At 41.9% G+C, this 230,686-nt stretch carries 186 protein-coding genes (2 of these 186 only partly in view); 152 read left to right on the top strand and 34 right to left on the bottom strand.

Features of this window, described 5'->3' with window-relative positions; genetic code table 11:
* From ACTWQL_RS04595 to ACTWQL_RS04545, 11 genes are all read left to right on the top strand, one after another.
* Positions 1–501, top strand: the 3' end of a protein-coding gene (locus tag ACTWQL_RS04595) for a conjugal transfer protein (protein ID WP_443141225.1). 558 nt of this gene lie to the left of the window's left edge; 501 of the gene's 1,059 nt are visible here — the last part of the coding sequence; its start codon lies off the left edge, out of view; its stop codon occupies positions 499–501.
* A gap of 5 nt (positions 502–506) precedes the next feature.
* Entirely contained in the window at positions 507–737 is a 231-nt protein-coding gene (locus ACTWQL_RS04590; RefSeq protein ID WP_221567140.1) for a hypothetical protein, read from the top strand.
* On the top strand, positions 734–1,123 hold the full coding sequence (locus tag ACTWQL_RS04585; protein ID WP_443141224.1) for a TcpE family conjugal transfer membrane protein: 390 nt from the start codon (positions 734–736) through the stop codon (positions 1,121–1,123). Before ACTWQL_RS04590 ends, ACTWQL_RS04585 begins: the two co-directional genes overlap by 4 nt.
* Before the next feature lie 12 nt (positions 1,124–1,135).
* Complete coding sequence (locus ACTWQL_RS04580; protein WP_443141223.1) at positions 1,136–3,586, top strand: ATP-binding protein; 2,451 nt, start codon at positions 1,136–1,138, stop codon at positions 3,584–3,586.
* Positions 3,586–4,017, top strand: a complete 432-nt coding sequence (locus ACTWQL_RS04575; RefSeq protein ID WP_443141222.1) for a hypothetical protein — start codon at positions 3,586–3,588, stop codon at positions 4,015–4,017. Before ACTWQL_RS04580 ends, ACTWQL_RS04575 begins: the two co-directional genes overlap by 1 nt.
* Before the next feature lie 11 nt (positions 4,018–4,028).
* A complete protein-coding gene (locus ACTWQL_RS04570) occupies positions 4,029–5,921 on the top strand; it encodes a CD3337/EF1877 family mobilome membrane protein (protein ID WP_443141221.1) in 1,893 nt (630 codons plus the stop codon).
* 86 nt (positions 5,922–6,007) lie between these two features.
* A complete protein-coding gene (locus ACTWQL_RS04565; protein WP_443141220.1) occupies positions 6,008–7,045 on the top strand; it encodes a bifunctional lytic transglycosylase/C40 family peptidase in 1,038 nt (345 codons plus the stop codon).
* 16 nt (positions 7,046–7,061) lie between these two features.
* Entirely contained in the window at positions 7,062–7,595 is a 534-nt protein-coding gene (locus ACTWQL_RS04560; RefSeq protein WP_443141219.1) for a hypothetical protein, read from the top strand.
* 326 nt (positions 7,596–7,921) lie between these two features.
* Complete coding sequence (locus tag ACTWQL_RS04555; protein WP_443141218.1) at positions 7,922–8,113, top strand: FAD-binding protein; 192 nt, start codon at positions 7,922–7,924, stop codon at positions 8,111–8,113.
* Positions 8,114–8,118: 5 nt separating this feature from the next.
* Positions 8,119–8,535, top strand: coding sequence for a hypothetical protein (locus ACTWQL_RS04550; RefSeq protein WP_443141217.1), 417 nt, complete (start codon positions 8,119–8,121; stop codon positions 8,533–8,535).
* A gap of 78 nt (positions 8,536–8,613) precedes the next feature.
* The gene (locus tag ACTWQL_RS04545; protein ID WP_443141216.1) at positions 8,614–8,880 is read left to right on the top strand and encodes an ROK family protein; all 267 of its coding nucleotides are present in this window, start codon (positions 8,614–8,616) and stop codon (positions 8,878–8,880) included.
* Between the two features lie 68 nt (positions 8,881–8,948).
* On the opposite strand, the gene ACTWQL_RS04540 is transcribed toward ACTWQL_RS04545, so the two are convergent.
* From ACTWQL_RS04540 to ACTWQL_RS04525, 4 genes are all read right to left on the bottom strand, one after another.
* A complete protein-coding gene (locus ACTWQL_RS04540) occupies positions 8,949–9,392 on the bottom strand; it encodes a hypothetical protein (protein WP_443141215.1) in 444 nt (147 codons plus the stop codon).
* The gene (locus ACTWQL_RS04535; RefSeq protein ID WP_443141214.1) at positions 9,385–9,600 is read right to left on the bottom strand and encodes a hypothetical protein; all 216 of its coding nucleotides are present in this window, start codon (positions 9,598–9,600) and stop codon (positions 9,385–9,387) included. Before ACTWQL_RS04535 ends, ACTWQL_RS04540 begins: the two co-directional genes overlap by 8 nt.
* Positions 9,601–9,808: 208 nt before the next feature.
* A complete protein-coding gene (locus tag ACTWQL_RS04530) occupies positions 9,809–10,378 on the bottom strand; it encodes an AAA family ATPase (RefSeq protein ID WP_443141213.1) in 570 nt (189 codons plus the stop codon).
* Between the two features lie 63 nt (positions 10,379–10,441).
* The gene (locus ACTWQL_RS04525; RefSeq protein WP_443141212.1) at positions 10,442–11,692 is read right to left on the bottom strand and encodes an ATP-binding protein; all 1,251 of its coding nucleotides are present in this window, start codon (positions 11,690–11,692) and stop codon (positions 10,442–10,444) included.
* A gap of 470 nt (positions 11,693–12,162) precedes the next feature.
* Between ACTWQL_RS04525 and ACTWQL_RS04520 the strand changes: the two genes are divergently transcribed.
* The 6 genes from ACTWQL_RS04520 (at position 12,163) to ACTWQL_RS04495 (ending at position 19,823) form a co-directional block, all read left to right on the top strand.
* On the top strand, positions 12,163–12,633 hold the full coding sequence (locus tag ACTWQL_RS04520; protein WP_443141211.1) for a PTS sugar transporter subunit IIA: 471 nt from the start codon (positions 12,163–12,165) through the stop codon (positions 12,631–12,633).
* 15 nt (positions 12,634–12,648) lie between these two features.
* A complete protein-coding gene (locus ACTWQL_RS04515; protein ID WP_443141210.1) occupies positions 12,649–12,960 on the top strand; it encodes a PTS fructose transporter subunit IIB in 312 nt (103 codons plus the stop codon).
* Between the two features lie 29 nt (positions 12,961–12,989).
* The gene (locus tag ACTWQL_RS04510) at positions 12,990–14,009 is read left to right on the top strand and encodes a PTS fructose transporter subunit IIC (protein ID WP_443141209.1); all 1,020 of its coding nucleotides are present in this window, start codon (positions 12,990–12,992) and stop codon (positions 14,007–14,009) included.
* Between the two features lie 140 nt (positions 14,010–14,149).
* On the top strand, positions 14,150–16,789 hold the full coding sequence (locus tag ACTWQL_RS04505; RefSeq protein ID WP_443141208.1) for a glycoside hydrolase family 38 N-terminal domain-containing protein: 2,640 nt from the start codon (positions 14,150–14,152) through the stop codon (positions 16,787–16,789).
* A 39-nt stretch (positions 16,790–16,828) separates the two neighbouring features.
* Positions 16,829–18,802: a BglG family transcription antiterminator gene (locus ACTWQL_RS04500; protein WP_443141207.1), complete on the top strand. Its 1,974-nt coding sequence runs from the start codon at positions 16,829–16,831 to the stop codon at positions 18,800–18,802.
* Between the two features lie 154 nt (positions 18,803–18,956).
* Positions 18,957–19,823 carry a carbon-nitrogen hydrolase family protein gene (locus ACTWQL_RS04495; protein WP_443141206.1) on the top strand — a complete coding sequence of 289 codons (867 nt, stop codon included), beginning with the start codon at positions 18,957–18,959 and terminating at the stop codon, positions 19,821–19,823.
* A gap of 211 nt (positions 19,824–20,034) precedes the next feature.
* Here ACTWQL_RS04495 and ACTWQL_RS04490 read toward each other — a convergent pair whose 3' ends face one another.
* Positions 20,035–21,708, bottom strand: a complete 1,674-nt coding sequence (locus ACTWQL_RS04490; RefSeq protein ID WP_443141205.1) for a sigma-54 interaction domain-containing protein — start codon at positions 21,706–21,708, stop codon at positions 20,035–20,037.
* Positions 21,709–21,898: 190 nt separating this feature from the next.
* Between ACTWQL_RS04490 and ACTWQL_RS04485 the strand changes: the two genes are divergently transcribed.
* From ACTWQL_RS04485 to ACTWQL_RS04475, 3 genes are all read left to right on the top strand, one after another.
* Positions 21,899–22,906 (top strand): proline racemase family protein, encoded by a 1,008-nt coding sequence (locus ACTWQL_RS04485; protein ID WP_443141204.1) that lies wholly within the window; start codon positions 21,899–21,901, stop codon positions 22,904–22,906.
* A 308-nt stretch (positions 22,907–23,214) separates the two neighbouring features.
* Positions 23,215–24,099 (top strand): dihydrodipicolinate synthase family protein, encoded by an 885-nt coding sequence (locus tag ACTWQL_RS04480; protein WP_443141478.1) that lies wholly within the window; start codon positions 23,215–23,217, stop codon positions 24,097–24,099.
* A 27-nt stretch (positions 24,100–24,126) separates the two neighbouring features.
* Positions 24,127–25,566, top strand: a complete 1,440-nt coding sequence (locus ACTWQL_RS04475; protein ID WP_443141203.1) for an aldehyde dehydrogenase family protein — start codon at positions 24,127–24,129, stop codon at positions 25,564–25,566.
* Positions 25,567–25,626: 60 nt separating this feature from the next.
* On the opposite strand, the gene ACTWQL_RS04470 is transcribed toward ACTWQL_RS04475, so the two are convergent.
* Genes ACTWQL_RS04470 through ACTWQL_RS04460 form a run of 3 tightly spaced genes read right to left on the bottom strand, consistent with a single transcriptional unit; the run spans position 25,627 to position 27,457 of the window.
* Positions 25,627–26,859: an NAD(P)/FAD-dependent oxidoreductase gene (locus ACTWQL_RS04470; protein ID WP_443141202.1), complete on the bottom strand. Its 1,233-nt coding sequence runs from the start codon at positions 26,857–26,859 to the stop codon at positions 25,627–25,629.
* The gene (locus tag ACTWQL_RS04465; RefSeq protein WP_443141201.1) at positions 26,852–27,187 is read right to left on the bottom strand and encodes a (2Fe-2S)-binding protein; all 336 of its coding nucleotides are present in this window, start codon (positions 27,185–27,187) and stop codon (positions 26,852–26,854) included. The genes ACTWQL_RS04470 and ACTWQL_RS04465 overlap by 8 nt, the downstream gene beginning before the upstream one ends.
* Positions 27,188–27,457 carry a (2Fe-2S)-binding protein gene (locus ACTWQL_RS04460; RefSeq protein WP_443141200.1) on the bottom strand — a complete coding sequence of 90 codons (270 nt, stop codon included), beginning with the start codon at positions 27,455–27,457 and terminating at the stop codon, positions 27,188–27,190. It lies immediately after the preceding gene.
* A 362-nt stretch (positions 27,458–27,819) separates the two neighbouring features.
* Here ACTWQL_RS04460 and ACTWQL_RS04455 point away from each other — a divergent pair, with 362 nt between their 5' ends.
* The 8 genes from ACTWQL_RS04455 (at position 27,820) to ACTWQL_RS04420 (ending at position 46,251) form a co-directional block, all read left to right on the top strand.
* Positions 27,820–28,998: an NAD(P)/FAD-dependent oxidoreductase gene (locus ACTWQL_RS04455; RefSeq protein ID WP_443141477.1), complete on the top strand. Its 1,179-nt coding sequence runs from the start codon at positions 27,820–27,822 to the stop codon at positions 28,996–28,998.
* Positions 28,988–30,010: a proline racemase family protein gene (locus tag ACTWQL_RS04450; protein ID WP_443141199.1), complete on the top strand. Its 1,023-nt coding sequence runs from the start codon at positions 28,988–28,990 to the stop codon at positions 30,008–30,010. The genes ACTWQL_RS04455 and ACTWQL_RS04450 overlap by 11 nt, the downstream gene beginning before the upstream one ends.
* A gap of 102 nt (positions 30,011–30,112) precedes the next feature.
* Positions 30,113–31,546 (top strand): Na+/H+ antiporter NhaC, encoded by a 1,434-nt coding sequence (gene nhaC / locus ACTWQL_RS04445; protein WP_443141198.1) that lies wholly within the window; start codon positions 30,113–30,115, stop codon positions 31,544–31,546.
* 507 nt (positions 31,547–32,053) lie between these two features.
* Positions 32,054–33,844 (top strand): DNA/RNA non-specific endonuclease, encoded by a 1,791-nt coding sequence (locus ACTWQL_RS04440; protein ID WP_443141197.1) that lies wholly within the window; start codon positions 32,054–32,056, stop codon positions 33,842–33,844.
* A gap of 4 nt (positions 33,845–33,848) precedes the next feature.
* Complete coding sequence (locus ACTWQL_RS04435; RefSeq protein WP_443141196.1) at positions 33,849–34,319, top strand: immunity protein YezG family protein; 471 nt, start codon at positions 33,849–33,851, stop codon at positions 34,317–34,319.
* A 133-nt stretch (positions 34,320–34,452) separates the two neighbouring features.
* Positions 34,453–36,363 carry a fructose-specific PTS transporter subunit EIIC gene (locus tag ACTWQL_RS04430; RefSeq protein ID WP_443141195.1) on the top strand — a complete coding sequence of 637 codons (1,911 nt, stop codon included), beginning with the start codon at positions 34,453–34,455 and terminating at the stop codon, positions 36,361–36,363.
* A gap of 472 nt (positions 36,364–36,835) precedes the next feature.
* Entirely contained in the window at positions 36,836–41,023 is a 4,188-nt protein-coding gene (locus ACTWQL_RS04425; protein WP_443141194.1) for a glycoside hydrolase family 2 TIM barrel-domain containing protein, read from the top strand.
* Between the two features lie 95 nt (positions 41,024–41,118).
* Positions 41,119–46,251 (top strand): GH92 family glycosyl hydrolase, encoded by a 5,133-nt coding sequence (locus ACTWQL_RS04420; RefSeq protein ID WP_443141193.1) that lies wholly within the window; start codon positions 41,119–41,121, stop codon positions 46,249–46,251.
* A 205-nt stretch (positions 46,252–46,456) separates the two neighbouring features.
* Here the strand turns inward: ACTWQL_RS04420 and ACTWQL_RS04415 are convergent, their stop codons facing one another.
* The 3 genes from ACTWQL_RS04415 to ACTWQL_RS04405 all read right to left on the bottom strand — a co-directional run bounded on the left by ACTWQL_RS04415 (position 46,457) and on the right by ACTWQL_RS04405 (position 50,096).
* Positions 46,457–47,578 carry a Ger(x)C family spore germination protein gene (locus ACTWQL_RS04415; RefSeq protein ID WP_443141192.1) on the bottom strand — a complete coding sequence of 374 codons (1,122 nt, stop codon included), beginning with the start codon at positions 47,576–47,578 and terminating at the stop codon, positions 46,457–46,459.
* A gap of 63 nt (positions 47,579–47,641) precedes the next feature.
* Entirely contained in the window at positions 47,642–49,039 is a 1,398-nt protein-coding gene (locus ACTWQL_RS04410; RefSeq protein WP_443141191.1) for a spore germination protein, read from the bottom strand.
* 4 nt (positions 49,040–49,043) lie between these two features.
* Positions 49,044–50,096 carry a GerAB/ArcD/ProY family transporter gene (locus ACTWQL_RS04405; RefSeq protein ID WP_443141190.1) on the bottom strand — a complete coding sequence of 351 codons (1,053 nt, stop codon included), beginning with the start codon at positions 50,094–50,096 and terminating at the stop codon, positions 49,044–49,046.
* A 592-nt stretch (positions 50,097–50,688) separates the two neighbouring features.
* Between ACTWQL_RS04405 and ACTWQL_RS04400 the strand changes: the two genes are divergently transcribed.
* The 7 genes from ACTWQL_RS04400 (at position 50,689) to ACTWQL_RS04370 (ending at position 63,088) form a co-directional block, all read left to right on the top strand.
* Complete coding sequence (locus ACTWQL_RS04400) at positions 50,689–51,684, top strand: sugar-binding protein (RefSeq protein ID WP_443141189.1); 996 nt, start codon at positions 50,689–50,691, stop codon at positions 51,682–51,684.
* Positions 51,681–53,153, top strand: coding sequence for a sensor histidine kinase (locus ACTWQL_RS04395; protein ID WP_443141188.1), 1,473 nt, complete (start codon positions 51,681–51,683; stop codon positions 53,151–53,153). Before ACTWQL_RS04400 ends, ACTWQL_RS04395 begins: the two co-directional genes overlap by 4 nt.
* Positions 53,131–54,699: a response regulator gene (locus ACTWQL_RS04390; RefSeq protein ID WP_443141187.1), complete on the top strand. Its 1,569-nt coding sequence runs from the start codon at positions 53,131–53,133 to the stop codon at positions 54,697–54,699. The genes ACTWQL_RS04395 and ACTWQL_RS04390 overlap by 23 nt, the downstream gene beginning before the upstream one ends.
* A gap of 448 nt (positions 54,700–55,147) precedes the next feature.
* Entirely contained in the window at positions 55,148–59,587 is a 4,440-nt protein-coding gene (locus tag ACTWQL_RS04385; protein ID WP_443141476.1) for a glycoside hydrolase family 2 TIM barrel-domain containing protein, read from the top strand.
* Between the two features lie 342 nt (positions 59,588–59,929).
* Complete coding sequence (locus tag ACTWQL_RS04380; RefSeq protein WP_443141186.1) at positions 59,930–61,210, top strand: ABC transporter substrate-binding protein; 1,281 nt, start codon at positions 59,930–59,932, stop codon at positions 61,208–61,210.
* 79 nt (positions 61,211–61,289) lie between these two features.
* Positions 61,290–62,267: a carbohydrate ABC transporter permease gene (locus tag ACTWQL_RS04375; RefSeq protein WP_443141185.1), complete on the top strand. Its 978-nt coding sequence runs from the start codon at positions 61,290–61,292 to the stop codon at positions 62,265–62,267.
* Positions 62,267–63,088 (top strand): carbohydrate ABC transporter permease, encoded by an 822-nt coding sequence (locus tag ACTWQL_RS04370; RefSeq protein ID WP_443141184.1) that lies wholly within the window; start codon positions 62,267–62,269, stop codon positions 63,086–63,088. Before ACTWQL_RS04375 ends, ACTWQL_RS04370 begins: the two co-directional genes overlap by 1 nt.
* Positions 63,089–63,257: 169 nt before the next feature.
* Here ACTWQL_RS04370 and ACTWQL_RS04365 read toward each other — a convergent pair whose 3' ends face one another.
* On the bottom strand, positions 63,258–64,472 hold the full coding sequence (locus ACTWQL_RS04365; RefSeq protein WP_443141183.1) for an ROK family transcriptional regulator: 1,215 nt from the start codon (positions 64,470–64,472) through the stop codon (positions 63,258–63,260).
* A 183-nt stretch (positions 64,473–64,655) separates the two neighbouring features.
* On the opposite strand from ACTWQL_RS04365, the gene ACTWQL_RS04360 reads away from it, so the two are divergent.
* From ACTWQL_RS04360 to ACTWQL_RS04200, 33 genes are all read left to right on the top strand, one after another.
* Complete coding sequence (locus ACTWQL_RS04360) at positions 64,656–65,564, top strand: ArsR/SmtB family transcription factor (protein ID WP_443141182.1); 909 nt, start codon at positions 64,656–64,658, stop codon at positions 65,562–65,564.
* Between the two features lie 123 nt (positions 65,565–65,687).
* A complete protein-coding gene (locus tag ACTWQL_RS04355) occupies positions 65,688–66,935 on the top strand; it encodes an ABC transporter substrate-binding protein (RefSeq protein WP_443141181.1) in 1,248 nt (415 codons plus the stop codon).
* A gap of 17 nt (positions 66,936–66,952) precedes the next feature.
* The gene (locus ACTWQL_RS04350; RefSeq protein WP_443141180.1) at positions 66,953–67,852 is read left to right on the top strand and encodes a carbohydrate ABC transporter permease; all 900 of its coding nucleotides are present in this window, start codon (positions 66,953–66,955) and stop codon (positions 67,850–67,852) included.
* The gene (locus tag ACTWQL_RS04345) at positions 67,852–68,676 is read left to right on the top strand and encodes a carbohydrate ABC transporter permease (protein ID WP_443141179.1); all 825 of its coding nucleotides are present in this window, start codon (positions 67,852–67,854) and stop codon (positions 68,674–68,676) included. Before ACTWQL_RS04350 ends, ACTWQL_RS04345 begins: the two co-directional genes overlap by 1 nt.
* 15 nt (positions 68,677–68,691) lie before the next feature.
* Positions 68,692–70,452 carry a glycoside hydrolase family 2 protein gene (locus tag ACTWQL_RS04340; RefSeq protein ID WP_443141178.1) on the top strand — a complete coding sequence of 587 codons (1,761 nt, stop codon included), beginning with the start codon at positions 68,692–68,694 and terminating at the stop codon, positions 70,450–70,452.
* Between the two features lie 5 nt (positions 70,453–70,457).
* Complete coding sequence (locus ACTWQL_RS04335; RefSeq protein ID WP_443141177.1) at positions 70,458–71,669, top strand: family 1 glycosylhydrolase; 1,212 nt, start codon at positions 70,458–70,460, stop codon at positions 71,667–71,669.
* Positions 71,670–71,801: 132 nt separating this feature from the next.
* The gene (locus ACTWQL_RS04330; RefSeq protein WP_443141176.1) at positions 71,802–72,959 is read left to right on the top strand and encodes a galactokinase; all 1,158 of its coding nucleotides are present in this window, start codon (positions 71,802–71,804) and stop codon (positions 72,957–72,959) included.
* 15 nt (positions 72,960–72,974) lie between these two features.
* Positions 72,975–73,979, top strand: coding sequence for a UDP-glucose 4-epimerase GalE (galE, locus tag ACTWQL_RS04325; protein WP_443141175.1), 1,005 nt, complete (start codon positions 72,975–72,977; stop codon positions 73,977–73,979).
* 16 nt (positions 73,980–73,995) lie between these two features.
* Positions 73,996–75,534 (top strand): UDP-glucose--hexose-1-phosphate uridylyltransferase, encoded by a 1,539-nt coding sequence (galT, locus tag ACTWQL_RS04320; protein WP_443141475.1) that lies wholly within the window; start codon positions 73,996–73,998, stop codon positions 75,532–75,534.
* Positions 75,531–76,460, top strand: coding sequence for a DUF5107 domain-containing protein (locus ACTWQL_RS04315; RefSeq protein WP_443141174.1), 930 nt, complete (start codon positions 75,531–75,533; stop codon positions 76,458–76,460). Before galT ends, ACTWQL_RS04315 begins: the two co-directional genes overlap by 4 nt.
* 260 nt (positions 76,461–76,720) lie before the next feature.
* Positions 76,721–77,677 (top strand): mannose-6-phosphate isomerase, class I, encoded by a 957-nt coding sequence (manA, locus tag ACTWQL_RS04310; RefSeq protein WP_443141173.1) that lies wholly within the window; start codon positions 76,721–76,723, stop codon positions 77,675–77,677.
* Between the two features lie 131 nt (positions 77,678–77,808).
* Positions 77,809–79,062 carry an Nramp family divalent metal transporter gene (locus ACTWQL_RS04305; RefSeq protein ID WP_443141172.1) on the top strand — a complete coding sequence of 418 codons (1,254 nt, stop codon included), beginning with the start codon at positions 77,809–77,811 and terminating at the stop codon, positions 79,060–79,062.
* Between the two features lie 31 nt (positions 79,063–79,093).
* Positions 79,094–80,110, top strand: a complete 1,017-nt coding sequence (locus ACTWQL_RS04300; RefSeq protein WP_443141171.1) for an NAD-dependent epimerase/dehydratase family protein — start codon at positions 79,094–79,096, stop codon at positions 80,108–80,110.
* On the top strand, positions 80,110–81,183 hold the full coding sequence (locus ACTWQL_RS04295) for a dihydrodipicolinate synthase family protein (RefSeq protein WP_443141170.1): 1,074 nt from the start codon (positions 80,110–80,112) through the stop codon (positions 81,181–81,183). The genes ACTWQL_RS04300 and ACTWQL_RS04295 overlap by 1 nt, the downstream gene beginning before the upstream one ends.
* An 11-nt stretch (positions 81,184–81,194) precedes the next feature.
* Positions 81,195–82,532, top strand: coding sequence for a hypothetical protein (locus tag ACTWQL_RS04290; protein ID WP_443141169.1), 1,338 nt, complete (start codon positions 81,195–81,197; stop codon positions 82,530–82,532).
* 20 nt (positions 82,533–82,552) lie between these two features.
* Positions 82,553–83,248, top strand: coding sequence for a YesL family protein (locus ACTWQL_RS04285; RefSeq protein ID WP_443141168.1), 696 nt, complete (start codon positions 82,553–82,555; stop codon positions 83,246–83,248).
* The gene (locus ACTWQL_RS04280) at positions 83,241–85,040 is read left to right on the top strand and encodes a sensor histidine kinase (protein ID WP_443141474.1); all 1,800 of its coding nucleotides are present in this window, start codon (positions 83,241–83,243) and stop codon (positions 85,038–85,040) included. The genes ACTWQL_RS04285 and ACTWQL_RS04280 overlap by 8 nt, the downstream gene beginning before the upstream one ends.
* Complete coding sequence (locus ACTWQL_RS04275) at positions 85,025–86,083, top strand: response regulator transcription factor (protein WP_443141167.1); 1,059 nt, start codon at positions 85,025–85,027, stop codon at positions 86,081–86,083. The genes ACTWQL_RS04280 and ACTWQL_RS04275 overlap by 16 nt, the downstream gene beginning before the upstream one ends.
* Positions 86,084–86,272: 189 nt before the next feature.
* Positions 86,273–87,187 (top strand): ABC transporter permease, encoded by a 915-nt coding sequence (locus ACTWQL_RS04270; protein WP_443141473.1) that lies wholly within the window; start codon positions 86,273–86,275, stop codon positions 87,185–87,187.
* Positions 87,188–87,204: 17 nt separating this feature from the next.
* Positions 87,205–88,074, top strand: coding sequence for a carbohydrate ABC transporter permease (locus tag ACTWQL_RS04265; protein ID WP_261131549.1), 870 nt, complete (start codon positions 87,205–87,207; stop codon positions 88,072–88,074).
* 26 nt (positions 88,075–88,100) lie between these two features.
* Entirely contained in the window at positions 88,101–89,663 is a 1,563-nt protein-coding gene (locus tag ACTWQL_RS04260) for an extracellular solute-binding protein (RefSeq protein ID WP_443141166.1), read from the top strand.
* A 69-nt stretch (positions 89,664–89,732) separates the two neighbouring features.
* Positions 89,733–92,252: a glycoside hydrolase family 38 N-terminal domain-containing protein gene (locus ACTWQL_RS04255; RefSeq protein ID WP_443141165.1), complete on the top strand. Its 2,520-nt coding sequence runs from the start codon at positions 89,733–89,735 to the stop codon at positions 92,250–92,252.
* Positions 92,245–93,435, top strand: coding sequence for a DegT/DnrJ/EryC1/StrS family aminotransferase (locus tag ACTWQL_RS04250; RefSeq protein ID WP_443141164.1), 1,191 nt, complete (start codon positions 92,245–92,247; stop codon positions 93,433–93,435). Before ACTWQL_RS04255 ends, ACTWQL_RS04250 begins: the two co-directional genes overlap by 8 nt.
* A gap of 17 nt (positions 93,436–93,452) precedes the next feature.
* Positions 93,453–95,150 (top strand): hypothetical protein, encoded by a 1,698-nt coding sequence (locus ACTWQL_RS04245; RefSeq protein ID WP_443141163.1) that lies wholly within the window; start codon positions 93,453–93,455, stop codon positions 95,148–95,150.
* Complete coding sequence (locus tag ACTWQL_RS04240) at positions 95,134–97,623, top strand: hypothetical protein (protein WP_443141162.1); 2,490 nt, start codon at positions 95,134–95,136, stop codon at positions 97,621–97,623. The genes ACTWQL_RS04245 and ACTWQL_RS04240 overlap by 17 nt, the downstream gene beginning before the upstream one ends.
* Entirely contained in the window at positions 97,616–98,716 is a 1,101-nt protein-coding gene (locus tag ACTWQL_RS04235) for a Gfo/Idh/MocA family protein (RefSeq protein WP_443141161.1), read from the top strand. Before ACTWQL_RS04240 ends, ACTWQL_RS04235 begins: the two co-directional genes overlap by 8 nt.
* Positions 98,717–98,735: 19 nt before the next feature.
* Positions 98,736–99,746 carry a Gfo/Idh/MocA family protein gene (locus ACTWQL_RS04230; RefSeq protein WP_443141160.1) on the top strand — a complete coding sequence of 337 codons (1,011 nt, stop codon included), beginning with the start codon at positions 98,736–98,738 and terminating at the stop codon, positions 99,744–99,746.
* Between the two features lie 128 nt (positions 99,747–99,874).
* Positions 99,875–100,732, top strand: a complete 858-nt coding sequence (locus ACTWQL_RS04225; protein ID WP_443141159.1) for a class I fructose-bisphosphate aldolase — start codon at positions 99,875–99,877, stop codon at positions 100,730–100,732.
* Positions 100,713–101,888 carry a Gfo/Idh/MocA family protein gene (locus ACTWQL_RS04220; RefSeq protein ID WP_443141158.1) on the top strand — a complete coding sequence of 392 codons (1,176 nt, stop codon included), beginning with the start codon at positions 100,713–100,715 and terminating at the stop codon, positions 101,886–101,888. Before ACTWQL_RS04225 ends, ACTWQL_RS04220 begins: the two co-directional genes overlap by 20 nt.
* Entirely contained in the window at positions 101,876–103,096 is a 1,221-nt protein-coding gene (locus ACTWQL_RS04215; protein ID WP_443141157.1) for a carbohydrate kinase family protein, read from the top strand. Before ACTWQL_RS04220 ends, ACTWQL_RS04215 begins: the two co-directional genes overlap by 13 nt.
* On the top strand, positions 103,074–103,616 hold the full coding sequence (locus ACTWQL_RS04210) for a D-lyxose/D-mannose family sugar isomerase (RefSeq protein ID WP_443141472.1): 543 nt from the start codon (positions 103,074–103,076) through the stop codon (positions 103,614–103,616). Before ACTWQL_RS04215 ends, ACTWQL_RS04210 begins: the two co-directional genes overlap by 23 nt.
* A 3-nt stretch (positions 103,617–103,619) precedes the next feature.
* On the top strand, positions 103,620–104,699 hold the full coding sequence (locus ACTWQL_RS04205) for a DUF4432 family protein (RefSeq protein ID WP_443141156.1): 1,080 nt from the start codon (positions 103,620–103,622) through the stop codon (positions 104,697–104,699).
* A 97-nt stretch (positions 104,700–104,796) separates the two neighbouring features.
* Positions 104,797–105,666: an ROK family protein gene (locus ACTWQL_RS04200; RefSeq protein WP_443141155.1), complete on the top strand. Its 870-nt coding sequence runs from the start codon at positions 104,797–104,799 to the stop codon at positions 105,664–105,666.
* Positions 105,667–105,716: 50 nt separating this feature from the next.
* Here the strand turns inward: ACTWQL_RS04200 and ACTWQL_RS04195 are convergent, their stop codons facing one another.
* The gene (locus ACTWQL_RS04195; RefSeq protein WP_443141154.1) at positions 105,717–106,484 is read right to left on the bottom strand and encodes a YqjF family protein; all 768 of its coding nucleotides are present in this window, start codon (positions 106,482–106,484) and stop codon (positions 105,717–105,719) included.
* Between the two features lie 154 nt (positions 106,485–106,638).
* On the opposite strand from ACTWQL_RS04195, the gene ACTWQL_RS04190 reads away from it, so the two are divergent.
* The 5 genes from ACTWQL_RS04190 to ACTWQL_RS04170 all read left to right on the top strand — a co-directional run bounded on the left by ACTWQL_RS04190 (position 106,639) and on the right by ACTWQL_RS04170 (position 110,346).
* Positions 106,639–106,776 (top strand): hypothetical protein, encoded by a 138-nt coding sequence (locus ACTWQL_RS04190; RefSeq protein ID WP_443141153.1) that lies wholly within the window; start codon positions 106,639–106,641, stop codon positions 106,774–106,776.
* Between the two features lie 36 nt (positions 106,777–106,812).
* Positions 106,813–107,931 carry a M14 family metallopeptidase gene (locus tag ACTWQL_RS04185; RefSeq protein WP_443141152.1) on the top strand — a complete coding sequence of 373 codons (1,119 nt, stop codon included), beginning with the start codon at positions 106,813–106,815 and terminating at the stop codon, positions 107,929–107,931.
* Positions 107,928–109,439, top strand: a complete 1,512-nt coding sequence (locus ACTWQL_RS04180) for an FAD-dependent oxidoreductase (protein WP_443141151.1) — start codon at positions 107,928–107,930, stop codon at positions 109,437–109,439. Before ACTWQL_RS04185 ends, ACTWQL_RS04180 begins: the two co-directional genes overlap by 4 nt.
* Positions 109,440–109,575: 136 nt before the next feature.
* Positions 109,576–109,959 carry a YndM family protein gene (locus ACTWQL_RS04175; protein WP_443141150.1) on the top strand — a complete coding sequence of 128 codons (384 nt, stop codon included), beginning with the start codon at positions 109,576–109,578 and terminating at the stop codon, positions 109,957–109,959.
* A 30-nt stretch (positions 109,960–109,989) separates the two neighbouring features.
* Positions 109,990–110,346 carry an STAS/SEC14 domain-containing protein gene (locus ACTWQL_RS04170; RefSeq protein WP_443141149.1) on the top strand — a complete coding sequence of 119 codons (357 nt, stop codon included), beginning with the start codon at positions 109,990–109,992 and terminating at the stop codon, positions 110,344–110,346.
* 142 nt (positions 110,347–110,488) lie between these two features.
* Here ACTWQL_RS04170 and ACTWQL_RS04165 read toward each other — a convergent pair whose 3' ends face one another.
* On the bottom strand, positions 110,489–111,253 hold the full coding sequence (locus tag ACTWQL_RS04165; protein ID WP_443141148.1) for a MurR/RpiR family transcriptional regulator: 765 nt from the start codon (positions 111,251–111,253) through the stop codon (positions 110,489–110,491).
* Positions 111,254–111,434: 181 nt separating this feature from the next.
* On the opposite strand from ACTWQL_RS04165, the gene ACTWQL_RS04160 reads away from it, so the two are divergent.
* The 6 genes from ACTWQL_RS04160 (at position 111,435) to ACTWQL_RS04135 (ending at position 121,973) form a co-directional block, all read left to right on the top strand.
* Positions 111,435–113,402: a fructose-specific PTS transporter subunit EIIC gene (locus ACTWQL_RS04160; RefSeq protein ID WP_443141147.1), complete on the top strand. Its 1,968-nt coding sequence runs from the start codon at positions 111,435–111,437 to the stop codon at positions 113,400–113,402.
* A gap of 281 nt (positions 113,403–113,683) precedes the next feature.
* Positions 113,684–116,347: a glycoside hydrolase family 38 N-terminal domain-containing protein gene (locus tag ACTWQL_RS04155; protein WP_443141146.1), complete on the top strand. Its 2,664-nt coding sequence runs from the start codon at positions 113,684–113,686 to the stop codon at positions 116,345–116,347.
* 13 nt (positions 116,348–116,360) lie between these two features.
* The gene (locus ACTWQL_RS04150) at positions 116,361–118,046 is read left to right on the top strand and encodes an alpha-amylase family glycosyl hydrolase (RefSeq protein ID WP_443141145.1); all 1,686 of its coding nucleotides are present in this window, start codon (positions 116,361–116,363) and stop codon (positions 118,044–118,046) included.
* Between the two features lie 245 nt (positions 118,047–118,291).
* The gene (locus ACTWQL_RS04145; RefSeq protein WP_443141144.1) at positions 118,292–119,266 is read left to right on the top strand and encodes an MBL fold metallo-hydrolase; all 975 of its coding nucleotides are present in this window, start codon (positions 118,292–118,294) and stop codon (positions 119,264–119,266) included.
* Between the two features lie 201 nt (positions 119,267–119,467).
* Entirely contained in the window at positions 119,468–120,430 is a 963-nt protein-coding gene (locus ACTWQL_RS04140) for a 2-hydroxyacid dehydrogenase (RefSeq protein WP_443141143.1), read from the top strand.
* Positions 120,431–120,584: 154 nt separating this feature from the next.
* Positions 120,585–121,973, top strand: coding sequence for a hypothetical protein (locus tag ACTWQL_RS04135; RefSeq protein ID WP_443141142.1), 1,389 nt, complete (start codon positions 120,585–120,587; stop codon positions 121,971–121,973).
* Here the strand turns inward: ACTWQL_RS04135 and ACTWQL_RS04130 are convergent.
* A complete protein-coding gene (locus ACTWQL_RS04130; protein ID WP_443141141.1) occupies positions 121,963–122,574 on the bottom strand; it encodes a FadR/GntR family transcriptional regulator in 612 nt (203 codons plus the stop codon). The two genes, ACTWQL_RS04135 and ACTWQL_RS04130, sit on opposite strands and share 11 nt — an antisense overlap.
* 182 nt (positions 122,575–122,756) lie before the next feature.
* On the opposite strand from ACTWQL_RS04130, the gene ACTWQL_RS04125 reads away from it, so the two are divergent.
* From ACTWQL_RS04125 to ACTWQL_RS04110, 4 genes are all read left to right on the top strand, one after another.
* Positions 122,757–123,464 carry a FadR/GntR family transcriptional regulator gene (locus ACTWQL_RS04125; protein ID WP_443141140.1) on the top strand — a complete coding sequence of 236 codons (708 nt, stop codon included), beginning with the start codon at positions 122,757–122,759 and terminating at the stop codon, positions 123,462–123,464.
* 81 nt (positions 123,465–123,545) lie between these two features.
* Positions 123,546–124,229, top strand: coding sequence for an RraA family protein (locus ACTWQL_RS04120; protein ID WP_443141139.1), 684 nt, complete (start codon positions 123,546–123,548; stop codon positions 124,227–124,229).
* Positions 124,222–125,298 carry an Ldh family oxidoreductase gene (locus tag ACTWQL_RS04115; RefSeq protein ID WP_443141138.1) on the top strand — a complete coding sequence of 359 codons (1,077 nt, stop codon included), beginning with the start codon at positions 124,222–124,224 and terminating at the stop codon, positions 125,296–125,298. Before ACTWQL_RS04120 ends, ACTWQL_RS04115 begins: the two co-directional genes overlap by 8 nt.
* A gap of 27 nt (positions 125,299–125,325) precedes the next feature.
* Positions 125,326–126,207, top strand: coding sequence for a fumarylacetoacetate hydrolase family protein (locus ACTWQL_RS04110; RefSeq protein ID WP_443141137.1), 882 nt, complete (start codon positions 125,326–125,328; stop codon positions 126,205–126,207).
* 106 nt (positions 126,208–126,313) lie between these two features.
* On the opposite strand, the gene ACTWQL_RS04105 is transcribed toward ACTWQL_RS04110, so the two are convergent.
* Positions 126,314–128,029, bottom strand: a complete 1,716-nt coding sequence (locus ACTWQL_RS04105) for an IlvD/Edd family dehydratase (protein WP_443141136.1) — start codon at positions 128,027–128,029, stop codon at positions 126,314–126,316.
* 312 nt (positions 128,030–128,341) lie between these two features.
* Here ACTWQL_RS04105 and ACTWQL_RS04100 point away from each other — a divergent pair, with 312 nt between their 5' ends.
* The 10 genes from ACTWQL_RS04100 to ACTWQL_RS04055 all read left to right on the top strand — a co-directional run bounded on the left by ACTWQL_RS04100 (position 128,342) and on the right by ACTWQL_RS04055 (position 139,919).
* Entirely contained in the window at positions 128,342–129,604 is a 1,263-nt protein-coding gene (locus ACTWQL_RS04100; RefSeq protein ID WP_443141135.1) for a lactate racemase domain-containing protein, read from the top strand.
* 17 nt (positions 129,605–129,621) lie between these two features.
* Positions 129,622–129,921 (top strand): UxaA family hydrolase, encoded by a 300-nt coding sequence (locus ACTWQL_RS04095; RefSeq protein WP_443141134.1) that lies wholly within the window; start codon positions 129,622–129,624, stop codon positions 129,919–129,921.
* The gene (locus ACTWQL_RS04090) at positions 129,921–131,090 is read left to right on the top strand and encodes a UxaA family hydrolase (RefSeq protein WP_443141133.1); all 1,170 of its coding nucleotides are present in this window, start codon (positions 129,921–129,923) and stop codon (positions 131,088–131,090) included. The genes ACTWQL_RS04095 and ACTWQL_RS04090 overlap by 1 nt, the downstream gene beginning before the upstream one ends.
* A 120-nt stretch (positions 131,091–131,210) precedes the next feature.
* A complete protein-coding gene (locus ACTWQL_RS04085; protein WP_261131627.1) occupies positions 131,211–132,212 on the top strand; it encodes a tripartite tricarboxylate transporter substrate binding protein in 1,002 nt (333 codons plus the stop codon).
* Between the two features lie 106 nt (positions 132,213–132,318).
* Positions 132,319–132,792: a tripartite tricarboxylate transporter TctB family protein gene (locus tag ACTWQL_RS04080; RefSeq protein WP_261131629.1), complete on the top strand. Its 474-nt coding sequence runs from the start codon at positions 132,319–132,321 to the stop codon at positions 132,790–132,792.
* A 14-nt stretch (positions 132,793–132,806) separates the two neighbouring features.
* Positions 132,807–134,348, top strand: coding sequence for a tripartite tricarboxylate transporter permease (locus ACTWQL_RS04075; protein WP_443141132.1), 1,542 nt, complete (start codon positions 132,807–132,809; stop codon positions 134,346–134,348).
* A 50-nt stretch (positions 134,349–134,398) separates the two neighbouring features.
* Positions 134,399–135,394: a 2-hydroxyacid dehydrogenase gene (locus ACTWQL_RS04070; protein ID WP_443141131.1), complete on the top strand. Its 996-nt coding sequence runs from the start codon at positions 134,399–134,401 to the stop codon at positions 135,392–135,394.
* A 61-nt stretch (positions 135,395–135,455) separates the two neighbouring features.
* Positions 135,456–136,241 (top strand): SDR family oxidoreductase, encoded by a 786-nt coding sequence (locus tag ACTWQL_RS04065; RefSeq protein ID WP_443141130.1) that lies wholly within the window; start codon positions 135,456–135,458, stop codon positions 136,239–136,241.
* A 345-nt stretch (positions 136,242–136,586) separates the two neighbouring features.
* Positions 136,587–137,969, top strand: a complete 1,383-nt coding sequence (locus ACTWQL_RS04060; protein ID WP_443141471.1) for an APC family permease — start codon at positions 136,587–136,589, stop codon at positions 137,967–137,969.
* A gap of 567 nt (positions 137,970–138,536) precedes the next feature.
* On the top strand, positions 138,537–139,919 hold the full coding sequence (locus ACTWQL_RS04055; RefSeq protein ID WP_443141129.1) for a hypothetical protein: 1,383 nt from the start codon (positions 138,537–138,539) through the stop codon (positions 139,917–139,919).
* A gap of 164 nt (positions 139,920–140,083) precedes the next feature.
* Here the strand turns inward: ACTWQL_RS04055 and ACTWQL_RS04050 are convergent, their stop codons facing one another.
* The gene (locus ACTWQL_RS04050) at positions 140,084–140,422 is read right to left on the bottom strand and encodes a hypothetical protein (RefSeq protein WP_443141128.1); all 339 of its coding nucleotides are present in this window, start codon (positions 140,420–140,422) and stop codon (positions 140,084–140,086) included.
* Between the two features lie 334 nt (positions 140,423–140,756).
* Between ACTWQL_RS04050 and ACTWQL_RS04045 the strand changes: the two genes are divergently transcribed.
* The 35 genes from ACTWQL_RS04045 (at position 140,757) to ACTWQL_RS03875 (ending at position 177,087) form a co-directional block, all read left to right on the top strand.
* On the top strand, positions 140,757–141,086 hold the full coding sequence (locus tag ACTWQL_RS04045) for a 2Fe-2S iron-sulfur cluster-binding protein (RefSeq protein WP_443141127.1): 330 nt from the start codon (positions 140,757–140,759) through the stop codon (positions 141,084–141,086).
* A 56-nt stretch (positions 141,087–141,142) separates the two neighbouring features.
* Complete coding sequence (locus tag ACTWQL_RS04040; RefSeq protein WP_443141126.1) at positions 141,143–141,913, top strand: creatininase family protein; 771 nt, start codon at positions 141,143–141,145, stop codon at positions 141,911–141,913.
* Positions 141,914–141,950: 37 nt separating this feature from the next.
* Positions 141,951–143,420: a hypothetical protein gene (locus ACTWQL_RS04035; RefSeq protein ID WP_443141470.1), complete on the top strand. Its 1,470-nt coding sequence runs from the start codon at positions 141,951–141,953 to the stop codon at positions 143,418–143,420.
* Between the two features lie 252 nt (positions 143,421–143,672).
* Positions 143,673–144,401, top strand: a complete 729-nt coding sequence (locus tag ACTWQL_RS04030) for a TenA family transcriptional regulator (protein WP_443141125.1) — start codon at positions 143,673–143,675, stop codon at positions 144,399–144,401.
* A 93-nt stretch (positions 144,402–144,494) separates the two neighbouring features.
* The gene (locus ACTWQL_RS04025; protein WP_443141469.1) at positions 144,495–145,967 is read left to right on the top strand and encodes an aldehyde dehydrogenase family protein; all 1,473 of its coding nucleotides are present in this window, start codon (positions 144,495–144,497) and stop codon (positions 145,965–145,967) included.
* A 37-nt stretch (positions 145,968–146,004) separates the two neighbouring features.
* Positions 146,005–146,484: a GlcG/HbpS family heme-binding protein gene (locus ACTWQL_RS04020; protein ID WP_443141124.1), complete on the top strand. Its 480-nt coding sequence runs from the start codon at positions 146,005–146,007 to the stop codon at positions 146,482–146,484.
* Between the two features lie 31 nt (positions 146,485–146,515).
* Positions 146,516–147,112 (top strand): chromate transporter, encoded by a 597-nt coding sequence (locus ACTWQL_RS04015; protein ID WP_443141123.1) that lies wholly within the window; start codon positions 146,516–146,518, stop codon positions 147,110–147,112.
* Positions 147,109–147,639, top strand: coding sequence for a chromate transporter (locus ACTWQL_RS04010; RefSeq protein ID WP_443141122.1), 531 nt, complete (start codon positions 147,109–147,111; stop codon positions 147,637–147,639). Before ACTWQL_RS04015 ends, ACTWQL_RS04010 begins: the two co-directional genes overlap by 4 nt.
* A gap of 323 nt (positions 147,640–147,962) precedes the next feature.
* Positions 147,963–148,643: a GntR family transcriptional regulator gene (locus ACTWQL_RS04005; RefSeq protein WP_443141121.1), complete on the top strand. Its 681-nt coding sequence runs from the start codon at positions 147,963–147,965 to the stop codon at positions 148,641–148,643.
* 481 nt (positions 148,644–149,124) lie between these two features.
* Positions 149,125–150,195, top strand: coding sequence for an RNA-guided endonuclease InsQ/TnpB family protein (locus ACTWQL_RS04000; protein WP_443141120.1), 1,071 nt, complete (start codon positions 149,125–149,127; stop codon positions 150,193–150,195).
* Positions 150,196–150,225: 30 nt separating this feature from the next.
* Positions 150,226–150,378 (top strand): hypothetical protein, encoded by a 153-nt coding sequence (locus tag ACTWQL_RS03995; RefSeq protein ID WP_443141119.1) that lies wholly within the window; start codon positions 150,226–150,228, stop codon positions 150,376–150,378.
* On the top strand, positions 150,351–151,121 hold the full coding sequence (locus tag ACTWQL_RS03990; protein WP_443141468.1) for a S8 family serine peptidase: 771 nt from the start codon (positions 150,351–150,353) through the stop codon (positions 151,119–151,121). The genes ACTWQL_RS03995 and ACTWQL_RS03990 overlap by 28 nt, the downstream gene beginning before the upstream one ends.
* Before the next feature lie 239 nt (positions 151,122–151,360).
* Entirely contained in the window at positions 151,361–151,714 is a 354-nt protein-coding gene (locus tag ACTWQL_RS03985; RefSeq protein ID WP_443141118.1) for a 2Fe-2S iron-sulfur cluster-binding protein, read from the top strand.
* Positions 151,715–152,020: 306 nt separating this feature from the next.
* The gene (locus tag ACTWQL_RS03980) at positions 152,021–152,488 is read left to right on the top strand and encodes a RidA family protein (protein ID WP_443141117.1); all 468 of its coding nucleotides are present in this window, start codon (positions 152,021–152,023) and stop codon (positions 152,486–152,488) included.
* Positions 152,489–152,702: 214 nt separating this feature from the next.
* Positions 152,703–153,653 carry an acetylxylan esterase gene (locus ACTWQL_RS03975; protein ID WP_443141116.1) on the top strand — a complete coding sequence of 317 codons (951 nt, stop codon included), beginning with the start codon at positions 152,703–152,705 and terminating at the stop codon, positions 153,651–153,653.
* A 305-nt stretch (positions 153,654–153,958) separates the two neighbouring features.
* Positions 153,959–154,984 (top strand): LacI family DNA-binding transcriptional regulator, encoded by a 1,026-nt coding sequence (locus ACTWQL_RS03970; RefSeq protein ID WP_443141467.1) that lies wholly within the window; start codon positions 153,959–153,961, stop codon positions 154,982–154,984.
* Complete coding sequence (locus ACTWQL_RS03965) at positions 154,977–155,927, top strand: sugar kinase (protein ID WP_443141115.1); 951 nt, start codon at positions 154,977–154,979, stop codon at positions 155,925–155,927. Before ACTWQL_RS03970 ends, ACTWQL_RS03965 begins: the two co-directional genes overlap by 8 nt.
* Complete coding sequence (gene hxlA, locus ACTWQL_RS03960; RefSeq protein ID WP_443141114.1) at positions 155,917–156,558, top strand: 3-hexulose-6-phosphate synthase; 642 nt, start codon at positions 155,917–155,919, stop codon at positions 156,556–156,558. The genes ACTWQL_RS03965 and hxlA overlap by 11 nt, the downstream gene beginning before the upstream one ends.
* Positions 156,530–156,892 carry an SIS domain-containing protein gene (locus ACTWQL_RS03955; RefSeq protein ID WP_443141113.1) on the top strand — a complete coding sequence of 121 codons (363 nt, stop codon included), beginning with the start codon at positions 156,530–156,532 and terminating at the stop codon, positions 156,890–156,892. Before hxlA ends, ACTWQL_RS03955 begins: the two co-directional genes overlap by 29 nt.
* On the top strand, positions 156,889–157,830 hold the full coding sequence (allD, locus tag ACTWQL_RS03950) for an ureidoglycolate dehydrogenase (RefSeq protein WP_443141112.1): 942 nt from the start codon (positions 156,889–156,891) through the stop codon (positions 157,828–157,830). Before ACTWQL_RS03955 ends, allD begins: the two co-directional genes overlap by 4 nt.
* Positions 157,831–157,856: 26 nt before the next feature.
* A complete protein-coding gene (locus ACTWQL_RS03945) occupies positions 157,857–158,852 on the top strand; it encodes a TRAP transporter substrate-binding protein (protein ID WP_443141111.1) in 996 nt (331 codons plus the stop codon).
* A 118-nt stretch (positions 158,853–158,970) separates the two neighbouring features.
* The gene (locus tag ACTWQL_RS03940) at positions 158,971–159,450 is read left to right on the top strand and encodes a TRAP transporter small permease (protein WP_443141110.1); all 480 of its coding nucleotides are present in this window, start codon (positions 158,971–158,973) and stop codon (positions 159,448–159,450) included.
* Positions 159,447–160,721, top strand: coding sequence for a TRAP transporter large permease (locus ACTWQL_RS03935; RefSeq protein WP_443141109.1), 1,275 nt, complete (start codon positions 159,447–159,449; stop codon positions 160,719–160,721). The genes ACTWQL_RS03940 and ACTWQL_RS03935 overlap by 4 nt, the downstream gene beginning before the upstream one ends.
* Before the next feature lie 20 nt (positions 160,722–160,741).
* A complete protein-coding gene (locus ACTWQL_RS03930) occupies positions 160,742–161,758 on the top strand; it encodes a zinc-binding alcohol dehydrogenase family protein (protein WP_443141108.1) in 1,017 nt (338 codons plus the stop codon).
* A 136-nt stretch (positions 161,759–161,894) separates the two neighbouring features.
* Positions 161,895–162,506, top strand: a complete 612-nt coding sequence (locus ACTWQL_RS03925) for a bifunctional 2-keto-4-hydroxyglutarate aldolase/2-keto-3-deoxy-6-phosphogluconate aldolase (RefSeq protein ID WP_443141466.1) — start codon at positions 161,895–161,897, stop codon at positions 162,504–162,506.
* 18 nt (positions 162,507–162,524) lie between these two features.
* A complete protein-coding gene (gene uxuA / locus ACTWQL_RS03920) occupies positions 162,525–163,628 on the top strand; it encodes a mannonate dehydratase (RefSeq protein WP_443141107.1) in 1,104 nt (367 codons plus the stop codon).
* Complete coding sequence (locus tag ACTWQL_RS03915) at positions 163,597–164,433, top strand: SDR family oxidoreductase (RefSeq protein WP_443141106.1); 837 nt, start codon at positions 163,597–163,599, stop codon at positions 164,431–164,433. The genes uxuA and ACTWQL_RS03915 overlap by 32 nt, the downstream gene beginning before the upstream one ends.
* Positions 164,434–164,644: 211 nt before the next feature.
* The gene (locus ACTWQL_RS03910; protein ID WP_443141465.1) at positions 164,645–165,970 is read left to right on the top strand and encodes a YjiH family protein; all 1,326 of its coding nucleotides are present in this window, start codon (positions 164,645–164,647) and stop codon (positions 165,968–165,970) included.
* Positions 165,971–165,997: 27 nt separating this feature from the next.
* Positions 165,998–167,191 carry an iron-containing alcohol dehydrogenase gene (locus tag ACTWQL_RS03905; protein ID WP_443141105.1) on the top strand — a complete coding sequence of 398 codons (1,194 nt, stop codon included), beginning with the start codon at positions 165,998–166,000 and terminating at the stop codon, positions 167,189–167,191.
* A 557-nt stretch (positions 167,192–167,748) separates the two neighbouring features.
* Entirely contained in the window at positions 167,749–168,912 is a 1,164-nt protein-coding gene (locus ACTWQL_RS03900) for an ROK family transcriptional regulator (protein ID WP_443141104.1), read from the top strand.
* A gap of 16 nt (positions 168,913–168,928) precedes the next feature.
* A complete protein-coding gene (locus ACTWQL_RS03895) occupies positions 168,929–170,029 on the top strand; it encodes an extracellular solute-binding protein (protein WP_443141103.1) in 1,101 nt (366 codons plus the stop codon).
* A 48-nt stretch (positions 170,030–170,077) separates the two neighbouring features.
* Positions 170,078–171,160 carry an ABC transporter ATP-binding protein gene (locus tag ACTWQL_RS03890; protein WP_443141102.1) on the top strand — a complete coding sequence of 361 codons (1,083 nt, stop codon included), beginning with the start codon at positions 170,078–170,080 and terminating at the stop codon, positions 171,158–171,160.
* Positions 171,160–172,845, top strand: a complete 1,686-nt coding sequence (locus ACTWQL_RS03885) for an ABC transporter permease (protein WP_443141101.1) — start codon at positions 171,160–171,162, stop codon at positions 172,843–172,845. The genes ACTWQL_RS03890 and ACTWQL_RS03885 overlap by 1 nt, the downstream gene beginning before the upstream one ends.
* Positions 172,846–172,863: 18 nt before the next feature.
* Positions 172,864–174,270 carry an argininosuccinate lyase gene (argH, locus tag ACTWQL_RS03880; protein WP_443141100.1) on the top strand — a complete coding sequence of 469 codons (1,407 nt, stop codon included), beginning with the start codon at positions 172,864–172,866 and terminating at the stop codon, positions 174,268–174,270.
* Between the two features lie 291 nt (positions 174,271–174,561).
* On the top strand, positions 174,562–177,087 hold the full coding sequence (locus ACTWQL_RS03875) for an NEW3 domain-containing protein (RefSeq protein ID WP_443141099.1): 2,526 nt from the start codon (positions 174,562–174,564) through the stop codon (positions 177,085–177,087).
* Between the two features lie 227 nt (positions 177,088–177,314).
* Here the strand turns inward: ACTWQL_RS03875 and ACTWQL_RS03870 are convergent, their stop codons facing one another.
* Entirely contained in the window at positions 177,315–177,653 is a 339-nt protein-coding gene (locus ACTWQL_RS03870) for a hypothetical protein (protein ID WP_443141098.1), read from the bottom strand.
* Between the two features lie 283 nt (positions 177,654–177,936).
* Between ACTWQL_RS03870 and ACTWQL_RS03865 the strand changes: the two genes are divergently transcribed.
* A complete protein-coding gene (locus ACTWQL_RS03865; protein WP_443141097.1) occupies positions 177,937–178,737 on the top strand; it encodes an SGNH/GDSL hydrolase family protein in 801 nt (266 codons plus the stop codon).
* 284 nt (positions 178,738–179,021) lie between these two features.
* Complete coding sequence (locus ACTWQL_RS03860; RefSeq protein ID WP_443141096.1) at positions 179,022–179,807, top strand: LysM peptidoglycan-binding domain-containing protein; 786 nt, start codon at positions 179,022–179,024, stop codon at positions 179,805–179,807.
* A 54-nt stretch (positions 179,808–179,861) separates the two neighbouring features.
* Here the strand turns inward: ACTWQL_RS03860 and ACTWQL_RS03855 are convergent, their stop codons facing one another.
* From ACTWQL_RS03855 to ACTWQL_RS03820, 8 genes are all read right to left on the bottom strand, one after another.
* Positions 179,862–180,332: an NUDIX domain-containing protein gene (locus ACTWQL_RS03855; RefSeq protein WP_443141095.1), complete on the bottom strand. Its 471-nt coding sequence runs from the start codon at positions 180,330–180,332 to the stop codon at positions 179,862–179,864.
* Between the two features lie 84 nt (positions 180,333–180,416).
* On the bottom strand, positions 180,417–181,124 hold the full coding sequence (locus ACTWQL_RS03850; RefSeq protein WP_443141094.1) for an ABC transporter ATP-binding protein: 708 nt from the start codon (positions 181,122–181,124) through the stop codon (positions 180,417–180,419).
* Positions 181,111–181,602 carry an ABC transporter permease gene (locus ACTWQL_RS03845; protein WP_443141093.1) on the bottom strand — a complete coding sequence of 164 codons (492 nt, stop codon included), beginning with the start codon at positions 181,600–181,602 and terminating at the stop codon, positions 181,111–181,113. Before ACTWQL_RS03845 ends, ACTWQL_RS03850 begins: the two co-directional genes overlap by 14 nt.
* Positions 181,596–182,258 (bottom strand): ABC transporter permease, encoded by a 663-nt coding sequence (locus tag ACTWQL_RS03840; protein WP_443141092.1) that lies wholly within the window; start codon positions 182,256–182,258, stop codon positions 181,596–181,598. Before ACTWQL_RS03840 ends, ACTWQL_RS03845 begins: the two co-directional genes overlap by 7 nt.
* Positions 182,255–183,463: an ABC transporter permease gene (locus tag ACTWQL_RS03835; protein WP_443141091.1), complete on the bottom strand. Its 1,209-nt coding sequence runs from the start codon at positions 183,461–183,463 to the stop codon at positions 182,255–182,257. The genes ACTWQL_RS03840 and ACTWQL_RS03835 overlap by 4 nt, the downstream gene beginning before the upstream one ends.
* A gap of 70 nt (positions 183,464–183,533) precedes the next feature.
* Positions 183,534–185,177, bottom strand: coding sequence for a hypothetical protein (locus ACTWQL_RS03830; protein ID WP_443141090.1), 1,644 nt, complete (start codon positions 185,175–185,177; stop codon positions 183,534–183,536).
* 428 nt (positions 185,178–185,605) lie between these two features.
* Complete coding sequence (locus ACTWQL_RS03825; protein WP_443141089.1) at positions 185,606–186,175, bottom strand: hypothetical protein; 570 nt, start codon at positions 186,173–186,175, stop codon at positions 185,606–185,608.
* Positions 186,176–186,256: 81 nt separating this feature from the next.
* Entirely contained in the window at positions 186,257–186,382 is a 126-nt protein-coding gene (locus ACTWQL_RS03820; protein ID WP_443141088.1) for a hypothetical protein, read from the bottom strand.
* Between the two features lie 208 nt (positions 186,383–186,590).
* Here ACTWQL_RS03820 and ACTWQL_RS03815 point away from each other — a divergent pair, with 208 nt between their 5' ends.
* Positions 186,591–187,364, top strand: coding sequence for a C40 family peptidase (locus tag ACTWQL_RS03815; RefSeq protein WP_443141087.1), 774 nt, complete (start codon positions 186,591–186,593; stop codon positions 187,362–187,364).
* 172 nt (positions 187,365–187,536) lie between these two features.
* On the top strand, positions 187,537–189,138 hold the full coding sequence (locus ACTWQL_RS03810) for an amidohydrolase (protein WP_443141086.1): 1,602 nt from the start codon (positions 187,537–187,539) through the stop codon (positions 189,136–189,138).
* Between the two features lie 69 nt (positions 189,139–189,207).
* Here ACTWQL_RS03810 and ACTWQL_RS03805 read toward each other — a convergent pair whose 3' ends face one another.
* Both ACTWQL_RS03805 and ACTWQL_RS03800 read right to left on the bottom strand, forming a co-directional pair.
* Positions 189,208–189,567, bottom strand: a complete 360-nt coding sequence (locus ACTWQL_RS03805; RefSeq protein WP_443141085.1) for a DUF4870 domain-containing protein — start codon at positions 189,565–189,567, stop codon at positions 189,208–189,210.
* Positions 189,568–189,727: 160 nt separating this feature from the next.
* Positions 189,728–190,054, bottom strand: a complete 327-nt coding sequence (locus ACTWQL_RS03800; protein WP_443141084.1) for a hypothetical protein — start codon at positions 190,052–190,054, stop codon at positions 189,728–189,730.
* 208 nt (positions 190,055–190,262) lie between these two features.
* Here ACTWQL_RS03800 and ACTWQL_RS03795 point away from each other — a divergent pair, with 208 nt between their 5' ends.
* From ACTWQL_RS03795 to ACTWQL_RS03740, 12 genes are all read left to right on the top strand, one after another.
* Complete coding sequence (locus ACTWQL_RS03795; RefSeq protein WP_443141083.1) at positions 190,263–190,763, top strand: VanZ family protein; 501 nt, start codon at positions 190,263–190,265, stop codon at positions 190,761–190,763.
* Positions 190,764–191,171: 408 nt separating this feature from the next.
* Positions 191,172–191,837 (top strand): sugar transferase, encoded by a 666-nt coding sequence (locus ACTWQL_RS03790; RefSeq protein ID WP_443141082.1) that lies wholly within the window; start codon positions 191,172–191,174, stop codon positions 191,835–191,837.
* Positions 191,838–191,865: 28 nt separating this feature from the next.
* Positions 191,866–192,789 (top strand): NAD-dependent epimerase/dehydratase family protein, encoded by a 924-nt coding sequence (locus ACTWQL_RS03785; protein WP_443141081.1) that lies wholly within the window; start codon positions 191,866–191,868, stop codon positions 192,787–192,789.
* A 111-nt stretch (positions 192,790–192,900) separates the two neighbouring features.
* Positions 192,901–194,028, top strand: a complete 1,128-nt coding sequence (locus tag ACTWQL_RS03780) for a glycosyltransferase (protein ID WP_443141080.1) — start codon at positions 192,901–192,903, stop codon at positions 194,026–194,028.
* Complete coding sequence (locus tag ACTWQL_RS03775; RefSeq protein WP_443141079.1) at positions 194,029–195,129, top strand: glycosyltransferase; 1,101 nt, start codon at positions 194,029–194,031, stop codon at positions 195,127–195,129. It begins immediately after the preceding gene.
* Between the two features lie 5 nt (positions 195,130–195,134).
* A complete protein-coding gene (locus ACTWQL_RS03770; protein WP_443141078.1) occupies positions 195,135–195,905 on the top strand; it encodes a glycosyltransferase family 2 protein in 771 nt (256 codons plus the stop codon).
* Between the two features lie 29 nt (positions 195,906–195,934).
* Positions 195,935–196,825 (top strand): UTP--glucose-1-phosphate uridylyltransferase GalU, encoded by an 891-nt coding sequence (gene galU, locus ACTWQL_RS03765; protein ID WP_443141077.1) that lies wholly within the window; start codon positions 195,935–195,937, stop codon positions 196,823–196,825.
* Between the two features lie 33 nt (positions 196,826–196,858).
* Positions 196,859–198,172, top strand: coding sequence for a UDP-glucose dehydrogenase family protein (locus tag ACTWQL_RS03760; RefSeq protein WP_443141076.1), 1,314 nt, complete (start codon positions 196,859–196,861; stop codon positions 198,170–198,172).
* Between the two features lie 456 nt (positions 198,173–198,628).
* Positions 198,629–202,936: an Ig-like domain-containing protein gene (locus ACTWQL_RS03755; protein WP_443141075.1), complete on the top strand. Its 4,308-nt coding sequence runs from the start codon at positions 198,629–198,631 to the stop codon at positions 202,934–202,936.
* A 306-nt stretch (positions 202,937–203,242) separates the two neighbouring features.
* Positions 203,243–204,025: a hypothetical protein gene (locus ACTWQL_RS03750; RefSeq protein ID WP_443141074.1), complete on the top strand. Its 783-nt coding sequence runs from the start codon at positions 203,243–203,245 to the stop codon at positions 204,023–204,025.
* A 334-nt stretch (positions 204,026–204,359) separates the two neighbouring features.
* The gene (locus tag ACTWQL_RS03745) at positions 204,360–205,121 is read left to right on the top strand and encodes a hypothetical protein (protein WP_443141073.1); all 762 of its coding nucleotides are present in this window, start codon (positions 204,360–204,362) and stop codon (positions 205,119–205,121) included.
* Between the two features lie 232 nt (positions 205,122–205,353).
* Positions 205,354–207,051 (top strand): outer membrane protein assembly factor BamB family protein, encoded by a 1,698-nt coding sequence (locus ACTWQL_RS03740; RefSeq protein WP_443141072.1) that lies wholly within the window; start codon positions 205,354–205,356, stop codon positions 207,049–207,051.
* Positions 207,052–207,099: 48 nt separating this feature from the next.
* On the opposite strand, the gene ACTWQL_RS03735 is transcribed toward ACTWQL_RS03740, so the two are convergent.
* Entirely contained in the window at positions 207,100–207,798 is a 699-nt protein-coding gene (locus tag ACTWQL_RS03735; protein ID WP_443141071.1) for a hypothetical protein, read from the bottom strand.
* Between the two features lie 180 nt (positions 207,799–207,978).
* Here ACTWQL_RS03735 and ACTWQL_RS03730 point away from each other — a divergent pair, with 180 nt between their 5' ends.
* The 4 genes from ACTWQL_RS03730 to ACTWQL_RS03715 all read left to right on the top strand — a co-directional run bounded on the left by ACTWQL_RS03730 (position 207,979) and on the right by ACTWQL_RS03715 (position 219,274).
* Positions 207,979–209,418, top strand: coding sequence for a L,D-transpeptidase family protein (locus tag ACTWQL_RS03730; RefSeq protein WP_443141070.1), 1,440 nt, complete (start codon positions 207,979–207,981; stop codon positions 209,416–209,418).
* Between the two features lie 239 nt (positions 209,419–209,657).
* Positions 209,658–211,892 carry a M14 family zinc carboxypeptidase gene (locus ACTWQL_RS03725; RefSeq protein ID WP_443141069.1) on the top strand — a complete coding sequence of 745 codons (2,235 nt, stop codon included), beginning with the start codon at positions 209,658–209,660 and terminating at the stop codon, positions 211,890–211,892.
* A gap of 118 nt (positions 211,893–212,010) precedes the next feature.
* The gene (locus ACTWQL_RS03720) at positions 212,011–214,611 is read left to right on the top strand and encodes a hypothetical protein (RefSeq protein WP_443141068.1); all 2,601 of its coding nucleotides are present in this window, start codon (positions 212,011–212,013) and stop codon (positions 214,609–214,611) included.
* Positions 214,612–214,909: 298 nt separating this feature from the next.
* Complete coding sequence (locus tag ACTWQL_RS03715) at positions 214,910–219,274, top strand: S8 family serine peptidase (protein WP_443141067.1); 4,365 nt, start codon at positions 214,910–214,912, stop codon at positions 219,272–219,274.
* Positions 219,275–219,326: 52 nt separating this feature from the next.
* Here the strand turns inward: ACTWQL_RS03715 and ACTWQL_RS03710 are convergent, their stop codons facing one another.
* On the bottom strand, positions 219,327–220,337 hold the full coding sequence (locus ACTWQL_RS03710) for an acyltransferase family protein (protein ID WP_443141066.1): 1,011 nt from the start codon (positions 220,335–220,337) through the stop codon (positions 219,327–219,329).
* A 198-nt stretch (positions 220,338–220,535) separates the two neighbouring features.
* Between ACTWQL_RS03710 and ACTWQL_RS03705 the strand changes: the two genes are divergently transcribed.
* Positions 220,536–220,964 carry a hypothetical protein gene (locus tag ACTWQL_RS03705; protein WP_443141065.1) on the top strand — a complete coding sequence of 143 codons (429 nt, stop codon included), beginning with the start codon at positions 220,536–220,538 and terminating at the stop codon, positions 220,962–220,964.
* Positions 220,965–221,253: 289 nt separating this feature from the next.
* Here the strand turns inward: ACTWQL_RS03705 and ACTWQL_RS03700 are convergent, their stop codons facing one another.
* Both ACTWQL_RS03700 and ACTWQL_RS03695 read right to left on the bottom strand, forming a co-directional pair.
* The gene (locus ACTWQL_RS03700; protein ID WP_443141064.1) at positions 221,254–223,467 is read right to left on the bottom strand and encodes a S8 family peptidase; all 2,214 of its coding nucleotides are present in this window, start codon (positions 223,465–223,467) and stop codon (positions 221,254–221,256) included.
* Between the two features lie 122 nt (positions 223,468–223,589).
* The gene (locus ACTWQL_RS03695) at positions 223,590–224,093 is read right to left on the bottom strand and encodes a hypothetical protein (RefSeq protein WP_443141063.1); all 504 of its coding nucleotides are present in this window, start codon (positions 224,091–224,093) and stop codon (positions 223,590–223,592) included.
* 180 nt (positions 224,094–224,273) lie between these two features.
* On the opposite strand from ACTWQL_RS03695, the gene ACTWQL_RS03690 reads away from it, so the two are divergent.
* From ACTWQL_RS03690 to ACTWQL_RS03680, 3 genes are all read left to right on the top strand, one after another.
* Complete coding sequence (locus tag ACTWQL_RS03690) at positions 224,274–224,618, top strand: hypothetical protein (RefSeq protein ID WP_443141062.1); 345 nt, start codon at positions 224,274–224,276, stop codon at positions 224,616–224,618.
* Positions 224,619–224,664: 46 nt separating this feature from the next.
* Positions 224,665–226,131, top strand: a complete 1,467-nt coding sequence (locus ACTWQL_RS03685; protein ID WP_443141061.1) for a transglycosylase SLT domain-containing protein — start codon at positions 224,665–224,667, stop codon at positions 226,129–226,131.
* A 195-nt stretch (positions 226,132–226,326) separates the two neighbouring features.
* Complete coding sequence (locus tag ACTWQL_RS03680) at positions 226,327–227,460, top strand: NlpC/P60 family protein (protein ID WP_443141060.1); 1,134 nt, start codon at positions 226,327–226,329, stop codon at positions 227,458–227,460.
* A gap of 30 nt (positions 227,461–227,490) precedes the next feature.
* Here the strand turns inward: ACTWQL_RS03680 and ACTWQL_RS03675 are convergent, their stop codons facing one another.
* Positions 227,491–228,390 carry an accessory Sec system S-layer assembly protein gene (locus ACTWQL_RS03675; protein ID WP_443141059.1) on the bottom strand — a complete coding sequence of 300 codons (900 nt, stop codon included), beginning with the start codon at positions 228,388–228,390 and terminating at the stop codon, positions 227,491–227,493.
* A protein-coding gene (gene secA2, locus ACTWQL_RS03670) for an accessory Sec system translocase SecA2 (RefSeq protein ID WP_443141058.1) crosses the window boundary here: on the bottom strand, positions 228,380–230,686 show its 3' portion. The gene runs 129 nt beyond the window's last position; only the last 2,307 of its 2,436 coding nucleotides appear in the window; its start codon lies off the right edge, out of view; it ends in the stop codon at positions 228,380–228,382. The genes ACTWQL_RS03675 and secA2 overlap by 11 nt, the downstream gene beginning before the upstream one ends.

The raw sequence follows: 230,686 nt of genomic DNA, 5'->3' as shown, positions 1-230,686 counted from the left end.
AAAGAGAAAACGGAAACTGAAAAGATAACTGATAAAGAGAATCCGATCGAGACGATAGAAGTGATGATTGTTGTTCCCGTCGGTACAGATGGTCAGTCATTCAATGTGGTTGAGCAGCCTTACTTTCAGACGGTACCTGGTGATACACGTCTTACGGCCATTGAGGATAAAACGGATCCATCAAAGGAACATACACAAATGGAACAGGAAATGAAACGGTTTGTGACTCAGTTTTTTACATCGTATACCGAGAATACGGTTGATGAAATGGCCTATTTAATGGAGAAACCGGAGAGTTTGAAAGATACATACTCGTATAAGGGTGTTGAAGATCTTATTGTTTATGAAGGGGAAAAGCAGGGTCAATACAAGGTGAAAACCCTTGTTCATCTTAAAGAGGATAAAAGCGGAGTGGTCATGAAACTTCCGTTTACACTTATCGTTAGCAAGGAAAACAATAAATTTTATGTTCAAAAACTCAAACATACTATAGGAGGTTGATGGAAATGCCCGATATTACAGGTCTTACGGAATATATCTCTTCTCAGGTGGCTGCGGTCTTGTTCATCATTATGATCGTTATGATCGTTCGAGCGTTTATATCACAGCGCTGGAGCATGTTCTTTTCCAGCTTTATCTTTGCGGTCGTTTGTTATGTGATTGTAACGAACCCTGGAGAATTTGAAAGCCTGGCCAATGCGATTTGGAATCAGGTCAAAAGCGGTGGTTTAAATTGAGGTCAGGTGCCTATAACTACCGAAAATTCTTCAAATACCCCTTGAAGATCTGGAAGTTTGGAAAAGGGGATAAATCCCTTGTCTTTTCTAAGGGTATTGAAATTCGACAAATCATCGTGGCGGTATTTCTATTCGGTTTGTTATGTCTCTTCAGAGGAACCCTCAATGAGGTGCTGCCGACCACTTTACAAGTAGCATTTTATGCAGTGTTGCCTTGGATCATTGCAGGGGCGATCTGTCGAAGTCGATTGGATGGCAAACGGCTGGATCGTTTCTTTATCGGGTATTTCCGCTATTTGTACAATCGGCGATTCAGTTACAGCAGCCATAAGCCAGTTTACCAACCCCAAATGAAGAAAGCACAATCTTACGAGCGATTTGAATAAGGTGGTGGATTCATGTTACAGTTTCCGATTCAATCTTATCAAGAGAACGTCCTCTATACCAATGACACGGAAGCCTGGGCGTATTACCGGCTACAAGAAAATACAGTTGGGATCAACGAACAGGAAGCTGAAAACAACCTCGTCAACCGCCTCCAAAGGCTTGCATGGCAATTGGCTACCTTCGAGGAAATTGACTATAAAATTGTTCCAATCCCCGTTGATATTGATCAACGAATGGACCGCTTGCAGGATCAGTATGAAGGCAAGTATGCCGAAATTGGACACTATTATGCGGAACGAGCTAAAGAGATTTTACGTGATGAAGCCGAAAATGTCGTGGACTATAAGTTTTTCATTGGTGTTAAATTGAAACGGCGAGAGTTGGATGAGAGCCTCATCCGTACCGTTTCTTCATCATTCAAGAGTATGAACCGTTATTTACAAAAGCTCGCAGGTTTTAAAGGACATGAGGTCGATGATGTAACGGTCAGTTTGTTCAAAGAATCTGAGGAAGAGGCTTTTATAACCCTTTTGAATTATCTAGGGGCTTATCGGGTGAGGGAAATGGAATTACGCTACATCATCCGTCATCAATTTGTCAGAGGTCAAGCACAACCAGACGGGGAAGGGAGCCTTTACCACCTTACGGAAGGGATTCTCGACCCAGGAAAAGCGGGCTATGTACATATCAAACAGTTGGATCAGGAGTCATGGTGTGCGTTCCTCCCTGTCTCTGATTTTCCGATTGATCTCAGTTATAAAGAATGGGCTTACTTTTTTCAATCCTATCCTTTTCCAGTCGAGGTCAATATGCGTACGGTCTACAAGAGGAAAAAAGAAGATGTAAATCAAACCAATACGATAAAAAAACGTTTCCGCGATCAGGATGCACAATTGATTGAAGCGAACGAAGACGACGACAGCTTAATCAATACAGGACGTGAGCTGTTGCATGATCTAGAAAATCAAATCAAGAATCAAGGAAAACCTTTGCTCAGAGCGTACATTCATTTTGTTGTTTACGGTAAGACAAGAGAAGAAGTGCGAAAACGGGCCAGAAGGCTGAAAATGGATTTTAAAGACCAGCAAATCGAGCTTGTGCAGCCGTTAGCCGATCAACTCCTTCTCTTTCATCAATCCTTACCAGGAGCCAACATAGTAGTGGATGATTGGGAACAGATCCTAACGCCTGAATCCTTTGGGGAATCCCTCTTTTCCCTGACACGGAAAGTGGGCAATACGGTAGGCTTTTATCTCGGAAAAAACATTTCGCATGAAGGCGAAAGTGTAGAGGGTTCACAATCTCTTGTCTTCTATCACCCCTTTCTTGCTCACTTGGGCTTGAAGGGTTCCAAGTATTCTTCCCCGCATGTCACCATTTCGGGCCCAACAGGAATGGGGAAATCGTTCCTTTTAAAAGACATCTTACTAAATGCCGTTTTTTTCGGTGCGAAAGTCCTTATGACGGATCCCAAAGATGAAGTCGAAAAGAAATTCAAACAGGCATTGACCCCTGAGCTGGAACGGACTGCACCCTTTTTCAAGGACCTGATCGAAAGCTTCAACTACATCACACTGTCGAGTGAGAAGAAGGATGCCGGAAAGCTTGATCCGCTTACCTTCCTTGACGGCGAAGAGGCACAGGATGCAGCGGTCGGGGTACTGGAATACCTTTCCGAGCTGCAATCCAATGAACGGAATGTGAAAACAGCCATCTATAAGGGTGTGCGCCATGTGATGCAACATGAGCAAAAGCCAGGGCTTTTAAACGTCGTTCATTACCTGCAAACCTCAGAAGATCTAGATGTGCAAAATGTTGGGGACCTGCTTTATGAGATCGGGACAAACGGAGTCGCGAAACTGATGTTTTCGAATGGGGATGTAGAAGGGATCAGCCTGAATGAACAGGTTAACATCCTACAGATCCAAAACTTGAACCTGCCTGATGAAGGCAAAAAGGCGACAACAAGGGATGAACACATTGCGGTTGCACTCATGCAGCCACTTGCCAAATTTGCAACGAAGTTCGCTCGAGATGATTCCGTTGTGAAGATGACCATCTTTGAAGAGGCATGGATGCTGATGAATACAGGGGAGGGTGACAAACTCATCAACGAATTGCTGCGTACTGGCCGTTCCTTACGATCAGCAGTTTATCTCATTACACAATCCACTTATGAATATAACAAACCACAAATCAAGGAAAACATCGGGACAAAATTTGCATTCAAAGCGAAGACCACTGAAGAAGCAGGCAACATCATTGAGTTTCTTGGCATGGAGGATAACAAATCTAATCGGGATCTATTGAAAAACATGACAGAAGGACAGTGTATCGTTGAGGATATGTACGGGCGAACCGCCAAAATACAAACGGACGTCTTGTTTGACGAATGGATTAGCGCCTTCAACACCAAAGAAAACGATCGAGGAAGAGCTGGAACCGAGGAGGCGTTCATTTGATGACAAAACTATCAATCTTATTATCTACACTACTTGTCCTATTAGCAGGATGCAATCAGGGTCCTTCTCCTGAAGAAATTGCGAAAGTGGCCTATGAGTGGGAAAAGGCCAATTTTAATCGGAATTATGATAAAGAACAAGAGTTAATATATGAAAAGGGTTCATTTGAAATTCATAAGACTGCCAAGAAAAAAGATTCAGGCTTACAATACGATGATATTCGTTTTGAAATTTATTATAGCGAAGAATCAGAACAATATTATGTCTTTGCGGATTTCGATAATCCTAACGGCGATAATGCGGTAGAAGACAACATTGTTCTTAGAAAAAAAGCTGATGAATGGAAGGTTGATACAAGTAAAAGCTTGGATATTAACCGCGAAAAAATCAAACAAAAATTTGAACAGGAAGCTTGTATTCACTGCGAATAAGGAGGAATTGGATGAAATTCCTGAAACGTAGTCTTGGCTTTTGTTTCATCGTTTTGTTCGTCGTGTTGCCCACGGTATCCCTTGCGGATGATCCTTCCCCGACTGTCAAGAAAAAAGAGGAAACCGTCGGCCGTGTGATTCTGGAAAGTAAAGCATATCCCCTTGATCACTACAAGATGGAAGCCGTCATCGGGGATGGGCTGAAAGACGCTGGAGATCAAGCGTTGCATGCCATCAATCAAGGCATGTGGGGGTTCAATAAAACGATTGCAAGCTTTACCCTCTATTCAACGAATCAACTCATGTCTTTTGATTTAATCAGTACCATCGTAAGTGAAGCAAGTATTATGAGTGAACGGATCTATGAAATCATGTCGGGAACCTTCTTATCATTGTTTGTCATTTTTGTAGGAGGGACCGCTGCATGGCGGTATTTCGTTAATCAACAAGTCGGTCATGCGGTAAAAGCCATTATAGGTGCCCTTGCTATCATGGTGGTGACTTTCTGGTTCTATTCGGATGCGACAGATAACATAAAATGGCTTAATGACAGAGGAGCAGAGCTCGAAGGGATTGCGAGTTCTGTAAACGTCCTTGTCAGCTCAGATGAATTTGACAGCAACGCGGCGTATAACCCGAAAGAGGGTATTGCGGTACTCGATAATCAATTGTTTAACCTCATGGTTAAACGTCCGTATTTACTCTTAAATTATGGCTCAACAAAAGAATCCGAGATTGTAGGCGAGGATCCAAACCGAGTTGATAAACTTCTGACAATCAAACCGTATTCTGAAGAAGGTAAAGAAGAAAGAAAAAGAATTGTGAAGGATGAAGTATCTAATTATGACAATAAACAAATGACTCCGGATTTCAGTGGTGAGCGATTTGGCTATTTAATCATCACGATCCTTTCAACAATCGCCCTTGCGATACCGGTTTTACTATTGGGCACCTTTAAGTTTTTGCTTCAGGTATGGTTCCTGGCCCTGGTGATCTTCACGGCTATTCCACTTATTTTATCGATTCTCCCGGCTTACAGTGAAAGCGCCTTGAATCACGGAAAGAAACTCGTTGGAGTGCTGTTAATGAAAGCAGGGTTAGTGCTTTTAATCGCTGTGATTACAGGGATCATCACCTTGCTTTATGAGTCGGTCAAAGTCACAAATGGCGTAGAAGGTTATGGGTTTGTTGTCTTTTTGATCTGTATCACCATGTGGGGATTATTTAAATATCGTACCGAAATCTTTGAAGTAGCCTCTGCAGGGATGGTTCATGGGCAACAAATGGTCGAAAGAACGACAACCAACACATTTCACAAATTGGGGGATGCTGGCGGGAATGGATTCAAGGGTGCTAAGAGGATGGTAAGCCAAGCTTACCGGAACCACCAAAGAAAAACCCGTCATGACGAGCTTTTGGAGGGACGAAAAGCCCCTACAAATGATGCCGTCAATAGCAGAGCTCGTTCTGAACACCGTAAAGCAGCGGTCGGCGAAACGAATCAAAAAACGGGAAGCCACTTAACAGCATTGTCTAAAGGTTCCTTCACACGTTCCTCTTCTCGAAATCCAGGAACGGCTATCGTCCATTTGGAGGAGTATAGACATCGCAAGGGTGAAAGAGCGAATGCTAACCATCCTTCCAATCGTTTGACGGATAAGCCTAGAAAAAACAGGCCTTCCAGTCAAACAACGGGTGGAACAAATCGATCTTCTCAACGTAAATCTTCAGGGAGTATGAATAGTAAAAATGAGGTAGCCGCTTCAAGAGAACCATCTAAATCCCTAACCAAGTGGGAAGCACAACAACAGGTCAATAGAAAAAAAGCCAAACAATCCACTGAAACAATCAAGAGATCAGAAAGCCGGAAACCAATGTCCCGTGATCCGAAACGACCAAAATGATGGGTAAAGAGCAGTTTGATGATAAATCACATCATGATCCATGACGGGTTTCATTCGTTTGAATTGCTTGTTAGAAAGGAGCGCATATGCAAGGTGTTCTGAAGAAAAGTATAAAAGCTGCAGGTACATTTGCCATTTTGAAAAATCCCTTAACCTGGATACTTGCAGGGCTCCTTCTTCTTCTTACCTCTCTTTTCGGGATCGCATTATTCATTTCGATTGGTCTTGGTGGGGTGAATCAGTTTGAATCTGGCATGTCTCGCGAAGGAGCCGACGGAACCGCCCAGGTATCAGCAGAAGTGATGCGGTATGAGTCTCTTGTGCAGAAATATGCGAAAGAATACGGGATTAGTGATTATGTAGGGCTGATCATGGCTCTGATCCAACAAGAAACAGGAGGAAGACAGTTAGATGTGATGCAAGCTTCGGAATCCGTGGGGCTTCCTCCTGGAACCATTACAGATCCTGAATATTCCATTCAGATCGGAGTGAAGTATTTTGCAGGAATGATGAAACAAGCGAAAGGGGATATTCCTCTTGCCTTGCAGGGATATAACCTCGGGAATGGTTTCATCGCGTATGCATTAGAACGTGGTGGTTATTCCAAAGACGTAACCATTGAGTTTAGTAAGATGATGGCTGCAAAGTTAAGGTGGAACCGATATGGCGACGTGAACTACGTCGAGCACGTCCTTCGTTATTTCAATCCTGAAAATGGCAGCGCCATGGTCAAGGGGGATGGCACCCAATCGTTTGATGTAGAGGAAGTTCATTCGATCATGAAACAGTTTCTCGGCCAACCCTATGTATGGGGAGGACGAACACCCGCAGCAGGAGGCTTTGATTGTTCTGGACTACTCGAATATGCTTTTGCGCAAGTCGGGGTTGATCTATATGGAACGGCCAAATCGCAATATGATAAGACGATCCCGGTTCCTGAAGATCAAATTAAGCCCGGGGATTTGGTCTTTTTCTCCACCTATAAAAAAGGTGCTTCCCATGTCGGAATGTATGTTGGAGAAGGGAAATTCATTAATGCCAATAGCAGCAGTGGGACAACCTATTCATCTGTTGAAGAGTGGAAAAACTTATATCCCTTCTTAGGTTTCAGGCGTATTCAGTAGTGGGAGGTGAAGAGTCATGGATCCGGAACAAAAGAAACGTTATGTTACCCTCATGACCGGTTTTATGGGTGCGGTTATCGTCATCATGTATGTTTCAAGTCTCCGTATACAGTTACAAGAAGTAAGAGCGAACCAAAATCATTATGAAGAAGAGATTAAGAGCCTATCATCGATCCAAAACACTGATGCATTAAAGATCAATAAGGAGTTCCTGGAACATTTTTTCACCTACCAGACAATAGCCGAACGATATCAGAACATTCAACCTTTAATGACCGATCAGGGATACAAGGCAACTTACCCTTCGGGGACAGAACTTCCCAGTTCTGATCAATCCGTAAAGTCATCCATTGCTGGGTTAAAATCTTTTGAATATCAAGATTCTCAAACAGAAGCTGAATTTTTCAATGAATTTAAGCTCAGTACAGAATTTAATGATGTCACAAACACGGAAACAGTCATTGTAAAAACCTCTTTAATTTATGTGAAAAAGCAAGGTTGGAAGATTAATGATGTTGAGTTTATCGGGCAATTAACTGGACGAGAGTAATTTCATTAAAAGACCAGACCTGTAATAAAGAAGTTGAGAGAAAACGAGATTTAGCCATATGCATAAAAAAGTCCCCTTGATACGATAGAGAGTGCTATTTTTGGCCTAGAATTAAGTACGAAAGGAGACTTCTACTATGGGTTTTACACATAAGAACTTTTTGCTAAGAAAAATGATATTGGTTCTATGTAGAGAAGCACAAACCTTTACTCGTCCCGCTAATAACAGGTGATACCGTTTATTTAAACTGGTTAAACGAAAAGAATATTCATTTAACGAAGGATGAAATTCGCATTGCCCCATTTGCTCATGCAAGCAATGGTGGTGTGTATATCGATACACATGGACGGACAGGTGTTGACGGACTATATGCGATTGGGGAGCTTTCTTTCAATATAGAGAGAGCTAATCGGCTTGGAGGTAATTCTACTGGCGCATGCATGGTGTTTGGAAAACTGGCAGCAGCGGACTGTAAAATATTTTTACAGACGGCGGATTTCCATGAAATCGTAAAATAGAAGGTATGGCTCGATTAAAAAGACTTTTGGGACCAACTTCTTTAGAAGAACCATCACATGATTCTGAAGCACACGCAAATGATATCGTGGACAGAATTAAAGAAATGATGTGGTATCATGGAAATTTCGTCCGTTCGGAATTACAATTAACGAGTGCCATTGAAGAAATCAAAGCATTTGAATCACGATTGGATTCTAGGCGGCTATTTGAGAATATGCAGGCAAGAAAACTTGCAATTAAGACGAGGAATTTTATGAATTTATCTCAAATTTTACTTCAGGCGATACTGGAAAGAAGAGAAAGTAGAGAGGCGCATTATCGGGAAGACCATCCGAATGATAATCCGCAGTATGCGAAACGGTTATTTATTTCAAAAAATGAGGAAGTATCCATTGTTTATGAGTTCATAAATAAATGTTAGTGAATACAACCCATAAAAGCGAAAAACCTACATATGGGTTTTTCGCTTTTATCAGTTTAAAAAAAGGAGCACAAAAGATTGCAAATAGGTGTTATTGACATCGGAGGTACATCTATTAAATTTGGTGCAGTAGATGATCTTGGAACACTCTTATATAGTGCCTCCATTCTTACTGAAGCTTATAAAGGAGGAAGGGAAGTAACTAAAAAAGTATTGAAATTCTGTGATGAAATAATGGAAGAGGTTGAAGTTGAAGCGATTTCAATTAGTTCTGCTGGCCAAATCGATAGTACTAAAGGGGTTGTCGTATTTGCAACAGATTGTACCAACAGGCAGATGAAATAGTATGAAAGTTTGTTCCTATTATTGGTGAAGTGTCAGGGTATTACCTTGAGAGTGCTCAATCGTTAGATCTACTTCTCCGATCGAAAGTAGCGATTGGCTGCAGGGCGGAACATGAACACCGTGGCAGCGAATACAGCAGCTAAATGGATCAACCTACTTGCAGCGAATAAAAGCGACGTAAGGTTGACCCCGTCAAACATGGTGCTGAGCGAGTTGCCCTCGATAAGCCACTTGACGGGGTTGATGACCAGTGAGAGCGTGCCGATTCCGCTGAGCAAGATGGTTAAAGTGATTCTGGCCCAATTCTTTCCGTGATACATTTTTACGATAATTAAGGTGAGAATCCCAAAGATGACGATCCTTATTAGTGCTTGAACCATAAGGATACTTACAGAAGAATCGCCTGACAAGGAAGAGATCACGGCAATGATCATTTCAAAGACGCCTGCAGCAATTGCGGTTATCCATAAGAGATATGACTTTCTTACTTCTTTTGGAACGTTTCTAACCATAAACGATCATCCTTTTCGTTTTTGTGGAGGATATACCGATTAAATTACTGCGCATCTGGCCGTAAACAAACGGCCGCATTCCGAATGTCAATCCGAATACTTGCAGAAGTGAATCATTAAAGAGCAGCGCCAGCATACCGTCGGCAAGGTTGCTCCAAAGGGGTGCGATCGACGTGAAGACAGGGATCGTCGCTATGAAGGCCACCAAATGGCGCAGTCCGGAAAACAATAAGTTTAAAAGAGACGAAACAACAGGTACGCGCCGAACTTAGTGAGTGAAGGGTGCAAGAGGAAACCCTTTCGGTGGGCCAATTGAGGCCAAGGCCGATAACAAAGGCTTTCAGTCGCAGAGTAAACCACCAGTTCACACTGGTGGTTTTGATTCCCAGACATTAGAAATACTCGATTTAATATCGCTACTTACCATTAACTCTAAATTGTTTAAAACTGTCCTTCAAATGATTTATAATTTCTTGTGGTCGTTTATTCGTTGTGTCATACAGATATGGTTTATTCGATGAAGTATTCTCAAGTTTGTCTAATAAAAATAAAGAGCGTTTTATTAAATTCTCATCTTTTCTTTGAATTAAACGCTTTTGGAGTATATCTTCATCAGCACGTAGCACGACATAATACATATTCAAATCAAATTCAGAAAGTTGTTCGCAAAACCACTCTAGTTCACTTTCTACTACAAAATCGATGATTACATTTAAATCGTTTTCGATAAAGTTCTTCGTCATAGCGTATATATTTTTCCAAACAATTGATAATTGGTCATCCCACGCGGGTTGTTCTTTACCTATGAACATTGAATGGATAGTATCCCCTTCAATTAGAACAACCTTTTCCATTTCCTCAGCCAGTGCCTTTGTAATGGTGGATTTACCAACCCCGCATGGACCTGAAAAGATGTAAACTTGGGGACGGTTCTCGCGCTTCCTTTTAAGTGCTTTCGCCTCAGATGTCGAAGCAAAGATCATCATATTTAGCCTCCTTGCTACTTTTGGGACGGTTCTCGTGCTTCTAGACATGAACCGAATTCATGGTCAGGAAGCTTGAGGTAAAAGGATAATAAACTCTGTGCCTTTGCCTTTTTCACTGTTCACAATGATTTTTCCTTTGAATGAACGGATGATTTGATAACTGACCATCATTCCGAGCCCTGTTCCTTTTTCCTTGAGGGAATAGTATGGAGATCCAAGCCGTTCCAGCTGTTGTTTGGTCATGCCGATACCCTGGTCCTTAATGGTGATTTTTATATAGTCATCATTGGTTGAATGACAGGTGAGCCATACGACTCCGCCGTTCGGCATTGACTCTACTGCATTTTTCAAAATATTAATCAACGACTGGTTCAATTTATGAGGATCCGCATCAATCCAACAGTTTTCAAGAATATCCGTTTTTATCTCAACATGCAGGTTTGGGCTGAAGCTTTGGATGATTACTGCTACACGTTCTAATTGGTCACCTACATTGATTTTTCCATTATGCTGGACGGTTGGTTTTCCAAGCGATAAAAAATCATTGATGATTTCATTAGCACGATCTAATTCTTCAATCGAAACGTTGATATATTCCTTCTTCTGCTGAGGAAGGTCAGGTTCGTTCAGAAGCTGCAAAAAGCCGCGGGTAACTTGCATCGGATTCCTGATCTCATGAGCGAACACACTGGTCAACTCACTGATCACCCGTAACTTCTCGGATTCTTGTACCTCTGCACGCAAATGGCGAATTTCTCTGATTGTTTCAATCAATACAATGCAGAACCAGGTAATGGCCACTAAGAAGATCAGGTGAATCATCTGTACTTTCAAATGATCGATTGAGAAACCATTTAAAACAGAGAAAAGAGTAAGGCCAATCAGAGAGTAGTAAAGGGACAATAATAAAGCCATATAAACCCTTTTATCTTTCTTCGAACGTTCAAACGATTTTTGAAAAAGCAATATAATAGGAAGTGATAATACTAATACTAGAACTGTATTATAAAAACCAGGGCTTACTCCGAAAGAAAGTCGATAAAGGATGATCAGGATCGAAAGAAAGATTCCGGGCCATGCTCCGAGGTATAAAGCCCCCAGTAATAAAGGGATAAAACGGATATCCAACCGGGCACCGTCACCGAAAGTAACCGGAAAAGACATGCATAATATGATGGACATTCCCCATAAAAGGGTCATGATCATCTTGATCTTTTTATCATTCCGTACTTTTTCCAGCACAATTGTAAAGTAAATAAAAATAGGGATTACCAAAAGCGTCAGCTGTAACAAAAAATCCTTTAATATACCCATCTTCGCACCCTTCGCACTATGTTTATCATCAAGTAACCATTCGAGATTTGGGGAGGGTTTTCCTTCTTTGGGGACGGTTCTCGTGCTTCCTTTGGGACTTAAAATGGTACCTGGCACTCATGTATGTCGAAAAAAGAAAGAGGACTATAGTCAGTCTCCCACCGCTTTTTGTCACAATTCGGATGTAAAACGCTCGGCGTTTTACTCCTTTTTTGTGTATTGAAGGGGATTTCTAGGAAGTTATCAGAGCTTAGTTTTTAATATCTGAAATGAAGAATAAGAGATCACCGATGCTTTTTAGCATTGGGGGTCTTTTTTGGTTTTGTAAGCGTTTCCTAAAGGTTTAGGAAAAGGATTAAATTTTATTTCCGGAAGTGTGCTTCTATAATGACAGGTGTAGAGAAAAACCAATAATTTTTAGAATAACCCGGGTTAGAGAAACGATTTTTATATGGATTGAGGGTGAAACTTTGCAATTGACAACATTGATAAATAAAGACTTGATCGACCTTGATCTTCGTGCGACAGACCAATTAGGGGTAATCGAGCAGCTAGCTTCATTGCTTGAGAAACAAGGTCGGATTGAATCGAAGTCAACATTCACGCAAGGTGTTTTAGCAAGAGAAGCACAAATTACAACGGGGTTCGGCAATGGTATTGCAATTCCGCATTGTAAGAGTGAAACAGTCCGGAACGCCAGTATCGCCATAGGAAAACTGGAAAACGGTGTGGATTGGAAGGCGATGGATGATCAAGATGTTCACTTTGTGATCATGCTGGCGGTACCAGAGTCAGAAGCTGGGACGACCCATCTGCAAATACTTTCCAAGCTATCTGGCAAGCTAATTGAAGAAGACTTCCGGAACAGCTTGATGACAGCGAGTGAGAAACAAGAAATTTTACATCTATTATCTGAATGTGTTGATGAAACTAACGAATAAAGGGAGAGATTGATTATGAAAATTATCGCAGTTACAGCTTGTCCTGCAGGTGTTGCACATACACATATGGCTGCTGCAGCATTAGAAGCTTCAGCTAAAAAAGCCGGTGTGAAAATCAAGGTAGAAAAGCAAGGCGCTATGGGAATCGAGAATGAAATCAAAGGAAAAGAAATTGAAGAAGCGGAAGCACTGATCCTCGCTACAGATACGGCAATTGCAAAAAAAGAACGATTCAATGACATCCCGACAGTGAAGGCGTCAGTCGGAGATGCTGTGAAAAATGCACAAGGGTTAGTTGATCAGGCGATTGAATTAGCGAACAAATAATGAACAAGCGGTAAAGAGAGGGGATTCTAATGAAGAAAGTTGTTGAAGAAGCGAAAACACATCTCATGACCGGTGTTTCATATATGCTGCCATTTGTTGTGGCAGGTGGATTGATTCTTACGATTGGATTATTACTTGGCGGTGGTGAACAAGAAGCAGGATTTGCGAAGAAGACTGTAGACACAGGTGTACTCATCTTCTCACTCATGGTTCCTGTCATGGCTGCCTATATGGCGTATTCCATTTCAGACAGGCCGGGTATCGCACCTGGTATGGTAGGCGGTCTGGTCGCGAATGAAATCGGAGCAGGTTTCTTAGGAGGAATTGTAGCCGGTTTCATCGCTGGTTATCTTGTAAACGCGCTTAAGAAATTACCGATGCACAAATATTTGGTTCAGTTGAAACCGATCATTGTTATCCCGTTGCTCGGTGCTGGAGCAATAGCGCTAATAATGTTCATCATCGGACAACCGATTGCTGCGATGTCTAGTGGTTTGGAAGATTGGCTGAAATCTCTCAGCGGTGGAAACCTCGTAGTCTTAGGGCTGATTATTGGCGCGATGATGGCCTTTGATATGGGCGGACCGATCAATAAAGTAGCTTTTGCATTCTGTGTAGGGATGCTGAATCAAGAAATCTATTATCCAATGGCAGCATGCTGGATCGGAATCATGACACCACCGATCGGCCTTGCGCTTGCAACTCGAATCGCGCCTAAGAAATTCACATTAGCTGAGCGGCAAAGTGCGTTGCCGACAACGTTCATGGGTGCTTCAGGCATTACGGAAGGGGCGATCCCGTTTGCCGTATCTGACCCGTTACGCGTCATTCCATCGATTGTCGTTGGTTCTTCGATCGGCGGTGGATTAGCACTGTTATTAGGTACAGAAGCGCCAATTCCAAGTGGGGGCGTGTTCGTCGTACCATTTTTCGAAAAACCAATCATGTTCGTCCTAGCTTTCTTAGTCGGAATCGTTGTGACAGCACTGATGGCAGTGGCTTTGAAGAAAAACACAGAAGAAGAATTATCGATCACAGAAGAAGTCTAATAGCTTAAAACTTGAGGGATCTATTGATTAGTTCCCTCCTATTTTCATTTAAAGAAAGTAAGTACAAATGCGGCATAAGCCTAGCCTAAGGCTTGGTTTTGCCTAGTTTCTTTATATACACAGATATTGGAGGCATCCAGATGAATTTCCATGTTATTTCGCATACACATTGGGACCGCGAGTGGCATCAGACCTATCAGCAATATCGCGTCAAACTCGTACGGTTCATGGATGAGTTAATCGAATTACTCGAAAACAGTCCGAAGTATACCTCTTTCATGTTAGATGGTCAAACGATCGTTTTAGAGGATTATCTAGAGGTCAAACCTCATAAAAAAGAGGCAATCGCAAAGCTTGTTCAAGAAGGGCGATTGCTCGTTGGACCGTGGTACATCCAGCCGGATGAATTCATTCCAAGCGGTGAATCCCTGGTGCGGAATTTGCTGATCGGTCAGCAGATCGCATGGGACTTTGGTCCATCCATGCAAATCGGATACTTGCCGGATTCCTTTGGACAGGCAGCGCAAATTCCTCAAGTTTTAAAAGGGTTCGGCATGGATAAGGCACTTTTCTGGCGAGGAATCACTGATGAGGAAACAGAGAAAACAGAGTTCTGGTGGGAAGGTCCAGATGGCTCAAAAGTATTGACCACACATCTGCCGTTGGGTTATGGGAATGGCAGGATGATTTCCACTGACCTTGAGGGCAATTTAGAGATGTTGGACGAAAATATGGAAGCTCTGGAAGACAAGGTCACATCGAATAACATGCTGTTGATGTGTGGATTTGATCAGCGATCGGCGATCAAAGAGCTGCCAGAAATCGTTGAACATCTGAATGGGCACTTTACTTCTGAAGGCAGCGAGCATGCGGTAAAGTTCAGCCAACTTGAGGAGTATTTCAATGCGGTGAAAGAGGAAGCTGAGAACCTTGAAACGCTCAGTGGAGAGTTCAGAAAAGGGAAAGATATGCGTGTGCATGTGAGTATTGCTTCCACTCGCCTGGATTTGAAAAAGCAGAATTACGAAGTTCAGAACCTATATGAAAAGTATGTCGAGCCTCTGAATTCGATGTCCTTCTTGTTCGGAAACAACTATGACAATGCGATCATCAACCAGGGGTGGAAGTATACGCTTCAAAACCATGCGCACGATTCGATTTGTAATGTGTGTACGGATGTGACGCATAAGGAAATGGAAATGCGGTATCACTATGCAAGCCAAATCGGGGAAACGGTACGAAGCGATGCGACAAATGATTTGATTGGAAAAATCAATTTCAATCATGCGAAAGGAACCCCATTGATTGTATTCAACACGCTGGGGAATAAGCGGGAAAATATCGTAGAGGCAACGGTGCAGTTGAAGTCTGAAACGTTTACGATTGTCGATCCAAACGGAGAATCTGTGCCTTACCAGGTTGTCGAATCCTGCTATGAAAATCTGAACGATAAACAGATTGAAATCGGTGTGAAAAATGAGGATCAGTATGTGTGGACAACGAAGTTCAAATTCCATGCTGATGTTCCGGGTCTCGGTTATAAAACCTACTATATTAAAGAAAATACAGCGTCTGTGGAAGAGTCTTCGAATGTCTATCAAGACGGCGTATTCTCGAATGACTTCTTTGAAGCGGAAATCCAGCCGAATGGTTCTTTAACCGTCAAAGAACATGCGTCCGGCAACGTATTTCATGAGTTGAATCTTTTTGAAGAAAGCGGAAATGCTGGGGATGAATACGATTTTTCACCGCCAAGGGAAGATGTCGTGATTACGACGAAAAATTCCACTCCAGGGGTATCAGTCGTACAAAATGGACCACTGTTTGCAACTGTAAAAATCGTACATGCCCTGGATGTCCCTGTGGACACAGATGTCAACGGGCGTTCGAAAGAAACAAAGCCAATGATGATTGACACCTATGTGACGGTAAACCGGCATGAAGATCGCATTGACCTCAAAACCGTGATTGATAATACAGTGAAAAATCACCGGGTCCGTGCGCTGTTTGATACGGGTATAAATTCGGAGACCCATATTGCTGATCAACAATTCGGTACGATCCGACGTGAAAATTACCTGCCACAAGTGGAATACTGGGAAGAAGAGAAGTGGGAAGAAAAGTATTATCCAATCTACCCACAACAAAAGTTTGTCGATGTTTCAGATGATGAAAAAGGACTTGCCATCCTTAATAAAGGTTTGCCACAATACGAAATATTGAATAGTCAGGAACCGGTCGTTGCACTTACCATGTTATGTGGGACCGATTATATGGGCAAACAAGACCTAGTAGACCGACCAGGAAGAAGGTCTGGGCTTCATGTTGAAACACCGGACAGCAGTCTTTTAGGCAAGCATGAAATGGAATATTCGATCATTCCGCATTCAGGAACAGAAGTAGACGCCGAAATCGGTCGGAAAGCCAATGAATTTACAACCTCTATGGTGGCCGTCCAAGTAGATCATCCAACTGAAACGCGAGTGTATGATGATGAAATGAGTTTCGTCAAAATGGATCATCCGCAAGCGGCAATCAGCGCTGTAAAGAAATGCGAGGATGAGGATGGCATCATAGTCCGGATCTATAATACGACGTATCAGGAAATCTCTGAGATAAAAACCAATATCAACAATGAGTTTTTCAAAAATGTGGAGTTGGTCGATTTGAACGAGAGACCTCTTGATGACACAGACGAAAGACTGACAATCAGGGATTATGAGATTGTCATCGATCGAATGAGAAGCAACGAGGTTCTTACTTTTAAATTAACAAATTAAGGGTTACAAAAAAGTCGGATTAGAAGGGAGGTTCATTTTATGGTATTCATCAACGCGCGATTGAAACAGATCATTAAAGAATTATTGGTACATGAAGAACCGGTGACAGGAGACTATCTATCAAAAATTCTAGGGGTTACATCAAGGACTGTACGGAATGATATTGCCTCATTGAATCAAGAATTGAAAAAGATCGGCGTCCAAATTGATGCGCAACGAGGTGTGGGGTATTTCATCGAACCGAAACCCGATAAAGAAATTCAAGATCTGATTGAAGAATTGTTCCAGATCGATCAACACGTCGAAAGTGATGTACCGGTACTTCCCGAAGAGAGAGTGCTCTACATTTTGAAAAGCATCGTCATGGCAGATGATTTCATTACAATCGAACAATTGGCGGATGAATTGTTTGTCAGTAAATCAACCGTTGATAATGACTTGAAACAGGTCGAAAAGCTCTTAAGCAAGTTCGATGTCTCTTTATTCAAAAAGCCGAACTATGGCATCAAGCTCGTCGGCGATGAAATGAATATCCGCTTTTGTTTATCGGCCTATCTATCTGATTTTAAAAATGAACAAGCCGTTAATGCCGATGAGGATAGTCCTTCGGTTATTGAGGGAATCGACATCGATCTGATCAAAGCCATCACGAAGAAACATATCAAACAGCTGCCGTTCAATATTGCTGATCTACCTCTCAACAATCTGATCATGCATATTGCGATTGGGATCCAACGAATCAAAAAAGGGAAAAGCATTCAGTTAGGATCCATCGACATGGAACATTTAAAAGAACAGAAGGAATTCTTTGTCGCTTCGCATATCGTAACATCCCTGGAAGAGGCTTTTTTCATCAAAATTCCGAAAGAGGAAGTCGCTTATATCACGATTCATCTACTGGGCGCAAAACAATTTCAAGATGGCCAGCTTTCTGAGGATGATTTCGTTAGGTTGATTGGAGAAGGGAATTACCAGCTGATCCTTGAAATTTTGGCTGAAATCAAACGCGTGTATCGGATCCAACTCGATGACGACAATGAACTCATTTATGGTCTCGGTTTGCATTTGCGATCAGCGTTGAACCGTTTGAAATACAAAATGAACCTCCAAAACCCGATGTTGAAGGAAATCAAGACGAGTTACCCTTTTTCATTCGAACTCGCGATTGTCGCTTCGGATGTAATCCGGAGTAAGCACGACCTGACGATCAATGAAGATGAAATCGGCTATATTGCGGTTCATTTAGCAGCAGCGATCGAACGGATGAAAAACAAGAAAAAGCGTGAGATCAAGAGGGTTGCCGTTGTTTGTTCCTCGGGTATGGGGACAGCAAAATTGCTGGCGGCAAGTATCGAAAGCAAATTCCCTGGATTAACGATCGTCGGGACCTATCCATCATATTCATTGACAGACATCGAAGAAGAGGTGGATCTGATCTTAAGTACGGTGCCGATCAATGAAGACAGCGCTATCCCAGTCCTCCAAATCAATGCATTGCTAACCGAGGATGACGTCGAGAAGGTCAGAGGGTATATTTCGAGTAAATACTTGAATGACGATAAGGAAAAATCCTTTGAGAAATTGCAGAATTTATTCAGCGAAGATTTGTTTTTTCCTGAAATCGATAAACGTGACCCGATCGGAATTATCAAGACGATGTCGTACACCCTGGAAGTAAAGGGTTATGTGAATGAGGAGTATGTCGATTCAGTCTTGGAACGGGAAGAAATATCGCCCACTTCGATCGGCAATCTGGTCGCGATCCCACACCCGATCAAACCGAATGCGCTGGATTCCTGCATCGCAATCGGAATCCTGAAGAAGCCGGTCCAATGGGGAGAACATACGGTCCAATTCGTCTTGCTCCTCGCCTTGAATGAAAAAGACAAAGAAGAATTCAGCCCACTGTTCAACAGACTATGGCACATCGTCCAGGATAAGAAGCTGGTCGCCGAGCTCTGCAAAACCTCCAGTTTTACAGAACTCATGGCGAAGCTGGAGCGAGGGAAGTGATTGGGGACGGTTCTGCTGCTTCCTGGTGAGTGACTAGGTGGCGTTGGGGAGTGGCCTGGGTGGAATTGGGGACGGTTCTACTGCTTCCAATAAGGAACAGTTGATCAGTTTTTAAAGGAAAATGGAATTAATCAAGGGTCAGGAGGTTATTTTTGTGGTGAAAATTGCAATTGGCCAAATTACGCCAGAAACAGGACAGAAGAACAAAAACCTTGAAAAGATGAAACGATATGTTGAAGAAGCTGTTGAAAGCGATGCGAGATTAGTAGTTTTCCCAGAGCTTGCGTTGACAGGTTACAACTGTGGCGATGATTTCTTTCAAGTGGCTGAGCAGATTCCAGGAGAAGCAACACACTTTTTTGAAGAGCTAGCTTCTGAACATGGCGTATATATTATCTGGGGGATGCCGGAGAGAAGTTTGAACGGAATCCTTTATAATGCGGCTGTGTTGGTGGGGCCAGAGGGTTATATCGGTAAATGGAGGAAGAATACGCTTCCGGGACATGCAACCGATCAAGCTGGACCTGGTGCTTTTCCTGACAGAAGGTACTTCAAGGTAGGAGAAGACTTGCCGGTTTTTGATACGGCTATTGGGAAGATCGGTGTGTTGATCTGCTATGATATCTTCTTTCCAGAGTTAGCCAGGATGCTGACATTGAAAGGCGCAGACATGATTGTTGGCATCTCAGGATCACCCTCATTTGAAAAGGATATATTCGAGCCGATCGTCAAAGTGAGAGCTATGGAAAACACCGTTAATTTCGTCTACACGAACCTGGTCGGTAAAGAAGGCGAAACCGAATACTGGGGCGGCGGTTGCATTATTGGAGCAGGGGATAAAGAAACGAAAGTCCCTGGTACACCGGAACTGTGTAAAGCTCCTTATGAAGGGGAAGGAATTACAGTTGGAGAGCTTGATATTCAACAGCACAACCAGATCCGCCCTTTCTTCCCGGTGCTGAGAGATCTGACGACGAGAATGTATGAACGGCTGGGAGAATTGCATAGGAAGATAACTTGATTGGGGACGGTTCTCGTGCTTCCTCATGAGGTGACGCTTGGGGACGGTTCTGTTGCTTCCCCTGCCTTCGGAACGGTGTCACATGGAAGGGGCTAAGTTGTCGAATCTCTTTTTTTGTGTTTTTTAGGTTGTTACTGGAGTGTAGGCGAGTATTGAGAGAGAACCCCCTGAAATGAGAGCTCTCTTTAAGGGGGGGGGAATTGAAAAAAGGTTATGAAAATGGGATATTCAACCGTTTCATCCTGTTATAAAGAGTGGCTCTGGTAATGCCTAAAGCATCAGCAGTGACTTGTTTTTTACCAGACATTTTTTTTAGTGTATTTATGATGATTTCCTTTTCACAACCCTCCAGTTGTTCTTTTAATCCTTGATCGCTGTGAGGATTCACAAATCGTCTTTTTTGGTGTTCTTCATCCAGGAAAGGCAAGTCTTCTCTCTGAAGTACTCCATCAACAGAAAATACAACCAATCGTTCGATAACGTTCCGAAGCTCCCGGACGTTCCCGGGCCAGGTGTGGTTCAATAAATCTTTCATGATTTGTTGAGAGATGCCATGGATCGGACGGTGATACTTTGTGGAGAATTCATATAAAAAGTAGTGGGTCAACTCAATGATGTCCTCGGTCCGATCTTTCAGAGGGGGGATGACAAGGTTGACGACATTCAATCGATAGTATAAGTCTTCTCTGAATTTCCCTTCCGTTATCAGTTTCTTCAGGTCCTGATTTGTCGCTGCAATGATGCGGATATCGGCTTGGAGTTCTTTAGTTCCGCCTACTGCATAATAAGACCTCTCTTGAAGGACCCTGAGAAGCTTGACCTGCATCTCAAGCGGCAATTCACCGATTTCATCGAGGAAAAGTGTCCCTCCCTTAGCCAGTTCAATCTTCCCTTTTTTCCCTTTCTGATCTGCGCCTGAAAACGCCCCTCTTTCATAACCGAATAACTCGCTTTCGAATAAAGAAGACGGGATTGCGCCACAGTTGATCGGAATGAAAGGGGATGATTTTTTCTCTCTAAGATCATGTATTGCCTTTGCAAACAGTTCCTTCCCCACACCACTTTCTCCCTGGATCAGAACCGTTGCATTCGTCGAAGCGAGACGTTTTGTTTTGTTGATTGTTTTCTTTAAAGATCTGCTGCTCCCTCTGATTTTTTCAAAAGGGTTGGTGGATAAATTCAATTCAGCTACCTGTCGTTCCAGGTGGTGGAGTTTTGCGGATGTTTGGGACAACTCCTGATTTAGCTTGACTTGACTCGTTATATCGATTTCAGAAGCGACGGCACCAATTGTTTTTCCATCTATCTTGATGGGGGCGGTATTGATCAATACAAAACGGTCGGACCTGGCCAGGTGTTGGTGTCGGTGAAGTGCTTTTCCCGATTTTAAAGTCTCCAATATTTCAAGCTTGTCCTTCTCAAAAAAATCAGTCATCGGTTTTCCCAGTATTTTTTCTTTATTTATGGAGAAGATTTCTTCCGCTTTTTCAGTCCAAACCCTTACGATTCCATTTTTGTCCACTACTGAAACGGAGGCTTCCATCGTTCCCATGATGGCATCGTAGTAGGCAGATAAGCATTCATAGGAAAAATGAAGCCTTCTGAAAAATGTATCCCGATCGATATAACCGGTCGGGTTATTCTTTTGATTCCTCACTAAGACAAAGGGATAGGCAGTCAAAAGTCCAATCAATTCCTCCGTACTGCAATCTGAAGTTATCCAGGTGCTTTTCTGTACACTTTCTTCCTTGTACTGGGAAAAAAGTTCGCCATTTTCATAGAAAAAAGTCAATCGTTCATTCATATTTGCTTGTTCAGCCTTTTTTTCTTGAAATATAAAATCCTTCTTAAGCAGCTCATCAACCTGTGGCTGTTTATAAGGCATCCCTTCCACCTCCCCGAATGTAAAAAAATCAATCCATCGTTATAAATAATACACCTATTTTTTATTGAACTATAAAAAAAACAAAAGATTTTGTCAATTTCAGTCACTTTTGTCCCCTTTTAAAAAGAGTGGAACAATTCTTGCATTGTTATTTATGAATAGAAAAAAGCTGCTATAAGGAGTGGTTGAAATGGAATTCAAGCGAATGTTAACGACAGTTGATACGCACACAGCGGGTGAACCATTAAGGATCATTACAGGTGGATTGCCGTTGATAAAAGGGGATTCGATTTTGGAGAAAAGAGCTTATTTTACAGATCATCTGGATGTGATCCGGACGATTCTGATGCATGAACCAAGGGGCCATCATGGGATGTACGGCTGTATCGTGACCCCGCCGGAAAATAAAGACTCAAATTTTGGCGTATTATTCATGCATAATGAGGGTCTAAGTACGATGTGTGGACATGGGATCATTGGCGTCGTCACCGCTGGAATCGAAATGGGGTTCCTCGAAACCTATGGGCAAGGATCTTCCATTTATACCATTGATAGCCCGGCTGGTAAAATTACCGCAGAAGCTGTATATGACAATCATAAAGTCTCATCAGTGTCCTTCCTCAATGTGCCATCCTTTGTCTATAAGGAAGAATTTGAAATCTCATTAGGGCATAAAACCTTTAAGGTGGATATCGCTTTTGGCGGAGCGTTTTACGCGATTGTCCAGGCAAAGGACCTGGATTTGCAAGTGGAAATCCAACAGCTTTCCAAAATACAGAAATGGGGCAAATCAATTAAAGAAGAAATTGAAAAGACACTTGATGTGAAGCATCCTTTAGAAGATAAAATTCAAGGGATCTATGGTGTCATTTTCTCGGATCAACCTGAGAAAAAGGAATCGAATTTACGAAATGTCACTGTGTTTGCTGATCAACAAATCGATCGATCACCATGTGGAACCGGAACAGCAGCAAGAATGGCCGCTTTATATCAAAAAGGTGTTTTAAAAGAGAACCAATCGTTTGTTCATGAGAGTATCATTGCAAGTCAACTGAAGGGTGAAATAATCGAATCTACCAAAATTGGAGGATTCCAAGCGATTATTCCAAAAATCAGTGGATCCGCATTCATTACGGGGAGTCATCAATTTTTCATCGATCCTTCTGATCCCCTCTCGGAAGGTTTTTTACTAGGATGAACAGAGAGCGCTTTGATATTAACTGCCTTAAGATTACGTGCGAGTCATGTAATCTTCTTTCAGTTCAACAAGTGTATAAATTATTTTACATCGTCTAAAGGATTTTACATCATTATCACGGTTTTGTTTATCTAACCATTTTGGTGCATTTAAAAAGTCCCCTTGATATTCTTGCGAATTGGGTTTTAGCTTCATTAAGGCTTGTTAATGCCAGGTTTTCTTTAGATGGCATGAATCTTGCAATATTTTAAGGTGAATGGGGTCGATTCTGTTCGAACCTGCATAACCAACAGAAGGGAGTATTTATGATGAAACATTTTGAAGGGATCCATGTTGCACTGGTAACACCGATGACAGAGAACCATGAAGTTGATTACAGAAGGCTCTACGAAATTTCGAAGTGGTTGATTGAAAAGGGTATACACGGTCTGATTCCAGGAGGTTCACTTGGAGAATATGCCGTACTATCCGATGACGAAAGAGCTAAGGTTGTAGAAACTGTCATCGATGCTGCAAAAGGTCGTGTACCTGTTTCAGTAGGTTCCGGGGCTCCGGCAACCAGTCAAGTCGTAAAATGGTGTGAACATGCAAAAGGCCTTGGAGCATCAGGAATCATGGCGCTTCCACCGATCAATTACAAGCCATTGGAACATGAAATCGTAGAACACTATCGCCAGATTTCTAATGTTGGTTTACCAGTGATCGCCTATAACAATCCTAGAGATTATCCGACTGATCTGACACCTGAATTCTTAGCAGAGTTAGAAAAAATCGAAAATGTGGTCGCTGTTAAAGAATTTTCCGGGGATGTCCGAAGAGTTCACGATATTTTAGAAAAGACCAGTCTGGAGGTTCTGATCGGAGTTGACGATCTTTCCCTGGAAGGACCTTTAATGGGGGCGACAGGTTGGATTGCCGGTGTCCCTAACGCGCTTCCTGAAGAGTGTCTTGAGTTGTTTCAATTAGCAAGGGAGGGTAATGTCGAAAAGGCGTTGCCATTGTACAGAAGCCTTTTGCCATTGTTCCAATACGATGCAATCCCTCAATTGGTACAAGCCATCAAATACATGATGGAGCTTAATGGCCAGCCAGCAGGTCCGACAAGACCGCCTCGGTTAAAGCTGGATGATAAAACCTACCAGGATATCAAACACTTTTTTGATAAATCCCGAAGCACCTTACAAAATCAATAATCTTTTTTGAGGGAGGATGTAAATCAAATGGAAACAGCAAACTGGATCGGAGGAGAATGGATCAAACCCAGAGGTCAACAACGTGATGTCTTGAATCCTTCAAATCTATCTGAAAAAGTCGGTACCATTCACTTTTCTGAAGAAACAGATGTTATAGAAGCTGAGGCTGCTGCAAAAGAAGCTTATCGGAAATGGTCCTCAATGCCTGGGGCGAAGAGGGGGGACGTACTTTACGAGATGGCAGCAGTGCTGGAAAAAAACTTGACAGGAATTGCTGAATTAGCAAGTTCGGAAATGGGGAAGCCCATTACGGAAATGAAGGGAGAGGTTCTCAGAGGCGTCCAATTGCTTCGCTATTATGCAAGTGAAGGTGTACGATCACAGGGAAATCTCGTTCCCTCTTCGGATGTGAATGTCTTGCAATACACGAAGCGTGTTCCATTAGGCGTAGTCGGGCTCATTACACCATGGAATTTTCCTGTCGCTATTCCGATCTGGAAAATGGCTCCAGCGTTGATCACCGGGAATACAATTCTCTGGAAGCCGGCTGAGCCTGCCTCTCTAACTGCTTTCCATTTAGGGGAGCTTTTTGCTGAAACGAGTTTACCTGATGGTGTCGTGAATATCGTAATCGGTAGAGGCAGGGATGTAGGTAATGCACTGTTGGAAAAATCGGAAATGAATGCTGTCAGTTTCACAGGTTCCACCGCAACGGGTCAAAGAGTGGCTTCGATATGCGCAGCTCGGAATATCAAATACCAAACTGAGATGGGTGGAAAAAATGCAGCCATCGTGTTAAGAGATGCAAACTTTCAGAAGGCAGCATCCATGGTGGTAAGCGGCGCGTTCCGTTCAGCGGGGCAGAAATGCACAGCGACGAGCCGTATCATTGTTGAAAAGGAAGCCTATGAGCCATTTGTCGAAGCGTTAAAAGCGGAAATGAAGCCAATCAAAGTCAATCATGCCCTGGATAAGGATGCCTATATGGGTCCTGTGGCATCAAAAAGTCAATTTGACAGTGTATCTGAATATCTTTCAGTTGCAAAAAAGGAAGCAGAATTGGTTGTTGAAAAAGAAATCGAGCAAGGGAACGACAATGGGTATTTTATAAATCCAATGGTTGTGACAGGGATCAGCCCCGATCACAAACTCGTGCAGGAGGAGGTCTTTGGACCGCTTGCGGTGATCCTTACCGCTGAGGATTTTGAAGAGGCGATATCATTGGCTAATCAAACCGTGTATGGTTTAAGCGCATCGCTTTTCACTCAGGATCTGTCCAAGGCTCACCGATTCCTTGATGAGGCTGATGCCGGAATGGTAAGAGTGAATCAAGAAACCGCAGGAGTTGAATATCAGGCACCGTTCGGAGGGATGAAAATGTCAAGTTCCCATACCCGTGAACAGGGGCAGGCCGCTCTTGATTTCTATACCACTCTAAAAACATGTGCGATTAAACATACATTTTAAAAACTTTCCTATAAATAAGGGCTGACCCATTGGTTTATTTTGGGTCAGCCCCTTTTAGCTTCATACGTAATTTTCATCCCTTTGAATTTTTTCCTGGTGGTGATGATTCCAAAGTCTTTCTATTTTTTTTCTTCCGTTTTGGATATCTGGATGAAATTGGATGATCGATTTCTCTCTTATTTCATGTACATGCTCCACTGCTTTTGTCATTTCTTCGAGGTTGATCCGTTCCGTCACTTTTTGTGAGATTGATAAACCTGCTACGACTCCCTGTGCCATCGCAATCTTGGCACTTTCAATACCCGTGATATTACCTGCCACATAAAGGCCCTCCACAGGAGTCTCCATCCTTTCGTTGTGTAAAGGAATGTGACCACCCAACTCCGGAATGTAATGGAATGGACATCCTGAAATCGCAGCCAACTCCACAAGTGGGTATAGTCCACCCGCAATACACACGAAATCAGCCTCCACAATTCGTTCAGTACCTGGTACAGGCTCTCCATCCACGTTCAATTCAACTACCTTTACACCTTTCACTTCTTTGTCACCAACTATTTCGACGACAGCCTGTTTCAATTGGATCGGAACACCCCATATTTTCAAGCCTCTGGATGGATAAAAGTTCAATCCGATTTTTCTTAATGCTTTCAAACGCATCAATTTGGCTCCCCATTTCATGATGAAACCGGGAGCCAAATGGGCGGCTTCTGACAAATCATCTATTATTTTAATCGGGTTGGAAGAATCTGCTGATAACGCATTATGAGGCGGAAGCAGGACTCTATCGACTTGGATGCCTGCCAAATGGAGTTCTCTCATGATTGCAAATGAGAGTATATTCATGCCCACAATAATCCCCTTTTCACCAACCTTTACACGATGGACATTGGTCATCACCTGGGCAGCACCGATCGACATCACACCGGGAAGTGTCCAGCCAGGAAGAGGTAAAGGTGTTTCGGCCGCCCCTGTAGCCAAGAGGATGTTAGCGGAACAGAACTTGCCTTTGTTTGTAAATACATCCCATTTCCCTTTATTATATTTTAAGTTATGGACTGATACACCAAGTTTAACGTCTACGCCCAGGTTATGCGCATTGGAATCCAATATAGAAGCTTCCTTCATACCATTCCACCATTCTCCATCTGCTTCTTCATGGAGCTGTCCCAATAGCCTTCCACCTGGTTTCATGAATTCATCAAGTACCAAAACTTGCAATCTATTACGAGCGCACGTATTTGCCGCTGTCAAGCCTGCAGGTCCTCCACCGATGATGATAACGTCAATCATGCCATGAACCTCCTTTTAATGGAGTTGGATATTGGGTGAGGCTTTCAATCTTCATTCCATCTTCTACTAAAGTAAGGCACGCACGGACTGTTTCAGAGTTCCTGATTTTGACACGGCATTCGAAACAATGTCCGATATTGCAGTAGATTCCTCTAGGATTCCCACTTTCCTCATGGTGTCGAAGTGTGCGGATACCATTAGCCAGTAAGGCGGAGGCGATCGTATCCCCCTCAATAGCCTTATGATTTTCACCATTGAATGAAAATGAAATCTCCTTATTGTCAGCCAAAGTGTCCAGGATAGGATGGTTTACTATTCTTTTATCCATTTATATATCACCAAGATTCTTGAATGTAATTGGCCGAATAGGCGGCTGATATTTTAAAGGTATGGAATCTGAAGGTGGATTTTCCCCTTCTTTTTGGCTTATCAAAAGGTCAAGACTGGATCTGCAAGTCCTTCCTCCACAAACTCCCATTCCTGCACGTGTACGTAGTTTCAATTCGCGTGCAGAACACTGGAACGTATCGATCGTGCTAAGTAATTCTTCAAGGGTCACTTCTTCACAACGACATACTAACGTTTGATTTTCTCTCATGTCAGTCCCTCCTTATCAGTTATATTCATGCAAGAATCAAGCCAAAAAAGTAGAAAGCTAAGATTCTCTATTTAACAGTGTAAGGTATGGATTCATTGCTATTTTCATAGCTTGATATCGAAAGTTGCGTCAAATTATTTTGACATAATCTAAATTCTTTTACATTTAAAGAAAGTATAAAGTACTTTCTGCAATATCAGTGCCAACTAAGGCTCACCCTGCGCTAATGGCTTGGCTTTGCCGACTTTTCTTTACATGAGTTTTTCTATCAAAAGCTGATGTGGCATCATTTTAAACTTGGCACAATAATTGCATTTTAAATAACTGACTATCAGAAAAAGGATCGATATGATATGCAAAATATGACAACAGAAGTAGCCGTTATAGGTGGCGGGATTATTGGTGCAGCTGTTACCTACTATCTGACTCAATCAGAAATGGAAGTGTTGGTTCTCGAAAAAGGAGAGCTGGTGAGTGGAACCTCTTCAAAATGCGACGGGAATATTTTAGCGATTGATAAGGATCCAGGCTTCGACAGTAAAATGTCTTTGGAAAGCCAAAAGTTGGTCAAGGAACTCAGTGAAAATCTTGAGCTGCCGTTTGAGTATAGATCTCCAGGAAGTATTTTAGTTTGTGAAACGGAAGAAGAGATGGAAGCTGCAAGCAAGTGGGTCAACCGTCAAAGGGCAGCAGGATTGTCTTTTCGAATGCTTGATCGTCAAGATATCCGCCAGGAATCCCCTTATTTCGCTGATGATCTTCCAGGTGGGCTTGAATGCGAGACAGATGCAACTGTCAACCCTTATATGCTTGCTTTTTCTCTCTTTCATGATGCCAAGAAAAGGGGGGCAAAGCTTTTCCCGAATACGGAAGTCAAAACGATTAAAAGACAGAATGATGGCACTTTTAAAATTGGAACAACAAAAGGGACAGTTACAGCAAATAAAGTGATCAATGCTGCGGGGGTTTGGGCGGACCATATTGGTCAAATGCTTGATGTCCCTATTCCGATTGTGCCAAGAAAAGGGCATATCATTGTAGCCTCCCGCAGTTCTCCTGTCGGGACGCGGAAAGTGATGGAGTTCGGCTATCTGATCTCTAAATTCGGGGGAAAGCGTCGAGTCGAAGAAGACATCGAAAAATATGGAGCTGCACTCGTTTTCGAACCGACAGAAAGTCAAAATTTTTTGATTGGAAGCAGCCGCGAGTTCGTTGGATATGATACGTCAGTTGATTTTGAAGTTGCTCGATGTGTTGCAAAAAGGGCGATCAGATTCTATCCGAAAATGTCTGACATGATGGTGATACGAACTTATGCTGGGCTTCGGCCCTGGACAGAGGATCATTTGCCGATCGTCTCGCCAGTTGAAGAAGTACCAGGCTTTTATATTGCTGCGGGTCATGAAGGAGATGGGATCAGTTTAGCTGCTATTACAGGAAAAGTCATTACACAACTTGTAATGGGAGAAAAGACAACCATCCCCGTCGAACCATTGAGCTATAACCGATTTAAAGAGAAGGTGGAAAAAAATGAAGGCTGATAGACTGTTTACGACAATTGATACCCACACTGGAGGAAACCCTACACGGACTGTGATCAGTGGATTACCTAAGTTAGAAGGCCAGACAATGGCTGATAAAATGCTTCAAATGAAAAGTGATTACGATTGGATACGGAAATTACTGATGTACGAGCCTCGCGGCCATGAAGTGATGTCAGGAGCATTGATGGTTGAACCTTGCCACCCTGATGCGGATATTGGTGTCATATATATCGAAACCGGAGGATACCTGCCCATGTGCGGCCACGACACCATTGGTTTTTGTACGGCTCTAGTTGAAACAGGCATGATCGAAGTGAAAGAACCAAAAATCGAACTTACTTTGGACACTCCTGCAGGTCTGGTTAAAGTGACCATCCAAGTGAATGATGGTCACGCGGAAGAAGTGACGTTTTGTAATGTGCCTTCCTTTTTGCTGAAGAACGTTACTGTTGATGTTCCGACGATCGGTGAAGTGAATTGTGACATTGCTTATGGGGGGAACTTCTATGCCATCACAGATGCCGAGAAAATAGGGCTATCATTAGTTCCTTCCAATGCGAGTAACATCGTTGATATTGCAGTTAAACTGCGAGATGCGATCAATCATGCGACTGAGGTTGTCCATCCTGAGTCGAGCTTCATAAAAGGATTGACGCATATTGAATTTTTTTCCAAACCTTCGAACCCTGAAGCAACCGTAAAGAACACCGTCATCGTACCTCCTGGTGGAATTGATCGTTCCCCATGCGGAACCGGTACATCTGCGAAGCTGGCGACATTATATGAACAACAAAAAATCGAAGTAAGTGAACCCTTCATTCATGAAAGTATAGTCGGAACCCTTTTCCGGGGAAGAATTCTTGAAAAGACAAAAGTCGGTAGCCTCCCTGCTGTATTGACGGAAATTTCCGGCAGGGCATGGATCATGGGGAAACATACCTTTTTTTCAAACGTAGAAGATGAGCTTAATGAAGGATTTCTATTAATTCCTCCTATGGAGGATCATTAATAAATCAACATGCAGAGGGGGGGGGGAAAGGGATTTTCGGTAAATGGGACCTAAGCTGGTACAAGTTGTTGTAAGCGCTATCAATCATTGAAAGGGGATATTATGGAAAATAACAAGACAAGATTGCCAAATATGGGTGAAGTATTGTTTATATTAGTAGGTTTTGTGCTTATTATCTACCTGTTCATTTCTGTGTTTGAACTTCCAATCCAACTTGCATTATTGACATCCTGGTTCTTGATCATGGTATTGGGTTTACGATTAGGACATCAATATGGTTCTATCCAGAAAGGAATGCTTACCGGGATCAGCAATGGTTTAGAGGCCATCATCATCCTTACGACTGTGGGAGCCTTAATTGGTACATGGATTGCCGGAGGTATTGTCCCAAGTATCATTTATTATGGATTAAGCATCATCAATCCATCGATCTTCTTGTTTGCGACGGTTTTCATATGTGCCATTACCTCATTGGCAACCGGTACTTCCTTTGGTACGGCGGGAACAGCAGGAATAGCGATGATGGGGATCGGACATAGTTTCGGAATTCCAGCACCGCTGGTTGCCGGAGCGGTGATTTGTGGCGCATATGTCGGTGATAAACTGTCTCCGTTATCAGATACGACGGTCATGACGGCTTCCTTGACTAGAGTGAATTTGTTCGACCACATTCGGTCGATGCTATATGTCAGCATACCGGCGTTGGCGCTCTCGTCAATCTTGTTTTTACTGGTCGGGTTCTTTTATGTTGGCCAAAACGTTGATTTGACAAGGGCTGAACAAGCGATGAATGCCCTTGAAGGGTATTTCAACATTGAATGGTACATGTTGATTCCAGCGATCATCGTTATCGGACTGCTTGCTTTTAAGAAACCCTCCATCCCTACTATCACATTCGGCGCTTTGCTTGGAGCGATTTGGGCAGCCCTTTTCCAGGATATGACTTTCCTCGAGGGACTCAAAACATCCTACTCTGGATTCCATATTGAGTCCGGTGTGGATTTTATGGATAACCTTCTGAATCGAGGCGGTATCGTATCGATGCTGGAAGTAATTCTGTTAATCATCCTTGCACTCGGATTGGGCGGATTGATGGAAGTGACAGGCATTTTACAAGTCATTTGTAATACATTGCTTAAATGGGCTGATAATGCGGGAAAAACGACTGTCTCGACGCTGATTTCAGGTTTTTTCGGAAACTTTTTCGGGGGTGCGGCTTACGTTTCTCTTATCACTGCCAGCAAAATTACGGAGGAAAACTATGATCGTCTGCGTATTGATCGCCGGATCCTTTCACGGAACACGGAAGCAGGAGGTACCATTACAACCCCGATGGTCCCCTGGTCTGATGGCGGTGTCTATATGGCGACAGTTTTAGGTGTTACAACCCTATCTTACTTGCCTTTCCTATGGTACCATTTCTTAGTTCTTATCATTTCTGTCGTATATGGTTTCAGTGGTAAGTTTATATGGTATACAGATAGACCTGACAAAAAAGTAGAGCTCGACTCACTGCCGAAAAGCGAAAGTTTGTGAGACTTGGGGACGGTTCTTCTGCTTCCTTCAGCTTTAGAGGCATGTCGAAATAGAAAAGAGGACTATAGTCAGCCTCCAGACGATTAATGTCACTTTACGGATGTAAAACGCTCGGCGTTTTACTCCTTTTTTGTTTAATGAGAGACGTTTTTAAGTGGTTCTGTTTTGCTAGCTTCGGATTTTGATCACCAAATTCAGCTCTAAGTCTAAAAATTAGGATTGAAGTCTAAAAATTTTGCGATATGTCTAAAAATCTGCAGCTAAGTCTAAGAATCCGAAAATAAGTCTAAAACCGCTGTGAAAAAATCTAAAACCGACTTAATAGCTTTTGATACGAAAGCTTCCAATCTTTCTTAAACATTTCCATCTTACTAGAATGATAGCGGAAAGTAGTAGTATCCTCCTGTTAGGAAACGCTTATTTTATTTTTTTACGATAGGATGATAGAACTTCGAATTTGGGGTAGGTATGATATTAGTAGGATGATATTGGAAGGTGGCAGAACGGATGGACAGGAAGAGATGGATACCATTGTTACTTACCTTTATAGTGCTTTTTACCGGATTCGGAATGCAGCAAGTTACATATGCGGATTCAGATTCTAATATCGGAAAATTCGAGTACGATGACAATTCATTGCAACCGACGAAATCAACCGGAATTCCTGAGGACGACAAAGACGATGACAAGAACTTTTTGCAAAAGGGTGGTGAATTTGTAAAGAGTAAGTTAAAAGAAGTAACTGCCCCTTTCGTTGATGCTGTTAAAGAGACGGGTGAATACGTAGCAGACAAGTTCAAAGACGGTTACGAGTGGGCGAAAGAGAAAGCGCAGGATGGCATGCAGGCGATGAATGAATGGTGGATGGAGCAGAACGGTTGGACGAAATCGGCCATCATTCTCGGTGGAGGAGCACTTGCGCTGGCAGGAGCTGTGGCTTTCACACCATTAGCAGCCGGGGCAGCTCTTATCATGGGAGCTGGCGGTGGATTGAGCTACGGACTTTATGCAGCTACGACTGACAACATCAGTTTTTTCGGTGGTCTTGCGTGGATGGGGTTAGGCATGGCCTCAGGTGGTGTAGGATTGCTCGCTAGGGGAACACGTTTCGCAGCCTTGGGCACGAAAGGTGCATCAGTCGCAGGGACAGGAATAAGGATGATTGGTGGTTTTCTCGGTCGAACAGGGATGATCAGCGGGGGTATCTCAGCTGGTATTGCTGGTGGAATGCATCTCTATCGACATTTTGTCCATGGTGAACCACTTAATCCCATGGCAATGGCCAAAGACATGGTGGTTTGGGGCGCAGCAGGGACGATCGCAGGGCCACTAGCACGTACCGCAACCACTATGGTCAGGTCAAGAATAGCTGGATATTCCATAGGGGGTGGAGTTGCAGGCGGTTCGGAATATACGTTAGGGACCCTCTTTCAAGGGAAGATGCCGAATCTCAAAACAGCCGCAACCGTCACGGTGATCGCAGCGACTCTACCTTTTTTAGCGGTAGGAGCGACCAAAACCATCCCAATGATCAAAGGAACACCTACACAAGTCGCACAAACCTCAACCCAAGTATCGGACACAGCAGTCAGCCAGGCTGGGAAAACGACAAGCAATGTAGTAGATACTGGTGTAGCACAGGGTACAACTAAAACAAGAACCCTTATCGATGGCGAGAACCATATTACGGTTAATCCAGTACAGAATAATGGTATAGGACCGAGTGCTAAGCTGAACACACCTGTTGCCGGAGACAATGTGTCAATAAAATTAGAAAATTTAAAACCCACTAATCCTAAAAATAGTACTAAGGTTAAAGTAACAGAAGTAAATTACGGGGAGCATATTGTAAAGCAGGGACACAAAAAAATACTTCAATCTAATATTAAATACAAAACTCCAGAAGGATACACCTATGCAACCGATAATGTGGGACGTATAAAAAGTGTAGAAGGAACCTTAACAAAAGGACAAGGAAAAAGGAATTCTTATGCACAACGTACAATAGGTGGTAAAGATAGACTTTCTACAGATGATGGAGGACATTTAGTTGCTAGTATATTTAAGGGATCTGGAGAAATTGACAATCTTGTTCCAATGGATTCTAACTTAAATAGAGGACCATTCAAATCACTTGAAAGAGAGTGGGCTAGTTTAATAAAAGCGGGGAAGGTAGTAGAGATAAGTGTAAAACCAATCTATAAAGGGGAATCTTTGAGACCCGATGCATTTAATATTAGTTATAGTGTGAATGGAAAAAAAGTTAATAGACTTTTTCAAAATAAGCCTGGAGGTTAATAAAATGGAAACTAAGGAGATGGAGAAACTCTATCAATCTATTGGTAGTACTGTAATAGAATTAATACCCGAACAGTGGGAAAAAGTATATATCTATGGGCAAGTCGAAGAGGATAATGGCCAAGTATTTTTTTATTATCTTCCAATCGGAGAATCAGAGTACATCTATAGTTTAGATATTGAAGATCATTTTGATATAGATGACGAGTATTTTAATTTAAAAAATTATGAGCTATTGCAACAGTTTCAATTGTTGAGAAAAGAGTTCGAAAGAAACAACCAAGAACTTTGGTCAGGTGTTACATTTATTATTGATCATAACGGTAATTTTAAAATTAACTATGATTATGATGATTCAGAAAGAGGCGCATATGAGAACAAAGTGATTTGGGAATATAGATACCTAAATATACGCCCAGAAGATGAATGGGAACAAAAAGTAATAAATTCATATCTAAAAGACAAAGAGAACTAGAAAAATACCCTATGCTTTATTAGCTGGGGTATTTTTATGTATTATCTGGGTTACGGTAACAAAAAGCCCTTTGTTCTCGACTGTTTCCTTAAAGGCGAATGTAAACGGTTACGACTAGGAGGAGGTAAGATAAATGAAAATACTAGCGGTTACGTCATGTCCGAATGGGATTGCTCATACGTATATGGCTTCTGAAAACCTTCAAAAAGCGGCGGAGAAGCTGGTCGTCGATATGAAGGTAGAAACCCAGGGCGGCATTGGAGTTGAAAATGAACTTACGGAAAAGGACATCCGGGAAGCTGATGGAATCATCATCGCTGCGGATAAAACGGTCGCGAAAGATCGTTTTGCTGGTAAAAAGTTGCTCGTTGTCGGGGTCCAGGAAGGGATCCGTAATCCTGAACAGCTGATCAAAAAGATGATGAGTGGGGATGTTCCGGTTTATCAAGCTCAGGAAAACAGCGATTCAATGCCGACCACTTCGAAAAAGGAAAATCCGGTATACCGCCATTTGATGAACGGTGTCTCATTCATGGTTCCATTCATTGTGGTCGGTGGGTTGCTGATAGCGATCGCACTCACGATTGGAGGAGAGAAAACGCCTGAAGGTCTCGTCATTCCGGAAGGTTCGATGTGGAAAAATATCGAGGCGATCGGTGGAGCGGCATTCACGTTCATGGTGCCGATTTTAGCTGGATTCATCGCCTACAGCATTGCCGATAAACCTGGATTGGCCCCTGGTGTTGTCGGTGGATACATTGCTGCGGATGGAAGCTTTTACGGAAGCGAAGCCGGAGCTGGTTTTATCGGTGGAATCATTGCTGGTTTCTTAGCGGGTTATGTCGCGTTGTGGATCAAGAAGGTGAAGGTTCCGAAAGCGATTCAACCGATCATGCCGATCATCATCATTCCGGTCATTGCCTCTTTTATCGTCGGTATGGCGTTTATTTACCTGATCGGTGCACCGGTTGCAGCCGTTTTTGAGGGGCTGACCTCATGGCTGGAAGGGATGCAAGGGACCAGCTCGATCTTATTGGCGCTGATTCTTGGCGCGATGATTGCCTTTGATATGGGTGGTCCAGTCAACAAGGTGGCGTTCCTTTTCGGAGCTGCGATGATTGGTGAAGGGAATTACGGCATCATGGGACCGATTGCGGTGGCCATCTGTGTACCGCCGATTGGAATGGGACTTGCGACGTTCCTCAACAAAAAGAAATATCAAGCAACAGAGCGGGAAGCTGGAAAGGCATCCTTCACGATGGGCTTCTTCGGAATCACAGAAGGTGCGATTCCGTTCGCTGCACAGGATCCATTACGTGTCATCCCTAGTATCATGGTCGGTTCGATGACAGGATCAGTGATCGCGATGCTCGGAAGTGTTGGGGATCGGGTTGCACACGGAGGACCGATCGTTGCTGTACTCGGTGCAGTCGATAATGTGCTCATGTTCTTTGTCGCTGTCATTGTCGGTGTGATCGTCACCGCGTTTATGGTGAACTTGTTGAAAAAAGATGTCCAGGGTGATGTGGAGCAAGAAGGAACACCTACTGAAGCGAATCCTGAGGAACCGCCTCAAAAAAGTGAGATCAACAAACTGACCGACATTACGAACCTGGACTTGATCGATATCAATCTTGCAGGGACGACGCGTGATCAAGTCATTGATGAGATGATCGGAAAACTGGATCATGCAGGCATGCTGTCGTCTAAGGATGGTTTTAAAGAAGCGATCCTTGCCCGTGAAGAGGAAGGGACGACGGGAATAGGAGATAACATTGCGATTCCGCATGGAAAATCCGAGGCCGTGAAGAAACCGAGTGTCGTATTCGGAATCAAAAGGGACGGAGTGGACTGGAATAGCCTCGATGGAACCGACGCGAAGCTCATTTTCATGATCGCCGTTTCGAAACAAAGCGCTGGCGACGCACATCTGAAAATCCTGCAAATCCTCTCCCGGAAGCTGATGGATGAAAGCTTTAGAGAAAGGTTATTGCAAGTGAAAACGAAAGAAGAAGCGTATCAGCTGGTGGAGGAGATTGAATAATTGGGGACGGTTCTCATGCTTCCATTTCGAAGAAACCACCGGACATGAATCAATGTCGAAACAGAAAAGAGGACTATAGTCTGGCTCCCAACGATTCTTGTCGCAAGTAGGTTGTTGAACGATTAGGTTTAACAGCTTACTTGCGACTTTTTTGTCATCGATATGTAAATGATTAGCTCTTTTTAAATAAACAGGAAATACGTTGTGTTTAACATGCAAGTATCCGGAAAATCATTCAAAATTCGACAACATTATATAAAGGAATTGGGTAATTAGTCTTGAATATGAGCCCGAGCAGCGAGAAATATGTAGAACTTTCGATTTTACTGAATGTTTTTAAAGTAGGATAATGGAATATAAACAAATCTTGGACAACATGAATTCACTTTATAAATTAATTTTATTAACTAAGTCACGGGGGTGTGCACGCTTATTTGCTTTTGTTCATTACAAATCAAGGAGGTTAACAGTATTGAAGGCAACCAAAGGTTTATTTGTACTCGCTTTTCTTATCGTCCTGGGGATGATCGGAAGCCATTCCTCTCCAGTATTTGCACAGGATGACGGTCCTTCAGAGTGGAATGGGACTCCCGAAACCATTGAAGTGAATCGGGAACCTGCAAGTGTCAAGACGATTCCATTCAATAATGAACGAACAGCAGTCAAAGGGGATCTAGAAAGTTCCAGATACTTTAAGTCTTTGAATGGGGATTGGAAATTCAATTGGTCGGAGAATCCGAATGAACGACCAACGGATTTTTACAAAGAAAACTTCAACGATACGGAATGGGCTACGATTCCTGTACCGAGTAACTGGCAGGTGCACGGATACGGGGAGATCATTTATTTGAATCAGCGCCATCCATGGCAGGGACATGGGCGGATCGCGCCACCTGAGGTCCCCGTCGAACATAATGAGGTCGGGTCTTACCGGTATGAATTCACCGTACCTGGCAACTGGAAACAACGGGAGACATTCATTTCGTTCCAGGGCGTCAAGTCTGCATTTTACGTATGGGTGAACGGTGAGAAGGTCGGCTACAGCGAAGACAGCTTCACCCCTGCAGAATTTAACATCACGGATCATCTGAAGCCTGGGAAGAACACCCTTGCCGTAGAAGTGTACCGTTGGTCTGATGGGGCCTGGCTGGAAAACCAGGACATGATCGATCTGAGCGGGATCTTCCGTGATGTGTACCTTTATTCCACGCCGGACGTCCATCTCAATGATTTTAAAATCGAAACAGATCTTGATCAACCGTATGAAGATGCAACGTTGAAAATCAACGGGGATGTCATCGACTATGCAGAGAAAAATAGATTGGAAGATTACAAGGTTGAGGCAATGCTTTATGACAAGGATGATCGAGCTGTATTCGATAAGCCGGTTGAGATCGACGTTAAAAATGAAAACGCTGTCAGCAAGGAGATTCCTGTAAAAAATCCTTTGAAATGGTCAGCAGAAAAGCCGAACATGTATACATTGGTCTTCAACTTGAAGGACCCTTCCGGAAAAACGATCGAGACCCTTAGCAATAAGGTCGGTTTCAGGGAGATTGAACTCGAAGACGGACAAGTGAAGATCAACGGTGAGGCGATCGTCATCAAAGGGGTGAATCGTCACGAGGTGCATCCTGACACCGGATATGCGTTGACGGAAGAACAATTGATTGAAGATATCAAGCTTATGAAAAAATTCAATATCAATGCAGTTCGGACGGGACATTATCCATTCCAACAGAAATTTTATGAGTTGGCGGATGAATATGGACTTTACATTTTAGACGAAGCGAATAACGAATCCCATGACATGCGGCCGTTCCCTGGGAACAACCCGGACTGGAGTAAAGCGGTCTTCGATCGGATCAAAACGATGGTGGAACGGGACAAGAACCACCCGTCCGTCATTTTCTGGTCGATGGGGAATGAAGTAGGGTCAGGTCAAGTATTCAAGGATGCTTCAGAATGGATCAAGGAGTATGACCCGACGCGCCTACTCCATTTCCAACAGGATAATAGTCTCGCAGATTTCACGAGTTACATGTATCCGAGTCTTTCAACGGTAGAAAATCACGGGAAATCCGGCAGTCTGAGCCCTTTAATCATGTGTGAATATGTCCATGCGATGGGCAACAGCGTCGGAAACATCAAGGAATATTGGGAGCTGATCGACAAGTATCCGAATTTGCAAGGCGGGTTCATCTGGGACTTTGTCGACCAATCGGTGAGGCTGCCGGTTGATGGCGGTGTCGATGGACTGCCGATTCCTAAAAATTATAAAGGAGAAACCTTCTTTTCTTATGGAGGGGACTGGGGGGACTATGCCAATGATGGCATTTTCCTGATGAACGGACTGTTGAATCCGGACCGGACTCCTCAGCCTGAACTCTATGATGTCAAAGCAGTCTATCAAAATATCAAAGTGAAAGAGACCGATCTTGAAAACAACAAGATTGAACTATGGAATGAAAATCTCTTTACGAACCTGAAGGAATTCGACACCGAATGGACGTTGAAAGCCGATGGTGAGGTCATCCAGGAAGGAAAGCTGGATATCGATCTTCCAGGCGGTGAGACAAAGGAAATCACGCTCCCGATCGAAAAGCCGGAGCTGGAACCTGGAACAGAATACTGGCTTGACCTCAGTATTACATTACCAGAGGACACATCCTGGGCTGAGAAGGGCCATGAGGTCGCGCATCATCAATTCAAAATGCCATATAAAGCGCCGGAAGCACCTGGATTCGAAACAGAAAACATGTCTACGATCGATGTAAATGATCAGGCAGCTGCCGTCAAGGTTACAGGGGAAAAATTTGAAATCACGTTCGACAAGCAACAAGGAACACTCACCTCTTTTAAACAGGAAGGGGAAGAATTGTTCAAGCAAGAGCCGATGCCGAACTTTTGGCGTCCACGGAACGATAATGACTTGATGAACGGCATGTTGAGCAGGAACGGACCATGGCAATATGCAGGACGGGACATGGTCGTGAACGATATTTCAGTACGAGAGATCAGTGACAAGGTCGTCCATATCCAGGTGGATGCTGCCCTCCCTGCAACTGGCGATTCCCAGTACAGGCTCGGTTACTTCATCTACGGAAGCGGGGAAGTGGTCGTCCGGAGCACCGTCAAGCCGGACAACTCATTATCCGAAATTCCTGCAGTCGGCATGGAGCTGATGCTTCCTGGACAATTTGAAAACTTGACCTGGTATGGCCGCGGCATGCATGACACCTACTGGGACCGTAAAGACGGCGCACCTGTAGGGGTTTATAACAGCACGGTGGACGAGCAGTTCTTCCATTATCCTCGCCCGCAGGAGGCAGGGAACAAAACTGATGTCCGATGGTTGACATTGACGAATGATGATGGGACTGGATTGATGGTCGGTGGGCTGCCTCAGTTCGAATTTTCTGCTCTCCATTATGCAGAGGACGATATCGAGCAGGCTGCACATCCGTATGATCTCAAAAAGCTCGAGGACATCGTATTGACCGTCAACCATAAACAAATGGGTGTATGGAACAGCTGGGGTGGAACTGCATTGCCTCAATATATGCTTTACGCCGATCAGACGTATTCGTATACCTATACGTTGAAGCCGTTCGAGGCTGGTCAATCTGCGATGGAATTAAGCAAACGGCAGATCGAATTGGAATTGTTGAAGGACATCAAGGTCAATGGGGAATCCCTTGAAAAGTTCCACTCCGATATCACCAACTATAAGAAGACGTTCTCAGCAGCTGTGGAGCAGTCTGTCCCTGAAGTGGAGGTTGTACCAGCACGGGATGACCTCGTCATCGAGATCGAGGAAGCTGAACAATTACCTGGTGAAACGGAAATCCATGTATCGACTGCCGATGGATTTTTGAGCGAAACCTACACGATCGAGTTCGAACCAGTTTCCTACCTCCATCTGAGTGATATCAACTGGGAGTCTGCGACGACTGGATGGGGCACAGTGAATAAAGACCAATCCGTCGCTGGCCCGCCGATCTCACTGATGGGCGAAGATGGACCTGTCATCTATGATAAGGGACTTGGGATCCATGCGAACTCTGAAATCGTCTATGACCTTTCGCAATGGGATTTCGATTTGTTTGAAACCTATGTCGGCGTCGAACAGCATGCTGATCGGGATGGCCGCTTCTTCCAATTCGAGGTGTGGCTCGATGGCGAGAAAGTGTATGAGACTGTAAGGATGAAACGGAGTACACCTGCAGAGTTCATCAGCCTTGATATCCAAGGAAAAGAAGAATTGAAACTGGTCATGAAGGAAGCAGGTGACGGTATCGGACATGGGCACGGGGCATGGGCGGATGCGAAACTGACGGTTGAAGGACAAGAGACAGAAGCAACCCTGGAAAGCGCTAGCCTGGAATTATCGCCTGTCGAAATCAAACCAGGGGAATTGACGGAGATGGTCGTTACCGGAAAAATGAGCGACGGAAAGTCTCTGGACCTTGCTGATGCAACCGTGGAGTATTTCAGCAGCCATCCTGAGTTGATCAGTTTCGATACCCAGTATGAAAACAAACTTTTATATTTGGAAACGGATGTAGGCGATGTTGAATCGATTGATGTGTGGGCAGAAGTGACGGTAGATGGTAAGAAGGTGAAGACCGATACAGCCCAGCTCAACATCATCCATTGAATCTGAATTTTTGAGGGGCTGCACCATAAGTCAGCCCCCGCCTTAACTAAGGGGAATAATAGATTTTTAAGACAAAATCTTTCTGGGAGGATAAGATGAGAAAACAATCTTTTTCGAATTTCTTTTCAGTCTTTTTATGTTTCAGCTTGCTGATCCCGATGTTTTCATTTTCCAGCGGGCAGGACGCTTCAGCTGAGGAAGACACCGGGGCAGATTTCTTCACCTCTTTTGAAGAAGGCGATCCCCAATTGACATGGGAAAATACGGTGGAAATCGATCCTTCAGGGGACGAAAAGTCTTCCGGAGTAAGTGGGTACGTCCCTTACGATACGATTCAGGGGGATATCACAGATCAGGTTGAGGAAGTGACAGCAAGTGCAAGCAATCCACCGAATGAAATCGAAGCCAACTTGATCGACCGAAGCGATCAAACAAAATGGCTTGCATTCGAACCGACGACATGGCTTCAGTTCAAGTTCCCTGAACCGGTCAATATCGTGAAATATGCTTTCACATCAGCAAATGATGCACAGGGAAGGGATCCGAAGAATTGGACGCTTTATGGCTCGAACGACGGTGAAGATTGGACAGAAATCGACAGCAGGTCCAATGAAAGCTTTGAGGAGCGCTTTGAACGTAAAATCTATGAATTCGAGAATGAAGACAGCTACACCTATTACAAATTCGATATCACTGAAAATGCAGGCGAGGACCTAACACAGCTGGCAGAAATCGCTTTGTCAAACGGAATCGATGCGCCTCCACCAGAAACCTCTGACCATATGAAAACGGAACTAGGGGATGGGCCAACGAACAGTTATACAGGAAAAACGAACGTCGGCTGGAAAGGAAAGAAGGCATTGACGTATGAAGGAAAGCATGATGCGGATGGACGGGCATATTCCTACAATAAAATCGTCGATGTCAACATCAAGGTGGAACCGGAAACTGTCCTTTCCTATGCGATTCATCCACAATTCGCCGATAAGGAGCATCTCGATTATTCGAGTACGTATGTAGCTGTCGACCTTGCTTTTACAGATGGCACCTATCTTAGCGAGCTCGATGCCCGCGATCAGCATGGCGTAAAAATGAATCCACAGGCCCAGGGTGATTCAAAAACCCTTTATTCAAACCAATGGAACATCAAACGTGCTTCCATAGGTGAGGTGGCGGAAGGAAAAACGATCGACCGGATCCTTGTAGCCTATGATAAAAGTGAAGGACCTGGTGTTTTCAAAGGATCAATCGACGATATCAAAATCGATGACACTCCTGACCAGGAAACCTATGAAAGTCCTGTGGATCATGTCAATATCCTGCGCGGGACCAATTCCAATTCGACTTTTTCAAGAGGAAACAATTTTCCTGCGGTAGCGGTGCCTCATGGGTTCAACTTCTGGGCACCCGTGACGAATGCAGGATCGACAAGCTGGCTGTATAGCTACCAGCAATCGAACAACGACGATAATCTGCCGGAAATCCAGGCATTTTCATTGAGCCATGAAACAAGCCCGTGGATGGGGGACCGTCAGACGTTCCAGGTGATGCCTTCTGCTTCGACTGCGGATGAGCCATCAGCGGACCGCAAAGAACGTGCTCTCGCGTTCAAACATGAGAATGAAATCGCAAAACCCCATTATTATGGCGTCACGTTTGAAAATGGCATCAAGACAGAGATGACACCGACAAATCGTGCTGCAATGTTCCGATTCACATTTACAGGTGATACATCGAACCTGATCTTCGACAATGTGAACAATAATGGCGGGCTTACGCTTAACCCTGACAACAAGAGTCTTTCTGGTTTTACAGATGTTCGGAGCGGCTTGTCTGCAGGGGCGACAAGGATGTTCGTCTATGCAGAGTTTGATCGACCTGTCGTCGATAGCGGCAAATTGACTGGTGAGGGCAGGGACAATGTGTCCGGCTTCTTCCGCTTTGATACGTCTGGTGACGATCAAACCGTGACGATGAAAATCGCGACGTCATTGCTGAGTGTCGATCAGGCGAAAAAGAATCTGGCACAGGATATTAAAGAAGACGATCAATTCGAAGATCTACAAAAACGTGCCGGAGAACTTTGGAATGACAAACTGGGAATCATCGAAGTCGAAGGTGCAAGTGAAGAGGAGCTTGTAACCCTTTATTCCAATATGTATCGTCTTTTCCTGTATCCGAACATCGGGTACGAAAATACCGGGACAAAGGATGCTCCTGAATACAAGTATGCAAGTCCTTTTTCAGAACCTGTTGGTGAAAATACAGCTACAGAAACAGGGGCGAAGATCGTGGAAGGAAAACCTTACATCAACAACGGTTTCTGGGATACGTATCGGACTTCCTGGCCTGCTTATACTTTGTTCACCCCAACACAGGCAGGCGAAATGATCGATGGATTCGTCCAGCAGTATAAAGATGGTGGCTGGATCTCCAGGTGGTCATCTCCTGGCTATGCCAACCTGATGGTCGGGACGAGCTCGGATGTCGCTTTTGCAGACGCGTATTTGAAAGGCGTCCGTAATTTTGATGTCGATGCTTTCTATGATTCTGCCCTGAAAAATGCTGCCGTCGCCAGTGAGGATGCGAGCGTCGGCCGAAAAGGATTGGCAACATCGATATTTGACGGGTATACGAGCAACACGACGGGTGAAGGCATGTCATGGGCGATGGATGGGTATATCAACGATTTCGCCATCGCCAATATGGCAAACGCCCTTTCTGATAAGGATCCATCCAATGAGCAATTGAAGACGGATCACGAATACTATATCAACCGGGCGAAAAATTACGTAAACATGTTCAACTCGGATGTCGAATTCTTCATGGGAAAAGACCCATCAGGAGAATGGCGATCGACGCCAGGAAACTATGATCCTAGGGAATGGGGCGGCGATTATACGGAAACGAACGCATGGAACATGGCTTTCCATGTCCCTCAGGATGGACAAGGGCTCGCCAATCTCTATGGAGGAAGAGATGAATTGGCTGACAAGCTTGATGAGTTCTTCTCTACTCCAGAAACAGCGCTGCATCCTGGTCATTATGGCGGAGTCATCCATGAAATGCGAGAGGCTAGAGATGTAAGGATGGGTATGTATGGCCACAGCAACCAGCCTTCCCATCACATCCCGTATATGTATAATTACGTTAGCCAACCATGGAAGACACAGGATAAGGTACGTGAAGTCCTGTCACGACTTTACCTTGGCAATGAAATCGGACAGGGTTATCCAGGGGATGAGGATAATGGTGAAATGTCTGCATGGTACCTCTTCAGCGCCGCTGGATTCTATCCTCTTCAAATGGGGCTTCCGGAATATGCGATCGGTGCACCTTACTTTGAGAAAATGACGATCCATCTTGAAAACGGAGAAGACATCGTCATCCGGGCACCAGAAGTGAGCGATAAGAACAAATATGTGCAAAGCCTGCAAGTCAATGACAAGCCGTATGATAAGCTCTCTATTTCTCATGACATGCTTGCCGAAGGAGCGACTTTAGACTTTGAAATGGGGCCGGAACCGTCAAAATGGGGAACGTCACATGATGCATTGCCAAAATCAATCACGGAAACTTCCACCAATGGTTCGACTCTGCTTCCGAATCCGATGGAAGATTTGACCGATCATGCGGAGGGTACGTCGATTCACAGTGATGAAGGTGTTGCAAAAGCACTGTTCGACAATTCCTCCAGAACCAAATTGACGTTCGAGAGCCAGCAGCCATGGGTCCAGTATCATTTTAAGGATCAGTCGGAAAAAGCGCTCATGTACACACTTACGTCAGGTGAGGACAAAAAGCAGGATCCGAAAAGCTGGGTTCTGATCGGATCGAAGGATGGAAACGACTGGACCATCCTTGATGAACGAAATGATGAGGACTTCAAATGGCGGAAATTCACTAAACCATTTGAAATCAAAAATCCTGGTGAGTATGCATATTACCGCTTGATCATTGAGGATAATCAAGGAGCTTCTTCTACTTCAGTGGCGGAGATCGAACTTCTCGGGTTCGACGATATCAACAAAACATTCAAGGAATTCGAAGAAATCTATCAATTGTTCGTTGATGAAGGCAAAATTGACGGTCCGTTGAAAAAGCAACTGGATCAGAAGATGAAGCAGATCGGGAAACATCTAGAAAAGGAACACTTTGATCAAGCAGCTAAGCATTCAGAAGACTTCTTGAAGTTGATGAACAAGAAAAAGCCAGGTCACATTGCAGAGGACGCCAAAGAACAGTTGAACGCAGATGGCAAGGCATTGATCGAATCAATCACTCGGTATGGAAAAAACGGACAACCGGGAGACTGGGGTTATGAAGGTGAAGTGCCCCAAGTACCGGTGTTCGAACTCTCTAACCTTGTGACGGATCAGGTTGATCCTGGGGAAGATGCCACGATCTCAGCTGACGTGTCCAATATTGGATCGATGGAAGGCGAAAAACAACTCGATTTTTATTTTGACGGTGAACTGGTCGAATCGAAGACGATCCAGCTTGAAGCAGGGGATAGTGAAACGGTGTCCTTTACCGTTCAAGATGTGGAGCTCGGCATCCATGAGGTGAAGCTGAATGATTTGACCGGAACACTGAAAGCATTGTACCGTGATGAACCGGTCTTGTCCTTGAAGTTCGATGAAGCCGTTGATGGCACGGTAAAAGATCACTCGCCATATGGAAATGACGGTGAACTGTCCGGAAATACGGCCCTTGTAGATGGAAAGTTCGGCAAAGCAGTCCAACTGGATGGCGGCTGGATTGAGGTCCCGTCCGATGAGCTCCTGAATGGCGGCGATGAACTGACGATCGGCCTGTGGGTCAATCTTGAAGACCCGGAGTCTGATCAAAAGATCATCGGCAAGACGAATATCGGTGATGGGTATGTGCTTGGCGTCAATAAAGGTCTTTATCCGGAAATCTGGGCTGAGAATGGACGCTATTCTTTCAATCAAGGTGAGATTCCAGCTGGAGAATGGGCACATTTAGCGATGACCTGGAAAAAGGATGGACGGATCATCGGTTATCTGAATGGAAAAGAAGTCGCCAATGTACCAGCCGGACCAACTTCGGTCAAGCCTAATGACAACCCATTGATCATAGGCGGCGCACCATGGAACCCTGAGGGGCTCCAGATGAAAGGCCTGGTCGATGAAGTGAATGTGTATAAAGAAGCATTGACTGCCGAACAGATCGGGAAACTTTATAAGGAAAACACCATTAAATAGTTGATTGTATAGGACTACCACAGCAGAGTTTGCTGTGGTAGTTTTTGTTGAAGCATTTAAATTGGAGACGGAGCCATAAAGCTTGGTTGAGTGCAGATGACTTTCGCAAAGTGCAATTATTTTTCAAGAAGTGTAATTCAACTATCCGTTCCCATCATGTCAAACCGCCCATAAAAATGGCCTTCAATCGATGAACACACCCATTCTAACGTTTATAATTTATATTTTGTTCAATGTGTACCTTTACATCAATGTGATCTATGGATTCCTTATCAATTGAAGCAATTTCACTTATATCCCAATTTTTCAGATGATATCGATATGTTTTCTCACTAATATTCAACAAATCTGCTTTTAGCTCTCCACTTTTCTCTATCGTCTTTAATAGTTCACTTTTAATTTTCTTTTCTACTTCTTTTTTAATTTTAGCTTTACTAATATCTTCTTCATTTTGGGTCAATATTGCATTTGCCTTTACATTTAAGTGATATGAAGGTGATTCCCCATCCTCTTCCACTTTGATCGTTTTTTTAGGTTTCTGTATGATGACACTGACTTTTTCTTCAAAGATGGAGAGAGGGATGTTCGTAGCTTTTTCAGAAAACCATTTTAAACCAACTAGGTCTTTTTTATTTACCCATCCTTTGTATTGTTTCTGCGAAATAACAAATCCTCCCGTAACAACAGCAATATCTTTCTTTTTTTCATCCTCTGAGTAATGAGTTTTATCCACATCTATTGAAGGAATGAACTGAGTACCAACTGGCTGGTAATAGGTCGAGATGAATTTATTATACTTTTCAATGGGAATGAAAAAGTTGTTTTTAGTTAAGATTTTAGGGCTATGGATGATTGTATATAAAGAAGGAAAATTAAAAAAGCTCTCACTTGTTAAAATTTCTTTAATATCCTGTTCTGTACCAAACAGCCATATATTATATCTTAGTAAAGAATTTTGTCCAATAAAATCAATGACGGAATCCATTTGTTCCTTTATAACGTTTTCGTTTAGAAGAATGGTTTCAACGTGTCCGTAGTAGAGAGGTAGTGCCGATATTTGTTCTAAATTACTTATAGCTTCCTGAATGGTGTTTCCTTTAGCTTCCCCAATCAAAATGGGGGGCGCCTGCTGCAAAGAAGATGCGCCTTCTTGTTTCGCGATATTGGCAAAATTCAAGGCTTGAATATATACGACAAACTCTCCTTCAGAGTAATCCAATCCAACAGCGGTAACATAGGTTTGACTTTGTATTTCTTTCGATCCCCAGCAACCAGAAAGGAAAAGGAGCTGACTGCTTATCATGATAATCAGTAAAGTCTTTTTCATAACTTACTCCTTTTGACTATTTCTATCTATAGGTTGATATGCTTGATTCCGCTTCTTCATAAATCAAAAAGGTAGCCTTAGGATATTTTTTATGATATCTGCTGTATTGGGTTTGGTTAAATACGACATATATGGTTGTCCAAAACTTTCTAATGAAACCATGGTTGTAATGATTAGAAACAAGAAAATGAAGAAGCCATACAAGCCAAGTAAGGATGAAAATGCTAAAACAAGAAATCGCAGAATCACGAGATTTCCTGACATGTTTTGATTAGTGAGTATATAACCCGATATCACTGTGATTGAAACAATGACTAAACATGCAGGGGAGGTTAGTCCTGCCCGAATCGCAGCATCACCTATAAACAATCCGCCTAAAACAGCAACAGTTTGTCCAACAGGTTTTGGGAGGCGAACCCCAGCTTCTTTAAATAATTCAAATAAAACAAGCATGATAAAGACTTCGGCTGGAGCAGATAAAGGTAGGCCCATTCTAGAAGCAGATACTGTTGCGACAAGTGAATAAGGAATTTGATCTAGTTGAAAGGTTACTAATGAAATATAAAATCCAGGTAAAAATATCGTTGTAAATATCGCTATTAACCGGAGAATCCTAACCATACTTATGAAAAAGAAACTTTCCTGTACATCTTCAGCAGAATATAATATCTGATTGAAATTTGTGGGTCCTATCAAGCATGTCGGGTTTCCATCCACTAAGATCACAAATCTACCTTGAGTTAAGGACTGAACAGCGAAATCGGGTCTTCCCGAACTATCCATCAAAGGAAATAAAGTGAATGTTTTATCGTATAGGAACTCCTCAATTTCGTAACTGCTTGCAACAATGTCAACCTTTATGGAATCCAGTCGCTTTTTAACATTTTCTAGAATAGATGGATTCATTACATCATTTATATAAAGTACTAAGATTTTCGTTCGGCTTCTTTCACCGATTGTATATTCAATGCTTTTTAATGAAGACGTTTTTAACCTTTGACGGATTAATGCCATATTATCCGATATGTTTTCTACTAATCCATCTCTTGGTCCCTTGACGGAGGTTTCTAAATTGGATTCTTCCGGACTTCTTTTTGGAAGTTTAAATACAGGTATAAAAAAAAGATCATTTAAATCATGATTAAATAGAAGTAATTCACCTGAAAATAATTTTTCCTCGATCCCTGTTCTAACTTTATTTAAATCTTTTAGCTTACTGACCTCCAAGACATTGTTTAACAATTCAAAACTTAAGTGGCCGTTCTCTTCGATTACTGTATTGATGGTTGGAAAAATAACGTCATTGATAAATTTCATATCCACTGAATGAGGGCAATACAGATAATTCAGTGTAACATCATGATAAGTTCTTGTTCTTATATCGATATCTGAAGAACCTTCAAACCAATTTTTCAATTGGTCTAAGCTGATGACTTTTTGTTTAGTTTGATTTTTCTTCATGGAATCACCTTTTAAATGAAATCAGTAATAAAAGCAGCATCGTGCAAACATGAAATATAAGGTTAATAGGGAAAAAACAATTTTGCAAAAAGTGAAAAAATGAGGTGGCATCCCAAGGAATGCATGCACTGATGACTACTATTAAATAAAGGATAGGAAGAACCCATTTTTTCTTTTTGTTGAACATCAAGATTTTGCCGGCAATGAATAATGATAAGCTTATCCGAACAAACGCTCCAGAAAACCATTGGAATATCGAAAGGAAATCCAGGCGGGTAATTTGTTCGCCTATTATCAACAGCTTCCACTGCTCATAAGCTGGATTTCTCAATTTTGCTGCTTCTTCAGGACCAAATTCTGATATAGCTCCTGCTAGAGGACCTAAGATTAAAAACACAAGAATGATCCCAGTCAATATAAGCCATTTAACCTTTAATCTGTCTTTAATATAGGGTGTTAAAAACAAAATAAAGATAATTTCAAACAAACCAGAAAAGGTAGGAACCAAACCTTGAATAAAATCTTTATATCCATTTTCAAATATTGGAAACAGCAGTTCATAATTTTTATTTGGTGAATTTCCGATCCCCACTAAAAATCCAAAAAACGAAACAAAAGGCAGTACTAGGAATGCGATCGTACTAATGGTCCGAAGACCTTTTGCAGATGAATATAAGCAAAGAAGAGCAAATAACGACAAAATGACAAAATTAGGAACTTCGAACGTGTAGTTACCTTTCGCCCAAAAAAAAGTAAACTTAAGAGTAATGAAGGCATTTATTAGAAAATACAATCCAAATACAATCGAAAAAATGATAAATATCCAAGAATGAGAAAATTTTCGTTTAAGTAAAGAGAGAATATCATCATGTTTTTTTAATTTTCCATAGATATAAAAAATAAGCAAAATCCAAAGTATAAATGGTAATGTACTGAAAACAACACTTAACCAGGCATCCCTGTTGGAAGTTGATAATATAGTAGGGATAATCAGTACATGTACCATGAATCCGGTAGACATGATAAGTAGGATATAAATATGAACAGAGTGAATCACCTTTGATTCATTGAAACCACCTAAATTCTGCTAACTACAACATAGTTTATACTTAAAAATCTAAAAAATTCATGACCAGTTTCCTTAAATACTTAAAGATGGACTTATGACCAAATATGTTATTTGGACAAGTAAACTTCGAGCTTTGTCTGAATGTGCTTTTTTTATTTTAGGAACCAAGATCGAATCCCATTTGAATTTCCGAAATCCCTGCATATCATCTAACACAGCCTGAAAAAATAAGCCTAGCAGCGACCAGAACAAACAAAATTGCCACAGCAAAGTTTTGCTGTAGCAGTGTTTTATTGTCGCAAGGTGCAATTAGCTTTATGTCGATGCAATCAATTTTCAGGATGTGCAATCCATTTTCGAGAGCGTGCATTTATTTTCGCGAAATTCCTCTAGAAAACCGCGCAATTCCGGCAGCCGGCACATCCTATTCATAAAAAAAATCGCTCCGGGAGCGATTTTTACCACATAGAGGCAGTATACCTCATGATTCGACATAATGGGTGCTGTATCCAAGTCATTTTCTGTATTTTTAGATAATTTATGCTAAACTAGTAGAAACAACAATTGGGTGGAATGCACAATGGGTAGAACGATCGTCGGTGTTTTCATAGTCCTTTTTGTAACCGCTTTCTCTTTCTTCGTCTATTTTTCTATCAAATCCTTCAGTATCGAGTCGATCCAGGCTCAAGAACCATACACGAAACCAAATTATCATCTCGTATTGGTGCCAGAGGAAATCAACAATGATTATTGGAAACTAGTTGAAAAGGGAGCACGTTCAGCAGCAGAGAAACTAGGTGTGACGCTTGAGTATGCTGGTCCGAAGCAGGCAAATCTGGAAGAACATATGACGACCATTGAAATGGCCGCAGCGGCAAAAGTCGATGGCATCATGACACAGGGATTGAGTGAAGAGCAATTCACGCCGTTGATCAATAACACCATCCAAAAAGGGGTTCCTGTCATCACCGTTGATACGGATGCACCGAAGAGCGACCGGATCGCTTACATAGGGACGGATAATTATTACGCTGGGCTGCTAGCTGGGAAAGCCTTGTTGGCCGATACGGAAGGGGAAGTGAACGTCGCCATCATTACCGGGAGATTTGATGCGACCCATCAAAAGCTGCGGGTACAGGGCTTTAAAGATGCGATAAAGGAACAAGAACGGGTGAAAGTGACCACGATTGAAGATTCCCATATCACTCGGATCCAAGCAGCAGAAAAAACGTATAAAATCCTGCAAGAATATCCAGAAGTGACCGCCTTTTACGGGACGAGTGCGCTTGATGCGATCGGGATTTCACAAGTCCTGGAGCAGATGGGGAAGACAGACGATGTCTATGTAATCGGCTTCGATATCTTGCCTGAGACGATCGAGCTGCTCAAGGCCGGGAAGATTGAAGCCACAGTGATCCAAAAACCATATGAAATGGGATATAAATCAGTTGAGACGATGGTTCAAATTTTAGAGGGGAAGGCCATCGATGAAATCAACCATACGGAAACGAGAGTAATCCATCGGGAGGATCTACCGTTACAGGAAAATGAAATACTCGAGGTCATTGAAAAATGATCCGGATCAGAACGAAGATCATGATATTCGTCACCGTTCTCGTCCTTTTAGTGAATGTGGTGACGTTCTACCTTTACCATAGCAGCCAGCAGACGATTGATCAGTACCATGACAGCTTCGAGCGCTTCATCATCTTGAATCAGATCTCGAAGCAGACGAACGAAGTCTATGAATCGATCAACGCGTATGTCATCGAAAAGTCCCCTCGCTATTTGGATGACTATCATAGGTTGCGAGATCAATTGGTTGTTGAAAAAGAGAAATTGATCGGCAAGGTGGAAAACAATGATAACTACCCGACTGTTACAAATTACTACAATATGATCGAGAGTTTCTTGGAAGAGTGTGAACAGACGATCGAGGCGTTTCAAAAGGAAGATTTGAACCAGTATTCATTCCATTTGAATGAAGCCGCAAAGGTATCACGTTTTATCCAGGAAACGACTTTAAGCCTTCTGAACAGTGAATTGACAAGCTATCGTGCTTTTTACCACGCGATGGAACAGAAAAACCTCTATCTTCAGGCGATGGGGATTTCCTTGTTCGTTACGACGATCTTCCTTAGCTTGTTGACCGCTCTATGGTTCTCGAGGGGCATCACAAGACCAATCAGCCTGCTGTCTTCCTCTGCCAGGAAAATATCGAAAGGAGACTTTTCCGGTGAAGATGTGGAAGTACGGACGAATGATGAGATGAAACTTTTGGCTGGGACTTTCAATCGGATGAGGAGGAACATCCGCGAGTTGATCAAGGAAATCAAGGATCAGTCAGAGCTCGATCGATTGTTGAAGGAGATGGAATTGAAGAGTCTGCAGAGCCAGATCAATCCACACTTCCTCTTCAACACCTTGAACACAATCTCAAGAATGGCCTATCTTGAAGGCTCGGAAAAAACGAGTGATCTGATCAGCTCTGTGTCCGCGTTGCTCCGATATAATCTAGGCAATCTTGATAAGCCGACGACCTTACGAGAGGAGGTCGGGATCGTGAAAGAATACTTTTTCATCCAGCAGACACGGTTCGGGGATCGGGTCACATTCAAAACAGACATCGATGATACGTGTCTGGATATTGAAATTCCGATTTTGACCCTTCAGCCTATTGTGGAAAATGCGTTCATCCATGGTATTGAATCGTACGAAAGTGATGCAGAAATCAGGCTTGGGGTGTACGAGGAAAATGGACGAGTAATGATTGAGGTACACGATAATGGCGTGGGGATGGAGAAGGATGTAAAAGAACGATTGCTCCAAAAAGAGGATGATGGAAAGCCGGAACTCCGATCACAGGGCCACTCGACCGGGATCGGGATGAAGAACGTAGTCAAACGGTTGGAGCTGTTTTACAAGAATAAGAGCGAGATCCAGATCGAATCAGCGGTTAATCAAGGGACGATGATCAGAATTGCAATACCATGTACTGCAGAAAAAAGGGGAGACGATCAGTATGTTGCGTATTATGGTAGTTGATGATGAACGGATTGAACGGGAAGCATTGAAGATGATGATCAGCAGAGAGATGGAAGAGGCGGAGATCATTGCTGAGGCAGGGAACGGGCGGCAGGCAATCGAAATGGCAAAAGCCGAGCACCCCGATCTTATTTTAATGGATATAAAAATGCCAGGAATCGATGGCGTCGAGGCAGTGAATGAAATCAAAAAGGAGCTGCCGGATATCCGGTTCATCATGGTTTCAGCGTTCGATACGTTCGAGTACGCCAAAAAAGTGATGCAGCAGGGTGTAAAAGAGTATTTGCTGAAACCGAGCAAAAAGGATGAAGTCATCGAATCCATCCGTCGGGTACAAGCGGAGATCGACCAAGAACATGAGGAGTTGGAAGATAAACGGCAACTCGAGCGGAAGTTCAACAAAGCCCTCGATTTCATGCAATCCGAATGGGCGGTTTCTTTACTTGTCGACCATGTCCAGGAATTGGATTTAAAGGAATGGGGGGAGCTTCTGGATGTCAACTTCAAATGCGGCTATGCCATCGTGGTTGAGAAGACCAACCAGGAGGTTGATCGGAGGGTATGGCTGGATTGGCTGAAGAATTATGTCAACAGTCATTCCGCTGATTCGATCCTTCTAAGTCCGAATCATGAAGAGAAATTGCCCCTCTTTTTTCTGACGGATAAAATCGATGGAAATGATAAGAACGGATTCAAAACGTACATCCTTCCGTTCATAAGGAATTTGATCCATCAGTGTGAACTATATTTCCAATTCAAGCCGCACGTCGCGATCGGATTACCGTACCGGTCTGTCCATCAGCTTAGCCGATCCTACTATGAAGCACTGCATACATTGGAGAGCATTCAATCAGATGAACATGTGACCTATAAGTTTTCGACTGATGAAAGTAATTCAGAGAATGGGGCTACAGTAGCTTTCCAAAAGGAAAAGGATCTGTTGGAAAGCATTAAGAGCGGAGACGCGACAAGGGCACTTCAAAAATTTGAGTTCTATCTGAATGAATTGTCCAATGATGCTGTAATTGATTTGAAACGCTCAGTGTCTTCTTTGAATGAGTTTTTCATCATTGCAACCCGGATGATCAATGACTTAGGCATACCTGTGAATCGGTTCATCCCATACAACCAGATCTCCTCTTATCAAGAGCTCAAGGAGGAGAGTACCCGTTTATTAAGGGAAATTGTTGAAAAAGTACAAACATGGAGGATGGTCCAGGCGAAGGGCAAATTGGAAAATGCAAAGGACTACATTGAAAAGCACTATTATGATCCATTGACGCTTGAAATGGTAGCGTCCCATGTCGAATTAAGTCCATACTATCTAAGCAAGCTTTTTAAAGAGAAAAAAGGAATCACGTTCATTGATTTTTTGACTCACATACGGATCGAAAAGGCGAAGGAGTATCTGATGGAGCCGGAAATCAGTGTGAAAGAAGTATGCTTTAAAGTCGGTTATAAAGACCCCAATTACTTCAGCAGGGTATTTAAAAAGATTGTCGGCCAAAGCCCGAAACAATACCGTACAGTTCTACAACCGTCATGAAAATACTCTTTACCGGACACCAGAGCCCTTATTTTCTCGAAAACAGCATGTTTTTTCAAAAATAGAGGACACCAGAGACGTTATTTGCATAAATAATCAGTTTTGGAACTTTCTAAAACTTGAATAAAGGAACAGATGTCCTTTAATGGTGGTCATGTAGGAGGACCTAGCCTGTTCAGGTCCTCTTTATTATGTCGAATTGACTATGAAACATTTAATCAAGGAAGTTAATCCCTTATTTTGACACAGGAGTATTTTCCTGTTTTTTGAGATTGGCAAAATAGAAAGAGGGATTCTAGTATTTTATCGAAAATTAGACATTAAGGACGAATCAGGTCTGTATACTTTATTAATTAATTTAATAAAGTAATTAGGGGCCTTTCAAGTCTAATAGTAAATTTAAAAGGAGGATGTTACCTTGAGGAAGTTTAGGAGGTATTTTTTCTTGATGTTGTCGTTTTTGCTGATTTGCAGTGGATTGAATGTCCAGGCCCTGGCAGAGGCGGGGGAAGAGGATCCGGAATGGAACAACAATCCTGAAACCTTCCAGGTGAACAGGGAGCCTGCTCATGCCACGTTGATGCCGTACAAGGATGTGAAATCCGCCCTGAAAGGAGACCGGACGAAATCGACCCATTACAAAACATTGAACGGGAAGTGGCGTTTCCATTGGGCGAAGAATCCGGATGAACGGCCAGTGGATTTTTACGAAGAAGATTATGATGTTTCCGGGTGGGATAAGATTGAAGTCCCGAGCAATTGGCAGCTTGAAGGCTACGATTATCCGATCTATACGAACATCACATATCCTTGGACAGGGTATGAGCAACCAGAACCTCCTAAAGCACCGACTATCTACAACCCAGTCGGTTCATACAAAAGAAATTTCACGGTACCTGGGAATTGGAATGGTGAAAAAGTCTATATCTCGTTCCAGGGTGTCGAATCCGCCTTTTACGTTTGGGTGAACGGTAAGAAGGTGGGATACAGTGAGGATAGCTATACTCCGGCTGAGTTCGATATCACCAAGTATTTGAAAAAGGGGAAAAACACGATTGCAGTAGAGGTCTACCGGTGGTCTGATGGCAGCTGGCTCGAGGATCAGGATTTCGTCCGATTGAGCGGAATCTTCCGGGATGTGTATCTCTATTCGACACCACAGGTCCATATGCGAGATTTCGCTGTGACGACGGACCTTGATGAAGCCTATGAAGATGCTACCTTGAATACGGAAGTGATTGTAACGAATAACGGTAAGCAAACGGATGAGCCGTATACGATCGAAGGGGCGTTGTATGATGCTGACCAGAAAAAGGTGAGTGAAAAGCCGGTCGAAATGCAGGTTGATTTCGGTGGGAAAAATGAGGTGACGGTAGACAAGGACAAGCTTTTCGAAGACCCATTGAAGTGGTCTGCGGAACATCCGAACTTATACACTTTAGTCCTGGCACTTAAAGATCAGGACGGAAAAATCGTTGAAACGATGAGTATGAAGGTCGGTTTCCGAGAATTCGAATTGCAGGACGGGCAGATGCTCATCAATGGGAAGCCGATTACATTGAAAGGTGTGAACCGCCACGAAACGGACCCTGATAGTGGAAGAGCGGTGACCGAAGAGTCGATGATAAAAGATATCAAACTGATGAAAAAATTCAATATCAATGCGGTTCGTACGTCCCACTACCCGAACCAGCCGAGATGGTATGAACTGGCGGACGAATACGGTCTCTATCTCATTGATGAAACCAATCTCGAGTCGCATGGTGCCAGGAGTGAACTTCCAGCGAGCGATCCTCAGTGGCTGCCTGCATCGATGGACAGGGTGAAAAGCATGGTGGAACGGGATAAAAACCATCCGTCGATCCTGTTCTGGTCGTTAGGAAATGAAGCTGGAAGTGGAAATACATTCAAGGAAATGGCGGATTGGGTCCATGAAAAAGATCCGACAAGGCTTGTCCATTATGAAGGGGACAACCGCTGGACAGATGTGGAAAGCCACATGTACCCGAGTGTTGAGGGTGTTGAAAACTGGGCGCAGACCCATCCGGAACGACCGTATATCCTTTGTGAATACGCACATGCGATGGGGAACAGTGTCGGGAACCTGAACCAATACTGGGATGTCATCGACAAGTATGATAACTTGCAAGGCGGATTCATCTGGGACTGGGTCGACCAGGGATTGAGTTGGCCAACGCCTACGAAAAAACTCGTGTTTGATGAAAGCAGCACGGAATTGAGAGGTGAATTATTCGGAGATGTTGTCGAAGGGCATAGTGGTGACGCGGTCGACGGATATGTGACGCTGCCTGATGAAAAAGCTTTGGATATCACGGGCAAGGCTCTGACATTGGAAGCATGGGTGAAGCCTGAGGCGACCAATGGCCACAACCCATTCATCGCAAAAGGGGATACCCAATATGCGATCAAACAAAACGGTGATCAGCTCGAATTTTTCGTGTATGATCAAAACAATTCATGGGTGACCGTGGAAGCGCAGATCCCTGACGACTGGAATGGGAACTGGCACCATGTCGCAGGTGTTTACGACGGACAATCCTTGAAGTTGTACGCTGATGATGAATTGCTTGCGGAAAAGGAATTCAGTGGCGAAATCAAGAGTAATACTTATCAAGTCAATATTGGACGGAATGCGGAAAAAGGACGGACTTCCAGTGCAGTGATCGACAAGGTCCGCATCTACGACCGGGCTCTGACCCTTGATGAATTGAAGGATGAAGACCGAGCCCCTGGAGAAGGAACAGTCCTTTGGATGGAGTTTGACAACATGAAGGAAGAACAGTATGAGCAAAAAGAATATTTCGCTTATGGCGGGGATTGGGGAGACAATCCGAACGATGGAAACTTCCTTGATAACGGCCTCGTATTCCCTGACCGTGAAGTGCAGCCTGAGCTTTGGGAAGTGAAGAAAGTCTATCAAAATATCGAAATGGAAGATGTAGATCTAGTCAACGGCAAAATGTCCATCAAAAATGAACATCTCTTTACGAACATCGATGCTTTTGATGCCGAATGGGAATTGAAAGCAGATGATCAAGTGATTGAAAGTGGGAAGCTGAAAGATCTGGATATCAAGCCAGAGGAAACGAAGACAGTGGACGTTCCATTCAAGCAACCTGAACTTGAAGAGGGTGTCGAATACTGGTTGAATGTCAGCTTCAGCCTTCCGGAAGCGACTTCTTGGGCACCGAAAGGGCATGAGGTGGCAACCGAGCAGTTCAAAGTCCCATTCGATGTGCCTGAACCGGAGGCAGAAGACCTTTCTGACATGGGTGACATCGAAGTAGATGAAAGTGATGAACGGGTCAATGTGAAAGGCACAGATTTTGAAGTGACCTTCGATAAAGAAGAAGGAACGCTTTCAAGCTTTAACTTTGAAGATACGGAGCTATTGAAGTCAGGACCTGAGCCGGACTTCTGGAGAGCACCGAACGATAATGACAAAGGGAACGGCATGCCATCGAGAACAGCGACATGGCGGGATGCCGGAAGCGACCGTGAGATTACGGATGTTTCAGTTGAGAAATTAGGATCAAAAGCCGTCCGGATCGATGTGACCGCTGTTTTACCGACGTCGGATGAGTCAGACTATAAAGCTTCTTATATCGTTTATGGTTCCGGAGAGGTCGTCGTAAAAAATACGTTGATGCCTGGAAGCGGCTTGCCTGAAATTCCTGCTTTCGGTATGGAGCTTACGTTGCCGGAAGAATTCGAGGCGATGACGTGGTATGGTAGAGGACCTCATGAAAACTATTGGGATCGTAAAACTGGAGCGGATGTGGGATTGTATGAAAGCACAGTGGACGATCAATTCATCCCATACCTCGAACCACAGGAAACCGGTAATAAGGCGGATGTCCGCTGGGTGACCTTCACGAACGAGAAGGGAGTCGGGCTGATGGCTACAGGTGATCCATTGCTTGAAGTAGGCGCCCTCCATTATACGGAGGAAGACCTTGAGACAGCGAGCCATCCATACAAGCTGGAAAGAAGGGATGATATCACGGTCAGTCTTGATTACAGGCAGATGGGAGTCGGCGGGGACAACAGCTGGGGTGCAAGGCCTCATCCAGAATTCACACTCTATCCGAATAAGCCATACTCCTACAGCTATCGATTGAACCCGATTTCTAAAAAGGACTCCGCGATGGACTTGAGCAAACGGGTGATCACAGATGAACTGGTGAAAGGCATCGACATCAATGGGAAGCCGTTGGAAGATTTCAATGCTGAGATCACGGAGTATGAACAGGATTATCTAGAAGGGACGATTTCTGAAGTTCCAGAAATCCAAGTCACTCCGGTCAAGGAAAATGTCGAGATCGAAATCGATGAGGCTGATGGTTTGCCAGGGACCACGACCATTACAGCAAGATCTGCAGATGGACTGCTGGAGAAAACCTATGCGATTGATTTCAACCTCGTGCCGCATCTGTATTTGAGTGATACTGATTGGGAAAGTGCCCAGGCAGGATGGGGTTCTGTGAACAAGGACAAATCGGTGGATGGTAATCCGATCACCTTGAAGACGGAAGATGGCGATCGGATCTTTGAAAAAGGGATCGGTACCCATGCCAATTCTGAGATTATCTATGATATCGAAGGAAAAGGGTACAAGTTTTTCGAAACCATGGTCGGTGTCGATCAGGAAATGAAGGGTAGGACTTTAGCATCGACCACCTTCGAGGTTTATCTTGATGGTGAAAAAGCATATGACAGTGGGTTGATGAAAATCGATACGCCGGCTAAAGCAGTGAGAATCGATCTTAAAGATGCAAAAGAGCTGAAGCTGGTTGTAACGGATGCAGGTGATAACAACTCTGAGGATCATGCAGATTGGGCAGACGCAAAATTCACTACTGATTGATATTGATAGGTATAAAGGGCTGACTGATTAAGGTCAGTCCTTTTTCTGTTCTCAGCACTTTTGTGAGAATGTCGCGATTTTTTACGATGATGTCGCGATAAATTACGATCATGCTGTGATTTTTTCTTATTTTGTCGTGATTTTTTTATAAATTTTGTCCCGATAATTCCGGATCATGTCGTGAGTCAATCCGCAATATTCGAGTCCAAGGAACCCCATGACAAAATAATGAAGAAGATAGCAAAATAGTGCAGGGATTTCTAACTCTACCTATTCATCTAAGGTGATAAGCTTGAATTGTTAGCGTTTACATTTTGATTCAAATAAGGGGGAACTGTTGGAATGAAAGTGAAAAAACTGAAATTCATATCCTTATTGCTTGTCCTTGCGATGGTTTTAGCGGCATGTAATTCAGATTCCAGTTCAGGAGATGGAAACAGCGACAAAGATGCTAAACTTGATATCTTCAGCTGGTGGACTGGAGCAGGTGAAGAAGATGGCTTGAACGCGTTGATCGAACTTTTTAAAGAGAAACATCCAGATGTGGAAGTGGAAAATGCAGCGGTAGCAGGTGGAGCTGGTACAAATGCGAAAGCAGTGCTTGCGAGCCGTATGCAGGGGGATGATCCTCCAGCAACTTTCCAGGTCCATGGCGGAGCTGAACTGAATGAAGGTTGGGTAGCTGCTGGAAAAATGGAGCCGTTGAATGATCTATATGAAGAAGAGGGCTGGGAAGATAAGTTTCCTAAAGATTTGATCGATATGGTAAGTAAAGACGGGAATATCTACTCTGTCCCAGTGAATATACACCGTGGAAATGTCATCTGGTATAACACGAAAGTTTTTGAGGAAAATGGCATTGAGGTTCCAACGACATTCGATGAGTGGTTTGCTGCTGCTGACAAGTTGAAAGAAGCAGGTGTGACACCACTGGCGCTTGGTGACAAAGAACCGTGGACAGCTACACAGGTTTTTGAAACCACTTTATTAGGTACGCTAGGGACGGAAGACTATAATAAATTATTCACTGGTGAGCTTTCTTTTACAGATGCGAAAGTGAAAGAAGCTGCGGAAACATTCAAAAAGATGCTTTCGTATATAAACGAGGACCATAGTTCGCGTAACTGGCAGGATGCCTCCCAATTGGTTGCAGAAGGTGAAGCAGCAATGAATGTGATGGGTGACTGGGCAAAAGGCTATTTCGTCAATGACCTTAACCTGAAAGTGAAAGAAGATTTCGGATGGACTGAAACACCAGAAACAGAAGGTGAATTCATGGTCATCACGGATACGTTCGGTTTGCCGAAAGGCGTGTCAAACCCTGATGATGTGAAAAAATTCTTGTCAGTTCTCGGGTCTGTTGAAGGTCAGGATGTCTTCAATCCATTGAAAGGATCGATTCCTGCCCGTACGGATGCGGATGTATCCAAGTATGATGCATACGGTAAAGAAACAATCGAAGAATTCAAACAAGCTTCTCTAGTTCCGAGTCTTGCTCACGGATCTGCTGCTCCTGAAGGTTTCTTGACCAAAGTGAACCAAGCCGTAAACATTTTTGTTACACAAAAAGATGTTGATCAGTTCATTGATTCGCTTGATCAAGCTTCAAGTGAATTGAAGTAACGATGAAATCGGAAGGGGGAAGGAGGTTATGCTCTTCTCCCTTTTCTTTTTATGATTCAATCCAGAAGGAGGTTCAGTCATGGATCCGGTTCGGACATCAGTGAAACATACACCACCTGAATTAAAAGTTGCACCAAAAAGAAAGAAAAAAGTACTGACGAAAGATCATCTGCTGGCAATCGGGTTTTTAACGCCATCCCTGATCTTAATCGCCGTTTTTGTTTATGGGTTCATCGGATGGACAGGTTATGTATCTTTAAGTAATTGGAATAGTCTTGTGCCTGATTTGTCCTTTGCTGGTCTTCAAAATTATATTTACTTGTTCCAGGATTTCCGATTCCAGGCTGACTTGAGGAACACGTTGTTTTTTACGATTTTGTTCATTTTGTCGGTCATCATCATCGGTATCGTCCTTGCGATCTTGCTGGATCAAAAAATCAGACAAGAATCTTTATTCCGTAACATCTTCTTTTTTCCAATGGCCTTATCGTTCGTCGTGACAGGTGTTGTGTGGCAATGGCTTTTGAACCCATCAACAGGGGTCAACCTTTTTTTAAGTAAAATCGGTCTTGATTCCAAATGGTATACCGATACGACCATTATTCCAGGGGTATCATGGGGGAAAATCGAATTCGGTATTCCAGTAGCAATCATTGCGATAGTGATCGCAGCCGTCTGGCAAATGACAGGATTTTCGGTAGCAATGTATCTTGCAGGTTTGCGAGGAATACCAGAAGAAGTAAGAGAAGCTGCTCGAATTGATGGAGCATCAGAGTTCCAGGTGTATTGGAAAGTCATTTTACCTTTACTTCGTCCGATCACAGTCAGTGTCGTAATTATCATGGCTCATATCTCACTGAAGATTTTCGACCTGATTTATGCGATGACAGGTTCTGGTGCGAATTATGTCACGGACGTGCCAGGTGTCTATATGTATGAAACAACTTTCAGAGGAAATTATTACGCAAATGGGGCAGCAATCGCAATCATCATGTTATTGTCCGTTGCGATCTTTATCGTTCCGTATTTGATCTCAAGCAGAAAGGGTGAGTCTTGATGGCGATTCGTACAATTACACGTCCCCTTTTATACCTGCTGTTGATTGCAATCAGTCTATTTTATTTGATGCCGGTTTATGTCATGTTGGTCACAAGCTTGAAGCCTCTTGATGAGATCACATTGGCGCAAATGTGGCAGCTGCCGTCTTCGATTGACTTCAGCAGTTATTATGAGGCCTTTTCAAAGCTCGCCCCTAATCTGATGAATAGCTTCTATCTCGTCATACCGGCGACGATCATTTCAGCTTTACTCGGTGCTTTGAATGGCTATGTTCTTTCGAAATGGCAGTTCAAAGGCTCGAATACACTTTTTACAGCGATTTTATTCGGTATGTTCATTCCCTATCAAAGTATTCTGATCCCGTTGATCCAATTTTTGAGAGAGATCGGTCTGTATAATTCGATTGCAGGCTTGGTATTTGTACATGTCGTTTACGGACTTCCAATCACCACCTTGATGTTCCGGAACTTTTATGCAAGCATCCCGGAATCGATGATCGAATCGGCTAAAATTGATGGAGCAGGGTTCCTTAGGATCTTCATGCATATCATGATGCCGCTTTCGATCACAGGGTTTGTAGTAGTAGGGATATGGCAGTTTACGAACATCTGGAACGAGTTTTTATTTGCAGTAACCATCACGACTTCTGACCAGCAGCCGGTCATGGTAGCATTGCAAAATCTATCAGGCAGCCAGATCGTCCAGTGGAATGTACAAATGGCAGGTGCTTTGCTTGCAGCCTTACCAACACTGCTCGTATACATCCTGCTAGGAAAGTTCTTCGTAAAAGGACTGCTCGCAGGATCAGTAAAAGGATAAAGATACTTCGGTGCCAGGCACCATCTCAGAAGCCTTGGGGCAGAAGAGGTTTGGATCGGTGTCAGGCACCATTTCAAAACCCTTGGGGCAGAAGAGGTTCAAAACGGTACCTGGCACCATTTCAAAACCCTTGGGAGAGAAGGGGTCCAATTTGGTACCTGGTACCGTCTCAATGTTTGTTGAAGAATTTCTCTAGAATAAGTACACATGAACCGAATGCTGAGGCATTTTCGCCTAGCTTTGAAAGGATGATCGGGGTTTCTTTTGCTTTCTTTGTCAATCCTCTTGAGTGGATGGTTTCTTTTATACCATCCATCAAGAAATCCCCAGCCCTGGAGACTCCTCCACCAATGATGATACTTTCAGGATTCAAAGTATGGATGAGATTGATCAATCCGATTCCTAAATATCTACCTGTCTGGTTCAGTAATTCAATACTGAATTCATCCCCGGCACAAGCTGCTTCGTATACAATTTTTCCATCCACTTTCTCAAGATCGTTTTCAACCAAATCAAGAATTCGGGAAGCTTTTCCTGTCTTCAATTCCTTTTTTGCGCGGTTTGCAATAGCCGGACCGCCAGCGAGCGTCTGAAGGCAACCGTAATTTCCACAGGTACATTTGGGACCTGACAAATCGATGGTCACATGCCCGATCTCTCCGGCAATGTCACTCTCACCATGGAAGAGCCGTCCATTGATCATGATTCCAGCTCCGATGCCATGCCCGACGTTTACGCCTACGATATTATCCTCGTTGTTTCCATATCCAAACCATGATTCTCCTAAAGTCATCGTCCGTGCATCATTTTCAACTTTTATAAGCAGCTCGAATTCCTTTTCCAGTTCTGATTTGATCGGGATATCATACAACTGGAAGGACGGGGCGAAAAGGGAGATGCCTTTTTCTACATCGACGATCCCATGCATGCCTATTCCGATACCGATGAACTTTTTCGGGTCATTTCTCTCTGGCTCTAATAGGGTATGGATTCCTTTTTTCATGGTATCGAGTAAATCCTCTTTAGAAGGATGCTCCTTGATCCTCAAAACAGTTGTGTCTTTCAGGTTTCCAAAAAGGTTCGAGACCACGAAGTTCATCTTGTATCTACCTACGTCTATTCCAATCACATAAAACTGATCAGCGTTGATTTCAAGCAAAGTCGGTTTTCTTCCTCCTTGGGAAGTTCCCTGTGTCGTTTCGATGACGAATTTGTTATCAATCAATTCTTTTACGATATTACTGACCGTTGGGGGGGTCAGACTGGTTTGCTTTGCGATATCCGCTCTTGAGATCGGACCTTTTTCCCGGATCATATTCAAGATGATAGAGCGGTTGATCGATTTCATTAACTTGAACGTGCCTCTTGTGTATTTCGACGACATACATTTTCCTCCAACAGTCTCTGATTACCCTCATCATACCATAACCTTATCAACTTAATTAAATTAATTAAGGAGTAGTTGTTTTCTTCTGAATTGAAAAAATGCAGCTTTCCTTGACATCAGGTCCACCTATGCTTTATATCTTTTTATAACTATATTTTTTGTAATAAAATGGAGGTACGTGTGAGAGTATTGCATTTGACCCTAGAAGAAGCTATCGTTGTCAATAAAACTTTAGGCAACCAGCAACGGATGGAAATGCTGGATGTCCTCACGGAAGGTCCCAAGAACGTGAATGATCTGGCTGAACGGCTCGGCATTCCGTTTTCCAGTGCCGCAGTGAATATCAAAAAACTGGAGGATGCGGGTCTGATCACGACTGAAATCGTGCCCGGCCGGGGAAGTCAGAAAGTCAGTTCAAAACGCTATGATCGCATCGTCATCGACCTTGAGAAAGAGAAAGAATCTCCTGAAAAATTCATCACACTTGAAATGCCGATTGGGGATTATGTCCATTGTGATGTTGAACCGACTTGCGGACTCGCCAGTGAAAGAGGAATCATCAGTCTCATCGATGATCAGCGGTCATTCTTTGAACCCGATCGAAAAGAAGCACAACTTATCTGGTTCAAGTCTGGATTTTTGGAATATCATTTTCCTAACCGCATTCCGTACGGCTCAAAGGTGGAAGAAATCAGTCTGAATGTAGAAATGTGCTCGGAAGCCCCTTATCACAAGCTGGACTGGCCCTCTGACATTACTTGCTGGATCAATGGCATTGAACTCGGTAGCTGGACAAGCCCTTCTGATTTTGGAGGAGAGCGTGGGTTCCTGACCCCTTCCTGGTGGGAAACGCACAACACCCAATATGGCATGCTCAAACATTGGAAAGTGAACGAGGAGGGTAGTTTCATTGACAGCATGAAAATATCTGACCACACCATCCAGTCACTTCAATTGGATGCACGGCCTTATATCTCTGTAAAACTAGGCGTGAAACGGGATGCAGAGAAAGTCGGCGGGTTGAACATTTTTGGCTCTAAATTCGGTAACTATGAGCAGGACCTACTACTTAAAATCAAATACACCTAAGATTGTTAAAACCGATCCGAAAAGGGTCGGTTTTTTATTTATAAAAAGGTTGTTATAAAACATGATTTTATGTAATAATAGCTTCAAAGATGAAAGCGCTTTTACAACAGAGGAGGGGAAGGCATGAAAAAGCTGCAGGTTGCTGGACTGATTTTGTTCCTGATCGGGGGGCTGCTTTCTGGCTGTTCTTCGCAACAGACGAGTGCGATAGCCGGGGATGGAAACACCGTGAAAATATGGGTTCCCTTTTCAGGCCCGGATGGTCCCAAATTTGAAGAGATTGTCAAATCCTATAATCAATCGCAAGACAAATACGATGTGGATTTGCAGATCATTCCGGCATCCGAGTATTACAAGATGGTGAATTTGACACTGAGTTCCAAAAATAACGTGCCGGATTTGATGGTCATGCACGCCGACCGTATTGTTGATTATGCAATGAAAGATCAGTTATTGAAAACCGAAACCCTGACAGAAAACGAGAAAATCGATGAAGCGGATTATCACCCTAAAGCACTTCAAGCTTCTGAAGTGGATGGCAACATATACGGCATTCCGCTCGATATCCATCCTCTCATGTTTTATTGGAATAAAGATCTTTTCAGAAAAGCGGGGCTGGATCCAGACACTCCTCCACAAAACGCAAGAGAATTTAAAGAATTTGCTAAAAAACTGACGGTTCCGGAACAAGGGGAGTATGGATTCGCTGTGCCGACTGTAGGTACGCAGCCGTTTATCTTTCAGACAATCCTCGCTCAAAAAGGTGGAAAGCTGTTCAGCGACGGAGAATTCCGCTTCGATTCAGAAGAAGCGTTAAGTACGCTGGAATATGAGCGCAGTTTGATCTATGAAGATAAAGTGTCTCCGAGCGGCCTTGCCATCGATGGAGCATTGAAGCTTTTCCTCCAAGGAAAGAACGCAATGCACTTCAACGGACCGTGGATGCTGGCCCAGTTTGAAGAATCCGGTCTGGACTATGGGGTAGCACCCGTTCCTCAAATCGGTGAAAAACAACAGAAAGTTTGGGCGAATGCTCACAATTTTGTCGTTCCTAAGAAAAAAGAAGGTGAAAAGCTCTCAGCCATTTCAGACTTCTTGAATTATGTTGGAAACAACGGGATGGCATGGGCGGAATCAGGACAAGCACCGGCTTCGAAAGCCGTTTACACCAGCAAGGAATTCCAGGATTTGAATCAACAGCCAAAAGTGGCTCAATCTTTTGATTTAGCTGAATATCCGCCACAGGTGGAAAACTGGGGACAAGTTTCAGAATTTTTAAACGAAGAAATCAATCTGGTGCTTTTGGGCAAGAAGGACCCGAAAAAAGCATTGGAAGACGCACAAAGGAAAGCCGAACAATACATGGAGTAAGAAAGGGGCACACGTTCATGCAGGAGACGAGATTCTCTAAGTTTACATCATCATTGTTTGTTCTGCCTTATTTGATCGTGTTCGTTGCTTTTTTGCTGATCCCTCTCATATTCGGAGCCTATATCAGTTTTCATGATTGGGATCTGCTTGGCAGCGATCACCGCTTTGTCGGTCTTGGGAATTATCTGAAGATTTTCGATCCGTCCACTTATTTTCATTCTGTATTCATGACTGGATTATGGAATACATTGACATTCGTCGTCTTATCGGTACCTATCCTTGTCATTGGGGGACTGTTGCTCGCTTTATTGGTCGAGCACCTGCCGGAAAAGCTGAAAGGCATTTTCCGGACGATCTTTTTCATTTCCTATTCGATTTCGGTATCCGTCATTGCCGTATTGTGGTTATGGCTGCTGGACACCAACTCCGGTCTTTTCAATCACCTGTTGTCTAAGATCGGCGTGGACCCGATCCAGTGGCTAACTTCGATGCCTTATGCCTGGATTTCTATCGTGGTAGCGACGGTGTGGTGGACGGTCGGATTCAATATGATCATTTTTATCAATGCATTGAACGAGGTTCCGAATGAACTGTATGAAGCCGGATCGATCGATGGTGCGACGCCATGGCAGAAATTTTGGCGGATCACTTTGCCATCCATCCGTCCAATCATGATTTTTACGATTGTCACTTCGACAATTGCTTCTTTCAATATCTACGGACAGCCGTATTTGATGACCCGTGGAGGACCAGGGACATCGACCAAAGTACTTTTGATGGAAATCGTCGACCAGGCGTTTGTTCAGCGCCAGCTCGGGATGGCTTCCGCGATGGCGATTCTCATGGCCTTGATCATGATTGTCGTATCGATCGTCCAGTTCTGGTTGATTCGAAATAAAGAAGGGAATGAAGCCTGATGCGAAAACCGAAACCGATCCTCATCATCATCGCGGTCCTATTAGGAATCGTGTTTTTGATTCCACTGGTCTGGATGGTCGCCACTTCGTTCAAGACGGATGCGGAAGCGCTGACGAGCATGAGCTTGTTTCCAAAAGAATTTACATTTGATAATTACTTGTACACCCTGCTTGGCAAAGGACTGGATGTGCCGATCATCAGATGGCTGTTCAATTCGTTGTTCGTCGGTATCGTTGGGTCCGTGTTGGTGGTCCTGATCGATGCGATGGCCGCTTATGGACTGGCAAGGTTGAATGTCCCATTCAAAAAGTTCCTGTTTCCGATGTTCATCAGTACCTTGATGATTCCATGGGTCATCACGTTCATCCCGTTATACATGCAATTCGGGAACATGGGATGGCTGAACACGTATGCAGCGTTACTCTTCCCTTATACGGCGAATGCCTTTGGTGTTTTTCTTCTGTATCAATTTTTCAAAGGGTTCCCAAAAGCACTTGAAGAAGCGGCGGTCATCGATGGGGCGAACAAATGGCAGATCTTTTTCAGAATCATCATCCCTTCGGCTAAACCAATCCTTTGGACACTCGGGATTTTCACGTTCATGACGATTTACAATGACTTCCTATGGCCGCTTGTTTCAGTGAACTCGATTGAACTGCGGACGATTACGACAGGGATTGCGATCATGCAGCAAGGAAGCTTTGTATCATCTTATGGAAAGCTGATGGCGTTGACCACACTCGCAACACTTCCGATGATTGCAGTCTTCCTGGTGGGACAGCGTCAATTCATAAAAGGCATTACACAAACAGGAATCAAATAGAGGAGGAACTTGATAATGAAACAAAAACGGACCGAATATCCACGCCCCCAATTCCAACGTGACCATTGGATCAATTTGAATGGAGAATGGAACTTTGCTTTTGATGATCAAGACGAAGGGATGAAAAACGGGTGGTTCAAGAAAGGGTTGCCAGAAGACGCAATGAAGATCCAGGTTCCATTCGCGTATCAATGTGAAGAAAGCGGGATCCATCAGTTTGAATTCCATGATGTCGTCTGGTATGAACGCATGTTTACAGTACCTGAAGAATGGCACGGTCAAGAGCTGCATCTGCATTTTGGCGCTGTCGACTACAGTTCCTGGGTATATGTGAACGGATCGCTCGTCGGTTTCCACGAGGGGGGCCATACTTCTTTTTCCTTTGATGTAACACCGTACCTTGACGAACATAATACGAATCATCTTGTCATCCGTGTGGAAGATCCATCTGAAGATGAAACGATCCCCCGAGGGAAGCAATATTGGAAAGAGCAATCAGAATCGATTTTTTATACAAGAACGACGGGCATTTGGCAGACCGTATGGATTGAACCCGTGCATCCAGTCCATTTTTCATCGATCCGTTGGACACCTGATATTGACGATGGGAGTATCGGTCTTGAACTGGAGGTCAGCCGTCTCCCTGAAAAAATTGAAGCTGAAATTCAAATTTCCTTCACCGGGGAGACCGTCGTCAGTGACTCGATTTCCCTTCAAAACGCTTATACAAAACGGAGTTTCGATTTGCGCAACCGCTTCACCGGGCGGAGCAACATCCATGGATCCGGTTGGTACTGGTCACCGGAGCATCCGAATCTGTTTGATGTCGAACTCGTTTTGAAAAAAGAAGGATACGAGATTGATAGGGTGAAGAGTTATTTCGGCATGCGGAAGGTATCTATCGAAAATGGAGAGGTGTTATTGAACAATCGTCCGTATTATCAAAAGCTTGTTCTTGATCAGGGGTATTTCCCATCTGGCTTGTTGACCGCACCGAGTGACGGTGACCTTAAAAAGGATATTCTGCTAGCCAAAGATATGGGATTCAACGGTGCGCGCAAACATCAGAAAATCGAGGATCCACTCTACTACTATCATGCAGATACACTCGGTTTTCTTGTCTGGGGTGAAATGGCCAACGCAGCAGAATATAGTGAACAAGCTGCTGCCCGTTTGACACGTGAATGGATCGAAGCTGTGGAGCGTGACTACAGCCATCCATCCCTCATCGTATGGGTTCCGATCAACGAAAGCTGGGGGATATCACGGGTCGAGCGGGATCCGCAGCAGCAATCCCATTCATTGGCCATGTATCATCTCACAAAATCCCTCGATACGACCCGTCCAGTGTTATCGAATGAAGGCTGGGAACATACGCGTTCGGATATTTGCGGCATTCATAATTACCGATTGGCAAACGAAATCAAGGAGGCGTATGCCACGCAAGAGAGCGCGATTTCCACCTTTCCGGCGAACCGATCCATCTATGCAAAGGGTTTTGAATACGATGGGAAACCGATCATGATCACGGAATATGGGGGAATTGCCTATAAAGTTTCAGGAGATGGGTGGGGGTATTCCTCTGTCCAGAGCGGCGAGGATCTCATCAAGGAATATGAAAACGTGACCGATGCCCTCTTCGGTTCTCCTATTGTGAAGGGATTCTGTTACACCCAGCTGACCGATGTGGAGCAGGAAATCAACGGATTGCTGACATATGACCGTCAACCGAAATGTGATCTTTCTGAAATAAAAGCAATCAATAGTAGAAGGTGATTGATATGGATAATTTTTCATTCGCAGTCGGAATTGAAGATACTTTTGTGACGCAAACCGAACGTGGAGAACGTCCTCTTGATGAATATGTCCTGACCCAGCACTATGAAAATTGGAAGGCCGATCTCACCCTTGCCAAAAACACCGGAGCCAGGATGATCCGCTATGGGATCCCCTGGCATCAGGTGGAAGAGACCAGAGGCATCTACAACTGGTCATGGGTGGATCAAGTGATGGACTACTTTCGGGAGAATCCTGATCTCGTACCAATCATCGACCTGATGCATTATGGAACACCCCGGTGGCTGAAGCAGGAGTTTATAAATAGGGAATACCCAGAAGCAGTTGCGCGTTACGCGAAAGCCTTTTTCCAGCGTTATCAGGATGTGACGCCATATTTCACACCACTGAATGAGCCTTATGTAAATGCTGAATATTGCGGTCTCCTTGGAAAATGGCCACCCTATCAAGAAGGGTTGGCAGGGTTCAATCAATTGATGATGCAATTGGGGAAAGGGATTGTCATGACGGTGGAAGAAGTGAAATCCATTCTTCCTGACAGTATCGCCGTCCATGTGGATGCCACCAAAAAGTATATCGCGAAGGACGCTTCCCTTGAGATGGAAAGAGATCGATGGTCTGAGCTTTCTATGTATTCGTGGGAGATGATCCAGGGGAAGCTTGGTGATAATGACGTCCTGCGCCCATGGATCCAGGAACACGGTGTAACGGATGGGGATCTTAATTGGTTCTCTGAAAGAAAGATCACCCCGGATATCGTGGGTGTCAACTTTTATCCACAGTTCAGTGTCCATGACGTAGAGCGGGGGCCTTCGGGTGTCCGCCTTCCGCACCGGATGGGGACGGGTAGGGATATGATCGATATCATCGATCGTTTTCTGGAGCGATATCAAAAACCCGTCTTCATTACGGAAACAAGTTATCGAGGAACAGAACAGGAACGGATCGACTGGCTGCATGAAAGTCTACAGGAAATCAAACAAGAGCGGAAAAGTGGGAAAGACATCCTAGGATATACGTGGTTCCCATTCTTGGACCTTGTCGATTGGGAATACAGGACTTCTGGCAAATCCGTGGAGGAAGAGCTTCTCCCATTTGGACTATATACGTTACAATCGAAAAATGGACAGTTGATCCGGATGAAAAATACTGTAGGCGACGCCTTTGAACAGGAGATAAAAAAGTTTTATCCATAGAAAGACACGTTTGAAAAATTATGGTACGATTAAGTAAATTAAATTAATTAACAAAGTTTCAAGAATCACAAAACGAGGTACTCACTAGGGATGTAACCTGTTAATGAAATGATAGAAACAGAGGTGGTCCGGATGGAAGAATTGAAACAATGTTTTATTGAGCAATTCGGTGAACAGGGTAATTTGACGTCATACTTCGCTCCAGCCCGTGTGAACTTGATCGGGGAACACACAGATTATAATGGTGGCCATGTATTCCCATGCGCTCTTACATTAGGTACATATGCTGTAGCTAGAAGACGTGAAGATCGGGCGATACGATTTTATTCGATGAATTTTGAGGAATCAGGCATCGTCGACGTTCAAATCGATGATCTGCGTTATGAGGAACAACATGATTGGGCGAATTATCCGAAAGGGGTAGCTGTAATTTTCCAACAAGCCGGATATGAGATCACCACTGGGTTTGATGTCGCCTTTTATGGAGATATCCCCAATGGGGCGGGGTTATCATCTTCCGCTTCGATTGAAATGGTCACGGCCGTCATATTGAAAGATCTTTTCAACCTGCAGATCGATCGAATCGAAATGGTGAAACTCGCCCAAAAAGCTGAAAATGAATTCATCGGCGTCAATTGCGGCATCATGGATCAATTCGCGATCGGAATGGGGAAGAAAAACCATGCCATTCTACTGGATTGTAATACGTTGGAATATCAGTATTCACCGATCAATCTGAAAAATGAAAAGCTGATCCTTGCCAATACGAACAAGCGGCGAGGGTTGGCCAATTCCAAATACAACGAAAGAAGAGAGCAATGTGAGGCTGCTTTACACACTTTGCAAGAAAAGCTGGACATCCAATCCCTAGGTGACCTGACTACAGAAGAGTTCGAAGCAAACAAGCACCTGATCCCCGATAAGATAGTCGGTAAAAGAGCAAAACATGCAGTCTACGAGAATAATAGAACGATAGAGGCCGTTGAAAAATTGAACGCGGGTGATATCAGAGGGTTTGGAAAACTGATGAATGAATCGCACATCTCTCTGCGTGATGATTATGAAGTTACCGGAAAAGAATTGGATGTATTGGTGGAAGCTGCATGGAACGAAGGAGCGGTCGGTTCGAGAATGACCGGGGCAGGGTTTGGCGGATGCACGATAAGTATCGTTCCTGATGATCGTGTTGATTCTTTTATAAAAGTGGTTGGAGAAACCTACAATGCTCAAACAGGACTTGAAGCTGAATTTTACGTGGCTGATATCGGGGATCAAGCGAAAAAGTTATAAAAGGAGGGAATGCGAATGGCTGTATTAGTATGTGGTGGAGCGGGATATATCGGAAGCCATGCGGTAGCTCAACTGTTGGATCGGAATGAAGAGGTCGTCGTTATCGATAATCTGCAAAAAGGACACAAGCAAGCTGTATTGGAAGGCGCCAACTTTTATAGAGGTGATCTGCGGAACGAGACTTTCTTGGATACCGTGTTCAAAGAAAACGCTATTGATTCAGTGATCCATTTTGCTGCTGATTCATTAGTAGGAGAAAGCGTCGGGGACCCACTGAAATATTATGATAACAATGTATACGGAACGACCTGCTTGTTGCGTACGATGGCAAAGCATGGCGTGAAGAACATCGTTTTTTCCTCGACGGCAGCTGTCTACGGGGAGCCAGAGCGAATCCCGATCTATGAGACGGATGCTACCGTGCCTACAAATCCCTATGGAGAAACGAAATTGGCTATCGAGAAAATGCTGAAATGGGCAGAGCGGGCACATGGAATCGGCCATATCATCCTCCGTTACTTTAATGTAGCCGGAGCAGATTCCGAGGGAAGAATAGGGGAAGATCATGACCCGGAAACCCACCTCATTCCGATCATCCTTCAGGTAGCGCTCGGTAAAAGGGATAACATCCTTATTTTTGGTGACGACTATGAGACCCAAGACGGGACATGTATCAGGGATTATATCCATGTGACTGATCTGGTGGAAGCGCACTTGCTCGCCATTGAAAAATTGATGGACGGACATGATAGTGCCATCTACAATCTTGGTAATGGTAAAGGGTTCTCGGTGAAAGAAGTCATTGAAGCTACCCGAAACGTAACAGGGCATGAAATTCCAGCGCAAGTTGTGGAAAGGCGGGCGGGGGATCCTGCCAAATTGGTCGCATCCTCAGAAAAAGCATATCGGGAGCTTGGTTGGGAGCCGAAGTGCACGGATCTTGAAGAAATGATCGGGTCTGCCTGGAGATGGTTCAAAGAGAATCCGGACGGTTATGACCATGAAAAATCCGATGGATGAGGTGGAAAATATGGACGTGAATATCTACAAAGAAATCGAACGTTTAATCCAGTATGGTCTGCAGAAGAACATGATTTCGTCATGGGATGTCGATTACCTCCGGAACACGCTCTTGGAAACTTTCAACCTTGATGCAGCCGAACCAGTGATCGTAGAAGCAGAAAACCTTGAAACCCCGTTTGATATTCTCGAGAATATGCTTGAATATGCAATAGATGAGCAGTTGATCCCTGATGATACAGTAACCCAAAGGGATTTGTTCGATACAAGAATCATGGGTCGGTTAGTACCGCGGCCTAGAGAAGTCATCCGTCAATTTTATGAGCTCTACAAGAAAGCGGGTCCGGAAGAGGCGACCAATTATTTTTATGAGCTCGCAAAATCATCTCATTATATTCGAACAGATAGAGTCGCCAAAAATGTCAACTGGTCCAGCACGACGACTTATGGGGACATGGAAATCACAATCAACCTTTCTAAACCGGAAAAGGATCCGAAAGCGATTGCTGCAGCAAAGGAAAATACATCTGTAGCCTATCCGAAATGTCTGCTCTGTAAGGAAAATGTCGGCTATGCAGGGAGACTCGATCATCCTGCCCGCCAGAACCATCGGATCATCCCCATTGAACTGACGGGTCAAAGATGGTTTTTACAATATTCACCATACGTCTATTATAACGAACATGCCATCGTATTTTCTGAAGAACACAGTCCTATGAAAATATCAAAAGAGGGGTTCGGGCGGTTACTGCACTTTGTAGAACAATTTCCTCATTATTTCGTCGGTTCCAATGCAGATTTGCCGATCGTCGGAGGCTCGATTTTAAGCCATGACCATTTTCAAGCTGGCCGTCATCCATTTCCAATGGAGAAAGCTCCTATTGAGGAGTCGATGGATTTCGATGATTATCCTGGTATAAAGGTTGGCAAGGTGAAATGGCCGATGTCCGTCATCCGCCTCCAGGGTGAGGACAGGGCGGATATCGCGAACCTGGCAGATAAAATCCTTCAGAGCTGGAAGTCCTATGATGATGAGAGTTTGGATATTGTTTCTGAAACAGATGGTACCCAACATAATACGATTACCCCGATCGCCCGAGTCAGGAATGGAGTGTTCGAACTCGATCTTGTCTTACGGAATAACCGTACGAGTTCAGCCCACCCGATGGGGATTTTCCATCCACATGAAGAAGTACACCATATCAAAAAGGAAAACATCGGTCTGATTGAAGTGATGGGATTAGCTGTGCTTCCGGGTCGATTGGTAGAAGAGATGGATGTACTCGCCCGACATATGCTGAAAAACGACTTGGATACGGAAGCGATCATGGATGAACGAACAAATAAACACGTGGATTGGGCAAAGCAGATTATAGCTACCCATCCTCAATTGAACGCAAATAACATTAAGGAAACGTTGAAACAGGAAATCGGACGAACCTTTTCAAGAGTTTTGGAACATGCCGGCGTCTTCAAACGGACACCAGAGGGGGAGGAAGGATTCAGACGTTTCTTAAAGACGGTAGAGTGGTGTAATCAGGAGGAGCTTAGATGATCAGGCAATCGACTTTCAAGGGGATCGATTCTATCATTCTAGAAAATGATCAGATTCAGGTTACGATCCTTCCGGGATACGGTGGGAAAATGGCGAGTTTTTATGATAAGGAAGCGGGGTACGAGTGGCTTTTTCAATCGAAAGGGGAACAATTGAAGATCCCTCCCTATGGAGCTGACTATGCTGTTTTTGATTCAAGCGGTTTTGATGAAATTTTTCCAGGAATCGATCAAGGCCCGCACCCGAATGATCTTAAGTTGATCCCGGACCACGGTGAAGTATGGGCATTGCCCTGGAATGTAATAGAGCGTTCCTATGGAGTGGATCTTGAAGTGAAAAGTCCCACCTTTCCCTATCGTCTTTTAAAACAAATCCATTTGAAGGTTGATGGCATCGAACTGCGTTATCAAGCTTTGAACGAATCCGATGAGGATTTTCCGTTCATCTGGACGGCCCACTCCCTGGTGAATATGAATCAGGCCACAAGCATTGCTCTTCCACAGGATTTATGTGAAATTATGACGGTGGAACACGGATCAAAACATCTCGGTGAATGGGGGACGATCCATCCTTATCCGTTAACGAAATCACAACGAACGAATCAACCGATCGATTTATCCCGGTTCGATCATCAGGAAACAGAGAATATGGAAAAGTTCTATTTTATTGACCGTCTCAAAGAAGGATGGTGCAAGGTGGTACAGGGGGACATAAGCAGAACACTTACATACCGTTTTCCTCCAGACAAAGTCCCATACCTGGGCATCTGGAAAACGGAAGGTGGCTACCGTGGAGAATATAATTTTGCCCTTGAGCCGTGTACAGGCGTTTATGATGACGTATATGTCGCCAACAAAATTGACAAAGTTTCAAAGATCCCAGCTAATGGAGCCTATTCATGGACGTTCACGATGGAGATAGGGTGAGTGGGGACGGTTCTCGTGCTTCCTTTTCGAATCAATGTCGAAAAAGAAAAGAGGACTATAGTCTGTCTCCCACCGGTTCTTGTCACAATTCGGATGTAAAACGCTTGTCGTTTTACACCATTTTTGTTTTATAGAGGATGTATCTGTTGAATTTCGATATGAATTTATTGGCAATACTGTACTTTAGGGTGATTTTTCCCCAAAAACAGACGATTAAATGTTAAAGTATTTTGTAAAAGCAACTAATCGAGGTGTCGAGATTGTATAATGAACCTATTTTTCTGAAACCGGTTTTTAAAGATCGAATCTGGGGCGGGACGAAACTGCGTGAAGCATTCGGTTATGAGATCCCGACTGAGACGACTGGGGAGTGCTGGGGGATTTCCGCACATCCGAACGGTCCAAGCAAAGTATTGAACGGACCATTAGAAGGGAAGACGCTCGACCAGGTATGGGACGAGCACACTGAACTGTTCGGTAACCAGGATGGCGATGAATTCCCATTGCTCGTTAAAATATTGGATGCAAAGACGGATCTTTCTGTCCAGGTGCATCCGGATGATTCGTATGCGCGCAAAGTTGAAGGAGAGCCGTACGGTAAAACGGAATGCTGGTATATCATCGACTGCGAACCAGGGGCAGAGCTCGTTTATGGGCATCACGCCAGGTCGAAAACGGAGTTTGAACAGATGGTTGCAGAAAACCGTTGGGATGACCTGCTTCGGAAGGTTTCGATTAAGCCAGGTGATTTCGTCTATGTGCCGAATGGAACGATCCATGCAATCGGTACAGGTACGATGATCCTTGAAACACAGCAGAGTTCAGATGTGACATACCGCGTCTATGATTACGATCGCCGTGATGCGGAAGGGAATACGCGTGAACTTCATATCGAGAAATCCATTGACGTTGCAATGATTCCACATGAAGACGCCAAGTTCGAACCAGTGGAGTCTGTAGTGGAGGGCTTGAAAGAGTCAAAGCTCATCCAAGAGCATTATTTTACCGTTTATCGTTGGGAGTTGGAAGGAGCGGTTGATCGTTACAAGAACCCGGCTTACTTGCTTGTCAGCGTTTTATCAGGTGAAGGTGAAGTGACAACTGAAGGCGGTAAATCCACTTTTAAAAAAGGCGACCATTTCATCCTTCCTTCGACAGTGAAGCAATTTTCGCTTAATGGGAATGCTGAATGTATCGTGTCACATCCAACTGTATAATTTAGATAGCCAATCGGTAGTGTTATCGATTGGTTTTATTTTTGGTCTAATTAAAGACTTGTCTTTAATTAGGTTTTCCTCCTAAAATGATATTAAATTCAGAAAATTTAATAAAAAGGAGGAGGGAAGTTATGAAAGTCGAGGCAGGGAAAAATCCACCGTTAAAAGTTAAGCCAACAGAAACAGGAATGAAAAAGTGGGTTAAAAGCTTAGGACCAGCCTTAATTACCTCAGCTTTGGTATTAGGTCCAGGTAGTTTAACGTTATCTTCTAAGTTTGGGGCCATTTATGGAATGAATTTGTTATGGGTCATTGTAGTGGCAATAGGGTTTATGATGCTGTTTACGGAAATGAGTACAAGAATCGGTCTTGCAACCAACCAATCTTTTATTACAGTCATGCGTAACAAATGGGGTAAAGGTGCAGGAATCGTCATAGGGATCGGTGCTTTTTTAGTCACAGCTTCGTTTCAGGCAGGAAATGCTCTCGGCTCGGGCTTTGCTGTATCAACCATTTTCGGAGGCTCATCCGCTGCTATATGGATTGTTGTCATAACCATTGCAGGAATTCTATTGTTATTTGCTAAGAATTTTTATAAAGTTCTAGAAACCTTAATGATTGTGCTTGTTGTACTAATGCTTGGCTCCTTCTTATTTACGTTACTCGTCACCAAACCTGATGTTGGAGCAATTTTTTCTGGCTTTGTTCCAACAATTCCTTCTGGTTCGATGCCTCTAATCATTGCTTTTGTTGCAACCAGCTTTTCAATTGTCGGTGCTTGTTATCAGTCCTATCTTGTCCAAGAAAAAGGCTGGACCAATATAAATAAAAGAGAAGGTATAAGAGAAAGCATCACTGGGATATTCCTTTTAGGGTTCATATCAGCAATCGTAATGATCTCGGCAGCAACCGTTCTTATGCCGCAAGGAATACAAGTCAACACCATCGGAGAGATGGGATTTGCTCTTGAACCTCTTTATGGGAATCTGGCAACTTTTGTTTTTATGATCGGACTTTTTGGAGCTTCATTTTCTTCTTTAACCGGAAATGCTACCATCGGTGGAGCCCTTTTATCTGATGCACTTGGCTTTGGATCCAAGTTAAAGGACTCTAAAGTTCGATACTTTATTATGGCTGTAATGATTCTAGGTTCAACAGTTGCACTTATTTTTGGTCAAATGCCGATTGAACTAATTATTTTTGCTCAGGCTATAACAATTGTAGTCGTACCACTTATCGCTATCGCATTACTGGTCGTTGCTAATGACAGAAATATTATGGGGGAGTTGAAAAACACTCCATTAAAAAATGTAATAGCATTGTTAGGAATAATTGTTTTAGTAATGTTAGCTTTTAACAACATCTATAATATCTTTATCGCTTAATTGGAAACTTACTTATAAAGGAGTGGAAAATATGAGAACCGTAGAAGAGTTAGAAAATAAGATGACGGAACCTTCTGAAAAATTGATTAGTGATTTAATGAAAATCGACGGTGACATTATGATTCTAGGAGTTGGAGGGAAGATGGGCCCAACTCTGGCGATATTGGCAAAAAGAGCGATTGATGAAGCGGGTCTTCAGAAGAAGATTATCGGTGTTTCACGTTTTTCCGATGGGGCACTTCAAAAGAGACTCGAAGATTACGGGGTTCAAACCATTGCGGCAGATCTATTAGACGATGAGCAGGTCCAGAACCTTCCTCATGCGGATAACATCATTTATATGGCTGGGAATAAATTCGGGACGACTGGAAACGAACATTTCACATGGGCGATGAATGCTTATTTGCCTGGAAGAGTTGCTGAACGTTTTAAAGATTCAAGGATTGTTTCTTTTTCTACGGGAAATGTGTATCCGCATACATCTGTTTTACGGGGAGGCACTTCTGAAGATCAACCAACTGCTCCTGTTGGAGAATATGCTCAATCCTGTCTTGGTAGGGAACGTATCTTCACCTATTTTTCTCAGAAATACAATATTCCTATGGTGCATTTTCGCTTGAATTATGCGATTGATTTACGGTATGGGGTCTTAGTTGATGTAGCTAACTCTATTAAAAATCAGCAACCGATTGATTTATCCTTGGGACATGTAAATGTGATCTGGCAAGGGGATGCCAATGAAATGGCATTACGTTCCCTGATTACTTGTGACACTCCTCCAACTATATTGAATGTGACGGGGCCTGAAACCCTTTCGATTCGTTGGTTAGCTGAACGGTTAGGCGAAGAGATGGGTATCACACCCATTTTTGATAACGAGGAAAAAGAAACAGCTCTATTAAGCAATGCTTCAAAAGCTCACAAGCTATTTGGTTATCCATCAGTATCAGTCAGGGAGATGATTGAATGGACTGGAGACTGGTTGATGAATGAGGGAGAAACAATTAATAAGCCGACCCACTTTCAAGAACGAAAGGGTGCATTTTAATGCTGAAACCTGAATTGAAAAAAGCTCTTGATGAAGGTGTTGTCATTCCGGCCCATCCTCTTGCCCTGACTGAAGACAGACAATTGGATGAAGAAAGGCAAAAGGTTTTGACGAAGTATTACATAGCATCTGGTGCAGGTGGTGTTGCGATAGGGGTTCATACAACCCAGTTTGAAATCCGGGATAACGAGGTGGGTCTTTATGAACCAGTATTAAAACTAGCTGCAGAAGAAATCGACAATGCCAGGCTGGACCGTCCTTTCCTTAAAATAGCGGGGATATGCGGGCGAACCGATCAAGCACTCGAGGAAGCAAAGCTAGCAAAATCTTTAGGCTATGATCTTGGACTTGTCAGCAATGGTGGATTGGGGGATTGGAGTGAAGAGGCATTACTAGATCGCACTAGAAAAATAAGTGAGATTATACCGGTGTTTGGTTTTTACCTACAGCCTTCTGTCGGCGGCAGGATATTTTCGTATGAGTTTTGGCAGCAATATGCAGAAATCCCTGGTGTAATGGCTATTAAAATTGCTCCATTCAATCGGTACCAAACGCTGGATGTTGTAAGAGCAGTTTGCCATTCAAGCCGCAGAGATGAAATTGCCCTCTATACGGGCAATGATGATAACATTGTTGCCGATCTGCTTACGTCTTTTCGATTCAACATAGGCGGAGAGATCATTAAGAAAGATATCGTCGGGGGATTATTAGGTCACTGGGCGGTATGGACGAGAACAGCAGTAGAACTATTGGAAATGGTAAAAGAAGCGAAAAAACAAAAACATCTTACGGGTGAATTACTAGAATTAGGGTCTGAAATCACTGATGCAAATAGTGCATTTTTCGATTCGGCGCATCATTTTAAAGGATGTATTGCTGGAATCAACGAAGTATTAAGAAGGCAAGGTTTATTGAGGGGTAGGTGGTGTTTGGATCCAAAGGAAGACTTAAGTCATGGACAATCGGAAGAAATATCACGGATATATAAAGATTATCCGCATTTGAATGATGATCTTTTTATAAAAGAAAATTTGAACAATTGGATTACAGAAAGTAAGCAGGTCACTTCTTAGGGAGAATAATGATGAGTGATTGTATTCGGATCGGGATCATCGGGCCTTCGATGATTGTGGACACTATCAAACAAGCGATCAAAGGGTTTCCGAGTTTTACACCGATTTACAAGGTTTCAGACCAAATTGAAGATGCCCCGGGTTTTGCGATGGAGCTGATGGATAAAGTTGATGTTCTGTTGTTTTCTGGTTACACGCCTTACCAGTTGACGAAGGAAACGGTTAACATCACGATTCCTGCTCACTTTATTCCGTTGAAAGGCTCAAGTCTTTATCGGGCTCTTTACCAGGTGAAAAGCCAGAAGGCAAGCATCCGTTGTCTTTCTGTAGATACCCTTTTAAGGGAAGAAGTCCTTAAAGTTTGTGAATCTTTAGGTGAAACCATCGATCAGATAGAACTTTTTGAAGGAAAGGCATATAAACAAAAGGAACAGGCTGTAATGTTCCATGCAGACAACATGCTCAAAGGACAGTGTGATGCCGTATTAACAGGTGTAAAAGTAGTAAAGGAAGCCCTTTTGAATTTGGATGTGGAGTCAGTATGGGTGACGCCTACTGAAGAAGATATCATTGTGTCCCTTGAGCGTGCTTTATTATCAACTGAAAAAAGACGGGAAAAAGAATCTCAGATCGTGTTCGGAATCATCCAAGTAGAACAGTTCGATCGATTGATTGAAAAAGAATCCTCTGAGCAAGACATTCAGCGTTTGAAATTGAATCTGAACAGCAGGATATTGGATTATGTCGAATGTCTTGAGGGCTATTTGACAAGCCTCAATGGTAATGAATATCTTTTCATGACTACTCGGGGGATTTTCGAAAGGGTCACGAAAGGATATAAGACGATTCCACTTTTGAATGAAATCAAACGTGAGATGAAGTTATCATTAATGATGGGGATCGGCTTCGGACGCTCTGCGAATGAGGCGGGGACAAATGCTAGACTGGCTTTGAAGCAGTGCAAGGATCATGGCAGTAATCAATGCTTCATTGTAAGAGAGGACCGGAGTGTGATCGGACCTGTAAAAATGGAACAGCCGATGGTCTATGAATTGGCTGTGACCGATCAGCATTTGTTGGAGAAAGCTGAAAAAGCTGGGATGACTGCAAATTATTTATCCCGGCTTATCGCACAAATAGGCCGGAATGGAAGACTGACCTATACCGCTCAAGAAATAGCCGGGATTATCGGTGTGACGATCAGGAGTACCCACCGCATACTCCTTCAATGGCTGGATGCAGGTCTGATTGAAATAGTCGGGCAAGAAAAAATAACGACGAAAGGGAGACCTCGACAGATTTATCGTTTGTTTTTCATTGAAGAATATATGTCTGCAAAAAACGAGTGACATATTTCAAGAGTTAAAAGATGAATTTACAGAATATTAAAACACCTGTGATGAGGAGTGATCAATACACAATGGAGGGAACAGCAGGGATATTCCACAAGGTTTCTGTATGGGTGATGAGAGCCATATATTTAAATTTTCTATGGATTTTGTTTACATTGACTGGTTTGATTTTGATTGGGATTGGACCTTCAACAATAGCTATGTTTGAAGTAATAAGGAAACTTTTTCGACAAAAGGAAGGCGTTTCCATCTTCTCACTTTTTGTTTCTTCATTCAGAAAGAATCTCCTCAAAGGCAACATTTTTTTCTATTTCTATGCTTTATTGGCAGGGGTAATTTATATCAATTTTACGTATTTCAACAATTTTAATGGATTCCTTTACGATGTCATTTCCTCTATTTTCGTGGTATTTGCCTTCCTCCTCCTGTTGTCGGTCTGTTACATCGGACCCGTGTTCAGTCATTATCAGGCGTCTTTCTTCGAATATATCAAGCTTTCATTCTTAATTCCTTTCATCATCCCGTTGGAATCATTGAGGATTCTGGCAGGGCTGTTCAGTGTGGCCGTTTTGTTTGCTGTGTTGCCAGGGTTACTCCCATTTCTATTTGTAAGTCTGCCAGTTTTCATTACGAGTTATTTTGCTCAGCGCGGATTTGATCGGGTATCCCCAAAAACAGCACTCAGGGGGCCAGTGGGTGAGAATAATGGATAAGCTTCGTAACAAGTCCATCAAAACGAAATTGATCTTATTAATCATTTTTTTCCTATTAGTTCCTTTCTTGATCTTCAGTTACATATGGTACCAGCAGTCCACAAGGATAATCGAACAAAATGCGATTGATTATAGTAAAGAATTAGTTGAACAGCAAAACCGTTATTTGGATTCTTATTTTTTGAACTTGGAACGTGCTACACTCCCTCTAGTCAATCATCCCTTAATTCAAGAGTTTTTAAAAATTGAACCAGAAGATCAGTTCAATTATTTTTTGGTTTCGCAACAAATCGAGAGGGAGGTTCTTCCAGAATTACTAGGGAGGGGAGATATTTCTTCTTTTCAGATCATCACAGAAAACAGGGCATCCCTTTCTATTGAAACTTTGGAGAAATTCATAGACTATCAAAACCACGATGGGGCTGAGATACTTGGATTCAACTTACGAGGCATGGATGATAAATATAATCTTAGAGCCCCTACGATCCAATTGACCCGTCCATTTTTAGATACCGATTCCTATGAAAATAAAGGTATGATGCTCATTGACTTGAAGATCAATCATCTGAAGCAGATTGCAGACAAGACGCGCCTCGGGGAAACTGGGTTCATCTGGATTTCGGATCAAAGGGGCCAAGTCCTTTATCATCCCGAGACTGAAAAAATTGGGAAAGACATGGAAGCTGAATACTTCAAAGAAATAGAAGCTCCACAAATGGGTTCTTTCATCAAAGAGATTGAGGGTCAGAAGAAGTTGGTGACATTTCATCAATCTTCTGTGACCAATCTTATGATTCTATCAGAAGTTCCTTTAAATGAAGTTATCGGTGGATTGATCACACTTAAGAAAATGACGATGACCATCGGTTTAATTCTTATTCTTACAGTCCTTTTATTAATTGGCGGTTTTTCTTATTCACTGACTAGATCGCTTACCGATTTACAAGGGCTGATGGAAGAGACAGAAAAAGGGAATTTGAAAGTGAGGGCAAGGGATAATCGAAACGATGAAGTAGGAAAGGTCAACCGAAGCTTCAATAACATGGCTGATGAACTGCAAAGATTAATTGAAGTGGTCCATCAATCTGAATTACGGAAGAAAGAAATGGAAATCAAGCAACGTGATTCTATGTTGAAAGCGATGCAATCCCAAATCAACCCCCATTTTTTATATAACACGTTAGAACTGATTAATTCCCATGCGATTATCGAGGAAAATGGAACCATCAGCCGGATTGCATACTCATTAGCTGATATGTTTCGGTATAACTCCAATCAAGACCAATTTGTTACTTTGGAAGAGGAAATGGAACACGTAAACGCCTATTTAGACATACAAAAAGAACGTTATACCAACTTAAAAGTAATACATGATTTCAACAAAAATGAACTAAAGGCTGTAGACGGTATTCGTCTCATTCTCCAGCCCATCATTGAAAATGTATTCGAACATGGCTATGAAAAATCAGGCCTGGAACCGTCAATCATCCATATCAAAGGATGGTATTGCTCTGAGGGCTATGCAATTGACATTACCGATCACGGAAACGGAATGTCTGAGGAAGTGAAAGAGAAATATCAAAATGCGTTTGAATCAACAAATGAGGAACTAGGCAGCATCTCGAGTCCGAAAAATCAAATAAACAGAATCGGGTTATGGAATGTACATTCTAGATTACGATTAACTTTCGGAGATAATTACGGGCTGCAGATTGTAAAATCAGATCCTAGTGGTACAACGATTCGAATGGTGCTACCGAAAAAGGGGGAGGAAAAATGTTTCGTGTCATGATTGTGGATGATGAACCAGTCATAAAAAAGAGTGTAAGTAAATTGATCTCTATGGAACATGCGAACTTCAAGGTGGATGATTATGCCAACAATGGCCTCGAAGCCTTCAAGAAAGTCCAGAAGAATGCACCCGACTTGATCATAACGGATGTAAGGATGCCTCGAATGGATGGGATCGAGCTGATCCAAAAAATAGGTGAGATTACAAAGAATATCAAAGTAGTCGTTATCTCTGGATACGATGAATTCGAATATGTTCAGAAAGCCTTGCGGCATGGGGCAGTAGATTATGTACTGAAGCCGATCAAACCAAAAACGTTTCACGAAGTGATGAAAAAAGTAGAGGAACAACTCTATCAAAATAATCTCTTGAAACCGGAAACTAGGGATTGGCTTTGGAAACAGAAGAATTTAGCCGATCAATTGATTGAGGCGATATGGAATATCAATTCAAGTCAATGTAATCAGTTGCTTGAATTATGTTCGAACTCAATTGAAAAGAAAGCTTTGGATTCATATACGACCAATCAGTTTTATCTGGATTTATATCGATACCTGCATAAAGAAATCCTCCTGAAGCTTGATAAAGAATATGAAGAGCTATCAGATGTACCTATCAATCTTCTGGATACTTCAGATAAGGCATATGGAACGGTTAAGAGTCTAATTACAGATTTATGCAACGAAGTCCAACAGAGCCGGAATTGGAACAGTTACTCCAAGGTTCAATTGGCCCTCCATTATATTGATGAAAATTATAAAAGTACGGACCTTACCTTACAAGCTGTGGCTGAAGAAGTGGGGATCTCCCAAACCTATTTCAGTAGACAGTTCAAAGAAGAACTGGGGATAAGCTTTATCCATTATGTAACAAAAATGAGAATGGAGGAAGCTCAAAGATTACTGAGAAACGTGACCTTGAAAACGTATGAGGTTGCGGATTTAGTAGGTTACATCGATTATCCTCATTTCACCAAAACATTCAAGAAGTATACCGGTATGTCCCCAAAGGATTTTCGAAAAGGCTTGAAAATTATGAATTGATAAGGATTGATAACAAAAGACAGAAAATTTCAAAAAAACACAATATTTAATAATAAATCACATGGACCCTTACTTCAGGGTCCTATATAGTTTAGGTAGACAAAGGAGGGATTGGCAATATTACCAGAAAGAGAACCTAAACCAATAATAGAGACTAAGTCAGTTTCCCCAAAGCCTGAAAAGCAAAATATGATATTCACTAAAATGAAAAATAGTTATCTGATAAAGAATTGGCAAATCTACTCTATGATTCTGCCGGGGTTGTTATATTTTTTAGTATTCAAATATATTCCCTTGGGCGGAATTGTAATCGCTTTCCAAGATTATAGCGTCTATGGTGGTATTTTTGAAAGTCCTTGGGTTGGTCTAAAGCACTTTCAAAATTTATTCGAATATCCGGAGTTTTACACTATTCTAAAAAACACACTATTGATCAGTTTATACCAGCTGATTTTCGGTTTTCCAGCTCCTATAATATTAGCTTTGTTATTGAATGAAGTAAGGAAGATGGTTTTTAAAAGAACTGTCCAAACTGTTTTATATCTTCCTCACTTTTTATCATGGGTCATCGTTGGAGGGTTGGTGATCAGTTTCTTATCTCCTTCAACAGGCATAGTCAATGAGATTGTAAGGTGGTTTGGTGGAGAACCGATCTTTTTCATCCAAGAACCCGAATATTTCAGAAGCATTATTGTGAGCTCAGGAATTTGGAAGGAAGTAGGGTGGGGAACGATTATCTACCTGGCAGCGATGGCTGGTATCAACCCAGAATTATATGAAGCCGCAGAAGTCGATGGAGCAGGTAAATTTCGTCAAGCCATAAGCATCACGATACCTTGTATATTACCAACGATCATGGTTCTTCTATTATTAAGAATCGGTAATATTTTGGACCTAGGTTTTGAACAAATCTATATGCTGCTAAATCCGCTGGTTCGTGAGACCGGAGAAGTGTTTGATACTTATATCTACCGTGCTGGTCTATTAGGTGGACAATACAGTTATACTACAGCGATTGGATTGTTCAAATCAATTGTCGGTTTCATCTTACTAGTAGGAGCAAATAAGTTAAGTAAAAAAATGACTGGAAATTCAATCTATTAGAGGGAGGGGCAACAATTTTGATTAAACAATCACCAAGTCAGAAAGCCTTTAGTAAATTCAATATCATATTTCTTACCATATTAAGTATATCGATGTTGCTTCCTTTTCTACATATCATCGCCGGATCATTCAGTTCGGGAAGTGCAATCATGCAGGGTCTTGTGACCGTTTGGCCAGTGGATTTTACGCTTGATAATTACAAAGCTGTACTGTTGGATAAAGCTATATGGAAATCCTTTGGCGTTACTGTGTATATCACGGTATTAGGTACACTGTTGAATTTGATTTTCACGTCCTTGATGGCATATGGTCTTTCAAAACAAGGATTAAAAGGACGCAAATTCTTGATAATCCTCATTCTGTTCACCATGATTTTTCAAGCACCTTTAATACCTTCTTATTTAGTAGTCAAGTACCTAGGAATGCTGGATACGTTATGGTCATTAATGATTCCTGGACTGATCAGTGCGTTTAATTTGATCATCATGATTTCCTTTTTCCAAAACATTCCTAAAGACTTGCTTGAATCTGCGAAAGTGGATGGGTGTAACGAATATCGTACACTCTGGAGTATCGTTCTACCTTTATCACTTCCATCGTTGAGTACAATCGGACTCTTCTATGCGGTGGGGCACTGGAATGGATATTTTGCAGCCTTAATGTACATTAGGGATCAATCCCTATTTCCATTACAAGTGAAATTAAGACAGTTGATTGTAGAGAATGATGCACAACAGATGATCCAAGCGGCATCTATGACACTTCAGTCTATAGAAGGAATAAAAATGGCTTCAATTATGGTAGCTACTTTACCAATTTTGTTGGTTTATCCTTTTATTCAAAAGCATTTTCTTAAAGGCTCTATGCTGGGATCGATAAAAGGATAGAAATAATAATAAAGGGGAGGAAACACATGGGGAAATTAAGGTTCAAACCGCTGTTATTGATTAGCTTACTGACATTGATAATTGCATTGGTAGGTTGTAAAGATGAAGAGGTGTCCTCAGAGAGTAAAGACGGAAAGGCAAAAGAGATTACCGTAGCACTTGGAAGTGGCGGTGCCAGTTACATTGAGGGACATCAAGATATTAATCAGGACGAGTATGTGAAAACCACGGAAAAAATGGCTGGGGTCGACTTGAAATTGGATGTATTGCCTCATGAAAACTATGAACAGAACCTGCAATTATTATTAGCCGGAGGAGAATTGCCTGATCTTCTTCAAACAAAAGGAATCAACACGCCTGAAATTGCACCTGCTATTGATGCTGGGGTATTGATGCCATTAAATGACCTTCTTGATAAGTATGGAAAGAATCTTAAGAAGCATATACCGGAGGAATCATGGAATTCTCCGCGAGTCAGTAAAGACGGTCAGATCTTTGGTATCCCTCAGGAGAATCCAATCAGGAACTGCTGTGTCACTTATGTAAGGCAAGATTGGCTGGATAATATGGGATTAGAAGTTCCAAAAACCGTTGATGAATATGTTGAAATGCTGCGAGCATTCAAGACAGAAGATCCGAACGGTAATGGAAAACAAGATGAAATTCCATTTTCAGCTCGGGAAAACTTTGCCTTCGGTCATCAATTCTTTGCAGCATATGGTGTACATCCAGATGCATGGTCTTATGAAGATGGAAAGTTGATACCGAATTTCATCAAACCAGAAATGAAAGAAGCACTTGAAGTCTATCAAACGTTATACGATGAAAAGTTACTAGATAACGAATTTTTGGTTCAACAGGGTAAAGATTGGGACGCGAAAATCCTTGGGTCTGGTGTTGTGGGAATGTGGGCACAAACATCTGCAGCCCCTGATGCGATCGTATCAAAGCTGAAAGCTAACCATCCGGATGCAGAAGTGGCAATCATCCCTTCACCAGTCGGACCAAGTGGAGAACCTGGAGGCGTATACCCTATTGGATCAAGTGTTTCTGATTACATCTGGACAATTCCACAAGATACTGAAAATCCAGAAGAAGTGATCAAATTCATGGATTGGTATTATGAACAAGGAAATGATGAAGCTGACCAATTCTTCCTATACGGTCTTGAAGAGAAAGATCATACAGTTGAAGGCGATGAGGTTGCATATAAATATCCGGAAACGAATGAAGAGGTTGGCAGACAGTTCATGTATCAACAATGGATTCACTTCACTGGTCCTAAAAATTATTTGACGAATGAGGAGTTCATTAAAAACAAACCGAATGGAGATTTGATTTATCATTCTCTATCTGTTGCTGAAAAAGAAGGGGTTATAGATGAAGGTCTTGAGATGCCAGCGATGGAGACATTAAAGGCACGCCCTGAACTGGATTATGATGGGTTATGGCTTGAATTTGCAGCTAAAGTCATCACTGGTAAAGAATCTGTGGATAATTTCGATACGTTTGTTTCTGACTGGAAAAAACGTGGTGGAGAAGATCTGATCAACGAGGCAACAAAATGGTATAACGATACACAAAAATAAAAAGGTATTCCCCTGGATGGTTACATCTGGGGGATTCTTTTAAGCAACAAAGGAAGGAGAAACAAAATCGTGAAACACCTACATTTAGTATGTAACGCGCATTTGGATCCAGCCTGGTTATGGGAATTGGAGGAAGGTGCTGGAGAAGCGTTATCTACCTTTCGTATCGCGGCTGATTTCTGTGAAAGATATGATGGTTTCGTGTTCAATCATAATGAAGTCCTTCTCTATGAGTGGGTGGAGGAATTTGATCGGGACTTATTCATTAGAATTCAAAAACTGGTTGAACAAGGTAAATGGCACATCATGGGCGGCTGGTTTTTACAGCCTGACTGTAACCTGCCAAGCGGTGAATCGTTTATCCGTCAGATACAGACGGGGAGAACCTATTTTCAAGAGAAGTTCCAAAAACGACCAAAGACTGCCATAAATTTTGATTCTTTCGGTCATACGAGAGGTCTCGTCCAAATCTTGGCCAAATCAGGATACGATTCATATATTGTTTGTCGACCAGATCAAAAAGACTGTCCCTTACCTGGAGAAGATTTCATTTGGGAAGGCTATGAAGGTTCAACTGTTATCGGTCATCGGGCTTTTAATGCCTATTTATCAGGGAGAGGAAAAGCACATGAAAAAATCAAGAAATGGCTGGAAGTACATAATGAGAAAGAGATCGGGCTGCTTTTATGGGGGATCGGCAACCACGGTGGAGGTCCTTCAAGGTCAGATCTTAATAATATTACAGATTTACAGAAGGAAACAGAAGAGTTCAACATTGTGCACTCCACACCTGAAGCATATTTTGACCAATTGAAACATAAAGATATCCCCATCCATAAAGGGGACCTGAACCCCTGGGCTCCAGGATGCTACACATCACAAATTCTTATCAAACAAAAACACCGTCAGCTGGAAAATGCTTTATATAAAAGTGAAAAAATGATATCTGCTGCAGCAATTCAAGGACTTATCGAATACCCTGAGTCATCTTTCTATGAAGCGCAGAAGGATCTGCTTACTGCACAATTTCATGATATTCTGGCTGGCACTTCAATCAAAGCGGTCGAGGATAATGCAATACGGATGATGGACCATGGGTTGGAAATATTGGCAAGGGAACAGATGAAAGCGTTCTTTGCTTTGACAAATGGATCTCATAAAGCGAATGATGGAGAACTGCCGATTTTTGTCTTCAATCCGCATCCGTTTCCGATCGAGACGATCATCGACTGTGAATTCCAATTACCTAAACCATTGAAGGATAAGGCCGCTACACTGTCCATATATTCCGAAGGGGACAGGATCCCATCCCAAGTGGAGGAAGAAGAAAGTAGTTTATATATTGATTGGAGAAAGAAAGTTTCCTTTCATGCATATTTGAAACCTGGACAGATGAACAGGTTTGATTGTGTAGTGGAGGAACGGGAATATTCTTGTAATGGCGCCTCTCTTCATGAAAGGGATGGGAACCTAGTGTTCAAAACAGATGAGCTTGAGGTTTGGATCAACCTTAAGACAGGCCTGGTTGATAAGTACTTAGTTCATGGCCTGTCCTATCTTAAGGAAGGGGCGTTTCTTCCTATTGTGATTGAAGACGATGAGGATGCGTGGGGATCCCATGTGAAAAGCTTTCCTAATAAAATCGGGGCGTTTTCATTAGTAGATTCTGAAGAATCGAAACGGGTGTCAGGAATTTCGAGCGACCAAGAACTCCATTCCGTCCGAGTGATTGAAGATGGGGAAGTGAGGACCATTATTGAAGCGGTTTTCAAATACAATGATTCTTATATTTTCTACCGTTATAAGTTACCTAAGTCTGGTACTGCATTTGAGCTGGAGATGTGTGTGAACTGGATTGAAAAGGATAAGATGTTGAAGCTGTCGATTCCTACGACGATTGATGACGGTAACTATTATGGACAAGTAGCTTTCGGCAAAGAAGAGCTACCGCAAAATCGGAAGGAAGCCGTTTCCCAAAAATGGTCGTGCTTACAATCAGAAAATAGTGACAAGTCTTTTTCTTGTATAAACGATGGGATTTATGGCTCGGATGTCCAGGATGCTGAAATACGTCTTTCGCTCCTCCGCTCTAGTGCCTATTCTGCTTTAAAAGGTGGAGAAAAAGAAAATGTCTTGCCTCAGGATCGATATTCTAAGCGCTTTGATCAAGGCGAACGTCATTTTTCATTTCGCTTTGAAGGTTCGAGTGTAAAAGAACGGGTTGAAAATGTAGCATGGGAAGCCTTGGTCCATAATGAAAAACCATATGTTCTGAGTTATTTTCCATCTGGTGAAGGAGAGAAACCTAAACCATTACTTGAAATGGATAATAAAGCTGTCGAGTTAAGTACTTTCAAAAAAGCAATTAACAGGGAGGAAGCTTACGTATTCAGACTTTTTGAGACGACAGGCACCAAGCGGGACGTTCATCTTTCATTACCTACGATCAATCTTGAGAAAAAGGTTGAGTTGAAAGGATTTGAAGTTAAGTCGTTTTTACTTGATACAACTGCCAAGACATTGTGTGAGTGTAATTTATTGGAGGAGAAAATTGAGGTAGAAACAGGAATGGGGTTATTGAATGGATAAACTGGCTATCGATGGGGGGCTTCCTATCAGAACCGAACCATTTCCAACTTGGCCGATTTTCGGTGAAGAAGAGGAAATGAACATTTTAGAAACGCTTCGTTCTGGAAAATGGGGTGGAACCAATCGGAGGTGTTTACCGGATCTGGAAAAAAAGTTTGCAGCGTTGCAAGGGGCAGAATTTGCTATTCCTGTTGTCAACGGAACGATGGGATTGACAGTAGCGTTACAAGCTGCAGGTGTGAAACCGGGTGATGAGGTGATCATGCCTCCGTACACATTCATTGCTACTGCAACGGCGGCCTTGTTATTTGGAGCGATCCCAGTTTTTGTCGACATAGATGAAAGTACGTTGATGCTAGACATCGATAAAGTCGAAGATGCGATTTCTTCAAGGACGAAAGCGATTATTCCTGTGCATCTAGCAGGTGCTACTATAAATATTCCAAAGTTGAAAGAGGTTGCTAGAAAACATGGCTTGGCCGTTATTGAAGATGCAGCTCAGGCAGTAGGAGCGGAATGGGAGCAAAATAGGGTCGGTGCTTTAGGAGATTTAGGTTCGTGCAGTTTCCAATCCGGTAAGAACATTACCGCGGGTGAAGGTGGAATGATCCTTACGAATGACAAACAACTGGCGGAAAACGCTTGGTCCATCGCGAATGTAGGTAGAATACCTGAAGGTGCCTGGTACCAGCATGAAAGAATCGGATGGAACTTGAGAATGACAGAATTCCAATCTGCAATATTACTAGCGCAATTGACGCGGTTAGAGGAGCAATTCGATAAACGCGAAAAGAACGCCAGGATATTGAATGAAAGTTTGAAAGATATAAAGGGATTGGTACCTGTGCATAGGGACCCGCGAGTCAACCGGCATGCTTATCATATGTATATGTTCAGAATAGAAAAAGATCTGGATGAACAAATTCCTAAAGATGATTTCATAAGGAAAATTAACGCAGAGGGCATTCCGGTCCTTGCCGGCTATCACTCTCTCAATACGAATCAGGCGGTCATTTCTGAAATTGAAAAATGGACTGGAGAAGCACGTAAGTACGAATGTCCAATCAGTGAAAGAGCAAGCAAGAATCAAATCCTTTGGCTTTCACAATCTGTCTTGTTAGGCGAAGAAAAAGATATGCATGATATCTCTGATGGACTCAGGAAAGTGGTAGCCAGTTATTGAGTTAAGGAGTGTTTAAGATGACTAAGATCGCTAATGTAGGTGTGTATATTGATGAGTCTTATGCAGAGAGGTATTGGGCATATGGTATGAATGTCTTCTCTTATTATTTATACGAAATACTTGAACATTTTCGTATCCCATATAAAAAAATAGAGTCATATGAAGAAGTGGATGACTCCTATGAATTGATCTTAGCGGGTTTTGTCCCTGAAACAAGGGAGTCCTTAGATCATATTTGGACATATGTACGGAATGGAGGAACGGTTCTTGCTTTTGCAAATCTGAACGGTCTTGCAAACCGGCTCGACCATATGAGGGGAGAACGTATTACGGACGGCTATGCTTTGTTTGCCGATAATAAATACAAAAAACTAAAAGTTCTTAAAGCACTTCCATGGCATTCTCCTCAACAAAATTCGGAAGAAGAGGGTATCCTTTCATATGGTTCTACAAATGAGAGTTCAGTTTTCCAGTCGTTCTCGATTGGAGAAGGCAGATTGGTCAGGTGCAGTGTCGACATCGCGGAGACAATCGTAAACCTCCACCAAGGGATCGAGCCTCTGTTTGAGGATGGAACCCCAGCCAAGGATGGGACAGCAGCGGTCGATGATGGAGTACTTAAAGTAGACGATCAGTTTGTACTTGACTGGGAAAAAGACAGAGACAGGACTGAAACAGGACTACCATACTTTGCGGTTCCTCATGCTGACTTATGGAGGGAAATCCTCATTAGAAAAATGGTTGAGCTCTGTGTTTCAGATAACCATACCCTTCCTTTCCTCGGTTTTTGGCCAGAGGGTATTGATAGTGTAGCGCTCATGTCCCATGACAGTGATTACAACCAGGATGAGCATGCACTGACCACCTTGGAACTGTTAGAAACAGCAGGAATACATTCTACGTGGTGCATGATTCTTCCGGGTTACAGTAAGGAAATATATGAAAAGGTTATTGAGTCCGGCCATGAACTTGCTTTTCATTACAATGCTGTAGAAGTAGACCAAGGTCATTGGGAGCGGCTTGAGTTTAAAAGGCAATTCGAATCGTTGAAAGATGATCTTCCGATGGTAAACATCCAGTCCAATAAAAATCATCTAACCCGATTTGAAGGCTGGGGGGAGCTTTTTGAATGGTGTGAAGAGTACGGAATCCAATCGGACCAGACCCGTGGATCGAGTAAAAAAGGCAATCTTGGATTCAGTTGTGGTACGTGTCATCCCTATTTTCCGATTGCATGGTCTAATGACAAGAACCGTTTGTACAATGTCTTGCAGCTTGGATTCTTGACACCTGATATGAATACAGGGAAATGGGCGGATGATTCGATCATTGAACCGCTTTTAGATCAAGTAAAAGAGGTCAAAGGCGTTGCGCATTTCTTATTCCACCAAATCCATCTTCATAGGAATGAAGATGTACGGAAAGGCTTCAAAAAGTTCGTAGAAGAAGCGAAGAAAAGAAACCTTCCTTTTTGGACCGGAAAAGAAATCAATGAATGGGAACGTTACAGACGAACAATACACATTAAGCATATACATTCAGATGGTGAGTTTGAAATAGAAGGAGCGGTTTCGGATAAAGCTTTCATTCTTTATCAACCTTTGACACAAAATGAAGGCGATCAAACGACTGATAAGGTTGTCATGTTCGGAATTCCTTGTAAAAAGAAGGTTTACAATTCAAAGGATGTGAATGAACTTGGAATCAACATTTGAGTCGAAAATCTGGAACATAACCCCTCTCCGATGGGAAGATGCGAAAGAAAATGAGTTGTCGAAGCGATTTTACCAGGTACTTCTTCGCTGGATTTCTTATGCAAAAGAGGAGTTCACTGAATGGGATATACGTCCTTACAGCGGGTACTTTTTTGGAGGCAACTTTTGGTACAGTTCTGAGACCGCTTCAACTACATTGATTTTTGCTGTTGTCGGGACTCTTGGAGACTATGATGAAAAGCTGACAGGTATACGACGTGAAACAGTTAAAGAAATGGCTGTGAAATCCATTCGGTATATGGGGTTCACACATGATACTGGCCCGGCTGATTGTGTGAGAGTAGTTGGACCGAATAAATATACAAGTGAAAAGAAATGGGGTGGAAAAGGGGATAACTTTTTCATGGCAAGTCAAAATGGCCGGTCGATTTCGTCCTTTGCTATGGCTGCCTGGCTGTTATGGGATGAACTGGATTTCGAAACGAAAGAAATGGTCCAGAAGGTTGTCGGAAATTATGCAGACACGTTTTGTGATATGGAGCCGCGAAACGGGAGCTACTATGATACCCAGTGTGAAGAAAATGCCTGGACCTCTGTTGGAATAGGGACTGCGATGAGCCTTTTCCCAGAACACCCTAACCATGAGAAATGGAAAAAGGGATTCGAAAACTGGTCGATTAACACGGTGACGACCTATTGGGATCGCTTAGCTTCACGATCGGGTCTCATTGATGGATTATCTAGTAAGGATATAAAAACAATAACTTTTCATCCAGACTATACGACTGAAAACCATGCCTTTGTCCATCCGAGTTATTTATGTGCTGGGATTAACCTGCGTGCAGGCCATGCAATTTTTGCTTTGATGAGTGGAACCACCATCGAACCATGTGCGCTTTTTAATAATTCCACCTTATACGAGAAAACGGTGAAGATTTGGGCCCAGCACGATGGTCTTGCAATACCGATCCAAGGACAGGATTGGTGGTATAACCGGCACCATGAAAGGCAGTTCACCCATTCTGTTTTGAATGTCCTGCATAACGATCCAGATGCTGCGCTCTTAGAAAGAAATTGTTTAGAAATCATTGAAGCCATACAAAAGAGTAATAGCAAAGGCTGCCTGTTAGAGGAAGAAAATCATTCGTTCAATGAAAGTCATTCACAATCCTCTAAGGATTTCGAGCCTGGTTCAGCATTAGATCTTGTAAACTCCTATCTTCTCCACTTATTTGGAGGTGAAGGAGCTGCAGCTGTGAACCAATCTGAGTTCAAGGTATCGAAAAGTGGGGTGTACTCTTACCCTCATGGATGTGTTGTGACCCACCGAACTCCGGATACGTTCACCAGCTTCAGCTGGCGGAATAATGTCATGTTCCTGACCCTTCCACAGGACGGATTATGGAACATAACGCCATTGTTCAATAGTTACACTGGCCTGGTCAAGTTTGAAAATCCACAAAAATATAGGGGGCTTTCAAACGAAGAAGTCATCAGAAGGACTACCAAGCATTCTCTGAAAGAATATCCAGATGGTTTTGCAGTGACAGCAACGATACATCGTGGGAAAGAAGAAGTAGAACAGAAAGTAGCAGCAATTTCTTTGCCTGATGGACATAGTGTTTACATGGAAAAGATAATTTTCAAAGAATCATGTGACATTGAAGAAGCCTATACAGGCGTAATTGGAATTCGAAATGAGAATTATAGGGAAATGAAGCATCTGGCTCCGGGAGAAAGGACAATTCACCTGTCCGATCAGAAACATAAGTTTAAAGGATTCATAGGTCCAGAACCAAATAAGAAAGTGAATTTTGGAAAAATCAAATCTCTAAACGTCGACGATAAAATAGGTTACCTCCTAAAAGGGACCAACGGTGTAACTTATGAAAACCAGCATCAATATAAAAAGTGGAAGGGCATAGAAGATCTTTTGATCTTGAATAACATAGGTAAGGGCTCATTTGAGGAAAGCAGTCATTTGCCATTGTTCTCTGTCGTAACGATGCCGAATCAAACCGCAACTGAAACGTTGGAAGAAGCAACGCGTACTTTTTACTTAAATACCATCTATGATGAAGTGCAGGTAATTACAAAAAGGAATTACTTAGTCTTCGCCAACTTCAGCCCCGAAACCACATATGTAATAGCAAAGCGTCAAATCAAGGAGAAATCCATTGATCTTTTTGACGGTTCAAACGAAATCGCTCAAGGCTCCTACAAATGGAAAAAGGAACTCCCAGGTGAGCAAAGTGGCTTTTATAAAGGACGGTGGAAAATCAAATCTGAACAATTAGATCATAAAGGGTTCCATATTGAGCTGCAAGTGGATGGTGAGAAAGTAATTCTAATGAACAGATCAAATGAAGAGATCACTATAACCTTTATTCACAATAAATCGGATACTAAAATAACCAAGAAAATTCAGGGATTATCATTTAAGGTCCTAGAAAGTCCGGATCTTAATGAATAACAAACCATTAGGGATAGGTATTATCGGCTGTGGAGAAGTAGCAAATGCCCATGTGAATGAATACAACGAGTTGAGGGACCAATGTGTGCTACGAGCAGTGGCTGATGTCAATCGTGAAAGCGCCTTCGAATTTGTTCGGCATCACCCTTCTGATATAGAAGTTTACACCGACATGAATTTGTTATTGCAACGTGATGATATTGACATTGTTTCAATTTGTACACCTCCTTATCTCCATAAAAATCATGTGTTGAAAGCAATAAGCCAGGGTAAGCATGTGCTTTGCGAGAAACCCTTCGTTCCCACTCTGGCAGATTGTGATGAAGTACTCCGTGCAACGGAAAATACAAACCTGAAGATTGGAGTGGCAATGCAACTCCGTTACAATCCTGATTTTCGTAAAATCAAACAACTTATCCAAGATGATTTTCTAGGTCACATCTACTTTGCTGAGATGCGTGGTCTATACTGGCGGGGGAATTCGTATTTCAAGAAAGCTTGGAGGGGTACCTGGGAAAAAGGATGCGGCGGTGTCCTCATGAATCAAGGTATCCATATTCTTGATTTATTTTTAGAAATTTTAGGTCCGGTCAAAAGTGTCTATGCGGATATGGAGACAGTAAAACATAAGACGGAAGTAGAGGATCATATTAGGGCAACAATTTGGTTTGCCAACGGGACCAGGGGAGAATTGTTATGTTCATTGAATGTAGCTGATCCAGAGGTCAGCATGTGTTTTTCAGGACATGACAAAACACTACGATTTCCATTTAAAGTAAATGAGGTCCATGAATCTTTCAATGGATTTCCTTTACTGGGGGATCCGAATAAAATCGAAGCAATAAAAAAGTTGGACAACTTACAATCAGACAAGGTAAATGAGCATGATGAATTGATTAAGGATTTTGTAAGAGCTATTCAGGAAGACAGAGAGCCGTCTATCGGTGGATTGGAGGCAAGGAACAGTCTTGAGGTTATTACTGCCATATACAAATCGGCTTTCGATAAAGAAATTGTGAAACTTCCCATCCGTGATAATGACCCCTGGTATTCTCGTAAAGGGTTGATAACCAATCATAAAACCATAAGTTGAAGTTAAGTAGGTGGATAAATTGTCTGAATTTACATTTGCGATCATTGGTTGTCGGCATTTTCATATTCAAGATTTCATTCAAGAAATGCTGGAATTGGGCCATCATTGTGCAGGGATTTATGAGGATACGAACATACATCTTAGTACATCAATAAGCGAAAAATTCCAAATACCGATATTTGATAGGTTGGAAGATTTGCTTGCACGGGATCTGGATATCATTGGATGTGCTTCTAAAAACAGCGCCAAAATAGATATCATCGAGTTTTGTGAAAATAACGGAATCCATGTCATGGTTGACAAGCCCATTATCACATCAGAAGAAGGATATGAAAGATTAAATACAATTATAGACAATGGAAAGATTCAAGTTGGTGTGATGTTGACGGAAAGGTTCCAGCCTATTTTCATGACCTTAAAAGACATGATTCAATCGGACCAGTTCGGTGATATCACGCACATTTCCATGCGCAAACCCCATCGGTTAGCAAAAGAATCCAGAGAAGAGTGGTTTTTCAACAAGGATGAATCTGGTGGAATCATCATTGACCTATCTATCCATGATTTTGACCTTCTGCGTTGGTTAACTAAAAAAGAAATCACGACAATACAGGGATATATGACAAAGAACATGCTGGACGAATATCCTGATTTCTTCGATACAGCCTCCATGCAAGTATTGTTGGATGATAATTTGCCGGTTCAATTGTACGTGGATTGGCATACCCCCTCCGCCAGTTGGACCTGGGGAGATGGAAGGGTCTTCATAACCGGAACGAAGGGGTGTGCGGAACTTAGGCTTCAGGGAGATCCGTATATCACTAAAGATAGCCTGTTTCTATTCACTGCCCATAAGCAAACAACTCAGATTATACAATGTCCACAGCCCTCCGCGAATGTCAGTACAGATTTCATTGCACGGATCAAAGACGAACAAGGCTCGATTACCCATGAAGATATCTTGATCGCATCTAAATTGACGCTTGAGGCTGACCGAATTGTAACGAAAATTGATAAGAATTTAACTTGAAGAGCCTGAAGGTGAACTGGTACAAGAGGAAAAAATCAAATTACATGTTAAGCCTCTTGAAATTAAAACTGTTTTGGTGGACTTCAAATCACAAGTTCAACCATACGAAGTTTAAAGGAGTGAATACAATGAGTGTCATCCCTAGGATAAATCGATTATTTGGAGACGATGGCCGATGTTTCAATGTTGCGATCGATCATGGTTTCTTTAATGAATGGAGTTTTTTATCGGGTATCGAAAATATGAAGAAAGCCATTACGACTGTAGTGGAAGCCAACCCAGATGCCATTCAGCTTAGTTTAGGGCAAGCAATGCTCCTGCAAGAAATCCCTGGAAAACAAAAGCCTTCCCTTGTAGTAAGACCGGACGTGGCAAATGTGTATGGTAGTGAATTACCGTCGTATTTATTTTCGAAGTTAATTGATCAAGCTGTGGAACAGGCTGTTAAGATGGATGCTGCCTGTATCGTGGTAAATTTATTCCTCATACCAGAGCAGCCTGAATTACATGCAAGCTGTATCGATAATATCAACCGGCTTAAACCAGCCTGTGAGCAATACGGTCTGCCGTTAATGATTGAACCCTTAGTCATGTTGCCTAATGATGAAAAAGGAGGGTATATGGTGGATGGAAATATCCAAAAAATCATCCCCCTTGTTCGTCAGGCAACCGAATTAGGCGCAGACATCATCAAAGCAGACCCATGTGATGATCTTGAGATGTACCATAAAGTTGTAGAAGCTGCTTCTGGAAAACCCGTATTACCACGAGGAGGCGGCAAAGCTTCTGAGAAAGAGATTTTAGAAAGGACTTATGCCCTTATCCAGCAGGGAGCCTCGGGGATTGTGTATGGCAGGAATGTCATCCAGCACGAAAACCCGAAAGCAATGACCCGGGCTTTCATGGCTATTGTCCATAAAAACGAGGATGTAAACACAGCTATGCGTATTCTTGAGGAGGGTTCTTATGAACAAACGCATCGTTAAGTTTGGTGTTATCGGATGCGGACTAATGGGAAGGGAATTTGCTAGTGCTGTCAATCGGTGGGGCCATCTATTAAATTTGGGTTTTTCACCTCAAATAGTTGGCGTTTGTGATCCAAACAGTAACGCAACGGAATGGTTTGAAGACAACATCCACTCACTAAAATTGGTGACACATGATTACCATGAATTATTAAAAGATAAGGAAATAGAGGCTATTTATTGTGCCGTGCCACACCATCTTCATGAACAGCTGTATATCGATATCATCAATTCTAAGAAACATTTATTAGGGGAAAAACCATTTGGAATTGATTTGAAAGCAAACCAGAAGATATTGAATGTTATTGAAAAACATCCTGATCTTGTTGTCCGAGCTTCCTCGGAATTCCCTTTCTTCCCAGGGGGACAGATCATTTCAAAATGGATCCAGGAGGAAAGGTTCGGGAAAATCCTCAATGTAGAAGCAGGGCTTTTACATAGTAGCGATTTAGATCCCAATAAAAAGATCAATTGGAAACGTAAGATCGATTTCAACGGACAATATGGATGCATGGGTGATTTAGGCTTACATGTCCTTCACATGCCGCTCAGGTTCGGTTGGATTCCCAAAAACGTACGGGCGATCCTTTCCAACATCATAACAAAGCGGACGAATGATGATGGATTAATGGAAGAATGTGAAACATGGGACAATGTTACACTTTTATGTGAAGTAGAAAAGGAGATAAACTCATTTCCTATGGTTTTGAACATGAAGCGGATCGCTCCTGGGCATGCGAATACCTGGTACCTAACTATTCATGGAACGGATTTTTCTTGTGAATACTCTACGAAACAACCAAAACAAATTCATTTCATGGAGTACCGCCTTGGTGGTAATCAAAGTTGGCAAACAATGGATGTACCGTATCAATCTGCGTACGATTCGATAACGGGTTCTATTTTTGAATTCGGCTTTTCTGATTCTATCTTACAGATGTGGGCAGCATTTATAGATGAAATTGTAAATCGGGAAACGATGGCACAATCTTTCACATGTGCTTCGCCACAGGAAGTTAGTATAAGTCATGAGGTATTTACAGCCGCTTTATGTTCTCATCTGACTGGAGAAACCGTAGACTTATCCAAGGAGAGGGAAAGCACATGGATCGGCTGAATTCATCGCCAGTAGTAACGGTTGCTGGTCATGTTTGCCTTGATTTATTGCCCGAAATAAAAGGTTGTACACCTGTTGAACCTGGAAAACTGATCGAATCTGGTTCCGTTGCTTTTTCGACTGGAGGTGCTGTTGCCAATACGGGTATCGCATTACACAAACTCGGGGTATCTTCGCTTTTGGTAGGAAAGATTGGTGACGATTACTTTGGAGAGATCCTGTTGAATCAACTGTCCAAGGACGGGGTGAAGTCCGTTCAAAAAATGTGTGTTACTCCAAAAGGGCAGACCTCTTACTCGATCGTTCTGAGTCAACCAGGGATTGACCGTACATTTATACATTGCGCCGGAGTAAACGATACATTTTCAAAATTTGATATCGATTATGAGGCGCTGAAAGATACAAAGGTTTTCCACTTTGGGTATCCTCCATTAATGAAAAACATGTACGAAAACCAGGGTGATGAACTTTTTCAGATTTTATATGAAATAAAAAAGAGAGAGATTACCGTTTCCTTGGATATGGCTCTTCCAGATCCAGAATCTGAGGCAGGACGAGCTTCATGGAAGGGGATTTTAAAAAAGTGTTTACCTATGGTAGATGTGTTCATGCCGAACATTGAAGAAATCCTGTACATGATGGATCGATCTTTATTTATCGAAATACAACAGAACGGTCTACAATGTATTAAACCTGAGCATCTCACCAGAATCGGGGATGAACTTCTGGAAATGGGAGCAGCGATAATAGGTTTGAAACTAGGAGAAAATGGACTATATATACGTACCACTCAAAGCATGGATAGGTTGAAGCGAATAGGAAAAGCAATACCAGAGAATACGTCCAGTTGGTTGGGAAGAGAATTAGTGGTGCCCTGCTTTGAAGTAGAGGAAGTTGGAACTACAGGTGCGGGAGACTGTACAATCGCAGGTTTTTTAGGGGGGATGGTACAGTCTTTTTCTCTTGATGAAACAATACGTTTAGCTGTCGGTGTAGGGGCATGTAATGTAGAAGGAAGCGATGCAACAAGCACGATTCCTTCTATGGAAAAGGTACAGCAGAGAATCAAAGGGAAATGGCGTACAAAGGCTATCAAGCTCGACATGAGTAAATGGATATCCAACACAACTGAGGAGATGTGGTTGGGGCCAAAAAATCTTAATCCGATGGGGGAAACTCAAATTGATGACGAAACAAGAACAATGTGAGGCCCAGGAAAAGACGATTGAACTTCTTTCTAAAGCAGGAATTATTTTAACAGAAGAGGAGAAAAAGAACATTGAAGTTGCGGACTTTGGGCTCAATGAGCTCACCAAAACAGGATTGCAACTGATCACCTACATCAATACTGACCGATACTGTGCAAAGGATCTTGTCTTATTTCCGAAACAAACCTGTCCCGAACACAAACATCCTACTATAGGGGGGAAAGAAGGGAAACAGGAAACCTTTCGATGCCGATGGGGAAAGGTATGGTTATATGTTGAAGGACCATCAACTGAGAAAATACTGGGTTATACTCCAAAAGGCAGTGAAGGTGCTTATACGGTTTTTCATGAAATTGAACTTAACCCTGGCGAACAATACACTATTGAACCGAATACACTTCATTGGTTTCAAGCAGATGTAGATGGGGCGGTCGTATCCGAATTTTCAAGTACAAGCCATGATGAATTCGATATTTTTACAGACCCGAGAATTTCAAGAATTCCCGAAGTGGCTGAATAAAGTATGGAACTATTTGGCCGTTCTTGGACAAGACAGGAGTTCGAAGCACGAGTTGGTAGAATTGAACAAATCGGGGGCTTGAAACGACTTGAATTAGTAGAAGGAAATGAGAAAGGTGTCGAACAGATCCAGGTTCGGACAGGCAGTGGTTTAACCGCTTATGTCACACCAACTAAGGGGTTCGATATATCTTTAACTGAATTTGGAGGTGTTCCTCTGTCATGGCAATCTCCAAATGGTGATTGTCATCCCTCTTTCTATGAATCTTACGGAAAAGATTGGTTACGCAGCGCATCTGGTGGTCTATTAATGACATGTGGTCTTTCACAGGTGGGTACGCCTTCCAGAGCCGTCACCGATCCTGAAGAAATGCTCGGGTTACATGGCAGGGCCCACCATACTCCTGCAAAGCATATTTCGACCTGGAGCCATTGGGAAGGTGACGACTATAAGATGGTATTAAGAGGTGAGATTGAAGAAGTTGGTATGTTCGGACCTGCTCTAATATTGAGAAGGGAATTCCGGTTCAGAATGGGGGAAAACAGGTTCTTTTTAAAAGATGAAGTGGAAAACATAGGGTTCCATCCTGCGCCCCATATGATATTATATCATTTTAACTTTGGATTTCCATTGATGGGTGAAGAGACTAAGGTTTACTTTCCCTCTAAAAAGGTGGAATCAAGAGATAAAGGTGTATCTAAAGAGAATTATGACCGATGGCAGAGCCCTGAGAGCAATATTAAGGAAAAGGTTTATTATCATAGAGATATCCAATTAAATGAGCAGCAGGATAATTGGAGCCATGTTTCTATTCTCAATCCAAACTTCCCGACTCTATTCAATCAAACGATCCCAATCACTGTTACGTTAAAATGGTGTACAGATACACTGCCTAATTTAATCCAGTGGAAGATGCCAGGCGAAAAGATGCATGTATTAGGAATTGAACCTTCCAATTGTTTAGTAGAAGGTCAAGAAGTTGAACAACAAAATGGAACACTAACATACTTAGAGCCAGGTGAAAAAAGAACATACCAACTAGAGTTTGCAGTTAATGAAGGAATAATTGATAATAGTATTTAAGGATATTAGCCAAAGCTGACATACAGTTTTGGTCATTTTTTTATATGAAAACTTCTAATTTGATAAAATAAAGATGAAGAAAGGAGTGACCTGGATAATGTACGGTTCGATTGAAGCTGGCGGAACGAAGTTTGTGTGTGGTATCGGGAATGAAAACGGTGAAATCCTCGAAGAAATCACGATTCCGACGACAACACCAGAAGAAACGTTGAGTCAGGTGGTTGAATTTTTCAAAGGGAAAGAGATTGAAGCTTTAGGCATCGGTTCATTTGGTCCTGTTGATCTGAATCCGGATAATCCTACATATGGATTCATTACGACAACGCCGAAAAAGCACTGGAGCAATGCTGATCTTGTCGGTGAAATGAAGAAGCATTTTGATGTGCCGATCGGGTTTGATACCGATGTGAATGCTGCTGCGCTTGGAGAAATGGAGTGGGGAGCGGCGCGTGGTCTTGATAGCTGTCTCTACATGACGGTCGGAACGGGGATCGGAGTCGGCGCGATTTCAGAAGGGCGGATCGTTCATGGGATGCTGCATCCAGAAATGGGACACATCCGGGTTCGTCGCCATGAAGAAGATGCTTATGAAGGCGGCTGTCCGTTTCACGGTGATTGCCTGGAAGGATTGGCGGCAGGTCCTGCAATTGAAGCTCGCTGGGGTCAGAAAGGCATCGAATTGGCTGATAAAATGGAAGTTTGGGAGCTCGAAGCGTTTTATATCGCGCAGGCGTTGGTGAACTATATCCTGGTGCTTTCGCCAAAACGTCTGATCCTCGGCGGTGGTGTCATGAAACAAAAGCATCTGTTTCCACTTGTTCGGGAGCAAGTGGTGAAGCTGTTGAACGGCTACATCCAGCACGAAAACATCCTCGAGAAGATCGACGAGTACATTGTGGCGCCAGGATTGGGAGATCATGCTGGACTGTGCGGGGGGATTGCGTTGGCGAAGAAGGCTGCAATCTAGCCCGTCCTTTGAATCAGACAAAACTCTAAAAATATCGCAACAAAAGGGACTCAGAGCACGCCGCTCGAGTCTTTTTTAGGTTCATTTTCTTCAGACACCAATGGCCACAAGAGGGCACGCTGGGATGCAGCATAGTGCGTATACGTTGGTGGGTCCAGCTGGAATGGTGGGAACATGAGCCTATTGATGCTGGTTTCTGCCTCTGTAACCCTCCATCTTTCATGGTGGATGTCTCCTCTTAATAATTTCTTCCCCTTTTCAGTCCATAAAACATACCGTTCAAGAAACCAATACGTCAAACTACCTTCATCTGGTGTGAAAGGTTCGGAGATAGAACGATAGCTACCTTTAAAAATGGTCGATGTTTTTCCTTTCCTCGAACTTGAGTAATCAATGACTCCACCCTCAACCCCAATGGACATCCCAGCTTTAAAGTAAGGTAGAGACAATATCCTCGTCCCAAGAACGACAGGGAGGTGGTTGGCATCCAGGCTGAAAAAATAGAGACCTGGCACTCCTTTATAGGTAACATACGTCCGAACATTCAACTCCAAATAAGAATGAAAGAACGGGATTCTCATTAGGCCGCGTATCCTCATATCCTTTACAGCGAAAGGAATTATGCCGATCCATGCCTGCCCTTCGAATGTATCCAGCTCTAGGGATGACGGCACATGTCCTCTAAGCATTTCCGTTGAAACAGGGAAATGCATGAACAGCAAATGGTCCCATCGCTGAGTCAATCTCCATTGCTGCTTGGGGAGCGGTGCTGTCCGGTGACTTGTTTTTTCGAGGAGTTCATCTGTAAAATCAGCCATGTCCATCCTGCCTTTTCAACTTTCTTTGCCTACTATTGATTGGTGTATCCATGTGTCAATCATGTTAAACCTCACTGTTATATAAAATGGAAGTTTAACTGGTTCCAAACCTAGGAATGAGTATGTACATACAGACATGGAAGAGGTGATGACCGTGGTTGATAAAAATAAAGATTCGAAAGAGCAAAAACAGAAGGAAAAAGATCGCGACCGTGATATCGAGCCTCAACGAGAAGTAGAAGATGAAAAGAAAAATAAAGAAAGTGAAAAGAACCCGGATGACTTTGAGTAACAAGAAAAATCACTTTATGAGGCAGGAGTAGTGGACATGAGAGAAACTGAAGTTTATTTTAAAAAAACGTATGAAGAGTCTCGGGAAGTGTTCCGGGGCCATCTAGATAAAATCCGTCAGAAGTGGCCGAAAGCGGAGTTGTTAACTGAATCAATCGGAGCCGAAAAAGACAATACGATTGATATGATCTATTCAGACGCGCAGAAATCCAATGACCAGGTCCTCTTTTTTACCTCAGGAGTGCATGGGATCGAAGGATATGCCGGCGCTGGAATGATCCATTTGTTCGTTGAGGAGTACCTCGATCGCGTCGATCCTGAAACGACGGGGATCTGTTTCGTCCATGCTGTGAATCCATGGGGAATGCGGAATTTTCGCCGTGTCACAGAGAACAATGTGGATATGAACCGGAACTGTGTGTGCGGGGACGTTCCGAAAGATGTGAATGAGAATTACGCGAAAGAAAGTGAAGTTTTCCTCCCGAATGGAAAGATCACGGATATTGAAAAAGAGAAGCAGGATCTGTATGCACAGCTGAGCGAAGGATCGATGAATGAAGGATACAACGGAATCAAAAGCGCGAAAAGTATGGGGCAGTTCCAGTTCGAAAAAGGGGTCTATTTTGGCGGGCATACGGAAGAACCGTCGACGACTTATTTGAAAAAACTGCAAAAGAAACTTTTAGCCGATTTTGACCGCGTGATCCACATGGATTGGCACACCGCGCTCGGTCCGACGAATGAAGTCACGATGGTGAATTCAGAAGTAGATTCCCGCAGTGAAGAAGAGTTGAAGTCCTTTTATAAGCTGGAAAACATCAAGAAATTCTCGCCAGAAGATGTGAAAGGCGATACGACGAACCATTTCAACGAACTGAAACAGGAGGAATTTCCGGACACGTATCTCTTCTCGGCGCTTTTCGAATTCGGCACATTCGGTGCTGATAAAGAAGCTGAACTACGCGAATTCACGACGATCATTTTAGAAAATCAGTTGTATTGGAACGGTGCGGAGAAAGAAGAAGATCGCCAATGGATTCTCGCTGAAACCCAAAACATGTTTTACCCAGAGGAACAAGAATGGCGGGAATCGGTCATCAAAGAAGGCAGGCGAGGAATCGAGAACATCCTCGGACAAGAAGGGATTTTAAAATGAGATTGCCTGGCGAATCGCAGTCCTTGTGGAGGAACTTCCAAATTGAGTCCTTTCCACCACTTGAGGAAGATTTGACGTCGGAAGTGACGGTGATCGGAGCTGGCATCACTGGGGTCACGACAGCTTATTTACTGGTGAAGCAGGGGTATGATGTTGTGTTATTGGATGCCGGGCAGATTGTTTCGGGTGCCACAGGCTATACAACGGCAAAAATCTCAGCACAGCACGGTCTCGTTTACGACAATCTTATTGAGACGATTGGAGAAGAAAAGGCAAAGCTCTATTATGAAGCCAATTGGGACGCATTAACGATGATTGATGAGATTCGAAAAGAGCATGAGATTGATTGTGATTTCAGTTTTCAGGATGCGTTTGTGTATGGGGAGTCCGAGCAGTCGAAGATAAAGATTGAGAAGGAAGCGAAGGCGTACGAGAAACTTGGAATCAATGGAGGCTTGACCGATGACGTGGATCTTCCTTTTCAGATATCTTCAGCTATTAAAATGAATGATCAAGCCCAGTTCCATCCGGTCAAGTACCTGGCTGCATTAGTAGGATATTTGAAAGAGAAAAATGTACGGATTTACGAAAACACACGAGCTGTTGATATTAAGAAGGGGCAGAAACCTGAAGTTATCGCAGAAAACGATCACTTAATCACTTCTGATCATGTTGTGATCGCTTCGCATTTTCCTTTTAAAGATTTCGAGGGGATGTATTTTGCGCGGCTTCACGTTGAACGTTCCTATTCACTGGCGGTCAAGACCGATTCGAAAATTCCAGAGGGGATGTACTTGAACGCGGATCAGCCAAAACGTTCGCTTCGTCATGCAATTGATCCTTCTGGTGAGAAAGTGTTGCTGGTCGGAGGTGAAAGCCATACGAGCGGGCAAATCGAGGATACGTTAGCTTGTTATGAAATCTTACGAGCATTTGCGGATGGACATTTTGGAATTACTGAGATACCCCATCGGTGGTCTGCCCAGGATATGACAACCCTCGATCAGGTCCCTTATATCGGGCCGATTACGGAGAAAAATGCGAACATCCACGTTGCGACAGGTTTTACAAAATGGGGCATGACCCTCGGAACGGTTGCTGCTCAATTGATCAGTGACTTGATTAGTGAAAAGGAAAACCCTTATACAGAGCTCTTTAAGCCTTCCCGGTTCAACGCCAAGTCTGATGTGAAAAATTTTACGGTTGAAAATGTGGATGTGGCGAAAGAATTCGTAAAAGGAAAACTTGATCGAAGAACAAATGAGGTTGAAGAGCTGGAACCTGATGAAGGTGCTGTCGTCAAAGTGGGTGGAAAAAGAGCGGGCTGTTATAAGGATTCGACAGGTAAAACAACCCTTGTCGATACGACCTGTACGCATATGGGGTGCGAACTGAATTGGAATAACGGTGAGAAATCGTGGGATTGTCCATGTCATGGCTCGCGGTTTAATACGGATGGTAAAGTGATCGAAGGACCTGCGACCAAACCCCTGAAAAAGCTATCTTGATAAAACGTTTTAAGTTCTGTCTCCCGGGAACATTCACTATAAAGATAGATTTATAAGGAGTGAATCTATGGATCGGGAATGAGTGTAAACGATTGGTCAAGGATGAACAAACTCTTTTTATAAGGAGGCTGAAGTCATGGACCATGTAAAAGCACTCGCGATCAAAGCAGGCATGACATTTCCGCTCGTGTATCTGATCCTTGGATTAGGATTCGGCATCTCTATCATGAACGTAGTGATTCTGACTATAGTTCTTGGAGGCGTTTCCTATATCTTCGGAGATCTCGTCATCCTGCCGAAATTCACGAACATGAAAGCAACGATGGCAGATGTAGGACTCACCTTCATTGTGATCTGGCTGGTAGGCATCGTGCTGACAGGCATGCAAGTAGGTACGATGGCTGTGGCAGCTGCTATTACCGCATCCGTCATCGCGCTCGGTGAACACTTTTTCCATTTTTATATATTGCGAAAAGAATTAGGTGCAACAAAACATTTGAAAGCACAGCACACTCATTAAGATTTTGTACGAAAAAGGAGGTTGTGATGTATGTTCGAAATCCTTCCGAGTCAGGATCCGAAAACGATTGCTTTGGAAGTTCACGGGAAAGCTGGAGAAGAGGATGTAAATAAGCTTGATCAGTATGTAGAAGCCAATTTCGGGAATGACGAAGATTTCAATGTCCTTGCAATCTTTGGTGAGTTGGATGGTACCACGTTCAAAGGTCTCGTCGAAGGGATGAAATTTGATACGAAGCGTTGGGATCAGTTCAATAAATTTGCGGTTGTAAGTGAGAAATCTTCAATTGAGAAGTTCACTAAATTAGGTGATCATCTTCCTGGCATCACCTCGAAACACTTTGATAAGGATGAAGAGGTAGAAGCCTGGAAGTGGATTAAACAATAATTACGATAAATGGACTCCGGGAGGCATTTCTCGGAGTCATTTTTATATAAAAAAGTGTAAAAAGTAAACTTTGGCCGGATTCCACTCGGAATCGGCCGGATTAAGCTCGATTCCCGCCGGATTACACCTCAAATCCGCCGGATTACTTCAAATCTTCTCCTTCGACCCCTTCTTTCAGGAAAAACTCGAACAGGATATCGATAATCACGAGCAGTGTGGACCGGGCAGTCAGATCATACCCAGCGTACTGCACGCGCTTTACCGTTCCGCTCAATGAATAGCTGGCGAGCTTGGCGAGTGTAGAGTCTGCTGCGTTAGTGATCGCAAGCGTCGTATGATTGGCGAACTTCAATTTTTCCGCAATATCGACGAGTGTCTTCGTTTCCCCGCTTGACGAAATGAACACGACGAGATCACATTCCTCGATCATGTTCGGCAACAGGTCGATGATATGCGACTCATACGTGTAGAACGTGGGCTTATTGACCTGCATGAGCAGCTTGCTGAAATATTCCCCCATCATTTTCGACAAACCTACCCCGACAATCACCACCCGGTTCGCATCCGTCATCATCTCGCTCACCTTGTAAAAATGCTCGGCGCCAAGGTGTTGCAATGTCGTGTTAAGACCACTGATATAGCGATCGATGGCAGGCGTGCTTTCGGGCAGCTCATCCTCCAGGTCGAACGTTTTCAACGTATATTTAAGCTCGGAAAAACCAGCCAGTCCAAGCTTGTGGCACATCCGCACGATCGTCGTCGTACTGACATTGATCGCTTCTGCCATCTGGGTTAGCGACTGGTTTTTTGCTGTTTCGAAATTGTTCTCGATGTGGTAGAGCACATGCTTTTCCGAATGCGTCAGAGAGGGAAGTGCCTGCGAAAAGTGGTCCACGATTACGCCCATCATTTTTTCTCCTCTTCAAGATGATTTGCTGTTCCAACTAACTCCGTCTCAACTCATTATCTTTTATTCTGTACAAATGTACAAGGGATGTACAACAAAATTCGACAAACCTATGATACAACATAATTGTAAGCGTTATTATCAATACTATTCAAAATACCCATGAAGCGGAGTGATAACGATGGAACTGAAACAAATGACGGATGAACGCCTATTGTTCTTTGATGTCGAATGGAACTCGAAGCAAGAAGTCATTGAGAACCTCGTTAATGCATTAGATGAAAACGGTTACCTTCATTCGAAGGAAGAATACTTGAAAGCCGTAATGGAACGCGAAGAAATTTCACCGACCGGTTTTGAAAAAGGACTTGCAATCCCGCACGGAAAATCGGCTGGGGTTAAAAAAGCTGGATTTGCGGTAGCACGCTTGAAAAACAAGCTATCTACGTGGGAAAGCGTCAATCCTGACAACGAAGTAGAGCTTGTGTTTTTACTGGCGATCCCTTCAGGTGAAGCCGGATCGACCCATTTGAACTTATTATCTGTACTTAGCACACGCGTGATGGATGATGCCTATTACAGCCGTTTACTTGCGGCGAAAACGCCTGAAAGATTTTTGAAAGCACTTGACCAGGTGGACGAGCCTGCAGGAGAAGCTCCTGACGCTCCAGCTGATAAAACTGTTGTCGCGATCACGGCCTGTGCAGCGGGAATTGCCCACACGTACATGTCTGCAGAAGCACTTGAAAAAGCGGGCCGTGAACTCGGAATCCGCGTTTTGACTGAAAAACAAGGAGCGAACGGGATCGAGGATGAACTGTCTGCTGACGTGATCGACGGTGCGGACGCGGTTGTGTTCGCAACGGACATCTCACCGAAAGACAAGCACCGATTCCAGGGCATGCCGTATGTACAAACACGTGTGGCGGAGCCTTTGAAACACGCAAAAGAAATTTTACAACGTGCTTTGAACAAGCCTGACGGAAAAGTTGTCGGTGATGATGTTGAAGAAAACGGAACTGCTCCTGGTAAAAAGAAGACTGGTGTCCTTGCTGAGATGGGGCAGGCAATCTTGACGGGTATCTCGTACATGATCCCGGTCATCGTCGCAGCTGGTTTGATGATGGGAATCGCCAAGCTTGGCTCGATGCCATTCGGACTCGTCAACGACCTGCCAAATCCTGAATTCGCAACGCACTCGAACGAACTTTTCGTCATTTTACACCATTTAGATAAATTCGGATTCTTGATCTTCCAGTTCATGTACCCTGTGTTCGCGGCGTTTGTGGCTTATTCTCTTGCTGACCGAACAGGAATCGTCCCTGGATTTGTCGGCGGTGCGTTCGCAGCTGGAATCCACTTCAAGTACTGGGGTCTTGAAGACCAGGTCGCTTCTGGATTCTTCGGGGCATTGATCCTTGGTCTGACAGCAGGTTATATCGCGAAATTCTTGAACAAAAAAATCAAACTGCCGAAGAACTTCTTACCGATGAAGCCGATGCTCATCATCCCGGCAGTCAGTGTTTTAGCAATCTTTTTCCTGAACTTTTATATTGTCGATCCTGTATTCGGTGGATTGAATGTTGTCTTGAGTAATGCAATCGAATCTGCTCAGGGTTCTGGTGAACTTGTATTGGCGACGATCATTGCGTCTGCGACAGCATTTGACCTTGGTGGGCCGATCAACAAAGCGGCTGGAGCGATCAACATCGGTCTTGCAGCGGATCAGATCTATCCATTGACTGCTCGTGTATTGTCGATCGTCATTCCGCCAATCGGACTTGGTGTCGCGACAATCATCGATAAATATGTCGTCGGCCGCCGTGTGTTCGATGCAAACTTGCGTGTAACAGGGAATACGTCGGTATTGCTCGGATTCATCGCAATCAGTGAAGGTGCGATCCCGTTCATGCTTCGTAATCCATTGCTCGTCATTCCGATTAACATCATCGGTGCGATTCTCGGATCGGTTACTGCAGTAGCACTAGGTGCCGTCCAATGGCTGCCGCTGCCTGCATTCTGGGGCTGGCCGCTCGTTGAAAACATCTGGGCATACTTGATCGGTCTCGCAGTCGGTGTCGGATTCATCGCATTCGCGAACATCTTCATCCGATTTGCACTGATCAAACGTGAAGAACGACGTGCATAAGCGGAAATTTTAGATTTGAACAGATTATCTTTAAAAGTGAACAGATCAATCTCGAAACTGAACAGAATATGTGGAAAAGTGAACAGATCAATCTCGAAACTGAACAGAATATGTGGAAAAGTGAACAGATTAATTTGGGAAGTGAACAGAATATCTTGAGAAGTGCACAGATTAATCCGAAATGTGAACAGATTACCCCGGAAAGTGAACAAATCAACTCAAAAACTGAAGAGATTATTACATGAACAGCAGCTAGAACTACTGACATTGACATTGGAGGCATGCTTTTTATGAAACAGAAACGTGTCTACGTGGTCCCGCATTCGCATTGGGACCGCGAATGGTACTTTACGATAGAGGACTCGAACCTTTTACTCGTCGAAAATCTCGATGCATTGATGACCGTCCTTGAAAATGCCGAGGAATTCACAGGTTATGTGTTCGACGCTCAATCTTCATTGGTCGAGGAATACTTGAAGGTCCGTCCTGAGGATCACAACCGACTAAAAAACCACATCGAAAACAAACGGATTTTCGTTGGCCCATGGTATACGCAGACAGATTCCTTGCTCGTCAACAAGGAATCGCTCATCCGAAATCTCCTGTATGGAACGCGGATTGCGGAACAGATGGGGCACAGCATGAAGGTCGGCTACCTGCCTGATATTTTCGGGCAGAACGCCTACTTGCCATCGATTTTCAAAGGGTTCGGCATGGAGTACAGCATCCTGCAGCGGGGGATCTACAACGACCAGATCAACGGTGATTTGAACTTCATCTGGAAATCTCCGGACAGGGAAACGGTCCAGACGAACTACATGTATCTCGGCTATGGCCCTGGGAAGTTTCTAGCTGCTGAGGGCGAGTTTTACGAGGAAAAATTAGGGCCGATGCTCGAGAAGCTTGCGGAACTAAACGAAAGCACGGACAACCTGTTGCTGCCGTCCGGTGGCGACCAGGTCTTCGTCCGTAGCCATTTTCCTGAAACGATCAAAAAGCTGAACGAAAAAGACGAGAAGCATGAGTATGTGCTTTCTGACTATGAAACTTTCATGAAAGAGACGTGGTCTGAAGGAACTTTTCCGAATGTGATCGAGGGGGAATTGCTTGCTTCACAAAAATCACGGATCCACAACACGATCCGTTCGCAGCGGTATGACATCAAGCAGCTAAATGAAATTGTCGAAAACAAAATCCTGTATGTGCTCGAGCCTCTCGCCGTGGTCGGTCAAAAACACGGGCTGAAGTATCCGCAAAGCTGGCTTGATCAGATGTGGAAAGAGCTGTTCGATGTCCATGCACATGACAGTATTGGCGGCTGTAATTCGGATGACACGAACCATGACATCGTTGTCCGCCTTGAAAAAGTGAACCGGATGGCAGATGGACTCATCAACATCATTAAAAAGCAGATGACTGAAGCAATCAGCAAGAAAGCAGGCCGAAATGATCTTCTTGTCACTTTTAACACGAAGCCTTATGCCCACCAAGGTGTCATGGAAGCGGTCATCTTCACGAACTCTCCTGATTTTGCGGTTAAAACCTTAAATGGAGAAGTTGTCGAATTTGAAGTGACTGATCAGACGTACATGAGCGGCGGTAAAAAGGTTGTCGTTACGGCTGAAGGGGACAAAGAGGTAGAAATCCCAGGGTACTACCGCTCTGAAATCCATTTGGTAGCGAACGGCATACCAGCGATGGGCTATGCGACATTTGTCGTGGAAGATGGAGCAGAAAAAGTGAATCGTGTCGCTGAAATCGATTCATCAACCATATCAAATGATAATCTTAAAATTGCGTTTGAAGATGGCAAACTCAACTTGACGAACTTTGAGTCTGGAGGCACAATCGAGCAACTGCTTTCGTTCGAAAATGTCGCGGATGCAGGGGATTCTTATGATTTTTCACCGTTAAAAGGAGACAAAGAAATCATTATCGAAGACGCTGAACTTGTTTTCGTCGAACATGGAAACAGAATCCAAATGATGACGGTGAAACACAAAGCGAATGTACCAGGCACGCTTAAAGAACGTGAAGTCAAAAAGAACTCGAAGACGCTCGAAATTTTGACACGCCTTGAACTTCGAGTAGGGGAAGCGTTTGTCCGTGTCGAGCACGAAATCGACAATGATATTTGCGATCACCGCGTCCGGGTTAAGGTAAACACACCATTCACAAATGTACAGCATTCTTACGCGGATCAGGCATTCAGCGTGTTGAAGCGAGGCACTGAAAACCCATACCTTAAAAACTGGCGTGAAGACGGTTTTGTCGAAGCACCTGTACCGATCTACCCGCTTGAAAATTTCGCAGCAGTATCCGATAATGAGCAGGCGCTGGCATTGATCACAAAAGGGTTGAAGGAATACGAAGTGCTACCGGAAAACGGTGAAATTGCACTGACGTTGTTCCGAAGTGTCGGATTGCTCGGTCGGGACAACCTATTATGGCGTCCAGGCCGTGCGTCAGGCATCAACAACAAAGTCGTCAAAACACCGGGTGCTCAATTACAGCAAAAACTCACATTCGAATACAGCATCTCTTTTACAAATGAAGCGTTGAATCCGGTGCGTTTATTCCAGGTTACTGAGCAATATAAACAGCACGAGGCGACGTACCAGAAGCAGACCTTGAATACGTTTGAAGAGAGGTTGGAGCGGTTTGAAATCCCGTATCCCATCGATCAACTTGACGATCAGTTCTCCCTATTTAAAATTGAGAATGATCAAGTTTTCGTGAGCACAATCAAGCAGGCACATGATAAGGACGGTGTGATCGTACGCCTCTTCAATCCGACAGAAAAAGCACAAACCGTTTCGATTGAGACGGAACAATTCGCAATACAAGTCCTCGTTAACTTGCATGAAACAGAAGCTGAAGCGATCGAAGGTTCATTCGAAGTGCCAGCGAAAGGCTATACGACGGTAAAACTGAAAGCGGAATAGAAAGGACGAGACGATGAACAGGGAAGAGCTATTACAGAAGCTAGAAGAGAAAATCCGTTTCATCTACGGCTCGGATTACAAACCAGAATATCTTGAACAGATCGAAGCACTCTTTGAGAAGTGGGAAGGGCAGGACTGGACAGAGGCAGAAAAGCCATCGGAAGAGACGGTCTATCTGATCACGTATGGCGATAGCATCTATGAGGATGGGAAGCCAACGCTTGAGACGCTTCATGGGTTTTTAAAAGAAAAGGCGAAGCGCATCATCAGCGACGTCCATTTGCTCCCGATGTTCCCGTACACGTCGGATGACGGTTTTTCGGTGACGGATTACCGTGAAATCAACCCAAAGCTCGGAGACTGGTCGGAAATCGAAGGGATGTCAAAGGACTTCCGTCTGATGTTCGATTTCGTCGCCAACCACATCTCGCAATCAAGCGACTGGTTCCAGGGTTATCTGCAGGAGGACCCGAAGTATAAGGAATATTTCGTTCCGCACGATCCAGAGTTTGATGCATCGCAAGTCGTGCGCCCGCGGACTTCACCGCTTTTCCATGAGTACGAAGGGAAAAATGGAACGAAAACGGCATGGACGACCTTCAGTAAAGACCAGGTCGATGTGAATGTTGCGTATTTTCCGGTTCTCGTCGACTTGACGGATATCCTTTTGATGTACGCGCATAGAGGCGGGACAAGCATTCGTCTTGATGCGATCGGTTTCCTGTGGAAGGAGTCGGGTACGTCTTGCATCCACTTGCCGCAGACACATGCGATCATCCAGATGTGGAACTTGATTCTGGAGTATTTCAAGCCGAACACGCAGATCATCACAGAGACGAATGTGCCGCATAAAGAGAACATCAGCTATTTCGGTGACGGTGAGAAGGAAGCAAACATGGTTTATCAATTTTCACTGCCGCCACTTGTGCTTCATGCGTTAACCACGCACAACGGTAAAACATTGACGGAGTGGGCGAAAACAATTGGGAAGGTGTCTGACAAAGCGACATACTTCAACTTCCTGGCGAGTCACGACGGCATCGGTATGCGTCCAACAGAAGGCATTTTGAGTGAAGATGAAAAACAGATGCTTGTCGACAAGGTTCAGGAGAACGGCGGGAAGGTTTCCTATAAATCAAACCCGGACGGCACCCAGTCGGTTTATGAGCTGAACATCAATTATGCGGATGCACTCGTGAACAAGGACGAAGATGTGTCTGAAGAACAGCAGATCCAGAAGACGCTTGCTGCACATTCGATCCTGCTATCGGTGATTGGTGTGCCGGCGATCTACTATCATTCGCTGTTCGGATCGCGGAATGACTATGAGGGCCTCGAAGCGTCGGGCATAAACCGCCGCATCAACCGTGAAAAACTCGAAGTGACCCAGCTGAAGGAAGAGCTTGAAACCAGTCCGCGACGCGCTCAGATTTTTAACCGAATGTCTGAAATGATCCAGGTGCGGAAAAAGGAAAAAGCCTTTTCACCGTATGCAGAGCAAGAAGTTCTGGATCTTGGTGAAGAAGTATTTGCGTTAAAACGGACTGGAGAAGGTGACAGCGTCTATTTTGTCGTGAACCTGGCCAGTCAGGAAACGACTGTTGACGCAGGCGTTCGCGGAACCGATCTGTTGAGTGGCGAAACAGTTGACGGCAACCTGAAGCTTGGACCGTATGAATTCGTTTGGATAAAAGAATAAATTTGGAGACAGCTGCCCGTAATGGGTGGTTGTTTTTGATAGTACATCATTACTAATTTCTAGGCCTATGGCTAAAAATTCTAGAATTAATTAAAAATGTCTAGGATTCGAAGCTGTTTTTCTGGAATAAACGAATTTTTTCTAGAAGTCCATACGAATTTTCTGGGATTATGTTTGAAAGTGGAAATATCGGCCTTAAATGGTATAGAGTAATGGATAGAGTACGTGCTAAGGATGTGTACATAATGGCAGAAGAAATTCAAGACAACGACCGGACCGTGCATCCGATCATGGTTCCGACTAGCTCAGACCTTGCTTCCTTCAATTTTTACCTGGTAGAAGAAGAGGGACGCCTGTCGCTGATTGATGCAGGAATCAACTCCGGAAAGTGCTGGGAAGCTTTCCACGAATCCATCCGTTGCCAGGATTTTTCAATTAAAGATTTGGACCGGATCATCATCACTCATAATCATGAGGACCATGTTGGGCTGGTCGATCGTATTGTGGCCAGGCGGGATATTCCAGTGTATGTTCCTGAAAAGGCGATTCATCGTTTAAAAAGAGACAAGGACTTTTTCCGTATGAGAATTGAGTTTTTTGCGCGTTTATATAAGGAGATGGGATGCGGTGAGGCAGGAGAGAAGCAGATCCAAAAGTTAGAAGATGCCTTCGAAAATCATGACAAAAAGAGGATCCAAGCTGACCTGACGCCTATTGGGCATGATCCGATTGCTGGTCTAGAGCGGATCCCTACACCAGGGCATTCACCTGACCATTTGGTTTTCCTGGATCGGGAGCGGGAATGGTTGTTTGGCGGAGATCTCTTGCTTGACCATATTTCAAGTAACGCCCTTGTCGAGCCGGATCGTGAAGGGAATCGTATCAAGACTGTACTTGAGCTCGAAAAGTCGTTGGAAAAATTACGCGCCTACAATATTCAGGTTGTCTTTCCTGGACACGGAGAACTGATCGAAAACCCTGAAGATCTGATTGAGATCAGGCTGGATGGTATTAAGAGAAAAGCCGACAAGGTGTTGGATCATGTGAAAAATGGAGTCGAGACTGCGAGCGAACTCGGTCAAACGATGTATCGCAGCAAGTACGTAAGCCAATTCTCACTCGTCATGTCTGAAGTCATCGGGCATCTGGATTATCTTGAAGCTCATGAGAAGGTGACGAAAGAAATGAAAGATGGAGTCTGGCATTACAGAGCGATTTGATGCATACGTAAAACATAAGAAAAATATAAACCAGAAGGGAATGAATCCTTTTGGTTTTTTCAATATAAATTTTAGAAAATACAGAAAACTATTGCAATTAAAAAGGTGGTCTGCTATTCTTCTTTTTAAAAATCACTTTTCCAAGTATCCGTATCTAGTTTAGTTCTTTCCACAACTATCATAAACAAAGGAGGCTACCACATGAAACCTACCATTTACATCACGAGAAAAATAGACGACCAGATCGTAGAAAAAATAAGAGAAACTTGTGAAGTCGAGATGTGGCCGGAAGAAGATACACCGGTTCCCAGAAGTGTTCTTGAGGAGAAGATTCAGAAAATCGATGGCCTGTTCTGTTTACTAACGGAAACGATCGATAAGACCCTATTAGAAAAAGCAGAAAACTTGAAAGTAGTCAGTAACTTGGCTGTCGGTTATAACAATATCGATATCCAATCGGCAAAAGAAAAAGGGATCACGGTGACGAACACACCCGGAGTCTTAACTGAAACGACAGCAGATCTGACATTTGCATTGATGATGGCAACTGCTCGAAGGATCGTAGAAAGCTCCTCTTATCTAAGGGATGGCGAGTGGAAAACCTGGTCCCCTATGCAATTGACAGGACAGGATATATATGGAGCGACCTTAGGGATTATCGGAATGGGACGGATTGGCGAAGCAGTGGTCAAACGTGCATTTGGTTTCGGTATGAATGTCGTCTATCATAACCGGTCTCGAAAACAAGAGGCGGAGAAAAAGTACGGTATCACTTATGTAAGTATGGATCAGTTATTGAAAAAATCTGATTTTATATGCGTCCTCACCCCATATACAAAAGAGACCCATGATCTCATTGATGAAAAAGAACTTTCCCTCATGAAAAGTACAGCCATCTTGATCAACACAGCCCGTGGGGGAATCGTTAATGAAGAAGCGTTGTATAATGCGTTGAAAGATAACAAGATTTGGGCAGCAGGTCTCGACGTTTTTGAACAAGAACCCATCCCCCTCGATCACCCACTCCTCACACTTCCGAATGTGGTCACTCTACCGCATATCGGAAGCGCCAGTATCAAAACAAGATTGAAGATGGCAAACGTCGCAGCTGATAACTTGATCAAATCATTGAAAAATGAAAAACCCGAATACGTAGTCGTTTAACCTATAAAAAAATAAACGCTCATTTTGAACCTTCCATACTCGAAGGTTCAAAATGGGCGTTTATTATTTCGTGAGTCGAAAATCTTGAATTGAAAAACCTTTCATACTATCATTCTATTTATCTCTTCCAATTTGATACAAAGGTGGAATGAAGATGCCTCATCCTCAGGTTCAAAATCAAGTGAACTCTTCTTTTCAAATGAAAAGCAACCTGATTTTGGCGATGTGTTTCGTTTACTTCGTGAACTTCTTTGTCCATTCGTTCAACTTTCAAATCTTCTTAGCGGGTTTAAGTGTCGTTATTTTTTTATTAAGCCTACAGCATTCTAATTCCACGCCTCGGATTTTTTCGGTATTGATGTTCATCTCTGGGATCATTTTTTACATATCAAAAGGGGTAGGCTTAGATGGTTTTGTGAATGGTGTGACAACAAACCTGCCGATCTTGATTTTAGTCATGCTGGTTCCATTGATTTCAATCCCGCTCAAAATTGGTGGATATTTTAATACGGTACGGTTTTATCTCGAAAAAATGATGGCCAGTAAGAAAAAGCTGTTCGGCAGTATCTCCCTCATCATCTTTCTTCTTGGACCGGTATTGAATCTAGGTTCGATCCGGATTCTACACGAAACGATCAAGAATATCAAATTATCTCCTGTGTTTCTGGCAAAATCCTATCTTGTAGGATTTTCAACTGTTATTTTGTGGTCGCCTTACTTTGCTTCCGTCGCATTGGTTTTGTATTACTTGAAAATCCCTATATTGGACTATCTCCCTTTAGGATTATCAATGGCGATCATCCAATTGATCGCAGGAAACCTTCTGTTCGGATTATATCTTAAAAATAAACATCACAGCGGGGACCTGTTAAAAAAGGCAGATACAGTAGAAACCAACAATCTGGAACAACAAGCGAAAATAACTCAGTTATTACTGATCATCCTACTCTTGATGGGGTCGATATTTTTACTGGAGTTTCTTACAAAATGGCCGATGATGTTCCTGGTCAGTCTGATGTCGATCATGTATCCGTTACTTTGGTCTATAGTAAAACATAAATGGAGAGATGCAGAGCAACTATTCGTGAATTATAAACAAGCATCGTTACCGAGGATGAATAACGAAATCGTCTTGTTCATCAGTGCAGGCTTTTTTGGAAAAGCACTGGAGGGTACGATCATAGCGTCCTGGATCAAGCAATTCTTGAACATGGTAGCCTCAACCTCTTTTCTCTTATTCAGCTTGACGGTAATGGGAATCATCGTAATCCTGTCTTTCATCGGAATTCACCAGATCGTAGTTGTCACGACACTTGTGACACAGATTGAACCTTCTTTCATCGGAACTAGACCAGAGGTCATCGCTTTACTTATCATGATTTCATGGTCGATGGGAGCAGTCTTGAGCCCGGTGAATCCATTGAACCTGCTTGTCAGTAATTCTTTGAAACGATCTGGACTTCTTGTCGGTTTTAAATGGAATGGTGTTTATCTCTTGATGATGTTCATCATCGGAACAACATTCGTATACGTCATCCACTGAATGAATTAAAGAAAGCTGTTAAAGTCGCCTTATCTTTTTTATAAAATGCGATTTTCAAATCATCGATCGTTGTGGAAATGGTCAGATTTTCGAGGTATCTGTTTTCCGTTAGTAGATGATGAATATTGTTCCATAGGTGAAGGTAATAAGCATTCTCTAAATGCTTTCCAAGTTCATTCACCCATTTTGAAAACTCAGTCCAGAATCCATGATTATCACTTCTTGTAAGGCTTATTGAAACTTCTTTATCAATGGTCAATAAAATGATTTTTTCTGCATTCATCAAAGCGATATCCAAATAATTATCCAATGTTTCCTGTTCTAATTCCTGTCGTATTATCCGAGATGGAATCAAAAACGGCGGGGGAGCAGAAACAAACGTTCCACCACCTTGTCTCGATTCTAAATACTTTAAAAGCTCTAATATTCGAAGCCCTTCACGGACAGAGGAACGGCTGACTGCAAGCAATTCACTCAACTTTCTTTCTGGAGGAAGTTTTGCCCCTTTTTCAAGTTTTTCATCGTGGATATATGTAATGATTTGGTTGATGACTTCTTCAAACATCCGTGGGACTGAGCGGATTTGATAGTTATTTGCCATAATGGATCACCGTCTTTTTCAGAATTAATAGTTATAGTTTAACAAACCAGATGAACGAAAAATAGATAAATAGGTGTTGACTGAAATTACAAAATTCATTACTATTTCCTTAAGGGTATTATTATTGGTCAGACCATAATAAAATAAACCTGAGTATAATTTATATAAAAAATGGTGATGAAATGGCGTTGAAACCTATAAAGAAAAAGCGGTTGTTCGAGGAAATCATCCTGGCGATTGAAGAGTACATACACGAAGAAGGGATTCAGTCTGGAGAAAGACTTCCATCAGAAAATGAATTGTCGGAATTGTTCCAAGTGAGTAAGACTGCTGTCAGAGAAGCTATGAGTGTGCTTCATGCGAATGGTATTATCGAAAAGAGGTCTGGAGCAGGGATTTTCTTGAAAGACCTTCATGGTGAATCCATTGCTAAAAAAGTTACGAATAATCTGCTCGATCGGAAAGAATTACAAGAAATCATTGAATTCCGCCGAGGGATTGAAGTGGAAGCAGCGGCTCTTGCTTCTGTAAGAGCTACAGAAGAAGAATTAGATATGATCATCCAAGCCCACCAAAAACAAATCGAGGCACATAAATCAGGGAAATTAGGTATCGAAGAGGATTACATGTTTCACTATTCCATCATACTCGCTTCACACAACACAATTTATAAAGATGTTTTTGATAAAGTATCTACAAAGTTCGAAGAAGGGATAAAAGTCAGTAAACTTCAATCGGCTAAAGTGCCTGGTCGGTTTGAAGAAGGGTATAAGGAACATGAAAAAATCGTGCAAGCCTTGAAAAAACGCGATCCAAAGGCAGCATCAGAGGCAATGCGCTATCATCTCGATCAAAACGAACGAAAGATCTGGGCACACCGAAATCGATAACAAAGAATCTGATTTTCAGGTTCTTTTTGTTATATTGGTCAGACCATAATAAAATATTAACGAAGCCAAAGGAGGATTTTTATGGGAAATGTAGGGTTCCGTATAAGACAAGACTTTGAACGTGTCGATCCTAAGATTTTAGAAAGGTTCAAAGATATTCCAACACCCAATATCGGGGATGTCATGGGAAGGCAGTGGGCGATGGACCATTCAATCAAACCGGTCAATCATGCTGGTATCCACATTTTTGGAAGCGCATTCACTGTTCGTACTCATCCATCAGATAATCTGCTTGTACATAAAGCGATGGATCTCGCCAAACCTGGCGACATCATTGTGATTGATGCCTGTGGGGACATGGGGAATGCCATTTTAGGTGAAATCATGTGCCATTATGCAAAAATCAAAGGAATTGCTGGTTATATCGTAGATGGACCTGTAAGAGACTTGACTGGAATCGCCGAAATGGGGTTTCCTGTCTTTGCAAAAGGTGGAACACCTAGGGGTCCATATAAAGAAGGTCCTGGAGAGATCAATACGACGATCAGTTGTGGCAACGTCCCTGTTTCTCCCGGCGATGTCATTGTTGCTGATGATGACGGAGTGATGGTCATTCCAAAAGGTGACGCTTCTGAAGTATTGGAGAACGCGACTGAAGTGTTGAAAAATGAGCAGGAAATCATCCGATCCATTTATCAAGGTAATTGGGACCGGAAGTGGGTAGATGATGTATTACAGAAGAAAGGATGTGAGTTTATTGACTAGTTTGGGAGAAGAGCGAATCCCAAAAGATATCTTGGAAAAGTTCGTAAAGGAAATCTTCATTGCTTCCGGCCTTGATGAAAGACAGTCCAAATCCATTTCAAGGCATCTTGTTTTTGCCAATTCAAGAGGGGTTGATTCTCATGGTGTGAATCGTGTTGAAATTTATACAAAACGTCTTGATTTAGGTCTAGTAAATAAAACATTCGAACCAGTCATTACGAGGGAATCACCTATAAGTGCGTTGATTGATGCGCAAAATTGTTCTGGAATCCCTGTTGCTGAATACGGAATGGAGATTGCCATCAATAAAGCAAAGGAATCCGGAGTAGGGATAGTGGGGATCCACAATTCAAATCATTGCGGGATGTTAGCCGATTATGTGAATGAAGCTGTAAAGAATGATTGTATTGCTATCGCAACGACCAATGCGCCTTCCAACATGCCACCATGGGGAGGGAAAGATCGCTTTTTTGGGACGAATCCATTCGCTTTTAGTGTACCAGCCGGAAATGAAAACAACATTTTATTCGATATGGCGACAAGTACAGTAGCACGGGGAAAGATCATTCTTGCCCAAAAGAATAATCAAGAAATACCTTTAGGGTGGGCGTTATCACCTGATGGGGTGCCGACGACAAACCCCGATGAAGCACTGAAAGGTGTCGTTCTTCCGGTCGGGGGCCATAAGGGATATGGAATCGCCTTTTTGGTTGAAGTGTTATCAAGCCTTTTCACTGGTGCAGCATTCGGTCCTTTTATCGGTGATCTATACAATGAATTGGGTCATACACAAAATGTAGGGCAATTCTTCCTGGTCATGCGAGCCGACTTATTCCAGCGGATTGAAGAATTTAAAATGAGAATCGATCAAATGATTCATGAAATAAAGGAGATCCCATTGATGGAGGGTGTTGAAAAAATCTACCTACCAGGTGAAATTGAAATGGAGACTCGACAGGATCGAGAACAGAAAGGGATTCCTCTATCGAAAGAGATCCGTAATGAGCTTATAAACGTAGCAAAACAATATCATGTAAACGAGCGTTTATTGACGGAAATACCAAAATGATAAAAAAGAGGAAAAGGAGAGGGCAATATGAGATTAGCAACGATTAAAAGATATGGACAGGAAAAAGCAGCGATCATTATCGAAGAAGGGGCTATCCTTGTCGAATCCCTTAACCGGAATACGAATTCGAGTTGGGCCACTACACTTTTCGAAATCATCCAATCCGGGCAGCTCAACCGTATGAAGGAATGGTACCAAAGTGAAGGAAACCAATTGAGCGAATTCCATGAAATCATCCCGAAGAGTGAAATCGAATATGCTCCATTATATAGACATCCACGGAAAATCTGGGGAATCGGCTTGAATTATGTGGAACATGCCTCTGATTTGAGTGAAAAGGCTCCGAATACAGAGCCTGCAAGTTTCATGAAGCCTGATACGACTATCATCGGCCCGAACGATACGATCAAAATCCCACATCAGTCGGATCGTACGACGGCGGAAGCTGAATTAGGCGTCATTATCGGAAAAGAGTGCAAGAACGTAAGCGAAGAGGAAGCGCATGAAGTGATCGCAGGGTTTACCACGATCATCGATATGACGGCAGAAGACATCCTGGAGCATAACCCACGTTATTTGACCAGATCGAAGAGTTTCGATACATTTTTCAGTTTCGGTCCTGAGCTTGTCACGCCAGATGAAGTTGACGAAGTTCATGATTTGAATGTATCAACTGTCATCAACGGGGAATTGCATCGGAAAAATGTCGTTTCGAATATGACTTTCCGTCCATGGCATTTAGTGTCTTTCCACTCAAAAGTCATGACATTGTTACCAGGTGATATCATTTCAACAGGGACGCCTGGAGCTGTCGTCATCAGAGATGGGGATGTTGTGGAATGCCATATTGATGGATTTGAAAAACTCACCAATCAAGTGAAGGATTTGAAGGTGAGTAACTTTAGATAAAGCAAAGACCGGGTGATCGATCACACCGGTCTTTTTCATGTGGAACTATATATCGTTCAAATCTGCCGATAAAAAACTGAATCGGTTGAAAACGGGGAATTTTTCGTTAATTTGACTCCATAGGGACTTTCTTTGTAATCGGAAGCAAGAAGTCGAAATCGCATCCTTTATCTGCTTGCATGACATGTTGTTGGAACAATTTCGTATAACCCCGTTCGGCAAGGATCGGTGCTTCCCGATTATTTCTCCTTCTTTCAAGCTCTTCATCTGGAACGAGAAGTTCCAATTTCCTGCTTTCAACATCCAATTCGATTATATCTCCTGTTCTAACCAATCCAATCACACCACCTGCTGCCGCTTCAGGGGCTACGTGAAGGATGACTGTACCAAAAGCTGTTCCGCTCATCCTGGCATCGGAAATCCTCACCATATCACGTACCCCTTGTTTCAGAAGTTTTGGAGGAATCGGCAGCATTCCAGCTTCAGGCATTCCGGGAGCCCCGACAGGGCCAGTATTTTGCAGCACCATGATGTCATCTGGTTGTATATCCAAATCAGGATCATCAATACGTTTTTCGAGATCTAGTGTGGAGGTGAAAACGACAGCTCTTCCACGGTGTTTCAATAGTTCCGGAGAAGCTGCCTTCGGCTTGATGACAGCTCCATCCGGCGCAAGGTTCCCTTTTAATACTGCAATACCGCCTTCTTTATGTAATGGCTGGTCGAAAGATGATATGATCGGCCGGTACACTTCGGAGAATTCAACGGCATCAATCGTATTCCGGAGAATCTTGCCAGTTACGGTAAGCTCATCAAGGTGTAAGAGAGACCTTAATTCCTTCAGAACGGCAGGCGTGCCTCCAGCTTTGAAGAAGTCTTCCATCTGGTATTCTCCCGCAGGTCTCAGATTGGCAATCATTGGCGTCGTCCTGCTTAGGTCATCAAAATGGTGAAGAGGCAGTTCAATACCAAGTCGACCGGCTATTGCAATGAGGTGGATCACAGCATTTGTCGAACCCCCGACAGCCATAAGGGCTCGAATAGCATTTTCAAAGGCTTTTTCAGTCATGATTTTCGAAGGGGTGATCTCCTTCTCGACCAATTCTACAATCTTTTTCCCTGTATCGACTGCATGTTTCATCCGACGGTTGTCGGTGGCTGGAATCGCAGCGCCTTCGGGAAGCATCATACCCAAAGCTTCAGCACACACAGACATCGTACTTGCACTGCCCATCACCATGCAATGTCCAGCTGTCGGCGCTAATGAAACATTGATTTCACCGAGGCTCTTTTCGTCGATCTGACCGCCTCGATATTCCTGCCAAAAGAAACGGCAATCGGAGCATGCGCCTAATGTCCTGCCTTGATATTCCCCGTTATTCATCGGACCGCCTGTTATAAGGATTGTAGGGATATCTGCGCTTGCGGCACCCATCAATTGGGAGGGGGTGACCTTGTCGCAACCACCGATCAGCACGACTCCATCAATTGGTTGTGCCCGAATCATTTCTTCTGTATCCATAGCTGCAAGGTTTCGATAGAGCATAGTAGTGGGACTCGTGTTTATTTCACCCAATGAAATGGTCGGAAATTCAAGAGGAATGCCGCCAGCCATCAATACACCATTCTTCACCGCATCTACAATGGGCCCTACATGTGAATGACACCTATTGATTTCACTCTTCGTGTTACAGATTCCGATGACAGGTTTATCGAAATCTTCTGGCTCGAAACCAAGATGCCGATTGAATGCTTGTCTGATGAATGTACTGAATCCCGAATCTCCATAAGAGGTAAGCTTCTCTGATTTTTTTTGAGTCATCAATAAAAAACTCCTTTCTTTTTGTTACTTTAATATTATGGTAAGACCAATAGAGGCTTGAAAACTTTAAACCTACGAATATATTAGCACAGACTACATTAATTTGCAGAAAATTATAAAAATACATTTGCTGGATCCATAATAAAAAGATATATTATTAGATAATTTGTTTAAATTTAAAAACAAGGTTGACAAAATTTTCAGAAATATAATAAAATAACAATAACTTCAAAGGAGAAGTTCTTAATTTTCGTATTATTGGTCAGACCATATTAATTTAATAACTAAACTCGCCATATTGGAGTTGTGGGTATGATTGAAATGATCGAAATTGAACAATGTTTTCCGGATCCTCAACTTCAAGATCTACATAAAAAAACCCGTACAGAAATCAATAGACATGTATCATCAGATCGTTTACCACCAAATGCCGAAATTGCCATAACAGCTGGTAGCAGAGGAATAACGAATATTGTGGAAATCCTCAAGTCCATCGTAAGCACAGTTAAAGAATTAGGATTCAAACCCTTTTTGGTGCCAGCAATGGGGAGTCATGGGGGCGCGACAGCTGAAGGGCAATTGGAAGTGCTCAAGCATTTAGGGATTACAGAAGACGTGGTGGGGGCGCCGATCCGCTCTTCGATGGATGTTGAGTTAGTCGGTCATACACCGAACGGCACTCCAGTTTACATGGATAAGAACGCCTACCATGCAAATGGCATCATCGTCGTCAATCGTGTCAAAGCGCATACTGCTTTTCGAGGAAAAGTAGAGAGCGGTTTAAGCAAGATGGTGACAATCGGACTGGGGAAAATCAAAGGGGCAACATTCGTTCATAGCAATGGTGCATTGCAAATGGCTGAAAATATTGAAAGCGTTTCCAGATTTGCGATAGAAAATAGTTCGATCCTGATGGGGCTGGCGATCATTGAAAATGGCTATGACGAGACTGCAGATATCATCGGAGTCAGTAAAGAGGAGTGGCACAAGAGGGAATCCGAGCTACTTGATTGGTCGAAAAGTATGATGCCGAGTCTACCAATCGATGATATCGATCTATTGGTCATCGAGGAAATGGGAAAGTGTTTCAGTGGGACAGGAATGGACCCGAATATAATCGGAAGATGGAGAATCGAAGGTGTACCAGAGCCAGAAAGTCCTGATATCAAAAAGCTTGTTATTCTAGATTTGGCAGATAAGTCATTCGGCAATGCACAAGGAATTGGGTTGGCGGATTTCACAACCCAGCGGCTAGTCGATAAAATTGATCGGAACTCAACTTATACGAATGCACTGACAAGTACATACCTGCAACGGGCGATGCTCCCTTTGATCTATCGGACAGAGAAAACGGCGATTGAAACAGCAATTCAAAGCCTAGGTCCTGACTTTGCACGGGACAAGCTGAAAATGGTCCAAATCGCAAATACGCTTCATTTAAAACATGTCTCCGTTTCAAAACCAGTGTTGGAAGAACTGCAGGCACAAGGAAAAAAGATCAAAATGGTTGGCAAGTATGCACTCACTTATGACGAGACGGAAGAAATGACAAGAAAGCTGACTATCCATTCTTAAAAAAGGAGGAACTCGATGTGGAAGCGACTTCGCAAAAGGTGAAATCAGCATTAGTGATCCATCCATCAGATAATGTAGCCGTTGCTCTTACAGATTTGAAAAAAGGCGAGCCATGTACTGTTCGCTCTGGGGAGGATGAATACATAATTACAATCAATGATGACATCCACTTCGGCCATAAATTCGCTATATCAATCATTGAGGAAAATGAAAGCGCTTTAAAATATGGAGAAGAAATCGGAAAAATGAGCAGCCCTGTTCAGAATGGGGAGTGGGTCCACACTCATAACATGTACTGCGAAAGGGGGAGGAAGTAATGGTTGATACATTCATGGGTTATTCACGGAAAGATGGACAGGTCGGGGTCCGGAATCAAATTGCGATTATTCCTTCTGTATTCTGTTCGGCGAAAGTTGCGGAGCGAATTGCCTATCAAGTTCCCGGGAGCGTCTATTTCAGACATCCTGTAGGATGCAGTCAGGTAGGGGAGGACCTGGAAGTCACAGCAAAAACATTGATTGCGATTGGAAAGAACCCCAACTTCGCAGGTGTGGTGGTTGTCGGGCTTGGCTGTGAACGATTTTCCCCATATGAACTGGCGGAAGGTATCGCTCCTTCCCAAAAGATGCTTGAAACAGTGGTGATTCAGAAAGAAGGAGATTCTTTAGCGGCCATCCAAAAAGGGAGCAAAATCGCACGTGAAATGCAGCAAATTGCTTCTAGACAAGGGAGAGAAGAATTCCCAGTGAGTGAGCTGATGATCGGGCTGAATTGCGGCGGCTCGGATATGACCTCAGGATTGATCGCAAATCCAGCGTTGGGATATGCCTCCGACAAGCTGGTAGACCAGGGGGGTTCATCAATCTTAAGTGAAATAACCGAATTGATTGGTACAGAAGATATTCTTGCAAGAAGAGCAATCGATGACAGAATCGCTGATTCAATTCGGGAAACAATCAATCTCACGGAGGAGAAGCTGCAAAGACAGAGTCAAAATTCAAGCAACAAAGAGCGGACCCACCTCATATCAAAAGGGAATTATGATGGCGGGCTATCCAGTGTTGTAGAAAAATCACTGGGGAGCATGAAAAAATCAGGGAATGCCCCTTTCAGTGGTGTCATCCGATATGGACATCAGCCGAACCGTAAAGGATTGTTCTTATTAGATTCACCTGGACATGACGGTGAAGTTTCTACTGGTCAGGTAGCTGCAGGGGCCCAAATGATTTTGTTCCCTACTGGGAGGGGGACTCCTACAGGCTTTCCAGGCGTTCCTGTCATTAAAATCACAGGTAATAATCGTACCTATGAAAAAATGAAAGAAAACATAGATATCAACGCTGGAGAAGTATTGGTAGGAAAGAAAACCTTAGAACAAATGGGAGAAAAAATCTACCAGGAAATCGTGGAGGTCGCTTCAGGAAAACAGGTAAAAGCAGAAATATTAGGCCATGATGAACAATTTTGTATAACAAGACTCCCATGACAATGTATTGATCAATTGTTTTCATTTACACTAGGTTAATTGGAAAAACATGACAAGGAGGGTAGGGGTGTACTTAGCTGGTTGTTTTACAAAAATCTATTTTTACAAGGGGGAAGAAGAATGAAGAAATTAGTTTCTATGATATTTGTTCTGTTGCTTACTTTTGCACTAACAGCATGTAACAGTGGTGGTCAGGAGTCAAGTGGTGAAGCTTCATCAGATGGATCAAAGTCCGATTTCCCTAATAAACCGATAAACGTGATTGTGTCTTATTCAGCTGGTGGGGGGACTGACACTGGAGCGCGTATATTATTGCCATATGTTGAGGAAGAGTTAGGTGTAACAGTGAATGTGGTCAACAAACCCGGTGGTGGTGGCTGGGTTGGATGGACAGAATTGGCGAATGCAGAGCCAGATGGTTATACAATCGGCTATATTAATACACCTAATTTGATGACTGGTTATCTTGATCCTAAATTCAACCGAAAACAGAATTTGGAGAGCTTTGCTCCAATTGCCAACCATGTTGTTGATCCAGGAGCAATAGCGATCCGTGCCGATGAGGATCGGTTCACCGACATTAAAGAATTGATTGAATATGCAAAAGAGAATGAATTGACCGCAACTTCTACAGGTGTTGGAAGTGATGATCATTACGCATCTTTGAAGTTGAACGATAAATTCGGTACTAAATTCAAAGCTGTCCATAATAAAGGGGCGGCAGATAGTAAGGCATCTGTTCTTGGCGGACATGTAGATGTGTTGTTTGCAAATGTTGGCGAGTTGGCATCCCTTCAAAAAGAAGGTGATATCAAAATCGTTGCAGTGATGGGTAAAGAAAGATCACCTTTCTTAGAAGATGTCCCTACATTGGAAGAGAGCGGCTATGAAGGTGTGTATTCCTGGTCTGCACGTGGATTGGCAGCACCAGCTGGAATCGACCCAGAAAAACTTGAAATCCTTAGAGCAGCATTTGAAAAAGGAATTAAAAATGAAGAACAAAAGAAAAAAATGGGTGATATGGGATTGCAAGTTGAATATTTAGAAGGAGACGAATACAAACAACTATTAAAAGACGATGAAAAAGCTGTCAAAGACTTAAGCGATCTGATGGGTTGGTAACTTAGTAAACTGGCTGAAAGGGTATCAGGCATTCCGCTATGTTGGAATTCCGGGAGATGCCTGACCCTGGAAGCCAGCTTCAACCAAAGGAAAGGGGAAAGTTGCTGTGACCAGAAAAATTCACCAGGATTTATATGTTGGTTTGGTTATTATTTTAATTTCGATCTTCCTTTACAACAAAACATTCGATTTGATTGAAGCAGCTGCCAATTATCCTCGAATCTTACTAGTCTTATTTTTGGGTTTTGGGATCATCATTTTGTTAAGCGGAATTAAAAAGACAAAATCTTTAAGAAAAGAAGAGCGTGTAGAATATAGCGGTGATGAACAACCATTAAGTTTCGGTATGTTGAAATCCCCATTGGTGACCCTTGGGATCGTTGTCATCTATGTCTTTTTGTTAAGTATAATCGGATTTTTTCCTGCAACGGTTTTATTCATGGTAGTCTTCCTGGGATTCATGAAAGTCAAAGATTGGAAAACTTATATTTTCACAATCGGAGGTTTGAATCTATTTATCTATCTTGTTTTTGTCATGCAATTGAATGTTCAGCTGCCGAAAGGAATTTTCTTTGATTAGGAGGTGGAAGAAATATGGGTGCGGATCTATTTAACGAAGTATTACATAATCTATTATCCTTTCAGACGATTATGGCAATCCTCATGGGGGTCGTAGGTGGGATTATTGTAGGATCTTTACCTGGCCTAAGTGCGACAATGGCAGTTGCTCTACTGATTCCAGTCACTTTCGGAATGGAACCTGTAGCTGGGTTGACAATGCTGACAGCGATCTATACATCAGCATTATATGGCGGATCGATTTCAGCCATATTGATTCATACTCCTGGTACGCCCGCTTCTGCTGCAACAAGTTTGGATGGTTATCAAATGACGTTGAAGGGTCAAGGTGCGAAAGCGATTGGAATTTCAACTGTTTCGTCCATGATTGGAGGAACAATCAGTGCGCTAGCATTGCTGTTTCTTGCTCCTCCTCTTTCAAGAATCTCATTAGCTTTCAGTGCTCCTGAGTATTTTTTAATTGCTGTTTTTGGATTGACGATTATCGGAAGCCTTGCTTCTAAATCGGTGGCAAAAGGGTTGACGGCGGGTATTGTCGGCCTATTGATCGGCGCTGTGGGTGTTGATATCCTTACAGGCTATCCGCGTTTTACGTTCGGAAGCATCTCCCTGGAATCAGGAGTTTCACTTGTGCCAGCGATGATTGGTCTATTTTCTTTATCCCAAGTTATGATCCAAGCCGAAAATCGTGGAAAACCGAAACAACAAAAGATATCTAAAGATAAAATGTCCGGTAAAGTGTTACCGACAATGAAGGAATTCAAGAGCATATGGGTGACTATTTTACGTTCCTCAGGAATTGGAACTTTTGTCGGAATGCTCCCTGGAGCTGGTGGGGATATCGGCTCATGGGTCGGCTACAACGAGGCAAAACGATTCTCTAAAAACAAAGAGAAATTTGGAACAGGCTGTATTGAAGGGGTTGCTGCACCTGAATCAGCTAATAATGCTGTAACAGGTGGGGCGCTAATTCCGCTGTTGACCTTAGGGATTCCCGGCAGTTCGACAACAGCTGTCCTTCTAGGCGGATTGATGATTCAAGGACTGGTTCCTGGTCATGAGCTATTTACGACGAATGCGAACATCACTTATTCAGTGATCATCGGGTTTATTATAGCGAGTATTCTCTTAGGGGTGATTGGACTTGCTGGAGCAAGATGGTTCGTTAAAATTTCAGGTGTATCAGAAAGCATCCTAGCACCGATCATTATCGGCTTATGTGTGGTTGGATCGTATGCCATCAACAATAACATGTTTGATGTATGGATCATGGTGATTTTTGGAGTAATCGGATATTTTATGCGAAAAACGGGCTTTCATCCTGCACCTGTCATTCTGGGGATGATCTTAGGTCCGATTGCTGAAAATGGCATGAGGCAATCAATGCTGATGGCAAAAGGGGATTTGCTGAGTTATTATCTCGGTCGTCCGATTTGCGTCGTGTTAATCATACTTACGATCATCTCGCTATTTACTCCTTTATTCATGAAATGGTGGGAGAAAAGGGGAGCGGGTAAACCAGCTATGGCAGACCATTCTAATGAAGAAAAAATGTAGAGCAATTGGTCAAGGATGTATAAATGCTCATAAAATCGGGGTGAAATCTAATGAAAAAAATCCTTTATTTTGACGATACGTTTGATGAGTTCAAAGATATATTGCTTACCCACACGCCCACTGGTTTCGATCTGATCTTTTGGGAAGAGTTGACTGAACAGGAACGTGAGGAGCAATTACCTAAAGCAGATTACCTGCTTGTCGCTACGAAGAAAATTGGAGAAGAAATCCTTTCAAAAGCGAAAAAAGCGAAATTCATCCAAAAGACTGGTGTGGGGATGGATAATATCGATTTACCTGCAGCAGTACATCATAAACTCCCTGCTTGTAATACTCCTGGAGCGAATTCGACCGGGGTGGCAGAATTGACGATCTTGCTCATTTTAGCTTTATACAGGAAACTTCCGCTCATCAATAAGGAGACCAAGAATGGAAACTGGTTAATGTGGGAGCTTCGTCCATCTTCTTATGAAATGGAAGGAAAAACACACGGATTCATCGGCTTTGGAAATATAGGACGGGAAGCAGCAAAAAGGTCGAAGGCGTTTGGGACGAACATCATTTATTATGATAAATTTCGTACAACTTCTGAACAAGAACAACAGTTGGAAGCAAAATACCTACCAATGGAGGAAGTATTGCAAAAATCCGATATTATCAGTTTGCATATACCTCTACTCCCAGAAACAAAAGGGTTGATCGGTGAAACGGAATTGAATCTGATGAAGGACAACGCGGTTTTGATAAATGTTTCCCGAGGTGGAATCGTACAAGAGGGTGCCCTTTACGATGCCCTGGTTGAACACCGAATTGCAGGAGCAGCATTGGATGTATGGGAAAATGAACCGATTAATCCCGAAAATCCTCTGTTGACCTTAGAGAATCTCATTGCTTCCCCCCATATTGGAGCTGGAACAAGGGATACGTTGAATCGGGTATTGCATACGGCGTTTCAAAATATAAAAAGGGTTGATGAAGGTGAGCTTCCTCAGTTTGTCATGAATAATGTGAAAAAAGCTAGATTCGATGAGTCCACCGTCATCTAGTTGCCCCAATCCTCTATTATAAGACTACTTGAGAGTTTCTATAAAAGGAGAGAAATTTTTAATGAATATGAATTTGAACGGTAAAACAGCACTTGTGGTGGCTTCAAGTCAGGGTCTCGGTAAAGCGATTGCAGCTGAGCTAGTAGAAGAAGGCGTCAATGTCATGCTTACAAGCCGTAGTGAAGAGAAACTTAAACGAACAAAAGATGAAATGGAACACTCGGGCAAAGGGAAAGTTTCGTATTTTCCATGTGATATCACAAATCGAGAGGAAATCAACGCTCTTGTTCAAAAAACAAGAAAAGAATTCGGTAAGATTGATATTTTGATAAACAACGCGGGGGGACCACCAGGTGGTAACTTCGAGAAGTTTGAGGACGCAGATTGGCAAAATGCATTTGAGCTGAATCTATTAAGTTACATCCGGATCATAAGAGAAGTGCTGCCAGACTTGAAGAAAGATGGTGGCAGAATCATTAACGTTGCGTCTTCATCTATTAAACAGCCAATACCCGGACTGATCCTCTCCAATACGTTCCGATTAGGGATTGTCGGTCTATCTAAAAGTTTAGCAGAGGAGCTAGCACCTCATAACATCCTCGTCAATACGGTAGCACCAGGTCGTATCGCAACCGATCGGACAGCATTCCTTGATAAAATGAAAGCAGAACAAAAGGGTGTCACTACGGAGGACATAGAGGAAGCATCTAAGAAAAATATTCCTCTAGGAAGGTATGGTCACCCTGAGGAATTCGCCAAAGTCGTCACTTTCCTTGTGTCCGGGGCTAATACATATGTAACCGGAAGCTCTTTGCTAGTAGATGGTGGTATGGTAAAAGCAATTTAGGAAAAAGTTATATTTAAAGTAAAACAGAATGGACCTGATCCATTCTGTTTTTAATGGAAAGAAATAAGGTGGATTTTCTTTATTATTGGCCCAATAGGCTATAAGCTGGTGTCGAAAAAAGAAAGCGGACTATAGTCTTTCTCCGCCCGAAGTGTGTCCTATGATGGCTGAGGGATTTTGACTTACTTACGTTTTTCTGCTTGAAAAATGGCGCTACAACCATTTTGCAACGCCGAAATACTCTGAATTTTTCAACTGTTTTGATATAATGGATAGCAATCTTATTCTAGGAAACAAAATAGTTGATTTGAAGGAGTGTGGTCAAAAGTGGATGGACAAAACAAGATGAAACGAGTGCTTTCGCAGTGGGATGTTCTCGTACTCGCAATTGGTGCGATGCTCGGCTGGGGCTGGGTCGTCCTATCTGGGGAGTGGATCACTTCAGCAGGATCGATGGGGGCAGTCCTTGCCTTTGCCATTGGGGGCGTATTAGTCATTTTTGTCGGGCTGACGTATTCGGAACTCGCCTCCGCCATGCCGGAAGTCGGTGGAGAGCATGCTTATGTCCACAGGGCATTAGGAAAGAAGGCGTCATTCATCGCTTCATGGGCGATCACGTTAGGCTATGTCTCCGTCGTCACCTTCGAGGCTGTGGCATTGCCGACAGTCGTCGATTACATTTTACCAGATTACCAGGCCGTCTATTTATGGACGATTGCCGGCTGGGACGTCTATCTGACCTGGGTGCTGATCGGAATGGCAGGATCGATCTTCATCACACTCATCAATTATTTCGGAGTTAAACCGGCTGTCTTGGTACAAATGGTTTTGACGATCCTCATCGTCGGAATCGGTCTCATGTTGATTTTCGGGTCGGCGGTCGGGGGGAGTTCCGCAAACTTAGATCCCTATTTTCTTGGTGGAGCTGGAGGCGTCATGACCGTCCTCATAATGGTTCCGTTTTTGTTCGTTGGATTCGACGTCATCCCTCAGGTAGCGGAAGAAGTGAACCTGCCATTCAAACAAATCGGAAAAGTACTGATTTTCTCTGTTGCATGTGCGGTTGTCTTTTACATGTTGATCGCTTTAGGCGTGGGCTTGTCACTCGATAAAACGGCTCTCGCAAACACTGAACTTGCCACAGCGGACGCGATGGCAGCGGCGTTCGGTTCGCAAACCTTCGGGAACATCTTGATTTTAGGTGGAGTAGCGGGGATCATCACAAGCTGGAATGCCTTCATCATCGGTGGAAGCCGTGTGGTGTTTGCGATGGCGAAATCGGGAATGCTGCCTGGGTGGTTCGGGTTCTTGCATCCGAAGTACAAGACGCCATCCAATGCGATCATGGCGATTGGTGGTCTGGCGGTTCTGGCACCATTGTTGGGTCGACCAGCGTTGGTTTGGATCGTTGACGCAGGAGGTCTTGGCATAGTCGTCGCTTACTTCATGGTTGCACTCGCGTTCCTGGTTTTACGGAAAAAAGAACCTGGGATGGACAGACCGTTCAGAGCAGGAAAAGGAAATGCTGTCGGCTGGATCGCATTGGTGTTAAGCATTTGTTTCATCAGCCTTTACATGCCGGGAATGCCAGCAGCACTCGTATGGCCTGCCGAGTGGATCATGGTAGCTGTCTGGTTCCTGATCGGCGCCTACTACTTCTTGCAAATGAACAAAGGAAAGTACGACGCAAAAGCACAACCGGATGAAAAGCTTGAAGTGAAGATGTAACAACAATAAAAACCCCGAAAGTTGATGGTTACTCAACAATCGGGGTTTACTATTTTTTTCACTTAAAGAAAGTATAAAATACTTTCTTCAGTATAAGTGCAACTAAAGGCTCAGCCTGCGCCTAAGGCTTGGCTTTGCCAAGTTTTCTTTAGAACTTTAGTATTCTTTTTAGGCTGGATAGCTTACGGTTCGCTTTGTCTAACGCATTCTTTGAACCGAAGAAAAAGTTGAACATGGTTTTCCCTCCTACAAATCAATATGAAGTTTTATTTAATTTCATTATAGGCGGGTGTTTTTATCTTGTCAATAAAATTGTATACCAAATACCATAATTTCGAGCGGAAAACTCTCAAATTATCTAAAAATTCTAATTTTGGTATACCATAAAGAATCGGATTAGATGCTTAAAATTGGCTTGAAACCTTACTATAAAGCCATTATTGAGGATAATCTTCCGTAAATGAGAATTGCAACTTTGATAGCTCTCATTTTAAAATCGTAAAGAATCCTAGTAAAATGTATACCATTAGTATAAAATGATAGGTACTTCAGGAATCAGGTGATGGTATGCTTAAACTTTTATGTGCAATTGCAATCTTTTTATATATTCTATCAGAAGTTTTTCCGAAGATGGACGTCACATTTCTGATTTCTTCTGTCAGCTTGGCCATTGTTGCGCTGACTTTTTTCATCGTACCTCGATTTGTGAAAATACTCGGGGGAATCTTCTTGACCTCAGGCTTGTTCATCTTGATCAACAGCGGTGCAGGGTGGAAGGAAGTGCTGCTTTCGTTCGGTCCGATGCTGAATTTGCTTACACTTTTTGCGATGGTTCCAATACTGGCGTTACCTATCAAGCTAGGAAATTACGCAAAAGGAATCCAGAAGTTCATTCGCAGAAATGTCAAAACATCGGGGCAGTTGTATTCGATGACTTCAGGAATATCATACTTTTTCAGCATATTCATGAACCTGGCAACCTTGCCGATGACCTACTATTCGATGCGACCGGCCGCCAACATGTATCCTTTGCAAAACAGGGAACGATTCATGAGTCGTGCGATTACACATGGATTTGCGATGCCGTTGATGTGGGCACCAGTGACGCCGATTGTCGGAATTGTAGTCGAAATGACAGGCGTAAGCTGGGCTTCGATGCTACCATATGTGCTGCCGCTAAGTATCATGGGGCTGTTGCTCGATTGGTATATGGGCAGACTCACCGCAAGGAAAAAGAGGCATAAGGAGGTCGAGTATGCTGTGAATGAAATGGCAGCTTCGACTGAGGTGGGAGAAGAACCAGAGCGTTCAGGAAAAATCTCGCATATTTTCATTGCGATCATCATTTTCAACGTTTTGATTTCAATCTTAGAGCAGAAATTACCCTTTTCCTTCATCATTCTGGTGTCATTACTGGTCATTCCGTTTGCACTCGGATGGACAATGCTTTTAAAGAAAACCAAGGAATTCAAAGTTGGGTTGAAGGATCATTTTCAAACACATCTCTTAAAAATGAAAGAACAGTTTTTTATTTTCCTTGCAGCAGGGTTCTTCATCTCTGCAATCCAGTTTTCCGATATGAATGTATTATTGAATGCGGGGATCGGAACTGTGAAAGATTTGATTGGGATTGAGGTATTCATCATACTCTTGCCGTTCATCCCATTGGCGCTCGCTTTTACCGGTCTGCACCCTGCAGTAGGACTAGCTTTGCTGGCAGAAGCATTAAATCCACAGAACATGGGGATTTCGCCGTACGTCCTGACAGTTTCCATGCTGGCTGGAGCGGTAGCGGCATTCTTGATGGGACCCTATAATGCGACGATCGGGTTGATGTCGAGTATCGTGAAGACCAATTCGTTCAAAGTATCAAATTGGAACATATCCTTTACGGCATTATTCTTATGTTGCAGCATGCTGTATTTGATTTTACTGGAGTTCATCGTGTAGGGAAGGGGGACCTGTCACACCGCTTTTTCTCTATTTGTAGATACCACACTCCCCTCCTTATAAAAAACAACAGCTTGATTTATCAACGAGTAAAAAGCTTTATTACACACGACGAAAAACCTTACCGATTCGGCAAGGTTTTTTTGTTGAACATTTTGATCCGTTCAGTTCGCAGGAACACCCTCAGCTTTAACGAGTTTAGAATGCTTAGAGTCATCACTGTTTCCGGAGGCTTTTACGATTTCATATAATTCCTCTCTTGCATCCTCGATGTTTTCGAAGGTTTCAAAAAACTTCACGCGGATATGATTGACATATTCTTTTCCTTCATAGTTTTCATATAGCTGGATTTTCGCATTATCATCAAGGACTTTTGCGATCGTATAGGTTGATTTCAGCTTATCGAAAAAATAAAACTGATAGGATTCAACCGTTTCCAGCCCATCATTCTCTAGAATTGTTTGAAATGTATCTTTGTTCGTCAAAACAATGTATTTCGCCATACAAAATTCCTCCTTATGCGTTTTGAATCCACCACGACTTCACCAGTTCATAACGTTCGGATCGTCACCTCCGATAAGACAAATAGTATATTGTATACCAAATCTATTTGTCTATTAGTTTATAACAAGAATGTCCCCAGTTCAATATTATTTTCAGAATTTTGTATTAATTAAATTATCTAACCAGTAAAAACCCTGATGTATCAGTATTTTTAAAAATTATATTTTCGCAAATTCCGTTGTAAGGGTTTACATACGACATAAAGGAAAGGTATACTTATTTTAAAATTCTAAAAATTTAGACAAAAAATTCACAGTGAAGAGGTGTTTTGGTATGCCAAAAGTGACGTTACATGTCGACGGTGAAGTCGTTCAACAGGAGGTAAAAGACCACGCAAATCTGGTTGTCCTTGCTGGAATCAAGCAATTTCCTAAATTAAAATATGGTTGTGGAATGGGGAAATGTACAAAATGTACGTGTAAGGTGATTGATGGTTTAAATCAGCTCGATCCACCGAATTGGAAAGAACAGAAAATGCTTGGCGATAATTTGGACGAGGGTTATCGTCTGACGTGTCAGTTGACGGTAAAGGATAATCTCGAAATCACCCAGGACAACATAGAGCTTAAAAAGAAGTCGAAACAGGAAAGCACTACGGGGTGACTTAATTTTTATGTTAAAAGGTATACAATATTCCAAATAATGGGAGGGCGCTCGCTTTGAAAGCATATATGTTAACAGAAATGACATGGGAAGAGGTGAGGGATGCTCTCAAAACCGTGAAAATGGCGGTCATTCCGATCGGAGCTCATGAACAGCATGGTCCTCATATGGTTGAAAGCTGCGATGCTGTGCTTGCGACGGAAATGGCGAACCGATTGGCTGAAAAGATGTTTCCGCACATCCTAGTGACCCCGACCGTTAATATGGGCGTTTCACCTCATCATCTCAACTTTCCAGGGACTATCTCTCTTCAGCCAGAGACGCTTATCGCCATTTTACGTGATATGGTTCGATCTTTAAAGCGACATGGAATCGAAAAATTCCTCTTTCTGAATGCACATGGCGGGAATCAATCGACACTGAGCGTAGCAAGCACCACCATCGGACCTGAGGAAGATGTTCAAATCTATTATGCAAAAACGACAGCTTCAGCCAAACAAGCAATCTCCAAAAATATACATTCTCCTATCTTCGGACACAGCTGCGAAAGGGAAGTTTCAGAGGCGCTTTATCTCGCACCATTTCTGATCCGCGCAGATAAACTGAATAAAGGAGACTTCAACGAAGGGGGGAGATACAAACAGTTAAGACCTGGCAAGCCGATCCAAGGATTTTATCACTATGAAGAAATGACCAAAAATGGATGTATTGGTGATGCGACTAAAGCATCCAGGGATATAGGTGAACAAATCGTAGAAGAAGCATTGGAAAACCTGTCGGCTGCATTAGAGGAGTTGTTGGACCTTAAGCCGGAGTCTGTTCATTGAAAGCCTTGAAATTCAAAGAATGAAAGGGTGAATGAATTTGGAGTTGTCTGCTGCTCATTGGTTGTATGCGATCGTCACGTTTCTTGTCATTTTCACCATGTTATTCCGTCGGGGAGTTGTCCTGCCGACGATTGTAGGAACGTTGTTAGTTGCATGGGTTTATAAGGGATCGTTCGTTGGTGGTCTTCAAGCTGTATTTAATGCAAACTTGGTCGCGGCGCAAGAATTGTTCAGCATTTTCCTGATCATTACATTGATGGTCGCGTTGTTGAACTCGTTGAAAGATATCGGTGCAGATGAAAAAATGATTGCCCCGATCCAAAAGGTGATGGTCAATGGACATATTGCATTCTTCGTCTTGATCGGAGTCACATATGTCATTTCATTATTCTTCTGGCCGACACCCGCAGTACCGCTGATTTGTACATTGTTGGTTCCGGCAGCAATCCGGGCTGGACTTCCAGCGATGGGCGCTGCGGTAACGGTTGCGATTGCGGGTCAGGGCATGGCGCTGTCTTCCGACTACATCATGCAAATCGCGCCTATGCTGAGTGCAAGTGCAGCTGGAATCAGTACTGCGGCTGTTGCTGACAAAGCGATCGTACTCTCCCTTGTTACAGGAGGGGTAGCTGTCCCGCTTGCTTATCTCAGCGTTCGTAAATCGATTGCAAAGCCGAATAGCGAAGAGTCAACGTCCTCATTGAAAGCTTTGCGGGAGTTGACGAATGTAACACCTCAAGTGGAAGCCGAGATGTCGGCGACTGCAGAAGAAGAGGAAGTGTATGGACAGCGACGTGAAATATGGGGCAAACTTTTTGCTGTCTTAGTCCCGCTATCTCTTTTGGCTGTCATGATCTTCATGTTTTCGACGAAACTTGGTAATGCAAAATCCGGAGGGTTCGAGGGCGGTGATGGTGCAGCCTTCATCGGTGGTGTTGCAGCGGTCTTGCTGGTTTTGGCCTCCGTCGCATTCCGTCGGATCCATGCCCTTGATAAAATCAGTGAACACATCACAGACGGATTTGTTTTCGCTTTCAGGGCGATGGGACCTGTCATCCCGATTGCAGGATTCTTCTTCCTGGGAAGCTCTGATTTTACAGGTTCAATCCTTTCGTTAGGAGAAGATGCCTCTAAACCGGCTTTCTTATTCGATCTGGTACAATCTGCGCAATCAGCGATTCCTGAAAACACATTTTTCTCTGCCTTTGGAATTTTAATGGTCGGGATCATCACAGGACTGGATGGTTCTGGTTTCTCTGGATTGCCACTTGTTGGTGCATTGTCGGGTGCAATGGAAGGGACGACCGGAATAGATCCAAGTACACTGGCAGCCATCGGTCAAATGGGATCGATCTGGACTGGTGGAGGAACATTGATTGCCTGGTCATCATTGGTTGCTGTAGCCGGATTCTGTGGAGTCTCTGTCTTAGAACTAGCCAGGAAAAACTTCATCCCGGTCATTACAGGGTTGTTTGTCGCCACCTTATTCGCTGTATTGTTTATGTGATTTTTCGAGGAAAAAGAACAAAAATATAAAAAATTCTGAAAACAGTGTTTACAAATAAAAAAAGATAGGGTACCATTTAGTCAAATGGTATACCAAATGAATCCACCACTATCTATCACTTGAACTATATTCATCCATGACCCAGCTGGTAAAAGGCAGTCACAGAATATAGTTATATTATTTAAGTTTTTTTGGTATACAAAATACTGTACACAAAATCAAAGTGTGAAACTTTCAAGGAGGAGAATGGAAATGGCAAAACTATTATCAAAAGACGAGTTTCGTAAAGAACTAGAAGAGGCGATCAAAGGAAACCATAGTCAGAAAGCGCCTTTCACTGTCGCTTGGGCTGAAGGGAAGCTTGAGAGACACCATTTTGCGCGATGGGCTGAAAACCATTACCACTACGTAGGTCCTTTTGCTAACTACCTTTCTTACATTTACCATAACACTCCTGATCTACCTGAATATGAAGATGCCAAAGACTTTACCCTTCAAAATATGTATGAAGAAGAAATTGCGGCTGACCGTCATACGGACTTGTTGATTCGTTTTGCTGAATCTTGCGGAACGACAAGAGAACGCGTCCAGGATCCTAAGAACATGACGGCAACGACTCTTGGATTACAAAGCTGGTGTTATTCAGTAGCATCTAGGGAAAATTTTGTTGTCGCAACAGCAGCGTTAGTCGTCGGACTAGAGTCGCAAGTGCCGGATATTTATAGAAAACAAACACCGATCCTTCGAGAGAAATACGGATTTGATGATGAAGAGATCGAATTCTTCGACTTACACATCGTATCGGATGAAATCCACGGTGAACGCGGATACAAGATCGTACTAGAACATGCGAATACTCCAGAGTTACAGCAACAATGTCTGGATATTGTCCGGGTCGGAGCTAAAATGCGCCGCATGTACATGGATGGCCTCTGGAGAGAATACCTTGAACAAGATCTAGGTGCTCTCGTACAAGCCTAATAAACATCGAAACTAGCAAAATAACATACGATGGCAGTTTCCTGGGCGGGAAGCTGCCACTTTATTATCAAGGTTTTTGAAGAATTAGAAAGGATGATAGATGTGCTTACAGCGAAAGCAGAACTTTACAAAAATTTGATTGCTGGAGAATGGATTACAGCAACAAGCGGGAAAACATTTCAGAGTACCAATCCAGCCAATAAAGCAGAAGTAGTGGGGGAATTCCAGGCTTCGAATGAAGAAGATGTGAAAAGAGCGATTGAGGTTGCAGATAAATCGTTTCCGAGTTGGGCAAGCACCCCGCCTTCAAAAAAAGCAGCAATTTTAAATAAAGCGGCCGATCTACTTGAAGAGGGAGTCGAAAAACTTGCAGATGAACTGACGCGGGAAGAAGGAAAGCCGATCGGGGGATCCCGTAAAGAAGTGCTCAGATCTGCTCAAACGTTACGTTACTATGCTGTTGAGGGGCAGAGTTTCACAGGTGAAACATTCCCGCAGGACGACCCGAACATGAAAGTCTCGACTGAACTGGAACCGCTTGGGGTCGTAACCGTGATTACACCATGGAACTTTCCAATCTCGATACCAGCCCGAAAAATTGCACCAGCCTTGATTACGGGGAATACAGTGGTGTTCAAGCCATCTTCTGAAACGCCATTGATTGCTTATCGTCTTGTTGAAGCGCTCCACGAGGCCGGGCTTCCGGAAGGTGTCCTTAATTTTGTAACCGGTCATTCAAAGGATATCGGTGACAGTTTAGTCACTCATCCTGCCGTTAAAGCGGTTACGTTTACCGGATCGACAGGAGCAGGAGAACACATCCACCGTAATGTTTCACTCGAGACCCGTACACAAATGGAACTGGGCGGAAAAAATCCGATTATCGTGATGGATGATGCAGATGTTGAACTGGCAGCTCAGTTGACGGTCAACGGCGGGTATTCTCTAACCGGACAAGCTTGTACCGGAACAAGCCGTGTCATCGTGATGAAGGAAGTGAAAGACAAGTATTTGGAGGCGTTAGTTGAAAAAACGAAGGCGTTGAAGATCGGGAACGGGTTTGAACAAGGCGTTACGATCTGTCCGTTAGCAAGCGAAAAGCAACTGAACAATGTCCTGAACTATATCGGTATCGGAAAAGAAGAGGGCGCTACTCTCGTTTATGGCGGTGAACATCTTACTGATGGTGATTTTGAAAAAGGATTTTACGTGCAGCCGACGATTTTCTCTGGTGTAACGCCTGATATGACGATCTCACAAGAAGAAATCTTCGGTCCGGTCATTTCCGTCATTGAAGTTGAAAATTATGAGGAAGCCATATCGGTCGCAAACGGCGTCAAATATGGGTTATCAGCGGCTATCGTTACGAACAATCTGAAAACAGCCCAACAATTCACGAAAGAGATTAAAGCGGGAACTGTAAAAGTGAACCGCACGACAACTGGTAACTTGATCAATGCCCCATTCGGCGGGTTGAAAAAATCAAGTACATCCACATTCCGCGAATCAGGAAGAGCGGGACTCGAATTTTTCACACAAATCAAAACCGTGTATGTTGGCTATTAATTGACCCGATCGCTAGGATGAGGAGGATAAACAAACGATGAAAACAACATTGAAACTTGAGTTGGAAGAAGCAAAGCTGATCATAGAAGAAGCGAAACGAAAATCGGAAGAGATTGATGTTCTGGAAACGATTGCGGTGGTGGATGACGGCGGGAACTTGATCGCGCTCGAACGGATGAACGGGGCGCGTATTACAGGGCCAGAAATCTCGATTGCAAAAGCCTTTACGGCAGCTGGACACAAGCGGTCCACGCATCTTTTCAATAAAGAACCGAACGGTCCCGTGCTTCCAGGAAACGAAGCATTCGGGATCCAACACATGCTGCCTGGTAAATTCGCGGTGTTCGTCGGTGGTTTTCCAATCGTCGTTGACGGAGAAGTCATCGGTGGAATCGGTGTTAGCGGCGGGAATGGCGAGCAGGATACAGCTGTTGGAACTGCTGCACTAAGAGCATTGCAAGAGCATCTGCAGCCTGCAGGACATGATGTAGTGACGGATGCCGATATTAAAAAATGACCAGGGTTGAGGCAGAAAGAAGGAGATAAACGTGAGACCATTCTTGGACCTTACGATCGGATTCGCAAGGACCGGGGTGACTGGTTATGGAGGTGGACCGTCGACGATTCCATTGATCGAATATGAAACTGTGAAGAAATACAAATGGATGACAGAAGATGAATTCGGGCAGACCCTGGCACTTGCGAATACATTGCCAGGCCCGATTGCTACGAAAATGGCAGCTTATATCGGATACAAGGTGAAAGGCAGCTTAGGGGCGGTCGTTGCGATCCTTGCGCATATTTTACCATCGTTGATCGGAATGGTCGGCATGCTCGGTATTTTGTACAAATATCGAAATTCACCATTCGTCAGCGGGATGGTCGCTGGGGTTACACCGATCATTGGTATACTCCTGTTGGAAATGGCGTATAAATTTGCAGATAAAGCCAGGAAAGGTCTCGGGTTCCCAATCATGCTCGCCTTATCAGGGATCTCACTTGTCGTCCTCCAATTGTTGAATGTCCATCCCGGTGTCATGATCGGGGCTTGTTTAGCGGGAGCTTTCATTGTAGCCACCTATAGGAACAGAGGTAAGGCTGACCCTGACGAAATACATGTTGAGAGAAAGGAAGAAAGCGTATGATCTATTGGGATATTTTCTGGGCTTTCTTCATTTCCAATTTGCTCGGCTATGGGGGAGGTCCGTCAACGATCCCTCTTGTTCAAAACGAGGTGGTCAATCGTTATGAATGGATGACGTTACGAGAATTCGGGGATCTTTTAGCGATTGCCAATGTGCTTCCAGGTCCTATTGCGACCAAGATGGGTGGTTTCATCGGCTATCAAATCGGTGGTGTGCCAGGCATGTTGATCGCACTTGCGGCTACGATCCTCCCTTCAGCAATAGCCGTCATCATCCTGTTCAAATTCGTGAACCTTTTTAAAGACTCGCCTCATGTGAAAATGCTGACCGTATCCGTACAGCCTGTCATCGCGATTTTACTAGGTGTTTTGGCATTCCAGTTTTTTATTACCGCGTTTGAAGCTAGCGGGGTTCTGCATCTCGTGATTTTGACAGCGCTTGGTTGGCTGACGATGTACAAATTCAAGATCCACCCAGCACTCGTGATTTTGTGTGCGTTAGGGTACGGCGGCGTATTTTTAGCATGAAAGGAAGCGATTATTTTTGTGAGATGACTCATGGCCAGAAGGTTTTTATCTGGTACTTGTGGGTCGTCTTTTTTACATTTAAAGAAAGCTTGGCTTTGCCCAATTTATTATACTTAATATGTAGTGTGGTACTTACTGTTTGGCATACCATTTCTGGAGTTTGTGCAAAGAAATCACCATTTAATTGAATGAAAAATGAAATTATGGTAAAGATTCTGCTAAAATAGTAAAAAAGGCAAGTATCAGTCGCAGTGAAATATTACTATAAAACATATCGCGATTGCTGCGATGTTTTATAGGGGAAAGCAAGTAGGTGACTTATAATGAAATGGGCAGAAGATGAACTGTTATCCATTCGTGAACGCGCATACAGATATCTGAAGGACTTGATTTTAGAAGGCGAATTCCAGCCTGGAGACCGTCTGATCGAGAGGGAACTAGCTACGAAATTGAACATAAGCCGGACACCGATACGTGAAGCGTTATTCCGTCTTGAATCGCAAGGCTTTGTCAAAACAGTGCCTCGAAAAGGGGTCATTGTTACGAACATCTCTGAAGAAGAAGTCATAGAAGTCTTTACGATCCTGTCCTCGCTTGAGGTGCTCGCAGCTAAACTCGCGGCACAAAAGATGGATGAGGAAACCCAAAATGTTTTTGATGAGAAAATTAGAGAATTAGAAGAGCTTGAGAAGAATGGCTCGGAGGACTTCGATAATGAACATATCAATATGAATCTTCTTCTTTATAAAGCCTCTAAAAGTCCGAAATTGTATGAGATTCTTTCGGGATTGACAGATTATATTCAAATGTCGGCAAACATGGGTTACGAAACTCCAGGACGCCGGAAGGAATCTTTAAGGGAGCATATCCAGATCATGAGAGCTCTTCGAGACAAGGAAGTCGAAATGGCTGAATATCACACGAAGATCCATATCGAAAATTCGAAAAAAGCTTATATCAATTTCCTAGAGCAACAAAAAGAAAAACGGAAGGCAAGTCGATAGGGATTACTATTGAAAGCGCGGGTTTCGTACCGGGCTTTTTTTGTTAGAACGAAAATCTAACGGACATCAGAGTCACAAGAGGCCTTATTTGCCTGATTTACTTGAAAAAGCGTTCACTTTTGGCAAAATAGCGTCTCTCATGTCCGTTATAGTAATTTACCCAATTAAAAGTGTAACTAGGTTAAGCTTCGGGTAAGGAGGGAGTTAGTCTGGCTTTATCAACGGTTTTTGATTCTTAATTGGTGTGTTGATCAGATTCCCCTGCCTTATTTCCTATTTTTTCATCACAATTCAACAAAGTGTTGATATTTTTTGTGCGATTTCTGGAAAATTCACTGTTTCTTCATAACCAATTCCTGTCATTTATAATTCATACTTTTCTTCTTTCTATGCGAACTCATGTTTGGTATAATGGTGGATATAGACATACAAAAGAACCGAAACAACGGGGTGTCGAAGAACAATAAACGAGGGGGTAAGCATGTCACAGACGGTCACGGTCCAAGTGAAACTGTTGCCTAATCAAAATCAAAATGATTTATTGAGGCGCTCGAGCACCACGTATATTGCAACCATTAATGCGCTTGTAGCGGAAATGATACAAGCGAAAGAACCGACCCGAAAAACCTCCAAACATGTAAATGCTCCTCTCCCCAGTGCTGTCAAAAACCAGGCGATCCGGGATGCAAAAAGTGTCTTTCGGAAAGCCAAGAAATCCCAATATCGAATTATCCCCATCTTAAAGAAACCCTGCATCCTTTGGAACAATCAGAACTACACGTTTGATGAGGGGTCCGTTTCAGTACCATTGATGGTAGACGGAAAATCCAAGCGTATCCGCATTAACGCTACCTTCACGCAAGACATCCTCACGAAACTTGTTTCCCATAAACTTGGAACCCTCCGGATCACGGAAAAAGCTCACAAGTGGATCGCTCAGTTTTCGATAGAGATCCCGACCCAACAAAACACGGGCACCAACATCATGGGTTTCGATCTCGGTCTGAAAGTCCCGGCTGTTGCGGTCACCGAAGACGAGAAGACCCGGTTTTTTGGAAACGGAAGACGAAACAAGTATGTTCGACGGATTTTCAAATCTAAACGACAAAAGCTCGGAAGAAAGAAAAAGCTCACTGCCATCAAAAAGCTCAATAATAAAGAGCAACGCTGGATGAAGGACCAAGACCATAAAGTGAGTCGGCAAATTGTCGATTTCGCAGTCAAACATAATGTGTCAATTATACGATTAGAAAAGTTGGCGAATATTCGCCTGACGGCAAAAACAAGCCGTAAAAATGCAAAGAATCTTCATACATGGTCCTTTTATCGTTTAACCACCTTCATCGAATACAAAGCGGCACTGGCAGGAATCAAAGTCGAGTATGTTGAACCCAAATACACGAGTCAAACCTGTCCATCATGCGGAAATCGAAACAAAAGTAAAGACCGTTCATACAAATGCCGGTGCGGCTACCACACCCACCGGGATCGGGTGGGGGCGATGAATATTCGTCATGCACCTGTGATCGATGGTCAAAGTCGATCGGCCTAAGAGGCTATAAGCCCTGTCTTAGGAGGGGGGATGGCACACCCTAAGCTCGAAGGTTGTCCAAAACAGAAATGGCCTGAGGACGGAAAATCATTCGAGAATCCCACTGGACCGGAGCTTCAGCTTGCGGCTTTAGCCGTGGGAGTGTCAAAGATGCCATTATTTCTGCAGCTGATGATGGTGTAGATGTGATCAACATGAGTCTAGGCGGTACAAGGGTAGTCGGGCAATGGTATTACACAGACCCTGCTACGGGCGAGAAGATTCGTTTAGGAAATGACGCTGCTGATATGGTAGCTTATAACCGGGCGATTCGATATGCGACGAATAAAAATGTGACAGTTGTCGCTTCAGCAGGTAACGACGGTCAGGATTTAAGCAACCCGGCAAAGCTGGCTGATTGGTATAATGATGTATTAGATGCGAATCCGGCGACAGCTGCTTATGAGGTTCAAGGTGCAGGGTTTAAAGTACCTGCTCAAATTCCTGGTGTAATCACTGTTTCTGCTCTAGGCGGAGGATTTGGTACAGAGGATCGTCTAGCATTCTACTCGAACTATGGAAACGGAAATATCAATCTATCTGCTCCAGGCGGGGATTTAGGTCCTGACTATAATGGAACACGGGTACCTGGGGATTACAAATGGTTAGTATTAAGTGCTTTTCCGACTTATTTAAATTCTCCAACTGGGGTCGCACAATTCGGTGAGCAGGGCTATGGCTGGAAGGGCGGAACGTCAATGGCTTCACCACAAGTTGCTGGTGTAGCGGCTGCATATATCTCCAAAGTATATGAAGAAACAGGAAAGAAGCCATCACCAAGCCAGGTACAAACAAAATTACAACAAGCAGCAGATGATGCAGGAAAAAAAGGGTATGATCCGATCTTTGGTAATGGTGTAGTAAATGCGTATAATGCGGTAAAGTAATAACCTCTTTAAAGAAAGACGACGTGCCAGCTGAAAACAGTGTTGGTACGCCGTTTTTTTATTGTTTTTATTAATTGTGTACGGGTCCACTTGGTATACAACAAACCGCAAAAAAGAATATAGAATGGCAAGAAACCATGATAAAAAGTGAAATATTTCGAAAATTCAGTTGTCAGAATATTTTCAATATGGTATATTGTATACCAAGAGAACAAGAAGATTACAGGGAGGACTGAACGATGCCGAATATTAATTATCTGACTAGCGGTAAAGTGATCGAAGTTCCGGAAAATTCGAATATTCTTAGGATGTCTTTAAGATATGATGGTGATCTCCCCAATAAATGTGGCGGCGGGATTTGTGGGACATGCGTATGTAAGATAGAAGAAGGTGCAGAATTTCTTGATAAGGTGAAAGTCCAAGAACGGCGGAAGCTAGGTGATGAATGGCTGGACAAAGGCTACCGTCTTGGATGCCAGTCGTTTGTGACAAATGGCGATGTATCGGTTTCATGGGATGAAGAAACCACAAAAACAGTCAAAAAGAGAAAGCCCGATAAAATCAAAAAAGAGAAAGTTACGGCTGGAAAATAAACAAGTAAACGTATTCAGTTAAAAATGGCTTTCGTTTCAGCAATCAAAGAAGGTAACTAGGTGGAAGATATGTGGGTCTGTAAACATCACTTTAAAAAAGAGATCACTCTGTTAGAGGTTCCTCATATTCGTAAAGCACCGGCCGGAACCAAATGTCTGCTATGTCATCGAAACGCAAGCCTTAAATTGTACTACACCACACAACGTGTAAATTCAAGCTCAGGAAACAGTTTGGAGAGCAGGATGAAGAGGGCTTGATGACTGGGACCTCTTGACACGAATAAGTGACAGAAAGGGAAGCTGAAAATGAATTGTGAAAAAGTGGACGAACAGCTTCGATCTCTTGGATTAGAGTTACCTGATGCACCGAAACCTTCCGGGCATTACCTCGGATCCGTAAGAAGCGGACAATTTCTATTCATCAGCGGGGTGACTTGTAAATGGAATGGGGAGCTTCCTTACAAAGGTCAGGTAGGAGCGGACCTATCCATTGAAGAGGGATATGAAGCAGCAAAAATCACCACCTTGAACCATCTAGCGATCATAAAGGAAGTTGTTGGATGCTTCAAACTTGTCGATCGAATCGTGAAAGTTACAGGGTATGTAAACTGTGAAAAAGGTTTTGCAGAAGTACCCGGAGTGATCAACGGCTCATCTGAACTCTTGATTCAAGTGTTTGGTGAAAACGGAAAGCACGCAAGATGCGCGGTCGGCGTATGCTCACTCCCCGGAAACGCAGCAGTAGAAACCGACCTGCTAGTAGCCTTAAAGTGAAAACGGTGCCAGGCACCATTTTGAAACCCTTGCTACGCTTGGGTTTCTTTTTTGTACCTGGCACCGTTTGATATCCCTTGGGACACAAGGGTTTCTTATTGGTGCCTGGTACAGTGTTTTTTGTTAAACCCTTGTTATTCTACTTTGACAAATATAGTCGAGGTTGCTAATTTTAAAACATTACATAGCAGATAGGTTAAGAAAGGGTGAAAATATGAGGGAAATAGATGCACTTATAAAAGAATATGAAAGTTATCATCCTGAATTGACAAAAAGAGAAGACTTCAATAGCTTCTGGGAAAATGCGCTTTCCGAATCTAAAACAATTCCATTGAAACCACATGTAAAAGAAATCCTCTATCCAATAAAGCAAGTCCAGGTAGAGCGTGTAACCTATCAAGGAGCATATGAAACACCTATAAGTGCTTATTATATTAAACCGGTTGATACCAAGGAAAAATTAAAATGTATAATTTTTTATCATGGTTACGGAGGCAACAAAGGAGCAATTTCTCAATATATGACCTGGCTGATCCAGGGATATGCGATATTTGCAGTCGATTGCCGCGGAATGGGAGAAACAGGTGATGATAGTACGTACTCGTACGGTAATACGGGAAGCTGGGCTACTCAAGGCTTGTTGGTGAAAGAAGAATACTATTACTATAAAGTTTGGCTGGATTGTAAACGTGCAGTTGATTTTATCATGACACAAGATGAAATCGATCCAAATACTGTATGTCTAATGGGTTCAAGTTTAGGAGGGGGAATAGCGATGGCGGTGGCAGCATTGGATCCGCGGCCGGCTCTTGTGGTAGCAGATGTACCCAATATGTGTGATATTGAACTGACGATAAAACAAAAAATGGAAGGATCATTTGTTGAAATAGAAAAATTCCTGAAACTTCATCCAGAACATACGAAAAGAGTCCTCACCAATCTGAGCTACTTCGATATTCTTAATCATGCATCAAACATTACGAGTAAAATTCGTATTTCAGTTGCATTTAAAGACCTCATTTGTCCCCCGAAGCCGATTTTTGGTGTTTATAATCAGATAACATCTGAAAAAAGCATGGAACTATATCCTTTTGCAGGACACGATGCCCCTGGAACACCTTCACATATTGAGAAGACAATCTCTTACGTTAATACAAATCTATAAGGGAAGTAAGATAAATTGACACGTTCGTGGAAACCGATACGATCAAAGCGGAAGACCGGTCAACAATCCCACAGCCCCTATCCGGTTAGAACTAGAAGAACTGTACAACGTATTCTATGATTTCCAGTTAAAAAGTAAAACACTCTCGATGATTCGAGGGTGTTTTTGTTTAGATTACAAAAATCCTCAAAAATTCTGAAATTTCTATTGAAAAGCGCTTACATTTGTTTTATACTTTTCACTAAATCGATTTACTAAACCGATTTAGTAGAAATGAAATTTAGGGAATGAAATTAATTATGCCAATCAATAAAGTTACGATAGGCGATGTCGCCAAACGAGCTGGTGTTTCTAAAAGTACTGTCTCCCAATATCTTAATGAACGTTTTGATTACATGGGTGAGGAAACACGTTCGAGAATTAAGAAAGCAATTTCAGAATTGAATTATCAACCGAATGTGGTCGCGAGGAGTTTGAAGAAGAAGAATACGTCAACTATCGGTGTTATTGTGGCAAACATCCTACACAACTTTTCTACACAAGTGATCCGCGCTATTGAGGATGTCTGCAGTGATGAAGGGGTTTCAACAATCGTGTGTAATGCAGATGATGACCCGCAGAAGGAAAAAAAGTACATTGAGACCCTCCTTGCAAAGCAAGTGGATGGCTTGATCGTATTCCCGACAAGTGGAAATTTGGAAATTTATCAACGTCTCATCGATGCAGATTTTCCGATTGTATTTATGGACCGCCTAGTCGATGGTTTAACGATGGATACAGTTATGCTGGACAATGAAAAAGCTTCCCGATTAGCCATTGATCATCTCGTGGAAAGTGGTTATGAGCGTATTGCAATCATTACGTCGTCATTAATAGAGAACGTGACACCTCGAATAGAGAGGATACAAGGGTACCGTAAAGCTCTAGAAGTTCACAGTCTACCCGTTCGAGAAGAATACATCCGTGGAATGGAAATCCATGAATTGCAACAGGGGCTTGACGAACTTTTTTCACTAGAGGAACCTCCACAAGCCATTATCACTGGAAACGACCTGACCTTGATGGAGTTTTTGAAATTTGTCACTGAAAATGAGCTTCAGATTGGAAGGGATGTCGGTTTGGTGACGATCGATGAAGTATCATTTGCGCCTATCCATTCCCCACCCTTAACGACAGTTGCACAACCAACATTTGAAATGGGAACGAAAGCAGCAAATCTATTATTAAACAAAGTGAAGAAACATAAAGAGTTGAAACCGGATGTATACCGTTTTAGTCCGGTATTGATCGTTAGGAACTCAGTTAGAAAAGGAGGTGCTTCATATGAATGATGTGATTACCATCGGAGATGCCATGATAACGATGGATCCTTCCACAACAGGCCCGCTTCGATTCGTTGATACATATAAACGAAAAGTCGGAGGCGCAGAGCTGAATGTCGCTATCGGGTGTGCAAGGCTTGGTTTGAAGACAGGCTGGATCAGTCGATTGGGGAAAGATGAATTTGGCAGATACATTTACAATTTTACCAGAGGCGAAGGGATTGATGTGTCGGAAGTCCATTTGATGGAAGGGTATCCGACCTCGTTGAACTTTAAGGAAATTCTTGAAGATGGTTCAGGTAAAACATTCTATTATCGCCAGCAGTCTCCAACACTTACTTTGAAACCGGAATCATTAGATGAATCTTATTTTAGGAAAGCGAAACTGCTTCATATAACTGGAGTTTTCCCGGCAGTACATGAACAGAACAGGACGATTATCGATCGTGCTGTGGAACTGGCAAAGAAATATGACCTGAAAATCTCGATGGATCCGAACATCAGACTCAAGCTTTGGAGTAAAGAGGAATCCCGCAAAACATTACTTCAATGGTTACCGGATGTCGATTATCTTTTGACAGGCATAGAGGAAGCAGAAATCCTCTTTGGTACAGATCATATTCCAGAAATGATCGAACATGCCAAGCAATACAGTCTTTCACACTTGTTTTTGAAGCTTGGTGAAAAAGGATCGGCTGTTTGGACGAAAAACGGGCTTATAGAAGAACCGCCTCAATTCGTCCCAAAAGTAGTAGATACGGTAGGGGCAGGGGATGGTTTTGACGCAGGTGTGCTTTATGGCCTCCTGAATGATTGGGAACTGCCGAAGATCCTGAAGTTTGCAAACATTATCGGTTCGATGGTCGTCAGTGTGAAGGGGGATAATGAGGGCTTGCCATATTTGGAAGATGTCCTGATGAAATTAGAAGGGGAGAAACACATTGAAAGATGAAGTTCCGATGATCCAACTAGCCCTCGATCGGTTGACGAGGCAGGAATGCCATAAGATCACGGAACAAGCATCCCCCTATGTGGATTATGTCGAAATCGGAACGGGTGTGCTCAAGGAATACGGAATGGAGATCGTCCGTGAAATGAAAGGGCGTAACCCGGACAAGGTGATTGTAGCGGACATGAAAACGTGTGATGCTGGAAAGGAAGCAGGTGCTGATATCACGACGGTAATGGGCTTTGCAGCAGATCAGACAATAGTAGATTCGTTGAATGAGGCAAGAGAACATGGGAAAAAAGTGATGGTCGATCTACTAGGGATCACTGCTGAAAAAAGATTGCAAGAGTTAAAAGAATTGGGAGTGCAACTTGTATCAGTCCACATTGGCAAAGACATGCAGCACTCTAATGCCCTTGAGTCCCTGAATCCTTATATGAAGCTATCAAACGATTTCCACGTATTTGTGGCTGGCGGCGTAAAGCCCGATCGAGTAGAAAAATTTCATCAGTTGAACCCTGCTGTTTATATTGTGGGCAGCTACATTACTGAATCTGAAAGCCCATCGCAGGCTACCAAGACAATCAAGGAGGTGATCCAATCATTTGAAACAAATACACCTTCAAATCCTTGACGAATTGCGACAGGTCGCAGAAAGATTGGATGATGAACAAATCAAGCCGTTTATTGAGGAATTACGTAAAGCTGATCGTATTTTCGTAAGCGGTGAAGGCCGTTCAGGCTTGATGGGCAAGGCTTTTGCCATGCGGCTGATGCATTGTGGCTACACTGTCTTCGTTACAGGTGAAACGATCACACCAAGCATAAAGGGAGGAGACGTGCTGGTTTCGATAAGCGGTTCAGGAAATACAAAGGCTGTAAAAATAGCAGCTGAACAAGCAAAAAGTATTGGGGCCAACCTTTTACTGGTTACTACGAAAGAAGATTCAGAGATTGGAAGATTGTGATTGAAGAACATGCAAGAATAGTAGCAGATGTCCTGGTTCATGCCGATTTAAGAGGGGTCCATTCTCATGGTGTCTTGCGCACTGAACATTATGTCAAAAGGTTGAACGAAGGCGGGATGAATCCTAGGGCAGAGTTTACCATTGAACAGAAAGGGATGTCAGCAGCTTTATTTGACGGTGATAACGGAATGGGCCATGTTGTCGTAAAAGAAGCGATGGACCATGCGATTAAATTGTCCAAGGAAAATGGCATCGGAATTGTCGGTATCGTGAATAGCAGTCATTGCGGTGCTTTATCGTATTTTGCCGAGCAAGCGGCAGCAGAAGAGACAATCAGCATGATCATGACACAAACAGACAGCGCCGTAGTCCCTTTCGGTGGTTCGCAACCTTATTTCGGGACGAACCCAATTGCTTATGGTTTCCCGGCTAAAAAACAAAAACCGATTATTCTGGATATGGCTACGAGCAATGTGGCATTAGGGAAGGTTCTCCATGCCAAGGAACAAGGAACATCGATTCCAGATAACTGGGGAGTCGATGACAATGGGAATCCGGTCACTGATCCGAATCTAGTCAAACATTTACTTCCGGTCGGGGGTCCGAAAGGGTATGGACTTGCGTTAACAGTCGATGTAATGACAGGAATTTTGACGGGTTCAGCTTTTGGACCGAGTATCACAACCATGTACGGGGACTATGGAAAAAACCGGCATCTCGCTCATGTCATCATCACGATTGATCCAGGACTGTTTATTGAAAAAGATCAATTCTTATCCAACATCGATCAAATGATCCAGGAGCTCCATGAAGTGAAGCCTGCCGAAGGTTTCTCATCTGTCCTGGTTCCTGGTGAACCGGAACAATTGAAAGAAGAAACAAGATCTACCGAGGGTATTCCGGTATCTCGCAGTATTTACGATTACTTAAAATCTTAAAAATCAATGTAAGGAGGATTTACACAATGAAAAAGTGGTTTAGTTTATTAATGGTTTCAGTCATGGTCTTTGCTTTGGCTGCATGTAGCGGAGCAAATGAGTCAGGTGGTTCAGGAGAAAAGACAACCTGGAAGTTAGGACATCTCGGTAATGAAGATCACGTCTGGCATAAAACGGCTGAAAAATTCGCTGAGCTTGTGGCTGAAAAGACAGACGGTAAATTGGAAATCAAAATTTATCCGAATGAACAATTAGGCGGAGAGACGGAAGTTTTGAACAGTATTGAAGCAGGGACAGTCGACATGACGATCTCTGGTGAAACGATGCAGAACTGGGCTCCGGAAGCAGCACTGATGGCAGTCCCGTATGCATTCCAGGGTCAAGATCATATGAAGAAAGTGGTTGAAGGAGACATTGGTGCAGAGATTGAAAGCGCAATCAAAGACAAAGTAGGCGTTACACCGCTTTATTATCACATGCGTGCACCACGTAACTTGACGTCAAATAAACCGATCAAAACTCCTGAGGATCTGAATGGATTCAAAATGCGTGTTCCAAACGTTCCATTGTTCATGGATGCATGGAAAGAAGCAGGCGCCCGCCCGCAAGTGATGGACTTCAGTGAAGTGTTTACAGCATTGCAGCAAAAAGTCATCAATGGACAAGAAAACCCAGTCGATCTGATTCATAGTGCAGGATTTTCTGAAGTTCAAAAATACGTGAACAAAACGGAACACGTTTATTCCTGGATTTATGTCGTAGTAGGGAACAAACAATTTGAAGCGTTAGATGAAGAGACACAAAACGCAGTGAAAGAAGCGGCTAAGGAAGCTCAAGCTTATGGACAGGATTTGTTCGAAAAAGAAACTGCTGAATATGAAAAAGCGTTGAAAGACGAAGGCATGGAATTTGTAGAAGCGGACAAGGAAGCGTTTTCTGATGCAATGAAACCTGCCGTTGAAAAGAGTTTATCTGGAAAGCAGCTCGAGCTTTACGAAAAAATCTTAGAATCGGCTGAATGATCATCATAGGGTTGGCTCATCTATGTCTTGGCACCATGTTTTCAATATGAGATGCAAAAGCTGGGCATGAGGCAAAATGAGCCAGCCATATTCAATAATTAGAAAAGGAGAGAGCTGTATGCTAGCCGTTAAGATTATGAGTCGCATCCTGAAACTTTTGACTATCCTTTCATTTTCTGCCCTTATCATGGTTGTCCTCATGCAAGTGATTGGGAGGTATACCCCGGTAACCTTCGTATGGACAGAAGAGCTCTCTCGTTTTCTATTTATCTTTTCAATAGCCTTTGCTGCACCTGTGGCAATGGAAAAACGAGAGTACGTTAGGGTCGATCTGCTGGTAAGCATTTTACCAGATAAAATCAGAAAGTATTATGACGCCTTGATTTACCTTGTGCTAGGTATTTTTTCGGCTTCAATGATCAATTATGCCTATCAATTCTCCTTGATCGGGAAGAACCAATCATCTGCAACATTGACAGTCAAAATGTATTACATCTATTCAAGCATGACGGTCATATTCATTTTCCTGGCATTGTATAGTTTCTTGAACATCTATCATGTTTTTAAGCAGAACAACGAAGAAGGTGTAGAACAATGATGGCACTGATCCTTTTTATTTCATTCATCGTCCTTATTTTCCTTGGGGTTCCCATCGCATTCAGTCTGGGGCTCTCTTCATTGATTTATATCGTGATGGTTGACATCCCGCTCAACATCATTCCTCAAAAGATGTTCGAGGGCATCAATTCATTCGTCTTGCTATGTATTCCCGGGTTCATTCTTGCCGGTAACCTGATGAATGCTGGAGGGATCACCGAAAGGATCATCACCTTCACCAATAACCTTATCGGCCATATCCGTGGTGGGCTTGGACTTGCGAATGTCGGTTCTTCGATGGGATTTGCCGGGATTTCAGGGACAGCACTCGCGGATACGGCAAGTATCGGGTCGGTATTGATCCCAGCTATGAAAAAAGAAGGTTATGACGCTCCGTTCTCTGTTGCAGTAACGTCATCCTCTTCTACAATCGGTCCGATCATACCTCCATCACTGCCGATGATCATTGTCGGTACGTTAGCAACCGTTTCAATCGGAGATCTATTTTTAGCGGGGACGATTCCTGGCATCCTGTTAGGGATCGGGTTGATGATTATCACCTTTTTCATCTCAGTAAAACGTAAGTATCCGAAAGGGGAGCGGCAAAAACTGCCTACGATCGTTAAATCGTTCTGGGGCGCATTTTGGGCATTGATGATGACGGTGGTCATCCTCTTCGGCATCCTAAGTGGTTATTTTACCCCGACTGAGGCTTCCATTGTCGCTGTGGTTTACGCGTTGATTGTCGGAATGTTCATCTACAGGGATCTGAAGGTCCATCAGCTGCCTAAAATTCTTCTGGACTCTATGGTCAGTACGGCCGGGATCATGGTCCTTGTCGGATTCGCCAATCTTTTCGGGTGGGTACTCGTCAGTGAGCAGATTCCACAATTGGTTGCGGATACGATTCTATCAATCTCTGAAAACCCAATCGTAGTCATTCTATTGTTGAACCTATTGCTCCTGTTCGTAGGTACGTTCATGGAGACGATTGCTGCTCTCGTCATCTTGTTCCCTGTATTGCTGCCAGTTGCAACCCAGGTCGGTATGGATCCAGTCCATTTCGGTGTCATGATGGTGTTGAATTTGATGATCGGTCTTTCAACACCGCCAGTCGGGGTATGCTTGTTTGTCGCATCCAGCATCGGAAAAGTGTCAATCGGACGGGCATCCGTCGCCTTGTTGCCGTTTTTAGGTGTGAGTCTTGTCGTCCTGTTGCTCGTCAGCTTCGTACCGTCATTGACGATGTATCTACCAGGTCTATTTGATTAGGAAAAATAGGGGGAGAAATCATGAAAGCCATCCAGGTTTCACAACCAGGCAATCTAAGTGTAGTAGAAGTGGAAGAACCCAAACTAGAAGGACCGAATCAGGTCAAGATACGGATGAAGGCAATGGGGATATGTGGTTCAGATATGCATATCCTCCACGGTGAAAATCCATTTGCCTCCTATCCACGCATCATCGGGCATGAAGTAGCCGGAGAAGTAGTGGAAGTCGGGGGTTCTGTTTCGAGCGTTGCGGTTGGCGATAAAGTCGTGATCGAACCGATGACCTCATGCGGGACATGTTATGCCTGCAAACAAGGGAGACCGAATGTATGTGAAAATGTTGAAGTTTACGGTGTCCATCGAGAAGGCGGAGGAAGAGAAGTCATGGTCGTCACTGAGGATCTTGTCCATAAGGTCGATCACAGACTGGATTGGTCGGAAATCGCTTTGATCGAACCTTTTACGATTGGGGCACAGTCCGTTTACCGCGGCGATGTGAAAGAAGGCGATATGGTCTTCATCATAGGAGCCGGTCCGATCGGTTTATGCTGCTTGAAAGTCGCGAAGGAAGCCGGGGCGAAGGTAGCGATTTCCGATTTCAATGAAGAACGGTTGGTCTTTGCTGAAAAATGGGGAGCCGATTTCACCGTCAATCCAGGTGCCGGCGATGTGAAAGCACAGATCATAAAATGGACGGAAGGGATGGGGGCTAATGTTGTGATTGATGCCGTCGGACTCCCGCAAACGGTTGAACAGGCGATCGATGTGACATCTGTAGCCGCACGAGTGGTATTACTTGGATTTCATAGTTCACCATCACAGATTTCTCAAGTAGACATTACAAAAAAAGAACTGACAATCTGTGGATCACGTTTACAAACGGACCGTTTTCCGGTAGTCGTCGATCTCTTCAATTCGATGAAATTCGATATAAAAGACCTTGTCAGTCATGTATTCCCGCTCGAAGAAACTGAGAAAGCATTCAAATTGATGGAATCCCCACCATTCTCAGTCCGAAAAGTCATCATCAAATTGTAGTCGGTGCCTGGCACCATTCAGAAAGCCTTGCAGGAGAAGGGATTCAAAACGGTGCCTGGCACCAAACGGCAAGTTTAGAGCCCCAATGGTTCTAAAATGGTGCCAGGCACGCATTAAAGGAGGTATTGCTTTGTTTATGAAACATTCTACTTTGGCGAGGATTGCGGAGTCAAAAGTTGTTGCTGTCATCCGTGGTGAAAATCCGGAGGAAGCGGTCCAATTATCGAAAGGGGCGATAGAAGGCGGGATCCGGACAATTGAATTGACATACACCACCCCTCAGGTCGACGATGTCTTCCGGCAACTACGAAATGAAGATGTCCTCTTGGGTGCTGGATCGGTCCTTGATCCTGAGACAGCCCTCAATGCAATTCTGTTAGGCGCCAAATTCATCGTCAGCCCGCATTTCAACAAAGAAATCGCCATCTTGTGCAACAGACATGGAATACCGTATATGCCGGGTTGTATGACGATCCGTGACATGGTTGAAGCGATGGAAGCGGGAAGCGATGTTCTCAAACTGTTTCCTGCAAACCAATTCGATCCATCATTCATCCGATCGGTAAATGGACCGTTGCCACATGCCCGAATCATGCCAACTGGGGGGATCAATTTGGATAATATTGAGGATTGGCTCGAAGCGGGAGCTGTTGCATGTGGGATTGGCAGTGATTTGAATAAAGCTTATCAACAAGGCGGTTTGGAAGCCGTCGTCAACCTTAGTGAACAATACGTAACTAAATGCTAAAGACGAAGGAGGTTTGTCATGAACATCACATTTCGCTGGTATGGCCGGGAAAATGATACCGTCACCCTTGATCAGGTGAAACAGATTCCCGGCGTGAAAGGCATCGTTTGGGCCCTGCATAAAGTCCCGGCGGGGGAAGTTTGGAAAAAGGAAGATATCCTAGCTGAGACGGAATACATCCAATCGTTCGGGTTTCATGCAGAGGTCGTAGAAAGTGTAAACGTCCATGAGTCGATCAAACTAGGTGACAAGGATCGTACAAGGTACATTGAAAACTACAAAGAGACGATCCGCAACCTTGCTGAAGCCGGGGTCAAAGTCATCTGCTACAATTTCATGCCGATTTTTGATTGGACTCGTACCGAAATGTTCCATCCATTGGAAGACGGCTCGACAGCTTTATTTTATGAAAAAGCAAAAGTGGAGGATCTCGATCCGAACGAACTATTAAAAACCGTATCCGAAGCATCGGACCTTACTTTACCAGGCTGGGAACCTGAAAAAATGGAACGTATTTCTGAATTGTTCGATGCCTATAAGGACATGGATGAAGAACAACTGTGGAGGAATCTGGAGCATTTTCTTAAAGAGATTCTGCCAGTTGCAGAGGCCAATGGCATAAAAATGGCGATCCATCCTGACGATCCACCGTGGTCGATTTTCGGTTTGCCACGGATCATTACTGGAGAAAAGAGTTATGAAAGGTTGTTGGAAACCTCGGATTCACCTTCCAACGGGTTTACGATGTGCACAGGCTCAATGGGAGCGAATCCGTCGAATGACATGGTTCAAGTGGCGAGAAAATATGCTGAACGTGCACCTTTTTCCCATATTCGCAATGTAAAAATCTTTGAAAACGGAGATTTTACTGAAACTTCCCATTACACACAGGATGGTTCGATCGATATCAAAGGCGTCGTTGAAGAATTGAGCAAGCAAAATTATGATGGCTATGTCAGACCGGATCATGGTCGACATATATGGGGTGAGAAATGCCGGCCAGGCTACGGTCTTTATGACCGCGCTTTAGGGATTATGTATTTGCTCGGATTATGGGACGCTTACGAATCGGAAAGAAAGGGTGAGAAGAATGATTCCCAAGCATCAAAACTTACAAGATAGGGTAGCTGTGATCACAGGTGGCAGTGGTGTCTTGTGTTCGAGGATGGCGAAAGAACTTTCCCGTCACGGTGTAAAAGTTGCCATCCTGAATCGGACAGCTGAAAAAGGCCAAAAAGTAGCTGAGGAAATCCGTCAATCCGGAGGAACCGCCATTTCGATCGCTACTGATGTATTGGCTCGGTCATCGCTGGAGAATGCCAGAGAGGAAGTCATCAAGACTTTCGGACGAGTCGATCTTTTAATCAATGGGGCAGGCGGTAACCATCCCGACGCCATCACAGATTCCGAAAAATACGAAGATGCTGAAGAGGAAAAATCATTTTTCGATCTGGACGAGAACGGATTCAAAAGTGTCTTCGACAGTAATTTCACTGGCTCATTCCTTGCAAGCCAGGTATTCGGCAAAGCACTTTTGAAAGCGGAAGCTCCTGCAATTCTCAACATCTCGTCGATGAGCGCTTACTCGCCAATGACGAAAGTCCCAGCTTATAGCGCAGCAAAAGCTTCCATAAACAACTTCACCATGTGGATGGCTGTGCATTTTGCTGAAGCGGGATTACGAGTAAACGCGATCGCACCCGGTTTTTTCCTGACGAAACAAAACAAAAATCTACTGTTGAATGAGGATGGCAGCCATACGGCAAGATCAGAAAAAATCATTTCAAACACACCGATGAAACGGTTCGGAAAACCTGAAGACTTGCTTGGAACCATGCTCTGGCTTGCAGACGAATCGTATTCAAGTTTTGTAACAGGTGTCACCGTTCCAATTGACGGTGGTTTCATGGCCTATTCAGGAGTTTGAATTCATTTGAATAATAGAGGTTGGCTGAACGGAGATAGACACGTATGGCCAGCCTTTTCTTATGCGTAAATCCATATATACAACGATCAGGAAAAAAGAAAAATAAACCAAAGAGGATTTGGAGTGCTTCGTATCTAAATTAATGGTAGCAGTTAAATACATTTAATTATCGGAATATTGTGTCAAATAAGGAGGTATACAGATGTCCCAGATGAATCCTGGAGTGAATCCAGAGGTACCTACGCAATCGAATGGATCGACGGTAGGGAAGTTCGCATTTTTCAGCGCAATCGGAATCTTCATGTTTTTCTTCCCGATTACGGTTAATGAGAAATCGTCCATTCCGCTCGATCATCTTGTTACCTGGTTCCAGGTTACTTTTCCTGCGCTGGTGCCGTATTATGCCCTGCTTGTCATTTTACTTGGGGCTGCCTATCCTTTTTATTCGAAAACATGGAAGAAGGACAACGTCACGCTCGTATTCTCGCTGCTCAAAGTCCTTGGTTTGTTCGCGTCAATTCTGATCATGTTCAAGCTTGGTCCGGCCTGGATGATGACACCGAACATGGGACCGTTCCTATTTGAAAAGCTTGTCATCCCAGTCGGTCTACTTGTGCCAATCGGTGCGGTTTTCCTTGCATTACTCGTCGGTTACGGATTGCTTGAATTCATCGGCGTCCTCGTCCAGCCGATCATGCGTCCGATTTGGAAAACGCCAGGACGTTCCGCGATTGATGCCGTGGCTTCATTTGTCGGAAGCTACTCAATCGGCCTGCTCATCACAAACCGCGTTTTTAAGGAAGGGAAGTACACGGTCAAGGAAGCGACGATCATTGCGACAGGATTTTCAACGGTTTCGGCTACGTTCATGATCGTTGTTGCAAACACACTGGGCTTGATGGAAATCTGGAATACATACTTCTGGGTGACCTTGCTTGTAACGTTCCTGGTCACGGCGATTACAGTCCGCATCTACCCGCTGAGGAGCATGAGTGATGACTATTATCAAGGCATGGAAGGCACTCCGGAATCGAAGCCGACCGGCAACCGGGTGAAAAGCGCGTGGTCCCAGGCGATGGATGCGGCTAAGAACGCGCCAACATTCGGAAAAAACATCTGGGTTAATCTGAAGGATGGCTTCATCATGACGATGGCGATCCTGCCTTCAATCATGTCAGTCGGCCTACTCGGGCTTATGCTTGCGGAATTCACGCCGTTTTTCGATATTTTAGGCTATATTTTTTATCCATTCACTGCGCTCTTACAAATTCCAGAGCCGTTGCTTGCCGCTAAAGCAGCAGCCATTGAAATCGCGGAGATGTTTTTGCCAGCATTACTAGTCGTGGATGCACCTCTAGTCACGCGCTTTGTCATCGGTGTGTTATCTGTATCCGCCATCATGTTCTTTTCAGCATTGATTCCATGTATTCTGTCGACTGAAATCCCGCTCAGCATAGGGAAAATGATGCTCATTTGGGTTGAACGTACAATTCTCACACTCATCATCGTGACTCCAATCGCTTATTTGGTACTCTGACAAACTATCAAAAAGGAGATGGATCAAGTGGAGAAATTCGCAATACTTCGGACACCACAACAAATCTATTATGGTCGTGGAGCTCTTGATAACGTAGGATTGGAAGCTGCAGCAAAAGGGAAAAAGGCACTCATTGTCAGTGATAAAGTGATGGACGCACTCGGGTACGTTTCGAAATGCCGGGACTTTCTTAAAAAAGAAGGTGTTGAGACTGAGGTTTATCTAGGGATCGAATCTGAGCCGACAGATCGTTATGTAAGTAAAGCATTAGAGCTTTTAAAAACTGAGCAGTGTGATCTTGTCATCTCTCTCGGCGGTGGAAGCTGTATCGATACAGCGAAGGCGATAGCAGTCCTGGCAAACAACGTGGGGTACATAGGTGACTACAGACCGAATCGAGAAAAAGTATTGAACATACCGCTCCCCCACATCGCAATCCCGACGACTGGCGGAACAGGATCTGAAGCAACGGATGTAACGGTTATCACGAATACGACTGACGATATAAAAATGATGATCAAACAGCCGCCATTCATGCCTGAGGTGGCGATAGTCGATCCCTTGCTCACCGTTTCCTCACCACAAACTATTACTGCAGCAACAGGTGTGGATGCTCTTAGTCACGCAATCGAGGCTTATCTCTCAAAACAGGCACACCCGATGACGGACACCTTTTCCTTATCAGCTATGAAACTGATCGTGGAAAATCTCTTGACCGCTTACAATGACGGGGAAAATATCGATGCACGTGAAGCAATGTCCCTTGGCGCCCTTCAAGCAGGAATCGCGTTTACGAATGCTTCCGTTTGTCTTGTCCATGGTATGTCAAGGCCGATTGGTGCACTGTTCCATGTGCCACACGGCTATTCCAATGCGATGCTGCTGCCAGCCGTTCTAGAATACAGTAAAGAAGCATGTGTAGACCGCCTGGCGGACTTAGGACGGATTTTCGAACCAGATCTATTCATGTCCAATGCCGAGCTGGCTAAAATTGCGGTTGAATCTGTGAAGGAACTTTGCGGAAAGCTGAATATCCCGAATCTCAAGGACTGGGGAATCGATCAGGCAGCTTTTAATCAAGCAATCGGAAAAATGGCTGTAGATGCGATCGACAGCGGAAGCCCTGCCAACAATCCAAGAGTCCCGACACAAGGTGAACTCGAACAACTCTACCAAACCTGTTTCGATTATAAGTTTAAAAGTAGAGCAAAGGTAAACTAGAAGGGAAGCACTCTCGTAGATACGGGGGTGCTTTTCATCATAAACTATGTCGAAAAAGGAATGCGGACTATAATCGTTCTCCACCCGAAGTATGTCCATTTGTAGATGATGAAAAATAGAAGTTTATAAATAAATTTCAGGTATATAAGTAGATTTGGATACCTCTCATCGAACAAACCGCGCGAGAAGCCGAATCCATCCAAAAAAAGATATCCAGAGAGGAATGCTTAACGAAATTCCCCAAACTACTCCGGTAAAGAAATGGTCTTTTCCTTTCATCTAAATTCAACTCCTCCACTTAATGATTACTAGCAGTATGTTCAACTTTTTATTCCTTATACTTTAATATTCGTTTATGTAACAATTCATTAGTCTTAAATTAATTAAAAATTTAAAAAATTAGAAAAAATGAGTATTTCAGCATTATTAAGAGATAAACACCTGATAAAACTATATGAAGGGAATATACAGAGTTTTACAGTCTACCATATTTTTCATTACACTAGGTTAATAAGTTAACTTAACAAACTAATTGGTGATTGTAAGGAGTTAAAGGAATGCAAAAGGGGAATGCGGCTTACATCAAAAATATGAATACCAAAATCGTATTGGATTGCATCATCGAGCATGAACCGATCTCAAGAGCGGAGATATCGAAAAGAGTAAAAATCAGTAAACCGACTGTGTCACAACTTGTCAATCAATTACTTATGGATGGCTTTGTTTATGAGGTTGGGATGGGGAATTCTTCAACCACAGGTGGGCGTAAACCGGTGCAACTCTGTTTTAACGAACGCAATGCCTATATTATCGGAATCGACATTGGAGGGTCGAAAGTAGCGTCAGGAATAACGGACCTCAGGGGTAAAGTACATTCTTATCGTGAATTTCCTACCCAGGAATTTTTACATAAGGATTTGTTTAAGCGCTTACAAGAAGATGTTCAAGAGATGTTGAACGATCTGAATTTGACTAAAAGTGACATCCTTGGAATTGGACTTGGTGTGGCTGGTGTGACGGATGTTGAAAAGGGTTTGGTTATTGCGGCTCCTGCTTTGGAGTGGAAGCAGTTCCTTATCAAAGATGAATTGGAAGCCTATTACGATTTACCGATTTTTGTGGACAACGATGTAAATATAAGTGTACTAGGTGAACATTGGATCGGAGCAGGCGTAGAGAAATCAAACATCATTTATATCTCAATTGGGACTGGAATCGGCAGCGGAATTATCCTTAATGGAAACCTGTACCGAGGAAGTAACTATAGTGCTGGAGAAATCGGCTATCAGGTAACTGATAGGGAATTGGCGCGTGACTTCAACCCTGTCCTTAAAGGATTCGGTTTTCTTGAAAGTATGGCAGGTGGGATTTCAATAGGCGAGCAACTATCGGAACGGATCAATAAAAAAGTTACTGCAAAAGAGGCTTTTGAAATGGCAGATAAGGGAGATGAAGATGCACGAGACGTCATTGACTTTGCGATAGAAAATCTAGGGATCGGCATTTCGAATTACATCTCATTATTAGACCCTGAAATTATCATATTAGGAGGTGGTATCAGCGGATCATATGAGAGTTTCAGAGAACAGCTTCAAGAGATCATTAAGAAATACACTCCTGGAAAGTGTGAAGTGTTCCCTACTAAATTAGGTAAAGAAGCAGGAGTCATCGGGGCAAGTGCATTGTTTCTCAAAGAATATGATTCTATTTTTAAAATCTGACAGGGAGGTTTTCGGTTTGAAAATCGCAAGTAAAAATACATTTCGTTCCTTTCTTTTTCTGTTGATGTTCAGTATGGTCTTGACTGGTTGTATGGCCGGTGACAGTGGTTCAGAAGAAGGGTCTTCAGGAAATGAAAATGAAGATAGCGGAAATCTAGAAGATAAGGTTGTCGTGTATTCTCCGCACGGTAAAGATATATTGAGTGAATTCGAGAAACAATTCGAAGCTGAATATGATGTAGATATGGAATTTCTTGATATGGGTTCACAAGAGGTACTGGACCGTGTCCGTTCTGAGAAGAATAATCCGCAAGCAGATGTTTGGTGGGGTGCCCCTCAAGTCATGTTTGATGAAGCGAAGTCAGAAGAGTTACTGATGGAATATAAGCCTACATATGCCGACTCATTAGAGGATATGTACCATGATGAAGAGTGGTACTGGACAGGTACCTCCCAAACCCCAGAAGTGATCCTCTATAACAATAAAGAGGTTTCTGAAGAAGAAGCACCAAAAGACTGGGATGATCTTCTCGATACTAAGTGGAAGGATGAAATCATCATCCGTTATCCATTAGCATCAGGAACAATGCGTACAATTTATTCTGCAATGATCTACCGTTCGTATAAAGAAAGCCAGGATCCTCAAGAAGGATATGAATGGTTACAAAAATTAGATCAAAATACGAAAGAGTACAGTGCTAACCCTGAAGTCATGTATAACCAGGTGGCAAAAGGCGTAGGAACGATTTCTGTATGGAATATGCCTGATACAGTCATGCTTGCTGAGGAGAAAGGATATCCGTTCAGTTATGTGATTCCGGAAAGCGGTACCCCTGTCTTGACAGAAGGGATAGCAATTGTGAAGGATGCACCTCATCCAGAAGCAGCAAAAGCATTTTATGAGTTCGTCAATACGAAGGAAGCGGCAAAGCTTTTAGCAGAAAAATTCTATCGGATCCCGACACGTGATGATGTAGAAGGGCTTCCTGATTGGATTGAAAATACCGAAATCAAACCGATGGACATCGATTGGAGTGTGTTCCAGGAGAAGTCACCTGAATGGATGGAACATTGGGATCAAGAAATTAAAAGTTCAGATAAGGACAAGAGCGAATAACCTTTCTTTGTCCACCTTAAAGAAAGTGAAAAAGGAGAGTTGTTGTCTATGTCAGCAGTGGATCTATCCACCATTACCAAAAAATTCGGAGATGTGACAGCCGTCAAAGAGCTTGATTTGAAAATCGAAGAAGGGGAGTTCTTTACATTCCTCGGTCCCAGTGGTTGCGGTAAAACAACAACTCTTAGGATGATCGCGGGGTTCTATTACCCTACTGAAGGAAAAGTGAAGTTCAATGATCGTGATATGACGACAGTTCCACCTGAGAAGCGGAATACGGGCATGGTTTTTCAAAACTATGCCCTTTTCCCACATATGACCGTAGCAGAAAATGTTGCATTCGGTTTAAAAGTAAGGAAGATGGAGCGCTCTAAAATCAGTGAAAAAGTAAAAGAAGTACTTGGGAAAGTCCGGTTGGAAAAATTCATTGATCGTCAAGTCAGTCAGTTAAGTGGAGGACAGCAACAACGTGTGGCTTTAGCAAGGGCATTGGCGATCGAGCCCGATATTCTGTTGCTGGACGAACCATTGAGTAATCTTGATGCTAGATTAAGAGATGAAATGAGGACAGAAATTTTACGATTACAAAGGGATTATGGAATTACGACCATCTATGTCACACATGACCAGGTTGAAGCATTGTCTATGAGCGATCGGATTGCTGTTTTTAGTGAAGGTGTTTGTCAGCAAATTGGCACCCCTACAGAGATATACAATAACCCAGTCAATGACTTTGTAGCTGAATTCATTGGAGAAACGAACCTTTACAAAGTTTCTTATGAAAATGATCGAATCCATTGTAATGATCTTGGAATGGATGTTCAAATAGCCCAGCTATTAGATGAACGGTTGAAAGCAAATAGGGATCTTAAAATCTCTATTAGACCAGAAGCAATAAGGATTAGTAAGGAGAATATCACAGGACCGAATGTTTTAAGAGGTAAAGTGAAAATTGTCCAGTTCACAGGAGCTGCAGTCCATACATTGCTTGAATTATCTGAAGGGATTCAATTAAAAGTCACTACTTTAAACGAGGGTTCTTTTACATATCTCCAGGAGGGTGTTGAAGTCGTGCTTCAGCTTCCACCAGAAAAAATCAGAGTGGTGCCATCAATGAGGGAGAGAGCATAATGTTGAACGCGGAAAAACGGAAAACAGCATTATTATTGATTCCGATCATATTAGTTCTGGCAGGATATGTCCTCTATCCATCAATCGAAACGACAATTGAGAGCTTTCAACGTGATGGTGTTGCGACAATAAAGAACTATGCAGACTTTTTCGGTGCAAAGGCGTCTTCAAATCTAGAGGCACTTTGGAACTCTGTCTATATCTCCCTCTTATCTGTATTGTTCAGTGCATTGATAGGGGTACCTCTTGCGTTCATATTCAACCGCTATGACTTTCCGGGACGGAGGTTCTTTTCTGGCGTGGCAATCATGCCGATTGTTCTGCCTTCATTAGTGGGAGTTATGTCATTTATGTTTCTGTATGGAGAAGCTGGACTAGTACCGAATGCTATTAAAGATCTGTTCAACCTCTCGAAAGTTCCATTCAGTATTGGAGGCGTCTCAGGAATTCTATTAGTACATGCCTATACGATGTATCCGTATTTTTATATGACTTGTTCTTCTGCTATAAACAATATCGATCCATCGCTTGAAGATGCAGCCTATAATCTTGGTTCTAACCGTTGGACTGTTTTTTGGAAGGTTACTTTTCCATTGTTGACACCAGCTCTAGTGGCGGCTTCTTTACTTGTCTTTATGGTTTCGATGGCTTCATTCAGTGCACCATTCCTATTAGCTGGTGGTTTTCGTGTACTGAGCCTCCAAATCTACTTTTCAAAAATAAATGGCAACCTGGAAATGGCTGCTACACAATCCGTCATTCTATCAGCTGTTTCCATCTCCTTTCTGTTATTTATGAGATGGTTCCAGAATCGCCGCGATTACAGGATGGCCAGTAAAGGGATTGGAGCACATCGAAGTGAAGTAAGTAATCCATTTCTGAAATGGGTCATGGTGGTTCTCGGTATACTAGCTATGATCATTTTGCTTCTGCCGCATGCAACCCTATTGATTTTGTCATTGGTACCAGAAGGAACATGGACGTGGCAGATTTACCCGACAACTTTCAATCTGGAAAACTATATTCTTTTGTTTAAAGATACTTCGATTTGGGATCCTGTGCGTAATAGTTTATTCATGGCATTTGTTGCATCGCTCGGTTGTTTTGCGTTCGGAATCATCACATCTTATGCACTTGTGAAAAGAAAATTCATCGGGAAGAACCTGCTCGACATCCTCGTGATGATCCCATGGGCATTACCGGCTACTGTCGTGGGTATGAACTTGATTTTAGCTTTCAATAAACCGACACCATTTTCGTTTGGTCAAACATTGGTAGGTACTTTTTGGATTTTACCATTAGCCTATTTCATACGGTTCATCCCTCTGGTCGTCAGGTCGACTACAGCTGTATTGGAACAATTGGATGATTCCATTGAGGAAGCAGCCCAGAACTTAGGAGCAAAGTGGTTTTACACGTTCCGTAAAATTGTCCTTCCGATCATTATGCCAGGGGTATTGAGCGGAACATTGCTTGCCTTTGTCCAAGCTGTTGGAGAATTTCCGACGTCAGTCCTCTTATACACATTAGGTAATCGTCCGATATCAATTGAAATCATGAATCAGTTGCGGATGTTCAACCTTGGTCAAGCTGCTGCATATGGCATGATACAAGTTGGATTGATCGCCATCGTATTGTTTATTTCATATAAGTTCCTGGGTTTGAAATCGGAAAATACTATGTAAAAAAGAGGTGAAAGTAACATGAAAACGTATAAGGAAACGTTTGAAGAGCAGGATGGTTCTTCTTTTCCAGGAAAGACCTTTGCAAATGAATTGTTAATGCCTATATTCCAGGACCAACGTGCTCATTTATTTGAAAGTATGATGAGGGTTCATCGGGCTCATACCATAATGCTTCAAGAACAAGCCATTCTTTCTAAAGAAGAAGCTGAAAGGATTATACATGCAGTAGATCAAGTTTCGATCATGGACAGGAGCACGATTGAGTATTCAGCTGAATTCGAAGACTTGTTTTTCTTGGTCGAATCCAAAATAGCAGAATTTATCGGTGAAGAACTTGCGGGTAAGATGCATATCGCAAAAAGTCGGAATGATTTGGGCGAGACGATGTACCGGATGGTGATACGTGATTATTTGAATGAAATGCTTCAGGAAGTGAAGAAGTTAGGTCATGCACTGATAACCCAAGCAGAAGAACACATCGATACGGTCATGCCCGCCCATACCCATACACAGCCTGCACAGCCGACAACCTTCGGGCATTATCTTGTAGCAATTTCTGATAATCTATATCGGGATTATCAACGGTTGAAAAATACTCTGGTCATCGTGAACCAGTCTCCGATGGGGGCTTGTGCTATTACCACGACAGGTTTCAATATCAACCGGGAACGAGTTGCTGAACTCCTCCATTTTGATGGAGTGGTTGAAAACTCTTATGATGCAATCGCAACAGGTGATTATTTGATTGATGCCAGTCAGGCAAACATCAGTTTAATGACGAATATGGGCCGTTGGATCCAAGAGTTTTTAAGATTGGCTTCAAAAGAGGTAGGTCTTTTAAGGGTATCGGATGCCTATGTACAAATCAGCAGTATCATGCCCCAAAAAAGGAATCCAGTTTCAATCGAGCATTGCCGCGCGTTGGCAAGCAGTGCAGTAGGAGAGGGCATGACTGTCCTTCAGATGATCCATAACACGCCTTATGGTGACATCGTGGATACAGAAGATGATTTACAGCCACATTTATATAATGGATTCAAAAAAAGCCTTCGTGTGCTCAAGCTTATGAGAGCAGTCGTATCAACCATGAGTTTCAATTGCGATCGCGCTTTTCAGCAAGCTCGCGAGAATATGATTACAATTACAGATTTAGCAGATGTCCTGGCAAGGAAATATGAGATACCGTTCAGGAAGGCTCATCATACTGCCAGCCAAATTGCCAAAAGAACAGATACCATAAATAAAGAATTATATGAGCTCTCGGCTGCAGAAGTCAACAAGTGGATGGAAGAGGTGAAAATTTCGCAAGAGGACTGGGAAGAGGTTGTTTGCCCAAAGCATTTCATTGACCGACGCAAGGTTACTGGCGGAACAAATGGAATGATCGTAAAAGACATGATTGAAAGAAGAAAATCACGATGGTGAGTTATAACAGGACGGAACAGGCGGTAATGCTGTACCGTCCTTTTTCACCATTATTTTCTACCTGGTTTGTCATGATTGTTATGACTATTGTTGTGATTAGTAAATATTTGGAGGTAATTGGATATCATTGAGGAATTGTTAGGTAACTTGTCATTTTCGGCTAGTTGATTAGTAAAGTTAACTAACTAAGATGTTGTTTAATCAAGGAGGTGGTCAGACCGGGACGCAGATTTTTAATGGTAACGTTTCTATGTCTTTCTGAAAATATGATTTTCGAAAGGAGAAATACGAATGTTCCAAAGAAAATGGATGATTGCCTTAAGTTTATTAATGGTACTGACTCTTTTGGTTCCTGCTGTCTCAAAAGGACAAACTGCTCAAGAACAACATGACGAGGAACTTTGGAGTGCTGTAAAGCCTCTTGATACGATAACCAGCTTTTTGAATACAGGAGCACACCCTGATGATGAACGAAGCCACCTCTTAGCATACTTATCACGAGGGCTAGGGGTACATACTGCTAGCTTGATTGCCAACAGAGGTGAAGGTGGTCAGAATGAGATAGGTGAAGAACTTGGGAACGCACTTGGGATTATCCGCTCAAGAGAATTGATTGAGGCTTCAAAGGTTACCGGTGTAGAAGTTTTTCATTTAAGTCAAACGACCGATGATGAAATCTATGACTTTGGTTTTTCAAAATCTCCTGATGAAACCTTGCAGAAATGGGGAGAAGAAGAAACCTATGAACGTTTCATCAGACTGATCCGCACATATAAACCAGACATCGTCATGCCATCTTTCCGAAACGTTGAATCCCAACATGGTCACCATAGAGCAATATCGATCTTGTCACAGAAAGCATTTGAAGACGCTGCTGATCCTTCGGTATTTCCCGAACAAATTGAAGAAGAAGGACTGGACACTTGGCAAATCAAAAAGTTATATTTACCGGCTGAATCAGTTGAAACAGCAACAGTAGGGATTGAGGTCGGGGATTATGACCCAGTATATGATCAGACATACCCTCAAATCGGTGAAGAATCTCGATACCTTCATAAAAGCCAGGGGATGGGCCGTGAGGTTGAACCGGGATCAGAAATGGTCTATTTGGATTTAGTCAAGTCTTCAGTTGGCGAAATCCCTGAACAGGAAGAGACGATATTCGAAGGTATCCCATATGATTTTAATGAATATGCAGAAGAATTGAAGCGTAGTGATCGTAAAATCAAACGCCAGTTAGAAAAGCTGCAAGCTGACCTAGAAGAAGTAATCGAGGCTTATCCAAGTCATCAATCTGTTTTGAAAGACACGCACAATGCCTTGAAGCAACTTTATAAAACCAAACGATTCGTCGAGCATTTCCAATTCAATGATATCGATAAAAAAGATCTATTACACAGGTTGAATGTGAAAGAAGAGCAGTTGGAGAATACCAGCAAGGTCGCATCCCAATTAGAAGTATCGACAAATGTTGCAGCTCCTAATTTGACTCAAGGAACAAGTACTTATGTAGACATTACTTTGAAAAACAATGGAGATGTTGAGCTTAAAGATGTAACAGCCAAATTGAACTTGCCGGAAGATTGGGATGTAGATGGAAGTATGCATGCTCAGAATTTAGCGCCGGGTGATGAACAGAACTTTGACGTTAAAATCCATGTTCCAGAGGATGCTGAGTATTATCAACCACATGAAGACAGTGTATTATCAACGAAAGTAACCTATAAGGTTGAAAGGCAAGCAGTTCAACTTAATTATAACCCCGAAGAAACGATAGCGGTCCTTCCAGAGGTTAGTTTGAAAGCGGACCCTGCTAGTATGATTGTCAATACAGCTAAAGAAATGAAGGAAGAAACAATTGATGTGAATGTAACGAATTATTCAAATGGCCCGCTGACAGCCGAGGTTTCCTTGAATCTCCCTGAGGGATGGGAACCAGTTGAAAGTCAAACAGTCGAGCTTGGAGAAAATGATACTTCGAAGAATGTCTCCTTCACCTTAACACCTCCAGAAGGGATTGAAAATGGGGAATTTGAAATCAAACCTGTAGCAGAGGTGGAAGGAAAGCAACTCGATACAACAGTACAAAAGATCGCTTATGACCATATCGGGACCTTTTATTATTTAAAAGAAGCAGCAATACAAGGAGTAGCTTTTGAACTGAACTATCCAGAAGATCTGAAGATTGGATATATTGAGTCAGGATTCGATATGGTAGCCGATCAACTGATCAACGCTGGAATGGATGTGACACGTATTTCTGATGGGGAACTAGCTAATGGAGATCTGTCGCAATATGACACGATTGTGACGGGAATAAGAGCCTATCTTTCACGAGAAGACTTATTAAACAACAATGCCCATTTATTAGAATATGTTGAGAACGGCGGTCATCTGGTCGTCCAATATAATAAACCATGGGATAACTGGGATCCAAATGCGACAGCCCCTTATCCGTTGACGATTGGTCAGCCATCAATTGAATGGCGTGTGACGGATGAAACCTCAGAATATGAAGTCTTACAACCAAACCACACCTTATTGAACTATCCAAATGAAATAACTGCAGAAGACTGGGATGGTTGGGTACAGGAGAGAGGTCTGTATTATCCGATGGAATGGGATGACAGATACGAAACACTTATCAACATGACTGATTTGGATGGAGATACATTCGATGGTGGAATTCTGTATACTGATTATGGTGAAGGTAGCTATGTCTATACAAATCTCGTTTGGTACAGGCAAATCCAAAATCAAGTACCTGGAGGATATCGTATCTTTACAAACTTAATCAGTTATCCGAAATCAGAATAAGATGAAGAATAAAAAGGGCTGTCCTATGAAAAGTGTCAGACACCTCCAACACAACATTTTAGATCAAAACCACGATTGATTTTTCTTAAAATGTTGTTGTTCGGAGAGACTTAGACACTTTTTGGACAGCCCCTTTTGTATACAAATAAATTTTCTTAAGAAAATTTCAAGATCTTATAAGGGTAAAAAGACCTATATCCTGTTAAGTTACCAAGATATAGGATATTTTACTTAGAAAATATTGAAAATAAGCCTTTTTTCTTTTTGCGCTTTTTCGATCGTTCTCTAAGCAGCTTTTTGATTTCTTCAGTTTCTTCTGCTTCCATTGTTTCAAATGATGTATGGTAACGGGCGATGAAGTATGTGCCAAGTGGCATTGAGCTGTTTTCATAACCATACCCTTCATCTACGCTGCATACTAATCTATAACCGCTGATAAAGAACTTTTCTACACTTACAGGACCGTCTACTAGTTCTTCGAAGTATGATAAATCATTCGGAATGTAAGTGGATTGGGGATGTTGTCCTGGTTTTACAAGCACAACCATTAATTTGTTTTCATCCAACCGAAGACCCACCTTTTCTATAAAATCTTAGAATAAACCAATTATACTAGAGTTCTATAACATTGTAAATTGCTATTTTAAGAAAACAATGTCGAAAAATGGAGTTAAATAGAACTAATAGAAAATTTTAGTTAAACAATACTATAGACCTATTTTACTAGAAAATTTGTTGCTGAAGCTTATTTAATAGATTTTCTATCATATTTTGACAAGATATGCTAGTTATAGCATTATTATTTATAGATAATTGTAACTTTAGGGTGTCGAAAGAAAGGTGCTAAATATGAAAAAAATACTATACATATTAACAATCATTTTATCCATAATGACAATTATTTTTGGTCATATTCATTGGAATTCAAAAATAAACGAAACTATTGCTAATGCAAAAGCAAATGCTGAATCGATCGTAGAAGAACAAACTAATGATGATCCAAGAGAAGATGAGTTTTCACAAGATATTGAAGAGTTAACTAAAAACCTATCTGATGAAACTCGTGAATTGATTACCAATGCTATCGAATCTGGTACCGAAATTGAAGTAGCGGTTATAGGTTCTGAAGCAATTGGTATGGGCGAAACCCCATGGCCAGAATTAATGCAAGCAGGGCTTGATGAGGCTTATGGTGAGGGTATATTTAATATTACACCTCATGACTTTGGGAAAGAGTTATCAGTTGATGCGATTGATCTAGAAAAAATGACAGAGGTTATTGATACTAAACCTGATATGGTACTTCTTGAACCATTCCTTATGAATGACAATGAAAAAGTCGAAATAGAACATACAATCGAAGCTATTAAAATATTGGATAGCAGATTTACAAAAAGCAATAATGATATCGTATTTATGTTACAGCCCTCTCATCCAATCTTTAACCCAAAGACATATGCTGGGCAAGTAGAAGGTGTTAAAAATTTTGCCGAAGAGGAAGAGATCACCTACCTCCATCATTGGGATAATTGGCCAGACGTAACTGATAATGAAGTTATAGAATATATACAAAATGACTTTTCAGGTCCAAATGATCAAGGTAATGAAGTTTGGGCAGAATATCTCGTAAACTACTTTATAGGAAAATAGATACCAAAAAGCCTCTACTACTTTAAAGGCTTTTTCTTTCTTTTCGATTGTAATGCAACTGTAACGTTAATGTTATGTTTATTATGATAAGATAACATAACATTCGGGGTTAGGGGATAAGGAATAAAGTAGCAAGAATAGAATATATAGCAATATTGATAGATTTCGATATCAGACATTACATATCTCAATTTCAAACATACATATAAGAAGTTCTACTTTTTGACTTACTCCCAATTGGTTTAACAGCCAGATCTACTAAAAATCCAATTGGAGGAGAAGTAATGAAGAAAAAGTTATTACCAATCGCACTTGCAACAGGGATCATGTTCTCTGGAGCAGGACAAGCATTCGGAGCAACAGGAAGTGACATCATCGATACAGGTGATAATTATTTAGGGACACCATACCAATATGGAGCGCCAGTAGGCTCTACGAGTTCGTTTGATTGTTCCTCTTATACAGTCACGGTGTTTAAAAAGCATGGCATCACTTTGCCAAGAACAAGCAGTGCTCAAGCTAATGTTGGTACAACCGTTTCGAAATCAAATCTAAAAGTTGGAGATTTGCTTTTCTACGATACGAATTTTAATGGTGTCATCAACCATGTAGCGATCTATGCTGGAAATGGGAAGATGCTAGGTGCTCAATCTTCTACAGGCGTAGCCTTTACAGATGCATTCTCACCATACTATTGGGGCGATCGTTTTGTAAAAGCGAAGAGAGTTCTAAAATCTGAAGTACCGAAATCTGAGACACCTGACATATCTGTCCATACTGTACAAAGTGGTGATACACTTTGGGACATTAGCATGAAATACAATACTTCAGTATCAAAGCTTAAAAGCTTGAACAATCTTTCATCAAACACCATATATGTTGGACAAAAATTGAAGGTGTCTGGTACATCTAGCACATCTACAAGCAGCAAGACGCATACAGTAAAACCCGGAGACACCTTATGGGATATCAGCATTAAATATGGTACTACTGTTAGTAAGTTAAAAGAAGTGAACAATCTTTCATCTAACACGATCTATCCAGGACAAACGTTTAAAATCCCTAACTAATAAAAAGAAAGATAAAATCCTTTTAGGTAGGCTTCCTACCTAAAAGGATTTTTTTTATGTATGTACCGTCCATACCTCCACTAGCTGTGGTGATTCGCGAATGACATTAGCTCTTACAAATTCTTGGCTTGTCAGGAGTGCTTTTAAAAACTCTTTGTCATGTTCTAGTATTTGATTGCTAGATTCTAGTCTATCGATTGGAAACCATGAAGGCGCAACTTTATCGGGTTCGTTCGATTTGAGTTCTCCATCGATCGATTTTGCTTCGAAAAAGAAGGAAATAGCGTGTTCATCTTTTTCATATGTAAAGTAAGTCACCATCCCTTTCAGCTCTAAATCAGAAACTAAAATTCCTGTTTCCTCATACGTTTCCCGGATGCAAGCTTCTTCCAGGGTCTCGAATTTTTCGACATGACCGCCTGGAGGGATGTAGAAGTTGTATGTAAGGTCTTGTTTGTCGAGTTTTTGAATCATGAGCATTTGGTTATCTTTGACTGCGATACAGGTGCTTTGAACTTTAATCATTAAAAAACCCCCAAATTATGTAATATCTATATATTACCATAAAATGGGAGTGTGGTTATGGATAATTAAACGTTTGATTGATGCTCAAGTTCGGATGATTTGCAGGTGTTTGAGCAGTTCCTGAGTTGGATTATGCGTGTGGGGTAGTTCGCTGATTGTGCTGAAATGTCGTAAAACGCCGTCCTCCAACACCAATACATAATGGCAAAGCATCTCAATTTCCTGCAGGTCATGGGATGAAAACAGGATCGTTTTGTCTGGACCCAACGCTTTTAAAAAGGCGACGATGTCTGTTTTGGATGGGATGTCGATTCCAACGGTAGGTTCGTCCATGATCAGGAGTTCAGGATTGTGAAGCAGGGCGACAATAATATTGAGTTTCCGCTGCATCCCGCCGGATAACTTATCGACGCGTTCGTTAAGCTTTTCCCTCAGGCCAACCATATCTACCAGCTGTAAAACCCAAGCCTCGGATACGGTACCTGGTGCCATGCCTGCCCAGAACTTCAAGTTTTCTTTTAAAGAAATGCTAGTATGGAGTGCGATTTCCTGTGGGACGTATCCGATTCTGCGCCTGAGCTGCTTTTTCTTTTTCGTAACAGATTGCCCGCGGACGAGGATTTCGCCTTTAGATGGAGTGACTAACGTTGCGATCATCTTCATCAATGTCGATTTTCCAGCTCCATTCGGTCCGACAAGCCCGACACGAGCCCCCTGTGGAATCATGAGATCGACGCCTTTGACTACATCTGTTCCTTTATATCGTTTGTATACGTTTCTAAGCTCGATCATGTCGCACAGCTCCAATCCCTAATCCTAAAATAATCGATCCAACCCCGAGCCCCAATAAAATGATGAGTTCAGTGGTTGTAGTTGAACGCGTTAAGCCGTTTAAAAACCAGTGTTGCGGTGTGTATTGAGATGCATTCGCTAGTCGATGGGAAAACTCCTCCAGTTTGAGAAAGCTTCCTCCTAATACACCAGTTACAACCGTTAGTGCAACAGCAATCAAATGATACAGAAGCGTGTTGCTTAACAGGTTTGCTAGAAGAAAGCCGAGTCCGGAACAGGAGACGACATAAGCAATGAACAATAGTCCTTTTTGTGCGAAATCTCCGTCACCTAGCAAAAGATAGATGGATACTGGTAAAAGTGATGCGAGAATAACGGTTACGGAACCAAGTAGGTTGGAGAAGGAGCGAGTTAGGCGGTTGACGCCGAACATCCCTGTTCTTGATGCAAGTCCGTTTCCTCGCTCTGTCATCACCATGTTTGTATATAAAAGCTAATGAGCAGGATATAGACACTGAGCATTCCGAACAACAGTGGTTTTGTGTTTTTTTCTGTTTTCTGATTTTGAGCTTGTTTTCCTGCTTTTTCATGTTTAATGGTCATTAAAGGTTTAGGTTCCCATTGATCATCGGTATATTTCCAGGCGTACTCATACACATTAGCTCCATTAAATTGGTTCGCCAGGTAAGTGGCAGCTTTTCCGTTGCTTGCAAGCCGGATCACTTCGCTTGCCACATATTCCTCGACCAGGCCGGTTGAAATCGCATTCGGTGCTTTCCATAATTGAATGACACCTTTGATTTCACCTTGCTTTACTTTTTCCTCTATACCCTTTGTAAAAACGACGGCAACTTCAGCTTGATTTGTTTCAAGAAGGCGTTTCGCTTCAACCTCCGATTTTTCAATGATTTGGAGTGTTTCATTGTCTTTTATTCGATTAATGATCGTGGTGACTGTTTCGTTTTCTTCCTCCGTTACCACAATGACAGGAATTTTCAACTGATCTGATCCTTTTGAAAGCAATTGTTCAGCACCCCAAAAGACGAGTAGGGGGAGGATGAGCATCAAAAGGAACTGCCATTTGTTGCTCAAAGTGATTTTCCATCTTGTGCGGATTAAATGCCACATTCTCATGACTGCTTCACCCGCCTTACTATATAGGAGGAGAAGAGAAGTGCCCCTGTCATTCCAGCTAACACACCAAGACTTGAGAACAATACATCTTCGTTTTCTATAAAGATGGAGTGCACTAGGCTAGTATGAAGCCAGTGTGACAGAGTTGATAGGTTAATCCACTCTAAAATCCCGGTGTAGTAGGACTCAGGAAAAATCAAACTTCCACCCGCTGCAAAAACTACGAGACCAAGAAATCCAAGGAAAAACCGTATTCCTTCCGCTATTGGAAGATTCGATAAAAATGTGTACCAGGCACCGATGACGATGATGGCTGTTATGAAGGTAAGCACACTCCAACCGTAATGACCAGTTACCTCTAAGTCCGTCAAGATCCATAAGGAGATAATGATCAATACCGCCTGCATGAACAAAATGGTGACTTGGGTGGCGAGTCCGCTGAATAGGTGGGCCCCAGATGATACACCGAAAGTTCGTAAGCGTTCGTCGATTTTAGCATTTGTTGAAGAGGTCATGCTCATCGTAAGCAATCCGGTCAACAGCAACAAGAAGATGAAGCCGGAAATGCTGTAATATTTGAGTGGTGTAACCCCCTGGAACGACTTGATTTCTTCTATATCGAACATGATCTTACGGTTGAAAGCGAAAGTCGTGAAGTCAAAAATCATTTGATTCGATACTTTCATTACATAATCATTAGAATAATTCTCTTCCTTTAAATAATCGTAAATGGTGTTGACGCCACTCTGGGCAGCACTAATCAAGTCCGCTGAGCTGTTCATCATTTCAAGGAAGAGGGCCGATTGGAATGGTCGTTGTTCGTTGGTGATGACGGTGACCGATTTGTTGTCACCGAATTTGATTCCATTTGCAAACCCCTCTGGAATCATTAAAATCGAAGCAATTTTGTTTTGTTCTAACAGGTTCAGAGCTTTTTTTTCGTCCATCGTTCTGAAGGTGATCAATGCTTCAATTTCTTCATCATCCTGGAATTGCTGGATCAACAAACGGGTTTGAGCATCGTCATCTTTATTCACGATCGCGACATCAAAAGGAGGAAGCATAGACTCTGATTTGAGTACATTTTCAAGTCCATATAGTAAAAAGCCGATGAGAGTAAAAGGCATGAAAAAAAGGACCACCCATGCGAGAGGCTGACGGAAGATTTCCTTCAATTGTGTCTGTGCAAGTGTGAATGCTCTCATCGTGATCTCCTAATTATCAGTGTAAAAAGAAGGCAAGTGTGGAGGAGTCTCAGACACTTGCCTACCTTTTTTAGTTGAACATTTGTGGACCGTTCATCATCATTCCTTGAATGCGTGTTTGAATTTCTGTCATGATGCGTTCCATTTCTTCAGGGCTCATTTCTGCTACATTTTCCCCGTCCTCAGCAACATTCGGGAATTTCAGATTTTTAGTGAACTCCGTTTTGCTATCATAATCGAACGTTACATGGATTGGTGCGCCGAGTCCAGCATCAACTTCCAATCCAAATTCGCCATTCGATGCATATGTTCTGTTATCAAGGTCATCCGTCACTTTACGTGTGAAGTGTCCTTTTAATGGTGGGATTCCAGCGTTCGACGGATCTTTGATTGCTGCTTCAAAATCTGCTTTCATGTCTTCTGGAGTACCTGTGATTTTTGCTGAAAGGTTTGCTCCTGTAACTTTTCCTGCTTCCGCGAAGGCGAATGTTCCAGTGATGTCGCGCGTTGCTGCATCACCTTCCCCTTTTTTACCTTTGATTTCAACCAGCATTTTTCCATAGTCTTGCTTTTCGCCGTTTTCAGGGAAGACGTTGATCTCCCATTTTCCGTCAGTGATAAGATCGTCTGAGCGTAGTGCGTGGCTGGAATAATCAATGACGACGAGCTCTGACTCATTACCAATTTTAAAATCAATGTCACGCTTGACGATGACTTCGTTCTTATCAATCAGGACGACGCTCTTGAAGCCTTCAGGGATTTTCACCTGATCGATGTTGTCTGATGCTTTCTTCAGTTCTGTCTGGATGGTTTCTTTCATATCAGCGGTTTCCATACCAGGAGCAGTGAATGCTGTGTTGCCGTTAGCCTCGATGAGGAGGTCAAGTAATTCTTCATCTTCTCTGACTTTGTCGATCAACGCTTTAAGGATGTCTTTTGTTTCTTTTTCAGATAGTTCGAGTGTAAGCTGCTTGTATTTGTTTCCTTCGAACTCGACTCCGCTTTTTTCAGTGACATTCTCGTCTTTGATTTTTTCGAGAAGGAATTTTCCGTATTCTTCAGCATGCTCTTCGTACTTTTCTTGATTTTTCATCGCTTCGAGCTGCATTTTCACAACGTTATCAATTTCCTCAGGACCTTCGTAAGCAGGATCAAATTTTTTCATCACTTCGCCGAACTGGTCGTTGTTCAAGTAAAGATAGTTGTTATATAGAAGCGGAACATTCAAACCTGTCAGATCTTCAGATTGATAGGCTTCCGCTTTGATGAATTCTGTTCCGCCCATGCCGGCATTCAGCTCAGCAATCCCTTCGTTTTTCTCAGGGTTAAGTTGTGCGGACATGCTCAATTTCACGTCATTCAGCATGGAGGCGAACATTGCCATGTTCGGGTCAATCGCTTGAAGCCCATCGATGCTCTTAAGACCTAGTGTAAGGGTCGATTTAGAAGGCTCTTCCATCATCTTTTCATTAACATCTTCATTGACTGCAAACGTCTTATTGAAGGATTCCTGCGTTTGTTCCATTGTATTTTTTTCAGCTAGAAAGTACGTCTCTTTCGGAGATAGGTTGAAAAACATCGCATATACCGTTGTACTGATTCCAAGTAATACGATGACTGCAAGCGAGATCAGAATCGGTTTTTTGCTTTTGCCCGGTTGTTGCGACGGTTCGATTGAAGCAGCTGTTTCATTTTTTCCTTGATTGTAATCCATCTTTGTCCTCCCATTAAGTATGTATTATAAGACTATGAATCTCCTGTCCAATAAATACGGATAAGCCTCAGAATAGTTTCTGTAACATTCGACATATTTAAGGAAATTCTTTGAAGAAATCTCATGCTTTACTAATCCTACACCGTACCACAACCCGTTTCAACCATATTTTTTCAAAATAATAAAGAAAGGTATATTTTACCAAATTTCATCTGTAGTCATTACCATTCTGCCCAAACAAGAAGCATAGAATACTAGTTTAAATGAAAGGCTGTGTACCAGGCACGACAATTCTACCCTTGTGCGCCAAGGGATCTCAGAAAGTGCCAGGCACCGTTTCGGAAGTCAGTGATACCAAGGGGGTTGAAACGGTGCCTGGTACACAAGTACAAAAAAGACCTCTGTCCGGGCAGAGATCGGTCGTTGCTTTATGTGTTTTTGGCGTATTCATTATAGAAGGATTCCAGGAATTTCAGGTTTCTGTTCAATCCCATATTAAGATTACTGTATTGTCGTTCAAGTGTGAATCTTGAGTTGCCGTTGGAGTTTATGATGTCTTTAATGTTCTCTTCTAAGACGATCGTATTCTCTAAAAGTAACCTAAGGTAATCTTCTGTGTTCTTTTCATAGGATTCCTCGAAAGCTAATTCAATCAGTATTTTTCTTGTTTCCTTAAGCTCAAGCAACAAGCTAGCCAAACTATGCTTCGTAATTTTTGACCCCTCATCACTTAAAAAGCTGTCATCTTCATACATCTCAATTATGTATTGAATTCTTTCATTGGTAAGGTCCTTTTGGTTTCGCGAATTTTTATTGTACGTATTTTTAAAGCGATTCAAATCATCTTTATACTGTTCCACTACGACAGGATCAGGATTATAAGAAAAAGATTTATAGATACTTAACTGTGAAAATGGGAAAAACCAAGAAATAGCAGCTATGATGATTGTACAAACAATTAATAAACGGATCAGAATTTTCTTAGTGGTTTTCTTCAACGGATCTCCTCCTATGTTCCTGCCTCCATCACTAACCAATATTAACAAACATCTTAAATATTACCAATAAAAAGAAATTGTTTACTTATCCACAGTGTACCAGGCACCGAAATTCAGTCCTAGAGCCGCAAGGGATTTCAGAAAGTGCCAGGCACCGTTTTGGATCCCTTGGTACCATTGGCTTCGTAAACGGTGCCTGGCACGCATATCGATAAGCCCCTCCGCATAAAGTGAGTTAGACCGAGCAATAGAGGGCTTTTCCGACACAGACAGGCGCGAAGGAACCGAGTCCAAGTCGAACAACTACTTAAAAACAACGGGAGGGATTCGGATGAAAAAGGTTTTGCCTGGAGCACTGGCCGCTGGTTTTGTTATGACTGTCGGAACAGAGGCATATGCACATTCCGGAGAATAGGTGATCGAGAGCGCGAAGAAATTCTTGGGTACGCAGTACAAGTTTGGTTCGGCGGTCGGAAACACATCAAGCTTTGATTGTTCTTCTTTTACAGCGACGGTTTTCAAAAAGCATGGCGTGAAGCTGCCAAGAACAAGCCGTGCTCAGGCTAAAGTAGGTAAACCCGTCCGCAGTGGTGATCTCCAACCAGGGGATCTTGTGTTCTTCGATACGAATTTTAACGGAAAAATTAATCACGTCGCAATCTATGCTGGAAACGGAAAAATGATCGGGGCTCAGAGCAAAGGGGTCGGCTATGCAAATCCGTTTTCTCCATATTATTGGAGCGACCGATATGTGACAGCGAGAAGAGTACTCTCTGATTCTGTTAAAGTCGAAAAGGCACCGACCCTAACACTCGTAAAAGGAAACAAGAAAGTCGAGAAAACGAAAGGAGTCCAGGTAACCGTAAAATCGATCCGCTTCCATACGGTCAGGAAAGGAGATACGCTCTGGGACATCAGCCGACGCTACAAAACGAATGTCCAGACGTTGAAAATGTTGAATGACATCAAGTCGCATTGGATCTATCCCGGCCAGACAATTCAGCTTCCAATCAAGGAAAAATCAAGGGGTGTCATTGTCCGTTCCTACAGCATGTACAACATCCAAAAGGGTGACACGCTATGGGGCATCGGCAAAAAATATGGTGTCTCTGTGGAAAAGCTGATGAAAGTCAATAAGCTGAGTTCTTCGCTCATTTACCCAGGTCAGCAGTTAATGATTCCTAAATAAGCCTTCATAAGAATATTTTCAAGGAATTGCGGGTAGTCAATAACTAGTGATTACCCGCAACTTTTTTCTTGCATTTAAAGAAAGTATAAAATACTTTCTTCAATATAAGGACAACTAAGGCTCAGCCAGCGCTAAGGCTTGGCTTTGCCAAGTTTACTTTAGGAGGTTTATCATGACCGTAATAGACAACGTATACCTATACCGACCAGAAGTAAAAGAGGACAAGCAAATTCACCATATTGAAATTGAAGATGGAAAAATCAGATCGATCAATAAGGGCAGGGCAGATTCACAAACCGATGATGTCATCGATGGCAACGGAGCGACGGTGACCGCCTCTTTCAACGACACCCATATGCACCTGCTTCGCTACGGTTTGATGAAAAAAGAATTGGACCTTCGGAAGGTGACTTCATGGCGTGAAATGAAAGAAATCGTACGCAATGAATACAATGAAAAAATGATGGAAGAACACGACTGGGTCATCGGTCGTGGTGTGATTGATGATCAATTTGAAGATATAGACCACCCTTTAACTGCAAAAGAACTGGAAGAACTCGAGTACGAGAAACCGATGTTCTTTTTACATGATGATGGACACGAATGCATCGTGAATGAAGAAGCTATGAAAATCCTCCGGAAAGAACCAGAGCTTGAAAAATATCATGACAGATTCATCGAAAAAGATGAAAATGGCAACTCGAACGGTCGCTTCAAGGATACGGCGGTACACTTCATCAAGTACCATTTCAGGGATAAGACGGAAGAGGAAACGTACGAAGCCATTGAAGACGCTATCCCTCATCTGCTTGAGCATGGAATCACTTCGGTCCAAACGGATGATGTCAATTTTGCGGGTTCCTTCGATCAAGTGTGGCGCACGTATACCGACCTTGAAAAAGACGGTAAGCTGCCAATCAGAGCTCAACTGCACCATTATATTTATGCTGTTGAGGATTTGAAAAACTTTCTTGAAAACGATGAAAAGCGAACTGGCGATGGAACAGACAGAGTGACAGTCGGTGCTTTCAAGATCTTTTTGGATGGAACACAGCGGTTGCATACAGCTGCACTTCGGAAACCTTATTATGATCAACCCGAGACTGATGGTGAGCTAATTTACACCCAGGAAGAATTGAATGAAATGGTGAAAACGGCAGATGAAAATATTATGCAGGTGGCGATGCATGCAATCGGAGATCGTGCCGTCGAACAAGCCCTTAACGCGATCGAGCAAGTGGGTGCGGTGAAAATGCGTCATCGGATTATTCACGCGCAGGTTTTAGCGCCGGACCTACTAGAGAGGCTCCAGAAAATCAAACCTTACCTCGAGATCCAGCCTAATTTTATGATGGATGAATACGATCAGACAGCGGACTGGGTCGGAAGAGAGCGGGAGCGGTACTGTAACCCATGGAACACAGTGGATCAGATGGGGATTCCGTATACGGGGAGCTCAGACAGTCCAATTGGTGAGCTTTCGCCGCTCGTGAACATTTTTGCCGGAGTGAACCGGACCGATGAAGACGGCAAGCCAGAGGGTGGATGGCTGCCTGATGAAAAACTTCCGCTTGATAAAATGTACAAAGCTTACACCGAAACAGGGGCATATCTTGACTTCCAGGAGGATTGGAAAGGGAAGCTTGAAGAAGGGTATGTGGCAGACCTCGTTCTGTTATCGGACCATCCGGCAGAAGTTGATCCGAAAGATTTGAAAGACATTCAAGTTCTGGAAACCTGGTTTAATGGGGAAAGAGTATATAAAAAAGGTTAAAGGATATCTAACTATTATCCCGATTAAAAAGGCATGCGCTCATAGTCGAACGCATGCTTTTTCACATTGCTATTTAATGAAACGAATCGTCAATGGAAAGCGGTAGTAATTACCTTCACTTGCCCGAATCGTTCCAATGATCATGAATATCAGATGTAAGATCACTACGATAGGGAGTAACGCGAATCCTATGAGGATTATCATTAACGCTCCAGCCACCAGTCCATATATGAAGAAACTAATTTGAAAGTTCAATGCCTCTTTACCATGGTAATCCACATAAGCGTATTCATCTTTTTTAAGTAACCAGAGCAGAAGCGGTCCAATTATGAAACCGAGCGCTGCTGTCAAATAACCCGCAAAAGCAGCTAGATGAACATACATACCCCAATTTCTCTCATCTTTGGATAATTCACTATTATGATCCAAAATAATCGCTCCTTTTTATTAATAGTCAACAGGGGTACCAGGCACCGTTCTGAAACCCTTAGTATATCTGTGTTCATGATGGGTGCCAGGCACCGTTTCAAACCCCTTGGTATGACTGCGTTCTTAAACGGTGCCTGGCACCGATGCGGTACTGCGGTCGTTATCCGATCACTTCTACTTCGTCTTCATCTTTGTCTTTTCGTATGGCGCTGATCAATAGGATGATGGCTGTGATGCTATGCATGAACCAGCCTACAAATGGAATCCAGGCTATACATGAAGTTATGATTCCGAAAATGCTTCCGGCTCGTTGAAAACTAATTTTCGCTTCCTTGTTTACATATACAAGTGTAACAATATGAAGGCCTAACATCACAAACAACGGGATGTACCAATTCGCTAAGACGAATGTCCCGCCAATGAACGGGATTGCAAGGAAAGCTTCACACCCTCCGGTTATCCATTGAAGAACTTTATATGTTTTCATTTGAAATTTCGTCCTTTCTTCCTGAATGATTATTTATACCATATATTATATACGGTCACATCGGGAAAAAAGTCTCAAGTTTTTATTCCTTAAAACTTTTCAAGCTGTTTTGTCGGTATTATAGTTGATTATAGTTTATAATATGGAAATGTTGACAATAGAAACCATTCTCTTGTAAGAGAATGATCTTAATGAGGATGCATTATTTATGAAAAGGTTTTTGATTTACTGGACACCTGTGCTGATTTGGGCAGGAATTATTTTTTACTCTTCCTCTCAACCGTATGAGGAGCAAGATGTCCGGCCATTTTTGCAAGGAGAAATTCCTTTGGCCTGGGTTGAAGAGGCTTTTCGTCATGTCCATTTCTATTATGCAGATGCAGAGATAAGTATTAAGAACCTGGGGAGTGCCGGCTTTATTGAATTTTTCATTCGTAAAGGAGCCCACCTCGGGGTGTATATGATCCTTTCTCTTCTTCTGTACAGAGCCATATCCAACACTAAATCCTTCACTCATTCTAACCAAATGACGACAGTAATAATTGCTGTTTTATACGCAGTTTCGGATGAAATTCATCAAGGGTTTACAGTTAACAGAACACCACTCCCTGCGGATGTGCTATTGGATACCTTCGGGGTTTTAATCGGAGTGTTCATCGGACATTTAATTATGAATAACAAAAGAACCAAAACTAAAAATATCGCTTGAATGGGCAGTAAGCATTAATTCAGCAAAAATTAACATCGCGATATTGCAAATCAAAAAAACGATGATATGATTGATAAGGTGTAAATTTCGTGAAACTAAATAGCTTGTATAATCGTCTGTATTTATGACGAATAATGGATACATTTTGCCTTCAATTGTGACCATTTTGTTTTAATTATGGTAATAAGGGTAAAAAACGTAATGAATTCCTTCTAATTTCTCTTTTGTTTATTAATGGATATGCTATAATACTACTAGTTTTTACATAAACAGACAAAATACTTATATCAGAATAACGTCCTGTTACATCTTAATCCCTTGAAAATTATTCTAAATGGTATTGCGCCTTTTAAAGGCAACAAACCTATAAATCTATTTAACAAATACTTGTAGAGGTGATAGTTAGTCATGGCATTGCCTAGAGCACAATCGAACTATTATCGGGAATATAAAGTTTCAAAACAAAGCAATCAATTCCAATCAGAAAAAATAAAAGTAATGAATCCAATTGGGAAACGCATTTTTGATATTTTATTTTCGATCGTACTATTAGCATTAACACTTCCGATCATGCTGGTTACGATGCTAGCCATCCGGTTAGAATCACCAGGTTCGCCACTTTTCTTTCAAGAGAGAGTCGGTCTCAATGGAAAAGTATTTAAGGTGATCAAATTACGGTCGATGAGAAATGATGCTGAAAAAAATGGGCCTCAATGGGCACAAAAGAATGATGCACGTGTAACGAAGGTTGGAGCATTCATCAGAAAGACGAGAATTGATGAACTTCCTCAGGTATTGAATGTTCTAAAAGGTGATATGAGCCTTGTAGGACCAAGACCTGAGCGTCCAGTTTTTGTTGAACAATTCAATCAAGAAATTCCAGGATTCGTTAATCGTTTATCTGTAAAACCTGGACTGACTGGTTGGGCACAGGTAAATGGAGGATATGATATCACTCCTAATGAAAAATTGGCACTCGATTTGTACTATATTCGAAACTTAAGCCCGGATTTTGATATGAAGATTTTATATAAGACAGTAAAAGTAGTAATAACAGGAGACGGCGCTAGATAACCCAGCACGAGTCTCAGGAGGATGCTTTGTGAGTAAAATAATGGTAACAGGCGGCAGCGGCTTTATAGGTTCTCATATTGTAGAAGAACTACTTGATGAAGGACATGAGGTCATCGTCGTTGATAATTTTTCAACTGGAAAGAAAGAGAACCTGAACAAAAAGGATGTCTCTGTTTTTGATTGTGATATTCGAAGTCAAAAGCTAGAAGAAATCATTCGAGAAAATTCACCAGAATACATTATTCATCAAGCTGCACAGTCAAGTGTTCCTATTTCTATAAATGATTTTCTGTATGATCATGACGTGAATATCAAAGGTTCTCTTAACATAATTGATCTTGCTCGTAAAAACGGTGTAAAAAAAATTGTATTTGCTTCATCTGCAGCTATTTATGGTAACCCAGTTTCATTACCCGTTAATGAAAAACACCCTGTTAATCCTTTATCTCCTTATGGAGTTTCAAAGTTAACAATCGAAAACTATTTGAAAATATCAAAAGAATTATATGGCCTGGATTATACGGTTCTTCGTTATGGAAATGTATATGGTCCCCGGCAAGATGCTCAAGGTGAAGGTGGCGTGGTAGCCATCTTCGCTGACCGGATTATGAAAGGTGAGGTTCCTTATATCCATGGAGATGGGAATCAAACAAGAGATTTTATTTTTGTAAAAGATATAGCGAGAGCGAATGTGTCTGCACTTAAAAATGGCAACGGTGCGCATCTGAATCTTTCTTCAAACACGGAGATAACAATTAATAAGTTGTTTGGCACGATGAGCAAGCTTTCTGGTAAAGAGATTAAACCTAGATACACGGATGCTCGCTCAGGAGATATACGTGAAAGTGTGCTTTGCAACAAATCAGCTATCGAAAAGCTGCAATGGGAGCCGATTTATACATTAGAAGATGGACTCCGTATGACACTTGATCATTACATGAAGAATCATTAATTAGGTTGCATCTTCCATATGGGGTGTTGGGGAGTTTATCGATACCAGCCCTCCTCATTTGGAAGATGCTTCTTTTTTTGGAAAAAGACTCAAAACTCGAGGAGACAGATTATGAATTTGATTCTTTTATATTTTCCGTACGAACTGCAGAAGAACCCTAAAAGTGGTTCCGGTGTAAGACCGAAAAAAATTACAGAAGCGTTTCAAAGATATGCGGATTCTAATAATATGAGACTTGAAATCATTTCAGGTCATAGTGAAGAAAGAAAACGTCTCACTGAAAGCTTCAAACAAAAAGGTCTCGTGAACGAAACCCTTTTTTGCTATATGGAAAACAGTACAATGCCATATTGGCTCACAGACAAAGATCATTTTCCTCGTCATCCGAAAACTGATGCGAGCTTTTGGATGTACTTGAAAAAGCATAAAGTGCCGATCAGCCTTTTTTACAGAGATGTATATTGGAAATTCGATGATATGTATGTTCCGCCTGGAGGAAAGAAAGTCTTTACCCCAATAATGCGAGCGATCTACCAGAAAGAATTGCGAACTTTCTCCAAAGTAGTTGATTTATTGTATCTGCCATCCTTAGAAATGAATCAGTCGGTTGGCTGGACAGGAGAATATTCTGAACTCCCACCTGGGATGGAAGGGATGCATGTTCAATCAACTCAATCACGTGGTAAAGAGACTGCGTCAGCTGTTTTTGTTGGCGGTATCAGCGACCAAAAAGGGATGTTGATGTTACTGGAAGTTTTCAAGAAAATCAACGCCACTAAAGCAGTCGATCTTCAACTCGTTTGTCGAGAAAACGAATATCGAAAATATATAGAAATGCACAAATACGAAACAGAGACATGGCTTACGGTAAGCCATAAATCAGGTCAAGAATTGAAGGACGTATATGAACAAGCCGATATTGCCCTCATACCAAGAGAAATCAACACCTATCACGATTTTGCCGTTCCTGTAAAGTTGTTTGAATACCAATCGTATGGTTTACCGATTGTGGCTACGAATTGTAAAGCACAGGCGAGAATTTTGAATGATGAGAAAACAGGGAAAACCGCTGATGATAATGCAGAAGATTTTTCGAAGGCAATTTTAGAGGCTATAGAACCTACGAATCTACAAATGATGAAAGAAAATATCATCAATAATAGTTTTAATCGTCATTCATGGGACGCAAGAATCACTAAAGTTGTAAACGATATGACAGCAATAAGAGAGGGGAAATAAATGAAACTCCTTATATTAGCTCCAGCAAACAACCCGCATACAAAGAAATGGTTAGCTTATTACAATGATAAGGGTTATGAAACCATCAATGTAAGCTTTGATAGTCATGAGGATACAGAAGATCGTTCCCATTGGCAAAATGTAAAGACGATCTATCTGAATTTAAAAATGAAGAGTAAATTAGCTTATTTCTTAACTGTACCTGAATTGCAAAAAATACTTAAAAAGGAAAAACCGGAAATATTCCATTCTCATTATGTATCAAGCTATGGCGTAATTGGTGCAATGGCTGGATATCATCCATATGTTATTTCTGTTTGGGGAAGCGATATTTATGATTTTCCTAAAGAGAATACGATTAATAAGAGATTAGTAAAGTATGCGTTGAGTAAAGCCGATGCTATCGGGTCCACGAGTGAAGTGATGAAGGTTGAGACAGCACAGTATACCAATAAAAATATTGATGTTACTCCATTTGGGGTTGATATGAACAAGTTCAGTCCGGATCCTAGTCGGAAAAACCCTGAGACTGTGACGTTTGGTATTGTAAAAACGATGAAACCGAAATACGGAATCAAGTATTTGGTTGAAGGGTATAAAAAGTTCAAAGACAATGTGTCGGATGAGGCATATCGAAAAACGCGACTTGTCATTGTAGGCGGTGGACCACAATTAGAAGAATACGAGGGGTTAGCCAAAGAACTTGGTATTGAGGATCAGACAGAATTCACAGGGAACATTCCACATGAAAAAGTACCTGATATGATCAACACATTCGATGTGTTTTTTGTCCCTTCTGTCTTAGATAGTGAAAGTTTCGGAGTAGCGGCAGTGGAAGCTCAAGCATGTGGTGTACCGGTAGTTGTATCGAACGTTGGGGGCTTACCGGAAGTCGTTCGCGATGAACATACAGGTTACATCATACCGTCTGAAAACAGCGAAGCTATAGCTGAAAAGATGGCGTTTTTAGTGGATAAAGAAGATATGCGCACAACACTCGGTAATAATGGAAGAGAACATGTCGTCAGTCATTATAAATGGGAAGATAACGCAGAACTCATGTCTGAAATTTATAACAGAATTCTTTCCAAAAGGGGATAAGTGAAATGAGTATACCCGAACAGAATAATCAAGAGTTGGTTTCAGTTATCACGGCTGCTTATAATTGTGCAAAGTTTATCAAAAGCACGATTCAATCTGTTCAAGCTCAAACCTATGAAAATTGGGAAATGATCATAGTAGATGACTGTTCAAAGGATAATACCGCAGAAGTGATTCTGGCAGAGGCTGAGAATGACCCGCGTATCAAGTATATAAAGCTTGAGAAGAACAGTGGTGCAGCAGTTGCGAGAAATACTGCAATCAATGAAGCGAAAGGTAAGTTCATAGCTTTCTTGGATAGTGATGATCAATGGGTTCCTCATAAATTGGAACGTCAGATATCGTACATGAAAGAAAACGATTATGCGTTTACTTTTACTGGGTATAGAATCATAGATGAAGAGGGTGAGCCTACTGACCAGGTTGTCCAGATTCCTAAAGAAATTGATTATGAAGGTCTCTTGAAAAATACGATCATCGGCTGTCTGACGGTTGTGGTCAACAAAGAAAAAACCGGTCACTTCCAGATGCCGAATATACGGACCCGCCAGGATTTCGCGCTGTGGTTATTGATTTTAAAAAGAGGCTTCAAAGCATATGGAATTCAAGAAGAACTCGCTCTTTATCGGAAAGTAAAGGGCTCAATTTCCAGTAATAAGATCAAGGCGGCTAAACAGAATTGGTATGTATACCGAAAAATTGAAAATCTAGGACTTGTCAAAGCAATGTGGGTGTTTGGGAATTATGCCTATACATCATTAAAGAAAACATTATAGTTTGAGAATTATTTTAAGGGGGAGTTAACATGAAAGTACGTAAAGCAATAATACCTGCTGCAGGGTTGGGGACCAGGTTTCTGCCAGCGACAAAAGCACAACCGAAAGAAATGCTTCCAATTGTTGATAAACCGACAATTCAATATATCGTAGAAGAAGCGATCGAGTCTGGTATAGAAGATATCATCATTGTAACGGGAAGAGGGAAACGGGCAATAGAAGATCATTTCGATAAATCATATGAACTTGAAGAAACACTGGAAAAGAAGGAGAAGTATGCTCTTCTTGAAGAAGTGCAAGGAATCTCTAACATGCTGAACATTCATTATATCCGTCAGAAAGAGCCGAAAGGACTGGGTCACGCAATCAATTGTGCCTCACGTTTTATCGGCAACGAGCCTTTCGCAGTTTTACTTGGGGATGATATTGTAAAGGCGAATAAGCCTTGTTTGAAACAGCTTTCTGAAGTTTATGAAGAGTACCATTCTTCAGTTGTTGGTGTCCAAGAGGTCGAACAAGAAGATGTATCAAAATATGGAATCATTGCACCTAGAGAAAATGGAATTAATGGACGAACGATCCAGGTGGAGAGCCTTGTGGAAAAGCCAAAAGTTGAGGATGCCCCATCTAACTTCGCGATCATGGGACGCTACATCCTGACTCCTGAAATTTTTGATATTCTTGAAAATCTCCCGCCAGGAGCTGGTAATGAAATTCAACTGACCGATGCGATCAAAAAGTTGAACGAAACCCACCCTGTTCTAGCCTATCACTTTGACGGTCAACGGTTCGATGTTGGAGATAAATTCGGATTCATTAAAGCGACCCTGGATTTTGCACTTGAGCGTGATGATTTGAAAGATGATGTAGAAAGTTATCTGCACCATATTATCGAGAAAAGATATGTCGAGAACAGATAACAGAATTTTATTGCAAAAATGGAGGATCCATACATGAAACTCGCAGTTGTTGGAACAGGCTATGTTGGACTGGTTACAGGCGTTTGTCTCTCTGATATCGGTCATGATGTAACATGTATTGATATCGATAAAGAAAAGGTTCAAAAAATGCAGAATGGAATTTCACCCATTTTTGAACCAGGGCTTTCAGATTTGATGAAAAAGAATGTCGAAGCTGGACGACTACACTTTACGACAAGCCATAAAGAAGGATTTGGAGAAGCAGAAGTCGTCTACATCGCTGTAGGGACACCACCAAAAGATGATGGTACAGCTGATCTTTCATTTATTGAACAGGTGGCAAAAGACATTGCGCGAAATATCACAAATGATGTAATCGTGGTTACAAAAAGTACAGTCCCTGTAGGAACGAATGAAAAAGTCAAACAAATCATTGAAGAACATCTAGTGGAAAATGTGAATGTAGAATCTGTATCCAATCCAGAATTTTTACGTGAAGGTTCAGCAGTTCATGATACTTTCCATGGTGATCGTATCGTAATAGGATCTGAAAGTGAAAATGCTGCTAAAATCATGGAAGAGATTAATAAGCAATTCGGTATTCCGGTTTATCATACCGACATTAGAAGTGCTGAAATGATCAAATACGCATCTAATGCCTTTTTAGCTACAAAAATCAGCTTCATCAACGAAATCGCAAATATTTGTGAGAAGCTTGGGGCCAATGTGGAAGATGTAGCGAATGGAATGGGTATGGATGACCGTATCGGTTCTTCATTCCTTAATGCCGGTATCGGTTATGGCGGGTCCTGTTTCCCTAAAGATACGGATGCCCTTATCCAGATCGCAGGAAATGTCCACCATGACTTTGAACTCTTGAAATCTGTGATCAAAGTTAATAATCATCAACGTGCACTGCTGGTCAAAAAAGCGAAAGAACGTTTCGGAGACTTGAAAGGAAAGAAAGTCGCTGTTCTTGGTTTGGCATTTAAACCTAATACGGATGATATGCGTGAAGCGGCATCTCTCATTATTGTTAAAGAACTCGTTGAAGCAGGTGCAGAGGTCTACGCTTACGATCCTATCGCAGAAAAAAATGCAAAGAAGCTCTTACCTGAAACTTTGAAATATGTCAAAAGTCCAGCAGAGGCAATTAAAGATGCTGATTTTGCAATGATTTTAACGGAATGGGATGATATTAAAGAAATATCCCTTAGCGCTTATGAGGAACTTATGAGGACTCCAGTGATATTTGATGGGCGAAATACCTACTCTATACAAGAAGTAGCAAACACCAATATAGAGTATTATTCGGTTGGAAGACCACCTGTTAATAGTAGAGCTTAATCAAAAAATAAAATGCGTAAGTGAAACAACCTTCCTATGGGAGGTTGTTTTTTTACTATATTGAAATTGTGTCTAGGCACAAAGGACCTACTTTGAAAAATACTATAGAAACTATTAAACTCTCGAAAATGCAACCGATAAACTAACTGAAGCCATTTTACTAGAAACACGTTCTATAAATATTTCAGTTTTTTTACTAAAACTTTACAAAAAAAGCTAGAAATATGTTGGAAATTGTTTTATAGTATGTAATAGATTCCATTAAGTACATAAATTATCCAAATATGGTAACTTGTATACTGAGTTACACAGGTATTTATTACTAAGGAATCTCAATGGGTGTGTTAGGGATATACGAGGGATAATTTAGCCTATATTTTACAAATAACAATCTTTTTTGCCTAATTCATAGAATGCTAAATTCACTCTTTAATCCCACAAAATAATATTTTACATATGGAGGGAATTAAATTTATGGACAAGAAGAAATCCATGAAGATTGCACTTTCCACTACGATCGCGGCAAGTGCGTTTGTTGCAGCTAATCCTGGTGCAACATCAGCTGCATCAGTTTCTGAAACTGCTGAACTAGTGAAAAAGGCACAAGCGGCTTCTTCTATTTTGAAGCCTTACTACACAACAAATGCAGCTGATGAAGTCAACGGCATTTCCGGTGATTTCTGGGCGAAGTATAATGCGTCTGTAAAGTCAATTAAAGAAGCACAAAGCGCAGTCAACACTTTAAGTGGAAATGACAAAACGACTTGGCAAGCACATCTTGACGCTGCAAACGAGTACAGAATGCAAGCAGCTCGTTTCATCGACTCTGTAAAAGTTGGTAAAGAACTTAATGATGCTAAAGACAAACTTGTCGACCGCATCGAATCTGGAGAAGTAATTACTGAAGAATTTGCTGCAGACTATCATGCTGTATCAGCCGCAATACGTAAAGCAGAACGAGTAATGAGTAAAGCTTACGGTGGGGACTATCGTACATTGCTTTTAGAAACATACGTGACACCAGCAAAAATTTCTAAAGAAACTGTAATTTATGAAGTTTCTCGTTATGAACTTCAAAAGAAAGTTGATGCTGATCTAGAGGCCGGTGAGCTTGAAGCTGCTGCTGAAAAGATTGCAATGTTAGAGCGTTTAGAAGAACGTGCTGTTGAAATTAAGCGAGATGGAAACATCCTCCACCCAGGTATGTATCCTGATCTTCCAGAAATCGAAGAAGCTTTGGATACTGTAACACAAGAGCTTGTTGAAAGGTATGAGTCTACTCAAACTCCAGCAGTTGAAAGCGTAAGTGCGATCAACGCTGATAAAGAAGTAACAGTTACATTCGCTAAAGACGTAACTGCAGAAATGCTTGCAGATGCTACTTTAACGCTTACTCCAGCTGAAGGTGATGCTGCTACAGCTACACTTAAAGAAGATTCAGTTGCTGGTATGACAGCAGTATTCACTGTGGACGGAGAATTAGCTGAAGGGGAATACACTGTAACTTCGGAAATGCTTGAAATCGCAGAAGACACAATGGTCGTTTACGATGTAACTGCACCAGTTGTAGACAGCAGTGAAGTTGCTGACTATCAAACACTTCAATTGAACCTATCTGAAGCTGTAACTGGAACTCCAGTTGTAACTGTGAATGGTGAAGAAATGGCTGGAGTGCTTTCTGAAGATGGTAAAACAGTAACCGTCAAAAACGAAACTGGATATAAAGCGGGTACATACAATGTTGTACTTAGTGGTTTAGCTGATGGTGTAGGTAATGAAATTGCTGAAACAACTGTTTCTATCACAAAAGCAGCATCTTACGCTAAAACGTTTGAGCAAGTAACTAGTGATGTAACAGCAGGTCTAGGTGAACTTGTTTACTTCTCTGCAGTAGACCAATATGGCCAAGATATGGCATTAACTGCAGATAACTCTGAAATCGCTGTCTCTGCTAAAGTGAACGGTGTACCATTAAAAGCTTCAGAAATTGTTTACTCCGATGGAGATGCTTTTGTAGAAATTAACAAGACTCTAGCTGAAGGAAACACCCTTTCTGTAACAGTTACAAACACAGTTGAAGAAGAGGAGTTCTCTAACACATTCTCTTACACAGTACTTGAAGATGCTACTTTAGTTGAAACAACAGTTTCTGACCTAGAAGCAACTTATAATGCAAGTGCAAATGGACATACTGCTGGAGATGTAGCTACAGAAGTACGTCCTGATGATGAAATTACGCTATCAGTGGATGTTAGAGATCAATTTAATAACCCAGTTGCAGCTCCAAGTGTACGTTGGGTTGTTGAAGAAGGTAAAGATTTAATTGCTGCTGATGGAGACGACCTAACTTCAGGTGTTCTAGATGCAGACAACACTGTTGAATTCAAAGCTACTGATGCTGGAACTGTGAAAATCACTGCATACCTTGCAAATGGTGAGTCTGTTTCATATATGGTAGAAGTTGGAGCAAAAGCCCTTTCTTCTCTAAGCTATGACGGTGCAGAACCAATTCCTGCAACGACTTACAATCAAGATGAAATTGTTGTAAAAGAAATCGTTCAAAACGATGGAGCAGTTTTAACACCTGAAATGCTTAACTTTAACGTTACAGCAGAAGTAACAACTGACGAAACAGTTACTGCTGACGATGTAACAGTTACTGCTAAGCTTCGCAGTGAAGTTGAAGAGGATCCTGCTGAAGGAACTGAAAACGACATTCTAATCGTCGTACAATCTTCTAAAGTAGGTAAATTTAACGTAACACCTTATGTTGGAGAGTCTATCCTGGATGAAGACGCAATTAAAGCTCCTCAATTTACGGTTACAACTACAATCGACCAAACTGTAACATCTATCGATGGAATTGACTTCGATGCTTCAGAGCTTAAAGTAGGACAAGAAGTTAAGAAAGAAGTTGTATTCCGTAACAAACACGATGAAGTAGTAGTTGTTGACGCAGCAAATGTAACAACTACACCATCTTTAACTACTGCCGAAGTAATTAAAGAAGACAGTAAGAATTACTTAGTATTAGAAGCTTCAGCTGAAAAGTCTTACCAAGTTACAGTTTCAAATGGTGATGTATTCAAATCTTACACATTATCATTCGTAGATGCAGACTTAACTACTATTGATGCTGGTGCAGACATCACAGGTGTCGTAGCAGGAGACGGATCAGAATTTACTAAGTATCAAGAACTTGGCTTCTTGGATCAAGATGGAAAGGAAATGACTCTATCTCCTTCAGATCTTGGAGAAGTTGTTGTAACTGATTCGGAAGGCACCGAGCTGACTGATTCAACTGACTTGATTACTCTTGCTGAAAGCTTTACAAAAGATGAAGATGGTGTAATCACTGATTATTCTCCAGTAGGTATAGATTCAACAACTGTTGTTGGATATGCAGTATCACCTGATTCTTCACTAGCTGAAGGTACTTACACAGTTGAAATCCAAAGTGCTGATGGAAAAGTATCCGATACATTTACTGTAGAAGTTGGGGCAATACGTGAAATTGCTGAATTAAACTCTAACGCATCTTCTGTCAAACTTGCTGTTGATGGATCTAAGTTAGTAACTATTTCACCAGAAGATCAATACGGTGTGTTTAAATCATTTGATCCTGTAAATGACATTGATGCAGTATCTGCTAACAACAATGTATCTGTACAATACGTTGGGGATGCTACAAATGATGACGGTGAAGTTATCGGTTATCAATACGAGATTACTGGACAAACAAAAGGATCTGATCAAGTAACATTTACGTACAATGATAATGATCCTAATACAGAAGACACTATTAAAACAGCTGTTAACGTTACGGTGGATTCTACTGGTGCACTTATTGATAGTGTAGAAGTAAATGAAGAAGACTTAAACGAACTTTACAGCACAACAGATGGTGAAACTATCAACTTGTCCGCAAGTGCTTTTGATGCATCTGGAAATGAAGTTGCAGTCAATGCTTCTGATTATGTATGGTCTGTAGTATCTGTTGACCCTTCTGATGATAATGCTGAGGGAGCAAAAGCAGATGTTAATTCAGGTGGCGTACTTACAGCAGATCAAGATTTTGATGGAACTGTAACGGTTAAAGTACAATCTTCTAACCTTAAAGAAGATACAGTAACATTAGAATTCAGTAGCGATGCAGCCGCTCCTGTAATGGGTACTACTGCAATTGCTGAAGCTGATACTCTAGATGCTGATGAGGACCTTGAAGGTATTCAAGTTGCTCTTGATGGTGATGATACTGACGGAGAAGTAAATGGATCTGTTTCATTCACTCTTGAAGCAATGGATCAGTTTGGTAATGAACTAACTTCAGATGCTATTGATGAAACTGATGCAATTGTTACAACTGATGACAGTTCAGTTCTTTCTGTAGATGTTGTTGACGGTGCAATCACTGTAACTGGTGTTAACAAAGGTGATGCTAATGTATACGTTCAATATAATGGTGATACTATTACGTTGAACTTCAGTGTAGATGAAAATGGGGTAGAAGCCGATATAACACCTCCTTCTGCACCTACAGTAGAGCCAGTGACTTCCACAGATACAACAGTAACTGGAACAGCAGAAGCAGGGTCAACAGTTACAGTCTATGAAGGTACAACAGTCCTAGGAGAAGCTGTTGCAGCAGAAGATGGAAGTTATTCAGTAACTATCACTGCTCAACCAGCAGATGTTGTTTTAAAAGTTACAGCAACAGATGATTCTTCAAATGAAAGTGCTGGAACTGACGTAACTGTTTCATAACACTAATTATTAATAGAATTATTCCAAAAAACTCTGTAGAGGTTTCTACAGAGTTTTTTGGTTATATACTTGGAGTGAAAATAATGAATAAAATCATTTTGCTTGTGGCCCGATAAAAATAATACGTTCTTAGAAAAAGTTAAATAATCAATATAATGACATAAATAAGTGTTGGAGTTCAATTTCAGATTCTAATTGATCCTCTTTTTTTATGTGTTTGAGACCCTTTAATATTATTTATATAAAGGAATGTATATCCAATTATAGAACCTCTAGATGAAGATGATTATAAAACGGAGGGTTCTTATGAAAAAGATTATTGTTTGTGGTTTAGTAGTATTGTTGTCACTGTTTACACTGCTTCCTAGTAGTTTAATAAAAAAAGTAGACGCTGCAACCTATAGCCAGGCTGAAAAATTAGTTAATGTAGCAGAGTCAAAGGCTTACTATGGAAGACATTATTATATCATTTCATCTGAAGATCAAATTAGAGTATCCGAAGCTTTTGAATATGGTTATAATTCTACAAAAAGATCATTAAGGGATGCAGAAAATGCAGTGAATTCTTTAACAAATAGTAGTGAGCGTAAGGAATTAAATGATCGTCTTGATATGGCAAAAACAAGGATATTGCGCGCTGCCTATTTTATTGATTCTGTATGGCAAGGAGAAAAACTAACAGAAATTTCATCCGAATATAACGTTACAATAGACAATGGAAATATAGCGCAGATAAATGATGCGTATGATGCTTTTACAGCACAACTAGGATTAGAAGAATCAAAAATTGGAAAAGTATACGGCGCTCAAATTCGTGATTTGTTTGGTGGGAAATTTGTATTTCCTGCGAAAGTTGCACATGAAAGAACAATATATGAAGTTTCACAATACCGATTAATGGAAGATATTGATATTCTCATTGAAAGCGGGAATATTGAAATAGCTCACTCAGAAATGGCTAAACTTGACCGGCTGAAGAAACGAGCACACGAAATTAAAGCCGCAGGTGGTTACCAGGAGCTGCCTTTATCAGTTTATACTCAACTCCAGGTAATGGAAGATAACTTGATTGATAAATTAAACAATTAAAATGCTTGAAAGTTCATTTTATTGATGTAGGGAAGCAGGAAGGATCTTAATAAAAACAAATAGTATACTATTTCTTGTTTCTCAAAAAAAGTAAATAATTAGTAGAAATATAGGCATTGAGATGGGAAGCCATTTCAATGCTATTTTTATGTATAAGATTCCAATCAAACAAAAGAGTAACAAAAAGAACTGTTTAGGGATTATTATAAAAAACCGAACTTATGTATATATATTATACTGCGATGAAATGTTTTTGTAACAATCGTAAACTTTCTGAAACTTTTTGGGTTATTAATTCGTCAGTTATGCAAAAGGAATTTTTAGGAGGGGTAATTTGAAAACACTTTTCTTGAGTTTAACGATCCTATTCTTGGGATGGAATACAAGTACGAATTTGGCACACGATGATGCAAGTTCATTAATAAACAAGGAACACAATGGAGTGCACACTTTATCTAAAAAATTAAATCAGAATGAGTTAATTTTTAGGAAACAGTCTTTAGAGCAACAAGAGGTAAAAAAGTCACAAAATATATCGGATGATCAAAGTAAGCAAAATAAGCCAAATAAAGAAGCAGATAATAAGAAAGAATCAGAACCAAAAGAAGAACAAGGAGTATTCGAGGGAACAAAATCAACTTACCAAACAAAACCAAGTGACACAACAATCCAAGAAAAACCAGATGAGCAAAACAGAAACATAGATGTAGCTTCCCCTAGCAAAGCGGAACTTATCAGAATTGCCCATACATTTTGGGAAGAAACCCTTCCACCTACAGAAAATCAAAAGGTGAAGAACTTTGATTCTAAGCAAGAATTAATTATGTATTTGAACCGGTATGCTAGTGAGAATGTGGCAAGTTTGTATGTAGAAGACCTTTTTGAGGAAAAAGAGGATGGCCTTTATATTATACCTATGTGTTCACCAGCGTGGGTTACGAAGAATGAACCATTTACTTTAGTAAAAATCAATGAGGAACGTTACCAACTTAATCAAACAAATACTTCTGATATGCATGGTCACTACACAATCCAACTAACATTTACGCTCGAAAATGATAATTGGGTTATTGAATCAGTTAATTTCAAAGAATAGAAGATTGATATATATTCCCACATGAACTTCCAGGAATGGATGATTTAATGGGGCAATATTTAAGAAATTCGATATTAAAGGAGTGACGAGTCATTATTGATTAGGTTAGTTCATCTTTGAATATTACTTTCTAACAGTATCTTGGTAATATCAATGTTACAATAAATGGAAATACAATGTGGAAGGGAGAGGTTTTTTGTTTCGTTTCTTTCTGATTTGCATCGGTTTGGTTATGTCATTAAGTGTTATACCTCAACAAGTTAACGCTCAAAAAGTGGTAAATAAAAATTTTTTTTATTACCATCAGATTTGTCGGACAACGACTTGTCAAGGAGCGGTCTTTGTAGGTGATGATGGGACGATATTCAATCGGTATATTTCTGGTGAAATGTATGCATTTGAAAAAGATGGTACGAAAAAATGGACATATGAATTGCCTCTAGATTATCTTGGTTATCTTGATCCTCAATACAAACCTATCGTGGATACAGAACGTAATATCACATATGTTAGTTATCAAACTTCTATCAGATCTTCAAAGCCCGGAGGAGTTGTTGCTTTAGACAACCATGGGAAATCGAAATGGCATTTTAAGCTCCCTGCAGGTCACCCTATGGAAATGGCACTCGGGGATGATGGATCCATCTATTTTTCTAGTAATGATCCAAAGTCTTCTTCAACCCCGACCTTTTATTCGCTTAATAATGATGGAACCCTCAGATGGAGTTACGAGACCGAGAATCAACTTCTTAAAAAGACCCTGATAGGTTCAGATGGTACCATTTATGCAGCTGATAAAACAAATGTCTATGCATTTAACCCTAAAGGAGAACTTAAATGGAAACATGAAACTAATGATGGTTGGACCATTACGAGTTTAGGTGGGAGTAAACGAATAAAGGGGGTATATATTTCTACTGAAAATGAAGAATACAAAGCATTAAGGTATATTTCGGGAGGTGAGGAGCTCCTCGGTACCCTTATTAATTCTAGACCAGACGACATTGAAGTGGCTAGTGATGGAAAAGTGTATTTATTAGGTGAAAAAATCGAGGCATATAATGAAGAAGGTCAATTATGGGAAAGTATGCCTTTATCAGATGTAACAAGCGCTTCTGTAACTATGGAAGACGAAATAATTTATTATCTCGGTGTAGATGATAATCCTCGGATCTTTCATGCTTCTGGTATAAATCCTACTAATGGAGAGGTGATTTGGAATAAAACCTTCCACTCTCTCTATTATATGGGGTATGGGGGGATGGACGCAGCTGAGAATACCATGTATGTGAATACGAATGAAGGTTCGATTTATAAAATATGGGAAGGTGAAGAAAGCCCTACGAGGATCATCATGCCTAATGTTGATTTACCAACAAACCATTCCCATCCCATTGCAAGGCTTAATATACGAAGAGAAGGTGTACCATTACTGAAAAAGCAAAGTGATGGAAGTTACAAATATTATCGAACGTTGGAAACGGGGCATTTTTACAGGACTTATGGAGCTGATGGAGCTTATTATAATGTTGGTGGTCCTTATTATGTTAAAAATGAAGAAGATAAAATGTCCGCTCATATTGGCAGGATTCTTGTGAACGATGAAGGTGTTGAATTATATGGTCCGGATGGCCAAATCCACCGGATGTTAAAAAAAGGTGAAGCGATCAGAGTATATAATTACAAACCATATTATTATAATGTCGGTGGAGGCTATTATGTAAATGCTCAATATCAGACGAAGTTCTATGTCGGCTTTGTACAGACTAAAGAAGATGTTCAGATGTATCAACCCGGTGGGGAATATTATAAGACCCTTCCCGCAGGTCAGCAATACAGAGTTTATGGAATAGATGGAAACCGTATAATGGTTGGTGGTGGATATTACATTATGGATGACCCATCTAAAATAACCTATTCAAAAAATTAAAAATTGGGGGAGCTTGAAAGAATTACATTTCAGCACCCCCATTCTATTTTAGTTTTTAATGTAAGAGAAAGGATATGAACGATCCCTATAGTTATTTTCTACGTAATACCCTCCACCAAGGTCAAATTCAAAATAGGAACCATAATCAATTCCATCTATTACAATCGGTATCTCTTCGTAATTGTAAACACGGTACACATGACCTGGCTGGAGCATTTTATATTCGCTCCCATCTGGGGCAATTAACGGAATTTCATAGTTAGGTTTAATGTGTCCCAAGTATTTTTTAACTCGATTGTTTATTTCTACTCTGTAACCTCCACCTACTTCATACATACCGCTATATGTGCCATAAACTTTTATAGCTTCACCAACATTCAGCAACCGATGTATTGATCCATCTGGTGCAAATAGAGGAGACGTTTCCTTTATCAGTATTCTTGATTCATAATATGCTGTTTTATATCGTTCGTCCTTGATATAATGATGATTTCCTACAGCATAATATTCCTCATTTTTCCCATAAACTCTAATTCCTTCTCCCGGGTTTATGTTTCTGACGATTGTACCTGACTCATTATAGTGTTCGTATTTTAATAAAGGCACTGATTGTTTGATAAGAACTCGACCTACAGGAAATGGTAATGAACGAATCGAGGGTTCGCGTTCTTGTGCATATACTTCCATATTACTAGTTATTGGGACCGATATTAATAAAATGAACAACCACACAATTATCTTTTTCATTGTTACCTCCTATATTGGTTAAATTTAACTATATCTTATAGCAATTATTCTCAAATAAATAGAGAGAAAATCACTAAAAACATGATAAAGGAAGTAAACAAAAGGATATTAAACTGAAATATCGAAATATCAGTAGGGTAGGTTACTTTTTTGGAGATCAACATATACTGGAGGGTTATAATGAGTAAACTTAGGAAAAATAAAGGGATAGTTACAATATGTACGCTTATTATTGCTTTTTTTGTAAATATTCCAGCAGCTGATGCGGGATACAATAACCAATTCAATCATCTACATAATAAACAGCTTGTGGTGGTGAGTGCAGCAAGTAAAGGGAGCCATAAAGCCAAGCTTGAAACATTTGAACTGATCAATGGTCAGTGGAAAGCAGTCTTTCCAACAATGGATGCAGTTGTTGGGTATAATGGTATCAGCGGAAAGACCAAAGAAGGGGATGGGAAGACACCTGAGGGGGTTTATGAATTTGGAACTGCTTTTGGCTCCCAGTCAAAACCTTCGAATATCAGCCTCCCATATAGGAAAACGACAGATTACGATTATTGGGTTGATGACCCTAATTCTCCTGACTATAATAAGTGGATTCATTACACCGGTAATCCATATAGCAGATGGGGTTCATTTGAAAGGATGAAACAACCTTTATATAAGTATGGTATTGTCATTAAATATAATGAAGATCCAATTATCCCTGGTAAGGGAAGCGCGATTTTTATGCATGTGTGGAAAGGTTCGAATAGTCCCACAGCAGGATGTGTCGCAGTTTCAGAAAGTAACCTCCTTAGAATGATGAAATGGTTGGATCCGGATAAAAATCCTGGAATCATCATGGCGGATCATGGGGATATAGATAAAGTGCTTAATGAGCATCTTTATAATGAAGCGATTGAATCAGTGAGAGCAGCACAAATTAATTCAAACCTATTGAAGCCTTATTACACGTCAGATGTGCAATCGATTGAAGATATATCTGTTTCGGAAGGATTCTTAAAGCAATATAACATTGTAAAAAATCTTAATGAAAAAACTCGCCAAGCTATCCATCCGCTTAATGCATCTCAACAATCATTTTTAAAAGAGCAATTACTAAGACCAGACCAGATCCGGTTGCAAGCAGCTCGATTTATTGATTCTGTCAAAGTGGGGGACGATTTGTTAGGCTGGCGCAATCAACTTCATTATTTTATAGATGCTCAAACCATAAATGATGAAATGGTATCGACGTATCACAATTTATCTTATGTGATACGGAAAGCAGAACGTGTATTAAGCAAAGCTTACGGAAATGAATACCGCAGCTTGTTGAATGATAAATTTATCACTCCTGCTAAGATTACGAAAGAGGTTGTCATTTATGAAGTTTCACGTTATGAACTTCATAAAGAAATTTCAACACATATTGAGGCAGGAGAACTAGAGCTAGCGGGAGATAAAATCGCTATGCTTGATCGGTTGGAGAAACGGGCAAAAGAAATAAAAGAAGCTGGCAATGAACTTTATCCAGGAAAGTATCCATCTCTTCCTGAAATCGAAGCAACGTTAATGAACGAAAAAGAACAAATTATAAAAGATTATGAGAATGCAACAAATACAAACCGTTAATCGTCTGATTGATAAAGCCCTTAAAACCCACTGTTAGTGGGTTTTTTATATGCTTAATTAATTCTATATATTTTAACTATATATAATTCGGGACTTCCAATCCTTACCGTATAAGGTAAAATAGTATCTGTGCATACATATTTTTATATTTTAAAACTTTTTCTGGAAAAGGGAGGTATTATTAGGGAGTCAGAAATTTTGTTGGTCAGAGACAATGGACTATTATTTAGGGGGATAAAATGTTACACAAAAGATTAAAATGGCTGCTCTTTACCAGTTTCATAGTTATTGCAGCAATGGTATATCAGCCTTCCAAATCAAATGCTGCGAGTTTTGTGAATCCTAATCAAATTTACACTTACGAAGAAATGGTTGTAGACATCAAAGAGCTGGCAAATGCCTATCCGAATTTAGTTTCTTACCATGTTATTGGGAAAAGTGAATATGGAAGAGATATTTATGCAGTTTCTCTCGGTAACGGTTCTGCAACTGCATTCGTTAACGGATCTCATCATGCAAGAGAATGGTTAACAACGAACCTAAACATGTACATGATTGATCAATATGCTTCAGCTTACCAGAACCGCACTAGAATCGATGGTTATAATGTGAGAGGCATACTGGATTACACGACAATGTGGTTTGTGCCCATGGTGAACCCTGACGGCGTCACCTTACAACAATATGGCACGAAGAAATTTCCACAATCTGTCCGTGGGGACCTTTTAGCAATGAATGATTTCAGCTCAGATTTTAAACGATGGAAAGCAAACGCTAAAGGTGTCGACTTGAATCGCCAATACAATGCCGATTGGGCTAACATTAAGAACGATGCAGGAAAACCGTATTATAAAAATTATAAAGGAACAGCTCCAAATACAGCTGCAGAAACAAGAGCAATCGTCAATTTCATTGATGATATCGATCCTGAGATGACAGTCGCCTATCACAGTGCTGGGCAAATTCTTTATTGGAACTTCCATCAATATGGATCCTGGTATGATCGCGATCATGCTTATGCAAAGAAAATTGGCAGTATGACGGGCTACAGTTTAGTATATCCAGGGTTGAACCCTTCGGGTGGCGGACTGACAGATTGGTTCATCATTGATTATAAACGTCCTGCATTTACACCTGAAATCGGAAGGTACCCTGGAGAAACTAGTTTACCAGTTTCTGCGTTCAACGAAGCTTGGAATCGAAATAAAACAGTTGGCTTATATGTTGCATATCAGAGTCGTAACTTATATCTAAACAGATATTCCAGTATACTATCTAACGCAAGAAACAAAGTGGATCAGGCTATTAGTCTAGGAAAATCGATGAGGCATTATTATACAACTGATATTAAGACCACTGATGATATTAGGGTTTCCTCAGCATTCAGTAACACTTACAATAAAACCAAAAAAGCGATAGATGATGCTGAAAATGCAATCCAATCCCTTGAACCTTCAGATCGGAATGAACTCCGAGCGTCATTGGATGAAGCGGTAGAACTACAGCTTAGAGCTGCAAGATTTATTGATGCAGTTAAAGTCGGAAAAGAGATTACAACTCAGAAGGAAAACGTACAAAATTTCATTGAACGAGAACAACTGATCCACCAAACAAAGGTGGAATATGATGCTTTATCCTATGACATACGAAAAATGGAACGTGTGATTGGTAAAGTTTACGGCGGTACTTATCGAGATTTAATGCTTGATAAATATATCGTTCCAGCAAAAATTACTAAAGAAACAATCATCTATGAAATTTCAAGATATGACCTGTTGAATGAAATCGATACACAAATCGATCGTAAAGAATATGATACAGTCGAATACAATTTAGGTGTACTTGAACGATTAGAGAGACGATCTATTGAAATCAAAGAAGCAGGAAATGAATTATATCCAGGTAGATACCCAACTCTTGAAGGATTTGAAGAGACTTTAGATTCACAAAAACAAACGGTTCTTCAAAAGTATAATGATGCATTGGTATCTGATGCAGAAATGTATTTAGGTGAAGCAGAAACCATTGCAGATGAAGTCGAACCATATTATACAACGAATATTCAAAGTACTGAAGATATTCAGGTTTCTCCTACATTCGAAAACAAGTACAATGAATTGAAAGATGCGTTGAAAGAAGCCCGGACTGCAGTAGAAAGACTGGATGATGAAGAGTACACTACACGTCTAGATCGAGTAGAAGACATTCAATTAGGGGCAGCATATTTCATAGACGCATATAAAGTAGGAGAAGGATTAGAACAGATCCGTTTTGAGCTGCAAGGATATATAGAACAAAATAAATACGATCAAGAAGCAGAGGATCTTTTTAATCAGATGACAGAAAAAATCGCATTAACAGAACGTGTTATTGAAAGAGTTTACGGTGATGATAAAAAAGCATTGTTCACCGAAAGATACGTTATTCCCGCAGAAGAAACCAAGCAACAATATCTTGATGGTAAATCCAATTAGTTACATGAAGGTGCAATCATTCGATTGCACCTTTTTAATTCTTTTTTACTAAATCTTTATACCTATTAGGCCGATATAATATCCGTATGGATAATTTTACTAATAGGTGGTTGGTTCAATGAAAAGAATCGTTTCAATGAGTTTCGTTTTTGTATTGGTTTTGTCTTTATTTTCAGTTGTACCCGAAAGGAATGCAACTGCAACTGAGCATAAGAATCCATTTGTAAATCTCGGTCCTCAAATCAAGTACACGAATACCTATACAGGGGAAGCAGGGATTGATCAAAATGGAACACCGTTGATGTACACAGTAGTTCAAGGTGACCCGGCAAAATTGATTGTAGTTGATTTAAGAAATAACACCGTAAGCGACAGTAAATCATTAGAGGGAGCAACAGGCGCATGGGCAATTGAAAAAGGTAAGGATCACACTGTTTGGATCGGTACGACACCAAATGAGCACCTGTTTCAATACAATCCAAATACGAAACAGTTGACCAAAATTGGAAAAGCAACAACCAGCAGCAATACGGTTGTTTGGGATTTGGAATACATAAAATCAAGTAAAACGTTGTTTGGTGGAACTTCATATGGAGGAGACGTCTTCCAATACAATAAAGATGGATTTACTAATTTATCCTCTGCATTGGCAGGCAAGAAATACGCGAGGAGTCTCACATATTATGAAAAAAAGAATAGACTTTTTGTTGGTTTAGGTTCTTCTGCTGCTTTGATTTCTTGGGACCTTTCAACAGGTTTGAAATTAGATATATTGCCACAACAATATCGAAACGAATCCTCAGTATATGACCTTAATGAAGCAGGGGGTATCCTTTTTGTTAAACTTGTTCCAAGTCATAAAGTGGTGATGCTGGATGCAAATACATATGCTTATTTAGGCTCTTTTGATGCAAACTCACGCGGGGTATCAGATGAAGTTCCAGGTAAAGATGAAGTCTATTATTCTAACAATGGTCAGTTATATCGTTTTGATCTTAGAAAGCGTTCCTCAACCCCAGTCGAATCAAATTTGTATGGTTCAAGTGCGGTTTCATTTGACTTTATCGAACTTAATTCAGAGAAATATCCTGGAATAACTTTAGTTGGATTGGCAGGAAATGGCGGACGTTATTATAAATATAACTTGGCCAATGGTAATTTTGAAATGGACATTCTTCCGCTTCCTCCGCAGCCTGTGGAAATTCACAGTATCGGAAATGGAGTGAATGGAGAAATATATAGTTCAGGTTTTATATCAGGTGACTTAGGTATTTATAAACCTTTAACGGGTGACACAACACAATATGCAGATATCGGTCAAATAGAAGGAATGGCACAGTTAAACGGAAAAATGTTTTTTGGGACTTATCCTGGTGCTAATATATATAGTTATAATCCTTCAGATACATGGAAAAAGAACTCGAATCCTAAGCAGATAATGAGTTTGAAAAATGATGGCCAAGACCGACCAGTTGCCCTGCTTGGGATAGAAGAGGTCGGCAAATTGTTCATAGGTACATTTCCATCACGTGGAGAACGCGGTGGCGTATTAGCAGCGATTGATCCTGAAACCAATCAACAAGTAGTTAGAAGGAATATCATTAATGACCAAAGCATCATCTCATTAGCATACAGAAAGCAAGATGGGAATGTATTTGCGGGTACATCGGTTTACAATGGAAACGGCAAGATCGACGAGCATGCCAAGTTATTTACTGTTCCAGTTGACAAACCTGATGCACATCCTAAAGTAATTGATTTACCAATAGGGCATCCATTGTTGATTTCGGCACTCACGGTCACCCCAGATGGCAAGCTATTTGGAATGGCAGACGGAAAGCTATTCATATATAAAAATGAAGGGGAAGCGATTCGTGTAATTCCCATTATTGGGCATGAAACAACAGGAACAGCGCGTAACGCCAAACTCTTAGTAGCATCTGATGGTAACGTATACGGCACCGTAGAAGGTAAGTTATTCAGAGTGGATACTCAGACTTATAAATTGACGATGCTTAAAAATGAGGGAGCCTATGGATTGACACAAGATCAACATGGGAATTTATATTTTAAAAACGGGACAGATTTATGGAAAGCCAGCTTAAAAGACTTGGTAGATTATAAGGCTCCAGAAGTTCTTGATTTGTCGATCCCGCATATCGAACTTCCTACTGGTCATACATTGCCTATTGCAAGATTACATGTAAGAAAGCCTGTTGAACTATTGAAAGAAGAAAATGGCGTTTATAATCCTGTTAAAACATTAAAGGCCAATGAATTTTATCGCGTATATGGCACCAGTGGAAATTATTATCATGTCGGTGGAGGCTACTATGTTTATAATGCAGCAGGAAAAGTCGCTGTTTATATAGGTAGAGCAGAAATTAAAAGGCCCATCCCACTTTATGCTCCCGATGGATCTGTGCATCGAATGTTAAACCCGGGTGAAGCCATCAGGGTGTATGATTTTGATGATGAGAAGTATGAAGTAGGAGGCGGCTACTATATCCTGAAAAGTAGAGATTCTTCTTATTTTGTAGGGCTAGTAAAAATAGTAGGTGAAACTTACTTACATCATGAGGATGGGAGAACAAATGTCAAAACACTAGATATTGGAGAACGATACCGAGTCTATAAAATCGATAAAGATAAAATCTATGTGGGGGGAGGTTATTATATCATCTGGAATAAGAAAAACATGAGTTATTCCAAAAACTAAAATTAGTAGAAGCGGAAAGACACTCTTATTTTTGAGAGTGTCTTTTTAAATTGAAAAAATGTTCGACAATATTCATGGCTTAGATTAGTGAGGAAACAAGCGTATACTGGTGAATTACGACATAATTAGTCAAAAATTACTATTCTACTTAACTACTACTTTCGTATTATTTTATTGACTGATTACATAAAAAAACATAAAATGATAATATGTGGAATTATTTGAAAATTAAGAAAGGTGGGTAGGGGATTCTGTCAGATTTATGTACTTAAAACATCTTTGAAAGGGGAAAAACATTTTGAGAATTAAAAAGAGTTTAGTAGTTTTTCTTGCAATACTCATGCTCTTCTCAAATGCAGCGTTAGCAGGTGCTGCAGGTAACCTGAAGCAACTACATGAGAAAAATGACCCGGTTAATCATAAGTTAGCGAAAAAGTTCAATCCAGAAACAGGTGAAGATTACAAGGCAACTGATAAAGTCCGTGTAATCGTCGAACTTGAAAAAGACGCTGGAATACAAATTGCTCAAAAGAAAAACACAAAGTATAGCGATCTATCATCATCTGAGAAGAAATCAATACATAAAACCTCGCTAGAAGCACAAAAGAAAGTAAAGAATTTGATTGCTGATAAATCCATTCCAATGGAATACAACGAAAGTTTTACAACTGTCATGAATGGATTCAGTGGAGTCGTGAACTATAAATCGGTCAAAGTGATTGAAGGGTTATCTGAGGTTAAAGAAGTTTACATCGTTAATAAATACGAACGCCCTGAAACTGAACCGACCAATGCAGAACCAGATATGATCTACAGTAAAGACATGGTCAATGCTCCTGAAGCCTGGGAGGAATTCCAGTATAAAGGTGAAGGAATGGTAGTTGCTGTAATTGATACTGGTATCGATCCAACGCATAGGGACATGGTTTTGACGGATTCTACTACAGGGAAACTTACTGAGGAAGATGTTGATGCTGCAATTGATGGAGATTTGGATGGGAAATATTTCACACCAAAGGTTCCATTTGGCTATAACTATGCAGATCACAACTATGAAGTCAGAGACTTAGGACCGGAAGCTTCCATGCATGGTATGCACGTATCAGGTACTGTGGGAGCGAATGGTGATGAAGAGAATGGCGGTATTAAAGGGGTAGCTCCAGAAGCTCAAATTCTTGGGATGAAGGTCTTTGGAAATGACCCATTAATGCCTTATACATTCGGAGATATCTATATTAAAGCGATTGACGATGCAATTGCTCTAGGTGCAGATGCAATTAACATGAGTCTTGGTTCAACTGCAGCATTCGTGGACTCTGAAGACCCAGAACAACAAGCCGTTGCACGTGCTGTAAATAATGGCGTAGTCATGGCGATTTCCGCTGGGAACTCTGCTAACTTCGGTAATGGATTCGGTAACCCGCTTCCTTCAAACCCGGACATCGGAGTAGTTGGAGCACCTGGTCTTTCATACGAATCATTACAAGTAGCATCAATGGAAAATCAATATTTAGACTTGGATGCTTTCTCGTATTCAGTTGATGGAGAAGAAGCTGGCGCTACTACGTTCCTCTCTGCTAGCTCCGTACATCCGGATGATCTAGAAGTGAAAACGTATGATGTAGTCTATGCAGGTCTTGGTCGTATGCCTGGTGATGAAGGAAGTTCAGAACCAGAAACAAATGACTTTGAAGGACTTGACCTGGATGGAAAAATTGCTTTAATCCAACGTGGTGAAACTCCATTTGTCACTAAAGCATTGAATGCTCAAAATGCTGGAGCAGCTGGAGTGATCATTTTCAACCACTCTTCTGGATATGTGAGCATGGCGACTTCATCTGACATTACAATTCCTCAACTATTCATCCTTAAGGATGCTGGGGAAGCTCTAAAAGAAGAGATTGAAGCTGGTAAAGATGTATCATTGACTTTCACTGGTGAAAAAATGACTGCATTGAACCCTGATGCTGGTAAGCTTTCATCGTTTACTTCTTGGGGTCTAACACCTAACTTGGATTTCAAACCAGAGATTTCTGCTCCTGGTGGAAATATCTTGTCCACTTTCAACGACAACCAATACGGATTGATGAGTGGGACTTCAATGGCAGCACCACATGTAGCAGGTGGTTCAGCATTGATGTTACAGCGTGTAGATGCAGACTTTGGTGTAACTGGTCCTGAACGTGTTAATCTTGCAAAAAATATTTTGATGAATACAGCAAGTGTTCAAGCTGATAAAGGTCTATATAACAGTGCATATCCAACTGATAACTATTTTTCACCTCGTCGTGGTGGAGCTGGATTGATGGATCTTGAAGCTGCTTTAAAAACACCAGTTATTGTTACTCATGAAGGTGAAGCTAAAGTTTCTTTGAAAGAAATCGGCGAGGAAACAACATTCACCTTAAAAGCTGAAAACGTATCCGATGAAAGAGTTACCTATGAACTTCTTGGTAACGTCCAAACCGATTTGGTACTTGGGGGAGAGAACCTTCTTGAAGCACAAGGTATTTATGAAGAAGGGACTGTAAACGCGGATGCACCTTGGAAAGGTGAATATCCAATTGATTTTACATCAGATGATCTTGTAATTGTTGATGGGAAAAAGTATGTATCCATTCCTGCTAACTCTTCAGTCGAATTTGATGTGACTGTTGACTTATCAAATGCAGTCGATTGGGCATACAATGCTCCATTAGATGAAATCTTTGAAAATGGGTACTTTGTAGAAGGTTTCGTTCAATTGAAGGATGCGAATGATTTGCTTCCTGAGCTTAGTATTCCATATGTTGGATTCAAGGGTGATTGGGACCAAGCACCTATCCTTGATGGTATGAAACATGAAGAATCTTCTTTCTATGGTGAAGCTGGAATGGCATCTGCTCTAGATGGAGATTATGAATATCTTGGAGAAAACCCAGCAGATGGACTAGTACATGACGGTAAAATTGCAATCTCTCCGAATGGTGATGGAGTACGCGATGATATCGTACCGTACCTTACCTTCTTAAGAAATGCAAAAGAAGTAAAATATTCAATTCTCAATGAGGATGAGGAATCATTACGTACATTAGCAACTGAAAACAATGTACGTAAGCATTATTATGATGGCAGTGAAGATTTGGGATCATTAAAAGATTCTGCTGTCTGGGATGGAAAAGTTAAACGGGAAACGGTGGAAGATGGAGTATATTACTACGAAATCCAATCCGTTATTGACTATGGAGATGCTGAATGGCAATCTGTAAAAGTTCCTGTTTATGTAGACACTCAAGCTCCTGAGATTACAGCTACTCTTGATGCTGGATCGAAAAAGCTTTCATGGAACGCTACAGATGAAGGTGTAGGAATCTCTCACTTTGATGTTGTAGTAAACAATCAATCTGTACTTGAAACACCTCTTGCAGCAGATGTTGCAGAATATACACTAACAGACATTCCAGCTGATGCATCTGTTAAAGTCGTAGCATATGATTATGCTGGAAACACTGAAACGGACGCTGTAGTAGGAGAAGATAACAAAGTACCTTCAATTTTCGTCCCAACACCGGAAGCGTTGGTACACTTGAACACGAATACTGTACCTGTTGAAGGTTATGTAGAAGATGCTTCTGGTATGGAAGAATTATTAGTTAACGGAAAGACAGTACCTCTAACGTATAAAGATGGCGATTATCACTTCAAGACAACTGTTGAGTTTGAAAACGATGGTGTCCATCATATCGATATTGAAGGTACTGATGATGCCGGCAACGAGATCGGATTCAGAAGAACCGTTATGACTGACACCACTGTGCCTACTCTTGAAGTAGATGCACCAGAGTCAGTCGATGAAAGTACGGATAAGACTAACTTGAATGTAAAAGTTGGAGATAACTACTCTCATGCAGTCTTGAAATTAGATGGCAGTGAGATCTATAAGAAAGACATTGGCGAATCTCTGAAGATGGAAGCATTTACCCATGAATTAGAAGCTAAGGTAATGCTAGACGAAGGTGACAATGTTTTTGAACTAGAATTAATCGACGTGGCAGGAAATAAGACTGTGAAAGAAGTAAACATCTTCCGTGGTGAAGTTGAAGAAGAGTTGACTATTCCAAATGTTGAACTTCCAACAAACCACAATGAACCGATCGCTCGTTTGCATGTAAGACAAGATGTACCATTATTGAAACTGAACGAAGACGGTTCATTCACTGAGTACAAAATGCTTAAGCGTGGAGAGTTTTATAGAACTTACGGCGTGATGGGTCAATATTACAACGTAGGTGGAGATTACTATGTAAAACACGAAGAAGGTAAGATGAGTGTTTACATTGGCCGTATCTCTATTAATAAGGATACGAAGCTGTATGCTCCAGATGGCACAGTCCACAGAACATTGAAGAAGGGTGAACAGATCCGCGTTTACTCTTACAATAAAGACCAATTCAATGTAGGTGGCGGTTATTATGTGGCTAACAACGCAGATGTTACCTACTATGTTGGGCATGCTAAGATTACACAGGATACTTACCTGTACACTCCTCATGGCACTGTATACAAGAAGCTTCTAGCAGATGAAAGCTACAGAGTATATGGAATTGATGGATATAAGATTGATCTTGGTGGCGGTTATTACGTTATCAACAACAAAGCACATGTAAATTATAGCAAAAACTAAATAATTAATAGGAAACCCCTCTGAGCGTTTCAGAGGGGCTTTTTATTATAGGTCATACATTGGTTCTATAAAGCAAATTGATGTATTTTTTAGGGAAGTAGCGGTGAAGCTGGCCTAAGCAAAAAATCTTCAATAGTGTAATATTTTGGGCCAGAGTATGGAATATCGCAGGAAAAATGATTGAGCTGATGATCACACTCCACAATGGGAGACCTGTGTATTTAGGCAGTATAATCAAAAATACTAAATGTAAATACATGATTGTAAGCGAAGCTGTTCCTAAAGTATTTAATATAATAAAGGAAACTTTATATTGTGAAAGAAATTTTGAAATGGTGATTAAAATAATAATGCAGCTTAAAGGTAATATAAGATCTAAACCAAAATGATTATAAAGCTGCGATTTCATATCCAATCGATAATACATCGAATTATTTAAATGAGCCAATAGAGCCCCCCCAATAACGATTAGCGAAAAGAAAGTCAAATGTAGACTATATGTATTTATTGTTTGTTTGAATCTTTTATATATATGTCCTAACGCATAAAAAACGATCGCATAAAGCACTACATCTACATTCCACATAACTGTCAAGTCCTTGAGGTATAGTGAATATTCATATGAAAGGAGATAGCACATTCCAATAATTCCTAACCATACTTTCCAGCTTTTTATTTTTTGGAAAATCAGATGATATGCAATGCTCAAGGCAAATAAACAGGTTACAAACCAGAAAACTCCATAATAACCTGAAAGGACTTCTCCTCCGTATAACAGGTTTAGACCATCCTTCATAAACCCTTCAAATGTGGGCACACCTTCATCCAAATATCTGATGCCAGTGATGATTAAAAAGAAAGTTAAATAAGGAATCAAAAGTACTGAGAATTTTTTAATAATGAATTGATCATTCGGTTTATATAAAAATCCACTTAAGAAGAAAAATAAAGGCATATGAAACCAATATAGGAATAAGGAAATTTCCATTACACTGTGCCCCAATACAACAGAAAGAATTCCAATTCCTTTTGCTGTATCAATCCAATTGATCCTATTCGACACGATCTCACCTCCAAAGAATAACATTCATACATCTTCGGAAAACATGGTTTACATAAGACCCTGTCAATTTGCTCAAGTATCGTTAATTTTTCATATGATGAAAACTAGGTATAATGTATCAGAAGTTATTCTATCAAATAGTCGATGTATTTTATTGGTTGGTTTGTTACAATTATTTTACATAGAGGGGGTATACATATGAAAAAGTTGTTGATGGTTTTTATGTCTTTACTATTAGTAATAGGAGTTGCTGGTTGTCAGTCTGATTCAGACGAAAATACAGCCGATGAACCTGGAACTTCAGATGAAGGTCAAACAGAAAAAGACACTGACGAAAAAAGTGAAGATGAAAAAAGCCAAGACACAAATAGTAATGATGAAAGTGCAGATGAGGATTCAAGTAAGGATGAAAAAGCCGAAGAAGATATGATCACTGTCATAGGTTCATACAATGGGCAAGCAGACTCTCATACAATAGAGGTGGAGACCACTGATGGACCTCAAGCCTTCCAAATCACTGAGGAAGTAGCTGCAGAAATCCAAGATTATAAAGTTGGCGATAAAATAGTATTCAAATATAAGGAAATCAATGGTCAAAAAGTTATCATGAGTTTAGATAAAAAATAAAGAGGCTGGGACAAAACTATAACTGCCAACAGAAAAGACGAACAATAAAATATATGGATAAAATGAAAGACGAAAAGCGTAGGCAACATCCGTAGACTCCTGCGGGAACAGCACGAGTCGAAGACCCCGCAAGAAAGCGGTCTGTGCTTTCTGAGGAGGCTGAGGCCGTGCCCGCGGAAAGCGAAGGATGTTGACGAAGCGGAACCCTTCATATATTGCTCAATAAAGAAAACCCGGACAAATTGTTCGGGTTTTCTATTGAACAAAGTTCATTTGTCCCAGCCTCTTTTTAGTTTTTCATAAAACTGTTTTTATTACGATCGTCTAAAATGTAGTATCCTCCGCCTAGGTTTATTTCTTTACCTTCTATTCCATAAACCCAATATCTGTTTCCAGCTGGCAGTCTCTCGTATATTTGACCATTCGGATTATAAATGTAATTATCTTGCTTCAAAGTCACATATCCGATTGTGTAAAAGACTCTGGAATTGTTCTTTATATAATAACCTCCACCCACATTGAAGCGATTATTATCATAAGAGTAAACCCGGATTGCTTCCCCTTTACGTATGGTTCTTGCAAAACTGCCATCTGGAGCGTAGAGCGGAGTGTCTTGTTCAACGTTTGCTCTGCCAATATATACAGCCATTTTCCCAGCTTCATGTTTTACGAAATATGGTCCCCCAACATTATAGTAATTTCCTTCCACTCCATACGTCCGGTAAAATTCATTTCGTTTTAGCTCTTTATAAAACGTGAAGGATCCGTCATTTTCTTTTTTCATTAAATTGACACCAGATCTTCTTATATGAAGACGTGCCACTGGGTGTCGATGATTAGATGGTAAATCAACATTTGGAATCGTCAAAACAGGTGTATCTATTTTGACTGTTTTGACTTTAATTATATATTCATCTGTAGCCCAATGGTTATATAAATCATATAAGCCTATCTTATAAACACCGGGCTCTACATTAAAAACCAGGTGCTCATCTTCTCCATTTGATGCTTGGTTTATCCTTTTAATCTCCGTGTATCCATAAGTTTGTTCTGTAAGGATAATCCCTTCGATATCTAGATCATAAGGAACATTCGTAATGTCGATTGTAACTTCTGATCGGTTTGTTACGTTTAATTCATACCAATCAGTATCATCTGGCATGTCTATACGATTCGTGTAAGCCTCACCAGAATTAAGCGAAATTGCTTCGGAGCTTCGATTAGGTACATCCTTTGTCAAATCCGGTATATTGATCAAGGAATTATATCCATCTACCCGACCGTATCCATACATCGGAGTCCAATAGACCCCTTCATACCATCGCTGTGCTCCATTTTCTAGTGCCCATTCAATTTCAGCAGGTCCCCAATGTGGATATTTCGTTTTTACGAGAGCAGCAATCCCGCTTACAATTGGAGCAGAAAATGAAGTTCCATCAGCTGCACTATAAGTACCTGTCAGATTTGTAGTTATAATACCCTCTCCAGGTGCTGATAGATCTATGAAATCACCAAAGTTTGAAAAAGAAGATGAAGTATCACCATCATTAGTAGATGCCACGCTGATAACAAATGGATAGGATGCCGGATACATCAAATGATAGGTCCCATCATTTCCAGCTGACGCCACGAGCGTTATATCATTTAAATACGCTTCTACTAAAGCTGATTTTTGGGGAACACTATCTAATTCACTTCCAAAACTCATGTTGATTATATCTGCACCTTGGTCTATCGCATAATAGATCCCTTCGATGACAGCGCTATCTGTGATTCGGCCATCTTCATTAGAAACTTTCACAGGCAGGATTTTTGTATTAAAAGCTAAACCAGTGATTCCGATAGAATTCGAGTTAGCTGCAATGACTCCAGCTACGGCAGTACCATGACCTTTGTTATCACTAGGATTATTATCGTTGGTCCCAAAATCATAACCTGGTAAAACTTTACCTGCTAAATCCGGATGGTTATTATTAACTCCTGAATCCAGTACAGCTACTACAATATCTTCTGAACCTGTTGTCACATCCCAAGCGGCAGGCATGTTGATATGTTCTAAATACCATTGATCATCATAATACGGATCAGTAGGTTGATAGTTCAATTCTTTTAAAAAATCGGGCTCTACGAATTTGACTTCTTTGAACGATTTTAATTTTTTCAGAGTTTGTTTATAATCCATAGTTGCTGGTACTCTGAAAATACGGTATCCCTTATTTTTTAGTCGATTTGAAATAGGTACATCTTCAAGCCCTGGGTGTTGGATTTCTTTTGTTGGATCAATCAAGTTTACAATGATTTGTCGTTCATTTACCTCATTTAAATCAAAAGTCTGTTCAGTGTTGAATGTTTTTATGTTCTTGCTTTTCCCTTTTATTTCCCATAGTTTAAAAGAATCTAGCTTGTCATTGCTTTCTCCTGAATTTTTGGCGAATGCACTAAGTGGTAGTGAGAGACAGAACACTAGAAGAAATAATAATACTTTTTTATGAACATTACTCATAAAAAAACCCCCTTATTAACTAATTGTGGAACTTATAGTTAATATCGGAAGTGCATAAGGGGTTATATAGTCTTATTCTAAATTACTTAGATAATAGGGACTTTAGGATTGCGTTTGACGGATCAAAGGATATTATCCTTGGTTTCTTTCATCCTTTTTTGTTCGGGAAGGATAATCACTTCGTTTGAGTTGTTTGTAGTATGCAGTAAAAGAGAGTATAAAAGATCATTTTCCTCTTTGGTATACACCATTTGAAACGTGTATACCTTCCAGAGATCTTTATCTATATCACCGAGGGTTTGTATAAACCTGGTGGCGAGTTCTTTTGCCTTCGATTCACTATAGCTTTCAGGAGCTACTTGTATATAAAGTGAAATGATCTGTTCATCTGAAAGTATTGATGTGGTTGCTGTTATTGAATCTAGTTCTGTTTCTTTTAGGATCGACTTCAGTTCAAGTTGGTATTGGTCGGTTTCTGTAGAAGTTACTGTGTTTTGATTTTGGTCTTCATTTGAAGCTGACTTCGGTTTATTATAATTATCATTTGAATCATAAAGATTTGAACATCCAGTAGTGGTTATTAAAAGGCTACTAATAAATAATTTGGTAATGATGTGGTGTTTCATTTTTATCCCACCTTAATCGATTACTCTATTATATACCCAAATATACCCAACAGTACACTGTATTACCAGAAATGAATAGTATTTTTTGTAAATTCAGATAATAATACCAAGGGATTAGATAAAAACCTACATTTTTTGCTATAATATGATAGTTAATAGATATAGGGAGGTAGAAACATTATGTCTAAAGTTATCAACAAAGATGAAAAACTATTGAGCGAACTCAAGGAGAATCCTCCGAAAATCATTGGGAAGTACAAGAAAAAAGGTTGGGCTATAAATTTAATAAAAAAGGTCGAACTATCCGATACCAAAGATGAAAAACTTGTAAAAGGGTTGTTACAAGCGAATGATGATACATATTACCCTGCTGTTCTAGGTTTGAGTGGATCTGAAGTAGTCGGCATCTATTTTGTTTCTGAAGAAAAAGAATATTTTCAGCTCATACCACAACAAATAGCACTGGAATTCCTTGGTAATGATCTGTTACCATTTAAGTATTGGACCTTAGAAGAGGTCGAATAAGAGTTTAGAAGACTTAAAGTCTTCTAGAGGGGGAAGGGGACTTTCAGTGAAAAAGATTGTTGCAGTTTTTCTTTTGTTTGTAGGAGTATTGATGGTTGTACCAAAGCAGGGGGGAGCCGAAGATTCTCAGGAGTTAAATTTTCAAGAAAAGAAAGCTCTTATTGCGGAGATAGCGGTTGCAGAGGGTATCCCACCAGAAATATTGATAGCAATGGCAGACGAGGAATCGGATTTTACACAATTTGATGAAACTGGTAATCCTTATATTTCCGATGATGGCGGAATTGGAATTATGCAGATTACATTGACCGATGAAGATTTAGCAAAATATGGTTATACACAAGAGGAAATCAGTTGGAATATCGAGGATAATATTCACGCAGGCGCTTTACATTTAAAAAGCAGATGGAACAACCAAGACTTGCCACAAATAAACAACATGGATCCTGAAATTCTCGAAAACTGGTATTTTGCACTTATGGCTTACAATGGACTCTCAAGAGTCAATGATCCTACAGAAAATCCTAATGCCTATCAAGAAAAAATATATAGGGTTTTAAGGGACAACTTCTTATTGTCTATAGAAGAATTTCCTCCTATCGAACTTCGATATGAAGAAGGATCAGATATTATTTATTTTCCGCCAGGAGTAGATTACGAATGGGATATGGCAAATACGTATTCTCGACAAATTTTGCTAGAAACAGGGCAGACGGTATACACATATAATGACGATTTAGACTTTTCATATATTAGAGACGGAGTTGATGGAAATCGACTTAATAAAACATTGCCTCATAATACACGATTAGAAATATTGGAAGGTCCTTTCGCAATCAATGATTCCTTTAAACATTATGTGTATTATCATGTGACTGATGGTAATCAAACCTTTTATATTTCTTCTTCAAATCTAGTACAAGAACCGGCAGCTTTTTTACCGAATGTCGATCAAAGTATCTTACCAGATCCGAAGGAACCTATCGCTAGATTACATATCAAAAGAGAAGGGGTTCAATTCCTTAAGAAAGAAGAATTTGGGGAATATGTTCCTGTAGATGAAAGAGAGAAGGATGAGTTTTTAAGAGTATATTATACTGAGGGATCATATTTCAATGTAGGTGGCGAGTATTACATCAAGCAGGACTTGAATAAAGTAGTTCCGTATATTGGTCGTATCCTTATCGAGAGTGAAACCAAGATGTATGCACCAGATGGCAGTGAATATAAATCTTTTGGAAAAGGTCATGCTCTCCGGGTGTACTCATTTGATGAAAATAACTATCATGTCGGTGGAGGATACTATATAAAGAATACGAGTAATGTAAAGTTTTATAAAGGTTATGTCACTTTATTAAAAGACACTCCTTTATATAGCCCTGATGGTAATGTCTTTGAAGAAAGGGAACAGGGTATCGCCTATCGTGTTTATGATATAGAAGGAGATAAAATCCTGGTTGGTGGAGGATTTTACTTCAAAAATAATGATTTAGTAGAGTATAACATTCATTAATTCTATCCAAGCTGCCTTTCGGGCGGCTTTTTGTTTTGTAATATACTAATCTTAACGTAATATAAATGTAACATAAACTCGGATTTTGTAACTTTACGTTAATAGTAAAAGGTAATATTTTTCATTATAATTAAATTATGTCGAAAGTAGGAATTCTTATAAAAAAGGGTAAAGATTTCATTTAGGGGGATTAGGGTGAAAAAGAAAGCTACATACATAATGTTGTCTTTAGCTGTTTCCGCAGGGGCTATGTTCGGAGGAGGAAATCAGGCTGAGGCTTCGTCTCCGAGTGCAATAATCAGTGATGCAAAAAATTACATAGGTGTACCTTACGTTTATGGGGGTATTTCTCCAAGTGGATTTGACTGTTCAGGTTTCTTGAATTATGTGTTTGAAAAAAATGGTGTAGATTTGCCAAGGACAACAGCTGACATATATAGAGTGGGTACATCTGTTAGTAAAGGTTCACTGGAACTTGGTGATCTTGTCTTCTTTGAAACATATAAACCAGGGGCTTCACACGCTGGGATTTATGTTGGTTCAGATCAATTTATCCATGCATCATCTTCAAAAGGTATCACGATTAGTTCTTTATCTTTATCATATTGGGACACAAGATACTTAGGGGCAAAAAGAGTGCTTGATTCGAACAAGGCATTGGAACTTGTCAATCAGGCCGTATCACTTTCGAATGATTTGCGCCCGTATTATTCTTGGAATGTTTCTGATCAGAGTGATTTAGTTGTATCGGACGCTTTTATGAGTAAATACAACGAGACTGGATCAGCAATTAAAAATGCGGAAGCGGAGTTAGGATCATCCAACGCTGATCTTCAGGATGATTTACAATATGCTAAAGATATGAAACTGAATGCAGCACGATTTATTGATGGAGTAAAAGTTGGTAAAGATTTGGATCAAGCTAAGACTACTTTAAAATCATATATTGATTCACAGATATTGAACGATCAGGTTGTTGAAGCTTACCATAAACTATCCTATGAAATCAGACGTTCTGAAAGAGCGATGAGCCGAGTTTATGGAAGCAAGTATCGTGATTTGTTCATGGAACGATATGTTACATCTGCAAAAATTACAAAAGAAACAATTATTTATGAAGTGTCACGATATGAGCTGATGGAAGAAATCGAAGTCCATCTTCAAAAAGGTGAAACCCAAATTGCACAAGATAAGATTGCCATGCTGGAGCGTTTAGAAAAGAGATCGATTGAAATTAAAAAAGCTGGTAATGAACTACACCCTGGAAAGTACCCTACATTGAATGACATAGAATATTCTTTAAATAAGATGAAAGACGAAATATTATAAAAGAACTGCCGACAGAAGTCGGCAGTTCTTTTAGTTAGAATAGGCTTTCCATCTGGTCAAGTCGATCTCGTTCTCTTTAACTAATTCTGGAGGGAATATGAATGACCATGGCTTACTAGTATTAGCTCGAATTTGAAAATCTTCTAGCTCAAAGAGGCCTTTTGCAATTATTTTATTATGGGCATCTTCTATGGTTAGTGGCAGTTTTTCTAATTTTATATTTTTATCGCTGCCATTTCTGATTAAAATCATGACATGTAATGAGTCATCATTTTTTTGTTCTGCTTGGATCCCCATCAGATTCACTTCATTCTTCTTAAGTGGAGGGAGCTTCCCGACTAATTCATTGATTTCATTTTTTTGACCTGCATTTAAGTTTTGTTTCCAACTATCGGCTAGCTCAAGGCGATGTGATGATTGCTGTTTCTGTTTGATTTCAAAAGCAAGTTTAAAATCTTGTACTGGAAGTCTGGCTCCATCTTTTAAATCATCTTTACTGAATAAGAATCTCCAAGGTCTGCAATGTAATGAGTCTAATTCGCCGAAATGATGCATTTCAAAGGTTCTTTTAGCAACGACTTGTTCTTCACTATTCAACAACAATAAGGTTAATGCATCAAATCGTATCGCATTTGATAATGTATTTCTTATAAATGCTGTAGCAACAAACGAATCTTCAGCCTCTGTAAGTTTAATTCCATTAACAGAAATTTGATTTCGTTCCATTCCATTCAATTGATTGTGGTGAAATTGGAATACATACTTTTCATTTTGTTCAACGTTCCATTCAGGGTGGTATGACAAAGTGGTCTGGATCATATTGTTTTCTGCAACCAAGCTCTCGGTTTCCCCATCTACATCAATAGAAGGTTTTTCTGCATCATACTGGGCATTAGTTTCATTGCTTACTTTTTTACTTTTAAAAAACATTTACTTCCTCTCTTTCTTTCTTGTGCGCTGAATCATTTATTTTCTTTTTGATTAATGGATAGAAGTGTGAACAGAAGTTACCATAGAACTGAACAAGAAGTTCTTGGAAAAGATGATACCCTTCACGTTCAAAAGATAAATAAGGATCTTCCTGGCCATAACTACGAAGGTGGATTCCTTCCTTTAAATCGGTTAAATCGTTTAAATGCTGAATGTAGAGGGAATCCAATACTTTAACAAATAAATATCGAGTCTCCAAGGCGATTTCATTATTCATAGCTGCAGAAACTTCGTCTAAGAATGGTATAAAGGTCTTTTTAAGCTTACCATTTAATTCCTCTTTATCTTCTACTATGAAAAAGGAATCTTCAACTTCAGGAAATCGCATAGCAAGTTCTTGTTGCATTGATTGGGTACCCCATTCTTCAGGGATAGATTCTTCCGTACAATATTCATTGACCAAACAGTCAAAATACTTTTGATAAGCAACCTCAATCAATGACAGTATGTCTTCCTCAGTCAAGTATTTTTGACGCATTTTGTAAACAATACTTCTATGCTGATCTGCGACGTTATCAAGTTTAAGAAGGTGTTCTCTTGCTGAATAATGAAATCCTTCTACAGTCTGTTGGACTTTATCCATAAACTTTTGCGGATCAGGTTTTACTATTTGTCCTTCGGGAGAAGTAACATATTTTTCTTTGAATTTTTCGAGTGATTCATCATCATAATTCGTTACGATTTCATCCTCAATAGAGACGACGAATTGTGAAGTTCCAGGATCGCCCTGACGTCCCGCACGGCCTCTCAACTGTAAATCGATTCGTTTGCTATCATGTCTTTCAGTTCCGATGATGTATAAGCCGCCAAGTTCAGCTACCCCTTCACCGAGCATTATATCTGTCCCGCGACCAGCCATATTGGTAGCAATCGTAATTTGATTCAACTGACCGGCAAGAGATATAAGTTTGGCTTCTTCTTCTTCTGTTTTCGCATTCAGGAGCTGGTGCGGTATATTCATACCTAGTAATAATTCAGAGATCTTTTCTGATTGCTGGATCGATGTAGTACCGACTAAAATTGGTCTGCCAGTTTTATGAATTTCTTGTACAATTTCAGCAATCTTGTTTCGTTTGTTCTGATCGTTATCAAAAACAAGATCATCGTGATCGACACGAGCTTTCTGTTTATTTGTTGGAATTTCAATAACTTCCAAATTGTATGTAGAAAGAAATTCGTCTTTAGATGGTTTAGCAGTACCTGTCATGCCCGATAGCTTTTTGTACATTCTAAAATAATTTTGAATGGTTATTGAAGCTTGTGTATCATTTTTGGGATTTATTTGAACGTTTTCTTTCGCTTCAATTGCTTGATGGAGTCCATCACTATATGTTCTGCCTTCCATGATTCTTCCGGTGAAGGCATCTACCAGCATGATTTCACCGTTCCGTACAATATAGTCGACATCTTTCTTCAATATGAAATGTGCATGTAGAGCTTTATTAATAGATTGAAGTAAAGGTTGATGCTCAATATCATATAAATTATCTATTCCGAAGATTTTTTCTACCATTGTTGCTCCTTCGGATTTAAGTAGGGTTTGTTTTGAGTCACGAATCAATTCAAAGTGAAGATTCTCTTTAAATGAACCGATGATTTGTGAGATGATGGTATACAGGTCTGCTGAAATATCTGTTTTATTAGCTATGATTAATGGTGTTCTTGCTTCATCAATCAATATACTGTCTACTTCATCAACAATCGCAAAATGAAGCGGACGTTGAACTTGTTCCTCAACCTTGAACACCATATTGTCTCTTAGATGATCAAATCCAAATTCATTTCCGGTTCCATATGTAATATCAGCATTATACGCAATTTGTTTTTCCTGCGTAGACATTCCTGATACGTTCAATCCAACTGTAAGACCAAGGAATTTATGTATGTTACCGATTGTTTCAAAATCTCGTTTTGCAAGATATTCATTCGAAGTGATTACATGAACACCTTTACCTTCGAGCGCATTCAGATAACTTGGTAAGGAGGCGACAAGGGTTTTACCTTCTCCTGTCTGCATTTCGGAAATTTTGCCTTCATATAATGCAAGACCGCCAAGGAGCTGTACATCATAATGCCTTAGACCCAAAACTCTTTTGGAAGCTTCACGTACCAGTGCAAATGCATGTATCTTAAGATCATCGGTTGTACTTCCTGTATTCAATTTTTCTTTGAACTGAACTGTTTTTTCTTTTAACTGGTCATCAGTAAGTTTTTCAAAGTCATTTTCCAGTTTGTT

Origin of the sequence: Pseudalkalibacillus sp. R45 (assembly GCF_052246725.1) — a bacterium.
Lineage (GTDB): Bacteria > Bacillota > Bacilli > Bacillales > Fictibacillaceae > Pseudalkalibacillus.
Note: the sequence above shows the minus strand (reverse complement) of the source record. Positions and strands in the feature narration are given on the sequence as shown.

Coding starts and splice junctions, on each gene's coding strand:
- ACTWQL_RS04590 (WP_221567140.1), top strand. CDS start 507: ATGCCCGATATTACAGGTCTTACGGAATATATCTCTTCTCAGGTGGCT.
- ACTWQL_RS04580 (WP_443141223.1), top strand. CDS start 1,136: ATGTTACAGTTTCCGATTCAATCTTATCAAGAGAACGTCCTCTATACC.
- ACTWQL_RS04575 (WP_443141222.1), top strand. CDS start 3,586: ATGACAAAACTATCAATCTTATTATCTACACTACTTGTCCTATTAGCA.
- ACTWQL_RS04570 (WP_443141221.1), top strand. CDS start 4,029: ATGAAATTCCTGAAACGTAGTCTTGGCTTTTGTTTCATCGTTTTGTTC.
- ACTWQL_RS04565 (WP_443141220.1), top strand. CDS start 6,008: ATGCAAGGTGTTCTGAAGAAAAGTATAAAAGCTGCAGGTACATTTGCC.
- ACTWQL_RS04560 (WP_443141219.1), top strand. CDS start 7,062: ATGGATCCGGAACAAAAGAAACGTTATGTTACCCTCATGACCGGTTTT.
- ACTWQL_RS04550 (WP_443141217.1), top strand. CDS start 8,119: ATGGCTCGATTAAAAAGACTTTTGGGACCAACTTCTTTAGAAGAACCA.
- ACTWQL_RS04540 (WP_443141215.1), bottom strand. CDS start 9,392: ATGGTTAGAAACGTTCCAAAAGAAGTAAGAAAGTCATATCTCTTATGG.
- ACTWQL_RS04530 (WP_443141213.1), bottom strand. CDS start 10,378: ATGATGATCTTTGCTTCGACATCTGAGGCGAAAGCACTTAAAAGGAAG.
- ACTWQL_RS04525 (WP_443141212.1), bottom strand. CDS start 11,692: ATGGGTATATTAAAGGATTTTTTGTTACAGCTGACGCTTTTGGTAATC.
- ACTWQL_RS04515 (WP_443141210.1), top strand. CDS start 12,649: ATGAAAATTATCGCAGTTACAGCTTGTCCTGCAGGTGTTGCACATACA.
- ACTWQL_RS04510 (WP_443141209.1), top strand. CDS start 12,990: ATGAAGAAAGTTGTTGAAGAAGCGAAAACACATCTCATGACCGGTGTT.
- ACTWQL_RS04505 (WP_443141208.1), top strand. CDS start 14,150: ATGAATTTCCATGTTATTTCGCATACACATTGGGACCGCGAGTGGCAT.
- ACTWQL_RS04500 (WP_443141207.1), top strand. CDS start 16,829: ATGGTATTCATCAACGCGCGATTGAAACAGATCATTAAAGAATTATTG.
- ACTWQL_RS04490 (WP_443141205.1), bottom strand. CDS start 21,708: ATGCCTTATAAACAGCCACAGGTTGATGAGCTGCTTAAGAAGGATTTT.
- ACTWQL_RS04485 (WP_443141204.1), top strand. CDS start 21,899: ATGGAATTCAAGCGAATGTTAACGACAGTTGATACGCACACAGCGGGT.
- ACTWQL_RS04480 (WP_443141478.1), top strand. CDS start 23,215: ATGAAACATTTTGAAGGGATCCATGTTGCACTGGTAACACCGATGACA.
- ACTWQL_RS04475 (WP_443141203.1), top strand. CDS start 24,127: ATGGAAACAGCAAACTGGATCGGAGGAGAATGGATCAAACCCAGAGGT.
- ACTWQL_RS04470 (WP_443141202.1), bottom strand. CDS start 26,859: ATGATTGACGTTATCATCATCGGTGGAGGACCTGCAGGCTTGACAGCG.
- ACTWQL_RS04465 (WP_443141201.1), bottom strand. CDS start 27,187: ATGGATAAAAGAATAGTAAACCATCCTATCCTGGACACTTTGGCTGAC.
- ACTWQL_RS04460 (WP_443141200.1), bottom strand. CDS start 27,457: ATGAGAGAAAATCAAACGTTAGTATGTCGTTGTGAAGAAGTGACCCTT.
- ACTWQL_RS04455 (WP_443141477.1), top strand. CDS start 27,820: ATGACAACAGAAGTAGCCGTTATAGGTGGCGGGATTATTGGTGCAGCT.
- ACTWQL_RS04450 (WP_443141199.1), top strand. CDS start 28,988: ATGAAGGCTGATAGACTGTTTACGACAATTGATACCCACACTGGAGGA.
- nhaC (WP_443141198.1), top strand. CDS start 30,113: ATGGAAAATAACAAGACAAGATTGCCAAATATGGGTGAAGTATTGTTT.
- ACTWQL_RS04440 (WP_443141197.1), top strand. CDS start 32,054: ATGGACAGGAAGAGATGGATACCATTGTTACTTACCTTTATAGTGCTT.
- ACTWQL_RS04435 (WP_443141196.1), top strand. CDS start 33,849: ATGGAAACTAAGGAGATGGAGAAACTCTATCAATCTATTGGTAGTACT.
- ACTWQL_RS04430 (WP_443141195.1), top strand. CDS start 34,453: ATGAAAATACTAGCGGTTACGTCATGTCCGAATGGGATTGCTCATACG.
- ACTWQL_RS04420 (WP_443141193.1), top strand. CDS start 41,119: ATGAGAAAACAATCTTTTTCGAATTTCTTTTCAGTCTTTTTATGTTTC.
- ACTWQL_RS04415 (WP_443141192.1), bottom strand. CDS start 47,578: ATGAAAAAGACTTTACTGATTATCATGATAAGCAGTCAGCTCCTTTTC.
- ACTWQL_RS04410 (WP_443141191.1), bottom strand. CDS start 49,039: ATGAAGAAAAATCAAACTAAACAAAAAGTCATCAGCTTAGACCAATTG.
- ACTWQL_RS04400 (WP_443141189.1), top strand. CDS start 50,689: ATGGGTAGAACGATCGTCGGTGTTTTCATAGTCCTTTTTGTAACCGCT.
- ACTWQL_RS04395 (WP_443141188.1), top strand. CDS start 51,681: ATGATCCGGATCAGAACGAAGATCATGATATTCGTCACCGTTCTCGTC.
- ACTWQL_RS04390 (WP_443141187.1), top strand. CDS start 53,131: ATGTTGCGTATTATGGTAGTTGATGATGAACGGATTGAACGGGAAGCA.
- ACTWQL_RS04385 (WP_443141476.1), top strand. CDS start 55,148: ATGTTGTCGTTTTTGCTGATTTGCAGTGGATTGAATGTCCAGGCCCTG.
- ACTWQL_RS04380 (WP_443141186.1), top strand. CDS start 59,930: ATGAAAGTGAAAAAACTGAAATTCATATCCTTATTGCTTGTCCTTGCG.
- ACTWQL_RS04375 (WP_443141185.1), top strand. CDS start 61,290: ATGGATCCGGTTCGGACATCAGTGAAACATACACCACCTGAATTAAAA.
- ACTWQL_RS04370 (WP_443141184.1), top strand. CDS start 62,267: ATGGCGATTCGTACAATTACACGTCCCCTTTTATACCTGCTGTTGATT.
- ACTWQL_RS04365 (WP_443141183.1), bottom strand. CDS start 64,472: ATGTCGTCGAAATACACAAGAGGCACGTTCAAGTTAATGAAATCGATC.
- ACTWQL_RS04355 (WP_443141181.1), top strand. CDS start 65,688: ATGAAAAAGCTGCAGGTTGCTGGACTGATTTTGTTCCTGATCGGGGGG.
- ACTWQL_RS04350 (WP_443141180.1), top strand. CDS start 66,953: ATGCAGGAGACGAGATTCTCTAAGTTTACATCATCATTGTTTGTTCTG.
- ACTWQL_RS04345 (WP_443141179.1), top strand. CDS start 67,852: ATGCGAAAACCGAAACCGATCCTCATCATCATCGCGGTCCTATTAGGA.
- ACTWQL_RS04340 (WP_443141178.1), top strand. CDS start 68,692: ATGAAACAAAAACGGACCGAATATCCACGCCCCCAATTCCAACGTGAC.
- ACTWQL_RS04335 (WP_443141177.1), top strand. CDS start 70,458: ATGGATAATTTTTCATTCGCAGTCGGAATTGAAGATACTTTTGTGACG.
- ACTWQL_RS04330 (WP_443141176.1), top strand. CDS start 71,802: ATGGAAGAATTGAAACAATGTTTTATTGAGCAATTCGGTGAACAGGGT.
- galE (WP_443141175.1), top strand. CDS start 72,975: ATGGCTGTATTAGTATGTGGTGGAGCGGGATATATCGGAAGCCATGCG.
- ACTWQL_RS04315 (WP_443141174.1), top strand. CDS start 75,531: ATGATCAGGCAATCGACTTTCAAGGGGATCGATTCTATCATTCTAGAA.
- ACTWQL_RS04305 (WP_443141172.1), top strand. CDS start 77,809: ATGAAAGTCGAGGCAGGGAAAAATCCACCGTTAAAAGTTAAGCCAACA.
- ACTWQL_RS04300 (WP_443141171.1), top strand. CDS start 79,094: ATGAGAACCGTAGAAGAGTTAGAAAATAAGATGACGGAACCTTCTGAA.
- ACTWQL_RS04295 (WP_443141170.1), top strand. CDS start 80,110: ATGCTGAAACCTGAATTGAAAAAAGCTCTTGATGAAGGTGTTGTCATT.
- ACTWQL_RS04290 (WP_443141169.1), top strand. CDS start 81,195: ATGAGTGATTGTATTCGGATCGGGATCATCGGGCCTTCGATGATTGTG.
- ACTWQL_RS04285 (WP_443141168.1), top strand. CDS start 82,553: ATGAATTTACAGAATATTAAAACACCTGTGATGAGGAGTGATCAATAC.
- ACTWQL_RS04280 (WP_443141474.1), top strand. CDS start 83,241: ATGGATAAGCTTCGTAACAAGTCCATCAAAACGAAATTGATCTTATTA.
- ACTWQL_RS04275 (WP_443141167.1), top strand. CDS start 85,025: ATGTTTCGTGTCATGATTGTGGATGATGAACCAGTCATAAAAAAGAGT.
- ACTWQL_RS04270 (WP_443141473.1), top strand. CDS start 86,273: ATGATATTCACTAAAATGAAAAATAGTTATCTGATAAAGAATTGGCAA.
- ACTWQL_RS04260 (WP_443141166.1), top strand. CDS start 88,101: ATGGGGAAATTAAGGTTCAAACCGCTGTTATTGATTAGCTTACTGACA.
- ACTWQL_RS04250 (WP_443141164.1), top strand. CDS start 92,245: ATGGATAAACTGGCTATCGATGGGGGGCTTCCTATCAGAACCGAACCA.
- ACTWQL_RS04245 (WP_443141163.1), top strand. CDS start 93,453: ATGACTAAGATCGCTAATGTAGGTGTGTATATTGATGAGTCTTATGCA.
- ACTWQL_RS04235 (WP_443141161.1), top strand. CDS start 97,616: ATGAATAACAAACCATTAGGGATAGGTATTATCGGCTGTGGAGAAGTA.
- ACTWQL_RS04225 (WP_443141159.1), top strand. CDS start 99,875: ATGAGTGTCATCCCTAGGATAAATCGATTATTTGGAGACGATGGCCGA.
- ACTWQL_RS04220 (WP_443141158.1), top strand. CDS start 100,713: ATGAACAAACGCATCGTTAAGTTTGGTGTTATCGGATGCGGACTAATG.
- ACTWQL_RS04215 (WP_443141157.1), top strand. CDS start 101,876: ATGGATCGGCTGAATTCATCGCCAGTAGTAACGGTTGCTGGTCATGTT.
- ACTWQL_RS04210 (WP_443141472.1), top strand. CDS start 103,074: ATGACGAAACAAGAACAATGTGAGGCCCAGGAAAAGACGATTGAACTT.
- ACTWQL_RS04205 (WP_443141156.1), top strand. CDS start 103,620: ATGGAACTATTTGGCCGTTCTTGGACAAGACAGGAGTTCGAAGCACGA.
- ACTWQL_RS04200 (WP_443141155.1), top strand. CDS start 104,797: ATGTACGGTTCGATTGAAGCTGGCGGAACGAAGTTTGTGTGTGGTATC.
- ACTWQL_RS04195 (WP_443141154.1), bottom strand. CDS start 106,484: ATGGCTGATTTTACAGATGAACTCCTCGAAAAAACAAGTCACCGGACA.
- ACTWQL_RS04185 (WP_443141152.1), top strand. CDS start 106,813: ATGAGAGAAACTGAAGTTTATTTTAAAAAAACGTATGAAGAGTCTCGG.
- ACTWQL_RS04180 (WP_443141151.1), top strand. CDS start 107,928: ATGAGATTGCCTGGCGAATCGCAGTCCTTGTGGAGGAACTTCCAAATT.
- ACTWQL_RS04175 (WP_443141150.1), top strand. CDS start 109,576: ATGGACCATGTAAAAGCACTCGCGATCAAAGCAGGCATGACATTTCCG.
- ACTWQL_RS04170 (WP_443141149.1), top strand. CDS start 109,990: ATGTTCGAAATCCTTCCGAGTCAGGATCCGAAAACGATTGCTTTGGAA.
- ACTWQL_RS04165 (WP_443141148.1), bottom strand. CDS start 111,253: ATGGGCGTAATCGTGGACCACTTTTCGCAGGCACTTCCCTCTCTGACG.
- ACTWQL_RS04160 (WP_443141147.1), top strand. CDS start 111,435: ATGGAACTGAAACAAATGACGGATGAACGCCTATTGTTCTTTGATGTC.
- ACTWQL_RS04155 (WP_443141146.1), top strand. CDS start 113,684: ATGCTTTTTATGAAACAGAAACGTGTCTACGTGGTCCCGCATTCGCAT.
- ACTWQL_RS04150 (WP_443141145.1), top strand. CDS start 116,361: ATGAACAGGGAAGAGCTATTACAGAAGCTAGAAGAGAAAATCCGTTTC.
- ACTWQL_RS04145 (WP_443141144.1), top strand. CDS start 118,292: ATGGCAGAAGAAATTCAAGACAACGACCGGACCGTGCATCCGATCATG.
- ACTWQL_RS04140 (WP_443141143.1), top strand. CDS start 119,468: ATGAAACCTACCATTTACATCACGAGAAAAATAGACGACCAGATCGTA.
- ACTWQL_RS04135 (WP_443141142.1), top strand. CDS start 120,585: ATGCCTCATCCTCAGGTTCAAAATCAAGTGAACTCTTCTTTTCAAATG.
- ACTWQL_RS04130 (WP_443141141.1), bottom strand. CDS start 122,574: ATGGCAAATAACTATCAAATCCGCTCAGTCCCACGGATGTTTGAAGAA.
- ACTWQL_RS04125 (WP_443141140.1), top strand. CDS start 122,757: ATGGCGTTGAAACCTATAAAGAAAAAGCGGTTGTTCGAGGAAATCATC.
- ACTWQL_RS04120 (WP_443141139.1), top strand. CDS start 123,546: ATGGGAAATGTAGGGTTCCGTATAAGACAAGACTTTGAACGTGTCGAT.
- ACTWQL_RS04110 (WP_443141137.1), top strand. CDS start 125,326: ATGAGATTAGCAACGATTAAAAGATATGGACAGGAAAAAGCAGCGATC.
- ACTWQL_RS04105 (WP_443141136.1), bottom strand. CDS start 128,029: ATGACTCAAAAAAAATCAGAGAAGCTTACCTCTTATGGAGATTCGGGA.
- ACTWQL_RS04100 (WP_443141135.1), top strand. CDS start 128,342: ATGATTGAAATGATCGAAATTGAACAATGTTTTCCGGATCCTCAACTT.
- ACTWQL_RS04090 (WP_443141133.1), top strand. CDS start 129,921: ATGGTTGATACATTCATGGGTTATTCACGGAAAGATGGACAGGTCGGG.
- ACTWQL_RS04085 (WP_261131627.1), top strand. CDS start 131,211: ATGAAGAAATTAGTTTCTATGATATTTGTTCTGTTGCTTACTTTTGCA.
- ACTWQL_RS04075 (WP_443141132.1), top strand. CDS start 132,807: ATGGGTGCGGATCTATTTAACGAAGTATTACATAATCTATTATCCTTT.
- ACTWQL_RS04070 (WP_443141131.1), top strand. CDS start 134,399: ATGAAAAAAATCCTTTATTTTGACGATACGTTTGATGAGTTCAAAGAT.
- ACTWQL_RS04065 (WP_443141130.1), top strand. CDS start 135,456: ATGAATATGAATTTGAACGGTAAAACAGCACTTGTGGTGGCTTCAAGT.
- ACTWQL_RS04060 (WP_443141471.1), top strand. CDS start 136,587: ATGAAACGAGTGCTTTCGCAGTGGGATGTTCTCGTACTCGCAATTGGT.
- ACTWQL_RS04055 (WP_443141129.1), top strand. CDS start 138,537: ATGCTTAAACTTTTATGTGCAATTGCAATCTTTTTATATATTCTATCA.
- ACTWQL_RS04050 (WP_443141128.1), bottom strand. CDS start 140,422: ATGGCGAAATACATTGTTTTGACGAACAAAGATACATTTCAAACAATT.
- ACTWQL_RS04045 (WP_443141127.1), top strand. CDS start 140,757: ATGCCAAAAGTGACGTTACATGTCGACGGTGAAGTCGTTCAACAGGAG.
- ACTWQL_RS04030 (WP_443141125.1), top strand. CDS start 143,673: ATGGCAAAACTATTATCAAAAGACGAGTTTCGTAAAGAACTAGAAGAG.
- ACTWQL_RS04025 (WP_443141469.1), top strand. CDS start 144,495: ATGATAGATGTGCTTACAGCGAAAGCAGAACTTTACAAAAATTTGATT.
- ACTWQL_RS04020 (WP_443141124.1), top strand. CDS start 146,005: ATGAAAACAACATTGAAACTTGAGTTGGAAGAAGCAAAGCTGATCATA.
- ACTWQL_RS04010 (WP_443141122.1), top strand. CDS start 147,109: ATGATCTATTGGGATATTTTCTGGGCTTTCTTCATTTCCAATTTGCTC.
- ACTWQL_RS04005 (WP_443141121.1), top strand. CDS start 147,963: ATGAAATGGGCAGAAGATGAACTGTTATCCATTCGTGAACGCGCATAC.
- ACTWQL_RS04000 (WP_443141120.1), top strand. CDS start 149,125: ATGTCACAGACGGTCACGGTCCAAGTGAAACTGTTGCCTAATCAAAAT.
- ACTWQL_RS03995 (WP_443141119.1), top strand. CDS start 150,226: ATGGCACACCCTAAGCTCGAAGGTTGTCCAAAACAGAAATGGCCTGAG.
- ACTWQL_RS03985 (WP_443141118.1), top strand. CDS start 151,361: ATGCCGAATATTAATTATCTGACTAGCGGTAAAGTGATCGAAGTTCCG.
- ACTWQL_RS03980 (WP_443141117.1), top strand. CDS start 152,021: ATGAATTGTGAAAAAGTGGACGAACAGCTTCGATCTCTTGGATTAGAG.
- ACTWQL_RS03975 (WP_443141116.1), top strand. CDS start 152,703: ATGAGGGAAATAGATGCACTTATAAAAGAATATGAAAGTTATCATCCT.
- ACTWQL_RS03965 (WP_443141115.1), top strand. CDS start 154,977: ATGAATGATGTGATTACCATCGGAGATGCCATGATAACGATGGATCCT.
- ACTWQL_RS03945 (WP_443141111.1), top strand. CDS start 157,857: ATGAAAAAGTGGTTTAGTTTATTAATGGTTTCAGTCATGGTCTTTGCT.
- ACTWQL_RS03940 (WP_443141110.1), top strand. CDS start 158,971: ATGCTAGCCGTTAAGATTATGAGTCGCATCCTGAAACTTTTGACTATC.
- ACTWQL_RS03935 (WP_443141109.1), top strand. CDS start 159,447: ATGATGGCACTGATCCTTTTTATTTCATTCATCGTCCTTATTTTCCTT.
- ACTWQL_RS03930 (WP_443141108.1), top strand. CDS start 160,742: ATGAAAGCCATCCAGGTTTCACAACCAGGCAATCTAAGTGTAGTAGAA.
- ACTWQL_RS03925 (WP_443141466.1), top strand. CDS start 161,895: ATGAAACATTCTACTTTGGCGAGGATTGCGGAGTCAAAAGTTGTTGCT.
- uxuA (WP_443141107.1), top strand. CDS start 162,525: ATGAACATCACATTTCGCTGGTATGGCCGGGAAAATGATACCGTCACC.
- ACTWQL_RS03915 (WP_443141106.1), top strand. CDS start 163,597: ATGATTCCCAAGCATCAAAACTTACAAGATAGGGTAGCTGTGATCACA.
- ACTWQL_RS03910 (WP_443141465.1), top strand. CDS start 164,645: ATGAATCCTGGAGTGAATCCAGAGGTACCTACGCAATCGAATGGATCG.
- ACTWQL_RS03900 (WP_443141104.1), top strand. CDS start 167,749: ATGCAAAAGGGGAATGCGGCTTACATCAAAAATATGAATACCAAAATC.
- ACTWQL_RS03890 (WP_443141102.1), top strand. CDS start 170,078: ATGTCAGCAGTGGATCTATCCACCATTACCAAAAAATTCGGAGATGTG.
- ACTWQL_RS03885 (WP_443141101.1), top strand. CDS start 171,160: ATGTTGAACGCGGAAAAACGGAAAACAGCATTATTATTGATTCCGATC.
- argH (WP_443141100.1), top strand. CDS start 172,864: ATGAAAACGTATAAGGAAACGTTTGAAGAGCAGGATGGTTCTTCTTTT.
- ACTWQL_RS03875 (WP_443141099.1), top strand. CDS start 174,562: ATGTTCCAAAGAAAATGGATGATTGCCTTAAGTTTATTAATGGTACTG.
- ACTWQL_RS03865 (WP_443141097.1), top strand. CDS start 177,937: ATGAAAAAAATACTATACATATTAACAATCATTTTATCCATAATGACA.
- ACTWQL_RS03860 (WP_443141096.1), top strand. CDS start 179,022: ATGAAGAAAAAGTTATTACCAATCGCACTTGCAACAGGGATCATGTTC.
- ACTWQL_RS03855 (WP_443141095.1), bottom strand. CDS start 180,332: ATGATTAAAGTTCAAAGCACCTGTATCGCAGTCAAAGATAACCAAATG.
- ACTWQL_RS03850 (WP_443141094.1), bottom strand. CDS start 181,124: ATGATCGAGCTTAGAAACGTATACAAACGATATAAAGGAACAGATGTA.
- ACTWQL_RS03845 (WP_443141093.1), bottom strand. CDS start 181,602: ATGGTGATGACAGAGCGAGGAAACGGACTTGCATCAAGAACAGGGATG.
- ACTWQL_RS03840 (WP_443141092.1), bottom strand. CDS start 182,258: ATGAGAATGTGGCATTTAATCCGCACAAGATGGAAAATCACTTTGAGC.
- ACTWQL_RS03835 (WP_443141091.1), bottom strand. CDS start 183,463: ATGAGAGCATTCACACTTGCACAGACACAATTGAAGGAAATCTTCCGT.
- ACTWQL_RS03830 (WP_443141090.1), bottom strand. CDS start 185,177: ATGGATTACAATCAAGGAAAAAATGAAACAGCTGCTTCAATCGAACCG.
- ACTWQL_RS03820 (WP_443141088.1), bottom strand. CDS start 186,382: ATGCGTGCCAGGCACCGTTTACGAAGCCAATGGTACCAAGGGATCCAA.
- ACTWQL_RS03810 (WP_443141086.1), top strand. CDS start 187,537: ATGACCGTAATAGACAACGTATACCTATACCGACCAGAAGTAAAAGAG.
- ACTWQL_RS03800 (WP_443141084.1), bottom strand. CDS start 190,054: ATGAAAACATATAAAGTTCTTCAATGGATAACCGGAGGGTGTGAAGCT.
- ACTWQL_RS03795 (WP_443141083.1), top strand. CDS start 190,263: ATGAAAAGGTTTTTGATTTACTGGACACCTGTGCTGATTTGGGCAGGA.
- ACTWQL_RS03790 (WP_443141082.1), top strand. CDS start 191,172: ATGGCATTGCCTAGAGCACAATCGAACTATTATCGGGAATATAAAGTT.
- ACTWQL_RS03780 (WP_443141080.1), top strand. CDS start 192,901: ATGAATTTGATTCTTTTATATTTTCCGTACGAACTGCAGAAGAACCCT.
- ACTWQL_RS03775 (WP_443141079.1), top strand. CDS start 194,029: ATGAAACTCCTTATATTAGCTCCAGCAAACAACCCGCATACAAAGAAA.
- ACTWQL_RS03770 (WP_443141078.1), top strand. CDS start 195,135: ATGAGTATACCCGAACAGAATAATCAAGAGTTGGTTTCAGTTATCACG.
- galU (WP_443141077.1), top strand. CDS start 195,935: ATGAAAGTACGTAAAGCAATAATACCTGCTGCAGGGTTGGGGACCAGG.
- ACTWQL_RS03760 (WP_443141076.1), top strand. CDS start 196,859: ATGAAACTCGCAGTTGTTGGAACAGGCTATGTTGGACTGGTTACAGGC.
- ACTWQL_RS03755 (WP_443141075.1), top strand. CDS start 198,629: ATGGAGGGAATTAAATTTATGGACAAGAAGAAATCCATGAAGATTGCA.
- ACTWQL_RS03750 (WP_443141074.1), top strand. CDS start 203,243: ATGAAAAAGATTATTGTTTGTGGTTTAGTAGTATTGTTGTCACTGTTT.
- ACTWQL_RS03740 (WP_443141072.1), top strand. CDS start 205,354: ATGTCATTAAGTGTTATACCTCAACAAGTTAACGCTCAAAAAGTGGTA.
- ACTWQL_RS03735 (WP_443141071.1), bottom strand. CDS start 207,798: ATGAAAAAGATAATTGTGTGGTTGTTCATTTTATTAATATCGGTCCCA.
- ACTWQL_RS03730 (WP_443141070.1), top strand. CDS start 207,979: ATGAGTAAACTTAGGAAAAATAAAGGGATAGTTACAATATGTACGCTT.
- ACTWQL_RS03725 (WP_443141069.1), top strand. CDS start 209,658: ATGTTACACAAAAGATTAAAATGGCTGCTCTTTACCAGTTTCATAGTT.
- ACTWQL_RS03720 (WP_443141068.1), top strand. CDS start 212,011: ATGAAAAGAATCGTTTCAATGAGTTTCGTTTTTGTATTGGTTTTGTCT.
- ACTWQL_RS03705 (WP_443141065.1), top strand. CDS start 220,536: ATGAAAAAGTTGTTGATGGTTTTTATGTCTTTACTATTAGTAATAGGA.
- ACTWQL_RS03700 (WP_443141064.1), bottom strand. CDS start 223,467: ATGAGTAATGTTCATAAAAAAGTATTATTATTTCTTCTAGTGTTCTGT.
- ACTWQL_RS03695 (WP_443141063.1), bottom strand. CDS start 224,093: ATGAAACACCACATCATTACCAAATTATTTATTAGTAGCCTTTTAATA.
- ACTWQL_RS03690 (WP_443141062.1), top strand. CDS start 224,274: ATGTCTAAAGTTATCAACAAAGATGAAAAACTATTGAGCGAACTCAAG.
- ACTWQL_RS03675 (WP_443141059.1), bottom strand. CDS start 228,390: ATGTTTTTTAAAAGTAAAAAAGTAAGCAATGAAACTAATGCCCAGTAT.